General features: G+C 67.4%; 198 protein-coding genes, 3 tRNA genes, 5 pseudogenes, 1 riboswitch and 1 other annotated feature (1 of these 208 cut by a window edge). Of the genes and pseudogenes, 76 read left to right on the plus strand and 130 right to left on the minus strand.

The genetic code is table 11. The features are described 5' to 3' along the window. Positions 1-424 carry the start of a PfkB family carbohydrate kinase gene (locus tag AK36_RS34380; RefSeq protein WP_080938722.1) on the minus strand. 1,163 nt of this gene lie to the left of the window's left edge, so only the first 424 of its 1,587 coding nucleotides appear in the window; the start codon lies at positions 422-424; the stop codon falls past the left edge of the window. Between the two features lie 241 nt (positions 425-665). Between AK36_RS34380 and AK36_RS22335 the strand changes: the two genes are divergently transcribed. Next, positions 666-1,736 carry a LacI family DNA-binding transcriptional regulator gene (locus AK36_RS22335; RefSeq protein WP_045579488.1) on the plus strand — a complete coding sequence of 357 codons (1,071 nt, stop codon included), beginning with the start codon at positions 666-668 and terminating at the stop codon, positions 1,734-1,736. A gap of 69 nt (positions 1,737-1,805) precedes the next feature. On the opposite strand, the gene aroC is transcribed toward AK36_RS22335, so the two are convergent. From aroC to AK36_RS22350, 3 genes are all read right to left on the minus strand, one after another. Then, a complete protein-coding gene (aroC, locus tag AK36_RS22340; protein ID WP_011884526.1) occupies positions 1,806-2,906 on the minus strand; it encodes a chorismate synthase in 1,101 nt (366 codons plus the stop codon). 247 nt (positions 2,907-3,153) lie between these two features. After that, positions 3,154-5,088: an MFS transporter gene (locus AK36_RS22345; protein WP_011884525.1), complete on the minus strand. Its 1,935-nt coding sequence runs from the start codon at positions 5,086-5,088 to the stop codon at positions 3,154-3,156. A 136-nt stretch (positions 5,089-5,224) separates the two neighbouring features. After that, entirely contained in the window at positions 5,225-5,680 is a 456-nt protein-coding gene (locus AK36_RS22350) for a CBS domain-containing protein (RefSeq protein WP_011884523.1), read from the minus strand. A 157-nt stretch (positions 5,681-5,837) separates the two neighbouring features. Between AK36_RS22350 and AK36_RS22355 the strand changes: the two genes are divergently transcribed. Further along, positions 5,838-6,155, plus strand: a complete 318-nt coding sequence (locus AK36_RS22355) for an Mpo1-like protein (RefSeq protein WP_011884521.1) — start codon at positions 5,838-5,840, stop codon at positions 6,153-6,155. Positions 6,156-6,176: 21 nt separating this feature from the next. Here AK36_RS22355 and AK36_RS22360 read toward each other — a convergent pair whose 3' ends face one another. Beyond that, positions 6,177-7,508: a YihY family inner membrane protein gene (locus tag AK36_RS22360; protein ID WP_011884518.1), complete on the minus strand. Its 1,332-nt coding sequence runs from the start codon at positions 7,506-7,508 to the stop codon at positions 6,177-6,179. Positions 7,509-7,654: 146 nt separating this feature from the next. On the opposite strand from AK36_RS22360, the gene wrbA reads away from it, so the two are divergent. The 4 genes from wrbA to AK36_RS22380 are packed head-to-tail and all read left to right on the plus strand — an operon-like array spanning position 7,655 to position 10,956. Next, entirely contained in the window at positions 7,655-8,266 is a 612-nt protein-coding gene (gene wrbA / locus AK36_RS22365) for an NAD(P)H:quinone oxidoreductase (RefSeq protein WP_011884517.1), read from the plus strand. Next, positions 8,263-8,661 carry a DUF2069 domain-containing protein gene (locus AK36_RS22370; RefSeq protein WP_045579215.1) on the plus strand — a complete coding sequence of 133 codons (399 nt, stop codon included), beginning with the start codon at positions 8,263-8,265 and terminating at the stop codon, positions 8,659-8,661. Before wrbA ends, AK36_RS22370 begins: the two co-directional genes overlap by 4 nt. Before the next feature lie 20 nt (positions 8,662-8,681). Next, positions 8,682-10,103: an FAD-binding oxidoreductase gene (locus AK36_RS22375; RefSeq protein ID WP_045579216.1), complete on the plus strand. Its 1,422-nt coding sequence runs from the start codon at positions 8,682-8,684 to the stop codon at positions 10,101-10,103. A gap of 25 nt (positions 10,104-10,128) precedes the next feature. Then, positions 10,129-10,956: a metallophosphoesterase gene (locus AK36_RS22380; protein ID WP_045579217.1), complete on the plus strand. Its 828-nt coding sequence runs from the start codon at positions 10,129-10,131 to the stop codon at positions 10,954-10,956. 66 nt (positions 10,957-11,022) lie between these two features. Here AK36_RS22380 and AK36_RS34005 read toward each other — a convergent pair whose 3' ends face one another. Together AK36_RS34005 and AK36_RS22385 are read right to left on the minus strand one after the other, a co-directional pair. Continuing rightward, positions 11,023-11,181: a hypothetical protein gene (locus AK36_RS34005; protein ID WP_014722886.1), complete on the minus strand. Its 159-nt coding sequence runs from the start codon at positions 11,179-11,181 to the stop codon at positions 11,023-11,025. Between the two features lie 125 nt (positions 11,182-11,306). Next, positions 11,307-12,248: a LysR family transcriptional regulator gene (locus AK36_RS22385; RefSeq protein ID WP_034193319.1), complete on the minus strand. Its 942-nt coding sequence runs from the start codon at positions 12,246-12,248 to the stop codon at positions 11,307-11,309. A 157-nt stretch (positions 12,249-12,405) separates the two neighbouring features. Here AK36_RS22385 and AK36_RS22390 point away from each other — a divergent pair, with 157 nt between their 5' ends. The 4 genes from AK36_RS22390 to AK36_RS22405 are packed head-to-tail and all read left to right on the plus strand — an operon-like array spanning position 12,406 to position 17,315. After that, a complete protein-coding gene (locus AK36_RS22390) occupies positions 12,406-14,007 on the plus strand; it encodes an efflux transporter outer membrane subunit (RefSeq protein ID WP_041493814.1) in 1,602 nt (533 codons plus the stop codon). Between the two features lie 15 nt (positions 14,008-14,022). Next, positions 14,023-16,224: an FUSC family protein gene (locus tag AK36_RS22395; RefSeq protein ID WP_011884508.1), complete on the plus strand. Its 2,202-nt coding sequence runs from the start codon at positions 14,023-14,025 to the stop codon at positions 16,222-16,224. Next, positions 16,221-16,424, plus strand: a complete 204-nt coding sequence (locus tag AK36_RS22400; protein ID WP_011884507.1) for a DUF1656 domain-containing protein — start codon at positions 16,221-16,223, stop codon at positions 16,422-16,424. Before AK36_RS22395 ends, AK36_RS22400 begins: the two co-directional genes overlap by 4 nt. Positions 16,425-16,436: 12 nt before the next feature. Next, on the plus strand, positions 16,437-17,315 hold the full coding sequence (locus AK36_RS22405; protein ID WP_011884505.1) for an efflux RND transporter periplasmic adaptor subunit: 879 nt from the start codon (positions 16,437-16,439) through the stop codon (positions 17,313-17,315). A 19-nt stretch (positions 17,316-17,334) separates the two neighbouring features. On the opposite strand, the gene AK36_RS22410 is transcribed toward AK36_RS22405, so the two are convergent. Further along, positions 17,335-18,999: a methyl-accepting chemotaxis protein gene (locus tag AK36_RS22410; RefSeq protein ID WP_045579219.1), complete on the minus strand. Its 1,665-nt coding sequence runs from the start codon at positions 18,997-18,999 to the stop codon at positions 17,335-17,337. A 404-nt stretch (positions 19,000-19,403) separates the two neighbouring features. Here AK36_RS22410 and AK36_RS22415 point away from each other — a divergent pair, with 404 nt between their 5' ends. Continuing rightward, positions 19,404-20,642 (plus strand): MFS transporter, encoded by a 1,239-nt coding sequence (locus AK36_RS22415; protein ID WP_014722882.1) that lies wholly within the window; start codon positions 19,404-19,406, stop codon positions 20,640-20,642. 66 nt (positions 20,643-20,708) lie between these two features. Here AK36_RS22415 and AK36_RS22420 read toward each other — a convergent pair whose 3' ends face one another. After that, entirely contained in the window at positions 20,709-21,506 is a 798-nt protein-coding gene (locus AK36_RS22420; protein WP_034193315.1) for a 5'-methylthioadenosine/adenosylhomocysteine nucleosidase, read from the minus strand. Continuing rightward, positions 21,503-23,866, minus strand: coding sequence for a UvrD-helicase domain-containing protein (locus AK36_RS22425; protein WP_011884498.1), 2,364 nt, complete (start codon positions 23,864-23,866; stop codon positions 21,503-21,505). The genes AK36_RS22420 and AK36_RS22425 overlap by 4 nt, the downstream gene beginning before the upstream one ends. A 226-nt stretch (positions 23,867-24,092) precedes the next feature. Between AK36_RS22425 and AK36_RS22430 the strand changes: the two genes are divergently transcribed. Together AK36_RS22430 and galU are read left to right on the plus strand one after the other, a co-directional pair. Beyond that, complete coding sequence (locus tag AK36_RS22430; RefSeq protein WP_041493813.1) at positions 24,093-26,960, plus strand: valine--tRNA ligase; 2,868 nt, start codon at positions 24,093-24,095, stop codon at positions 26,958-26,960. An 85-nt stretch (positions 26,961-27,045) separates the two neighbouring features. Then, the gene (galU, locus tag AK36_RS22435) at positions 27,046-27,930 is read left to right on the plus strand and encodes a UTP--glucose-1-phosphate uridylyltransferase GalU (protein WP_011884488.1); all 885 of its coding nucleotides are present in this window, start codon (positions 27,046-27,048) and stop codon (positions 27,928-27,930) included. Positions 27,931-27,979: 49 nt separating this feature from the next. Here the strand turns inward: galU and AK36_RS22440 are convergent, their stop codons facing one another. The 7 genes from AK36_RS22440 to AK36_RS22470 all read right to left on the minus strand — a co-directional run bounded on the left by AK36_RS22440 (position 27,980) and on the right by AK36_RS22470 (position 35,565). Continuing rightward, entirely contained in the window at positions 27,980-28,597 is a 618-nt protein-coding gene (locus tag AK36_RS22440) for a DUF4136 domain-containing protein (RefSeq protein ID WP_034193313.1), read from the minus strand. A 37-nt stretch (positions 28,598-28,634) separates the two neighbouring features. Continuing rightward, a complete protein-coding gene (locus AK36_RS22445; protein ID WP_014722877.1) occupies positions 28,635-31,022 on the minus strand; it encodes a CHASE2 domain-containing protein in 2,388 nt (795 codons plus the stop codon). A gap of 10 nt (positions 31,023-31,032) precedes the next feature. Continuing rightward, on the minus strand, positions 31,033-32,355 hold the full coding sequence (locus tag AK36_RS22450; RefSeq protein ID WP_045579220.1) for a FecR family protein: 1,323 nt from the start codon (positions 32,353-32,355) through the stop codon (positions 31,033-31,035). Between the two features lie 35 nt (positions 32,356-32,390). Then, positions 32,391-33,095, minus strand: a complete 705-nt coding sequence (locus AK36_RS22455) for a response regulator transcription factor (protein ID WP_011884479.1) — start codon at positions 33,093-33,095, stop codon at positions 32,391-32,393. Positions 33,096-33,374: 279 nt separating this feature from the next. Beyond that, positions 33,375-33,767: a hypothetical protein gene (locus AK36_RS22460; RefSeq protein WP_045579221.1), complete on the minus strand. Its 393-nt coding sequence runs from the start codon at positions 33,765-33,767 to the stop codon at positions 33,375-33,377. Between the two features lie 215 nt (positions 33,768-33,982). Then, the gene (locus AK36_RS22465; protein ID WP_006753156.1) at positions 33,983-34,210 is read right to left on the minus strand and encodes a sulfurtransferase TusA family protein; all 228 of its coding nucleotides are present in this window, start codon (positions 34,208-34,210) and stop codon (positions 33,983-33,985) included. Positions 34,211-34,629: 419 nt separating this feature from the next. Then, positions 34,630-35,565, minus strand: coding sequence for a LysR family transcriptional regulator (locus tag AK36_RS22470; RefSeq protein ID WP_045579222.1), 936 nt, complete (start codon positions 35,563-35,565; stop codon positions 34,630-34,632). Positions 35,566-35,672: 107 nt separating this feature from the next. On the opposite strand from AK36_RS22470, the gene AK36_RS22475 reads away from it, so the two are divergent. Beyond that, positions 35,673-37,193 carry a CoA-acylating methylmalonate-semialdehyde dehydrogenase gene (locus AK36_RS22475; RefSeq protein ID WP_011884470.1) on the plus strand — a complete coding sequence of 507 codons (1,521 nt, stop codon included), beginning with the start codon at positions 35,673-35,675 and terminating at the stop codon, positions 37,191-37,193. A 64-nt stretch (positions 37,194-37,257) separates the two neighbouring features. On the opposite strand, the gene AK36_RS22480 is transcribed toward AK36_RS22475, so the two are convergent. The 6 genes from AK36_RS22480 to AK36_RS22505 all read right to left on the minus strand — a co-directional run bounded on the left by AK36_RS22480 (position 37,258) and on the right by AK36_RS22505 (position 44,488). Then, positions 37,258-38,142: a MurR/RpiR family transcriptional regulator gene (locus tag AK36_RS22480; protein ID WP_014722874.1), complete on the minus strand. Its 885-nt coding sequence runs from the start codon at positions 38,140-38,142 to the stop codon at positions 37,258-37,260. Positions 38,143-38,399: 257 nt separating this feature from the next. Next, entirely contained in the window at positions 38,400-39,572 is a 1,173-nt protein-coding gene (locus tag AK36_RS22485) for a Gfo/Idh/MocA family protein (RefSeq protein ID WP_045579223.1), read from the minus strand. A 151-nt stretch (positions 39,573-39,723) separates the two neighbouring features. After that, entirely contained in the window at positions 39,724-40,737 is a 1,014-nt protein-coding gene (gene iolG / locus AK36_RS22490; protein ID WP_045579224.1) for a bifunctional inositol 2-dehydrogenase/D-chiro-inositol 1-dehydrogenase, read from the minus strand. A 128-nt stretch (positions 40,738-40,865) separates the two neighbouring features. Continuing rightward, positions 40,866-41,891, minus strand: a complete 1,026-nt coding sequence (locus tag AK36_RS22495; RefSeq protein ID WP_014722872.1) for an ABC transporter permease — start codon at positions 41,889-41,891, stop codon at positions 40,866-40,868. Between the two features lie 27 nt (positions 41,892-41,918). Further along, positions 41,919-43,493, minus strand: a complete 1,575-nt coding sequence (locus AK36_RS22500; RefSeq protein ID WP_045579225.1) for a sugar ABC transporter ATP-binding protein — start codon at positions 43,491-43,493, stop codon at positions 41,919-41,921. 68 nt (positions 43,494-43,561) lie between these two features. Continuing rightward, positions 43,562-44,488 carry a sugar ABC transporter substrate-binding protein gene (locus AK36_RS22505; protein WP_045579226.1) on the minus strand — a complete coding sequence of 309 codons (927 nt, stop codon included), beginning with the start codon at positions 44,486-44,488 and terminating at the stop codon, positions 43,562-43,564. Positions 44,489-44,803: 315 nt separating this feature from the next. Between AK36_RS22505 and AK36_RS22510 the strand changes: the two genes are divergently transcribed. The 5 genes from AK36_RS22510 to AK36_RS34385 all read left to right on the plus strand — a co-directional run bounded on the left by AK36_RS22510 (position 44,804) and on the right by AK36_RS34385 (position 50,889). Beyond that, on the plus strand, positions 44,804-46,759 hold the full coding sequence (locus AK36_RS22510; RefSeq protein ID WP_045579227.1) for a bifunctional 5-dehydro-2-deoxygluconokinase/5-dehydro-2-deoxyphosphogluconate aldolase: 1,956 nt from the start codon (positions 44,804-44,806) through the stop codon (positions 46,757-46,759). A gap of 88 nt (positions 46,760-46,847) precedes the next feature. Beyond that, entirely contained in the window at positions 46,848-48,731 is a 1,884-nt protein-coding gene (gene iolD / locus AK36_RS22515; RefSeq protein WP_034193306.1) for a 3D-(3,5/4)-trihydroxycyclohexane-1,2-dione acylhydrolase (decyclizing), read from the plus strand. A gap of 60 nt (positions 48,732-48,791) precedes the next feature. After that, positions 48,792-49,721 carry a myo-inosose-2 dehydratase gene (gene iolE / locus AK36_RS22520; RefSeq protein WP_034193305.1) on the plus strand — a complete coding sequence of 310 codons (930 nt, stop codon included), beginning with the start codon at positions 48,792-48,794 and terminating at the stop codon, positions 49,719-49,721. 45 nt (positions 49,722-49,766) lie between these two features. Then, entirely contained in the window at positions 49,767-50,585 is an 819-nt protein-coding gene (gene iolB / locus AK36_RS22525) for a 5-deoxy-glucuronate isomerase (protein WP_014722868.1), read from the plus strand. A gap of 115 nt (positions 50,586-50,700) precedes the next feature. After that, positions 50,701-50,889 carry a hypothetical protein gene (locus tag AK36_RS34385; RefSeq protein ID WP_224383378.1) on the plus strand — a complete coding sequence of 63 codons (189 nt, stop codon included), beginning with the start codon at positions 50,701-50,703 and terminating at the stop codon, positions 50,887-50,889. A 47-nt stretch (positions 50,890-50,936) separates the two neighbouring features. On the opposite strand, the gene AK36_RS22535 is transcribed toward AK36_RS34385, so the two are convergent. The 8 genes and pseudogenes from AK36_RS22535 to AK36_RS22570 form a co-directional block, all read right to left on the minus strand. Beyond that, a complete protein-coding gene (locus AK36_RS22535) occupies positions 50,937-51,683 on the minus strand; it encodes a glucose 1-dehydrogenase (RefSeq protein WP_045579229.1) in 747 nt (248 codons plus the stop codon). A gap of 262 nt (positions 51,684-51,945) precedes the next feature. Then, entirely contained in the window at positions 51,946-52,650 is a 705-nt protein-coding gene (locus AK36_RS22540; RefSeq protein WP_045579230.1) for an ABC transporter ATP-binding protein, read from the minus strand. Beyond that, a complete protein-coding gene (locus tag AK36_RS22545) occupies positions 52,647-53,396 on the minus strand; it encodes an ABC transporter ATP-binding protein (RefSeq protein ID WP_011884438.1) in 750 nt (249 codons plus the stop codon). The genes AK36_RS22540 and AK36_RS22545 overlap by 4 nt, the downstream gene beginning before the upstream one ends. Before the next feature lie 101 nt (positions 53,397-53,497). Further along, positions 53,498-54,718, minus strand: a pseudogene (locus AK36_RS22550) (branched-chain amino acid ABC transporter permease); the annotation flags it as partial. Next, positions 54,711-55,649: a branched-chain amino acid ABC transporter permease gene (locus tag AK36_RS22555; protein ID WP_045579490.1), complete on the minus strand. Its 939-nt coding sequence runs from the start codon at positions 55,647-55,649 to the stop codon at positions 54,711-54,713. The pseudogene AK36_RS22550 and the gene AK36_RS22555, both read right to left, overlap by 8 nt. 19 nt (positions 55,650-55,668) lie before the next feature. Continuing rightward, positions 55,669-56,106 carry an acyl-CoA thioesterase gene (locus tag AK36_RS22560; RefSeq protein ID WP_011884432.1) on the minus strand — a complete coding sequence of 146 codons (438 nt, stop codon included), beginning with the start codon at positions 56,104-56,106 and terminating at the stop codon, positions 55,669-55,671. 97 nt (positions 56,107-56,203) lie between these two features. Next, on the minus strand, positions 56,204-56,740 hold the full coding sequence (locus AK36_RS22565) for an NUDIX domain-containing protein (protein ID WP_011884430.1): 537 nt from the start codon (positions 56,738-56,740) through the stop codon (positions 56,204-56,206). 127 nt (positions 56,741-56,867) lie between these two features. After that, a complete protein-coding gene (locus AK36_RS22570) occupies positions 56,868-58,253 on the minus strand; it encodes a YbfB/YjiJ family MFS transporter (protein ID WP_045579231.1) in 1,386 nt (461 codons plus the stop codon). A 104-nt stretch (positions 58,254-58,357) separates the two neighbouring features. Between AK36_RS22570 and AK36_RS22575 the strand changes: the two genes are divergently transcribed. After that, entirely contained in the window at positions 58,358-59,272 is a 915-nt protein-coding gene (locus AK36_RS22575) for a LysR family transcriptional regulator (protein ID WP_011884425.1), read from the plus strand. Between the two features lie 396 nt (positions 59,273-59,668). Here the strand turns inward: AK36_RS22575 and alaS are convergent, their stop codons facing one another. After that, entirely contained in the window at positions 59,669-62,293 is a 2,625-nt protein-coding gene (alaS, locus tag AK36_RS22580; RefSeq protein WP_045579232.1) for an alanine--tRNA ligase, read from the minus strand. Between the two features lie 237 nt (positions 62,294-62,530). Here alaS and AK36_RS22585 point away from each other — a divergent pair, with 237 nt between their 5' ends. Beyond that, the gene (locus AK36_RS22585; RefSeq protein ID WP_045579233.1) at positions 62,531-63,751 is read left to right on the plus strand and encodes a CaiB/BaiF CoA transferase family protein; all 1,221 of its coding nucleotides are present in this window, start codon (positions 62,531-62,533) and stop codon (positions 63,749-63,751) included. Positions 63,752-63,986: 235 nt separating this feature from the next. Here the strand turns inward: AK36_RS22585 and AK36_RS22590 are convergent, their stop codons facing one another. Further along, on the minus strand, positions 63,987-64,550 hold the full coding sequence (locus tag AK36_RS22590) for an RBBP9/YdeN family alpha/beta hydrolase (RefSeq protein WP_011884419.1): 564 nt from the start codon (positions 64,548-64,550) through the stop codon (positions 63,987-63,989). 168 nt (positions 64,551-64,718) lie between these two features. After that, a complete protein-coding gene (locus AK36_RS22595) occupies positions 64,719-64,928 on the minus strand; it encodes an ornithine acetyltransferase (protein WP_011884418.1) in 210 nt (69 codons plus the stop codon). 252 nt (positions 64,929-65,180) lie between these two features. On the opposite strand from AK36_RS22595, the gene AK36_RS22600 reads away from it, so the two are divergent. After that, positions 65,181-66,890 (plus strand): glutamine--tRNA ligase/YqeY domain fusion protein, encoded by a 1,710-nt coding sequence (locus tag AK36_RS22600; RefSeq protein WP_045579234.1) that lies wholly within the window; start codon positions 65,181-65,183, stop codon positions 66,888-66,890. 134 nt (positions 66,891-67,024) lie between these two features. On the opposite strand, the gene AK36_RS22605 is transcribed toward AK36_RS22600, so the two are convergent. The 3 genes from AK36_RS22605 to AK36_RS22615 all read right to left on the minus strand — a co-directional run bounded on the left by AK36_RS22605 (position 67,025) and on the right by AK36_RS22615 (position 69,411). Further along, the gene (locus AK36_RS22605; RefSeq protein WP_011884413.1) at positions 67,025-67,495 is read right to left on the minus strand and encodes an NUDIX hydrolase; all 471 of its coding nucleotides are present in this window, start codon (positions 67,493-67,495) and stop codon (positions 67,025-67,027) included. 11 nt (positions 67,496-67,506) lie between these two features. Further along, positions 67,507-67,893 (minus strand): RT0821/Lpp0805 family surface protein, encoded by a 387-nt coding sequence (locus AK36_RS22610; protein ID WP_011884411.1) that lies wholly within the window; start codon positions 67,891-67,893, stop codon positions 67,507-67,509. Positions 67,894-68,049: 156 nt separating this feature from the next. Beyond that, positions 68,050-69,411 carry a cytochrome-c peroxidase gene (locus AK36_RS22615; protein ID WP_045579235.1) on the minus strand — a complete coding sequence of 454 codons (1,362 nt, stop codon included), beginning with the start codon at positions 69,409-69,411 and terminating at the stop codon, positions 68,050-68,052. A 218-nt stretch (positions 69,412-69,629) separates the two neighbouring features. Between AK36_RS22615 and AK36_RS22620 the strand changes: the two genes are divergently transcribed. After that, a complete protein-coding gene (locus AK36_RS22620; protein ID WP_011884408.1) occupies positions 69,630-71,216 on the plus strand; it encodes an acid phosphatase in 1,587 nt (528 codons plus the stop codon). Positions 71,217-71,630: 414 nt separating this feature from the next. Here AK36_RS22620 and AK36_RS22625 read toward each other — a convergent pair whose 3' ends face one another. Then, complete coding sequence (locus AK36_RS22625) at positions 71,631-72,311, minus strand: YoaK family protein (RefSeq protein WP_045579236.1); 681 nt, start codon at positions 72,309-72,311, stop codon at positions 71,631-71,633. After that, positions 72,308-73,222 carry a VOC family protein gene (locus AK36_RS22630; protein ID WP_011884404.1) on the minus strand — a complete coding sequence of 305 codons (915 nt, stop codon included), beginning with the start codon at positions 73,220-73,222 and terminating at the stop codon, positions 72,308-72,310. Before AK36_RS22630 ends, AK36_RS22625 begins: the two co-directional genes overlap by 4 nt. A 132-nt stretch (positions 73,223-73,354) precedes the next feature. On the opposite strand from AK36_RS22630, the gene AK36_RS33290 reads away from it, so the two are divergent. From AK36_RS33290 to AK36_RS22650, 5 genes are all read left to right on the plus strand, one after another. Continuing rightward, complete coding sequence (locus AK36_RS33290) at positions 73,355-73,750, plus strand: hypothetical protein (RefSeq protein WP_146158914.1); 396 nt, start codon at positions 73,355-73,357, stop codon at positions 73,748-73,750. Positions 73,751-73,939: 189 nt separating this feature from the next. Beyond that, positions 73,940-74,203 (plus strand): DUF1427 family protein, encoded by a 264-nt coding sequence (locus tag AK36_RS22635; RefSeq protein WP_045579237.1) that lies wholly within the window; start codon positions 73,940-73,942, stop codon positions 74,201-74,203. Beyond that, positions 74,200-75,780, plus strand: a complete 1,581-nt coding sequence (locus AK36_RS22640) for a cation:proton antiporter (protein WP_045579238.1) — start codon at positions 74,200-74,202, stop codon at positions 75,778-75,780. Before AK36_RS22635 ends, AK36_RS22640 begins: the two co-directional genes overlap by 4 nt. 49 nt (positions 75,781-75,829) lie before the next feature. Next, positions 75,830-76,222 carry an OsmC family protein gene (locus tag AK36_RS22645; protein WP_045579239.1) on the plus strand — a complete coding sequence of 131 codons (393 nt, stop codon included), beginning with the start codon at positions 75,830-75,832 and terminating at the stop codon, positions 76,220-76,222. Positions 76,223-76,248: 26 nt separating this feature from the next. Further along, a complete protein-coding gene (locus AK36_RS22650) occupies positions 76,249-77,133 on the plus strand; it encodes a pirin family protein (RefSeq protein ID WP_045579240.1) in 885 nt (294 codons plus the stop codon). A gap of 55 nt (positions 77,134-77,188) precedes the next feature. Here AK36_RS22650 and AK36_RS22655 read toward each other — a convergent pair whose 3' ends face one another. The 14 genes from AK36_RS22655 to AK36_RS33735 form a co-directional block, all read right to left on the minus strand. Continuing rightward, a complete protein-coding gene (locus tag AK36_RS22655; protein ID WP_011884396.1) occupies positions 77,189-77,386 on the minus strand; it encodes a hypothetical protein in 198 nt (65 codons plus the stop codon). Then, on the minus strand, positions 77,368-78,921 hold the full coding sequence (gene bcsG / locus AK36_RS22660) for a cellulose biosynthesis protein BcsG (protein ID WP_014722846.1): 1,554 nt from the start codon (positions 78,919-78,921) through the stop codon (positions 77,368-77,370). The genes AK36_RS22655 and bcsG overlap by 19 nt, the downstream gene beginning before the upstream one ends. A 26-nt stretch (positions 78,922-78,947) precedes the next feature. Then, the gene (gene bcsA / locus AK36_RS22665) at positions 78,948-81,485 is read right to left on the minus strand and encodes a UDP-forming cellulose synthase catalytic subunit (RefSeq protein ID WP_045579491.1); all 2,538 of its coding nucleotides are present in this window, start codon (positions 81,483-81,485) and stop codon (positions 78,948-78,950) included. After that, positions 81,482-82,315: a cellulose biosynthesis protein BcsQ gene (bcsQ, locus tag AK36_RS22670; RefSeq protein ID WP_045579241.1), complete on the minus strand. Its 834-nt coding sequence runs from the start codon at positions 82,313-82,315 to the stop codon at positions 81,482-81,484. The genes bcsA and bcsQ overlap by 4 nt, the downstream gene beginning before the upstream one ends. After that, positions 82,312-82,521, minus strand: coding sequence for a hypothetical protein (locus AK36_RS22675; RefSeq protein WP_011884388.1), 210 nt, complete (start codon positions 82,519-82,521; stop codon positions 82,312-82,314). The genes bcsQ and AK36_RS22675 overlap by 4 nt, the downstream gene beginning before the upstream one ends. Continuing rightward, on the minus strand, positions 82,518-84,473 hold the full coding sequence (gene bcsE / locus AK36_RS22680; RefSeq protein ID WP_045579242.1) for a cellulose biosynthesis protein BcsE: 1,956 nt from the start codon (positions 84,471-84,473) through the stop codon (positions 82,518-82,520). Before bcsE ends, AK36_RS22675 begins: the two co-directional genes overlap by 4 nt. A gap of 10 nt (positions 84,474-84,483) precedes the next feature. Next, the gene (locus AK36_RS22685) at positions 84,484-88,416 is read right to left on the minus strand and encodes a cellulose synthase subunit BcsC-related outer membrane protein (protein WP_045579243.1); all 3,933 of its coding nucleotides are present in this window, start codon (positions 88,414-88,416) and stop codon (positions 84,484-84,486) included. Further along, positions 88,401-89,612: a cellulose synthase complex periplasmic endoglucanase BcsZ gene (gene bcsZ / locus AK36_RS34390; RefSeq protein ID WP_045579244.1), complete on the minus strand. Its 1,212-nt coding sequence runs from the start codon at positions 89,610-89,612 to the stop codon at positions 88,401-88,403. Before bcsZ ends, AK36_RS22685 begins: the two co-directional genes overlap by 16 nt. 3 nt (positions 89,613-89,615) lie before the next feature. After that, positions 89,616-91,964, minus strand: coding sequence for a cellulose biosynthesis cyclic di-GMP-binding regulatory protein BcsB (gene bcsB / locus AK36_RS22695; protein WP_045579245.1), 2,349 nt, complete (start codon positions 91,962-91,964; stop codon positions 89,616-89,618). A 620-nt stretch (positions 91,965-92,584) separates the two neighbouring features. After that, positions 92,585-93,046 (minus strand): hypothetical protein, encoded by a 462-nt coding sequence (locus AK36_RS22700; protein WP_011884377.1) that lies wholly within the window; start codon positions 93,044-93,046, stop codon positions 92,585-92,587. Beyond that, positions 93,043-94,440: a phosphatase PAP2 family protein gene (locus tag AK36_RS22705; RefSeq protein WP_045579246.1), complete on the minus strand. Its 1,398-nt coding sequence runs from the start codon at positions 94,438-94,440 to the stop codon at positions 93,043-93,045. Before AK36_RS22705 ends, AK36_RS22700 begins: the two co-directional genes overlap by 4 nt. Beyond that, on the minus strand, positions 94,437-96,206 hold the full coding sequence (locus tag AK36_RS22710) for a bifunctional alpha/beta hydrolase/class I SAM-dependent methyltransferase (protein WP_045579247.1): 1,770 nt from the start codon (positions 96,204-96,206) through the stop codon (positions 94,437-94,439). The genes AK36_RS22705 and AK36_RS22710 overlap by 4 nt, the downstream gene beginning before the upstream one ends. 90 nt (positions 96,207-96,296) lie before the next feature. Further along, a complete protein-coding gene (locus AK36_RS22715; protein ID WP_045579248.1) occupies positions 96,297-96,902 on the minus strand; it encodes a CDP-alcohol phosphatidyltransferase family protein in 606 nt (201 codons plus the stop codon). 79 nt (positions 96,903-96,981) lie between these two features. Next, positions 96,982-97,362 carry a hypothetical protein gene (locus AK36_RS33735; RefSeq protein ID WP_155625344.1) on the minus strand — a complete coding sequence of 127 codons (381 nt, stop codon included), beginning with the start codon at positions 97,360-97,362 and terminating at the stop codon, positions 96,982-96,984. Between AK36_RS33735 and AK36_RS22720 the strand changes: the two genes are divergently transcribed. Then, entirely contained in the window at positions 97,355-97,987 is a 633-nt protein-coding gene (locus AK36_RS22720; RefSeq protein ID WP_011884370.1) for a lysophospholipid acyltransferase family protein, read from the plus strand. The two genes, AK36_RS33735 and AK36_RS22720, sit on opposite strands and share 8 nt — an antisense overlap. A gap of 36 nt (positions 97,988-98,023) precedes the next feature. After that, the gene (locus tag AK36_RS22725; RefSeq protein ID WP_011884369.1) at positions 98,024-98,953 is read left to right on the plus strand and encodes a phosphatidate cytidylyltransferase; all 930 of its coding nucleotides are present in this window, start codon (positions 98,024-98,026) and stop codon (positions 98,951-98,953) included. A gap of 54 nt (positions 98,954-99,007) precedes the next feature. On the opposite strand, the gene AK36_RS22730 is transcribed toward AK36_RS22725, so the two are convergent. Next, a complete protein-coding gene (locus AK36_RS22730; RefSeq protein ID WP_045579492.1) occupies positions 99,008-99,820 on the minus strand; it encodes a hypothetical protein in 813 nt (270 codons plus the stop codon). 402 nt (positions 99,821-100,222) lie between these two features. Here AK36_RS22730 and AK36_RS22735 point away from each other — a divergent pair, with 402 nt between their 5' ends. Beyond that, on the plus strand, positions 100,223-101,383 hold the full coding sequence (locus tag AK36_RS22735) for a porin (protein WP_045579249.1): 1,161 nt from the start codon (positions 100,223-100,225) through the stop codon (positions 101,381-101,383). Between the two features lie 97 nt (positions 101,384-101,480). Here the strand turns inward: AK36_RS22735 and AK36_RS33295 are convergent, their stop codons facing one another. Next, on the minus strand, positions 101,481-101,717 hold the full coding sequence (locus AK36_RS33295; RefSeq protein WP_144410673.1) for a hypothetical protein: 237 nt from the start codon (positions 101,715-101,717) through the stop codon (positions 101,481-101,483). Between the two features lie 77 nt (positions 101,718-101,794). On the opposite strand from AK36_RS33295, the gene AK36_RS22740 reads away from it, so the two are divergent. Beyond that, positions 101,795-102,994 carry a lytic transglycosylase domain-containing protein gene (locus tag AK36_RS22740; RefSeq protein ID WP_014722830.1) on the plus strand — a complete coding sequence of 400 codons (1,200 nt, stop codon included), beginning with the start codon at positions 101,795-101,797 and terminating at the stop codon, positions 102,992-102,994. A gap of 46 nt (positions 102,995-103,040) precedes the next feature. Here the strand turns inward: AK36_RS22740 and AK36_RS22745 are convergent, their stop codons facing one another. Together AK36_RS22745 and AK36_RS22750 are read right to left on the minus strand one after the other, a co-directional pair. Beyond that, positions 103,041-103,376, minus strand: coding sequence for a hypothetical protein (locus AK36_RS22745; protein WP_045579250.1), 336 nt, complete (start codon positions 103,374-103,376; stop codon positions 103,041-103,043). 93 nt (positions 103,377-103,469) lie between these two features. Then, positions 103,470-104,216: a MipA/OmpV family protein gene (locus tag AK36_RS22750; protein ID WP_043290978.1), complete on the minus strand. Its 747-nt coding sequence runs from the start codon at positions 104,214-104,216 to the stop codon at positions 103,470-103,472. A gap of 242 nt (positions 104,217-104,458) precedes the next feature. Between AK36_RS22750 and AK36_RS22755 the strand changes: the two genes are divergently transcribed. From AK36_RS22755 to AK36_RS22765, 3 genes are all read left to right on the plus strand, one after another. Further along, positions 104,459-105,187, plus strand: coding sequence for a response regulator (locus AK36_RS22755; protein ID WP_011884363.1), 729 nt, complete (start codon positions 104,459-104,461; stop codon positions 105,185-105,187). Beyond that, positions 105,188-106,471 carry an ATP-binding protein gene (locus AK36_RS22760; protein WP_011884362.1) on the plus strand — a complete coding sequence of 428 codons (1,284 nt, stop codon included), beginning with the start codon at positions 105,188-105,190 and terminating at the stop codon, positions 106,469-106,471. A 199-nt stretch (positions 106,472-106,670) separates the two neighbouring features. Further along, positions 106,671-107,213, plus strand: coding sequence for a hypothetical protein (locus tag AK36_RS22765; protein ID WP_224019393.1), 543 nt, complete (start codon positions 106,671-106,673; stop codon positions 107,211-107,213). An 89-nt stretch (positions 107,214-107,302) separates the two neighbouring features. Here AK36_RS22765 and AK36_RS22770 read toward each other — a convergent pair whose 3' ends face one another. Further along, entirely contained in the window at positions 107,303-108,364 is a 1,062-nt protein-coding gene (locus tag AK36_RS22770; RefSeq protein ID WP_011884360.1) for a helix-turn-helix transcriptional regulator, read from the minus strand. 266 nt (positions 108,365-108,630) lie between these two features. On the opposite strand from AK36_RS22770, the gene AK36_RS22775 reads away from it, so the two are divergent. Beyond that, on the plus strand, positions 108,631-109,347 hold the full coding sequence (locus AK36_RS22775; protein ID WP_014722825.1) for a helix-turn-helix domain-containing protein: 717 nt from the start codon (positions 108,631-108,633) through the stop codon (positions 109,345-109,347). Between the two features lie 401 nt (positions 109,348-109,748). On the opposite strand, the gene AK36_RS33605 is transcribed toward AK36_RS22775, so the two are convergent. Next, positions 109,749-109,901: transfer RNA gene (locus tag AK36_RS33605), tRNA-Arg, on the minus strand. A 65-nt stretch (positions 109,902-109,966) separates the two neighbouring features. Between AK36_RS33605 and AK36_RS31660 the strand changes: the two are divergent. After that, a pseudogene (locus AK36_RS31660) lies at positions 109,967-111,406 on the plus strand (tyrosine-type recombinase/integrase). A gap of 23 nt (positions 111,407-111,429) precedes the next feature. Here AK36_RS31660 and AK36_RS31665 read toward each other — a convergent pair. The 9 genes from AK36_RS31665 to AK36_RS22810 form a co-directional block, all read right to left on the minus strand. After that, a complete protein-coding gene (locus tag AK36_RS31665) occupies positions 111,430-112,389 on the minus strand; it encodes an HNH endonuclease signature motif containing protein (RefSeq protein ID WP_080938724.1) in 960 nt (319 codons plus the stop codon). A gap of 275 nt (positions 112,390-112,664) precedes the next feature. Continuing rightward, positions 112,665-112,922, minus strand: coding sequence for a hypothetical protein (locus tag AK36_RS31670; RefSeq protein ID WP_080938725.1), 258 nt, complete (start codon positions 112,920-112,922; stop codon positions 112,665-112,667). A 342-nt stretch (positions 112,923-113,264) separates the two neighbouring features. After that, positions 113,265-113,750: a hypothetical protein gene (locus AK36_RS22790; RefSeq protein ID WP_052691570.1), complete on the minus strand. Its 486-nt coding sequence runs from the start codon at positions 113,748-113,750 to the stop codon at positions 113,265-113,267. Between the two features lie 228 nt (positions 113,751-113,978). Then, positions 113,979-114,245 (minus strand): hypothetical protein, encoded by a 267-nt coding sequence (locus AK36_RS33300; protein WP_126220114.1) that lies wholly within the window; start codon positions 114,243-114,245, stop codon positions 113,979-113,981. Position 114,246: 1 nt separating this feature from the next. Next, positions 114,247-115,251 (minus strand): hypothetical protein, encoded by a 1,005-nt coding sequence (locus AK36_RS34080; protein WP_174479790.1) that lies wholly within the window; start codon positions 115,249-115,251, stop codon positions 114,247-114,249. Between the two features lie 15 nt (positions 115,252-115,266). After that, positions 115,267-116,064, minus strand: a complete 798-nt coding sequence (locus tag AK36_RS22795; RefSeq protein ID WP_045579254.1) for an ankyrin repeat domain-containing protein — start codon at positions 116,062-116,064, stop codon at positions 115,267-115,269. Positions 116,065-116,174: 110 nt separating this feature from the next. Continuing rightward, positions 116,175-117,365 (minus strand): DUF4150 domain-containing protein, encoded by a 1,191-nt coding sequence (locus AK36_RS22800; RefSeq protein WP_045579255.1) that lies wholly within the window; start codon positions 117,363-117,365, stop codon positions 116,175-116,177. After that, on the minus strand, positions 117,350-118,642 hold the full coding sequence (locus tag AK36_RS22805; protein WP_045579256.1) for a DUF2169 family type VI secretion system accessory protein: 1,293 nt from the start codon (positions 118,640-118,642) through the stop codon (positions 117,350-117,352). Before AK36_RS22805 ends, AK36_RS22800 begins: the two co-directional genes overlap by 16 nt. Before the next feature lie 11 nt (positions 118,643-118,653). Beyond that, on the minus strand, positions 118,654-120,765 hold the full coding sequence (locus AK36_RS22810) for a type VI secretion system Vgr family protein (RefSeq protein ID WP_045579257.1): 2,112 nt from the start codon (positions 120,763-120,765) through the stop codon (positions 118,654-118,656). 140 nt (positions 120,766-120,905) lie between these two features. Between AK36_RS22810 and tssF (AK36_RS22815) the strand changes: the two genes are divergently transcribed. After that, positions 120,906-122,783, plus strand: coding sequence for a type VI secretion system baseplate subunit TssF (gene tssF / locus AK36_RS22815; RefSeq protein WP_045579258.1), 1,878 nt, complete (start codon positions 120,906-120,908; stop codon positions 122,781-122,783). Position 122,784: 1 nt separating this feature from the next. On the opposite strand, the gene AK36_RS22820 is transcribed toward tssF (AK36_RS22815), so the two are convergent. The 4 genes from AK36_RS22820 to AK36_RS31680 all read right to left on the minus strand — a co-directional run bounded on the left by AK36_RS22820 (position 122,785) and on the right by AK36_RS31680 (position 125,588). Then, the gene (locus AK36_RS22820) at positions 122,785-123,357 is read right to left on the minus strand and encodes a hypothetical protein (protein ID WP_045579259.1); all 573 of its coding nucleotides are present in this window, start codon (positions 123,355-123,357) and stop codon (positions 122,785-122,787) included. Positions 123,358-123,378: 21 nt separating this feature from the next. Beyond that, entirely contained in the window at positions 123,379-123,756 is a 378-nt protein-coding gene (locus tag AK36_RS22825; protein WP_045579260.1) for a DUF3592 domain-containing protein, read from the minus strand. Between the two features lie 152 nt (positions 123,757-123,908). Beyond that, complete coding sequence (locus tag AK36_RS22830; RefSeq protein ID WP_045579261.1) at positions 123,909-124,286, minus strand: DUF3592 domain-containing protein; 378 nt, start codon at positions 124,284-124,286, stop codon at positions 123,909-123,911. A gap of 114 nt (positions 124,287-124,400) precedes the next feature. Beyond that, a complete protein-coding gene (locus AK36_RS31680) occupies positions 124,401-125,588 on the minus strand; it encodes a hypothetical protein (protein WP_080938726.1) in 1,188 nt (395 codons plus the stop codon). 75 nt (positions 125,589-125,663) lie between these two features. On the opposite strand from AK36_RS31680, the gene AK36_RS33305 reads away from it, so the two are divergent. The 6 genes and pseudogenes from AK36_RS33305 to AK36_RS22860 all read left to right on the plus strand — a co-directional run bounded on the left by AK36_RS33305 (position 125,664) and on the right by AK36_RS22860 (position 130,714). Beyond that, complete coding sequence (locus AK36_RS33305) at positions 125,664-125,885, plus strand: hypothetical protein (protein ID WP_126220110.1); 222 nt, start codon at positions 125,664-125,666, stop codon at positions 125,883-125,885. Further along, positions 125,875-126,570 (plus strand): complement resistance protein TraT, encoded by a 696-nt coding sequence (locus tag AK36_RS34395; RefSeq protein ID WP_224383376.1) that lies wholly within the window; start codon positions 125,875-125,877, stop codon positions 126,568-126,570. Before AK36_RS33305 ends, AK36_RS34395 begins: the two co-directional genes overlap by 11 nt. 74 nt (positions 126,571-126,644) lie before the next feature. Then, positions 126,645-127,904 (plus strand): annotated as a pseudogene (gene istA / locus AK36_RS22840) (IS21 family transposase); the annotation flags it as partial. 49 nt (positions 127,905-127,953) lie between these two features. Continuing rightward, positions 127,954-129,191, plus strand: a protein-coding gene (locus AK36_RS22850) for an IS3 family transposase (protein WP_106919311.1) whose coding sequence is annotated in 2 segments (ribosomal slippage) — positions 127,954-128,245 and positions 128,245-129,191 — 1,239 coding nt in all. Because the reading frame shifts where the segments join, the coding sequence is not laid out codon by codon here. Then, positions 128,235-128,351: a sequence feature (AL1L pseudoknot), on the plus strand. It overlaps the preceding gene by 117 nt. A gap of 164 nt (positions 129,192-129,355) precedes the next feature. Further along, a pseudogene (locus tag AK36_RS22855) lies at positions 129,356-129,811 on the plus strand (ATP-binding protein); the annotation flags it as partial. 132 nt (positions 129,812-129,943) lie between these two features. Then, positions 129,944-130,714, plus strand: a complete 771-nt coding sequence (locus tag AK36_RS22860) for a hypothetical protein (RefSeq protein WP_045579263.1) — start codon at positions 129,944-129,946, stop codon at positions 130,712-130,714. Between the two features lie 126 nt (positions 130,715-130,840). On the opposite strand, the gene AK36_RS22865 is transcribed toward AK36_RS22860, so the two are convergent. Together AK36_RS22865 and AK36_RS22870 are read right to left on the minus strand one after the other, a co-directional pair. Further along, a tRNA-Arg gene (locus tag AK36_RS22865) sits at positions 130,841-130,917 on the minus strand. A gap of 179 nt (positions 130,918-131,096) precedes the next feature. After that, complete coding sequence (locus tag AK36_RS22870) at positions 131,097-131,927, minus strand: undecaprenyl-diphosphate phosphatase (protein ID WP_045579264.1); 831 nt, start codon at positions 131,925-131,927, stop codon at positions 131,097-131,099. A gap of 482 nt (positions 131,928-132,409) precedes the next feature. Between AK36_RS22870 and AK36_RS22875 the strand changes: the two genes are divergently transcribed. The 4 genes from AK36_RS22875 to AK36_RS22890 all read left to right on the plus strand — a co-directional run bounded on the left by AK36_RS22875 (position 132,410) and on the right by AK36_RS22890 (position 136,707). Further along, a complete protein-coding gene (locus AK36_RS22875; RefSeq protein WP_011884309.1) occupies positions 132,410-133,324 on the plus strand; it encodes an aldose epimerase family protein in 915 nt (304 codons plus the stop codon). Positions 133,325-133,454: 130 nt separating this feature from the next. Continuing rightward, positions 133,455-134,153 carry a peptidoglycan DD-metalloendopeptidase family protein gene (locus AK36_RS22880; protein WP_011884308.1) on the plus strand — a complete coding sequence of 233 codons (699 nt, stop codon included), beginning with the start codon at positions 133,455-133,457 and terminating at the stop codon, positions 134,151-134,153. Positions 134,154-135,002: 849 nt separating this feature from the next. Next, on the plus strand, positions 135,003-135,326 hold the full coding sequence (locus AK36_RS22885) for a DUF2288 domain-containing protein (RefSeq protein ID WP_034193252.1): 324 nt from the start codon (positions 135,003-135,005) through the stop codon (positions 135,324-135,326). Positions 135,327-135,336: 10 nt separating this feature from the next. Next, entirely contained in the window at positions 135,337-136,707 is a 1,371-nt protein-coding gene (locus tag AK36_RS22890; protein WP_045579265.1) for an MATE family efflux transporter, read from the plus strand. 16 nt (positions 136,708-136,723) lie between these two features. Here the strand turns inward: AK36_RS22890 and AK36_RS22895 are convergent, their stop codons facing one another. Next, on the minus strand, positions 136,724-136,909 hold the full coding sequence (locus tag AK36_RS22895; protein WP_011884305.1) for a hypothetical protein: 186 nt from the start codon (positions 136,907-136,909) through the stop codon (positions 136,724-136,726). Positions 136,910-137,044: 135 nt separating this feature from the next. Here AK36_RS22895 and AK36_RS34010 point away from each other — a divergent pair, with 135 nt between their 5' ends. Further along, positions 137,045-137,215, plus strand: a complete 171-nt coding sequence (locus AK36_RS34010) for a hypothetical protein (protein WP_011884304.1) — start codon at positions 137,045-137,047, stop codon at positions 137,213-137,215. A gap of 178 nt (positions 137,216-137,393) precedes the next feature. Here AK36_RS34010 and AK36_RS22900 read toward each other — a convergent pair whose 3' ends face one another. Both AK36_RS22900 and sixA read right to left on the minus strand, forming a co-directional pair. Continuing rightward, a complete protein-coding gene (locus tag AK36_RS22900; RefSeq protein ID WP_011884303.1) occupies positions 137,394-138,200 on the minus strand; it encodes a GNAT family N-acetyltransferase in 807 nt (268 codons plus the stop codon). Between the two features lie 160 nt (positions 138,201-138,360). Beyond that, positions 138,361-138,822, minus strand: a complete 462-nt coding sequence (gene sixA, locus AK36_RS22905; RefSeq protein WP_011884302.1) for a phosphohistidine phosphatase SixA — start codon at positions 138,820-138,822, stop codon at positions 138,361-138,363. A gap of 161 nt (positions 138,823-138,983) precedes the next feature. On the opposite strand from sixA, the gene AK36_RS22910 reads away from it, so the two are divergent. Next, positions 138,984-139,060 (plus strand) — tRNA-Pro (locus AK36_RS22910). A 142-nt stretch (positions 139,061-139,202) separates the two neighbouring features. Then, the gene (locus AK36_RS22915; RefSeq protein ID WP_011884291.1) at positions 139,203-139,637 is read left to right on the plus strand and encodes a hypothetical protein; all 435 of its coding nucleotides are present in this window, start codon (positions 139,203-139,205) and stop codon (positions 139,635-139,637) included. Positions 139,638-139,716: 79 nt separating this feature from the next. Here AK36_RS22915 and ppx read toward each other — a convergent pair whose 3' ends face one another. Continuing rightward, positions 139,717-141,231, minus strand: coding sequence for an exopolyphosphatase (ppx, locus tag AK36_RS22920; RefSeq protein WP_011884290.1), 1,515 nt, complete (start codon positions 141,229-141,231; stop codon positions 139,717-139,719). 283 nt (positions 141,232-141,514) lie between these two features. Between ppx and ppk1 the strand changes: the two genes are divergently transcribed. Then, a complete protein-coding gene (gene ppk1, locus AK36_RS22925; RefSeq protein WP_045579266.1) occupies positions 141,515-143,578 on the plus strand; it encodes a polyphosphate kinase 1 in 2,064 nt (687 codons plus the stop codon). Positions 143,579-143,695: 117 nt separating this feature from the next. Here ppk1 and phoR read toward each other — a convergent pair whose 3' ends face one another. The 11 genes from phoR to AK36_RS22980 all read right to left on the minus strand — a co-directional run bounded on the left by phoR (position 143,696) and on the right by AK36_RS22980 (position 155,932). Further along, entirely contained in the window at positions 143,696-145,015 is a 1,320-nt protein-coding gene (phoR, locus tag AK36_RS22930; protein WP_011884288.1) for a phosphate regulon sensor histidine kinase PhoR, read from the minus strand. Positions 145,016-145,072: 57 nt separating this feature from the next. Next, on the minus strand, positions 145,073-145,774 hold the full coding sequence (phoB, locus tag AK36_RS22935) for a phosphate regulon transcriptional regulator PhoB (RefSeq protein WP_006750313.1): 702 nt from the start codon (positions 145,772-145,774) through the stop codon (positions 145,073-145,075). Positions 145,775-145,805: 31 nt separating this feature from the next. Continuing rightward, the gene (gene phoU, locus AK36_RS22940; RefSeq protein WP_011884287.1) at positions 145,806-146,510 is read right to left on the minus strand and encodes a phosphate signaling complex protein PhoU; all 705 of its coding nucleotides are present in this window, start codon (positions 146,508-146,510) and stop codon (positions 145,806-145,808) included. Between the two features lie 18 nt (positions 146,511-146,528). Beyond that, the gene (gene pstB / locus AK36_RS22945) at positions 146,529-147,377 is read right to left on the minus strand and encodes a phosphate ABC transporter ATP-binding protein PstB (protein WP_011884286.1); all 849 of its coding nucleotides are present in this window, start codon (positions 147,375-147,377) and stop codon (positions 146,529-146,531) included. Positions 147,378-147,392: 15 nt separating this feature from the next. Then, positions 147,393-148,286, minus strand: coding sequence for a phosphate ABC transporter permease PstA (gene pstA / locus AK36_RS22950; RefSeq protein WP_045579267.1), 894 nt, complete (start codon positions 148,284-148,286; stop codon positions 147,393-147,395). Further along, positions 148,283-149,269: a phosphate ABC transporter permease PstC gene (gene pstC / locus AK36_RS22955; RefSeq protein ID WP_011884284.1), complete on the minus strand. Its 987-nt coding sequence runs from the start codon at positions 149,267-149,269 to the stop codon at positions 148,283-148,285. Before pstC ends, pstA begins: the two co-directional genes overlap by 4 nt. A gap of 95 nt (positions 149,270-149,364) precedes the next feature. Further along, on the minus strand, positions 149,365-150,399 hold the full coding sequence (gene pstS, locus AK36_RS22960; RefSeq protein ID WP_014722815.1) for a phosphate ABC transporter substrate-binding protein PstS: 1,035 nt from the start codon (positions 150,397-150,399) through the stop codon (positions 149,365-149,367). Between the two features lie 446 nt (positions 150,400-150,845). After that, on the minus strand, positions 150,846-152,201 hold the full coding sequence (glmM, locus tag AK36_RS22965; protein WP_011884282.1) for a phosphoglucosamine mutase: 1,356 nt from the start codon (positions 152,199-152,201) through the stop codon (positions 150,846-150,848). Positions 152,202-152,237: 36 nt separating this feature from the next. Then, positions 152,238-153,131 (minus strand): dihydropteroate synthase, encoded by an 894-nt coding sequence (folP, locus tag AK36_RS22970; protein ID WP_014722814.1) that lies wholly within the window; start codon positions 153,129-153,131, stop codon positions 152,238-152,240. 76 nt (positions 153,132-153,207) lie between these two features. Then, positions 153,208-155,103: an ATP-dependent zinc metalloprotease FtsH gene (gene ftsH / locus AK36_RS22975; protein WP_011884280.1), complete on the minus strand. Its 1,896-nt coding sequence runs from the start codon at positions 155,101-155,103 to the stop codon at positions 153,208-153,210. A gap of 166 nt (positions 155,104-155,269) precedes the next feature. After that, complete coding sequence (locus AK36_RS22980; protein ID WP_011884279.1) at positions 155,270-155,932, minus strand: RlmE family RNA methyltransferase; 663 nt, start codon at positions 155,930-155,932, stop codon at positions 155,270-155,272. Positions 155,933-156,125: 193 nt separating this feature from the next. Here AK36_RS22980 and AK36_RS22985 point away from each other — a divergent pair, with 193 nt between their 5' ends. Next, positions 156,126-156,650 (plus strand): YhbY family RNA-binding protein, encoded by a 525-nt coding sequence (locus AK36_RS22985; RefSeq protein ID WP_011884278.1) that lies wholly within the window; start codon positions 156,126-156,128, stop codon positions 156,648-156,650. Positions 156,651-156,708: 58 nt separating this feature from the next. Here the strand turns inward: AK36_RS22985 and AK36_RS22990 are convergent, their stop codons facing one another. The 8 genes from AK36_RS22990 to gloB form a co-directional block, all read right to left on the minus strand. Continuing rightward, entirely contained in the window at positions 156,709-157,167 is a 459-nt protein-coding gene (locus tag AK36_RS22990) for a DUF4149 domain-containing protein (RefSeq protein ID WP_011884277.1), read from the minus strand. A gap of 14 nt (positions 157,168-157,181) precedes the next feature. After that, positions 157,182-157,658, minus strand: coding sequence for a transcription elongation factor GreA (gene greA / locus AK36_RS22995; RefSeq protein WP_011884276.1), 477 nt, complete (start codon positions 157,656-157,658; stop codon positions 157,182-157,184). Positions 157,659-157,776: 118 nt separating this feature from the next. After that, positions 157,777-161,031, minus strand: coding sequence for a carbamoyl-phosphate synthase large subunit (carB, locus tag AK36_RS23000; protein WP_011884275.1), 3,255 nt, complete (start codon positions 161,029-161,031; stop codon positions 157,777-157,779). Between the two features lie 49 nt (positions 161,032-161,080). Then, on the minus strand, positions 161,081-161,752 hold the full coding sequence (leuE, locus tag AK36_RS23005) for a leucine efflux protein LeuE (RefSeq protein ID WP_045579268.1): 672 nt from the start codon (positions 161,750-161,752) through the stop codon (positions 161,081-161,083). A 46-nt stretch (positions 161,753-161,798) separates the two neighbouring features. Beyond that, positions 161,799-162,944, minus strand: a complete 1,146-nt coding sequence (gene carA / locus AK36_RS23010; protein WP_011884273.1) for a glutamine-hydrolyzing carbamoyl-phosphate synthase small subunit — start codon at positions 162,942-162,944, stop codon at positions 161,799-161,801. A gap of 359 nt (positions 162,945-163,303) precedes the next feature. Continuing rightward, positions 163,304-164,536: an MFS transporter gene (locus tag AK36_RS23015; RefSeq protein WP_045579269.1), complete on the minus strand. Its 1,233-nt coding sequence runs from the start codon at positions 164,534-164,536 to the stop codon at positions 163,304-163,306. Between the two features lie 178 nt (positions 164,537-164,714). Then, positions 164,715-166,286, minus strand: coding sequence for a transglycosylase SLT domain-containing protein (locus AK36_RS23020; protein ID WP_011884271.1), 1,572 nt, complete (start codon positions 166,284-166,286; stop codon positions 164,715-164,717). Between the two features lie 151 nt (positions 166,287-166,437). Continuing rightward, positions 166,438-167,244, minus strand: a complete 807-nt coding sequence (gene gloB / locus AK36_RS23025) for a hydroxyacylglutathione hydrolase (RefSeq protein ID WP_011884270.1) — start codon at positions 167,242-167,244, stop codon at positions 166,438-166,440. A gap of 18 nt (positions 167,245-167,262) precedes the next feature. Here gloB and AK36_RS23030 point away from each other — a divergent pair, with 18 nt between their 5' ends. Genes AK36_RS23030 through dnaQ form a run of 3 tightly spaced genes read left to right on the plus strand, consistent with a single transcriptional unit; the run spans position 167,263 to position 169,288 of the window. After that, positions 167,263-168,075, plus strand: coding sequence for a class I SAM-dependent methyltransferase (locus AK36_RS23030; RefSeq protein ID WP_011884269.1), 813 nt, complete (start codon positions 167,263-167,265; stop codon positions 168,073-168,075). Then, entirely contained in the window at positions 168,072-168,515 is a 444-nt protein-coding gene (gene rnhA / locus AK36_RS23035) for a ribonuclease HI (RefSeq protein ID WP_011884268.1), read from the plus strand. The genes AK36_RS23030 and rnhA overlap by 4 nt, the downstream gene beginning before the upstream one ends. Positions 168,516-168,553: 38 nt before the next feature. After that, complete coding sequence (gene dnaQ, locus AK36_RS23040; protein ID WP_014722808.1) at positions 168,554-169,288, plus strand: DNA polymerase III subunit epsilon; 735 nt, start codon at positions 168,554-168,556, stop codon at positions 169,286-169,288. A 34-nt stretch (positions 169,289-169,322) separates the two neighbouring features. On the opposite strand, the gene AK36_RS23045 is transcribed toward dnaQ, so the two are convergent. Then, on the minus strand, positions 169,323-169,655 hold the full coding sequence (locus AK36_RS23045) for a YnfA family protein (protein ID WP_011884266.1): 333 nt from the start codon (positions 169,653-169,655) through the stop codon (positions 169,323-169,325). A 553-nt stretch (positions 169,656-170,208) separates the two neighbouring features. Here AK36_RS23045 and proP point away from each other — a divergent pair. Further along, on the plus strand, positions 170,209-171,693 hold the full coding sequence (proP, locus tag AK36_RS23050) for a glycine betaine/L-proline transporter ProP (RefSeq protein WP_011884265.1): 1,485 nt from the start codon (positions 170,209-170,211) through the stop codon (positions 171,691-171,693). A gap of 127 nt (positions 171,694-171,820) precedes the next feature. Here proP and AK36_RS23055 read toward each other — a convergent pair whose 3' ends face one another. Both AK36_RS23055 and AK36_RS23060 read right to left on the minus strand, forming a co-directional pair. Further along, entirely contained in the window at positions 171,821-172,027 is a 207-nt protein-coding gene (locus tag AK36_RS23055; RefSeq protein WP_014722807.1) for a hypothetical protein, read from the minus strand. Positions 172,028-172,424: 397 nt separating this feature from the next. Further along, positions 172,425-173,054, minus strand: coding sequence for a glutathione S-transferase family protein (locus AK36_RS23060; RefSeq protein WP_011884263.1), 630 nt, complete (start codon positions 173,052-173,054; stop codon positions 172,425-172,427). Between the two features lie 180 nt (positions 173,055-173,234). On the opposite strand from AK36_RS23060, the gene phaZ reads away from it, so the two are divergent. Continuing rightward, entirely contained in the window at positions 173,235-174,458 is a 1,224-nt protein-coding gene (gene phaZ, locus AK36_RS23065; RefSeq protein ID WP_043290951.1) for a polyhydroxyalkanoate depolymerase, read from the plus strand. Here phaZ and AK36_RS23070 read toward each other — a convergent pair. The 11 genes from AK36_RS23070 to madL all read right to left on the minus strand — a co-directional run bounded on the left by AK36_RS23070 (position 174,445) and on the right by madL (position 183,539). Beyond that, positions 174,445-175,125 (minus strand): phosphoribosyltransferase, encoded by a 681-nt coding sequence (locus AK36_RS23070; RefSeq protein ID WP_014722805.1) that lies wholly within the window; start codon positions 175,123-175,125, stop codon positions 174,445-174,447. The genes phaZ and AK36_RS23070 overlap by 14 nt on opposite strands. 319 nt (positions 175,126-175,444) lie before the next feature. Then, on the minus strand, positions 175,445-175,966 hold the full coding sequence (locus AK36_RS23075; RefSeq protein WP_045579270.1) for a phospholipase D-like domain-containing protein: 522 nt from the start codon (positions 175,964-175,966) through the stop codon (positions 175,445-175,447). 174 nt (positions 175,967-176,140) lie between these two features. After that, positions 176,141-177,073, minus strand: coding sequence for an acyltransferase domain-containing protein (locus AK36_RS23080; protein ID WP_045579271.1), 933 nt, complete (start codon positions 177,071-177,073; stop codon positions 176,141-176,143). Next, positions 177,070-177,945, minus strand: coding sequence for a triphosphoribosyl-dephospho-CoA synthase MdcB (gene mdcB, locus AK36_RS23085; RefSeq protein WP_045579272.1), 876 nt, complete (start codon positions 177,943-177,945; stop codon positions 177,070-177,072). Before mdcB ends, AK36_RS23080 begins: the two co-directional genes overlap by 4 nt. Further along, positions 177,942-178,610 carry a malonate decarboxylase holo-[acyl-carrier-protein] synthase gene (gene mdcG / locus AK36_RS23090; RefSeq protein ID WP_014722801.1) on the minus strand — a complete coding sequence of 223 codons (669 nt, stop codon included), beginning with the start codon at positions 178,608-178,610 and terminating at the stop codon, positions 177,942-177,944. The genes mdcB and mdcG overlap by 4 nt, the downstream gene beginning before the upstream one ends. Next, a complete protein-coding gene (gene mdcE, locus AK36_RS23095; protein WP_045579273.1) occupies positions 178,597-179,304 on the minus strand; it encodes a biotin-independent malonate decarboxylase subunit gamma in 708 nt (235 codons plus the stop codon). Before mdcE ends, mdcG begins: the two co-directional genes overlap by 14 nt. Next, positions 179,291-180,232 (minus strand): biotin-independent malonate decarboxylase subunit beta, encoded by a 942-nt coding sequence (locus AK36_RS23100; RefSeq protein ID WP_045579274.1) that lies wholly within the window; start codon positions 180,230-180,232, stop codon positions 179,291-179,293. The genes mdcE and AK36_RS23100 overlap by 14 nt, the downstream gene beginning before the upstream one ends. Next, on the minus strand, positions 180,229-180,543 hold the full coding sequence (mdcC, locus tag AK36_RS23105; protein ID WP_045579275.1) for a malonate decarboxylase acyl carrier protein: 315 nt from the start codon (positions 180,541-180,543) through the stop codon (positions 180,229-180,231). Before mdcC ends, AK36_RS23100 begins: the two co-directional genes overlap by 4 nt. Before the next feature lie 10 nt (positions 180,544-180,553). Next, positions 180,554-182,200: a malonate decarboxylase subunit alpha gene (gene mdcA / locus AK36_RS23110; protein ID WP_045579276.1), complete on the minus strand. Its 1,647-nt coding sequence runs from the start codon at positions 182,198-182,200 to the stop codon at positions 180,554-180,556. 164 nt (positions 182,201-182,364) lie between these two features. Beyond that, positions 182,365-183,132: a malonate transporter subunit MadM gene (gene madM, locus AK36_RS23115; RefSeq protein WP_045579277.1), complete on the minus strand. Its 768-nt coding sequence runs from the start codon at positions 183,130-183,132 to the stop codon at positions 182,365-182,367. 11 nt (positions 183,133-183,143) lie between these two features. Further along, positions 183,144-183,539, minus strand: a complete 396-nt coding sequence (madL, locus tag AK36_RS23120; RefSeq protein WP_045579278.1) for a malonate transporter subunit MadL — start codon at positions 183,537-183,539, stop codon at positions 183,144-183,146. A 328-nt stretch (positions 183,540-183,867) separates the two neighbouring features. Between madL and AK36_RS23125 the strand changes: the two genes are divergently transcribed. From AK36_RS23125 to AK36_RS23135, 3 genes are all read left to right on the plus strand, one after another. Then, positions 183,868-184,716, plus strand: a complete 849-nt coding sequence (locus AK36_RS23125; protein ID WP_011884244.1) for a LysR substrate-binding domain-containing protein — start codon at positions 183,868-183,870, stop codon at positions 184,714-184,716. 227 nt (positions 184,717-184,943) lie between these two features. Next, complete coding sequence (locus AK36_RS23130; RefSeq protein WP_045579279.1) at positions 184,944-185,384, plus strand: Hsp20/alpha crystallin family protein; 441 nt, start codon at positions 184,944-184,946, stop codon at positions 185,382-185,384. A gap of 16 nt (positions 185,385-185,400) precedes the next feature. Next, positions 185,401-185,817: an Hsp20/alpha crystallin family protein gene (locus AK36_RS23135; protein WP_045579280.1), complete on the plus strand. Its 417-nt coding sequence runs from the start codon at positions 185,401-185,403 to the stop codon at positions 185,815-185,817. A 104-nt stretch (positions 185,818-185,921) separates the two neighbouring features. On the opposite strand, the gene AK36_RS23140 is transcribed toward AK36_RS23135, so the two are convergent. Together AK36_RS23140 and AK36_RS23145 are read right to left on the minus strand one after the other, a co-directional pair. Then, positions 185,922-186,245, minus strand: coding sequence for a TFIIB-type zinc ribbon-containing protein (locus AK36_RS23140; RefSeq protein ID WP_034193232.1), 324 nt, complete (start codon positions 186,243-186,245; stop codon positions 185,922-185,924). An 83-nt stretch (positions 186,246-186,328) separates the two neighbouring features. After that, on the minus strand, positions 186,329-187,084 hold the full coding sequence (locus tag AK36_RS23145; protein ID WP_034193231.1) for a TerC family protein: 756 nt from the start codon (positions 187,082-187,084) through the stop codon (positions 186,329-186,331). A 107-nt stretch (positions 187,085-187,191) separates the two neighbouring features. Between AK36_RS23145 and AK36_RS23150 the strand changes: the two genes are divergently transcribed. Further along, positions 187,192-188,085 (plus strand): LysR family transcriptional regulator, encoded by an 894-nt coding sequence (locus tag AK36_RS23150; protein ID WP_034193230.1) that lies wholly within the window; start codon positions 187,192-187,194, stop codon positions 188,083-188,085. Positions 188,086-188,224: 139 nt separating this feature from the next. Further along, a pseudogene (locus AK36_RS31710) lies at positions 188,225-189,388 on the plus strand (DUF2242 domain-containing protein); the annotation flags it as partial. A gap of 770 nt (positions 189,389-190,158) precedes the next feature. Here AK36_RS31710 and AK36_RS23160 read toward each other — a convergent pair. Continuing rightward, entirely contained in the window at positions 190,159-191,079 is a 921-nt protein-coding gene (locus tag AK36_RS23160; protein WP_045579281.1) for a pyridoxal-phosphate dependent enzyme, read from the minus strand. 207 nt (positions 191,080-191,286) lie between these two features. Between AK36_RS23160 and AK36_RS23165 the strand changes: the two genes are divergently transcribed. Continuing rightward, positions 191,287-192,198 carry a LysR family transcriptional regulator gene (locus tag AK36_RS23165; RefSeq protein ID WP_045579282.1) on the plus strand — a complete coding sequence of 304 codons (912 nt, stop codon included), beginning with the start codon at positions 191,287-191,289 and terminating at the stop codon, positions 192,196-192,198. 490 nt (positions 192,199-192,688) lie between these two features. Beyond that, a complete protein-coding gene (locus AK36_RS23170; protein ID WP_014722793.1) occupies positions 192,689-193,894 on the plus strand; it encodes an MFS transporter in 1,206 nt (401 codons plus the stop codon). A gap of 141 nt (positions 193,895-194,035) precedes the next feature. Here AK36_RS23170 and AK36_RS23175 read toward each other — a convergent pair whose 3' ends face one another. The 3 genes from AK36_RS23175 to AK36_RS23185 all read right to left on the minus strand — a co-directional run bounded on the left by AK36_RS23175 (position 194,036) and on the right by AK36_RS23185 (position 197,792). Beyond that, a complete protein-coding gene (locus tag AK36_RS23175) occupies positions 194,036-195,058 on the minus strand; it encodes a histone deacetylase family protein (protein WP_045579283.1) in 1,023 nt (340 codons plus the stop codon). A gap of 24 nt (positions 195,059-195,082) precedes the next feature. After that, positions 195,083-196,348 carry a Zn-dependent hydrolase gene (locus AK36_RS23180; protein WP_045579284.1) on the minus strand — a complete coding sequence of 422 codons (1,266 nt, stop codon included), beginning with the start codon at positions 196,346-196,348 and terminating at the stop codon, positions 195,083-195,085. A gap of 133 nt (positions 196,349-196,481) precedes the next feature. Continuing rightward, positions 196,482-197,792, minus strand: coding sequence for an MFS transporter (locus tag AK36_RS23185; protein WP_045579285.1), 1,311 nt, complete (start codon positions 197,790-197,792; stop codon positions 196,482-196,484). A gap of 195 nt (positions 197,793-197,987) precedes the next feature. Between AK36_RS23185 and AK36_RS23190 the strand changes: the two genes are divergently transcribed. Further along, the gene (locus tag AK36_RS23190) at positions 197,988-198,944 is read left to right on the plus strand and encodes a LysR family transcriptional regulator (RefSeq protein WP_011884220.1); all 957 of its coding nucleotides are present in this window, start codon (positions 197,988-197,990) and stop codon (positions 198,942-198,944) included. A 73-nt stretch (positions 198,945-199,017) separates the two neighbouring features. On the opposite strand, the gene AK36_RS23195 is transcribed toward AK36_RS23190, so the two are convergent. The 4 genes from AK36_RS23195 to AK36_RS23210 all read right to left on the minus strand — a co-directional run bounded on the left by AK36_RS23195 (position 199,018) and on the right by AK36_RS23210 (position 203,668). Next, positions 199,018-200,448 carry a purine-cytosine permease family protein gene (locus tag AK36_RS23195; protein WP_045579286.1) on the minus strand — a complete coding sequence of 477 codons (1,431 nt, stop codon included), beginning with the start codon at positions 200,446-200,448 and terminating at the stop codon, positions 199,018-199,020. Positions 200,449-200,725: 277 nt separating this feature from the next. Beyond that, positions 200,726-201,409: an SOS response-associated peptidase family protein gene (locus AK36_RS23200; protein WP_045579287.1), complete on the minus strand. Its 684-nt coding sequence runs from the start codon at positions 201,407-201,409 to the stop codon at positions 200,726-200,728. 272 nt (positions 201,410-201,681) lie between these two features. Next, complete coding sequence (locus tag AK36_RS23205; RefSeq protein ID WP_014722788.1) at positions 201,682-202,308, minus strand: flavin reductase family protein; 627 nt, start codon at positions 202,306-202,308, stop codon at positions 201,682-201,684. 214 nt (positions 202,309-202,522) lie between these two features. Next, on the minus strand, positions 202,523-203,668 hold the full coding sequence (locus AK36_RS23210) for a porin (protein WP_011884212.1): 1,146 nt from the start codon (positions 203,666-203,668) through the stop codon (positions 202,523-202,525). A 933-nt stretch (positions 203,669-204,601) separates the two neighbouring features. Between AK36_RS23210 and tssF (AK36_RS23215) the strand changes: the two genes are divergently transcribed. Continuing rightward, entirely contained in the window at positions 204,602-206,413 is a 1,812-nt protein-coding gene (gene tssF / locus AK36_RS23215; RefSeq protein WP_045579288.1) for a type VI secretion system baseplate subunit TssF, read from the plus strand. A 51-nt stretch (positions 206,414-206,464) separates the two neighbouring features. On the opposite strand, the gene AK36_RS23220 is transcribed toward tssF (AK36_RS23215), so the two are convergent. From AK36_RS23220 to AK36_RS23240, 5 genes are read right to left on the minus strand one after another with little or no spacing between them, the layout of a single operon-like run. Beyond that, positions 206,465-206,716: a PAAR domain-containing protein gene (locus AK36_RS23220; protein WP_011884205.1), complete on the minus strand. Its 252-nt coding sequence runs from the start codon at positions 206,714-206,716 to the stop codon at positions 206,465-206,467. Between the two features lie 11 nt (positions 206,717-206,727). Then, on the minus strand, positions 206,728-207,459 hold the full coding sequence (locus AK36_RS23225) for a putative type VI secretion system effector (protein WP_011884203.1): 732 nt from the start codon (positions 207,457-207,459) through the stop codon (positions 206,728-206,730). Next, positions 207,456-210,356: a T6SS effector BTH_I2691 family protein gene (locus tag AK36_RS23230; RefSeq protein ID WP_014722783.1), complete on the minus strand. Its 2,901-nt coding sequence runs from the start codon at positions 210,354-210,356 to the stop codon at positions 207,456-207,458. The genes AK36_RS23225 and AK36_RS23230 overlap by 4 nt, the downstream gene beginning before the upstream one ends. A 43-nt stretch (positions 210,357-210,399) precedes the next feature. Further along, positions 210,400-211,374 (minus strand): DUF4123 domain-containing protein, encoded by a 975-nt coding sequence (locus AK36_RS23235; RefSeq protein WP_041493804.1) that lies wholly within the window; start codon positions 211,372-211,374, stop codon positions 210,400-210,402. Positions 211,375-211,379: 5 nt separating this feature from the next. Then, complete coding sequence (locus AK36_RS23240) at positions 211,380-213,911, minus strand: type VI secretion system Vgr family protein (protein ID WP_014722782.1); 2,532 nt, start codon at positions 213,909-213,911, stop codon at positions 211,380-211,382. 1,288 nt (positions 213,912-215,199) lie between these two features. On the opposite strand from AK36_RS23240, the gene AK36_RS23245 reads away from it, so the two are divergent. From AK36_RS23245 to AK36_RS23275, 7 genes are all read left to right on the plus strand, one after another. Further along, entirely contained in the window at positions 215,200-216,225 is a 1,026-nt protein-coding gene (locus AK36_RS23245; protein ID WP_011884111.1) for a LacI family DNA-binding transcriptional regulator, read from the plus strand. 71 nt (positions 216,226-216,296) lie between these two features. Beyond that, on the plus strand, positions 216,297-217,325 hold the full coding sequence (locus AK36_RS23250) for an ABC transporter substrate-binding protein (protein ID WP_045579289.1): 1,029 nt from the start codon (positions 216,297-216,299) through the stop codon (positions 217,323-217,325). Between the two features lie 17 nt (positions 217,326-217,342). Further along, the gene (locus AK36_RS23255) at positions 217,343-218,167 is read left to right on the plus strand and encodes an ABC transporter permease (RefSeq protein ID WP_014722781.1); all 825 of its coding nucleotides are present in this window, start codon (positions 217,343-217,345) and stop codon (positions 218,165-218,167) included. A 10-nt stretch (positions 218,168-218,177) separates the two neighbouring features. Then, a complete protein-coding gene (locus AK36_RS23260; RefSeq protein WP_045579290.1) occupies positions 218,178-219,074 on the plus strand; it encodes an ABC transporter permease in 897 nt (298 codons plus the stop codon). A 26-nt stretch (positions 219,075-219,100) separates the two neighbouring features. Beyond that, on the plus strand, positions 219,101-220,132 hold the full coding sequence (locus tag AK36_RS23265) for an ABC transporter ATP-binding protein (RefSeq protein WP_045579291.1): 1,032 nt from the start codon (positions 219,101-219,103) through the stop codon (positions 220,130-220,132). A 38-nt stretch (positions 220,133-220,170) separates the two neighbouring features. Next, positions 220,171-220,995 (plus strand): phosphodiesterase, encoded by an 825-nt coding sequence (locus tag AK36_RS23270; protein ID WP_014722779.1) that lies wholly within the window; start codon positions 220,171-220,173, stop codon positions 220,993-220,995. Positions 220,996-221,404: 409 nt separating this feature from the next. Next, a complete protein-coding gene (locus AK36_RS23275) occupies positions 221,405-222,604 on the plus strand; it encodes an MFS transporter (protein ID WP_011884099.1) in 1,200 nt (399 codons plus the stop codon). Between the two features lie 19 nt (positions 222,605-222,623). On the opposite strand, the gene AK36_RS23280 is transcribed toward AK36_RS23275, so the two are convergent. The 4 genes from AK36_RS23280 to AK36_RS23295 all read right to left on the minus strand — a co-directional run bounded on the left by AK36_RS23280 (position 222,624) and on the right by AK36_RS23295 (position 226,101). Continuing rightward, positions 222,624-223,814 carry an EamA family transporter gene (locus tag AK36_RS23280; protein WP_045579292.1) on the minus strand — a complete coding sequence of 397 codons (1,191 nt, stop codon included), beginning with the start codon at positions 223,812-223,814 and terminating at the stop codon, positions 222,624-222,626. Positions 223,815-224,257: 443 nt separating this feature from the next. Further along, complete coding sequence (locus tag AK36_RS23285) at positions 224,258-225,046, minus strand: molybdopterin-dependent oxidoreductase (RefSeq protein WP_011884095.1); 789 nt, start codon at positions 225,044-225,046, stop codon at positions 224,258-224,260. Between the two features lie 29 nt (positions 225,047-225,075). Further along, positions 225,076-225,708 (minus strand): cytochrome b/b6 domain-containing protein, encoded by a 633-nt coding sequence (locus AK36_RS23290; protein ID WP_045579497.1) that lies wholly within the window; start codon positions 225,706-225,708, stop codon positions 225,076-225,078. A 144-nt stretch (positions 225,709-225,852) separates the two neighbouring features. Next, positions 225,853-226,101 (minus strand): pentapeptide MXKDX repeat protein, encoded by a 249-nt coding sequence (locus AK36_RS23295; RefSeq protein ID WP_045579293.1) that lies wholly within the window; start codon positions 226,099-226,101, stop codon positions 225,853-225,855. A 264-nt stretch (positions 226,102-226,365) separates the two neighbouring features. Further along, positions 226,366-226,482: riboswitch (TPP riboswitch) on the plus strand. 124 nt (positions 226,483-226,606) lie between these two features. On the opposite strand from AK36_RS23295, the gene thiC reads away from it, so the two are divergent. After that, the gene (gene thiC / locus AK36_RS23300; protein ID WP_011884090.1) at positions 226,607-228,538 is read left to right on the plus strand and encodes a phosphomethylpyrimidine synthase ThiC; all 1,932 of its coding nucleotides are present in this window, start codon (positions 226,607-226,609) and stop codon (positions 228,536-228,538) included. Between the two features lie 267 nt (positions 228,539-228,805). Then, complete coding sequence (locus AK36_RS23305) at positions 228,806-229,021, plus strand: glycine zipper 2TM domain-containing protein (RefSeq protein WP_034193216.1); 216 nt, start codon at positions 228,806-228,808, stop codon at positions 229,019-229,021. Positions 229,022-229,207 lie beyond the last annotated feature (186 nt).

Consider the following 229,207-nt stretch of genomic DNA (forward strand, 5'->3'; position numbering starts at 1 on the left):
CCATCAGCGCCGCGCCGGCGATCGCGTCGCGCGCCGCGTCGATCGTTGCGGCATCGAGGCGCGCGTTCGCACCGGGCACGACGACGATACTGTTCGCCCCGCTCGCATCGACCGTGATCGTCGCGACGCCGGTTGCTGCGCCGTCGATCCGGTGTACGTGCGTCAGGTCGATGCGTTCTGCCGCAAGCGCGTCGTGCAGGCGCGCGCCGAACGCATCGTTGCCGACGCAGCCGATCATCGCGACCGAGGCGCCCAGGCGCGCGGCCGCCACCGCCTGATTCGCGCCCTTGCCGCCGGAGACCGTCCGAAACGCGGTGCCGAGCAGCGTTTCGCCCGGCACGGGCAGCCGCGGCGCGTGCGTGACGAGGTCGACGTTGAGGCTGCCGACGACCGCGATTCTGGGGAATTCAGCGTGGTCTTTCATGCAATGTAACCGCTTACATTTGCGACGGATAAAATCGCCGAACGGGCCGGCGTCGACGAAAAATTTGCGGTGATGCGATTCGAAGATGTGTCTGACATAATGCGGGCTGGCATCAAGATAGCGCTTACATTCTCACAGGCAGCACGCGAGATGCAAGCACGACCACGACGAACCGAGGGTAAACGATGGCACTTTGGACCACCTGCACATGGCGCGCCGCGCCGGCGGCCGCGAGCCGCCGATGAGCACGCCCTCTTCCGGCGGCGGCGCGGCGCGCGCACGCCGCGGCAGCGGCCGCTCGGTGCTCGGGGACGTCGCGAAACTCGCCGGCGTGTCGACCGCGACCGTCTCGCGCGTGTACAACGATCCCGGCAAGGTGTCGGCCGACGTGCAGCAGCGCGTGCGCGACGCGGCGCGCACGCTGAACTGGATCCCCAACGCGGCCGGTCGCGCACTCGCGTCCACGCGCACCCACATTACGGGCGCGATCATCCCGACGCTCGACGACCAGGTGTTCGCGTCCCAGGTCGCCGGCATGCAGGCGGTCATGGCCGAGCACGGCATCACGCTGTTCCTGGGCTGCTCGAATTACGATCCGGCGCAGGCGCTCGCGCAGGTGCGTGCGATGCTGTCGCGCGGCGTCGAAGCGGTGTCGCTGGTCGGTGAAGCCTATCCGGCGGAAGTCTTCGAACTGCTCGACCTGCATCGGGTGCCCTATGTCGTCACCTACGCCTACCGCGACGACAGTCCGCATTGCTGCATCGGCTTCGACAACCGCGCGGCCTTCGCTCGGCTCACCACGCATCTGCTCGACCTCGGCCATCGCGATTTCGCGATCATCATGCAGCCGTCCGCGGACAACGACCGCGTGCAGGCGCGCCTGCGTGGCATTCACGAGACGCTGGCCGCTCGCGGCCTCGCGGTGCGGCCAGTCCATCAGCACGAGGGGCCGGCGACGATCGCGTTCGGGCGCGCGAGCCTGCGCACCATTGCGGACAGCGGGCCGACGCGCCCGACGGCCGTGATCTGCGGCAACGATGCGCTGGCGCTGGGCGCGCTGCTGGAGGCGCAGGCGATGGGCATCGCGGTGCCGGCGGAACTGTCGATCACCGGTTTCGACGACGTTGCGCTCGCCCGCGAAATCCGGCCGGCCCTGACGACGATGTGGGTCGACACCGATGCGATCGGCCGCAAGGCCGCGCGTGCATTGCTCGACGCGCTCGAGCATGGCGCAGTCGGGCCCGGTTGCGCGGTGCTGCCGGAGCTGCGGGTGCGTGAATCGGCCGCGCCGCCGCATTCCGAGGCCCCATGAAAACGGGGCGCCCCAGGCGCCCCGCTTCACCTCGCATCGAGCGCGCCGGCGGCTGCCGGCGCCCCCGTATCAGGTCGCGCTGCCGGCGATCTTCGGCGTCGACGTCTCGACGTCGCCGCACTGCGCGCGATGACGCAGCGCATGGTCGATCAGCACCAGCGCGAGCATCGACTCGGCGATCGGCGTCGCGCGAATGCCGACGCACGGATCGTGGCGGCCGAAGGTCTCGACGATCGCTTCTTCGCCGGCCTTCGTGATCGAGCGGCGCGGCGTGCGGATGCTCGACGTCGGCTTGATCGCGATCGACACGGTGACGTCCTGCCCGGTCGAAATCCCGCCGAGCACGCCGCCCGCATGGTTGCCGACGAAGCCGGCCGGCGTCAGCTCGTCGCCGTGCACCGACCCGCGCTCGGCGACGCTGGCGAAGCCCGCACCGATCTCGACGCCCTTCACCGCGTTGATGCTCATCATCGCCTTCGCGATGTCGGCGTCGAGCCGGTCGAACACCGGCTCGCCCCAGCCGACCGGCACGCCCGACGCGACCACGTCGATGCGCGCGCCGATCGAGTCGCCGTCCTTGCGCAGTGCGTCCATGTACGCCTCGAGCTCCGGCACGATCGCCGCATTCGGCGCGAAGAACGGGTTCTCGCGCACGTGCGACCAGTCGACGAACGGCACGTCGATTTCGCCGAGCGCGCTCATGCAGCCGCGCACCTCGACGCCGAAGCGCTCGCGCAGCCACTTCTTCGCGACCGCGCCCGCGCCGACGATCGGCGCGGTGAGACGGGCGGACGAACGGCCGCCGCCGCGGTAGTCGCGGATGCCGTACTTCTGCCAGTACGTGTAGTCGGCATGACCGGGGCGGAACGTCTCGACGATGTTGCCGTAGTCCTTGCTGCGCTGATCGGTGTTGCGGATCAGCAGCGCGATCGGCGTGCCGGTCGTCACGCCTTCGAACACGCCCGACAGGATCTCGACTTCGTCGGCCTCCTGGCGCTGCGTCACGTGCCGCGACGTGCCGGGCTTGCGGCGGTCGAGCTCGGCCTGGATGTCGGCTTCGGTGAGGCTCATTCCCGGCGGGCAGCCGTCGATCACGCAGCCGATCGCGGGACCGTGCGATTCGCCGAAGGTCGTGACAGTGAAAAGCGTGCCGAGGGTATTGCCGGACATGATGGAACCGCCCAAAGAGAAATGACGCAAACCGATGCGCTGCCGCAACCGCTGGCGCGCCGATCGTTTGCCGGTCGAGAAAATGAGGTAAACCGCTATTATGCCAGCCGTCCCGCGCGCGCGGGACGCCGGGCGGTTCGGCGCGCATGCGCCGGCCGCGGATACGGCGCGGCATGCGCGGGCGCGTGCGGCCAACCGGTAGCGCGCCCGCCGTCACGGCCGCGCGCTCACCGACGGCGCGCCGCCCCTACTTCCGCGCGCCGCGCAGCTCGGTCACCGCGGCCTGCAGCGCCTGCGGCGTGGCGACCGACGCCGCCATCGGCTCGCCGACCGCGAGCGTGAGCCGGCTCATCACGCCGCGCTTGATCGGCCGCGGCATCCGCGCATCGGTATGGCGCGAGAAGTAGCTGCCCCACAGCCCGCGCAGCGCCATCGGAATCACCGGCACTGGCCTGCGCGTGAGGATCTCGGTGATCCCGTGGTGGAACGTGTTGATGTCGCCCGTCTTCGTCAGCTTGCCTTCCGGGAAGACGCACACGAGCTCGCCGTCCTTCAGCGCAGCCTCGCACGCGTCGTACGCGCGCGCGAGCATGTCCGGATCCTCGTGGCGCGGCGCGATCGGAATCGCCTTCGCGTGCCGGAACACCCAGCTCGCGAACCGCGTCTTGAAGATCCGGTGATCCATCACGAAGCGGATCGGCCGCGGGCTCGCCGCGGCCAGCACGAGCGCGTCGACGTAGCTGACGTGATTGCACACCAGCACGGCCGCGCCGTCGTCGGGAATCCGCTCCGCATGCACGAGGCGGATCCGGTAGAACGTATGCACCAGCACCCATGCGACGAAGCGCAGCAGGAACTCGGGCACGAGCAGGTAGATATACGTCGCGACCGCGACGTTGAGCAGCGCGGTCACGAGAAACAGCCCGGGGATGTCGACGCCCGCCTTGGTCAGCCCCATCGCCATCAACGCCGACAAAATCATGAACAGCGCATTGAGGATGTTGTTCGCGGCGATGATGCGCGCTCGATGGGTCGGCGCGCTGCGGCTCTGGATCAGCGCATAGAGCGGCACGCTGTAGAAGCCGCCGAACATCGCGAGCAGGAACAGGTCGGCCAGGATGCGCCAGTGGCGCGCGCCGGCCAGGAATTCGCCGACCGACAGCAGATGACCGGGCGACGGCATGGCATGGCTCGCGAAGTACAGCTCGATCGCGAACACGCTGATGCCGATCGAGCCGAGCGGCACGAGCCCGATCTCGACGCGGCGCTGCGACAGCCGCTCGCACAGCAGCGAACCGAGGCCGATCCCGACCGAGAACGTCGCGAGCAGCACGGTGACGACGTCGGGGCTCGCGGACAGCACGTCCTTCGCGAAATTGAAGAACGACGTGAGGAAGGTCGCGCCGACGAACCACAGCCACGAGATGCCGAGCAGGCTCAGGAATACGGTGCGGTTCTGTCGCGCGAGCGCGAGGTTGCGCCAGGTTTCGCTGAACGGGTTCCAGTTGATCACGAGATCGGGCTGCGGCGCGGGCGTCGGCGGCACGCGCTGCGCGACGAGGCGCCCTGCCAGCGCGATCGCGACGACGCTCACCGCGAGCACGCGCTCGCCGCTGCCTTCGATGCCGGCGGCCGCGCCGCCGATGATCGTGCCGATCAGGATCGCGACGAACGTGCCCATTTCGACGAGGCCGTTGCCGCCGACGAGCTCGTGCTCGCCGAGATGCTGCGGCAGGTACGAATACTTGACCGGGCCGAACAGCGTCGAGTGCATCCCCATCATGAACGTGCACAGATACAGCAGCGCCGCACTGTGCGTGACGAAGCCGGCCGCGCCGACGAGCATCAGCACGATCTCGAAGGTCTTCACGAAACGCGTGAGCGTCGCCTTGTCGTACTTGTCGGCGATCTGGCCGGAGGTGGCCGAGAACAGCACGAACGGCAGGATGAAGATCGCGGAAATGAGGAACGCGGCCGTCTTCGCGTCGACGCCGGAAAAGCGTGCGGTGTGATACGTGACGAGCGACGTGAAGCCGATCTTGAACACGTTGTCGTTCAACGCGCCGAGGAACTGCGTCGTGAAGAACGGCGCGAAACGGCGCTCGCGCAACAGGTCGAACTGCGATGCGTGGGCGCGCCGTTCGCCGCGCGTCGCTGAAGAGACTTGCGTGTGATCGCTCATGCGGAATACGCGCGCATCGTCTGGGCGAAGCTGCGCGGGCCTCGTGTTGTCGTTGAAAAAACGGCGGCGCAGGCTGAACCTGCGCCGCCGCGCGCCGAATGGCAGCGCCCGCGTGCGATGCACCGGGCGCGACGTGTCACGGCTTCTGTGCTTCGGCTTCCGATTCCGGCCAGTCGCGGATGTAGGCCTTCAGCATCCGGTTCTCGAAACTCTGCGCCTCGACGACCGTCTTCGCGACGTCGTAGAACGAGATGACGCCCATCAGCACCTTCTTGTCGAGAACCGGCATGTAGCGCGCGTGGCGCTCGAGCATCATCCGGCGCACTTCGTTCACGTCGGTCTCCGGCGTGCAGGTGAGCGGCTCGTCCATCACCTTGCGCACCTGTACGTCGCCGATCGCGCCGCCGTTCACGTGCAGGCGCTGGATGATCTCGCGGAACGTGAGCATCCCGACCAGATCGCCGTACTCCATCACGACGAGCGAGCCGATGTCGTGCTCGGCCATCGTATCGACCGCTTCGCGCAGCGGCTTATCGGGCGTCACGGTAAACAACGTGTTGCCCTTCACTTTCAGAATATCGCTGACGCGCATCGTGGTTCCCTCGAGCTTGAATGCAAATCCGCTTTCGATCCTATCGGAAAGCCTGTCAAAAGGAAAGCGCAGGGGTAAGGCGCAGGGCCGCGCGGCTTGCGGCCGCCGGCGGCCCGCCGCACAATGGCGCCATGAACGGCGACCCGAGGAGACGGCCATGGCGCATACGCATTCGGAACAATTCGCCAGCTTCGCTGATTTCTATCCGTATTACCTGAACGAACACCAGAACGCGACGTCGCGGCGGCTGCACTTCATCGGCTCGCTCGGCGTGATCGGCTGTGTCGCGATGGCGGTCGCGACCGGTCGCTGGCCGTGGCTGCCGGCGGCCGTCGTGTGCGGTTACGGCTTCGCATGGATCGGGCACTTCTTCTTCGAGAAGAACCGCCCTGCCACGTTCCGGCATCCGGTCTACAGCCTGATGGGCGACTGGGTGATGTTCAAGGACATCTGCGTCGGCAAGATCCCGCTGTAACGCACGCCTTCCGGCGCGGCGTCACGCCGTTTTCGGCGGACGCGCGTGCGGGTCGGGCACCGCGCCGGCGAGCGAGCCGGACGCCGGCGCGGCCGGCTGCGCGCCATCGGCCGCGCGCGCGGCGATCAGCGACGCGAGCGACACGTCGAAGCGATCGTTCGACAGCACGTCGAGCAGCGCCGCGCCTTCGACGTGGCTGCTACGCCGCTGCAGCTGATAGGTCAGCTCGGTCCGGTCGATCACCAGCACGTCGAACAGCTGCGCGAGCGTCAGACGATCGGGGTTCGCCAGCAGGATGTAGCGCGGCGCCTGGTCGCCGCCCTCCAGCCGCGCGATCCATTCGCGCTCCTCCATCGTCAGCAGCAGCCGCTGCGCGGTCTCCATGTCGCAGCGCAGCATGGTCGCGAGCCGCGGCGCCGTGCAGCCCGGCCTGCCGGCCGCGCGCGCCTCGGCGAGCCGCGCGAGCAATTCGAGCGCGTCGAGCAGATCGCTGCCCGGATAATGGATGCGATGAAACTGGCCGACACGGATCGCCGGCAGCGCGGACGCGACCATCGCGCCGAGCAGCGCGATGAACCAGCTCAGGTACACCCACAGCAGGAACACGGGCAGCGCCGCGAACGCGCCGTAGACGGCCGTATAGGTCGGAATGCGCCGCACGTAATAGCCGAAGCCGCGCTTCGCCAGCTCGAACGCGACGGCCGCGAACAGGCCGCCGATCACCGCGTCGCGCCACGCGACCGTGCAGTTCGGCAGGTACACGTACAGCAGCGTGAACGCGAGCACCGTGAGCGGCAGCGACGCGAGCGCGAGCAGCCATTCGATGATCGACGTCGACGGCGCGGCGCCGGTGAACGCCAGCGACTGCGTGAACAGATACGACGACAGCGACAGGCTCACGCCGAACAGCAGCGGCCCGAGCGTGATCAACGCCCAGTACGCCAGCACGCGCTGCGCGAACGGCCGCGGCTTGCGCACGCGCCAGATCAGGTTGAACGCGGACTCGATGGTCATCATCGTCATCACCGACGTGACGACCAGCACGATCAGGCCGGCCGTCGTCAGCCCCTTGGCCTTGGCCGCGAACTGGTTCAGGTACTTGAAGATCTGCACGTTGAACTGCGCGGGCATCAGGTGATCCGCGAGGAAGCCCTGCAGCGAGATCTGGAACGACGCGAACATCGGGAACGCGGTGAACAGCGCGAACGCGACCGTCACGAGCGGCACGAGCGCGAGCATCGTCGTGAACGTGAGGCTACCCGCGACCTGCGGAATGCGGTCCTCGGCGCTGCGCCGCGCGGCGAACTGCGCGAGACGCTTGAGGGTGTCGAGATCGACGGCCAACTTCGGCAAACGTTTTCTCCTTGTCGATGCCGCGCGCCCGGCGGCGCGCGCCGCCGCCGCGCTGCGCGACGACTTCAGCCCCTATAATAGCCGCTCGATCCAGCAGGGGCCGACTGCACCGGGCACGCGCGCGGCCGCACGGGGCTCCGCCGCCCATGAAAGACATTCTCGTCCTCTATTACAGCCGTCACGGCGCCACGCGCGAACTCGCGCTCGCGATCGCGAGCGGCATCGACAGCGTGCCGGGCATGCAGGCGCGCATCCGCACCGTGCCGCCCGTGTCGACGGTGTGCGAAGCCATCGCTCCCGACATCCCCGACGACGGCCCGCCGTATGCCGAACTGCGCGATCTCGACGAATGCGCAGGCCTCGCCCTCGGCTCGCCCACCCGCTTCGGCAACATGGCCGCCGCGCTCAAATATTTCCTCGACGGCACCACGCCGCAATGGTTGTCGGGCGCGCTGGCAGGCAAGCCGGCCAGCGTGTTCACGTCGACCGGCAGCCTGCACGGCGGCCAGGAGTCGACGCTGCTGTCGATGATGCTGCCGCTGCTGCATCACGGGATGATGATCGTCGGCATTCCGTACACCGAATCCGCCCTCAGCACGACGCGCACCGGCGGCACGCCGTACGGCGCGTCGCACGTGTCGCCGCACGAGCGCAGCGCCGCCGGCGGGCTGTCGGCCGACGAGAAGACGCTCGCGGCGTCGCTCGGCGTGAGGCTGGCCCGCGCAGCCGCGGCCCTGGCCGCCGCCGAGGCCGCATGAGCGGGCCCACGCCCGCACCCGCCGCGGTCGCGGCCCGGCCGAGCTACGCGCTGGCCGCGGCCGCATGCCTCGCGGCGCTGATCGTGCTCTCGCTCGCATGGGAACTGTGGCTCGCGCCGCTGCGCCCAGGCGGCTCGGCGCTGCTGCTCAAGGCCGTGCCGCTCGCCCTCGCGCTACCCGGCGTGTGGCGGCGTAACATCTATACGATGCAATGGGCGAGCATGTTGATCCTCGTCTATTTCGCCGAAGGCGTCGTGCGCGGGATGTCCGACCTCGGGCTGTCCGCGACGCTCGGCTGGTGCGAGACCGCGCTCGCCGTCGGCTTCTTCGTGGCGGCGCTCGCCTACGTCGCGCCGTTCAAGCGCGCGGCGAAAAAACAGCGCGCCGCGTCCTGACCCTTACGCGACCGAACGTGATGATTCCTTCCGAAGCTTTCGTATCCGCCTGCCGCGACGCGATCGGCGCCGCGCACGTGCTGACCGACCCGCACGATACCGAGCCGTTCCTGACCGACTGGCGCCGCCGCTACAAGGGCAGCGCGTGCGCGGTGCTGAAGCCGGCGGATACCGCCGAAGTCGCGGCCCTCGTGCGCCTCGCGAATACCCACGGCGTCGCGCTCGTGCCGCAAGGCGGCAACACCGGCCTGGCCGGCGGCGCAACGCCCGATGCGAGCGGCAGCCAGGCCGTGTTGAGCGTCGCGCGCCTGAACCGCGTGCGCGCGTTCGATCCGCACAACAACACGATCACCGTCGAAGCCGGCGTGATCCTGGCCGACGTGCAGGCGCGCGCCCGCGAAGGCGGCCGGCTGTTCGCGCTGAGCCTCGCCGCCGAAGGCAGCTGCACGATCGGCGGCAACCTGTCGACCAACGCGGGCGGCACTGCCGTGCTGCGCTACGGCAACGCGCGCGAGCTGTGCCTCGGCCTCGAGGTCGTGACGCCGCAGGGCGAGATCTGGGACGGCCTGCGCGGGCTGCGCAAGGACAACACCGGCTACGATCTGCGCGACCTGTTCATCGGCGCGGAAGGCACGCTCGGGATCATCACGGCCGCGGTGATGAAGCTGCATCCGCTGCCGGCCGCGCAGGTCACCGCACTCGCCGCACTCGAATCGCCGCACGCGGCGCTCGACTTCCTCGCGCTTGCGCAGCGTGCGGCCGGCCCGCTGCTGACCGGCTTCGAACTGATGTCGGATTTCTGCATGCAGCTCGTCGGCAAGCACTATCCGCAGTTGCGCTACCCGTTCGAGCGCACGCATGCGCAGACGGTCCTGCTCGAGCTGTCGGACAACGAGAGCGAAGCCCATGCGCGCACGCTGTTCGAAACGCTGATGGAACAGGCGTTCGACGCCGGGCTCGTGGTCGATGCGGTCGTCGCGGAGAATCTCGCACAATCGCGCGCGTTCTGGGATCTGCGCGAACACATCCCGCTCGCGCAGGCCGACGAGGGCCTCAACATCAAGCACGACATCGCCGTGCCGATTTCGTCGATCGCCCGCTTCATCGACGAAACCGACGCCGCGATCCAGCAGGCCGCGCCCGGCGCGCGGATGGTCACGTTCGGCCATCTCGGCGACGGCAATCTGCACTACAACGTGCAGACGCCGGCCGGCGGCGATCCGAAGGCGTTCCTCGCGCAATTCCAGACGCCAATCAACCGTATCGTCTACGACAACGTGCATCGTCACCATGGCACGATCAGCGCGGAACACGGGATCGGCCAACTGAAGATCGACGACGCGCAGCGCTACAAGTCGCCGGTCGAAACGGCGCTCATGCGAACGCTGAAGACCGCGCTCGACCCGCGCGGGCTGATGAATCCCGGCAAGGTGCTGCGCTGAACCCATTCAATCCGGAGCGATGCCCATGAGAGTTCGCGTGCTGTCCGACCTGCATCTCGAGAGCAACCAGCCCGACGCGATCGCGCATGCCGAGGCGGATCTCGTCGTGCTGGCCGGCGACATCCACAACCACGCGGAAGGCCTGCGCTGGGCCGCCGAGACGTTCGACGCACGCGTGCCGGTGATCTACGTGCCCGGCAACCACGAGTATTACGACGGGGAATTCGGCGCGCTGGAAACCGCGATGCGCGACGCCGCGCGCACGCTCGACAACGTGCATTACCTGAACAACGGGCTCTACGTCGACCCGGCACAGCGCTTTCGCGTGCTCGGCACGACGTTATGGACCGATTTCTCGCTGTTCGGCGCCGACGACGCGAGCATTGCCCGCGCGACCGAAGCCGGCATGCGCGTGATGCTCGATTTCAAGGGATTGATTCAGGTGACGTGGCCGCACGAGGCTTCGACGCGGCCCGGCGACGCCCCGCAGCGCGATTTCACGCCGGCCGACGCGATCGCGCTGCACCGGCACAGCCGCGCGTGGCTCGCGGCACGGATCGCGACGCCGTTCGCGGGCCGCACGATCGTCGTCACGCATCATGCGCCGCATCTGCGCTCGCTGGCACAGCGGTACGAGGAGGATCTTGCTTCGGCGGGATTCGTGACGGACCTGGCGGAACTCGTGCGGCCGCCGGTCGACCTGTGGGTCCACGGCCACACGCATACGTCGTTCGATTACGTGACCGACAGCGGCACGCGCGTGGTGTGCAACCCGCGCGGCTATATCCGTCGCCGCACCGGCGAACTCGAGAACCCCGCGTTCGCGTGGGATCGTGTGGTCGAACTCGGCTGAACGCGCGGCGGGCGGGCGGGCCGTGGGCCGTGTACGGCCCCGGTCGATAGATTGCCTGAGCGCCGCTCAGCGGTCGGCGCGACGGCGGCCTTGCGACGACGCGCGCACCCGCACCGGCACCAGTTTCGCGCGCGCCTTCATCGCGCGCAGCAGATCGCGCGTCGCCGCGGCGGCGGCGGCCGCGCCGAGCAGAATTCCAAGGCCGATCATCAGGTGCGTATCCATTGCGACTCCGAGGGTGGGCAGATTCATATGTCGATGATTTGAACAGTATCAAACTGTCCGGCGTCCGCGGGTAAAAAAGTGTTGCGCGAACGACAAATCTCGTCAGATTCCGAGCGATCGCGCCATCATGTCGCAGCCGTGATCTGCGCGAGCGCGGCTTCGTCGGCTTCGAGCGTGGCCGGCAGTTCGTCGCGCAGAAAATCGACCCACGTCCGGATTTTCGCGTCGAGGTACTGGCGCGACGGATACAGCGCGTAGATGCTCATCGGCTGCGACCGGTATTCCGGCAGCAGGCGCACGATCTGTCCGCTGCGCAGCCCGCCGATCGCCGAATACAGCGGCAGGCCGCCGATCCCCATCCCTTCCCGCACAGCCACCGCGAGCGCCTCGGCCACATTTACGCGGAACGGCGGCGCCGTCACCGGCACGAGCTCGTCGCCGCGCGGCCCCGACAGCGTCCATTCGTCGAAGTGGAAGCCCGGCGCGACCATCCCGAGACAGGCGTGCTGCGCGAGATCGGCCGGCGTCTGCGGCTTGCCGTGCGCGCCGACGTAATCGGGCGACGCGCAGATGACGCTGTAGCTGTCGCCGAGCCGCTGCGACACGAGCCCCGAATCGGGCAGCTCGCGGCCCACGACGATCGCGACGTCGTAGCCTTCGTCGAGCAGGTCGGGCATCCGCTGCGCGAGCGTCAGCTCGACGTGCACGTCCGGATAGCGCTGCCGGTAGCGCCCGATGGCCGGCACCAGATAGTGCTGGCCGAGGCTCGTGAAGCAATGGACCTTCAGCTTGCCCGACGGGCGCGCGTGCGCATCGCCCGCCTCGGCTTCGGCCTGGTCGACGTACGCGAGGATCTGCTCGCAGCGCTGCAGGTAGCGCTCACCGGCTTCGGTCAGCGCGATCCGGCGCGTGGTCCGGTTCAGCAGGCGCGTGCGCAGGTGCGCTTCGAGATCCGATACGGCGCGCGATGCATAGGCGGTCGTCGAATTCATCTGCTGGGCGGCCGCGGTAAAGCTCCCCGCATCCACCACGCGGACGAATACCCGCATGTTTTGTAACGTATCCATCCCATTACCCGTTTGAATCCGGACGGATTGTTGCACAGCAGCCCACCAATATTGTCTCAGGATTCGTAAAAATGACTTGCACCTTTGTTCGTTTATTCAGGAATTACTGAAAAATATAATCGCCTCCGAATCATCTATATCCGGAAGGGAGAAAATCGTGCAGTTTCCGGCAACAAAAGGGACGCTGGCACTGGCGGTTCTTGCAGTCTCATTAATAATGGCCGGATGCGCTAGCATGGGCGACAACAAGCCGCAGTCGGCTCGCATCGACGCGAACGGGCTCGACGCCGGCGCTGCGATCCGTGCGGCGGACCGCGACGCCGGCTGGCCCGCATCCGACTGGTGGCGCGCCTATCGCGACCCGCAGCTCGACGCGTGGATCGCCGCGGCGCAAGCCGGCAATCCGACCCTCGCGGCGGCCGAGGCGCGCGTGCGCGAAGCGCAGGCGATGGCGCGCGTCGCCCGTTCGGCCGAACTGCCGCAGATCAACGGCAATCTGTCGCTGATGCGCGAGCACTGGCCCGACAACGTGTACTACGGCCCCGGCCCGCTCGCGAACGTCGATACGTGGAACAACACCGGCACGCTCGGCCTGTCGTACCACCTCGATCTGTGGGGCAAGGACAAGAACACCACCGAACGCGCGCTCGATACCGCACACGCGACTGCGGCCGACGCGCGCGCGGCCCGGCTCGAACTCGAAGTGAACGTCGTGCGCGCGTACATCGGCATGTCGATGAACTACGCGCTGCTCGATCTCGCGCACGAAACGTTCGAGCGCCAGCGCGCGCTCGCCGATCTCGCGCGCAAGCGCCTGCAGGCGGGCCTCGGCACGCAGCTCGAGCTCAGCCAGGCGGAGTCCACGCTGCCCGACTACGAACGCCAGATCGACACCTACGAGGAAGCGATCCAGCTCGCGCGCCACCAGCTCGCGGCGCTCGCGGGCAAGGGCCCGGGCGCGGGTGATGCGATCAAGCGGCCGAACCTGTCGCTCGACGCGCCGGCCGGCCTGCCGTCCGCGATGCCGGCCGACCTGCTCGGCCGCCGGCCGGACGTCGTCGCGGCACGCTGGATGGTCGACGCGCAGGCACGCGGGATCGACGTCGCGAAGGCCGCGTTCTACCCGAACATCGACTTGCTCGCGACGGTCGGCGGCTTCGGCGTGACCGCGCCGTTCGTCGACTTCCTGCGCTCGATGAACGGCGGCTGGACGGCCGGCCCCGCGCTGACGCTGCCGATCTTCGAAGGCGGACGCCTGCGCGCGCAACTCGGCGCGGCCAGCGCCGGCTACGACCAGGCGGTCGAGCACTACAACCAGACGGTGCTCGCCGCGCTGAAGGACATCGCCGACCAGGTCGTGCGGATCCGCTCGCTCGACACGCAGAAGAAGGACGCCGCACGTTCGGTGGAAGCCAACGACCGCAGCTACCGGCTGTCGCGCGAAGGCTTCCGCCGTGGCCTGACCGACTACGTGAACGTCCTGATCGCGCAACAGCAGCTGTTACGTGCGCAGGAGACGGCCGCGCGCATCGACGCGGAGCGGCTCGCCGCGCATGCGCAGCTGATGGCCGCGCTCGGCGGCGGCGTCGAAACGGGCCAGGACGTGCCGCACGACGAAGCCGCCGCGGCTGCGCCGGCTGCTGCGTCGGGGGCTTCGTCGGCTGCTTCGTCCGGGGCAACCGCCGCGGCCGCCCCCGCTGCCAGCGCCGCCGCCCGCGCCACGCGGCCCGCGCACGTCGCGACGACCACCGCACCGTAACGCGGAGCGACCGACATGTCAGTCTCCTCCCCTGCTTCCACGCACGCCGGCGGACCGCTGCCGGCCTGGTTCGCCGCGTTCGGCGACTGGGCCCGCAGCGACGGCGCCGGGTGGCTCTATCTGTTCAAGGCGCTGCTCGCCGCGTTCATCGCAACGGGCGTGTCGATGCGGCTCGACCTGCCGGCGCCGAAGACGGCATTGACCACGGTGTTCATCGTGATGCAGCCGCAAAGCGGCGCCGTGCTCGCGAAGAGCTTCTACCGCGTGATCGGCACGATCTTCGGGCTGATCGCGACGCTGGCGTTCGTCGGCCTGTTCCCGCAGCAGCCGGAGCTGTTTCTGCTCGCGGTCGCGCTGTGGGTCGCGCTGTGCACGGCCGGCGCCGCACGCAACCGCAACTTCCGCAGCTATGGCTTCCTGCTCGCCGGCTACACGACCGCGCTGATCGGGCTGCCGGCGTCGCAACATCCGGACGGCGCGTTCATGAGCGCGCTCACGCGGGTCGCCGAGATCATGGTCGGGATCGTGTCGGCCGGCGTGGTCAGCGCGCTGGTGTTTCCGCAGTACACCGGCGAGCAGATGCGCACGACGGTGCGCAAGCGCTTCGTCGGCTTCGTCGACTACGTCGCCGCCGCGCTGTCGGGCAAGCTCGAGCGCGCGCATATCGAATCGATCCATACGCGCTTCGTCGCCGACGTGGTCGGCTTCGAAGCGGCGCGCAGCATGGCCGTGTTCGAAGATCCGGACACGCGCATGCGCAGCGGCCGCCTCGCGCGGCTGAACAGCGAGTTCATGAGCGTATCGAGCCGCTTCCACGCGCTGCACCAGCTGATGAACCGGCTGCGCGGCGCCGGCGCGCAGGCGGCGATCGACGCGATCGAGCCGTACTTCCGCGAGATCGCGCCGCTCCTCACGCGCAACGGCGAGCCGGTGCGCTCGTCGGCCGACGCCGCGCTCGCGGCCGCGCAGCTGCTCGCGTGGCGCGACGCGCTGCCGCGCCGCATCCGCGCGACCCGCGCGACGCTCGAAGCGCAGCCCGGCTTTCCGCTGCTCGACTTCGACACGGCCGCCGAGCTGCTGTATCGCTTCATCACGGACCTGCACGAATACGCGGCGACCTACGCGTCGCTCGCGACCGCGAACCACGAGCGCGAGCGCTGGATCGAGCGCTACGAGCCGCGCACCAACGCGACCGCGATGGTGATCGCGGCGATTCGCACCGCGACGGTGATTCTGGTGCTCGGCTCGGTGTGGATCGCGACCGCCTGGCCGAGCGGCGTGACGCTGACGCTGACCGCCGCAGCCACGTGCGCGCTCGCGTCGGCGACGCCGCGGCCGACCGCGATGTCCGCGCAGATGGGGATGGGCACCGCGCTCGCCGTCTGCACCGGCTTCCTGCTGACGTTCGGCATCTATCCGCACATCGACGGCTTCCCGCTGCTGTGCGTGGCGCTCGCGCCGCTGCTCGCGATCGGCATCTTCATGACGATGAAGCCGCGGTACGCAGGCTACGGGATGGGCTATCTGATCTTCTTCAGCTTCCTCGCCGGCCCGGACAACATCACGCACTACGATCCGATGAGCTTCATGAACGACGCGCTCGCACTGGTGCTGTCGATGCTCGCGTCGGCAATCGCGTTCGCGGTGCTGTTTCCGCCGAGCGCGCCGTGGCTGAAGAAGCGGCTGTTCGCGGACCTGCGCCATCAGGTCGTCGCGGCATGCCATGCGCGGCTGGCCGGCTTGCGCACGCGCTTCGAGAGCGGCGCGCGCGACCTGATGCACCAGGCGCACACGCTGTCGGCCGACCAGCCCGACGTGCAGCGCGACGCGCTGCGCTGGATGTTCGCGGTGCTGGAAACCGGCAACGCGGTGCTCGATCTGCGCGCCGAACTGGCGACGCTGCCGCCCGACCCGCGCTACGCGGCAACCACGCCGTGGCGCCGCGCGATCGAGACGATGCGCGCCGCCCTGTCCGCGCTGTTCGCGCAGCCGGACGCCGGGCGCTTCGACGCGACGCTCGCCGCCGTCGACGCCGCGATCGACGCGACGCGGCACACGCTCGATGCGGTCACGCCGTCGCGCGACGAACGCCACCGCCTGCAGCGCATCCTGAGCCACCTGCATTTCGTCCGTACCGCGCTGCTCGACCCGGAATCGCCGCTCGAGCCGCTGAACCGCAATCGCCCCGTGCGTCCCCAACAAGGAGCCTCGTCATGATGCCGCGTGAAATCGCCATTCTCGATGCCTACATGCCCACGGTGGTGCTGATGTTCGTCCTGGGCGCGCTCGCGACCTGGGCCGTCGACCGCCTGCTCGCCTATACGGGCCTCTACCGTCTCGTCTGGCACCCGTCGCTGTTCCGCGCGTGCCTTCTCGTCTGCATCTGCGGCGGAATGAGTCTCGCCGTTTACCGTTGATCCCGAACCATCATGATTATCAGAAAACTCTTCGGCTTCGTCGCGACCGCCGTCATCCTTCTCGTCGCGATCCTGATCGGGCGCTCGCTGTGGGTGCACTACATGGATGATCCGTGGACGCGCGACGGGCGCGTGCGCGCGGAGATCGTCAACGTCGCGCCGGACGTGTCGGGCGCGATCGTCGAGCTGCCGGTGCACGACAACCAGCTCGTCAAGAAGGGCGATCTGATCATGCAGATCGACCCGTCGCACTATCAGATCGCGGTCGAGCAGGCGCAGGCGGCCGTGGCCGCCCGCCGCGCGGAACTGCAGATGCGCCGCGACGACGCGGCCCGCCGTGCGGACCTCGACGCGCTCGTCGTGTCGAAGGAAAACCGCGAGAACGCGGCGCACAGCGCATCGAGCGCTGATGCGCAGTATCAGCAGGCGATCGCCGCACTCGACGCGGCCAAGCTGAACCTCGAGCGCACGCGCGTGATCGCGCCGGTCGACGGCTACATCACGAACCTGCAGACCTTCAAGGGGAACTATGCGGTGGCCGGCCAGGCGAAGCTCGCGATCGTCGACAGCCACTCGTTCTGGGTGTACGGCTACTTCGAGGAAACCAAGCTGCCGCGCGTGAAGGTCGGTGCGCCGGCCGAGATGCGGCTGATGAGCGGCGGCGTGATGAAGGGCCATGTCGAGAGCATCTCGCGCGGCATCTACGATCGCGACAACCCGCAAAGCCGCGACCTCGTCGCCGACGTGAACCCGACCTTCAACTGGGTGCGCCTCGCGCAACGCGTGCCGGTGCGCATCAAGATCGACGAAGTGCCGGCCGACGTGGTGCTGTCGGCCGGTACGACCTGCACGGTCGTGATCAACCCGGAGCAGCAGAAGAAGAAATCCTGAGCGCCGCCCGGGCGGGCGCTCAGGCCGCGAGCCGGAAGCGCCCGACCAGCGCCTTCAGCGCCTGCGCCTGCTCGTCGAGCGCATTGGCCGCGGCGGCGGCCTGTTCGACCAGCGCCGCATTCTGCTGCGTGCCGGCGTCCATCTGCGTGACCGCGCGGCCGATCTCGTCGATCCCGGCGCTCTGCTCGTCCGACGCCGCCGAGATCTCGGCGATGATGTCGGTCACGCGCTTCACCGCCTTCACCACGTCATCCATCGTGCGGCCCGCATCGTGGGCGAGCGCCGCGCCGTTCGCGACCCGCTCGACCGACGCGCCGATCAGCTCGCGAATCTCCTTCGCCGCGGTCGCCGAGCGCTGCGCGAGCAGCCGCACCTCGCCCGCGACCACCGAGAAGCCGCGCCCCTGTTCGCCCGCGCGCGCTGCCTCGACCGCCGCGTTCAACGCGAGAATGTTGGTCTGGAACGCAATCCCCTCGATCGTGCCGATGATCTCGCGGATGTTCTTCGCGCTGTCGTCGATCTCGCTCATCGTCGCGACCACCCGGCCGACCACGTCCCCGCCCGCCTCCGCCACCGCCGACGCGTTGGCGGCGAGCGCGCTCGCCTGGCGCGCATTCTCGGCGTTCTGACGTACGGTGGAGGTCAGCTCCTCCATGCTCGCCGCGGTGCGTTCGAGCGCGACCGCCTGCTGCTCGGTGCGGCGCGACAGGTCGAGGTTGCCGGTCGAGATCTCGCCGGACGCGGCCGCGATCGCCTCGGCGCTGACGGCGATCTCGCCGACGGTCGCCGCCAGCCCGGTCTGCATGTCGGACAGCGCGCGCACCATGCTGTCGCGGTCGTTGCGGGCCACCGGAATCGGCCGCGTCAGGTCGCCGCGCGCGATGTCGGCGGCGATCGCCTTCGCGTGCGCGGGCTCGCCGCCGAGTTGCGCCGCGAGCCGCCGCACCACGCGCTCGGCGATCACGATCGCCAGCACGATCAGGCCGCCCGTCATCGCGGCGATCATCGCGAACGACGACGAGAAGATCGTTGCGGACGCATCGAGCGTCGCCTTCGACTTCGCGCCGCGCGTCTTCACGAGCATCGCGACGAGCTTCTCGAGCTTGCCGGTCTCGACCAGCAGCGACACGTCCTGCGTGCCGACCTGCCAGTTCATCTGCGACAGGTCGAGCGGCTGCGCCTGCACGAGCGTGACGAAGTCGCGCAGATGGCCGCTCCAGGTGCCGACGGCCGCCGAAAACGCGTGCAGTCGCGCGGAATCGTCGGCATCGGCCGGATCGGCGTAGCGCTGCAGCGTCGCGAGCGCCTGGCCGATCGACGCGAGCCCCGCGCCGACTTCGGCGCCCAGGTCGTCGCGCTCCTTCGCGGTGGTCGCGGTGAGCAGCATCTTCTGCGCACGGCTCGCGCGCAGCACCTCCGCGCGCACTTCCTCGGCCGCCCGGCTCGCGACGTGCCCCTGTTCGTAGACCGACGCGATCGACGCGTTCAGCCGGCTGATCTGCCACAGCGAAAACACGCCGATCGCGAGCGTGCCGGCCAGCAGAATCGCGAATGCCGCGCGCAACGTCGCCTTGACGGTCCAAGGGCGGCTCAGCCGCGCCGCGGTGCCCGCTCGGCGCGCGGCGGATGCGTGGGAGGCGGTGGCGGCCGCACCCGGCCCTGGATGCAATGATGCTGCTTTCATCGATATATCCCCGTATTGGTCACGCCGCCGGAAAGGTCGGTTCCGACGGCCGGCATTGGCTGCCCAATGCCGCATGTGCTGCACCGGGCCGGTTCGTGGCCGGCGCCGGGCTGGTTGCGCGTGCGATGTCGCTGCGTCGTACTACGGCCCGCAACGCGCGGCCTTGAGTCCGGACAAACACTCATCCGGCCCGGCGCGTCCGCAGCAACGGCCGGACGCGTCCGAGCGTTATAACCGGCCAAAAACGGGCACGATCGCCGAATCGTCACATCAATGTCCGAAATGCGACAAAACTTGGCCTGACATTGTCGATGCGCCACATTACACTCCTTTGACGCAACAACGATTCGAACGCGCCGGTCGTCATCAGAGCGCGTCCCGCCACCTCAACTCGCTCAGCTCACATGGAAACCAGCCTCGATACGGGCGCCGGCGCCGCCGCCGTGCCCCAGCCGTCCGCTCCGCCAGCACCGGGCACCGTCTATTCGGTGCTCGGCGCGATCAGCTTCTCGCACATGCTCAACGACATGATCCAGTCGTTGATCCTCGCGATCTATCCGATGCTCAAGAGCCAGTTCGCGCTGTCGTTCGCGCAGATCGGCCTCATCACGCTGACGTACCAGATCACCGCGTCGCTGCTGCAGCCGCTCGTCGGCCTCTACACCGACAAACGTCCGAAACCGTATTCGCTGCCGGTGGGGATGGGCTTCACGCTGGCCGGGCTGCTGCTGATGTCGGCCGCGAACAGCTTCCCGATGCTGCTGGTCGCGGCGGCACTGGTGGGCTGCGGCTCGTCGGTGTTCCATCCGGAATCGTCGCGCGTGGCGCGGATGGCGTCGGGCGGCCGGCACGGGCTCGCGCAGTCGCTGTTTCAGGTCGGCGGCAACGCCGGCTCCGCGCTCGGGCCGCTGCTCGCCGCGCTGGTGATCATTCCGCACGGCCAGCACAGCATCGCGTGGTTCTCGGCGGCCGCGCTCGTCGCGATGCTGGTGCTCACGCAGATCGGCCACTGGTACAGGAAGCACCCGTCGATGAAGAAGAAGGCGGCGGCCGCCGGCCATCCGACGCTGTCGCGCGGGCGCGTGCTGGCGGCGATCGGCGTGCTGGTGCTGCTGGTGTTCTCGAAGTACTTCTACCTCGCGAGCATCAACAGCTATTTCACGTTCTATCTGATCGACAAGTTCCACCTGTCGGTCCAGGCCGCGCAGATCCACCTGTTCGTGTTCCTCGCGGCGGTCGCGGCCGGCACGCTGATCGGCGGCCCGGTGGGCGACCGGATCGGCCGCAAGTACGTGATCTGGGTGTCGATCCTCGGCGTCGCGCCGTTCACGCTGCTGCTGCCGTACGCGAACCTGTTCTGGACCAGCGTGCTGAGCGTGATCATCGGCGTCGTGCTGGCGTCGGCGTTCGCCGCGATTCTGGTCTATGCGACCGAACTGATGCCCGGCAAGGTCGGCATGGTCGCCGGGCTGTTCTTCGGCTTCGCGTTCGGACTGGGCGGCGTGGGCGCCGCCGTACTCGGCCAGCTCGCCGATGCGACCAGCATCACGTTCGTCTACCGCGTCTGCTCGTTCCTGCCGTTGATCGGCGTGCTGACCGTGTTCCTGCCGAACCTCGAAAGCGCACGTCGCAAGCGCGCGTGACGACGCAGCCGCGGCATGCGTGCCGCGGCCGGCCGGTCGCTTCGAAGGGGAACGATGACGGCGGCTTCAGGCCGCCGTCGTCGCGTGCAGCGTCAGGAAACGCTTGAGGATGCCGGACGAATAGCTGCTTGCGATCGCCGACAGGAAGTGCGAGAACGACTGCGTCGCGTGATCGTCGGCGGTGTCGGAGATCGTGCGCACGAGGGCGAACGGCACGTCGTGTTCCGCGCACACCTGCGCGATCGCCGCGCCTTCCATTTCGACCGCGAGCGCGTCCGGCAGCGCGTCGCGCAGCGCGACGACTTCCGGCTCGCTCGATACGAAGCGGTCGCCGCTGATGATGAGCCCGCCGTGCAGCGTCGCGCCGGCGAGTCCGAACCGTTCGCCGAAGCGCGCGCCCTCCTCGGCGACGAACAGCGCGCACGCGGCCTTCAGCCGGGCCGTCAGCTCCACGTCGGTGGCAAAGTGCGTGATGCCGAGCAGCGGCACCTCGTAGCGCGGAAACAGCGGCGACGCGTCGAGGTCGTGCTGCAGAAGCGTATCGGCGACGACCACGTCGCCTACGCGCACCGTGCGCGACACGCCGCCCGCGACGCCGGTGAACACCACGCCGGACACGCCGAACACGTGGATCAGTGCGCTGACCGTCGCCGCGGCCGCGACCTTGCCGACCCGCGCGAGCGTGACGACGCAGGCCGCGCCGTGCACGGTGCCGACGTGATAATCGCGGCGGCCGAGCGTGACCGTCTTCATTTCGCCGTCGGCGCGCATCGCGGCGATCAGATCGCCGAGTTCCTCGGGCAGCGCGGCCAGGATGCCGAGCGGGCGCGCCGCGAGTGTATCCACCATGTCGATCCCCATCATTCCACCGCCTGCAGTTTCGCGACCGCGAGCGCGAGCCACTTCTCGCCGTGCCGCTTGAACTTCACCTGCGCCTTTGCATCGGCGCCGCTGCCTTCGAGCGCGGTGACCACACCCTCGCCGAATTTCGTATGAAACACCTGCTGGCCGATGCGGAACCCGGTGTCGGCCGCGCGCTGCTTGTCGGCGAACGCCGGCAGCGGCGCGGACACGGCCGCATCGACGATCTGCTCGCGATGGCCGCCGCCCGGCCGCGCGAACCAGTCGCGCCCCCAGCCGGCGTTGTCGGCGCGGCCGCCCCAGCGCGAACCGGCTTCCACTTTCGGCGTGAGCCACTTCAGCACGTGCTCGGGCAGCTCGTCGAAGAAGCGCGAGCGCACGTTGTAGCGCGTCTGGCCGTGCAGCATGCGGCTCTGCGCGAACGACAGATAGAGCCGCTCCTTCGCGCGCGTGATCGCGACGTACATCAGCCGGCGCTCCTCCTCGAGCCCGTCGGACTCGAGCACGCTGTTTTCGTGCGGGAACAACCCTTCCTCGAGGCCGGTGATGAACACGGCCGAGAATTCGAGCCCCTTGGACGCATGCACGGTCATCAGTTGCACGGCGTCCTGGCCGGCCTGCGCCTGGTTGTCGCCGGCTTCCAGCGACGCGTGCGACAGGAAGCCCGCCAGCGGCGTCATCGTGTCGGGGTTCTGCGCGGGGTCGTCGAGCGGCGCCGGATCGAGTACGTCGACCGACGGATCGTCGGCTTCCGCGCGCAGCGCCGGCGCCGCGATCGCGCCGGCGCGCAGCGGAATCGCGCGCGCCGGTGCATCGAGCCCGTAGCCTTCCTCGCTGACGAACGCGGTGGCCGCGTTCACGAGTTCCTGCAAGTTTTCGAGGCGGTCCTGGCCTTCGCGCTCGCCCTGGTAGAAATCGGCGAGGCCGCTCGCGCGCACCACGTACTCGACCGTCTCCGGCAGGCTCATCTGCTCGGTCTCGGCGCGCATCTTCGCGATCAGCGTCGCGAACGCGCCGAGGCTCGTGCCGGCCTTGCCCGTCACGTACGGGATCGCGGCGGCCATCGAGCAGTCGTACAGGCGCGCGGCGTCCGCGAGCTGCTCGATCGAGCGCGCGCCGATCCCGCGCGTCGGGAAGTTGACGACGCGCACGAACGCGGTGTCGTCGTTCGGGTTGTCGATCAGGCGCAGATACGCGAGCGCGTGCTTCACTTCCTGACGCTCGAAGAAGCGCAGGCCGCCGTACACGCGATACGGGATGCCCGACGTCATCAGCGTGTGCTCGATCGCGCGCGACTGCGCGTTGCTCCGGTACAGCACCGCGATCTCGCTGCGCGACATCCCGGTATTGATCAGCGAGCGGATCTCCTCGACGATCCAGCCGGCTTCCTGCGCATCGGTGCTCGCCTCGTACACGCGCACGGGCTCGCCGTGGCCGGCGTCGGTGCGCAGGTTCTTGCCGAGGCGGTGCGCGTTGTTCGAGATCAGCTGGTTGGCCGCGTCGAGGATGTTGCCGTGCGACCGGTAGTTCTGCTCGAGCTTGATCAGGTTGCGCACGCGGAATTCGTCTTCGAAGTCGCGCATGTTGCCGACGTTCGCGCCGCGGAACGCGTAGATCGACTGATCGTCGTCGCCGACCGCGAAGATCGCGTTCCCGGCGCCCGCGAGCATCTTGAGCCACGCGTACTGCAGCTTGTTGGTGTCCTGGAACTCGTCGACGAGAATGTGCCGGAAGCGCGCCTGGTAATGCGCGCGCAGCGGCGCGTTGTACGCGAGCAGCTCGTAGCAGCGCAGCAGCAGCTCGGGGAAGTCGACGACGCCCTCGCGCTGGCATTGCTGATCGTATGCCTGGTACAGCTCGACGAACTTGCGGTTGAAGTTGTCGGTGGCGTCGACCTTGTCGGGACGCAGCCCCTGCTCCTTCGCGTTGTTGATGAAGTACTGGACGTTCTTCGGCGGGTATTTTTCGTCGTCGACGTTCGCGGCCTTCATCAGCCGCTTGATCGCGGACAGCTGGTCGGCCGTGTCGAGGATCTGGAACGTCTGCGGCAGGCCCGCGTCGCGCCAGTGGGTGCGCAGCATCCGGTTGCACAGCCCGTGGAACGTGCCGATCCACATCCCGCGCGTGTCGATCGGCATCATCGCGGACAGCCGCGCCATCATTTCGCGCGCGGCTTTGTTGGTGAACGTGACGGCCAGCACGGTGGCCGGCGACGCGTAGCCCTGCTGGATCAGCCACGCGATCCGCGTGATCAGCACGCGGGTCTTGCCGCTGCCCGCCCCCGCGAGGATCAGCGCCGGTTCGTTCGGCAGCGTGACGGCGGCGTATTGTTCAGGGTTCAGATTGGCGAGCAGATCGGGCATGGAGCGGCAGCGGACGGGCGAGAAAAATGCGGACCCGCCATTATAAGTCGGCCGGGCGATGGCGTTTTCGATCGGCTCGGCACGAGGGCTCGCCACGAGCCGCGCGCGGCGCCGGGCGAGCATGCGCGCGTCCCGCGCGGGCGCTGCGATGGCTGGCCGATGTGCATCCATTTATAATTGTCGGATTCAGCATCCAATTCACGCATTTTTCGGCAAATTTCCAACCATGAGCGACAACACGCTGGCGAAGAGTTTCGAGCCCCATACCATCGAGTCCCAATGGGGGCCGGAGTGGGAAAAACGCGGCTATGCCGCGCCGGCATTCGATCCGGCCCGCCCCGATTTCGCGATCCAGCTGCCGCCGCCGAACGTCACCGGCACGCTGCACATGGGCCACGCGTTCAACCAGACGATCATGGACGGCCTCGCGCGCTATCACCGCATGCTCGGCGAGAACACGCTGTGGGTGCCGGGCACCGACCACGCGGGGATCGCGACCCAGATCGTCGTCGAGCGTCAGCTCGATGCGCAGGGCGTGTCGCGCCATGACCTCGGTCGCGAGAAGTTCGTCGAGCGCGTGTGGGAATGGAAGGAGAAATCCGGCTCGACGATCACGGGCCAGGTGCGCCGCCTCGGCGCGTCGACCGACTGGTCGCGCGAATATTTCACGATGGACGACAAGATGTCGGCCGCGGTGCGCGACGTGTTCGTCACGCTCTACGAACAAGGGCTGATCTACCGCGGCAAGCGCCTGGTGAACTGGGATCCGGTGCTGCTCACCGCGGTATCGGACCTCGAAGTCGCGAGCGAGGAAGAAAACGGCCATCTGTGGCACATCCGCTACCCGCTCGTCGACGGCTCCGGCACGCTGACCGTCGCGACCACGCGCCCCGAAACGATGCTCGGCGACGTCGCCGTGATGGTCCATCCGGAAGACGAGCGCTATGCGCACCTGATCGGCAAGCTCGTCACGCTGCCGCTGACCGGCCGCGAAATCCCGGTGATCGCCGACGACTACGTCGACCGCGAATTCGGCACGGGCGTCGTGAAGGTCACGCCCGCGCACGACTTCAACGACTACCAGGTCGGCCTGCGCCACAACCTCGCGCCGATCGAGATCCTCACGCTCGACGCGAAGATCAACGACAACGCCCCCGAGCAGTATCGCGGCCTCGACCGTTTCGACGCGCGCAAGGCGATCGTCGCCGATCTCGACGCACAGGGCTTCCTCGAGTCGGTGAAGCCGCACAAGCTGATGGTGCCGCGCGGCGACCGCACGGGCGTCGTGATCGAGCCGATGCTGACCGATCAGTGGTTCGTCGCGATGACGAAGCCGGCGCCGGAAGGCACGTTCAATCCGGGCAAGTCGATCACCGAAACGTCGCTCGACGTCGTGCGCAGCGGCCAGATCAAGTTCGTGCCGGAAAACTGGACGACCACCTACTACCAGTGGCTGGAAAACATCCAGGACTGGTGCATCTCGCGCCAGCTGTGGTGGGGCCATCAGATTCCCGCGTGGTACGGCGAGAACGGCGAGGTGTTCGTCGCCCGCAACGAGGACGACGCGCGCGCACAGGCCGCCGCGCGCGGCTACACCGGCGCGCTCAAGCGCGACGAGGACGTGCTCGACACGTGGTTCTCGTCGGCGCTCGTGCCGTTCTCGTCGCTCGGCTGGCCGAACCAGACGCCGGAGCTGCAGCACTTCCTGCCGTCGTCGGTGCTGGTCACCGGCTTCGACATCATCTTCTTCTGGGTCGCCCGGATGGTGATGATGACGACGCACTTCACCGGCAAGGTGCCGTTCCATACGGTGTACGTGCACGGCCTCGTGCGCGACGCCGAAGGCCAGAAGATGTCGAAGAGCAAGGGCAACACGCTCGACCCGATCGACATCGTCGACGGCATCGACCTCGAAACGCTGGTCGCGAAGCGCACGACGGGCCTGATGAACCCGAAGCAGGCCGCCACCATCGAGAAGAAGACGCGCAAGGAATTCCCGGACGGCATTCCCGCGTTCGGCACCGACGCGCTGCGCTTCACGATGGCGTCGATGGCGACGCTCGGCCGCAACGTGAACTTCGACCTCGCGCGCTGCGAAGGCTATCGCAACTTCTGCAACAAGCTGTGGAACGCGACGCGCTTCGTGCTGATGAACTGCGAAGGCCACGACTGCGGCGCCGACAAGCCCGAAGTGTGCGGCGCGGGCGACTGCGGCCCCGGCGGCTACCTCGACTTCTCGGCGGCCGACCGCTGGATCGTGTCGCTGCTGCAGCGCACCGAGGCCGACATCGCGAAGGGCTTCGCCGATTACCGCTTCGACAACATCGCGACCAGCATCTACAAGTTCGTGTGGGACGAGTACTGCGACTGGTATCTCGAGCTCGCGAAGGTGCAGATCCAGAACGGCACGCCGGAACAGCAGCGCGCGACGCGCCGCACGCTGCTGCGCGTGCTCGAGACGGTGCTGCGCCTCGCCCACCCGATCATCCCGTTCATCACCGAAGCGCTGTGGCAGAAGGTCGCGCCGCTCGCGGGCCGTTATCCGCAAGGCAAGGCCGACGGCGAGGCATCGCTGATGACGCAGGCGTATCCGCTCGCGAACCTGCAGAAGATCGACGAGGCGTCCGAACAATGGGCGGCCGACATGAAGGCGATCGTCGACGCGTGCCGCAACTTGCGCGGCGAGATGAACCTGTCGCCGGCGACCAAGGTGCCGCTGCTCGCGGCCGGCGACGCCGAGCGCCTGCGCTCGTTCGCGCCGTACGTGCAGGCGCTCGCGCGTCTGTCGGAAGTGCAGATCCTCGCCGACGAGGCGACGCTCGACCAGGCCGCGCACGGCGCGCCGATCGCGATCGTCGGCCCCAACAAGCTGGTGCTGAAGGTGGAAATCGACGTCGCGGCAGAACGCGAGCGCCTGTCGAAGGAAATCGCGCGTCTCAGCGGCGAAATCACGAAGTGCAACGCGAAGCTCGGCAACGAGGCGTTCGTCGCGAAGGCGCCGCCGGCCGTCGTCGAACAGGAACAGCGACGCGTCGCGGAGTTCCAGAGCACGCTGGACAAACTGCGTGCGCAGCTGGATCGGTTGCCTGCGTAACAAAGGGTAAGGTCGTTTGCGTTCACTATAATCGGAACGTGAACATAGACTCTGACAAGTCGATTACAGGAATAAAGGTTCGATCATGTTGAAAGTCACCAAGGCGGTATTCCCCGTTGCCGGTCTCGGCACGCGGTTCCTGCCCGCAACGAAGGCGAGCCCGAAGGAAATGCTGCCCGTCGTCGACAAGCCGCTGATCCAGTACGCCGTGGAGGAAGCGATCGCCGCGGGCATCACCGAGATGATCTTCGTGACGGGGCGCAGCAAGCGCGCGATCGAGGACCACTTCGACAAGTCGTACGAGGTCGAGGCCGAACTCGAGGCGCGCGGCAAGGAAAAGCTGCTGGAGCTCGTGCGCAGCATCAAGCCGAGCCACGTCGACTGCTTCTACGTGCGTCAGCCGGAAGCGCTCGGCCTCGGCCACGCGGTGCTCTGCGCGGAAAAGCTGGTCGCCGACAATCCGTTCGCGGTGATCCTCGCCGACGACCTGCTCGACGGCAACCCGCCGGTGATGAAGCAGATGGTCGACGTGTTCGACCACTATCACAGCTCGGTGATCGGCGTCGAAGAGATCCCGCCGTCGGAGACGAAATCGTATGGGATCGTCGACGGCAAGGAGTGGGAAGAGTCGATCGTCAAGATGTCGGCGATCGTCGAGAAGCCGGCGCCGGAAGACGCGCCGTCGAACCTCGGCGTGGTCGGCCGCTACATCCTGAAGCCGCGGATCTTCCAGCATCTGCGGGCGCTGAAGCCGGGCGCGGGCGGCGAGCTGCAGCTCACCGACGCGATCCAGGCGCTGCTCGCCGACGAGCAGGTGCTGGCCTACAAGTATCAGGGCACGCGCTACGACTGCGGCAGCAAGCTCGGCTACCTAAAGGCGACCGTCGAATTCGCACTGCGCCACCCGGAAGTCGGCGCGGAGTTCGAAGCGTACCTGCGCACGCGCGGCACCGCGCAACCGGCCGCCTGAACACGGCAACGGGCCGCGCGCGGCCCGCATTTACCGAGCCGCCCGCGCGTCAGCGCGCGGCGGCCGGCTTCACCGAGACGACGCCCGGCATTGCGCCCGCGTCGTCTTTTTTCGTCTTCACGAGCCAGCCGCCGCCCTGCCCGAACGGCAGCTTCGCCAGCGCGCTCGTCACGAGCGCAGGCGCGGCGTGCTGCGAACCGGCATCGCGATCGCGCAGCGACGCCGACACGCGGTACACGTCCGCGCCCGATCGCGCGTCGACGAACAGCAGCGTCAGCACGTGGCGATACACCGCGCCCGCGAACGGGATCGCGAGCGGCGCCGGCCCGTCGACGCTCACGCACGCACGGCTGCTCGCGGCGCCGCACCGCTCGGACGTCGCCGCGACCGACGCCGGCTGCGTCGCATAGGCGATCGACAGCCGGTAGCGGGCGTCCTGCCCGGACTGTGCGTCGAAGCCGCGCTGCGCGAGCGCATCGCGCACGAGCGTCTCGATCTGTCGGTACTCCGGATCGTCGGCCTGTGCGCCGGCGCGGATCACCTCGTAGCCGCGCGCCCCGGACGCGAACGCATCCGCTTGCCCCACGGCGCTCACGCCGGTCGTGATCCCGGCGCAACCGGTCAACAGCGCTACCGCCAGCGCGGCCGCTGCCCATTCCTTTCTCATGACTATCCCCAAATGCCAGCCGTCGCGCCCGGCCCTGTCAGGCCGACGGCTCGTCGATCGCGGGCAGCGACACCGTGACCGCGGTGCCGACGCCCACTTCGCTGTCGACCGTCACGCTGCCGCCGTGGCGCGTGACGACCGTCTTCACGAACGCCATGCCGAGCCCGGAGCCCGAGATCTCGGGCCGCTCGCCGGCATGGAATCGTTTGAAACGCTCGAACAGATGCCGCTGATCTTCCGGCGAGATGCCGTAGCCCTGATCGCGAATCGTACAGAACATCCGCTTCGATGCGTGCTCGACCGTCAGCGTACACGTGATCGCCGTGTCGGTCGGACTGTATTTGACCGCGTTGTTGAGCAGGTTGACGAACGCGCGCGTAAGCAGCGACCGGTCCGCGCGCATCCAGTACATGCCGGTGCCGACGTCGGTATCGATGCGGATGCGCTTGGCCTGCGCCTGCGGCCAGACTTCGTCGCACGCGTCGATCAGCACGTCGGCGAGGCTCGTCGGCTCGAGCTGGTAGGCCTGCGACTCGGCGCGCGCGAGCTGCACGAACTCGTCGGCGAGCGACAACGCGCGCTGCGCATAGCGCTCGACCCGCGCGAGCAAGGTGCGCATCGACTCGGATTCGACGCGGTCGCGCTCGATCTCGACCAGCGCGAGGATCGACGACTGCGGCGAGCGCATGTCGTGCGACAGCAGGTGCAGCGCCTCCTCGCGCTGACGCTCGGCCGCATGCAGCTCGGTCACGTCGACGAGACCGGCGATCCAGCCGGTCACACGGCCCTGCGCGTTCGTACACGGCGCGTAGCGCAGCAGATGGTCGAGCCCGGCTCGGTCGCGCACCTCGATGCCGCGCGCCATCAGGTCGTCCTCGGCGCCGAGCGTCGGGTCGAGCGCGGCCGGCCAGCGGGCGCGGATCGCGGCGTCGTGCTCGGCGTTGCCGTCGACCGTCTTCATGAAGGTCAGCTCGCCGAGCGCGGCGCGCAGCGTCAGCCCTTCCGGCATCGGCAGCGACAGGCGCGCCGCGTAGCGCTTCGCCGCGTGGTTCGCGATCAGCACGGTGCCGGCCAGATCGGTGACGAAGATCGGCTCCGGCATGCTGTCCAGGCTGTCCCACACGAAGCGCTTCATGTCCTGCACGCGCTGCGCGGCCTGCGCCATCAGCGCCATCTGCCGTTCGAGCACGTCGCCGCCGACGCTGCGCTTGCGCGGCGCCTCGGGCAGCAGATGCGGCTCGTCGGCGAGCCGCTGCAGTTCGCGGCGCAGATACGACATCGTCATCTCGAGCCGCCGCCAGTTCCAGATCGGGTACACGGCGATCAGGCCGAAGATCGCGGGCGCGGGCGACAGCCACACGCGCGCCTCGAACAGCAGTGCGACGCTCGCGACGACCGCCAGCGCGGCGAGGCTCAGCGTGAGCAGCAGCGCACGCCACGGCGACAGCATCAGGAAGCCGCCCAGCAGCACGGCGAGCGGCAGCAGCGACGCGGCGAACAGCCCCGCGCGCGACGCCGGCAGGATCGCGCTGCCGGTCGCCAGCATGTCGAGCACGTTCGCGTGGATGTACACGCCCGCGAGCGGGCCGAAATCGCCGGACACCGGCGTCGCGAAGCGGTCGTACAGGCCCGACGCGGTCACGCCGACGACGACGATCTTGCCGCGCAGCGCGTCGGCTTTCACGCGGCCGTCGAGCACGTCGGCGAACGACAGCGTCGGATACGCGGGCGTGCTGCGGCTGAACGGAATCAGGTAACGGCCTTCGTCCGCCGCGTCGCGCGCGAGGTCGTGCACGTTCGCGCCGCGTGCGCCGCCGAGCGGCGGCAGGCGGCCGGCCCGGATCGCGCCGTACACCGGCACCATCAATTGCGGCCAACGCACGCGTCCATCGCTTTCGAACAGCGCGACGCTGCGCACGATGCCGTCGGGATCGACTTCGAGATTGATATGGCCGAGGCCCATCGCGTGCGCCGCGAGTTCCGTGACCGGCGGTTCGACGGTGCGCGTGCCGTCCGCGCGCTCGGGGCTCAGCAACACGGGCAGGAAGGTCGGCACGCGGGTCATCGCATCGGAGAACGCGCGATCGTCGGGCGACGGCTCGGTAAACAGCACGTCGTAGACGACCGCGGCCGGCCGCGCGCGCGCCAGCGTGTCGAGCAGCCGCGCGTGCACGCTGCGCGGCCACGGCCAGCGGCCGAGCGCCGACACGCTCGCATTGTCGATGTCGACCACGACGACGTCGGGCGACAGCGGCAGGCTGCGCAACATCAGCAGCCGGTCGTAGATCAGCCCGTCGACATCCGACGACAGCCGGCCGAGCGCGCACCCGAGGACCACCGCGATGCCGAGACAGCCGATCGCGATCCATTCGATCAGGAAGCGGCGGCCGAGATGCCGCAGCGGAGAAACGGAGCCGTGCTTCATGCGCTGCGGATCAGCGCGACAAGGTGAACGCGCTGACCGGACTGGTCTTCTGATAGAACTTGCCGCCGTCGAACGCCTCGACCGTCACCGCCCAGTAGTAGTCGCCGGGCGGCAGGTGCTCGACGTTGATTCGACGCGCCTGCAGGCCCATCTCGTCGACCACGGGTGCGCTCAGATCCTTCGAGCGCGACAGCACGAAGCGATAGCGCGCGTCGTCGCCCGAGCCGTCGGCCGCCCAGCGGAACTCATACCCGCTCGGGCCGGGCGACGCGCTCGCGTCGAGCCCCATCCGGCGCCGCTCGAACGCGTAGATGTGCGGCGTGCCTTCGAGGCCGTTGTCGTCGATCGCGGCGACGCGCACGAAGTACGTGCCGTTCGGCACCTCACGGAACACCGCGCGCGTCGAGACGGTGCGCGTTTCGCTGAACAGGTCGAGCATCCCCGCGTCGCGCCCGAGCTGCAGGTGATACGCGTTCGCATGCTCGAGCGGGACGACGTCGAACGCGATGTCCGGCTCGTCCTGCACCTTGTCCGGATGGGCGAGCGCCGGCGCCGGCAGCAGCGGGATCGGCGCGCCGACCGTGCCTGACGACGTCGCGACGCTGCCGAAGTCGGCATGCACGAGCGTGGCGTCGGCCAGTTGCTGCTTGCCCGCGACGCCGACCGTGCCGTCGAGCACTTCGACGCGCGTGGCCGCATTGCCGTCGGCGTCGTAGTTCACGCGAAAGCGCGTCCCGCGCACGCCGGCCACCACCGACGGCGAACGGATCTGGAAGCGGTCGTCGCGTTTCTTCAGATGCGTGACCTCGCTGTCCACCTCGCCGCGCGTGAGTTCGAACACGCGATCGAGCATGCCCGTCAGCACGGTGCGACGCAGCGTCTTCAACTCGAGCTGGCTGTCGGGCGGCAGGCTCATGTGCGTGCCGTCCGCGAGTTCGAGCGTCACGAAGCCGTTGGCGCCGGTGCGCACGCGCTCGCCCTCGGCGAGCGTCGTGTTGTTCGCCAGCGGCGCATACGCGCCGCCGGACCAGCGCTGCGCGCTGCCCTGCACCGCCACGATGCGCGCGGTCAGCTTTTCCTTGCGCAGCCGCACGACCGGCAGCTTCAACGCGGTGCCCGGCTGCAGATGCTTCGGTGCCGGCACGTGGTTGATCCGTTGCAGCAGTTGCCAGTCGTCCGGCCCTTGCAGGTAACGCGTGGCGACGTCGTAGAGCGTGTCGCCGGCTTGCGTGCGGTAGACGACCGTCTTGCCCGTCGCGGCGCTCGGCTGCGCGGCAGCCTGGTGCGCGGCGACGGCGAACGCGAGCGCACCGGCGACGCGCAATGCGGTCATGCGCCCGCTCGCGGGGCGCTGCGGGATGCGTGCGATCACTCCGGTTCTCCGTGACCGACGCGTTCGAGCCGGTAGCCGTAGCCGTAAATCGGCGCGAGCCGGTAGCCGTTTTCCGGCCGCAGGCCGAGCTTCGTGCGCAGCATCGAGATGTGGGTGTCCATCGTACGCGACGGAATGTCGGTCGCCTGCTTCCAGACGAGATCGAGAATGTGCGCGCGCGACAGCGGCCGGTCGAGGTGCTGGAACAGCAGCAGCGCCAGCTCGAACTCCTTCTGCGTGAGGCTCACGGGCTTGTCGCCCGCGTAGGCCTGCTTCAGGTTCACGTCGAAGCGGAACTGGTCGAATTCGCGTATGGCCGCCTCGGCATTGACCGGATACGCGCGGCGCAGCAGCGAGCCGATGCGCGCGCGCAGGATCGGGCCCGACACGGGCTTGACCACGTAATCGTCGGCGCCCGCGTTGAGAATTTGCGTGATGCCGGCTTCGTCGTCGCGGCTCGTCATGAAGATGATCGGCAGCGTGTGCTCGGTCTGATTCTCGCGCACCCACTTGAGCACTTCCTCACCCGACATGTCCGGCACGTTCCAGTCGAGCACGAGCAGATCGAACGTCTCTCGCTGCAGACGCTTCTTCAGAGCCTTGCCTTCCTTGAACGCGTAGCACGTGTGGCCGGCGGCCGTCAGCGTTTGACTGACAAAATCCGTCTGGGCCGGATCGTCATCCAGTACAGCAATTCTCATAACACCCCGCAAATCCAAATCGGTTCGTCCAGCCCGGCTCTGCACGTTCAGCCCGCCGCGTAGCACACGCGACTTCGGACTCCGGCCGGCGAACCGCCGTTGACCGCCCGCGCAACGCGCGAGACGCGTCGCCTTGCCCGCCATCTCGAAAATGGGGCGCGGACCAATCGGCGATTTCGTCATAGTAGTACGAAATCTGCCGGGAAATTGCGCGGCCCACGGCCCATTATTCGAATAATCGTTCTGCGCGCCCGCTCGCGCAATCAGTCGGTGAACCGGCTAATCGGCGCCCGCCATGTGGGCGGCCGGCGCGGCTGGCGCGCCCGGCGCCGGCTCCTGCAGCATCCGTTGCAGCTGCGCGCGCACGCGCTCCCAAGCCGTCGATGCATAGTCGGGCTGCCCCGCTGCCCACGCGTGCGCGAGCTCGAACACGCGTTCGATCGTCGCGCCGCAATACGTTGCGCCCGTGTGATCGCCGCGTGCGGCGTCGCGTAGTTGTTGGTCGAGCGATTCGGCAAGCCATGGCATCTCGGCTGCGGCCGAATCGGCATACGCCTCCAGCGCGGCACGCGCGTGGCGATCCCGGCGCGGGTCGAGCTCGATCCGGCTCGACTCCGGCGCGCTGCGTTCCGAACCGGATGGACTGCGAATGGCCCCTGGTCTGAAGGACATGTCCTTTCCCCGTTGGTACGACGGTCGCGTCGGGCATGGCCCCCGTGCCTGCCTCGTATGACGTACCGCGGCCGGTGCATCGGTCCGAGACGGACGACCGGCCGCGCCAGTATACGCAGACGGCCGCGGGACGAGGTTTAAGAATTGTCAGAGACGGCGAGATGCGGGCGCATCGCCCGCCCCGGATGCCGTGAGAGGCGCGTGATGTGCGGCCGTCAACGGCGGCGCATCAGGAACACGAAAGTCTTGTCCTGCGTCGTCACTTCGACGATCTCGTTGCCGGTCTGCTTCGCAAACGCGGCGAAATCGCGCTGCGAGCCCGGGTCGGTGGCGAGCACCTTGAGGATCTGCCCGCTTTCCATATCGGCGAGCGCTTTCTTCGCGCGCAGGATCGGCAACGGGCAGTTGAGCCCGCGCGCGTCCACTTCCTTGTGAATCTGCATCGGCTGTCGACCTTCGAATGACGCGCCACACGGGCGCGGGAGGAAGCGGCGATTTTACCGCAGCGCGCGTGTGGGCGCCTGCGGGGGGCGGCAATGGGCGCTCGCGCGGTGTGGGGGTGATGGGGGTTTGGCGGGTGGCTGTCGAGGGTCTTGTCGGTCGGTGGTCGATTGGCCGTCGAATGCACGTCGGTTGGCCGTTGGCTGGTGGTTGGCTGGTGGTTGGCTGGTGGTTGGCTGGTGGTTGGCTGGTGGTCGGCTGGTCGTCGGCTGGTCGTCGGCTGGTCGTCGGCTGGTCGTCGGCTGGTCGTCGGTTGGTCGTCGGTTGGTCGTCGGTTGGTCGTCGGTTGGTCGTCGGTTGGTCGTCGGTATGCCGCCGAATGCTCACCGGCTGCCCGGCGACGGCCCGACCCGATCGCCCCTCAAGCGCCGCCGAATCCGCCCGCGAGCCGCTCGCGCAGGTGCCGCACCAGCGCGCGCACCGCGCTCGGCACGACCGCGCTGTACGGCCGGATCGCGAAGATGTGGTCGCCGAACGCGCCCGACGGCCGCCAGCCGTCGAGCAGCGCGACGAGCCGGCCGGCGTCGAGGTCGCGCTGCGCGCTGAAATCCGGCAGCAGCGCGATGCCGAGGCCGCCGAGCGCCGCCTCGCGCATCGCCTCGCTGTTGTTCGCCGCGAAACTGCCGCGCACCGGCACGCTCACGCGCTGCCGACGCCGGCCGTGCGGCTCGAAGCTCCACGCGGCCGGCTCGTTGTCGCGCAGGTAGCACAGGCAGCTGTGATCGACCAGTTCGGACGGATGGCGCGGCGCGCCGCGCGCATCGAGGTAGTCGCGGCTCGCGACCAGCAGCGAGCGCGTGTCGCACAGCTTCCACGCCACGTGCGTCTGCGGCGCGGTCGTGGTGTGGCGGATCGCGAGGTCGAAGCCCTCCTGCGTCAGCGAATGCAGCCGGTCGGACAGGTCGAGCTCGATCTGCACGCCCGGATGTTGCCGCAGAAAATCGGGCAGGTGCGGCACGACCTGCTGACGCCCAAGCGCGACCGGCGCGGTCACGCGCAGCAGGCCGCGCGGCTCGCCCGCCAAGTCCTTCACGCGCGCGAAGTGCTGGCCGATCGATTCGAACGCGTCGCGCGTGCTGTCGACCAGCGTCTGCCCGGCGTCGGTGAGCCGCACGCTGCGCGTCGTGCGCCGCACGAGCGGCACGCCGGCCGCCTTCTCGAGATCGGCGATGCGCTGGCTCATCGCGGCCTTGCTGATGCCGAGCCGCTGCGCGGCGGCCGTGAAACTGCCGGCCGCGGCCAGCACCGTCAACGAATGGATATGCGGCCAGAGCGCCTGAACATTTTGCTGATTCATCCACCGATTATTCAGAATTCTGAACAGTGAATCAAGTTTCGCGGCCTTCTCCCGCCCCGCCGCTTTGCCTAGACTAGCCGTCGTACCCCCATCCCCCAGGAGACACGATGAACCCGGTTCCCGCCTACACGTCCGACGCCGACGTCGGCCACTACCTCGACGGCGCGCCCGTCGCCGGCCGCAGCGGCCGCTTCCAGGACGTCCTCAACCCGGCGCTCGGCCGCGCGGTGCGCCGCGTCGCGCTCGCCGACGGCGACGAAGTGCAGCGCGCCGTCGCGTCGGCCCACGCCGCGTTCCCGGAGTGGGCCGCGACGCCGCCGATCCGCCGCGCGCGCGTGCTGCATCGCTTCCTGCAGCTGATGAACGAGCACCGCGACACGCTCGCGGCAATCATCACGGCCGAGCACGGCAAGGTGTTCTCCGATGCGCAGGGCGAAGTCGCGCGCGGCATCGACATCATCGAATTCGCCTGCGGCGTGCCGCAGTTGCTCAAGGGCGACTTCACCGACCAGGTCAGCACCGGCATCGACAACTGGACGATGCGCCAGCCGCTCGGCGTGGTCGCCGGCATCACGCCGTTCAACTTCCCGTGCATGGTGCCGTGCTGGATGTTCCCGGTCGCGCTCGCGACGGGCAACACGTTCGTGCTGAAGCCGAGCGAACGCGATCCGTCGGCCGCGCTGTTCATGGCCGACCTGCTCACCCAGGCCGGCCTGCCCGCCGGCGTGTTCAACGTCGTGCAGGGCGACAAGGGCGCGGTCGACGCGCTGCTCGATCATCCGGACGTGCAGGCCGTCAGCTTCGTCGGCTCGACGCCGATCGCGGCCTACGTGCAGCAGCGCGCGGTGCAGTCGGGCAAGCGCGTGCAGGCGCTCGGCGGCGCGAAGAACCATCTCGTCGTGATGCCCGATGCGAACCTCGAGCAGGCCGTCGACGCGCTGATCGGCGCCGCCTACGGCTCGGCCGGCGAACGCTGCATGGCGATCAGCATCGCGGTGCTGGTCGGCGACGTGGCCGACCGGATCGTGCCGGCCGTCGCGGAGCGGGCGCGCAAGCTCGTGATCGGCGACGGCATGTCGCCCGAAGTCGAGATGGGCCCGATCGTCACCGGCGAAGCGCTCAAGCGCATCGAAGGCTACATCGAGCAAGGCGTCAGCGAAGGCGCGCAACTGGTGGTCGACGGCCGCGGGCTGCGCGTGCCGGGCCGCGAGCAAGGCTTCTTCACCGGCGGCACGCTGTTCGATCACGTGACGCCCGACATGCGCATCTACAAGGAAGAGATCTTCGGGCCGGTGCTCGGCTGCGTGCGCGTGAAGGACTTCGGCGCGGCGGTCGACCTGATCAACGCGCACGAATTCGGCAACGGCGTCGCATGCTTCACGAGCGACGGCGGCATCGCGCGCGAATTCGCGCGGCGCATCCAGGTCGGCATGGTCGGCATCAACGTGCCGATTCCAGTGCCGATGGCGTGGCACGGCTTCGGCGGCTGGAAGAAGAGCCTGTTCGGCGACATGCATGCTTATGGCGAAGAAGGCGTGCGCTTCTATACGCGCCAGAAGTCGGTGATGCAGCGCTGGGCGTCGAGCATCGGCAAGGGCGCCGAATTCGCGATGCCGACCGCGAAGTAAGCCGGCCGGTGCGCCCTGCGCCGCTGCGTCCGGCGGACGGCGCGCGGCGCACCGGCAGTCGGACTCAACCGGCCTTCGTGCCGTGCGCGCCGTCGGCGGTCGGCCGGTACGACAGCTCGAGCCGGTACGCGAGCGCGACGAACAGGCTCTGGGCGAGGCCCATCGTCGCGGTCAGCGCGCGAAAGCCGAACGTCGCGCTGTCCTGCACCATCAGCGTGACCTCGGCGTCGCGCGCGAGCGGGCTCATCCGGCTGTCGGTGATCGCGATCACGCGCGCGCCGCGCTGGACGGCCTCCTGGGCGACTTGCACCGTCTCCTCCGCATACGGCATGAACGAGATCACGATCATCACGTCGCCTTCGCGCACCGAGCGGATCTGGCCGAGATGCATGCTGCCGAGCGCGCTGAACAGCCCGATGCGCTTGTCGGTGTGCTGCAGCGCGTAGTCGAGATAGACGGCGATCGGAAACGCGCGGCGCGAGCCGGCGATCCAGATCGCCTGCGTGTCGGCGAGCAGCTCGACGGCCTGCGCGAGCGCCTGCGGATCGAGCGTCTGCCGCAGCTGCTGCATCCCGGCAATGCTGCCCTTGATGAACTCGTCGGCGATCTGCTCGGGCTGCAGGCTCGACGAGCCCGATTCGATCACGTCGCGCACGCGCAGGTTGTACGCGCGGCCCGGCGCGATCTGCTGCGCGAGCCCCTCGCGAAACAGCCGCTGCATCTCGGAGAAGCCGGAGAAGCCGAAGTGCTTCGCGAAGCGCACGACGGCCGACGGCTGCACGCCGCACGCCTGCGCAAGCGACTGGATGCCTTCGAGCCCAAGCTGGTCCCGATGCGTTTCCACATGACGCGCGATCGCCTTCAGGCGATTGCTGAGGCCGTCGTATTCCTGCGTCAGATGCTGCATGAACTGCTCGACGGTGGCGGGAGGTTTCTCGGATGAAGTCATCGGATGGCGCGAAGTTGACGGCCCCGATGCGCGCGGCTTGCGCACGCGGCCCGGGGCTTCACTGAATACCTGCATGAAGGGCGAATTTAATCACGTTTGCGGCACGGGCCGCGCCGCACGCCCGCTCCCACGCGCTCGATCGTCTGCTGCCTGCGACCGGCGGCGTCGTTCGAAACGATTGTCCAACGCCAGCGCGGGCGCGTAAAGATCGGGGCGTTTACCGACCTGCCGCCTGCACGGACAGCACAAGCCCCCGCTCAACGATAGTCGACCCACACGCCGCCCGCGTCGGCGGAGCGCACGCAGTTCTCGACCCACCGCACGCCTTCGACGCCCGCATGGACGTCCGGAAAACGAATCTGCCGCAATGCCTGCGCATCGCCGCGATCGGTCGCGTCCATCGCGAGCGCGAAACGCGCATACAGGTTCGACCACGCGTCGAACAGCCCTTCCGGGTGCCCGGCGCCGATGCGGTCTTCGCGTAACGCGTGCGGATGCAGATAGCCCATTGCACGATCGAGCAGCTGCGCCGGCTGCCCCTGGATTTCATGGCGCAACTGGTTCGGATGCTCGTCCCACCATTCGACGCTCGCCTTCGAGCCGATCACGCGCACCTTCTGCCCGTGCATCGAGCCCGCGTTCACCGCGCTCGACCACACGTAGCCGATCGCGCCGGTGTCGTACTCCATGAGTGTGAACGCGTTGTCCTCGAGCGGCGCGCGGCTCTTCACGAAGCTCTGCCGCGAACACATCAGTCGGCGAATCTTCAGCTCAGGCGCCATCACTTCGGACAGGTACAGCGGATGCGTGCCGATGTCGCCGAGCACATAGCTCGGCCCGGCGAACTTCGGGTCGACGCGCCAGCGCGCGGCCGCGCTCGCCGCTTCGACGCCGTCGCTGTGAAAGCCGTGCGCGAACTGCATCTGCACGATGCGGATCTCGCCGAGATCGCCGCGCGCAATCATCTCGCGCGCCTGCTCGATCATCTGGTAGCCGGCATAGCCGTACGCGACGCCGACGATCCGGTTGCGCTCGACCGACAGCCGCTGCAGCGCCTGCGCCTCGTCGGTCGTGAAGCACAGCGGCTTCTCGCAGACCACGTGCAGCCCCGCGTTCAGTGCGGCCCGGCAGATCTCGAAGTGCGTGTTGTTCGGCGTCGCGATCGACACCGCGCGGATGCCGTCGGCGCGCTGCGCTTCCGCGTCGAACATCGTCCGGTAGTCCGGATAGCAGCGCTCGGCGTCGACGCCGAGCTTCACGCCGAACTGCCGGCCGCGCGCCGCGTCGAGATCGAATGCGCCCGCAACCAGTTGAAAGCTGCCGTCGCGCAGCGCCGCCGACCGATGGCTATAGCCGATCTGGCTGCCGAGCCCGCCGCCGACCATGCCCCAGCGAATCGAATGGCCGAGCACAAGCTGTCCGTCGATCATGATTGTCGTGTTCCTGTTCGTGTTCTTGTGCTGAAGCGCGGTGAGCCGGGCGCGACACTGCGGGCGCGAGTCGCTCGCGTCAACGTCTGCATCGACATCGACGCAGCGGCAGCACGCCGCTCACTCCGTCACGCCCGCGCCGCCCCACCGCTCAGCCGCGATAAAACGCCGGCCGCTCGGCCATCGCGATCGGCTCGACCGCCGCGCTGCGTTGCGCGCGCACGCACGCATCGGCCGCGACCGCGGCCGCGTAGCCGTCCCACGCGGACGGCCCCGTGAGCGCGCCTGCGCGCACGCCGTCGATGAACGCCTGCAGCTCGACGTCGTATGACGCGATGAAGCGCTCCTTCCAGTCGGTCATGATCTCGACCGACTGCCGCGCCGCATGCTTGAGCCCGACGGCCGGCGGATCGGGCAGCTTCGCGATGCCGTTTTCGCCGACCACCTCGCACTGGATGTCGTAGCCGTACTGGCAGTTCACGAAGATCTCGACGTCGATGCGCACGCCGCTCACGGTTTCGAGCAGCACGATCTGCGGATCGGCGAGATGCGCGCTCGCGTGACGCGTCTTCTTCGGGTAGACGACCTGCGCGCTCGCGTAGTCCTCGCCGAGCAGCCAGCGCAGCACGTCGAGTTCGTGGATCAGCGTGTCGGTGATCGCCATGTCGGTGGTATAGCGCTCGCCGACCGACTGGTTGCGATGCGCGCAATGCAGCATCAGCGGCGCGCCGATCTCGCCGCTGTCGATCACGCGCTTGAGCGCGCGATAGCCTTCGTCGTAAGGCCGCATGAAGCCGACCTGCACGAGCCGCTTGCCGTGCGCGACTTCGGCTTCGACGATGCGCATGCAGCCGTCGGCCGTCACCGCGAGCGGCTTCTCGCAGAACACCGGCTTGCCGTGCGCGATCGCGTCGAGCACGAACGCCTCGTGCGTCGGCCCCCACGACGTGACGAGCACCGCCTGCACGTCCGCGGCCGCGACGACGTCGTGACCGTCGCCGTAGATCTCCGCGTCGAGCCCGTACTTCGTCACGGCGTCGCGCGCCTGTTGCGGGTCGATGTCGTTGACGGCCACCACGCGCGCGCCGGACAGCGTGCGCGTGAGCCGGCGAATATGGTCCTGGCCGATCGCGCCGCAGCCGATCACGCCGATTTGCAAGGTCATCCTGTTATCTCCGGTCTATCGTTGTTCAACGGCGCGGCCCGTGCCGCGCCGGTTCGATCGTCGATCTGCGCGCCGCGCCGAAGCCGTTGCGCAGCGCGGCGCACGCATGCGGCCTCGCATGCCACCGTTCAGCGGCGCGACTTCTTGTTGCGATACTGGTCGGCGATCACGGCCGCGACGATGATCGCGCCCTTCACCATCTCCTGGTAGTACGCGTCGATGCGGATGAACGTGAAGCCCGACGTCATCACGCCGAGGATCAGCACGCCGATCACGGTGCCCGTCACGCGGCCGAGGCCGCCCGACAGCGACGTGCCGCCGATCACGACGGCCGCGATCGCGTCCAGCTCGTACATCACGCCCATGCCCGACTGCCCGGAGATCGCCCGCGCGGCCGTCACCGTGCCGGCGATGCCGCTCAGCAGCCCCGCGATCGCATAGACGAACACCAGATGGCGCGTCACGTTGATGCCCGACACGACGGCCGCGTGGCGGTTCGCGCCGATCGCATACGTGTACTTGCCGAAGCGCGTGTAGCGCAGCACGACGTGGAAGATCGCGGCCACCACGACGAAGATGATCACCGGGTTCGCGCCCGCGCCGATCGCCGCGAACTGGTCGGTCAGCATCGACACCGGCATCCCGTTGGTGAACCACTTCGCGAAGCCGCGCGCGGCGACCATCGTGCCGAGCGTCGCGATGAACGGCGGGATGCCGGTCAGCGCGATCAGCGAGCCGTTCAGCAGGCCGACCAGCAGCCCCACGCACACGCCGGCGAGCACCGGCCAGATGATCGGCAGGTCGGTGAGGTGCGGGAACACGGCGCGCGGAAAGTCCGACACCTGCGCGAGGCTCGCCGACACGACGGCCGCCGCGGCGACCACCGAGCCCGACGACAGGTCGATCCCGCTCGTGATGATCACGAGGTTCACGCCGACCGCGATGATGCCGATCACGGCCATCTGCAGCACGATGATCTCGAGCCGCTCGGCGTTGAACAGGAAGCTCTGGCCGACGACGAGCCAGCCGATCACCTCGAAGAACAGGCTGATGCCCACCAGCACCAGGAAGATGCTCAGCTCGGGCGGCCACTTCGCGTGCCGCGTCTTGATCGTCATGGACTGCGCGTCCGCGACCGGATTCAGGTTGCCCATCTGTTTGTCTCCATGCTTGGTTGCAGGTCAGCGCGACGCGAGGTCCATGATGCGGACCTGGTCGGCGTCCTTGCGTTCGACGATGCCGGTCATCCGGCCTTCGTGCATCACCATCACGCGATCGCTCATGCCGAGCACCTCCGGCATTTCCGACGAGATCATCAGCACCGCGACGCCCTTCGCGGCGAGCGCGCTGACGAGCCGGTGAATCTCGGCCTTCGCGCCGACGTCGATGCCGCGCGTCGGCTCGTCGAGGATCAGGATGCGCGGCTGCGTCAACAGCCAGCGGCCGATCAGCACCTTCTGCTGGTTGCCGCCCGACAGGTTCTGGATCTCCTCGTGCAGCCCCGGCGCCTTCACGCGCAGCATCCGGCTCATTTCCTCGCAGTCGCGCCGCAGTTGCGCCTGCTGCACGAAATTGAATTTCACGTAGCGGTTGCTGAGCACCGCCGCCTCCATGTTCGCGAGCAGGTCGAGATTGAGGAAGCAGCCGCTGTCCTTGCGATCCTCGGTGAGGAACGCCATGCCGTGCTTCATCGCCTGCGCGGGCGTCGCGATGCGCGCCGGCTTGCCGTCGATCAGGATTTCGCCGGAGGTCGCCGGCACGACGCCGAACAGCGCCTCGGCGACGTTCGAGCGGCCCGAGCCGACGAGCCCCGCGACGCCGAGAATCTCGCCCGCGCGCAGCTCGAAGCTGACGTCGCGGAACACGCCGTCGACGCCGAGGTTCTTCACCGCGAGCACGACGCCGCCGATCGGCACCGTCTCCTTCGGAAACATCTGCGTGATCTCGCGGCCGACCATCATCCTGATGATGTCGTCGCGCGTGACGTCGCTCGACGCGTGCGTGCCGATGTAGCGGCCGTCGCGGAACACCGAGAACTCGTCGGCGATCTCGAACAGCTCGTTCATCTTGTGCGTGATGTAGACGATGCCCTTGCCCTGCTCGCGCAGCTGCCGAATGATCCGGAACAGGTGTGTGACCTCCTTGTCGGTCAGCGCGGAGGTCGGCTCGTCCATGATCAGCACGTCCGAGTCGAACGATACGGCCTTCGCGATCTCCACCATCTGGCGGCTCGCGACGCTCAGCGTGCGCACGTCGGCTTCCGGGTCGATGTCGATCGACAGCCGCTCGAACAGCGCGGCCGTGCGGCGGCGCAGCTCCGCGTGATCGATCAGGCCGAAGCGGTTCTTCGGTTCACGGCGGATCCAGATGTTCTCCGCGACCGTCATGTACGGCATCAGGTTCAGTTCCTGATGGATCATCGCGATGCCGCGCTCGAGCGCGTCGAGCGGGCCGTTCAGCACGACCGGCTCGCCGTCGATCAGGATCTCGCCGCGGTCGGGCGTGTAGACGCCGGCGATGATCTTCATCAGCGTCGACTTGCCCGCGCCGTTCTCGCCCATCAGCGCATGCACGGTGCCGCGCCGCACGCGGAACTGCACGCCGTCGAGCGCGACGACGCCGGGAAAGGACTTGCCGACGCCGCGCACTTCGAGCAGGCAGTCGGACGCGGCCGCAACGGGCCCGGCCGATGCGGGCGACGACGCGGCCGGCGCGCTTTCGCTGGCCATCGAGCGCGCCATCCTGGCAGTAAACATGGACGTTCCTCGCAAGTCGCACGCGCGCCCGGACCGGCCGGGCACGCGCAATTCAGCGGAAAAACCGGTCAGTGCTTCGCGTACTGGCTCATGTTGTCGGGGGTGACCAGCTCGAACGGCACGTTCACGAAGCGCTCGACCGGCTGCTTCTTCGCGAGCTTGAGCGCGGCGGCCACCGCCTGCGCGCCCTGCCCGGCCGCGTTCTGGTACACCGACACCTTCAAGTCGCCGCTCTTCATCGCGGCGAGCCCGTCGGGCGTCGCGTCGATGCCCGCGACGACCGTCTTCGGCGTCAGCTTGCGCGCGGCCTTCAGCGCGTTGATCGCGCCGATCGCCATCTCGTCGTTGTTCGACACGATCGCATCGAACTTCGCGCCGGAGCTCAGCCAGTTCATCGTGATGTCCTGGCCCTGCGTGCGGCTCCACTTGCCTTCGCGCTTGTCGACGATCTTCATGCCGGCGCATTCCTTCGTCGCGATCACGTCCTCGATGTCCTTGGTGCGCGCGCGCGCCGACTCGTTGGACAGCTCGCCCATCAGCACCAGGATGTCGCCCTTGCCGCCGAGCAGCTTGCACACCTGGCGCGCCTGCAGCGTGCCCGACTGCTTCTCGTCGGACGCGACCACCGCGACGCCGGCCGGCAGCTTGTCGAAGTCGACCGGCTTGCGGTTCACGTAGACGAGCGGGATCTTCGCGGCCGTCACCATCTTGGTGATCTTCGGCGTCGCGTCGGTGTCGACCGCGTTCACGATGATCGCGTCGACCTTCTGCGCGATCATGTTCTGCACCTGACTCAACTGCTTGCCGACGTCGTTGCCGCCGTCCTCGATCTGCACCGTCGCGCCGTCCTTCTTCGCCGCGTCGCTGATACTGTTGCGCAGGATCGTCAGGAACGTGTCGTCGAACGATGCCATCGTCACGCCGATCTTCTCGGCATGCGCGAGCGGCATCGCCAGGATCGCGGCGGCCGCGGCGGCCATCAGCTTGGTCTTCATGATCACTCTGTCTCCTCATCTCCGGGGGCGGAAGACGGCGCGTTGCGCGCCGCCGGGCCGAGTCCGATCTGGTCCGATCGGGACTGAAGCATCCGGATGAAACTGTAGATCACTTCGTCGCGAATTTGGAAATTTATTTCTACGTGATTTCACCTAGGGAACAGGATTTCCAAAAAGTCTAGACTCCGTTCCGTAGCCCGATTCGTTGCGGCAGGCGCGTTCGCGCCGGGCCGTGCAGGCGGCCGAGCATCGTCGCCCGATCGATCCCCCAACAGCCGGCCGCGTCGCGCGCCGGCCGCGAGCGTGATACGTGATATGAGCCCGTTGAACTTTCCGACTGACCGCCCCATCGATCTCGCCTGCCTCGGCCGCGTGGCCGTGGACCTCTACGCGCAGCAGTACGGCAGCCGCCTCGAGGACGCGCGCAGCTTCCAGATGTACCTCGGCGGCTCGTCGGGCAACGTCGCGTTCGGCGTCGCCCGCCTCGGGCTGAAGACCGCGATGATCTCGCGCGTCGGCGACGAGCAGATGGGCCGCTTCGTGCGCGAGACGCTCGAGCGCGAAGGCTGCGACACGAGCCAGCTGCAGACCGATCCGGAGCGCCTCACCGCGCTGGTGCTGCTCGGCCTGAAGGATCGCGACACGTTCCCGCTGCTGTTCGTGCGCGAGAACTGCGCGGACATGGCCGTGCGCGCCGACGAGATCGACGAGGGCTTCATCGCCCGCTGCCGCGCGCTCGCGATCACCGGCACGCATCTGTCGACGCCGGCGACCCGCGAGGCGTCGCTGACCGCGCTCGGCTACGCGCGCCGCCACGGCGTCGTGCGGATTCTCGACATCGACTATCGGCCGGTGCTGTGGGGGCTGACCGCGCGCGGCGCGGGCGAGAACCGCTACGTGCCCGACGCGCAGGTCACGCGGCAGTTGCAGCAGGTGCTCGGCGAATTCGATCTGCTGGTCGGCACCGAAGAGGAATTCCTGATCGCGGGCGGCGCGCCGGGCGACCTGATCGCGTCGCTCGAGGCCGTGCGGCGCGCGAGCGGCGCGGTGCTGGTGGTCAAGCGCGGCGCGCTCGGCTGCTGCGTGATCGACGGCGACGTTCCCGCGCGGATCGACGATGCGCCGACCTTCCACGGCGAGCGCGTCGAGGTGCTGAACGTGCTCGGCGCGGGCGATGCGTTCCTGTCCGGCTTGCTGTCCGGGCTGCTGCGCGGCCGCGACTGGGCGGAAGCCACGCGCATCGCGAACGCGTGCGGCGCGATCGTGGTGTCGCGCCACGCGTGCTCCGCCGCGATGCCGACGCCGGCCGAACTCGCGCACTGGTTCGGCGGCAGCCGCAATCCGCAGGTGGACGCCGATCGCACGCTCGCGCATCTGCATCGCGTGACGGTGCCGCGTCGCGACTGGGACGACCTGTGCGTGATGGCGTTCGACCATCGCAGCCAGTTCTACGAGCTGGCCGTGCAGGCCGGCGCGGACGAGGCGCGGATCAAGACGCTCAAGCGCCTGCTGGTACGCGCGGCCGAGCAGGTCGAGCGCGAGCGCCACATCGAAGGCCACGTCGGCGTGCTGATCGACGGCGGCGCATACGGGCGCGATGCGCTCGCGGCGGCCACCGGCCGCGGCTGGTGGGTCGGCCGCCCGGTCGAGCTGCCGGGCTCGCGCCCGCTGTGCTTCGACGACACGCGCTCGGTCGGCTCGACGCTCACGCACTGGCCGACCGAACAGGTCGTCAAGTGCCTCGTCCACTATCACCCCGACGACGACGTCGACCTGCGCGTCGCGCAGGAGCAGCGCGTGCTCGAGCTGTGGGAAGCCACGCGCGCGAGCGGCAACGAGCTGCTGCTCGAGATCATTCCGCCGCGTGCGGTAACGCCGCCCGGCACCGAGGACGACGCCGTGCTGCGCACCGTCGCGCGCTTCTACAACCTCGGCGTGATGCCCGAATGGTGGAAGCTCGCGCCGATGAGCGCCGACGGCTGGGCGCGGCTCGAATCGCTCGTCGCCGAGCGCGACCGCTATTGCCGCGGCGCGGTGATCCTCGGGCTGAACCAGCCGCTGCAGTATCTGGTCGACAGCTTCCGCTCGGCGACCAACCCGATCGTCAAGGGCTTCATGGTCGGGCGTTCGCTGTGGGTCGACGCATCGCTGGCGTGGCTCGCCGGCCGCATCGACGACCGCGCGCTGATCGACGCAGTCGCCGCCAATTTCGCGCAGCTCGTCGACGCGTGGCTCGGCCGCCGCGACCCCGCGCGCGCCGCCGCAGCGTGAGCGCACCGGCCGTGCGCGCGATCCCTGCACCGAGTTCAGCGACTTCACCGACTTTGCCGACTTCACCGACTCTTCCGATCGACAGACGATGACCACCACCGTGAGACTGACCGTCAGCCAGGCGCTCGTGCGCTACCTGGCCGCCCTGCAAGCCGAAGTCGTCCAGCCGGACGGCCGCACCGACGTCCTGCCGTACTGCGGCGGCGTGTTCGCGATCTTCGGGCACGGCAACGTGGCCGGGCTCGGCGAAGCGCTGCATGCCGAGAAGGACCGCCTGCCCACGCTGCGCGCGCACAACGAGCAAGGAATGGCGAACGCGGCCGTCGCGTTCGCGAAAGCGAACTTCCGGCAGCGGATGATGGCCGCGACGTCGAGCATCGGCCCCGGCGCGACCAACATGCTGACGTCGGCGGCGCTCGCGCACGTCGGCCGCCTGCCGCTGCTGCTGCTGCCCGGCGACGTGTTCGTGTCGCGGCTGCCCGACCCGGTGCTGCAGCAGGTCGAGGACTTCGAACAGGGCGACGTCAGCGCGAACGACTGCTTCCGGCCGGTCACGCGCTACTTCGACCGCATCACGTCGCCGGAGCAATTGCTCGTCGCGCTGCCGCGCGCGATCCAGGTGATGACCGACCCCGCGCAGTGCGGCCCCGTGTGCCTCGCGTTGCCGCAGGACGTGCAGACCTTCGCCTACGACTGGCCCGCAGATTTCTTCGCGCCGCCGCTGATCCGGATGCGCCGGCCGCCGGCCGACGCGCTCGAGCTCGCCGATGCGCTCGACGTGCTGAAGGCTGCGCAAAGGCCGCTGATCGTCGCCGGCGGCGGCGTGCTGTACAGCCAGGCATGGGACGCGCTGCGCACGTTCGCCGAGACGCACGGCGTGCCGGTCGCCGAATCGCAGGCCGGCAAGGGCAGCCTCGCGTGGGACCATCCGCTGAATCTCGGCGCGATCGGCGTGACGGGCTCGCCCGCCGCCAATCGCGCGGCCGCGCAGGCCGACGTGGTGTTCGCGGTCGGCACGCGTCTGCAGGACTTCACCACCGGCTCGCATGCACTGTTCGGCGACGCGACGCTGCTGAGCCTGAACGTGCAGCCGTTCGACGCGGGCAAGAAACGCGGCCGGCAGCTGATCGCCGATGCGCGCACGGGCCTCGGCCAGGTGTCGGCGGCGCTCGCGGGCTGGCGCGCCGACGCGGGCTGGACCGCCACGAACCGCGACCACGCGGCCGCGTGGAACGCGCGCGTGACCGAGCTGACCACGCACGTGCCGCAGGACACGCTGCCGTACGACGCGGAGGTGATCGGCGCGGTGCGCGATTCGGCGGCGGACGCCGGACGCGACAGCGCGCGCGACGATCTGGTCGTGTGCGCGGCCGGCACGCTGCCGGCCGAGCTGCACAAGCTGTGGCGCAGCGGCGTGCCGGGCAACTATCACATGGACTACGCGTACTCGTGCATGGGCTACGAAATCGCCGGCGGCCTCGGCGCGAAGCTCGCGCGGCCCGAGCGCGAAGTGATCGTGATCGTCGGCGACGGCTCGTACATGATGCTCAACGCGGAACTCGCGACGTCGGTGATGCTAGGCCGCAAGATCATCGTCGTGATCCTCGACAACCGCGGCTACGGCTGCATCGAGCGGCTGCAGCTGAGCTGCGGCGGCGCGAGCTTCAACAACATGCTCGACGACTGCGTGCCGGAAGGCGGCGCGCGCTCGACGATCGACTTCGCGATGCATGCGCGTGCGATGGGCGCCGAAGCCGTGCACGTGCGCGACGTGGCCGAGCTGCGCCGCGAACTGACGCGGGCGCGCGCGGCGAGGACGAGCCAGGTGCTGGTGATCGACACGACGCACGCGCGCACGACCGCCGACGGCGGCGCATGGTGGGAAGTCGCGGTGCCGCAGGTGTCCGCCCGCGACGGCGTCGAACGCGCGCACCGTACGTATCTCGACGCGAAAACCCGGCAGCGGCGCTGACGTCGCCTCGCCTGCAACGGTGAAACCCCTGTTCGACCTTCTAACCCAGGAACGCACGTGATGAGCTGGAACGTTCGCATCGGTATCAATCCCCTGTCGTGGATGAACGACGACCTGCCGTCGCTCGGCGGCGAGACGCCGCTGGAGACGGCGCTGAAGGAAGGCGCCGAGATCGGCTATGCGGGCTTCGAGCTCGGCAACAAGTTTCCGAAGACCGGCCCCGAGCTGAAAGCGAAGCTCGCGGAATTCGGCCTCGTGTGCGTGTCGGGCTGGTATTCCGGATTCCTCGCGGAAGTCGCGCCGGGCATGACCGATGCCGATGCCGTCGCCGCCGAGATCGAGCGCTGCCGCGCGCACCTGACGAAGCTGCAGCACAACGACGTGAAGGTGGTCGTCTACGGCGAATGCGCGGGCACGATCCAGGGCAGCATCGACACGCCGGTCGCGAAGCGGCCACGCTTCGTCGACGACGAAGCGTGGCAGCGCTATGCGGCCCGGCTCGACGCGTTCGGCGCGCACCTGCTCGACACCTACGGCATCAAGCTCGCGTACCACCACCATATGGGCGCGTACGTCGAATCGCCGGCCGACGTCGACCGGCTGATGGCGCTGACCGATCCCGCCAAGGTGTTCCTGCTGTTCGACACCGGCCACGCGTACTTCGGCGGCGCGGCAGATCCCGTCGCGCTGCTGAAGAAGCACGTCGCGCGCGTCGTGCACGTGCACTGCAAGGACGTGCGGCCGCAGGTCGTCACGCAGGCGCGCAACGGCGGCTGGAGCTTCCTGAACGGGGTGATCAACGGCACCTTCACGGTGCCGGGCGACGGCGCGCTCGATTACGAGGCGACGCTGCGCACGCTGCGGGACGCCGGCTACGAAGGCTGGCTGGTGGTCGAGGCCGAGCAGGATCCGGCCGTCGCGCCGAGCTATCAGTATGCGAAGAAGGGTTACGACACGCTGCGCGCGATCGTCGAACGGCTGAGCGCCTGAGCGCTCCCGTACGACGCGCACCGTCATCTGAACGAGGACCACTCCATGACGATTTCTCCCCTGCTGGTCAAGGCGTCGCCCGAGCGCGAAATCTGCAACGTGACGCCGGAGTCGGCCGGCTGGCAGCACGTCGGCTTTCGCGCGCTGCGCCTGCGCGCCGGCGACACCGAAACGCTCGACACCGGCGCGCGCGAGCTGTGCGTCGTCGTGCTGACCGGCACGGTGCGCGCCGAGGTCGACGGCCACACGTACGACGCGCTCGGCAAGCGCGACAGCGTGTTCGACGACGTGTCGCCGGACGCGCTGTACGTGCCCGGCGGCAAGACCGTCACGCTGGTCGCGACGCGCGACGCGGAAGTCGCGCTGTGCACCGCGCCGTGCGTGAGCGGCGACAAGCAGGTACAGCGGCTCGACGGCGAACGGATGCGCCGCGCGGTGCGCGGGCAAGGCACCAACACGCGCTACGTGTGCGACATCCTGATGGGCGACAACCCGGCGGCGGACCGCCTGCTCGTCGTCGAGGTGGTCACGCCCGCGAGCCATTCGAGCAGCTACCCGCCGCACAAGCACGATCGCGACGCGGCGCCCGACGAGACCTCGCTCGAGGAAACCTATTACCACCGGATCGATCCGCCGCAAGGCTTCGCGTTCCAGCGCGTGTACACCGACGATCGCAGCCTCGACGAGGCCTGCGTGGTGGAGAACCACGACGTGGTGATGGTGCCGCGCGGCTATCACCCGGTGGTCGCGCCGCACGGCTACAACCTGTACTACCTGAACGTGATGGCCGGCCCGAGCCGCGCATGGGCGTTCAAGAACGATCCCGCGCACGAGTGGATGCTCGATGCGGCGCCGAAGCGCTGACGTGCGGAAACGTCCGAGCAGTGAATGGAACGCGGGCTGGGCGGCCCGTGACGATGGGACGCCCGGCATGCGCATGCGCATGAGCCTGCGCAGCCGGCAATGCTACGGAGCCGTCATGGCGACGCCCCGCTTTCGCCTCGCATCGCACACGTTCGACGACGATGCGTCGAGCCCGGCGCTGTCGAACTTCAATGCGGCCGTCGCGCGTCGAATCGGCGAACTCGCGCGTCGTCGAATGTTTGCGGCGGCACGTCGGCGCGACCGCGCTGGCGATGCGCGCATCACGGTGCGCGTCGACGCATAACGGCGCGAACGGCGCACGCGCACCGTTCGCGCGATCCCGCGCGCCGGTCAGTTCAACCCGCCGCTCACCACCACGTGCTCGCCGGTCATCCAGCGCGCATCGTCCGACGCGAGGAACACGGCGACCGAGGCGATGTCGTTCGGCTCGCCGAGGCGGCCGAGCGGCGTCTGGCTGAGCACCTGTGCTTCGAGATCGGAACCGGTGATGCCCGCGGCATGCGTGCCCTCGGTCACGATCATCCCCGGGTTGATCGCGTTCACGCGGATCTTGCGCGCGCCGAGTTCGAGCGCGAGCACGCCGGTGATCGCGTCGACCGCGCCCTTGGTGCCGCTGTACACGGCGCTCGCCGGCGGCGTGATGCTCGTCACGACCGAGCTGATGTTGATGATGCTCGCGCCTTCGCCGAGATGCTTGACGGCCGCCTGCGTCGTCAGCAGCAGGCCGAACACGTTGGTGTCGAACTGCCGGCGATAGTGCTCTTCGGTGATCGCTTCGATCGGCGCGAATTCGTAGACGCCGGAGTTGTTGACCAGCACGTCGAGACGGCCATAGGTCTCGATCGCGGTGTCGACGATGCGCTGCGCATCCGCGCCCTTCGACACGTCGCCGCCGACGGCGACCGCGCGCCCGCCCGCCTCGACGATCGCGCCGACGACCGCGTCGGCGCCGGCCTTGCTGCTCGCGTAGTTGACGACGACCGACGCGCCTTCGGCGGCCAGCGCCTTGGCGATTGCTGCGCCGATGCCCTTGGATGCGCCCGTGACGATTGCGACCTTGCCTGCCAGCTTGCTCATGATTTCGTTCCTCGATCGGAAGACTTCGATGGATGGGTACCGGTTACGCGCGATGCGCTGCACCGTCCTTGCTGGCAATCTTCGCGGTTTGGGCCGCCGCGATAAAGCGGCTCGACGCGAATTGACTGGCGGGGTTTGACGAACAATCGGCGCAACGCGCGTGCGCTCGGTCGGGGCTCGGTCGGGGCTCGGTCGGGGCTCGGTCGGGGCTCGGTCGGGGCTCGGTCGGAGCTCAGTCGGCGCTCGGTGGCCCGGTCGGGCATCAACCGGCGCTCAACCACGCGCTGACGACGTCGCCGCCGAGTTCGGCGAGCGCGCCGTCGTGGACGATCCGTCCGCGCCCCATCACCGCGACGCGCTGCGCGAGCCGCGGCGCGAGCTGCAGCCGCTGCTCGATCAGCAGGATCGCGACGCCGTCGGCCTGCAGCGCGGCGAGGCACGCGCCGACTTCGTCGACGGCGCGCGGCGCGAGCCCTTCGGCCGGCTCGTCGACGATCAGCACGCGCGGCCGGCCGGCGAGCGCGCGCACCAGCGCGAGCACCTGCTGCTCGCCGCCCGACAGCCGGCCGGCCTTCACGTCGGCGCGCGCGCCGAGCAGCGCAAAGCGCTCGAGCAGCGCGTCGAGCGCGGCGCGCCCGGCCGCGCCGCGCATGCCGCGCAAGCCGAGCCGCAGGTTGTCGCGCACGCTGAGCAGCGGAAACACGTCGCGACTTTCGGCCACGTACGCGACGCCCCGCCGCGCGATCTCGAACGGGCGCGCGCCCGCGGATTCGAGGCCGTCGATGCGCACCGAGCCCGCGGTGCGCACGAGCCCCATCACGGCCTTCGCGAGCGTCGAGCGGCCCGAGCCGTTGCGGCCGAGCAGCGCGAGCGTCTCGCCCGCGGCGAGCGTGAGATCGACGCCGTCGAGCACGGGCTGCAGCGCATACCATGCGCGCAGGCTGCGGATGTCGAGCAGCGCGCTCATGCGCCGTCACCGAGATACGCGGCGCGCACGGCGGCATCGGCGCGGATCGCATCGGGCGCGCCGGTCGCGACCACCGCGCCGCGCACGAGCACCGTGATGCGCTCGGCGAAGCCGAACACCGCGTCCATGTCGTGCTCGATCATCAGCACCGTGCGGCCTTGCGTGGTCGCGCGGATCAGCGCGAGCATCCGCGCCGCCTGGTCGCGGCTCATGCCGGCCGTCGGTTCGTCGAGCAGCAGCGTGCGCGCGCCGCTCGCGAGCGCGATGCCGAGATCGAGCGCGCGCTGCTCCGCGTAGCCGAGCTCGCCCGCACGCGTCGCGTGCCACGCATCGAGGCCGACGTCGTGCAGCACGCGCGCGGCCGCGCGATCGACGGACGGCGACTCGCGCAGCCGGTTCCACCAGCGGCGCCGCTCGGCCGGCGCGTGCAGCGCCGCGCAGCGCAGGTTGTCGAACACGCTGAGTTGCGCGAACGCGCTGGTCTGCTGAAAGCTGCGGCCGATGCCGAGCCGGCTCGCGACGACCGGGCCGCGCCCGCGCAACTCGACGCCGTGCAGCACGACGCGCCCGCGGGTCGGCCGCGTCGCGCCGGCGATCACGCCGAACAGCGTCGACTTGCCGGCGCCGTTCGGCCCGATCAGTGCGTGACGCTCGCCGCTCGGCACGCTCAGGTCGATCCCGTCGAGCACGGTCTGCGCGCCGAAGCGCTGGACGATGCCGTGCAGTGCGATCGCATCGCCGTTCATCGGCCGTCCTCGCGCGCATCGCGCGCATCGGGCGCATCGGGCGCATCGGGCGCATCGGGCGCATCCGGCGCATCCGGCGCATCGGGCACATCGGGCACATCGGGCACATCGGGCACATCGTGCGCCCGGCCCGCGAGCCGCGCGCGCCAGCCCCACAGCAGCATGCCGATGCCGGCCGCCGAAGCGGCGACGGCCCAGCCGGCCGGCGCGTCGGCGTCGATCCGCCATACGCCGAACGCGCTACCGCCGCCGTCGTCCTGCGCGAAGCGCCAGGCGTAACCGAGCTCGGCCGCGCAGACGATCGCGATCGCCCAGAACGCGCCCGCGCCGACGCCGCACAGCATGCGCCAGCGCTCGACGGCCGGCGCGCCGCGGCGCCACGCGTGCGCGCAGGCCTGCGCGACGCCCGCGATCCCGCGCGGCGCGGCGACCACGACCGCGACGAACAGCACGCCGAGATACAGCGCCCACGCGCGCGACACGCCGGCGACGACCACGCTGAGCGCGGTCAGCACCACCGCGCCGAGCGCCGGCCCGAAGAACGTGCCGGTGCCGCCGATCACCGCGGCGATCAGCACGGTCGCGGAGCGCGCCATCGACACGCTGTCGGGCGTCGCGATCTCGACGTCGATCAGCGTCAGCGTGCCGGCGACGCCCGCGAAGAACGAGGCGCAGGTGACCATCGCGAGCCGCACGTGGCGCGGCTCGGTGCCGAGCGCGGCGACGCGCGCCGGGTTGTCGCGCACCGCGTTCGCGAGGCGCGCGAGCGGCGTGCGCGTCAGCGCGTACATCGCCAGCGCCGAGCCGATGCACCATGCGGCGATCAGCGCGTATGCGTGCGTCGGCGCGCCGAATTGCCAGCCGCCCCACGGCGTGCCGCCCGCGCGGTCGATCGGCACGCCGCCGACGCCGCCGAACCATGCGGGCACGCTCCACGCGGCCGCCGCGACGCACTCGCCGATACCGAGCGTGATCATCGCGAACACGGTGCCCGCGCGACGCGTCGCGAGCAGGCCGGCGACGCAGCCGAACGCCGCGCCGGCCACGCCGCCGACGAGCGGCAGCAGCGGCAGCGGAGCGCCCACCCGATTGAACCAGTGCGCGGCGGCGAACGCGCCGACGCCGGCGACGGCCGCATGGCCGAACGACAGCAGCCCGGTCGTGCCGAGCTGCAGGTTGTACGACAGCGCGAGCACGACGAGCGCGGCCGTCTGCGCGAGATAGCCGAGTACCGCGCCCTGCGGCCACAGCCATGCCGGCAGCACCGCGCATGCGACGAACAGCGTCCAGCGCAGCGCGCCGTTCGGCATGCGGCTAGCCATCGACACGCTCGCCGAACAGCCCGCGCGGCCGCACGGCCAGCACCGCGACGAGCAGCAGGTACGGGACCAGCGGCGCGAGTTGCGCGAGCGACACGGCCGCGACGCCATCGGGCAGCGCGACGCCGGCCCAGTGCGCGAGATCGCGCAGCGACGTGTCGCTGGACGCCGCGCAGGTCTGCGCGAACCCGACCGCGAGCGACGCGACGAACGCGCCGCCGAGCGAGCCGAGCCCGCCGATCACGACGATCGCGAACACCACCGAGCCGACGGTCTCGGCCAGCGCCGGTTCGATCACCGCGAGCGGCGCGCCGATCACGCCCGCGAGCGCGGCGAGCGCGGTGCCCGCGCCGAACAGGCCGGTCATCACGCGCGGCACGTCGTAGCCGAGCGCCTCGACGGCCGCACGATGGGTGAGCGCGGCGCGCACGACGAGGCCGATGCGCGACGCGCGCAGCAGGACGCCGAGCGCGATCAGCATCGCGGCGGACATCGCCATCATGAACAGCCGGTAGCGCGGCAGCGCGACGCCGAACGCGCTCACCGGCGCGCCGTCGAGCAGCGGCGGCACCGGCGCCGGCAGCGGCGCGAGGCCCCACAGCAGCTTCGCGGCCTCGCCGATCAGATACGCGAGGCCGAAGGTCAGCAGCAGCTCGCTCGTGTGGCCGCCGCGCGCCTGCACGCGGCGCAGCAGCCAGCGTTCGCAGCCGGCGCCGAGCAGCCCGACCGCGAGCGGCGCGAGCACGAGCGCCGGCCAGAAGCCCGCGCGCGCCGCAATGCTGTAGCCCACGTACGCGCCGAGCATGTAGAAGCTCGCATGCGCGAAATTGAGCACGCCCTGCACGCTGAAGATCAGCGTGAGGCCGGCCGACAGCATGAACAGCAGCAAGCCGTAGCTGAGGCCGTTGAATGCCTCGAGCGCGAACGCGTGCAACGCCGTCACCGCGTGCCGGTCAGCGGGCGAGCGGTTCGAGCGCCGCGCGCAGCGCGTCGGGCAGCGGCACCGGGCGGCGTGTCGCGCGATCGACGTACACGTGCACGAAATGCCCCTGCGCGGCCGGCGCCGCCTCTCCGGCCGCGAACAGCCCGATCTCGTAGCGCACGCTCGACGTGCCGAGCTTCGCGACCCGCAAGCCGGCATCGACCGACTGCGGAAACACGAGCGGCGCGAAGTAGTTGCACTGCGTCTCGACCACGAGGCCGATCGTCTGCCCGTGCTCGACGTCGAGCACGCCGGCGCGGATCAGGTATTCGTTCACGACGGTGTCGAAGTAGCTGTAGTAGACGACGTTGTTCACGTGGCCGTAGACGTCGTTGTCCATCCAGCGGGTCGTGATCGGCAGGAAGTGGCGATAGGCGTCGCGCGAACGCGCTTGCGGCTTGTCGGACATGGCGGTGATGGTCAGAGGGAGGATGACGTGGCGACGCTCGCGGGCGGCACGGCGCGATGCGACGCGGCGGAGCATGGACGGGCGGCGGCGCGGCCCGTCACTGGCCTGCCCGCTCGACGAATTCGAAGTCGAGGCCGCGCGCGCGCATCCAGTCGGCCAGCGCGTAGCCGGTGCCGGCGCGCCACGGGCGCAGCAGCGGCGGATCGACGAGCCGGTATTCGAGCAGCTCCGGCGACAGCGCGACGGTGCCCGACGCGCGCACGTGGTACGCGATGATCAGTTCGTTCTTGCGCATGAATTCATAGACGCCGACGAGCGTGACCTGCTCGGCCTTCAGCGCCGTTTCCTCGAACACTTCGCGCGCGATGCCGTCCTCGGGCGTTTCGCCGTTCTCGAGGAAGCCGGTGATCAGCGCGAACATCCCTTCCGGCCAGGCCGCGTTGCGCGCGAGCAGGATCTTGCCGTCGAGCTCGACGATCGCGGCCACGACCGGCAGCGGATTGTTCCAGTGCACGTAGCCGCAGGTGTCGTCGGGGCACGCGCGGCGCACGCGGCCGCCTTCATGGGCGGGATCGGCGCGGTCGGTCAACGGACGCGCGCATTGCGGGCAAAAACGGTAATCGGCGGTGGTCATCGATCGGGAGTTGGGCGGACGCCGGCGCGGCCTGACGGCCGCATCGCGCGCCCGCTCGGCGCGGGAAAGGCTTCATTCTAGCGAGTTTGCCCGCGCCGCAGAGGGTGCGACGGCGAGCGTGCGGCGCTCATGCGCGCGGGCGTGCGCCGCGGGCCGCGAAGCCGGCGGCGCCGGCCAGCAGCGCGCCGGCCGCGACCCACAGCGCCGGCGAAAACGACCCGAACCGCGCGGCGAGCGGCGCCGCGACGAGCGGCCCGAGGATCTGGCCGACGCCGTACGACGCGGTCGCATAGCCCATCAGCCCGGCCGCGCGCTCGCCGTGCAGGCGCCGCGCCTCGCGCATCGCGAACAGCGTGATCGCGGTGAACGGCAGGCCGAGCAGCACGCTGCCGATCGAGAAGCCGGCGGCGTTCGGCCACACGATGCCCGCCGCGATCCCGAGCGCCTGCGTCGTGCAGCCGGCGGCGAGCAGCAGGCGGTTGTCCCAGTGGCCGGGCAGCCGCGCGGCGGCGATCGCGCCGACGATCAGCGCCGCACCGAACATCGGCCAGAACAGGTCGGGCCACGGCGAGCCGGCCGGCAGCGCGGCGCGCGCGATCACCGGCAGGAACGTCGCGGTGATGATGTAGCCGAAGCCCGGCATCCCGTACAGCGCGACGAGCCATGCGGCGTCGGCGCGACGGCGGCGTGCGTCGGGCGGCGCGGTGGGGGCTGGCGCGGTGGGGGCTGGCGCGGTGGGGGCTGGCGCGGTAGGGGCCGGCGCGGCGGTGGCTGGCGCGGTAGGGGCCGGCGCGGCGGTGGCTGGCACTGCGGCAGGCGTCACCGCGGCGGCCGGCGTGTGCGCGGCCGGCACCGCCGACGCGGCTGGGGCTGGGGCTGGGGCTACCGCCGCGGCTGGGGCCACCGGTGCCGGCGCGCGGCCGAAGGTGCGCCAGATCGCCGCCGACAGCAGCGCCGACAGCGCCGCGAACCCCAGCCAGCCCGGCGCCGCGCGGTGGCCGGCAAGTGCCCCGCCGATCAGCCCCGTCAGCACGATGCCGACGCCGGGTCCCGCATAGATCACCCCGCTCCACTCGGGCGCGTGCAGTTCGGCGAGCCGCCGCAAGCCCCATTGCGACACGAACACGAAGGTCCAAGCGCTGACCACGCCGGCGACGAAACGCACCGCGAGCCACGCGGGCAGCAGGTGGCCGACGCCCATCGCGGCGGTCAGCAGCACGGTGGCCGCCAGCCCGAACCGGACCATGCGCGCGGGCGCGACGGGCAGCGCCGCGCAGCTGAGCGCGCCGACGAAATACCCGGCGTAGTTCGCCGACGCGAGCCAGCTGCCGGCCCGCAGGCCGATCGAGCCGTCGGCGAGCATCAGCGGCAGCAGCGGCGTGAACGCGAAGCGCCCGACGCCGAGCGCGACCGCGAGCCCGACCATGCAGGCGAGCGCGGCCGTGCGCGCGCGGCGGTCGGCATCGGCTGACGGGCGGGCACGGGAGGCGGTATGAGCATCGGAACGGGACATGGCGGCGGCGGCCGGAACAGGAATCGGACGAGCTTCATCGTAGCTTGACCGACCCTTCTCGAAAAATGAATAATCGAGAATCCACCTATCTCCCGGAGAGAACCATGGACCTGGCCGCGCTGGCGATTTTCCGCGCCGTCGTGCGCGAGAACGGCGTGACGCGTGCGGCGGCGAAGCTCAATCGCGTGCAGTCGAACGTGACGACGCGCATCAAGCAGCTCGAGGAGGAACTGGGCGCGGCGCTGTTCGTGCGCGACGGCCGCCGGCTCGTGCTGACGCCGGCCGGCCACACGCTGCTGCCGTACGCGGAGCGGCTGCTCGCGCTGGCCGACGAGGCGCGCGACGCGGTGCGCGAAGATACGCCGCGCGGGCGGCTGCGGCTCGGCACGATGGAGAGCACGGCCGCGAGCCGGCTGCCGGCCGTGCTGGCGCGCTACCACCATGCGTGGCCGGCCGTGTCGCTGGAGCTCGTCACCGGCACGAGCGGCTGGCTGATCGACAAGGTGCGCGACTTCGAGATCGACGCCGCGCTGTTCGCGCGGCCACCGGCGCCGGACACGCTGCCAGACACGTTCGAGACGGTGCCGATCTATCGCGAGGACCTCGTGCTGCTGACGCCGCGCGGCCATCCGCCGGTGCGCACGCCGCGCGACGTGATGCTGCCGACGCTGGTCGCGTTCGAGCGCGGCTGCACGTACCGGAAATACGTCGAGCAATGGTATGCGGCGCAGGGAATGAAGCCGGCGCGCGTGCTCGAGCTCGGGTCGTATCATGCGATCGTCGCGTGCGTCGCGGCCGGCGCGGGCGTCGCGGTCGCACCGCGCTCGGTGCTCGAGCTGCAGCCGCATACCGACAACGTCGCGGCCCATACGATCGTCGAATTCGAAGGCATCGACACGCTGCTCGCATGGCGGCACGGGTACGCGTCGGCCGCGCTGGCCGCGCTGCGCGATGCGCTCGCGGAGGGCGCGCGGCGGCCGGTCGATGCGGGGGTCGCGGCGGTGGCTGTGCCGGTCTGAGGCGGGGACGCGGCGGGCGGCCTTCGCAGGCCTAGGCTGGGCTTGGCCGAATCGAATCAAGTCGAGTCGAGCAGAGCCGGCCGGACGGAATCGAATCGAGCCGGCACGAGCCGAACCACCGGACCTGATCGGATTGAGCCGAACCGCGCCGGGGCGAGCCGAACCGAACCGAGCCGAACCGAATCGCGCCGGGCCGAATCGAACCGGGCCTCACCGAGCCCTACCGGGCCTAGCCAAACCCAACCGGCCGCCGCCCAGCCGAACCCCACCTCACCGCCCCCACCCCACCGCAAAAAACAAAGCGACCCGTCCGGCCAACGCCGAACGGGTCGCTTTCCCCAAGACGCGCGACGCGGTCAGCGAGACCGCATCGCGCCGTCGGCAACGATCAAGCGATCAAAGACGCGCTTCGATCCAGCCCTTCACGCCCGCGAGCGCGCCCGGCAGGTTCGCCGGTTCCGTGCCGCCCGCCTGCGCCATGTCGGGGCGGCCGCCGCCCTTGCCGCCGACCTGCTGCGCGACGAAGTTCACGAGCTCGCCGGCCTTGACCTTCTTGCTCGCCTCGGGCGTGACGCCCGCGATCAGGCTGACCTTGCCGCCTTCGACGGCCGCCAGCACGATCGCCGCGCTCTTCAGCTTGCCCTTGAGCTTGTCGACCGTCTCGCGCAGCGTCTTCGCGTCCGCGCCGTCGAGCGTCGCCGCCAGCACGAACACGCCGCCCACTTCGACGGCCTGCTGCGCGAGCTCGTCGCCCTGGCTCGACGCGAGCTTCGACTTCAGCGCGCCGAGCTCCTTCTCGAGCGACTTCACCTGCTCCTGCACCTGCGCGATGCGCTGCGTGAGCTCCGACGGCTGCGCCTTCAGCGCGGCCGCGGCTTCGTTCACGCGCGCATCGAGTTCCTGCACGTAGCGCACCGCGTTGTCGCCGGTGATCGCCTCGACGCGGCGGATGCCGGCCGCGACGCCGCCTTCGACGACGATCTTGAACAGCCCGATGTCGCCGGTGCGCTGCACGTGCGTGCCGCCGCACAGCTCGCGCGAGAAGCCGAGGTCCAGCACGCGCACCTCATCGCCGTACTTCTCGCCGAACAGCGCCATCGCGCCGCCCTTCACCGCTTCGTCGTACGGCATTACGCGCACGATGCCCGGCGCGTTGGCCAGGATTTCGTCGTTGACGATCTGCTCGACGCGACGGATTTCGTCGTCGGTCAGCGGCGCGTTGTGCGCGAAGTCGAAGCGCGTCTTGTCCGCATCGACGAGCGAACCCTTCTGCTGCACGTGCGCGCCGAGCACTTCGCGCAGCGCCTTGTGCATCAGGTGGGTCGCCGAGTGGTTGCGCTGCGTGCGGGCGCGGCGCTGCGCGTCGATTTCGGCGCGCAGCACGTCGCCGACCTTCAGCGTGCCCTGCTCGAGCGTGCCGTGGTGGCCGATCACGTCGGCCTGCACCTTCAGCGTGTCGGCCACCGCGAAGCGCGTCGCGGCGTTCGCGAGCACGCCCTGGTCGCCGACCTGGCCGCCCGATTCCGCGTAGAACGGCGTGTGGTCGAGCACGACGACCGCATCCTGGCCGGCCTTCACTTCGCCGACCGACGACCCTTCGACATACAGCGCGACGACCTTCGCGTCGTCGAACGCGATTTCCTCGTAGCCGTGGAAGGTCGTCTTCGCGCCCGTGTATTCGAGGCCCTGCGTGGCCTTGAACTTGCCGGCCGCGCGCGCCTGCTCGCGCTGACGCGCCATCGCGTCGTCGAACGCCGGCTCGTCGACCGTCATGCCGCGCTCGCGGCACACGTCGGCGGTCAAATCGAGCGGGAAGCCGTAGGTGTCGTGCAGCTTGAACGCGAGTTCGCCGTCGAGCACCTTGCCGCCCTTCGCCTCGACGTCGGCGAGCGCCGCCTCGAGGATCGACATCCCGTGCTCGATCGTTTCGAAGAAGCGCTCCTCTTCCTGGCGCAGCACGTCGGTCACGCGCTGCTCGGCTTCCTTGAGCTCAGGATACGCGGCGCCCATCTCGGCGACCAGATCGGCCACCAGCTTGTGGAAGAACGCGCCCTTGCGGCCGAGCTTGTAGCCGTGGCGGATCGCGCGGCGTACGATCCGGCGCAGCACGTAGCCGCGGCCTTCGTTGCCGGGGATCACGCCGTCGACGATCAGGAATGAGCACGCGCGGATGTGATCGGCGATCACCTTCAGCGAGTTGTTGTTCAGATCGGCGGTCTCGGTCACGCGCGCGGCGGCCTTGATCAGGTTCTGGAACAGGTCGATTTCATAGTTGCTGTGCACGTGCTGCAGCACCGCGGCGAGGCGCTCGAGGCCCATGCCGGTGTCGACCGACTGCTTCGGCAGGCGCGTCATGTTGCCCTGCGCGTCGCGGTTGAACTGCATGAACACGAGGTTCCAGATCTCGATGTAGCGGTCGCCGTCTTCCTCGGGCGATCCCGGCGGGCCGCCCCAGACGTCCGGGCCGTGGTCGTAGAAGATCTCGGTGCACGGGCCGCACGGGCCGGTGTCGCCCATCGTCCAGAAGTTGTCCGACGCGTAACGCGCGCCCTTGTTGTCGCCGATGCGGATGATGCGCTCGGCCGGCACGCCGACTTCCTTCGCCCAGATGTCGTACGCCTCGTCGTCTTCCTGATAGACGGTCACCCACAGCTTGTCCTTCGGCAGCTGGTAGACGGTCGTCAGCAGCTCCCACGCGAAGCGGATCGCGTCGTGCTTGAAGTAGTCGCCGAACGAGAAGTTGCCGAGCATCTCGAAGAACGTGTGGTGGCGCGCCGTGTAGCCGACGTTCTCGAGGTCGTTGTGCTTGCCGCCGGCGCGCACGCTGCGCTGCGCGGTGGTCGCGCGCGTGTACGGGCGCTGATCGGTGCCGAGGAACACGTCCTTGAACTGGACCATGCCCGAGTTGGTGAACATCAGCGTGGGGTCGTTACCGGGCACGAGGCTCGACGAGCGGACGATCGTATGGCCCTTCGATTCGAAGAATTTGAGGAATTTCTCGCGGATTTCGGCAGCTTTCATGGCGTGCGGGGAATGTCTGGCTAAGACGGCTTCAAGCGCCGGCCGTCCTCGCGGACGCACGGCGGGCGAATATCGTAAACGGTCGATTATACGATAGAGACCGGCGGCCGCAGACGGCAGCGGCCCGCCTCGCCGGACGACCGGAATGGGCCACCGGCCGGGACGATTCGCCTTAAGATGCTCGGCATGCCAATCCTTCGCCGGCCGCGGCGAGCCATGACAGGAGACGAATCGACGATGGGTGCCCTGAGCCATATCCGCGTGCTGGACCTCACCCGCGTGCTCGCGGGCCCGTGGTGCGCGCAGACGCTTGCCGACTTCGGTGCGGACGTGATCAAGGTCGAGCGCCCCGGCGCCGGCGACGACACGCGCCACTGGGGGCCGCCGTACCTGAAGGACGCGAACGGCGCCGACACCGCCGAGGCCGCGTACTATCTCGCGGCGAACCGCAACAAGCGCTCGGTGACGGTCGACATCGCGACGCCGGAAGGCCAGCAGATCGTGCGCGAGCTCGCCGCGCAAAGCGACGTCGTGCTGGAGAACTACAAGGTCGGGCAGTTGAAGAAGTACGGGCTCGACTACGAATCGCTGCGCGCGGTGAAGCCCGACCTGGTCTACTGCTCGGTCACCGGCTTCGGCCAGACGGGCCCGTACGCGCATCGCGCGGGCTACGACTTCATCGTGCAGGGGATCGGCGGCTTCATGAGCATCACCGGCGAGCGCGACAGCGAGCCGGGCGGCGGCCCGCAGAAGGCCGGCGTCGCGATCGCCGATCTCGCCACCGGCCTCTATGCGACGATCGCGGTGCTCGCCGCGCTCGCGCACCGCGACCGCACGGGCGAAGGCCAGCACATTGACATGGCGCTGCTCGACGTGCAGGTCGCGCTGCTCGCGAACATGAACACCAACTTCCTCGCGAGCGGCAAGCCGCCGGTGCGCTGGGGCAACGCGCATCCGAACATCGTGCCGTACCAGACGTTCCAGACGAGCGACGGCTGGATCATCGTCGCGGTCGGCAACGACGGGCAGTTCCGCAAGTTCGTCGAGGCCGGCGGCCGGCCGGAGCTCGCGCTCGACGAGCGGTTCGCGACCAACCCGTCGCGCGTGCGCCATCGCGACACGCTGGTGCCGATCCTCGCGGAGATGGTGAAGACGCGCGGCAAGACCGACTGGATCGCCGCGCTCGAAGCGGCCGGCGTGCCGTGCGGGCCGATCAACGAACTCGACGAAGTGTTCGCCAACGAGCAGGTGGTCGCGCGCGGGATGCAGGTGTCGCTGCCGCACCCGTGCGGCGCCGACGTGAAGCTGGTGCGCAATCCGATCCGGATGAGCGCGACGCCGCCCGACGCGCGTACGGCCCCGCCGCTGCTCGGCGCGCAGACCGAAGACGTGCTGCGCGACATGCTCGGCTACGACAACTCGCGCATCGCGGCGTTGCGCGCGAAGCAGGCGATTTGAGTATGTCGCGGACGCGGTGCGGCGCTCGCGGTGTCAGCGGCGCGCGGGAACCGACCGGTGCGTCGCAACGGGTGCCGCATGGCGAGCGCCGGCCAAGCCGGCGCAGCGTGAAGGACAAGGCGGGCGCCAGCTCATCCGTTGCGGCGTGAGCGGCGCGTAGTGCCCCCCAGCCGATGATCCGCAGTTCGCGCCCGGCCGGCGCGACGGCCGGCACTCGGCACTCGGCACGCACGCGTCAGCCGCGTTCCGCCCCACCGCCCAGCGCGTCGAGCCAGCGGCGCCCGTCAGGCCAGTCGCCGAGCCCGCTGTCCGCATTGATATGACCACGCGGGCCGAGATCGTGGAACACACTGCCCCACGCCTGCGCACAACCGCGTGCGAATGAAATCGAGCCGTACGGATCGTCGCTGCTCGCGACCACGCGGGTCGGAAACGGCAGCCGTTCGTGCGGCACCGGCCCGAAGCCGTGCGCGTCGGCCGGAAACACGGCCCCGGCCGGATCGGGCAACGCGACCAGCAGCGCGCCGCGCACCTTCGCCAACGCGGCTGGCCGCGCATAGCGGGTGGCCCACCAAGCCGTGGTCAACGTGCCGAGGCTGTGCGCGGCAATCGTCACCGGGCCGCGCGCGGCGTCGATCGCACGGTCGAGCGCGAGACACCAGCCGTTACGGAATGCGTGGTTCCAGTCGGGCATCGCCACGCGCACGAAGCGCGCGTCGGCCCGCTCCCAGCGGCTTTGCCAATGCAGCGGGCCGGAGTTGGCGTAGCCCGGCAGCACGAACACGAGTGAATCGCTCATGAAGGTTTCGTCGACGAATGAAATCGTTATGTGAAGCCGACGAAGTGTCGCACATCCGGTCCTCCCTGATTGCTGCCTGTCGAATTGCGGAATGGATGCGCGGGAAACCGGTGCGTCGCGTGCCGCGCGCGCCGTCACGAGCGGTCAGCGCTCATGCGCCGGCTTCGCTCAACGCACGCCGGCGCCGACCAGGCCGCCGGCCGCCGCGCCTGCGACCGTGCCGATCGGGCCGCCGGTAATGAGATAACCGAGCGCGCCGCCCGCGGCCGCGCCGATGCCGGCGTTGCGCTGCGTGTGCGTCATCGCGCATGCGCCGAGTTGGGACAGGGCCGCGACGATCACGGCGGTACGAACGAGAAAAGTGGTCTGCTTCATCATGATTGTTGGCTTCCTTTCGCCGGCAAATAATACGAATGGCGGCGTCGAATCGGTAAAGCCATCATAGAAACAGCCGAACACGCGCGGCAAACCGATTTACCTCGTGTTACAGCCGACACACTATCGAGATACTGGGTTGCGCGGCGCGCCCCGGCGCGGGCGCCGCCGCAACCCGCGCGGGACGGACCCCGGTCAGGTAGAATTGCAGGATTAAACCGGCGCGACGCGCCGACACAACCTGACGCCAACCGCATGAGCACCGAACGTAACGACGCCCCCGCGGCTTCCAATTTCATCCGCAACATCATCGACGACGACAACCGCACCGGCAAATGGGGCGGCCGCGTCGAGACGCGCTTCCCGCCCGAGCCGAACGGCTATCTGCACATCGGCCATGCGAAGAGCATCTGCCTGAACTTCAGCGTCGCACGCGACTACGGCGGCGTGTGCCACCTGCGCTTCGACGACACGAACCCGGAAAAGGAAAGCGTCGAATACGTCGACTCGATCGTCGACGCGGTGCGCTGGCTCGGCTTCGACTGGCGCAAGGACGCGGTCGATCATCAGTATTTCGCGAGCGACTACTACGACAAGCTCTACGAATTCGCCGAGCTGCTGATCCAGCGCGGCAAGGCGTACGTCGACAGCCAGAGCGCGGACGAAATGCGCGCGAACCGCGGCTCGCTGACCGAAGGCGGCAAGCCGTCGCCGTATCGCGACCGTTCGCCCGAGGAAAACCTCGACCTGTTCCGCCGGATGAAGGCCGGCGAGTTCAAGGAAGGCGAGCACGTGCTGCGCGCGAAGATCGACATGGCGTCGCCGAACATGAACATGCGCGACCCGGTGATCTACCGGATCCGCTACGCGCACCACTATCGCACCGGCGACGCGTGGTGCGTGTATCCGATGTACGACTACACGCACTGCATCTCGGATGCGCTCGAAGGCATCACGCATTCGCTGTGCACGCTCGAATTCGAGGATCACCGTCCGCTGTACGACTGGGTGCTCAACGAGCTCGCCGAAGCCGGCGTGTTCACGCGGCCGCTGCCGCAACAGATCGAATTCTCGCGCCTGAACCTCACGTACGCGATCACCAGCAAGCGCAAGCTGCTGCAACTGGTGACCGAAGGCCACGTCGAAGGCTGGGACGACCCGCGCATGCCGACCATCGTCGGGATTCGCCGGCGCGGCTTCACGCCGGAGAGCATCCAGCTGTTCTGCGAGCGGATCGGCGTGACGAAGGTCGACTCATGGATCGACATGAGCGTGTTCGAAGGCGCGCTGCGCGACGACCTCGACGACAAGGCGGCGCGTACGGTCGGCGTGCTCGATCCGCTGAAGCTCGTGATCGACAACTATCCGGAAGACCTCGAGGAAGCCTGCACGGCGCCCGTGCATCCGCATCATCCGGAGCGCGGCGTGCGCACGTTCCCGATCTCGCGCGAGCTGTGGATCGAACGCGACGACTTCGCCGAAGCGCCGCCGAAGGGCTATTTCCGGCTGTTCCCGGGCAACAAGGTGCGCCTGCGCTACGGCTACGTGGTCGAATGCACGGGGTTCGACAAGGACGCCGACGGCAACGTGACGGCCGTGCACTGCAACTACTTCCCGGACAGCAAGTCGGGCACCGAAGGCGCGAACAACTACAAGGTCAAGGGCAACATCCACTGGGTCAGCGCCAAGCACGCGCAGCCGGCCGAAGTGCGGATCTACGACCGGTTGTTCAAGGAGCCGCACCCGGACGCAGGCGGCGCGAACTTCCTCGACGCGCTCAACCCGAATTCGAAGAAGGTCACGCAGGCCTACGTCGAACCGGGCGCCGGCGACGTCGCGCCGGAAACGCGCCTGCAGTTCGAGCGCCACGGCTATTTCGTCGCCGATCGCATCGACTCGAAGCCGGGCAAGCCGGTGTTCAACCGCATCGTCGGGCTGCGCGACAGCTGGGGCAAGCCGGCCTGACGGGCCGTTGCGCGCGCGGGCCGGTGGCCTGCGGCGCACATCGCGCGATCGCCGCGACGCATGTCGCACGATCGAAAAAAAACGGCCTTCGGGCCGTTTTTTCATTGCCTGCACACAAGGCCGCGCCGCCGGGGTCACCCGCCCGCGAGCCGGCGCTGCACATCCGCGAGCGGCAACGCCGTGTGAAACAGCCGCGCGAGGCTACGGCTCGCATACGCGTCGATTTCGTCGGGCGCGGTCCACCGGTACGCGTCCATCTCGGGAATCAGCGAGCCGTCGCGACGGCTCGGGAACAGCGACGTGCACGTGCAGCGCGCGGGATCGATCTCGTCGTCCGCGACCTGCACCGCGAACAGATGCAGATCCTTGTCGTGGCGATAGGCGAAGCGGCCGAGATCGACGAGCCGCGCCGCCGCCAGTTCGACGCCGGTTTCCTCGCGCAGCTCACGCAGCGCCGCATCGGCCGGCGTCTCGCCGGGCTCGCCCTGCCCTTTCGGGATGTCCCAGTGCGTGGTGTCCGTCGCATGCGCAAGGAACACGCGGCCCGCCGTATCGAGGATCACGACGCCGCACGACACCGTGCGCGTCGCGCCGCCGCGCGTCATTGCGCGTGCGCTCAGCGCTTCTGCAACTGCCACGCGCCCGCGGCCGTCTTGCAGTAGAACGGCTTGAGCGTCAGCGTCTGGCCCTTCGCGGCAATCTCCGTCACGACCTCGCGGCACGTGCGGCCGTCGCTGTGGCTCGTCGACGGCGTGAGCTTCGCCACGATCTGCGTGCCGCTGCTGCTGCTCCGCCACGTCGACGTCTGGCCGTCCTTGCTGGTGTCGCGCGCGTGCGCGACGGCGTCGGCCAGCGACTCCTGGTCGGCGTTGCTGAAATAGGTCAGCGGCGTGTCGTTCAGAAAGCCCAGGTTGCTTTGCGCATGGGCGGGCAGCAGCGCGGCTGCGCACGCGACGCCGGCCAGCACGCGCGTGACGACGGAAAGGGATGCACGCATCGACATGTGTTGTTCTCCTTGGATGTTCGATCGAACGGCGCGGCGCGCGGCCGGTGCGCCGGTGGCTGGCCAGCCGGCAAACCGGCGGCCGCCGAACCGGCACGCGCCACTCGCCACGCCTGTCAGCGAGCGAGCATAGCATGCGTGCCGCGTGCGCTGCGCTCAGCGCGCCGCGTGATCGGCCGCAGGTTGATATCCGTCGGTCAGCGTGTTCAGGAACGCGATCACATCCTTGATCTCGGCGGCGTTCAGCGCGGGCGCGTCGCCGCGCTTGCGGTCGAACGGCGGCTCGCGGTTGATGTTCGGCCAGTAGCGTTTCGGCAGGTCGTCGTAGATCTGCACCTTGCCGTGCACGACCGGATAGAACTTCTCCGGATGGATGTCGCGCTCCGCGTAGAAGCGCAGCACGTCGTCGAGCGAGTGGTACACGCCGTTGTGGAAGAAGGTCTTGCGCAACGCCACGTTGCGCAGCGACGGCGTGCGGAACAGCCCGCAGAATTCGTCGCGGCCCTTCAGGTCGGTGCGCTGTGGCCCGCACGCGCCGAGATCGTGGAAGCGCGCGTCGCGATTGACGGCCAGCGCGCGGTTGCGCGGCACCGCGATCGCGATCAGCCCGAAATCGCTGAATTGCGGCGGCCCGCCTTCGAGCGTGCGCTGGCTCACGTGACAGCTCGCGCAGTTGCCCTTGCGCTCGTCGTTGAACAGCTGCAAGCCGTGCAGTTCGGCCGGCGTGAGCTTCGCATGGCCGGCCAGATACGCGTCGTACTTGCTCGTGTACGGATCGAACAGCGCCGGCTGCTGCTGGAACGCGTCGAGCGCGCGCAGCACCGCGGCGAAGGTCGCCTGATCGTCGGCGAGCACCGGGTCGCCGAACGCGCGGCGGAACGCGTCCGCATACGGCGCCGCGCGCACGGCCTGCGCGACGCGCTTGGGCGAGCTGCTCATCTCGAACGGCGACGTGAGCGGGATGCGCGCCTGCGCATCGCGCGTATCGACGCGGCCGTCCCACGTCAGGCCGCCCGTCGGCCCCGCGTCGATGCTCTCGTCGCCTTCGTCCGGCGAATCGTGGAAGTGCTCGCTGAACGGCGGGATCCCGCGCAGGTACTTCAGCGACGGCGCCGCGCGAAAACCGGTGCGATGCATGTCGTCGCCGCCGAGCTGCACCGACAGCGCGTTCGGCGGCCCGAACGCATGGTCGGGGCTGTGGCACGACGCGCACGCGAGCTTGCCCGAGCCCGACAGCGACGGATCGAAGAACAGCTGCTTGCCGAGCGCCGTCATCTGCTTCACGCCCTCGAACACCTGCGCGCGGCTCTGCGGCTGATTGGGCGGCGCGACCGCCGGTGCGAGCGTCGGCGCGGCCGGCGCGGCCTGGGCGGCGGAAATGACCGCTGTGGCCGCGGCAGTCGCGGCGGGCCGCGCGTCGCACCCGGCCAGGGCGGCGAGCGCGCCGGCCGCGAGCAGCGCCGCCATGGCCGGCAGCAACGATCGCGCTGACGCGCGGGAGTTCGGAAGGCTGTGCATCGTCGTTCTTCTTGTAGCGGTGGTCGATCGGCCGGAGCTTATGTCAGTTGCATGACGGTCGCATGACGGTAAGCCGACAGCGAATTGAAAGCAGCCCTACACCAGCCTGTCAAATGGGTTCCAGATAATGCGCGCAGCCGGTCGATGCCACGCCGCGTCCGCGCCGGCCGAACACCACCCGGTTCCCACACGTGACAAACGACGAGAGAGAAAAACGCATGAAGAAGCACGCCTGGATTCGCTGTACGCCGATCGCGCTCGCGGCCGCGCTGAGCCTGACCGCCTGCGGCGGCGACGATGTCACGCAACAGGGTCTGTCGGCCGTCAAGAACGTCGTCGTGATCTACGCGGAAAACCGCAGCTTCGACAACCTGTACGGCAACTTCCCGGGCGCGAACGGCCTGCAGAACGCGACGGCCGCGAACTCGGTGCAGAAGGACCGCGACGGCTCGACGCTCGCGACGCTGCCGAAGGTCTGGGGCGGCCTGACCGCGACCGGCATCACGCCGGCGGTCACCGAGGCGATGACGGCGAACCTGCCGAACGCGCCGTTCGCGATCGACGATCCGAAGGGCTTCAACCAGCCGATGAGCATCGCGACGCGCGACATCGTGCACCGCTTCTATCAGGACCAGATGCAGATCGACGGCGGCAAGAACGACATGTACGCCGCCTGGACCGATGCGGGCGGCCTGACGATGGGCCACTACACGCCCGATCCGTCGAAGCTGCCGCTGTGGAAGCTCGCGCAGCAGTACGTGCTGGCCGACAACTTCTTCATGGGCGCGTTCGGCGGTTCGTTCCTGAACCACCAGTACCTGGTCTGCGCGTGCGCACCGTACTACCCGAACGCCGACAAGAGCGTCGCGGCCGGCAAGATCGCGGTGCTCAACGCCGACGGCAAGTCGCTGCAGGTCGCGTCGAACTCGCCGGCCTCCGCGCTGAGCGGCCCGCCGAAGTTCGTCAACGACGGCGCGCTCACGCCCGACTTCTACGGCGTGAACACGATGCAGCCGGCCTACCAGCCGAGCGGCAACAAGGCTGCCACAGGCGGCGATCCGCTGCTCGCCGACCCGGCGAACCCGTCGACGATGCCGCCGCAGACGGCCACCAACATCGGCGACCTGATGACCGGCGCGGGCGTGTCGTGGGCATGGTATTCGGGCGCGTGGGGCCAGGCGCTGCAGGCGAGCCAGAACGGCACGTCGAACGTGATCTACGGCGCCGATCTGTCGACGCCGAACTTCCAGCCGCACCATCAGCCGTTCAACTACTACGCGAACCAGGCGCCGGGCACCGCGAACCGTGCGCAGCACCTGCTCGACGGCGGCGCGAACGGCGCGGACTTCATCAAGGCGATCGACGCGGGCACGCTGCCGCAGGTGACGTTCTACAAGCCGCAAGGCAACCTGAACGAGCACCCGGGCTACACGGACGTCACGTCCGGCGACCAGCACATCGCCGACGTGATCGCGCACCTGCAGGCCAGCCCGCAGTGGAAGAACATGGTCGTGATCGTCACCTACGACGAGAACGGCGGCTTCTGGGATCACGCCGCACCGCCGAGCGGCGACCGCTGGGGCCCGGGCACGCGCATTCCGGCGCTGATCGTGTCGCCGTTCGCGAAGAAGGGCTTCGTCGACCATACGCAGTACGACACCGGCTCGATCCTGCGCTTCATCACGCGCCGCTTCTCGCTGCCGCGCCTCGCGGGCCTGCAACAGCGCGACGACGCGCTGAAGGCGAACGGCGCACAGCCGATGGGCGACCTGACGAACGCGCTCGCGCTGTCGCCGAACCTGTAACACGCAGCATCGTCACGACCGGACCGGCCACCACGCCGGCCGGTCGAACCAAGGGCAGCCCGTCGCGGCTGCCCTTTTTTCATCTGCCGCGCCGTGGCGCGTGCGTCACCCGTCTTGCTTCGACTCGGCGCCGACGTGATGCACATCGTGCCTGCGGCCTGCTCGATCGCGTCGCCGCCTCGGCGTTGCGCGGGCTTGAGCATGCCAGTCAGGGGCGCCGACGGTCGTGCAGTCAGCACGCGGTTGCACATGGATTTTGTGCCCACGATCGGCCCATCCCCACCGTACCGACAGCGCAACGTTCGCCCACTGACGGACCAAGCCGCCGATCGTCGCGCGCTACCGCAACGAAACGCGAGCGCGACCAGCCGCGCTGGCAAACCGCCAATCACGAAGCGCGCACGCGCGGCCCCGTCACGCACGCTCCTGCGGCGCCGCGCCGAGCGCGAGCACCGCGAGCGCGGCGGCCGGCGCGAGCAGCGCGAGAAAACCGACGTAGCGGAACCCGAGCGCGCCGCACGCCGCGCCGAATGCGAACGCGACGATCGCCGGCAGCATCTTGCCGAAGCGCGCGCGTGCGGTCGCACGCGCGGCGTCGGCCGTGCCGCGCGAGCACAGCTCGACGGCGTCGAGGATCGCCTGCGTGACGTTGCCGGTCATCACCGTATTCGGCACGCCGGCGGCGCGCGGGATCACCCGCGCATGCGCGTTCTGCACGCCCATCGCGAACGTGCCGACGATGCCCGCGACGAGCGCCGGCAGCGCGTCGGGCTGCGTGACGGGCGTCGCCCACCAGCCGGCCGCGCAGAAGCCGAGCAGCAGCACGGCCTGCACCGTATGCAGCACGCGCGCGCCCTGCCACGCGGGCCGCGCGGACATCGAGCGCGCGATCAGGCTCGCCGCGATCACGCCGCACACGAACGCCGGAAACACGCTGAGCTTGAGCACGACGCCCTGGCCGAAGCCCGCGATGCCCGCACCGATCAGCACGAAGTTGCCGGTCACGTGCGCGGTGAACAGCCCGAACAGCGCGACGAAGCTCAGCGTGTCGACAAAGCCGGCCACCGCGGCCAGGATCGTGTCCTCGTGCTTCATCGCGTCGCGCTCGCGTGGATTTCGGCGATGTAGCCGCCCGGGAACTGCACGAGCGCCGCGTCGCGGCCGTCCGATGCGAACGGCGGCACGAGCACGGTCACGCCGGCGGCTTGCGCCTTCTGCAGCGTCGCGGCGAGATCGGCGACGGCGTAGCCGGTCGTCTCGCGGCCGAACGGATAGGGCAACTGCCCGTCGGTGACGAGCACGGTCATCTTGCCGAAACCCGATTCGATGCGGATGCGCCGATACGTGTCGTTCGGCCGGCCGATTTCGATGCCGGGCGCGTTGGCATCGTCGGACACCACCTTGCCTTTCGAGAACTTCACGAAGTCGTGCACGAACTTGCGCATGCTTTGCGGCGACACGTACACGCGATTCTCCGGCACGCTCTGCAGCGCGTCGTAGTGCGGCGCCTGGTTGTGCCAGTACAGCTGCATGTTCACGCCGCCGGGCCACGAGACGAGCGCATCGCGGCCGATCGGATCGGCGAACGTGTCGACGATCACGTCCGCGCCGTGCTCGCGCGCAACCTTCACCGCCGCGTCCATGTCGGTCACCAGATAGCCGGTGCGCTCGGCGCCGAACGGCCAGGGCACCGGCGTCTTGAAGCCGAACACCGAAAGCGTGCCGACCGGCGTGAACACGAGCTGCGACATCGTCCGGCTCGGCGTCGGCGTGACCTGGAACACGCCCTGCTTCGACTTGCTGCCGCCGAACGTCGCGACGAAGCTGTCGGTGAAGCGCGCGAAGTCCTCGGGCGCGACGTACACGTGCGTGGTGTCGTACTGCGCACCGACGGCGAGCGTCGGCGTGACGGCCGGCGGCACCGGCGGTTTCGCGAACGCGGCCGGCGCGAGCGCGAGGCCGCCCGCGATCAGCGCGGCGACCAGCATGGAGCGAATGGATTGCATCACGAAGTTTCCTGTTGTTGCATCGTCATCGAAGCGGGCCGTCGCCGGGCGGTGGGCGTGCGGCGTCGGGCGTCGGGGCGGCTGCAGGCACGCGTGCCGCGGTCGGACCGAGAGGCACGAAAAAATTGTCGAGTGAACCGAAGCGAGCGGCGCCCGCGGTTGCGGACCTCGTTCGTCGCGAAGCTCGCCGTCGCGCTCGACGACGTGCTCGCGCCGGTACGCGATCCGGTGCCGCGCAGCCGCGCCGCGGCATCATGCTGCGCTGCGGTTCGTCGTCCGCCCGGAAAGCGTTTCCGCATGATCGGGGAACCGGTTGAGCCAGTCGAGCGGATTTTGACGATTCACTTTTTCGAATTCGCCCGGCAAACGGCCGGTCGTCTCGTGATATCCGGCATAGCCGTGCGCGGTGCGGCCGGCTCGTGCATCGGGGCGACATCGAACAGCACGTCGGCGTTGTCTGCACGAAGTTGCGGACGTCTGAACGACGGCGCTTCCATCACACAGCGTCGGGCGAGAACGTCGGCGTGACCGTGCGTGACCTCATCCGCACCCACACGCGAACGTGATCCTTGCCGCGCTCGCCATCGGTCACGGCCTCGCCGGACGCGCCGTCCGTCTCGGCAGTCCGCCCTTTTTTTCTTCCCGCAAACCCGATACGCTTTCAAAACTTTGACGAAGCCCTCGCGCCGCCGCCCGGCGATCACGACACCCGCCTCCATGAAACCGTCTGTCTTCTCGCTGCTCGCCGGCATGCTCTACGGCGCGCTCGAACTGAACTCGCCCGCCCCGCCGCGGTTCGCGCTCACCGGCCTGCTCGGCCTGCTGGCCGGCGAACGGCTCCCGTCCGTCGCGCGGCGCATGCCCGCAGGTTGTCGGCCGAGCGCCGCATGGCGCGACGCAACCTGCAGCCAGCGCACCTTGCCGCACCACGAACGCGCGCAAGTCATCGTGATCCACACCGCACCCCGATACCACGCATGAGCAACGTCGAACTGTTTCATTACCTGCTGCTGTTGATCTGCGGCGCGGGCGCGCTCACGTGGCTCGCCGAGCGCGTGTCGATTCCGCCGGCCGTCGTGCTGCTCGTCGGCGGCTGCGTGGTGGCCGTCGCCGGCAAGCGGGTGCCCGACATGGACCCCGCGCTGCTGCTCGCGGCCGTGCTGCCGCCGCTGCTGATGTCGAGCGGCTTCTATACCGCGTGGAAGGAATTCCGGCACGAGCTCGCGTCGATCGCGTCGCTGGCGCTCGGCGCGGTGGCGTTCACGACCGTGGCCGTCGCGCTCGCCGTGCATGCGGCGAACCCGGCGCTGCCGTGGGCCGCATGCTTCACGCTCGGCGCGATCGTGTCGCCGCCCGACGCGGTCGCCGCGAAGGCGATCCTGCAGCGCCATCCGCTGCCCGCGCGGCTCGTCGCGGTGCTCGAAGGCGAGAGCCTCGTCAACGATGCGTCGGGCCTGCTGCTGTACCAGATGGCCGTCTCCGCCGCGCTGGCGGTGACGATCACGACCGCGGGCGCCACCGCGCTGTTCTTCTCGCTCACGCTGATCGGCATCGTGACCGGCCTCGTATGCGGCCACACGATGTGCTGGGTGCTGCAGCGCGTGCGCGAGCCGATGCTCGGCATCGTCGTCACGTTCGCGATGGCGTGGGGCAGCTACGGAGTCGCGGAGGCCGTGCACGGCTCGGGCGTGCTGTCGGTCGTGACCTGCGGCCTCGTGCTCGGCGTGCGCCAGCACCGCGTGTTCGGCGCCGATCTGCGGATCAAGGCGAAGGCCACCTGGGAAGCCGTCGTGTTCGTGCTCGACGCGCTCGTGTTCATCCTGATCGGCCTCGCGCTGCATGCGATTCTCGCGCGCGTGAACCAGGAAGGCGCGGTGCTGATGGCCGGCCTGCGCGTCGCGCTGCCGGCGACGGCCGCCGCGATCGCCGCACGCGTCGTCTGGGTGTTCGTCGCGATGTGGCTGCCCGCGCGGCTGCGCGCGCCGCGCGCCGGCCATCCGCCGTGGTCGTGGCACGAGGCCGTCGTGCTCGGCTGGTCGGGCATGCGCGGCGTCGTGAGCCTCGCCGCCGCGATCGCGCTGCCGGCCGATTTTCCCGCGCGCGACCTGATCCTGTTCAGCACGTTCCTGCTGATCATCGCGACGCTGGTGGTCCAGGGCGGCACGCTCGCGCCGCTGATCCGCGTGCTGAAGCTGCGCCCCGCCGTGCGCCACACGATGTCCGAGCACGCGGTGCGCGCGCACACGTTCGGCGCGGCGCTCGCGGCGCTCGATGCGCGCGGGCCGGACGGCGACGGCCTCGAGCGCGCGTCGCGCGAGCGGCTGCTCACCGAATACCGCAACCGCGTCGCGTTCAACGAGCGCGCCCACCGCGACGGCGCGCAGCCGGCGCAGGTGCGTGCGCGGATGCTGGGCGTCGAGCTCGAGATGGTCGGCGTGTCGCGCGATGCGCTGCTCGCGCTGCATCGCGACGGCCGCGTCGACGACGCCGCGCTGCACCGCATAGAATCCGAGCTGGATTTCGAGGAGCTGCGGCTGCAGCGCCTGCTCGAGCCGTGACGCCCGGCACGCGATCGCCGGCCGCCCCCTACCCCAACCTGGAATTGCAATGAGCGAACTGTCCGTCGAAGCGAGCATCGGCTCGGTCGATTATCTGGTCCATTTCACCGACGGCGTGCATCAATGGCGCGCCGACGAACCGGTGGCGCTCGGCGGCGGCGACACCGCGCCGACGCCGGTCGCGCTGCTGCTGTCGAGCCTCGGCGCATGCACCGCGATCACGCTGAAGATGTACGCGCAACGCAAGGGCTGGCCGCTCGCGGAGGTCCACGTGAAGCTCGCGCACGAGGCCGGCAGCGCCGGCAGCACGATCGCGCGTCGCATCACGCTCGACGGCGACCTGTCGGACGAACAGCGCGCGCGCCTGCTGCAGATCGCGAACGCGTGCCCGGTCCACAAGATCCTGTCGCATCCGATCACGATCGACACGGCCATCGCCTGAGTTCACCCGCGCACGAGATCCCCACCATGTCCGCATCGATCAAGACCCTGCTCACGCCGCGCGAAAGCGACATCGGCAACCTCGTCGTGCGTCGCGTGCTGCCCGCGCGCGCGGCCCGGCTCGTCGGCCCGTTCATCTTCTTCGACGAAATGGGGCCGGCCGTGCTGCCGCCCGGTCGCGGCATCGACGTGCTGCCGCATCCGCACATCGGCCTCGCCACCGTCACGTACCTGTTCGAAGGCTCGCTGATGCATCACGACAGCCTCGGCTTCCGGCAAAAGATCGTGCCCGGCGACGTGAACTGGATGACGGCCGGGCGCGGCATCGTCCACTCGGAGCGCTCGCCCGACGAGGACCGGCCGCACGAACAGCCGGTGCACGGCATCCAGACCTGGGTCGCGCTGCCGATCGAGCACGAGGACGTCGAGCCCGCGTTCGTGCATCACGCGGCCGACACGCTGCCGTCGTTCACGCGCGACGGCGCGAGCGTGCGCGTGATCGCCGGCACCGCGTTCGGGCTCGTGTCGCCGGTCGCCGTGTTCTCGCCGACGCTTTACGCCTATGCGGAATTCGCGGCCGGCGGGACGCTCGCGCTCGACGCCGAGCATGAGGAACGCGGCGTGTATCTGGTCGACGGCGAGCTGACGATCGACGGCACGCCGCTCGCCGCGGCGACGATGGCCGTGCTCGAACCCGGCGCGACGGTCGCGCTCGCGAGCGCGTCGGGCGCGCGCGTGATGCTGCTCGGCGGCGCGCATCTGCCCGGCGAGCGATTCATCGAATGGAACTTCGTGTCGAGCGCGCGCGCGAAGATCGACGCCGCACGCGCCGCGTGGGCCGCGCAGACGTTCGGCAAGGTGCCGGGCGAGGAACACGAATGGACGCGCCAGCCCGAGCGCAACGCACACTGAGCGGCGGCATGCGGCAAGGCCGGCATGCACGCCGGCCTCGGTGCACTCATCGCACTCAGCGCGTCAATCCCATCAGCTTCGCGAGCGTCGGCCAGCGTTCGAGCGACTCGATGAACGCGCGTCGCGCCTGCTCGTCCACGTAGCGCGCGGGGTCGAGCGCGGGCAGATGCCGCGCGAGCCCCAGCACGTCGTTCGGTTGCGACAGGCGGTCGTCGTCGCCTTCGCCGATGTTGATCACTGTTCGTCGATCCATACGCCATCCGGAGTCTTGACCGCGTAGCCGCCGGCAGTCTGCAGCGTCACCGTCCCTTCGTTCTCGCCCACCATCCGCGTGCGCGGCAGGTCGGCCGCATATTGCGCGAGCGTCACGCCCGGCTTGAACGGGCTGTTCGACACGAGGTTCGACAGCAGCTGCGCGAGCGCGAGGAAGCTGGTGGGCTGATCGATCACGGTCGTGGTGCCGTGATTGCCCGCGAAGCCGACGAGCCGCACGCCGACCGGCCCGTGAATGATGCGCGGCGTCGGAATCTCGCGCAGGCCGGCGACCTGGTTGTGGTCGCCGCGCAGCGCGGCGCCATGCTCGGGCACGAACACGATCACCGCGCGCCGCCCGGACTGCGCGATCAGGTCGGCCAAGTGGTCGAAGTCGTTCATCAGCTTGGTCGCGCGCTGCGGGTACGAATCGATGCTGGTCAGCGCGCTGCCGACCACGCGGTTGCCGTCGTGCAGGCTGATCGTGTTGTAGTACAGCGCGACCGGCCCCGGCACCGACGCGCGCTGCGCGTACCAGTTCGCGAGCGTGCTGTAGTCGTCCTTGATCGCCGAGCCGTCGAACGCGTGCATCGCGACCGGCGCGGCCGCGTTCGACACCATCGGCGCATCGGGCACGCCGATGTTGTCGTGGACGATCTGCAGGAAGTTGTCGAAATGGCCGTCGTGGTTGAGCAGCGTCTGCACCGTGTAGCCGGCCGACGCGAGCTGCGAGAACAGATGGCACTGCTGCGGCGCGCTCTTGTACAGGTCCGCATGCGCTTCCTGGCCGCAGCTCGCGCGCAGCACGCGGATCGCCGCCGGCCCGCTGTAGCTCGCCGCCGTGCTGAAGTTCGAGAACAGGTAGTCGAAGTGGCTCAGCATCGGATGATTGCGCACCTTCGCGGCGTCGAGATCGTCCCACGACAGCGAGCACACGTGCAGCACGATCACGTCGAACTGCGTGGCCGGATCGTTGGCGGGATGGCCGAACGCGACCTGGCGCTGCGACTCCTGCGCGCGGAACGCCGCGAGCGCCGCGTTGTAATCCTCCGGCTGGTCGGCGCGCGCGACGGCCGCATTCGCCTGCTGCGGCAGCGGCGCGATGCCGCGCGCGACGAGCCCGCTGCCGGCCTCCCACAGCGGCAGCACGATCAGCGCCGCGAGCACGAAGGTGGCGACGCGCACCCAGCGGTTCACGATGAAATAGACGATCAGCACGCCGGCCACGGTCAACGCCAGCAACGGCGGCAGCAGGCGCGGCAGCAGCTCCATCCAGTAATCGGCTCGGAACGTGCTCATTTCGCGCGCGGCTTCGGCGAGCCGCGCGAGCGGCGGCGCATGCATCTCGTGCGCGAGCAGCGGCACCGCGATCGCGATCGCGACGAGTTGCCGGACGATGCGCGACACGCGCCGCCGGACCCGCGCGCTCGCGGCGAGCGCCAGCGCGAACGCGAGGTTGGCCAGCCACAGCGGCTGCAGATGGCCGGTCGCGAACAGCACGAACTTCAGGATGAAATACAGATTCCAGAACGTCATCTAAACCACTCCGTGTGAGCGCCGCGTCAGTCGCGCGCCCGGTCGAGTTTCGGCGCGAGCAGCGCCTGCAAGCTGCGCACCGCACCCTTGTACATCCGCACATAGCCGTCGAGGCCGATGCGCAGCACGGCTTTCAGGCCGCGCAGCGGCGTGTCGGCCTGCGTCGACGTATGCCAGTCAAGCCACGCGTCGGCGCGGCCGAACGTGCACTGCACGAGCTGACGCTCCTGCTCGAGCGTCAGCGCGTCGAAGCTCACGCCGACGTGCGTCGGCGTCACGCGGCTCACGCGCACCGGGAACGGGAACGGGCGATCGCCGCGCGTCACGCAGACGGTCAGCATGTCGCCCACCGCGAGCGACAGCCCGGGCACCGCCTCGAGGCCGAGACCGCCGGTCGAGTAGTCGCTCGTGAAGCAGGCGGCGGTCGTGCCGTCGGCGAGCAGCAGCGTGGCCGGCACGCGCATCGCGATGCGGTGCGTGACGCGCACCTGCTTCGTCTCGCGCGCGACGGCCAGCGCGGCGCCGAGCATCGCGAGGTTGTATACGGTCCAGCCGAGGGTGATGAGGATCGTCGTGGCCTCGTCGCCCTGGTCGGCCACGAGCCGCCACAGCCCGGCCGCGATCGCCAGCACGTTGAGCGCGAACAGCACGAGATACGGCTTCGAGGTCGACCAGTCGACGTAGCCTTCGTCGATCTTGCCGCCCTTGTCGGTCACGTTGAACTTGCCGTGCTTCGGGCTGAAGAACGCGACGGTGGTCGGCAGCGCGATGTACCACGCGAGCACCGACTCGTAGACTTCGGCCCAGAACGAATGGCGGAAGCGCCCCTGCATCCGCGAGTTCGCGACGTTCGCGAGCACGAGGTACGGGACCACGTAGCTCGCCAGCGCGACCGACGACGCGTTGATGAAGTACAGATGGAAGAACAGGTACGCGAGCGGGATCGTCAGGAACACCAGCCGCGGAATCCCGTAGAAGAAGTGCAGCATCGCGTTGCCGTAGCAGATGCGCTGGATCAGGCCGAGCCCGCGCCCGACGAACGGGTTGTCGATGCGGAAGATCTGCGCCATCCCGCGCGCCCAGCGCGTGCGCTGCTTCACGTGGCCCGCCAGGCTCTCGGTCGCGAGGCCCGCGGCCTGCACGGTCGGCAGGTACGCGGACGTGTAGCCGCGCCGATGCAGCTTGAGCGCGGTGTGCGCGTCCTCGGTGACGGTCTCGACCGCGACGCCGCCGACCTCCTCCAGCGCGCTGCGCTTGAGCACCGCGCACGAGCCGCAGAAGAACGTCGCGTTCCACAGGTCGTTGCCCGACTGCACGAGCCCGTAGAACAGATTGCCTTCGTTCGGCACCTCGCGGAACGTGCCGAGGTTGCGCTCGAACGGATCGGGCGAGAAGAAGTGATGCGGCGTCTGCACCAGCGCGCATTTCGGGTCGCGCAGGAACACGCCCATCGTGGTCTGCAGGAACGAGCGCGTCGGTACGTGATCGCAATCGAAGATCGCGATGTATTCGCCGTGCGTTCTCGGCAGCGCGCGGTTGATGTTGCCCGCCTTTGCATGCAGGTTGTCGTCGCGCGTGAGGTAGCCGATGCCGGCCTCGCGCGCGAACGCCGCGAACTCCGGGCGCCGGCCGTCGTCGAGCAGGTACACGCGCAACTTCGCCGTCGGCCAGTCGATGCTCTGCGCCGCGAACACGGTCGGCTTCACGACCGACAGCGGCTCGTTGTAGGTCGGGATGTAGATGTCGACGCTCGGCCAGGTGTCGGGATCGGCCGGCAGCGGCACGATCGGCCGGTCGAGCGGCCACGCGGTCTGGATGAAGCCGAGCAGCAGGATCATCCACGTATAGGCTTCGGCGCCGTACAGCAGGTAGCCGGCGACGGCCTCGACGGGGCTGCGGAAATCGAGTGTCTGCGTCGTGCGCCACCACACGTAGCGCAGCGTGGCGAGCAGCGCGAGCGACGCCAGCGCGAGCGTCGGCAGGTGTCCCGGCAGACGGCGCAGCGCGAGCGCGAGCACCGCGACGATCGCGAAGAAGGCGAACTGCGCGCCGGGCATCAGCGGCGACATCCCGGCGGCCGCCCACATCAGCGCCCCGGCGATCAGCAGCAGCGGTGCCATCCAGCGATGCCGGCCGACGCCGTTGGCGCGCGCGTCGAGCCAGCCGCCCCAGCGCGTCCACGGCAGCCGTTCGAACAACGCGTCGATGCGCGCGGCGACCGCACGCAGCGCGACGTAGACCGGCACGACGATCGCATCGAACCATGCGAGCGGATCGCGCGCGGGCCCCTCGTCGGCTGCGCGCGGCGCGCGCACGACGGCGCGCCACAGCCATTCGCGCAGGCTCAGCGGCTGCAGCACGCCCCAGTCGCGCGCGAGCCGCAGGAACGCGGCGCGCGCCCAGCGGCGCACCGGGTCGGGCCGGCCGGGCGGCGGCGCATGGAAGAACAGCCGCACGAGCCAGTCGAGCAGCGTGCGCTGGGCCGGCAGGCCGAGGCCATGCGCGCACCAGTCGGCCGCGCGCCGCGTCGCGGCGCGCCAGCGCGAGGCGAGCGCGGCCTTCATCGCGACGCTCCGGCGCGGCCGGCCGCCGAGGTCGTGGCAGGCGTGGCGGGCGCGGCGGGCGCGGCGGTCGCGGCGGTCGCGAGCCACGCGTCGACCCAGTTCGCGACGCCGTTCAGGTCGTGCGACGCCTGCGAATGCGGCGCGTCGTCGAAGATCCAGCTGCCGCGCGCGAACGCTTCGGGCACGGCCGCATCGATGTGGATGCGTTGTTCGAGCACCGCTGACTGCCCGACCACGGCGCGCAGCATCGCGATCGCATCGCGCTGCATGTCGCGCGCCGGGTTCAGCCGGTTCACGACGATGTGCAGCTCGCCGCCGCCCGCGCGCAACGCGTCGATGCGTGCGGCGACGCTCGCGCATGCGGCCGGTTCGGGCGGCACGACGACGAGCGTGAGATCGGCGCGGCGGATCGCCTGCTCGGCCTGCGGCGACGGATAGCGCGCGGTGTCGACCAGCACGACGCCATGCGCGGGCAGCGCGATCTCGTCGAGCGCGCGCGACAGCCACGCGGGATCGGCGGCGAGCCGCGCATCGCACGCGGCCGCGTCGGCGGCGTCGATCTGCCCGTACGGCACGAACAGCACGCCGTCGGCATTGCGGTAGGTCTGCGCGTGCCACGGCGCGGCAGCGTCGGCGCGCGCCAGCAGCCCGTGCGCAAGGCCGCGCGCGGCGGGCGTGTCGAGCCCGAGCGTCGCGCCCATCAGGTTCTGCACGTCGAACTCGACCGCGACGACCGGCCGGCCGCGCCGCGCGAGCAGCACGGCCAGCGCGCCGGTGAGCGTCGTGCGGCCCGCGCCGCCGGTGGTCGAGGTAATGGCGATCGTCTTCATTGCTCTGCCCCGGCCGCGCGCTCGAATTCGGGCAGCAGGCGCCCGCGCAACGCGACCGGCACGAGTTCGCATGCAACCGCGTCGCGTCGAGCGAGCCCGCCCGGCGCCTGGAAGCGGCGACCGACGCCCAGGTGCTGCGCGACGATCCACACCGGTATCGCGATCGCGATGCCGACGACGAATCCGATGACGAGTTCGGCGATCATGCGCCCTCCTGCTGGCGCAGCGGCATCGCGCTGCGGATGGCGCCGCGCCGGGGCGCGGCGGAAATGACGGGGGGCCGCGCCGCTGCATCGTCGGGCGCGGGCGTGGCGGCCAGCGCTTCGAGCGCGACGATCGTATCGATCGCGTCGATCGCGCCGCTGATTTCACCGGCTTCGGCGGCATCGATGGACCCGGCGGCTGCGGCGGCCTCGGCGGTGCGCTCGACCTTCGGCGGCGCGGCGCCGGCCGGCTGCTCGGCGGCGAACAGGTCGCTGTAGTCGGCGATCGGCGCGCGACGGTTCTCGGCCTTCAGCGCATCGAGCTCGGCATCGATGCTGCCCTGCCCGAGACACACGACGCGGTCGGACACCGTATCGAGCGGCACGTCGACGATGCGTGCGAGCGCATCCTCCGCATCGGCCGGCTCGCAGGCGAACAGGAACACGTACAGGTGCGCGGCATCGGCGGTCACGACGTCGCCCGCGCGGCGCGGCCGGCAATGCCGCAGCGCATCGACATGCGACACGCCGGGCAGCAGCGCGAGCTTCGCGAGCGTATGCGGCAGCGCCAGCACGGCGCCGCGCTCGAGCACCGCGCGGATGCGCTCGCAGAACGCGCCGACCGGCAGGTAGCCGAGCACCGAATCGCCGAGCGCGGCGGCGAGCGCCGCCCGATAGTCGGACGCGACCGGGCGCGCGTAGAGCTGGCCGCGCAGCGCGTGCACGGCGGCCTGCATCCGCGACACCGGCAAATCGCGCGCGACGACACAGTTCGCGCCGACGCTCAGCACCAGCATCTCGAACTGCTGGCGCAGCACCACGTCGCGCTCGACGACGGCGATCTTCAGCGCGCCGCCGCACTGCCGCCGCAACGCATGCACCGCTGCGCACACGCCTTCGAGCTGCGCGTGTGCGCGGAACGCCAGTACCGCGGTGGCGGCCTGCGCGTGCGCACAGGCGGCGACCACCGCCGCGTTGTCGTCGACGACTTCCCAGCCCGCGGGCACGCGCCCGCCTGCATCGAGCACCGCGCGGCTGACGACGACGCGATCCTCGTCGCTCGCGAGCTTCATCGCGCGCGCGGTTTCGGTCGGCACGCCATCGGCGATGGCCGCGAGACGGCCGTCGGGCGCGAAGCGCAACGGCCGCACCTCACCGGCCGCGAGCGTGTCGCCCGCGCGCCAGAAGTCGACCACCCACAGCAGCTCGCCGTGGGTGCGCTGCAACTGCGCGACGCCCGAGCAGATGCCGTGGAAGCCGCTGCGCGTCGCGCGATTCGCGTCGCGCACGAGCGGCGGATCGTCGGTGCGCGGCGCGCTGCCCGCGCGCGCCAGCTCGGGATCGAGCAGCAGCACCAGCGCGATGCGGTGGATGCGGCACCAGTCGGCGAGCGCGTAGGCCTCCTCGGCGAGCGCGTCCGGCGCGTCCCAGCTGAGCCAGCGCTGCGCGCCTTCGATGAAGTACACCGAACGCGCACGAAAGCCGTAGCGCTTCAACGCATCGAGGCCGCCGGTGAGGCGCGCGAACGGGCCGGGCGCCGCACTGGCCGCGGGTTCGCCGTCGGTGGCCGCCTGCGTTTCGGGCGGCATCGCGAGCACGTTCAGATTGCGCGGCCAGCCGGCCGGCAAGGCGCCGCCCGCGAAGCCGCGCGCCTGCATCTGCGCGGCGACGCGCGCCGCGTCGCGCGACAGCACGACGGTCACGTCGCGCGTGCGCGACTGCCGCGCGCTTTCCCATACGAGCGCGTCGCACGCCGGCGTGTCGGCGGCCGCGTACACGGCGTACAGGCCGCCCGCTTCGAGTTGCGTCCAGGTGTCGGGCAGCCCGTCGATCGCGAGCCCGCCCAACGGGCCGGCGCGACCGCCGGCCGGCCCCGTGCGCAACAGCGCGCGCAGCGGGCCGAGCAGACCGGCCGCGCCGCGCGCGGGACGAGTGGCTTCGGTTTCGGTATTCAACGCGCTTCCCCTAGTAATCCGAATAAAGCCGCACCGGCGTCGGCGTGACGAGCCAGCTGCGCGGCGCGCGCGCATCGAACGCATAGCGCACGTAGACCAGCGCCGAGCTCGGCGCATACGCGTGCGAGCGGTCGATATGCAGTTGTGCGCCGGCGCTCAGGTGCGGGTTCACGCGATATTCGACGATGCCGTTCACGCCGTACGAGAACGCCACGCCTTGCGTCGAACTGCCGGTATAGACGAAGCCGGCCCGCTGCTGCGCGGCGCGCTGGTCGGTCAGCGTCGGGTAGAACAGCGAATCCTTCTCGTAGCTGTTCGAGATCCCGGCCGTGACGGTCAGGTCCCACGACAGCGCGTCGCGCCGCCCCGCCCATTCGATCGGCACGCCGAGCGACAGGTAGCGCTGCGGGCTGTAGTAACCGCCCTGCCCATACGTGTAGTAACGCAGGTTCTGCGCGTAGTGCCAGGCGTTGCCGACGAGGCCGGTGCTGATGCGCATCGTCGCGCGCTCGTAGACGGGCACCGTGAAGCCGGTGCGCAGCGTCGCTTCGGCGTTGCGCTCGACGTTGCGGCCCGACAGCACGCCCGCGCCGAATTCCGCGAACAGATTCACGCGGCCGACGTCGACCGAGCCGCGCAGGTTCACGCTGTCGCGGCGCACGCCGCCCCAGACCGCGCCGGTCCACGGGTCGCGCATCCCCGCATAGGACAGCACGCTGCTGGTTTCGGGCCGGCGCGACGCGTTCACGCTGAAGCTCGCCGGGCCCGCGTCGAACCGATAGCGCACGCCGCCGACGACGTAGTGCACCGGAAAGCCGAGCGGCGACGTGCCGAGGTCGACGCGCAACGCGTCGGTGCGGTAGCCGGCGCCGAGCGCGACGCCCGTCATCGACTGATGCAGGTCGCCCGGCTGCGCGAGCAGCGCGGCCGCCGCCGGATTCTGCGCGAACGGCGCCGGCAGCCCGATCGGCGACCTGAGCGCCGCGTAGGTGCCGAAGGTCTTCAGCGTGTACGTGTCCGCAACGCTCGTATCGAGCGTGCCGGCGTCCAGATGCACGGTGTCGAGCTGCAGGAACGCATGACCGTCGTAGCGGATCGGCAGCTGCATGTAGATCGGCACCTGCTGCGCACGGTACGCGGACACGCCTTCGTCCCCGGACTTGTACGCGGGCAGCCAGCCGGCCTCGATCTCGGGATCGCGCCGCTGCTCGAGCTCCGCGAACGCGGCTTGCGCCGGCGTGCGGCCGTCGCGGCCGGGGCTCACGCCGGTCGCACGCTCCTGCGACTGCGACAGCCGGTACAGCGACGCGGCATCGTCGTAGCGCCCCTGCGCCTCGGCCACGCGGCCGGCCGCGACCGTCACGTCGGCGCGCGCCGGATAGGCGGCCTGCAACGGCTCGACCACCTGCGCGGCTTCGTCGGCGCGGCGCAGCGCGTTCAGGCGCCGCACCACCGACAGCCGCGTGTCGACGTCGTCGTCCGGCGTGCGCGCGAGCACTGCCTGCACGCGTGCGAGCGCAGCCTTGCGCTGGCCGCTGTCCTCGTCGATGCGCGCGAGTGCGAGTTGCACGTCGGCATCGTCCGGCGTGCGCGCGACGACCGGCGCGAGCGCGGCGCGCGCCGCATCGTAATGGCCCTGCGCGCGTTCGAGATCGGCGAGCTCGAGCGCGTAGCGCGGGTCGGCCCGGCCGGCCGGGCTCGCGCGCTCGAGCAGCCGGCGCGCGCGCGCATAGTCCTGCTGCGCGATCGCGTCGTCGGTCTGGCGCAGCACGAGCCGCAACGATTGGTCTTCGAGACGCGCCGTCTGCGCCGGCGTCAGCCCGCGTTCGCCGCGCAGCGCGGCGAGCCATGCGGCGAGCGCGTCGTCGCGCGCCGCGCTGCCAAGCAGATCGCCGTAGCGCAGCCGCACGTCGGGATCGGCCTCGTTCGGATGCGCGGCGATCCAGTCGCGCAGCGGCGCGAGCCCGCGCTCGGGCTCGCCCGCGTCGATCCATTGCGCGCCGATCGCGGCCAGCATGTCGGGATCGTCGGGCGCGCTCGCCTGCGCGTGCGCGAGCGACGCGGCGAAGGCCGTCCGGTCGCCGCCGCCCAGCGCGACGCGCGCGTCGGCCAGCGCCGCTTCGGCGTCGAGCTTGCGTGCGAGCGCGCGCATGCCGTCCGAGCGCTGCGCGTCGGCGATGCCGGCGAGCGCCGTCCGGGCGCCCGCGACGTCGTCGATCGAGTTGCGGTACAGCGCGCACGCATAGCGCATTTCGGGCGTATCGGCCTGCGCGAGGCCGTCGTCCATCACCGTGCGGCCGAGCTGCGGCAAGCCCATGTCGCGATACAGCCGCGCCAGCGCGAAACGCGTCCACGGCTCATCGGGCGCCGCGCGCACCGCGGCCTCGTAGCGCTGCGCGGCCGGGCCGCGCTCGCCCTTGTCGGCGAGCGCGCGCGCCTCGGTCGCGAGCAGGTCGGCACGCAGCCCGTCGAGCGCGCGACGGTCGTCGCTGCCGGTCACGCGGCTTTGCAGCGCGTCGAGCAACGGCCCGATGCGCTCGGCGCGCCCGGTGTTCTGATAAAGCAGCGCGGTGTCGCGCACGACCGACACGCTCGGCGAACGCACGGCGAGCAACTCGCGCAACAGCGGCTCCGCACGCGTCCAGTCGCGCTGCGCGAGCAGCGCATCGGCCAGCTGCAGCTTCGCGTCGGGGCTGTCGGGCTGCATCGCGAGCGCGGCGAGCGCCGAGCGCTCCGCGTCCTGCGGCCGGCCGGCCGAGGCCGCTGCGCGGCCCTGGGCGAGCAGGCCCCAGAACTGCGCGGTGCGCGCGAGGCCCTGCCACTTGCCGCGCTGATCGGTTGTGGCCAGCGCCGCAGCGCGCGCGAACAGCGCACGCGCTTTGTCATGCCGTCCTTCGCGCAGCCGCAGCAGCCCGAGGCCGCCGAGCGCATCGGCGTCGTCGGGCCGGGCGCGCGCGGCGCGCGCGAGCAGCGGATCGGCGCCGGCCAGATCGCCGCGGGCGAGCGCCTGCAGGCCGCGCTGCTGCGCGATGTAGTCGGGATCGCGTTCGAGCTTGCGCTGCGCGTCGCGCTGCTGGTCGAGCTGGGCCGCGCGGTCGTGGAATTCCGTGTCGTCCGGCACCAGTTCGAGATAAGCGTGCAGCGCGTCCAGATACGCGAGATCGGCGCCCGCGGACTGCAGCACGTGCCGCCAGATGTTCATCGCTTCCGTATGGTCGGCGTCCGGGCGCTTCGCGAGCGCCCATGCGATTCGGTTCGCCTCCGCGCGCGTCTCGGCGCGCTGGTTCAGCAGCCGCGCGAGCGCCATCGACGCGTTGACGTCCTGCGGATCGGCCGCGATCCGCCGACGCAACGCTGCGAGCGCCGCTTCGCGGCCGCCCGGCGCATTCGCGAGGATCTCGTAATACTCGGCGCCGAGCGCGCCCGACGGCGCGCCGTTCGGAAACAGCGCGACGATGCGGCGCGCGGCTTCGTCCGTGCGGCCGCTGCGGGCGAGCAGGCGAATCTGCGCCATCTCGCCGCGGCCGCTCGTCGCGACGCGGTATTCGTCGGCCGCGCGGCGCGTGTCCGGCGCCGCCGGTGCGCGCGCCTGCAGGCGCGCGAGCGCGGCCTGGGCGCCTTTCGAATCGCCGAGCCGCAGCAGCACGCGCATCTGCTCGGCGAGCAGGCCCGGATCGTCCGGTGCGATCAGCAGCCCCTTGCGCAGCGCATCGCGCGCAAGATCGTCGCGATGTTTGTCGCCCCACATGCGCGCGGTCGACAGCAGGCGCTGCGCGTCCGAGCGATCGGCCGCGCTCAGCGTCGCGGCCGGCTGGGACGTCACGACATCCTGCGCCGGAGCCACGGTGACAGCGGCGGCGGCCGGCACGGCCGCACCGATCGACGACGCGAGCCACGCGAACCGGGCGACGCGCGGCGCCGCGCGTTTCATCGTGCCGCGCATGGACGGCCCTCCCAGCGCGCGTCGAGCGTCCCGTCGGCGCCGAACCGGTAGCGACCGTCGCGCCAGCCGAGGCCGAACAGCGTCAGCACGCTCGTGTAATAGCCGGGCGGCGACTGGCGCGCGAGCGCATCGACCCGCGCGGCCTGCGCATCGGCGAGCGCCTGCTGGCCGCGCGCGGCGAGGAACGGCACGGCCGCCGCGGAGAAGCCGCCGTTGCCGTCGTTCGGCGCGGCGACGCCGGTGGTCGTGTCGACCCGCTCCGGCGGCGCGCCATGCGCGGCGATGTGGTCGGCGAACGGCGCGAAACGCGCGAGCAGCGGCGCGGCGAGCGGATCGCTGCGATCCAGCATGCCGGCCCACAGGTACACGCGAATCGCGTTGTACGCGCTTTCCGCGTGGGTCTGCGGATCGGGGCCGAAGCCGGCGCCCGCGCGATACAGCGCCCAGTCCGGCGCGAAGCCCTTCGGTGCGGTGTCGAGCAGCACGCGGCCGGTGCTCGTCATCAGCGCGGCCCAGCGGCGCTCGTCGGGCAAGCGGGCGGCAAGCCCGCGGATCACCTGCGGCGGCGAATAGCTCGGGTTCACGCGCCATTGCCCGTTCGCCAGCTTGAAGCCGGTCGGGCCGGGCAGCAGCGTGAGGCCGAGGCCCGGCACGCTGGCCGTCTCGGTGTCGAGCACGCGCTTGGCGAGCAGCGCACCGCGCGCGGTGTAGCTGCGCTCGTGCCACAGCCTGCCGGCTTCGACGAGCGTGTACGCGATCCACAGGTCGGCGTCCGACGCCGCGTTCGCGTCCAGCACGCGCCACGCGCCGTCCGGCGCGCGGCCCCACAGCCACGCGGGCAGATGCGCGCTCAGGTCGCCCTGCGCGAGATTGTTCTCGGTCCATGCGAGGATCGTGTCGAACGTGCGCCGGTCGTTCGCGACGAGCGCGAAGAACAGTCCATACGCCTGCCCCTCCGATACCGTGCGCGAATCGTCGGAGCCGACGTCGATCACCCGGCCGTCGGCCGACACGAAATCGCGCTTGAACGCGTCCCAGCGCGGCCACGCCGCGCCGCCGCATTGCGCCCCGGCCGACCCCGCCGCTGCGCCCGCGCCGTCCTGCGCCGCGTGCAGCGGGCCGGCTGCCGCGGCGGCCAGCGCGAGCGCCGCGCCGGCGCGCCGCGCCGCCCGCCGTGTTGCGTATGCCCACACCATCCGTTACATCCCCCGTCGGCGCGCGGCGATTCTCTGCAGCACGCTGAACACGCCGAGCGCGAGCAGCAGCCCGGCGACCACGCCGACCACGCCCAGCACGACCGGATGACGCGCCGCGTGCGTCCAGACGCGCGCATACCACGGCACGAAGCCCACCACGTAGCGATCGCCGACGCGCAGGCTGTCGACCTGCCCCGGCCGCACCAGCGCGAGGTCGCCCTGCAGCTGCGACACGAGGCCCGGCTTCTCGAACACGTCGAGCAGGTCGCCCAGGCGCGGCTGGTCGGTCGCGGTCAGTGCGACGACGCTGCGGCCGTGACTGCCCGGCAACTCGAAACCGGCGAGCGCGGCCAGCGGGCCCGTCTGTTCGATGTGCGCGCCGCCGTCGGGCTGGCCGACGCCGTTGCGCCAGCGCTCCTTCACCGCGAACGCGACGCGCGTCGCGCCAGCGCCCGCCTGCGGATCGATCGACAGCGGCGCGGCCGCGCGCCACTGCGACAGCAGCGGCGACGCAGGCGAGCCGTCGATCACCAGCAGATCCTTGCGGCCCGCGAGCGCGGCGACTTCGCCCGGCCGCGCGAGCTGCACGCGCAGCGCCGGGAAGCCGGTCCACTGCCCCATGTGGCCGAGCATCGTCAGATACGCTTCGAGCTCCTGCGGCGACGGCCGGTCGGGCACCACGACGGCGGTCTGCGACAGATCGGCGAAGCGCGTGAACGGGAACCCGCTGTTCGCGAAGTACGCCAGATTCGGCAGTTGCGCGTAGTGGACGAAGTGCGAGAAGTCGATCGTCGAATCGGGGTCGACCGCCGCGCGCTGCGGCTCGAGCGCCGTGCTCGAGCACAGCGCCGTCTTCTGCGAATCGAGCGTGAAGCGCAGCTGCAGCTGGTTGCCGCTGCCGACCCGGAACGCCGGAATGTCGACGTCGCTCGTCACGCGCCCTTCCGGCACCGACAGCAGCGGCAGCTGCATGCGGCCGCGCGCGTCTTCCGAATGGGCCGGCGCGAGCCGGTACGACTTCACGAGCTGGTCGTTGATCTCGACGGACAGCGTCGAGTCGTCCTGCACGCTCGGCGCCGTGTAGCGATAGCGCAGCGTGATCGGCACGCCGGAGCCGTTCCACGAATGCAGATCGGCCGGCACGTGCAGGTTCAGGCGGATCGCGTCCGGCGACGTGCCGCGCACTTCCAGCTGGCGCGGGTCCGACACGAGTTCGCGGAACGCGATCGGCCGGTCGACCGGCAACCAGCGCGGCGCGTCGTACGGCTTGCGCGGCGCGCCGAGATCGACGTGCGCGACGGTCGCGGCCGGGCCCGACAGCGCCGCGCGGCCGAGCACGAGCGTCCCGACCGCGTCGTCGACTTCGGCCGCCGTGCGGCCGGTCACGATCAGCAGCTTGCGCCCGGGAGCGGCCGGGTTGTCGGCGACGGCGAGCAGCGGGCCGTTGACCGCCGGCAGCGCGAGGCCTGCCGGCAGCGTCGCGACCGTGCCGATCACGACCGCCTGGTCGTCGGCCGGCAGCGTCGTCGCGACCGGGAAGCGCGCCTGCCGGTAATCGGCCAGCGCACCGAACCACGACGCGAGCACGCCGGCACTGCGCAGCGTCGCCGAGTCGGGCGACGCCGGCAGCACGAACGGCAGCCGCAGGCGGCCGTTGTCACGCCGGTCGAAGAACGGCGCGGGCAGCAACGCCAGATCGTTCGGCAAGCGCACCGGCGCTTCGTCGAGGATCAGCTCGCTGGTCGGGCTCACGTCGGCCCACAGCGCCGAGTTCGACGGGTCTTCGCAATGATCGAGCGTGTAATGCGCGATCAGGCGCAGGCCGATCTGGTTGAAATCGGAGAAGTAGCGCGGATCGATCGGGATGTCCTGCGTGACCATGCGGCCCGCGCGCGGCGCGTCGAACGGCACGGTCGAGACGACCTCGCCGTTCACCAGCACCTTCAGATGCGACATTGGAAACACCAGCGACGGCGAATACGCGTAGGTCAGGCGCAGCCGCGCGCCGGTCACCACGCGATCGAGCCGCACGCCCGCGTTGATCGTGCGCGCATCGTCGGCGCCGCGCAGATGCAGCGGATCGAACGCGCCGAGCGACGCGAACGGCAGACGCACGGTGATGGCCGGCCCGCCGGCCGCGGCGGCGGCCGCGCTGGCCGCGCCCGATGCGGCGGCAACCTGTAGCGCGCGCGCAACATCGGCGGGCGCGGACGCGGCGCCGGCAACCGCAGGCACGGCCGCCCCGGCCGACGCCACCGACGCGACCGGCATCGGCGCGGCGGACAGCGCGGCGGTATGCAATGCGCCGAACAGCGCAGCGGACAGCATGAACAACGACGCGGCCGGCCTCATGCTCGGCCCCGCATCGTTTCGAACGTCCGGTGATCCAGCGCGCCGCGACCGGCGCGCGCAAAGCAGCTATGCCCGTAAGTGCACATCCCCACTGCTTCCCCTCAATAATCTATCTGGCCTGAATTCATTTATCTGAACGGCGACGCGGCTTCTTTGTCCGGTCGCACGTCTACGCGAGCGCCTGGCACCGGCGCTACCCCATTCGTCACACTATCTTAAAAATAGGACGAAAGCCGCACGATTCAGCAATGCCGAAGCGAAAAAAACTCAATTCGGTCGGAAATGCTGCGTGCAGCGATTGAATGGCAAAACTTGCACGAGGGCTGGCGATCGGCCTGCCAGCATCGAGTCGGTGCGGCAGGTGTGCGTGGAGACGGATTGCGGCTCCTTGCGGGCCGCCCGAAATGTGCGCTGCCGCGTGGGCGGCGCGTATGCTACCGCAAGCGTGCGCCGCACGTCGGGATTTCTTCGCGCAAAGCTGATTTATATCAAATCGATTCCGCGGTTCGGTCACGCGGTTCGGGCCATTGCTGCGCTGCGTCGCGGGCGGCGCCGCGATCGTGTGGCGCGGCCGGGCGCTAATGGGTCGCTAACGGGCCGCTAATGCGCCGAGATGGCCGTCAATGGCCCACCGGCACCGCGATCGCGACCGCCACCACGACCCATTGCACGATCGCGACGAGCATGCCGGCCCGGCATAACCGGACCGCGCCGCGCACGCGCGCGTCGAGCCCGCGCGCGGCGCTGCGTGGATCGATCCAGCCGAGGTCGGCCAGTGCGCGATCGAGCGCGGTGAGCGCGTGGCCGAGCTCGTCGTCGCCGTCGTCCGACGTCGCGTGCGCGAGCGCGGCGAACAAGCGGCGATCGATCTCGATGCGCACCGCGTACCACAGCGCGGCGATCGCCGAGCCGGCGCTGACGACGGCCAGCACCGCGCGCGCGATGCTCGCCGGCGGCCAGCCCGATGCGATCCATCCGCCCGCGCCGGCCGCCGCCAGCGCGGCCGCGATCGCCCACGCGCCCGCGTCGAGCACGCCGCGTGCGGCGGCGATCCGGAACGGCGCCGACGAAGCGCCGCTCATGCGCGCCCCGCCGCGCGGCGGTCGAGCCAGTCCTGCAGCACGGCCACCGCGTGGTCGGACCAGACCGCCCGCGCTCGCGCCTCGCGCACCGCGGCGAGTGCGTCGCGCGCGTCGCTCAGCCCGCGCCGTGCCGCGAGCCATGCAGCCGCGCACAGCACGCTGCGCCCGTAGCCGAGCGCGCAATGAACCAGCACGTCGCGGCCTTGCGCATGCAGGCGCTCGATGGCCTCGACCGCCGCCGCGAGTTGTGCGGAGCTCGGCACCACCAGATCGAGCTGCGGCACCGCCGCATACGCGAGCGACGCGTCGGCCGCGGCCCAGCGCGGCATCTCGGCCGTCAGGTCGACGAGCGCGGTGAAGCCGTGGCGTCGCACGTCGCGCGTCGTCGGGGTGCGGCCGATCCACACGCGCTCGTCGACGCGCACCGGCGCCGCGTGCCGCAACGTCCACAGCCGCGAATTGACGAACGCGCCGACGATCGCCGGCGCGAGCAGCCAGCGCGCGAACACCGGCATGCGGCCGGCGGCGTCCTTCTGGAACGCGGCGGGCGCGCCGCGCCAGTAAGCCCACGCGACGCACGCGAGCGCCAGCGCGACCCACCCGGCGAGCAACGCCGCGGCCGGCGCGCGCGGCACACAGCCGAGCACGACCAGCACGAACGTCGCCGCGCCGAGTGCATAGCGGCGCGCGAGCGCGCGGCTCGCCGCGCACGGCGCAGCGTCGCCGCTGCGCGAGTGGCCCGCCGCATCGCGCAACGGAAACAGGAACAGTGCGATGCAGCCGACGGCCGCGCCGGTCGGCACGTCGATCACGTGGTGCTGGTAGGTCGTCAGCACCGATACGCCGATCGCCGCGAACCACAGATGCAGCAGCGCCCGCGCGAGCGTGCCGCGCAGCTGCTGCGCGTAGACGGCCCACAGCACCACGAGCAGCCCGATGTGCAGCGACGGCGCCTGGTTGTACGGCTTGTCGAACCCCATCAGCAGCGTGAACAACGCGCCGGCCATGCCGCTCGCGTCGGGACGCGCGAAGCCGAAGCGCAGCGGCCATGCGATGAAGCACGCGACCGACACGAGCTGCACGGTCAGCAGCCGCTTCACGTGGTCGAGCAGATCGTCGCGACGGGTCCAGAACAGGAACGACAGCGCGTACAGCAGATCGATCGACCAGTACGGCACGATCGTCCACGGCACGAACGGGATCGCGTGCTCCCAGCCGAACGCGAAGGTCGGCACCGCGGCGCGGCGCGCGGCGAGCCAGTTCGCGAGACCGTAGGTGGAGAAGAACAGCGCGCCCATCGCCGCGAGCGCGCCGATGCGCAACGCCCAGGACGCGTCGCCTGCGCCGGCCGCCGCCTGCGCGGGACGGCCCGCGCGAACGCCGGACGCGCTCATTGCGCGTCGACCCGCTGGGCCAGGCTGACCGTGAAGATGCCCATCGCGTCGATGCGCTGGTCGAGCTTGCGAAAGCCCGCGCGCGCGACGAGCTCGTCCATCTCGGCCTGCGAGCGGCGGCGCATCACCCACGTCGCCTCGCCGCGGTGATTGTTCAACACGCGCGCGATGAATTCGAGCTGCGGATGCCACGGCTGCCCCGTATAGACCAGATACCCGCCGGGCGGCACGGCCTGCGCGAGCCCGCGCAGCGAGCGCTCGACGAGCGCGTTGTCGCCGAACAGCTCGTACAGTCCCGACACGATCGCGAGCGTCGGACGCGGCTCGAGCGTCGCGAGCGACGCGTCGTCGAACGCATCGCCGCGCTCGAAGCGCGCGATCGGCTCGAGGCCGCGCTGCGCGATCAGCACGCGCCCGGCATCGACGTTCGGCGCGCTGTAGTCGCGCAGCAGGATGTCGTCGGGCGCCGCGCCGTCGCGCTCGGCGGCCGTCGCGATCGCGTCGAGCACGTAGCGCCCGTGGCCGGCCGCGATGTCGACGATGCGCACCGGTTCGCCGCGGCTGCGCAGCCGGCCGAACGCCGCACCGATCAGCTCCTGCAGGTGCAGCTTGCGCTGGCGAATGCCGGCCCAGCCCGGCGAGTCGAGATAGGTGCGATCGATCCGCGCGCCGATGCCGAAGCGCCCCTGCGCGCGATTGCGGTACACGTAGTCGAGCGTCGAGCCCGAATCGAAGCCGAGCCGCAGCCCGAGCGCGATGCCGTCCGACAGTGCGCCGCCCGCCTTCAGACTGGCCCGCACCAACGCCCAGTACGCGCGCGCGAACGGGCTCGCCGGCGCAGCGCGGAGCGCCACGTATTCGTCATGGAATGCGCCGCGCCGGTCGGCGTCGGCGAGCGACACGCGCGGGCTCGGCGTGTCGAATTCGCGCAGCACGAACGCGCGCAGCGGCGCGAGCGCCTGCGCGCGGTCGCGCTCGCCGAGCGTGTCGTGATAGAAGCCCGGCAGCACGATGCGCTCCTTGCGCGCGGCGCCGAGCCGCTCGAAGAAGCGATCCTGCGGAGCGCGATGCACGACCCAGTCGGCGCCCGAGATCAGCAGCTGGGTCGGCACCGTGATCGCGGTCGCATCGGCGACGATCCGCTGCGCGGTGTCGTGCAGATCGAGCAGCATGTTGACCGCGATCGGCCGCGTGATCAGCGGATCGGCCGCATAGCTCGCGATCCGCTGCGGGTCGTGCGTGAGGAATCTCGGCTTCACGTAGCTGTTCACGTAGAACAGGCCGCGCAGCTTGTGCATCAGCCGCAAGCCCGGCCGCGCGAACGGTACGTACAGCTTGATGTGGAACGCGGGCGACGCGAGCACGAGGCAGCGGACCGGCGGCGCATAGTCGTGCGCCCACGCGGCTGCGAGCACCGCGCCGACGCTCTGTCCGACGACGGCGATGTCCTCGATCGCGACGCCGTGCGTGTCGCGAATGTGCTCGACGAAGCTCTGCAGATCTCGCACCGACGCGGCCGCGCCCGGACTGTAGCCGCGCGCGCCGGGCGAGCGGCCGTGGCCGCGCGCGTCCCATGCGAAGAACGCGAAGTCGGGCAGGTCGAGCTCGTCGACGAGGTGCGCGACACGCGCCGAATGCTCGTGACCGCGATGCAGCAGCACGATCGCGCCGCGGCAGCGCGGCGCGGTGGCGGGCCAGTGACGATAGAACAGCGCGGTGCCGTCGTGCGTGATGAAGTCGGCCTCGCGGGCCGTGCGTGCGCTCATGCGATCTCTCTCGTTTCGTTATTCGAATCATGCGGCGCCGCCCCCGGCGCCGGTCTCACGCGCGTGCCGTCAACCGTAGACCATCAGCCATCAGCCGCCGGCTTCCGCGACGCCGGCCCGCACGCGCCGCACGGCCGTCACGATCGACAGCACGATCAGCGCGCGCCACAGCCACGCGCCGACGCCGCCGATCGGCAGGCCGACGCCGAACCACAGCGCGAACGCACCGAGCGCGAGCGCACGGTCGCTCTTGCCGAACGGGCCGTCGTAGCGGCGCGTCGCGCCCGCGAGCGGGCCGATCAGCCCCGCGCATTCGACGATGACGGCGGCGAGCGCGAACAACCAGACGTCGGCCGGAGCGAACGCGGGAATCGCGAGAAACGGCAATACGAGCGCGAGATCGGACACGACGTCGCCGAGCTCGTTGAGGTACGCGCCGAGCGTGCTTTTCTGCCCGTGTTCGCGCGCGAGCATGCCGTCGATCGCGTTGAGCGCCATCCGCGCGAACAGCCAGACCGGAATCAGCAGGAACAGCGCGCGGGCGAACCCGCCGAGCCCCGCGAGCGCACCGACGACGATCGAGCCGCCCGCCGCGAACAACGTGACCTGGTTGGCGGTGACACCGCGCTCGGCGAGCGAATCCGCGAACGGACGCAGGCAGTTCTGGAATTTTGGTTTGAGTGCGTAGAGGCTCATGATTTTTCTGGTTCGGCACGCTCGGACACGTTCGCCGCCGCCCTACCCCCGGCGGCTCGACCGCCGCGATCGGCGGTCGTCAGGTGGGCGTAATCGTCGCCGAGCGGCTGCGACGCGTCAAGCCGTGCGCCGCGTTCGTTGCGCGCGCAATCTGGCATTTTCGACCGAAACTCGCGATAATCCGCAAGCCCGTCAGCACACCAATCCATTCGAATTGCAGCGGGCGCTCGTGCAATAGCCGATTATTACGCCGCCGATCGGCGCATTCGCCGCACTCCGATACAAGCGGCAACGCGTCCGGCCGTCGCGGCCCTGCGACAGGCAGCCACGAATTTGACAAAAATTGAACCATGGCCGTCCGGTGCGCATCCTGCCGCGCCGGCATTTCGGGATCCACGCGGTCGCCGCGCTTCGGTGGCGGCACGCTCACGCATGCGGGAGGCGCGGCGCCGATGAACATCGTCAATGTCTGGCAACGCGATTTCCTGCTGTCGATCGTGCGGCTCGTGGCCGGCGCGTATCCGGTATGGCATCAGGGCCGCCCCGCGCCGACGCAGAAGATCTACTTCTCCAACCACACGAGCCATATCGACACGCTCGCGATTCTCGCGGCGCTGCCGCGCGACGTGCGCGCGGTCGTCCGGCCCGTCGCCGCGCGCGACTACTGGGACAGCGGCAATCTGAAGCGGCACGTCGCGCAGAAGCTGTTGAACGTCGTGCTGATCGATCGCCACCGCGAGTCGGGCGGCGACCCGCTCGACCCCGTGCGCGACGCGCTGCGGCAAGGCCACTCGATCATCATCTTTCCGGAAGGCACGCGCGGTGCGGACGTGCTGCCGCAGCCGTTCAAGAGCGGGCTGTACCACCTCGCGACCGAATTCCCGGACGTCGCGCTCGCGCCCGTCTACCTCGAGAACCTGCAGCGGATCATGCCGAAGGGCACGATCTGGCCCGTGCCGCTGATCTGCAAGGTGCATTTCGGCGCGAACGATGCGCTTCGCGCCGGCGAGGACAAACCGACCTTCCTCGCGCGCATGCGCGACGCGCTCGTCGCGCTCGCGCCGCCGCAGCGGCCGGCCGGCTGAACGCGGCGCCCTACTCTTCCTATTCCGGACTTCTTCATGCGAACTCTCTTCTGGGAACTGGTCGCGGGCGTCACCGGCGTGCTGGTGATCGCGACCGTGATCGGCGCGATCCTCGGCGCGCGCAGCGGCGGCGCGAACGCGACCATCGTCAACCTGAACCAGCGCATCCGCGCGTGGTGGGCGATGATCGCGATCATGGTGGTCGCGATCAGCCTCGGCAACAACGTCACGTATTTCGTGTTCGCGCTGCTGTCGTACCTGACGCTGCGCGAATTCATCACGCTCACGCCGACGACGCCGAGCGACCACACCACGCTGTTCATCGCGTTCTTCGTCGCGATTCCGGTGCAGTACCTGCTGCTCGCGATCAACTGGTACGGGATGTATTCGATCTTCGTGCCGGTGCACCTGTTCTTCGCGATGTCGCTGGTGTCGGCGCTCACGCAGGACACGCGCGAATTCCTGAGCCGCAACGCGAAGATCAACTGGGCGCTGATGGTGTGCGTGTACGGGCTCAGCCATGCGCCCGCCGTGCTGATCCTCGACATTCCGCACTACGCGGGGCAGAACGCGCTGCTGCTGTTCTTCTTCCTGTTCGTCGTGCAGATCAGCGACGTGCTGCAGTACGTGGTCGGCAAGCTGTTCGGCCGCCGCAAGATCGCACCGCAGCTGTCGCCGTCGAAGACGGTCGAAGGCTTCGTCGGCGGCGGCTTGCTCGCGACGCTGTGCGGCGCGTCGCTGTATCGCGTGACGCCGTTCAGCTTCGGCGCGGCGTTCGGCATTTCGCTCGCGGTCGTGATCGCGGGCTTCGTCGGCGGGCTCGTGCTGTCGGCCGTGAAGCGCTCGCTCGGCACGAAGGACTGGGGCTCGATGATCGCCGGTCACGGCGGGATGCTCGATCGCGTCGATTCGATCTGCTTCGCCGCGCCGGTGTTCTTCCATCTCGTGCGGTATCTGTACGTCTGACGCGCGGGCGCGCGGCGTGCCGAGGGGTGCTTGCCGGGCGCCGTACAGCGCCGCTCAATAGCCTTCGCGCAGCGGCTTCGGCACGACGTAGCGGCCGCGTGCCGCGTCGAACTTCACCGTGTAGCGCGCGTGGATCTCGCGGCTGCCGCGCCGGCCCGTCTCGATGACCGTCAACGGATAGACGTCGTCCGTGGCCGTCGTGTCGGGCGCGATCGCGAACGTGCGGCGCTCGCAGTGCGACTTCGCGTTGGCGCAATCGAGCGAGCCACCGTTGTCGAGCGCTTCGTCGATGCGCGACGCGGCTTCGACGAGCGCGTTGCGGTACGGCAGCCGGATCGACTGGCTCGTCTGCGTATAGCCCTGCAACGTGGTGCCGTCGCCGATCACGAAACCGAACAGATGCGGGCCGAGCCGCTCGATGCGCACCGTGCCCGGCTCGCCGCGCTGACCCGATGCGATGTCGGTGCGCTTCAACACGGGCTCGAGCGTATTGCCGTCCGCGCTCGGCCGCAGCACGTACAGGTCGATCGTGCCCGGCGTGCCGTCCGAGTCCATGCCCGGCATCCCGTTGGCGACGGCCGCGTCGGTCTCGCCGCACATCGCGAGCAGCATGCGTGGACCGTCGGCCGTCGCGACCCGCAACGTTGCGCATGCCGAATAGATGGAGTCGCCGGCAGCCGGCTGCCAGCCTGTGCGGTCGGCGCGCCACGCGCCGTAGGTGTCGCGGATGAACGCATGCAGCCCGCGCTCGAGCGCGGCCGGCGCGTCCGCGTAGGCGGATGCGGGTGCACCCGCGCAGAGGGCAGACAGGAGTGCCAAGGCTGCTGCGAACGGCTGCAGGCGCGACTTCGGAGACGGGACGGTCATGATGGTGTTCTCGGAGCGGGTTGCGGGCGGTTGCGGGCGATCGGTGCCGACGCGGCGCGCACCGGCCGGCGCGAATGCGGCGCACAAATAGCACATCCCGTACGCCTCCCGGCATTCGATTCATTCAATAATTAATTGACGAATCGGCGACAAACGCGTTTCGGTGTGAAATTCGCGTGGAATTATCGCAAATCCGGCAACGCAAATCTTATATGCGCGCGTACTTCACCGAGATTGACTCACGTTTATCAATAATCTGAATCTCTCAATGCACCTTGCCGCAGAATGCACATGTCGGCTTTAGGTCACATCGGAGTATTTCGTTTTTGCCGATGCGCGATGTGCTCGGTAGTCTCCTGCCATTCCGCTTTTCGTGAAAAAACCAATACGCAAGGAGATGAGATGAAACGCACGGCCCTTTCGCTGATGTCGCTCGCGTCGTTCGCGGCGATCCCCGCCGCGCACGCGCAATCGAGCGTGACGCTGTACGGCGTGATCGATACGTCGGTCACCTACGTGAATCACGCGCAGGGCAAGGACAACGCGTGGATGCTCGGCAACAGCAGCGCGGGCAATCTCGCCGGCAGCCGCTGGGGCGTGAAGGGCATCGAGGATCTCGGCGGCGGCCTCAAGGCGTTGTTCCAGCTCGAGAACGGCTTCGATCCGAGCAACGGCCGGCTCGGCCAGGGCAACCGGCTGTTCGGCCGCCAGGCGTTCGTCGGGCTGACCAGCGACCAATACGGCACGCTCACGTTCGGCCGCCAGTACGATCCGCTGATCGATCTCGTGCAGGGCATCACCGCCGACAACTATTTCGGTAGCGTGTTCGCGACGCCGGGCGACGTCGACAACTACGACAACAGCTTCCGCGTCGACAACGCGGTGAAATACACGTCGGCCGTCTATTCGGGCCTGCAGTTCGCGGCGATGTACTCGTTCGGCGGGATCGCCGGCAGCACCGGCGCGCAACAGTCGTACTCGGCGGCGGTCACCTACGGCAACGGACCGTTCAGCGTCGCGGGCGGCTACTTCCATGCGACCAACAGCGCGGCGTCGAACGGGCTGCGCAACGGCTGGACCAGCTCGTCCGACGGCACCTTCGACGGCCCGGTCAACAGCGGCTACGCGAGCGCGCATTCGATCGGCATCGCACGCATCGCGGGCCAGTACGTCGCGGGCCCGTTCACCTTCGGCGTCGGCTACAGCAACGCGCAATACCGCCGCGATGCGAGCTCGGTGTTCGGCTCGAACGAGCACTACAACACCGGTCAGGGCTTCGTGAACTATCAGGCGACCAATGCGCTGCTGGTCGGCCTCGGCTACAGCTATACGCGTTCGGGCGGCGATACGTCGGCCACCTATCACCAGGTGTCGGTCGGCGCGGATTACAACCTGTCGAAACGCACCGACGTCTACCTGACCGCCGCCTACCAGCACGCGAGCGGCCAGACCGGCGACGGCAACGGCGGATCGATGGCCGCGCAGGCATCGATCGGTTCGTATGGCTACGCAGGCACCCGTTCGCAGACGATCGTCAACCTCGGGCTGCGCCATCGCTTCTGAGGGGCACGACCGGCCGCGCGTTGCAGCGCGGCGGGACGTGCGGTGGCGCCTCGCTCGGCTCGCGGCGCGTGCCGGGCGGGCGCGGCGGCGGCCGTCGTCAACGCCATTTACCACGGCCCACCGGCCGCGATCTTCGGTTGCCGTCTTTCATGGCCGCATTTTGTGGTGAATTGACGCGCCGCGTCATCTCCGTGCGCGGCAGCAACGGCTCGTCGGCATAGATGCGCCAGATCGTCTTTTTTACCGATTTCAGCGGGGCGGAATTCACGAAAACGCGGGGAAATTCGGGCCAAAATGCCCGCACAATTGCAAAGGAAAGTTTGACGCGAACCATTTGACCGAATGCTATGGCACACTTCGCGTCTGCGTAATTTCCTTGCACCGGGCGGCCGGATTCCGCCCCATCCTGTCATGCCGCGTCAGACCAACCGTTCGATCAGCCACGCCATGCCGACGCTCGCCGCGGCGCTCGCCCTGTCGTGCGCGCTGCCCACGCTTGCGCACGCGGACTGCCTCGACGACGCCGCCACGTTCCAGAAGGTGAGCGTGAGCCTGCTGCGCGGCATCGCGCAGGTGGAGTCCGGGATGAATCCGAACGCGGTGAACACGAACACGAACGGCACGGTCGACATCGGCCTGATGCAGATCAACAGCACGTGGCTGCCGACGCTCGCGCGCGAAGGGATCACGCGCGAAAGCCTGTTCGACGCCTGCACCAACGCGTACGTCGGCGCGTGGATCCTGTCGCAGAACATCCGTCAGCTCGGCGCGAACTGGAACGCGATCGGCGCGTACAACTCCGCGTCGCCCGACAAGCGCCTCGCGTATGCCCGCAAGGTCTATGATGCAATCCGGACCCTGCCGGATTCGCCCGATACTCCCATGCCCATCCTGCCCCCTTCCTTTACGCCGCCGCAACAGGTGCAGCCGTACAATCCGTTCGCGAGCCTGAGCGTGTCGGCGCCGCCGGTCGCGCGCACGCGCACGCTCGCGCCGGCCGCTCCGCCTGCTTCGCAGGGCGGCCCCGCCGGGCCGGCCGGCACGTACAACTTCGGCTGGACCGTCACGGGCGCCGACCAGGCCAAGCCGACCCAGGTGTTCGACGACGGCGCACGCATCTACGTGCAGTTCAGCGACATGAAGCACGTGCCGGCGATCTTCACGGAGACTTCGTCGGGGCGCGTCCTGATGTCGTGGGAACTGCAGTTTCCGTATGCCGTCGTGACGCGTTCCGCGCAAACGTTGATCTTCCAGCTCGGGCCGTTCGAGGCGCGCGCGCAACGTGGCGGCGGCGCGACGACTGCGCAGGCAAGCGCGGCAACGACGCGCCCGGGCGCGGCGCCGGCAACGAAACAGCCGGCAAAGGCGCCGACCGCGCGGACGGCTTCCACCGACGCGCTGTGGTATCTGAACACGCCGGGCACGTCGGGTTCGGCATCGACCGGCAGCAGCGCGAACAATCCCGCGGTGTCGACCGCGTCGAACACACCCGCGACGTGGCCCACTGCCGTCACGTCGAACACGCCGCCGGCCGCCGCGCCGCAAGCCCCGGCTGCGGCCACGCAGGATTCGCGCGCGAGCGCCGACGCGCTCTGGTACATCTCGAAGTAGCGCAGCGGGCCGGCGCGCTACGGCCGCGCTGCGCGCGCGCCGTCCGTCATCCGCGCCGGACCCAGATCACCTTCCCGTCGCGCACGCCAAGATCGCGCCGCTCCGCGCGGTAATCCATCGTGCCCGGCAGAGAGCGGCCGTCGCGTTCGAGCACGCGCCACAGGCAGCCGTCGAGCAGCGCGGCCGCATCGGCTTCGGTCTTGCCGATCAGCGCGTCGTCGGGCACCGCGTCAGCCTGGCATGCGTTCGCGGCGCCCGATGGCACGGCGATCGGCACCGCGCCGCCGGCGGTGGCGTTGCGATGCTGTGTGGCCGTATCCGCGCAGCCGGCAATGGTTGCACTCGCAACGAGCGCGGCCAGCATCGTGATCGTCTTATTCATCCGCTTCTCCTTGTTGCGGCCGGCCAGTGTGCCGGCTTCGCGCCGATGTTACCGCAGGCAAATCGTGCAGTGCAGGCGTCGCTTGCGGTTCGGTCAGAACCGGTAGGTCGCGCCGGCCATCCCGTAGTAGTTGCTGCGCGTCTGCACGATGGGGCTGTCGCCGTAGCGGCCCAGCAGGCGCGTGAAGCCGCCCGTCGCGCGCACTGCCCAATGCCGCGACAGGTCCCAGTTCCACGTGAGCGACAGCGTCGCGCTGTCCACGCCGCCGCTCGTCGAATACGGGCCGAACCCGCTCGCCCGCGACTGCGCATCGGTCACACCGTAGAAGGTCTGCATATAGCGCCCCGTGCCGGCATGCACGCTGGCCGTCGCGACCAGCGCGTGCCGTCCGCGCTCGAACACGGGCACCGCGAGATCGACATGGCCGGACAAGCCGCGCGACCCATGCGTGACCGGCGCATCGATCGCAAGGCTCAGCTCGCCGCCGTCCGGCAGCTTCACGCCTGCGTGCATCGCGAACAGCACCGAGCCCGGCACCCTGCCCATTCCCTTCAGATGATCGGAGCCCGCACGACCGAAGCGATCGTCGTCGGTGCGACCCGCGTCGTAGCCCAGCGCGGCCGACACGAACGCGCCGTTCGGCAGCGCGAGGCGATAGCCGGCGCCGGCGCTGCTGTCGACGAAGAAGCCGTTGCCGAACATCGCGGAAAAGGACGGCGCGACGATGGCGCGGTACTGATTGCTGCCCTGATAGCGCGGCGCGAAGCCACCGCCGAGCGATATCGCGTACTGGTTTTCGGCGTGGACGGCGGAGGCAAGCGTGAGGCCGGCAAGCGGCATGCAATAGCGCAACAAACGAATGGAGGGACGCACGATATCGGAACGAGAGTGACGGAGCCCGAAGTCTAGGAGCGCCCGCGCGGCACGACTGTCCGCAATCTGCGGAAAATGTGTGCTCAATTGTGTTCGAGTGTTCCCGATTGTCGTGAGGCCTCGCGGGCCGCTACAACGCCAGATAGAATTCGCGTGCCGCGCCACGCCCGCATTGGCGTGAAAGAGAAGGCGCGCATTTCGAGGAGACCATGAACGACCATCCGCTCAAATACCGCGTACTGCTGATCGAGGACGACGACCGCCTCGCCGAGCTCGTGCGCGAATATCTCGACGGCTACGAATTCTCGGTGACGGTCGTGCGCCGCGGCGATCTCGCGATCGCCGCCGTGCGCGAACACCGGCCGGCGCTCGTGATACTCGACCTGATGCTGCCGAATCTCGACGGGATGGAAGTGTGCCGGCGCATTCGTGCGTTCAGCAACGTGCCCGTGCTGATTCTAACGGCGCGTGCGGATGTCTACGATCAGGTCGCGGGCCTCGAAACCGGCGCCGACGACTACGTGACGAAACCGATCGAGCCGCGCGTGCTGGTGGCCCGCGCTCGCGCGCTGCTGCGCCGTGCGCAGCCTGCGGAACCGCGGACCGATGACGCTGCGCCCGTGCAGGCGCTGCAGTTCGGCGAGCTGACGATTTCGCCGCCGAACCGCACGGTCGCGTGGCGCGGCGAGCTCGTCGACCTGAAGACCACCGAGTTCAACCTGCTGCTGATCCTTGCGCGCGCAGCCGGTACCGTACTGAGTCGCGACGCGATCCTGAAGCAATTGCGCGGCATCGAGTTCGATGGCATCGACCGGTCGGTCGACGCGGGCATCTCGAAGCTGCGCCGACGCTTCGAGGACGATTCGTCCGAACCGCAACGGATCAAGACGATCTGGGGCCGCGGTTATCTGTTCAGCCCTTCCGCATGGGACGAGTGAATGCTGCGCCCGTTGATCAAGCTGTACCTGATCGTGATCGTCAGCTGTGCCGCGGCGGTCGTATTCGTTCAATGGTCGTTCGACAAGATTTTCTACGAGCGCGTTGCGCAGGCGCAGCGCGATACGCTGACCACGTATGCGTTCGTGCTCAACGATTACCTCGAACGCCATCCGGGTGCGAAGCGTACGCTCGCGCTCAGCGAACTCGGCCAGCACGGCAACGAGCGATTCGGTTTCCTGACGATGGCCGACGCACGCGCGCAATTGTCCGACGCGCCGCTGCGCGATCTGGACGCCGGCCGGATTGCGATCAGCTACGACCGCAGGAACTACTACATGCCGCTCGCCGATGGTTCGGTGCTGCATGCTCGTCCGATTCAGCCGGCCATGCTCGACGTCAAGATTTATGCGAACGGGATGATCGCGCTCGCCGCACTGTTCGCCGTTGCGCTGTGGACGTCACATCACTGGCGCGACCTGCGCAAGCTGCAGACTGCCGCACACGCGTTCGGCGCGGGCGAGCTGTCGACGCGCGTGCGATTGTCCGCACGGTCGAACATCTATGAGCTGTCGGTGCAGTTCAACGACATGGCGGAACGGATCGAAGCGTCGATCAAGCAGCAGCGCGAAATGATGCATGCGATTTCGCACGAGCTGAAGACGCCGCTCGCTCGCCTGGAATTCGGACTCGCGCTGCTCGCGGACGCCGACGACAGCAGCCGGATGCAGACACGTTGCGACGCGCTGCGACGCGACGTGCGCGAACTCGACGAACTCGTGACCGAGTTGCTGACGATCGGACGGCTCGAACAGGGCGCGAGCGAACTGGAGCCGATGGAGGTGGCCGTCGATGCGCTGATCGACAGCGTCGCCGGCAGCGTCGCGAACGATGTCGCCGATCGCGGCATCATGCTCGACGTGTCGACCACGGGGGCGCCCGCCTCGCACGTATGCGATCCGAAACTCGTCGCGCGTGCGCTGTTGAACTTGATCCGCAACGGCGCGCGCTACGCGTCGCGTACGGTGCTGCTGTCGGCGGCGAGCGATGCGTCGGGCGCGTTGGTGCTGAGCGTCGACGACGACGGGCCGGGCATTCCAGTGGCCGATCGCGCGCGCGTGTTCGAACCGTTTCAGCGGCTCGATTCGAGCCGCGACCGACAGACCGGCGGGTTCGGACTCGGGCTCGCGATCGTGCGGCGCGTGGCGCGCGTGCATGGGGGTGAGGTGTGGCTCGAGGATTCGCCGTTGGGCGGCGCGCGGTTCGTGATTTCGTTGCCGGGGTGAGGTGGATGAGGTTTTTAAGCGGACGTTGGCGCACGGAATTTCCGAAGGGTCCGGGTGACGGGCCGTCAGCGAACCCATGCCGCCTCTCGCCGACAGCCCCATGTCCAACCGAACGGAAAGCGATTGCGTGATTCGCGACAGGGTATGTCTCAAGCACGTTGCACACTGTCCATCAGAATCAGGAACAGGAGATGCACACGTGAATACCCGCATGACGAAACCGGCGAGCCACGAGCGCGCCGACCTGGCACGATCATCTCGTTGCCTCCGCAACGATTCCGCAATGCTGCGTATCGCATTGCGCCCGTGGGGATTCGATGCCTGCGTCGTCCAGTCGTGGATCAACGCACTGCCCACACTGGATCGGGCTATCGCGTGGGAGCTCGCGACCGATCGACGGGCGCCCGGCGCGGATATCGTGGTCCACGTCGTCAGGCCGGCGCCGGCAGCGCGCGGGCAGTTCTGCTGGAACGGCATCGGTGCAAACTATGCGCTCAGGCAATCGCTCGCGGCCTGCGGCACGGAGCTCGCTCTTCTGATCGGCGCTTCGGAGCAGATGCCGGCCGAGCGCGTCGGTCACTGGGTCGCCGCCGGGGCATTGCCGCCGGCCGCGGCACTTGCAAGGCTCGGCCGGTTGATCGCGGCCTGTGCCGCGCCGCAGCGGCAGCCGCAGCCGCAGCCGCAGCCGCCGGTGCGACGCACGCTGATGCGCCTGATCTCGCACGATCTGGACATGGCATGAACGGCGTCGCGCGGTGGTCGCGGACGGAACGCCGCACCGCCGCCCGATTGCTTTTACTCCTGCGGCGAATGCCTGCGCACGTCAGGCGGTCATTCCGGCCGCCCCGCTGCATCGGCGCGGCTTGCACCCGCCGGCTTGCCGTACATGCGTGCAAGCTCATTCGCCTCTCGCACGAACTCGGCACGCAAGCCGGCGGGCGCAAGCACCTCGACGTTCGGCCCGAACGAGCGCAACCACCATCGCAAGCGCTGGCTCAATAGCACGGTGCCCTTGACGAAAAGTGCGTCGCCGTCGCGGGTATGCGCCTGATCCTTCGACATCGGCGCTTCGAGCAGATGCTCGCCGGCACCGTTGAGGAACCTGAGCTTGAGCATCACCTCCTTCTCGACCATGAAGTCGAAGCGACGCTGTTGCTTCACATAGGCATCGAGCGAAAAGGTCGGCGGATAGTTAAACGTTTCGAGCAGCGCGCTGGCACGCGTGAAACGGTCCATGCGGTACATCGTCGGTTCGGTCTTGCCCGGCGTACCGCCGACCAGGTAGACGAGCCCGCCAACCTCCACGAACCCGAGCGGCAGAATGATCCTGGCCCGGTCGTTGTCGGTGTTGTGACGCGGGCGATAGACGATTTCGAGCTTGCGCTCTTCAAAGAGTGCGCGTGACACGATGCCGAACAGTTCCCGGTCGATTACCGGGTAATGCAGCGAGAAGCCGCCGCTTTCGACCGCGACCTTGCTCGCCCAGCGCGAATAGCGCCGCTCGGTTTCATTGCTCGTCCGCTGCAGCCGTGCCTCCGCGACGTCGAACATCGACGACAGCGATTCGGCCACCAGTTCCGGAATCTGGCGCGACGAGAAGCGCCGCAACGTCTGCAGCGCGAGCGCTTCGTCGAACGTCATCATCGAGCCAGCCTTGGCGGCCATGCCGCTCGCGCCCGCCTTCTTGCGCCACACCAGCGCGGTGCCGCGTTCGAGCACCTCGACGAGCCCGTCGCGCTCGAGCTTCGCGAGGCGCCGGTTGATCGTCCTGACGGTTGGCGTGTCGAGCGCGGTCCGCGACAGCCAGCGGTGGATATCGGGGGTGCTGATGTAGTCGTCGTGCGTTGCCGCGTCGGGAAGCGCGCGCATGATTTCGCGATCGAGATCGGACATGATGGGTAAGCGTTGCTCGCAAAGAGTCGATCACGGTATATCGACCAGCGATGGCCATTCTTGAGCGCCTCGCCTCCACGCTTCGCGCGAAGCAAGCCCTTCAGGTGACACAGCACGTGCTCGAGCGGACCCATCGGGCGCAGATTCAGGCCGGTGCCAGCGCATGCGGAATCGGATATTCACGCAAACGAACTCGCACCGGAAGCGAGTGTGCCGTGCGGTTCCGACAATTGGTGTCCCGATGACGGATTCACTTCTGCGGCGGCGTGAACTTCGATGTGCATGCAACGATCATCACGACCGTGCCGGGGATGCATGACCTCATGCGACATCAAGACACCGTATGTCCGAACGGGCGTCGACAATACCCGCTCGACAACAACAGGACGATATTCTCGATGCCATTCTCTTCGGACATGCGGCGCTCGACGTTTCAGGCCGAGAACTGCCTCGCGAAAGACGATTCCGATAACAAAGTACAGGTTCGCGTCGATGCAGGGCGAGGCCAGCCGCTGATTGACGACCTCGACTTCAATGACGGTTCAATCAACCGCGCCGCCATGAAAATTCCGCTGAACGAGCGGCCCATGTCCGAGAAAATGCAGCGTGTGGCCAAGTGGATCGCGTGCAACTTCGACAAGCCCGTCAAGGTTCGACAGGCCGCCGATCTCGTCGCGATGAGCGAGCGCACCCTGCTGCGTCACTTTACAAGCGAGATCGGCATGGCACCCAGCGCCTATTTGATGCGTGTCAGGCTGGCACGCGCGTGTGCGATGCTCGCCTTCACCGCGCTCCCGGCAGACTCGATCGCTCGGCGTTGCGGGCTCGGCAGCGGCGAGCATCTCGCGCGCCTGTTTCGCCAGCACTTCGACAAGACCCCGATCGAATATCGGCGAGCACATGCGCATGCGCGTCCGGACATGCGTGCAGTGGAGCGCGATGGCGCGGGGGACGCGCCGAGCTCTTTTCGGTCCGTGCCGTGACCGTCAAGTCGTGCCATGTACCCAGCCGGTACAGCGCATCGGGAGAGATGCTCGAGCGATCTGGTGGCAGCGGCCTTCGCGCGTTCAAACTGGCCCGGCCGGAGCTTCATCAACAATCGCAAGCCGTTTAGCGCATGGCGTCGCTCAAACTCAATCGGCGACAGGCCGAACCATCTCACGTTTCGTGGAGGTCCCAACTCTCTCGAGAAATGGTATGGACACCTCCCTCCCGTATCGTGAGGCGCAGGCAAAAGCGGTCGCCTGGGTGATTCTTGGCTTTGCTTCGCCGAAGTAGCAACGCGGCTATCTCGAATTTACCAAATCCGGTTACACCATGGTTACATGGTCTACGGCTCGACGGCATTGACTCAAGGGGGATTTTCGCCAGTGCTTGATTTGACTGGCCCGCCCTACACGATTCGAACGTGTGACCTACGGCTTAGAAGGCCGCAGTCTATTGTTTAGATCGATATTGATCGACATCCCAACACGTCACTATCTTCTTGATATTTAATCATATTCTAGTCCGACGCCGCACCACGATGTTGACTCGGATTGACTGACATCCCTAGAATTCCCCTACACCACGCCTACACGGCGTTGCAAACGGGGACTACAAGTGACAAAGGAAAATTTCACAATCGAACGGGTCACCGGTTACGAGTGCACGCCAGGACGACAACAGACGATCTATTGAGACAAGAAGCAGCAAGGACTCGGCCTTCGCGTGACGGCATCGGGCGTGAAGTCCTACGTATTCGAGGGCCGTTTGTTTGGCAAGACCATTCGGATCACCATCGGCTCGCCCAACGCATGGCCGCTGGAGCGACACGCCACGACCGACGCGGCGACCGGGAAGACGATCGAACGCCTCGGTGCAAGACAGGAAGCGGCTCGACTCAAAGCGCTGATGGATCGCGGCATTGATCCTCGCGAAGAAAGAGCGGAACAGCGTGCTGAACATGAAGCGCGCAAACTCGACGCGCTCAGGCAAAACGCGACTGTATCGGAAGCATGGGCAGCCTACCTGGACGCACACCGTAGCAAATGGAGTGGTCGACACTACTACGATCACGAAAAGCTCGCACAAGCAGGCGGCCTACCCTGGAAGCGCCGACGTGGGACAACGATTCCTGGGCCGCTGGCGACATTAATGCCGCTCAAGCTGACGGATCTCAATGCCGAGCGAGTGGCTATGTGGCTTGAAGCCGAAGCAGAAAAGCGACCAACGAACACTGAACAGAGTTACCGCAAACTGCGTGCATTCATTCGGTGGTGCGAAGACAAACCGGAATATTCAGGGTCTATTGCACCAAATGCGTATGCCGCTCGCGCTGTGCGCGCAGCCGTACCACGCACCAAGGCCAAAAGTGATTGTCTACAACGAGAACAACTGCTTGTGTGGTTCACGGCCGTACGTCAGATTGACAATCCAGTTATCAGCGCATACTTACAGGGCCTCCTGCTTACCGGAGCTCGCCGCGAAGAACTCGCCGCATTGCGTTGGAAGGACGTGGACTTCCGCTGGCGCAGTCTGACCATGAACGACAAGATCGAGGGGACCGGCGGCCGCACTATCCCACTTACGCCATATCTTGCGAGCCTCCTGACAAATCTCAAGCAGATGAACGAGATACCGCCGAACAGACGGCAGTTGGCCAGCCTCACCGAAAAAGGAAAGTCATGGTCCCCCTCTGAATGGGTGTTCACCAGCAACAGATCAGAGGACGGAAAGATCGCCGAGCCCAGAAAGGCCCACAATAGTGCAATCGAAGCTGCCGGCTTGCCTCACCTTACATTGCATGGACTGCGCCGGTCGTTCGGTACGCTTTCGGAATGGGTTGAAGTCCCTGTCGGTGTTGTTGCCCAGATCCAAGGCCACAAGCCGTCTGCGCTGGCCGAGAAACACTATCGACGTCGACCGCTCGATCTTTTGCGCATGTGGCACGATAAAATTGAATCGTGGATGCTGCAGCAAGCAGGCCTCGGTCATCTCCTTACGCCTGTTGCCGAGACTTACGCGAGGGATGGAGAGGCAAAGACGGCGTCGGGAAGTTGATAGCCGCCGCCTATTCCGGACCATCATTTCCTGAAACGGGAAGCGAAGTCCAGAAGCGTGTCATTAATCGCGTCGCGTTCGGGTGCGAAATGCGCGTCACGATGACAGCTTGGACAGAGTGCGACGCAATTCCAAACGCGATCGCTATTCCTAACGCCAAGGATGTGATGAACGTCGAGAAAGCCCTTATAGCGCGCGATCGCCCCGCACGTCGAGCGTTCACACTTTCCATCCGCGCGCTTGACGACGTCAGCCCGGACACGAGGATCGCGCTTCACTTCGGATCGCGTCACGGCCCGCTCAATTGCACCATCACTTCCATAGCCCGAAGGATCGGGTGCGTAGAGGTCGTCCCACGTGTCGTCGATGGGCGCGCGCAGTTTCACATCCCCCATCCTGACGAGATCCTGCACGCCGGGCCATTGCCAGAGCACATCGGGCACGAAATGGGCGTCTTCGTGTCGGCTGTCCATTAGATACACCGTGGGACTCGAGCCGTTTTTTGCGTGGTTCTTCGTGGCTCGTCCTAAGCGTCCGGCTTTGATCAATTCCTCGCTTACATCCGCCTGACGACGCCAGATCAAACCCAGCTGATCGATTGGCACAAGTGCTGCGTAAGGGACAGTCTCGCCGACGCGCTGGAAGATGAGCGCATGCGAGATGCCGACTTTCACATCACGATCGACGAGCTGGTCGAGCGTTTTATCCCAGTCATTGTCAATGAGGTCCGCTCGCAACTGGGCAGCCGAATAACGTAGGTCGTCCGAACCGCGATGCCGCCAGCAAAGCCGCACGCGCATCTTGATCGTTTCCCCCGGTTCGGATCGCGCGGTAACAACCTGAGCCTGCGAAACCCCTCGCACGATGCGCTCATCAGACAGCACTGTGAATCCTCTGCTTTCTAGAAACGGACGGATCGCGTCGCGACTCAAACGCTCCGCTTCAAAGCTCTCCGGCTTGCGAAATACACGTTCAGTTGGCACGACTGTCTCCGTTGGCTAGGGCATGGTATTGTGGAAGCGGGCCATTTTTCGCAATACGGTTCTGCTTGCTTACAACTCAGAACGGTCACCGGTTTGCTCTGTCGCGTGTGACTGCTATTGGCAGCCGAACGCGGCCGGCCGCAGCCCTGTGACGCACGACCGACGCAGATCGACCCGTAGCGGACCTTCAGTGTTCTCGAGAACAGTCGTTCAGAGCACATCAAACTGACATCGCACGGTATGTCGCAGGCCGCATTGATCGAGTGCTCCCCGGACTACGTCACCGGGGGCGGTAGCGGACTTCCGTCCTCGAATGTTCCAAGAAGCGTGCGCGCTTTTTTTAATAGGCGCTCGATTTCGACGAAAGGTAAATCCCTCTCAAAAAGGGAGACCTCCACCGAATTATTGACATCGCTGCGAAATACTTCGGCAACAACCTCTTCGTGGTCGTTGACGAGCTCGAGTCCAAGTCCATCACGCAGGACGTCTGAGGCCATTTGAAGTCGAAATACTCTACCTATATCTTCGGTCATGATGACTGATCCTTAGAAAGGCGACTCTGTCTTATATGGGATGAGAAATTGTGGACAATGTTAGCCGTGCCGTCGACCGTCCCCTCATGGCCGGACTCGGCCGGCCGCAGCCCCGGCAGGCAGCGACTGGCTCAACCCGACCCTAAAGAGACCGTCAGACCTCCCGCAAGCGGACACTCGGCGCATGAGCAGGTGCCGGAGCGAATTCAGGCGCGAGTTCCAGTCGATGACCTCCCTGGTCATGTGCGTTTTCCAGTCCGTGTGCGTTTAAAGCGAACCGGTGACAGAAAACGTACGACGAGGGAAGGACAGGCGAGGCGGCGGCTGCTATAGCCGCCGAGCCTAGTCGTTCCACCACCCAGGTGTGGGCAGCTTCTTGGTGTAAGGCGAGCACTGCTCGCGAAGAAGTCGCATGCCCTTGTAGTCCAACGTTACGACCGAAACGGCAGGGTCGGTTGGCCACTCCGCAATCGCGAAATCAGCTTCGTACTCTTTGCCTTCAATGCACGCGATATAAGGCTCGCCCTTGAACGGCACAGCCGTAATCGCCCAGATACGCGCTTCTCCATGTCGATCGAGGGTGCCATCGAAGACAGTCGATTGGTAACGATTGCAGGAGGCCTCGGACAATCCAAACATCGGGATGCACGGCGTCTGCCATGTCGTTTGGTAAACCGTGACATCTGCTCCCGATAGAGGGTGCCCTTCTCCAGCGACTACCCGTAACGTAAAGTGCCGGGGGAAGACCCAAGGCCCCGCGTGCCCCCACACCAGGAAAAAGAGCGCCGCAGGAATGGCAACGAAGAGCCAACTTTTTCTAAGCTTCATTCGCGCCTACGCGTCAAATTGAACCGCACCGGCTGCTTCGTCGCCTCACATCCTTTCCCACCTACTTTCCTCACAAATCTCACGCATCGACACGATCAGTCACAAACCGCACTATGGCCCTGCCAGCGGTCGGATTGCGCAGCGCGGTCCACTAGCATCCCACCGTATCAGCGACATTGCTGCTCCTGCTCGCACGGAAGCAAAGTGTCGGGTCCACTGGCTGATTTTTTACAAGTGTTTATTCACGACTTTCATGAAATCAGCAACCGTCAATTCCGGACCTTCAACACTTATTCCAACAAACGTCTCAGCCTCAATTTTTATCGTCTCACCGCCAACATTTATTACCAAAACCTCCAAATCTTGAGAGCCAGCGACACCACCACTCTTATCTACAACTTCCGCTCCGATTTCGGAGATAGCAATAGACAAAGCCTTTCTCAAAGCTTCATCATACTCGTCTCCAACCACAATTTTCACAATATCGCTTTTCATGTTAAAACCCTAGATCCTTACCACCTGTTCGGGTTGCCGATTCAATTATCTGATCCCAACTCTTCCCTTTTGCACGAAGCCACTCTATTGAAGGGCCAAGCTTGTCCCCGTATTTCTCGATATTTCTTGCGTATATCTCTGCAAGCTTATCTGGGGGAGTCAGATTCTTGTATTTAACACCCAGATCACGCCTCATTTGATGGACTCGCCGGGCTATCTGTTCAGGGTTTGATCCCGCTTCACGCATATTGTTTACGACATCCTTTAGATTGTTTACTTCGTCCACATAGGCTTGGCGAAGCGGTGGAAGCTTCTCAACCTTGGCACCATCTCCGGATACTTTACCAGTACCGCCCCCCTCAGTCGCAGTGGTCGCCTTAGCTGCATCCGCCGTCGCATCCGCAGTCTTGGTACCCTCTGCGATAGTCCCTTCAGCCTGAAGCACTTTCCCGGTGGCTGCAGCAGTCTTGCTCAGTTCAGCCCCTTCAGCAGCCCCTACCTTGCCTAAGGCAGCTACCCCCCGAATCCCGCCCTTGACAATCCCAGCCCCACCCGCAGCAAGCGACACGGCCGTCACAATCTTGTCGCCACCGGCCTGGGCTGCATTGCTCATCTTAAACTTGGGTAGCTCGACGGAGCCAGCGCTTGCTCTAACTTCCTGTGCCCCTTGTGTCAGCGCCTCGGCAGACTGCGTTTGCCCAAACACACTTTGCATAGCCGCAGCCTGCTCCATTTGCCCTGCGGTTTGGAGCGTACTGCCTTTGATCAGCAACTCGCCAATATCGGACGGTATATTGGCAATCCCTTTGACAGCGCCTTTCGTCGCCTCCCATGGATGATCTGCGGCCTCACTCAGCTCGTGCTTCGTATTGCCCCACCATTTGGAGAACCAACCCTCCTCTTCTGGTGTTTCCGCTTTCACCGGCGGATTGGCTGAAGACGCAGGGGCGCTCGACATCGACGCCTGACCGTACAATCTGCCGACAGTATTGCCCTTGTCACCCACAGTACGCTCCCCGACTTATTTTTTGCTCATCTGTTCTCGAACCTTCGCCGGCGGGTCGGGCGGAAACTTCGCCCCCTTCGCAATCATCAGCGCCCGCAGACGCTCGAATTTTTCCAAGCGCTCCTTGCCCTCGGGCGACAACCCTGGTGCGGGAGGCGTCTGTGTCGTTCTGACCGGTTGCCCATCCTTATCCAACGAGATGTCGGTGACCGTGGCCTGCTTGGCCTCCGGTTGCAGTGCGTCGATGTCTTTCTGCACGGAGTAGGCCACGCTCACGCCGTTCGTCGTATGGGCGTTGACATCGGCACCATGCTCAACGAGAAAAATCGCAATGTCCGGCTTGGCGACATCGAGCGCGGAATCCAGTGCGGTCCCGCCAATGCTGTCGCGATGATTGATGTTTGCGTGATGTTCGACTAGCAGCTTTACTCGCTCCATCGCGCCGTTGCCTTCCATCGCCCGCTGCAACAGACTCGTGCCATCGCTATCGACCGTATCCGGCGACAAGCCCCCATCGAGCATGGCCTTCAGGTACCGAGTATCTTCATTGGTGATCGCGAAGTACATCGCGCTGCCCAGGCCCTCCACGATTTGAGCGTCCGGCTTTGAGCCATGCGCGATCAGTTCGCTGATCGCGGGGAAATTCTTGGTCGAGATGGCAAACCAAAGCAACGTCATCTCTTGTCGCCCGGGCTTGTTCACGTCGATCCCGGACAACGCCGATTTCAGTTGAGCAACGTCGCCATCGCTGATCGCCTTGGCAGCAGACAGATAGCTGCCGTCAAAATACTTGCTGGGTGAGTTCGCGCTCATATTGCATCCACTTACGATGATTGTTAGTGCAGAGACGGCCGCTAGAGCCATCCACCGCCACCGCGCCGTGTGCCTCACGCTTCGGGCCGGCGAAGTTGTCGTACTGGTCCTCAAGGACGGGTCTCCTGAACGATCGTCGCCTGATCGGCTGTCTTTTGTGCTTCGATGCCATCGATGACCTGATTCATGCCATGGCGTTCAACCGCACCACCCGTTCCCGGAAGGATGTGCGGCGTGCCGACAGCTGTAGGCATCATGCCGTGACTGCCTTCCTGCACCTTCGTCAGGATCTCCCCTTCCACGCGGTACGCCTGAATATCGGATGCCACCGGCGTCCCGCCATAACGCGCTACCGTCGCCGGATTGAGGCCAGCTGCGTTGAACGTGGTCGCAGCCAAGCCACTTGCGCGCGATGCGGCAGAACCCATGCCGCCGCCGAGCGAATGCCCCACAATGTCCACATCGGTTCCACTCTTCTCAAGCGCTCGCCCGATCTTGACTGCACGGTCGTAATAGGCCGAGTTCTTATTGGCCCCTTGAGCGATGTTATTGGCCCAGTCGGACCACTTGTACTTGTCTGTACCCTGAAAAACCACCTGCGTCTTGAAATCGTTGCCGAAAACTCCAGGATCGGGCTCGTAGACCTGGGCACGAAAGTTTGTCCCCGGTATCGAAAAATCGTTGGGCTTCAACTTGAACTGAGCCAGTTTCGCAGGGTCGCTGCTGACGTTCGTCCATCCCTCTGGCGCCGCCTGCGCCGGGTGGTAAACGTTCTCAGCCAAGCGCGCCTTTTCGACGGCCGTATTGTTTTGCTCAAAGCGATTTGCCGCCGCTTCGAGTTTGCTCCGCTCCGGTCCCGGCGGCATCGAAGCAGCTTTCTCCCGTGCCTCGGCAATCTGCGCCTTCCGACCTCGCCAACGGGCAGCCTTTGCTTCCTTCCCGACGTAATTGCCGTTCATCCAGAACTGATCGCCGTGACGCACGACCATCTTGCTCTCGACCCGAACGGTCTTGCTATGGTCGATAGGCCAGCACTTGGCGCCAACGGTTCCGCTTTCGACACCATGTGCCACACCGGCCTGATCGCCGATCGTATCGGGCGCGAAACTCGAATCGAACCGCACGATCGGATTCCCGTTCGCAAAGACCGTCTTCGACGTCATCTGACTGTCGCCGAGGCTCGCCGTGACAGGATAAGGTACGGGCGGCGAGCTACTCCCCATGGGGGTCTTGCATACGTCCGGCATCATCGACACGATGGTCCACTGACCATCCTTGCGAGCCATTACGTTGTCTGCCACGCGTCCTCCGGTTCGCTGCTTGTTTTCGGGACAGCCATTCGCAGCAGAGGCGCATGCCGATCGAGTTCGAAACGTGCCTCGCACACGCGCACCGCCGGCTGCAACGGAAAAACCGCTCGCCATGTAGCCGATACGCGCATTTCCTCGGTATCGATCAAAAGTGTGTCGAGCTTCATCTCGAGTGGCACGATTTCACCGCTCTTGAAGCGAAGCGCCACAAGGGCGCGATGCCCCGGAAGTCTCGCACGCAAAAAGCCTGCACGCGTGTGCTCCGGCTGCGCGAGATTGGCAAGCTCGAAGGCGAGCCCCGGCGCAGGCCATTCGATCTGCTGATCTGCCGGCGCACCATTCCAATAGTGGAAGTCATGATCCACCGGATGGTACGGCCATCTTGTCTTATGCCAGATCTCGTCGTAAGTCCCGGCAAACTGCAAACGGGGTGTCCAGGCGCGCCCGACAACACCCAATCCGACAGGCGTCGTCGCGTAGCGGGCTACGACCTCTTTCATCTGCTTGGCATCCAGCCCCGAAGCGGAATGCTCGGCAACGTCGAGACTGGTTATCGGAACGTCCCATGCTTCGATCTGCGGCGCCGGAATTTCGGCAATCTTCGGCAATGGTCCTGGAAGCGATGATGCACACAACGAGGCGACGACCGACTTATGGGTCGCCCGATCGAGGAAGCGCTTCTCGACCCAACCGCGGCCCAGCGGGTTGGTGAAGCAGACTTCGTTCAGCTCAAGATCCGCGCTCGCCCCCTTTGCGCTCTGCGTGAGGGCGACGCGGCTCGTGCCGCCGTATGCTTGCTCCCAGCGCACTGGAACAGCTCGTGTCGGTTCAGGTTCACCGAGCCTCCACCCGCGCCAGCCCTTCGTAAACGCGCGCGGTCCCGTGACGCGCAGTCCTTTGTCGATGACCATCGTCCCGGCGTCGAATACGCGTACGCGAGCGGGCCACGATGCCGCAGGCGTGCCATGCGGGGCGTGTGCTGTCGCTCGAACCAGGACATCACACTTCGGTTTGAACGGCGCGAGATCGCTTTCCCATTTCACGCTGCTCTTACCCGTTTCGCCTTCGTATTCGTCTGCCATCGTCAACGGGACGGCACTGTCGCCGCTCAGCAGCACGCAACGATGCGTATCGCCCTCGGCGTCGAGCGACTGCGCCGGCTCAAGCCGATACACCGCCTTGAGCGCCACCACGTGGATTTCGTTGCCCGGCACGTCGACGGCATTGAATGCCATCGCATGCAAAGGCGTGAGGTTACGGAACTCCATCGTCGTAGCGCTTAGTTCAGATCGACGGTCTTGCCGTCCACCGTCACCGCGTCAGAACCCAGAATGTCGATACTCGTTCCACTGATCGTGATGTGTCCGCTGCTTTCAAGAACGATCGATGCTTTACCGGTTCGCAACTCGATGCGATCGCCCGCAGTAACCGTATAGGTCTTGCCCACCATCGTGGTTTTCGAAAGGCCGACTTCCTCAGCACTGGCGAGGCCGGCCGCAGTATTGATCGCGCCTGCTACCGTCACCGTATACGCGCCGCCCACGGTCAGTGCTTTCGCCAGCCCCACCGTCTCCGTGGACGTCAGTGCAATCAGAAGATTCTCCATCCCCTCGATCGTCTCGTTCCGGTTGCCGCCGACCGTCAGCGTCTCGTTGTTGCCAACGGTCTCGGTGCGATCCACCCCAACGTGAATAGTCTCGTTGTTGTCGACGGTTTCCGTGCGATCGTGGCCGACGTGTACCGTCTCATCGTGATCGATGTTCTTGGAGCGATCGTTGCCAACCCAGTGCGATTCATTGTGCTCGACCTCGATGCGCTGGTCCTTCTCGGCGTGTAGCCAGACCTCTTCCTCACCCTTCTTGTCCTCGAAGCGAATCGCATTGGCCGTGTTGACGTTACCGGTCTTGGTCGAACGCGTCAGAATCCCGCTCTGTGTGGCGTTGGCCGGCAATGCCCACGGCGGCGTGTTCTGCGAGTTGTAAACGCGCGACGTCACGAGGGGACGGTCCGGATTTCCGTCCAGGAAGCTCACGACCACCTCATCCCCGATTCGCGGAATCTGAATCATCCCGAAACCGCTACCCGCCCACGGCTGGCTCACGCGCACCCAGCAGGAACTCCCTTGGTCGCGTTTGCCGAGACGATCCCAGTGGAACTGCACCTTCACCCGGCCGAGACTATCCGTATAAATCTCCTCGCCTTTCGGACCTACGACGATCGCCGTCTGCGGCCCGACGATCGTCGGACGCTCCCCTTCGAATGCCGGACGGTACGGAATTTTCTTCCGAATGCAGGTGAAGCTGCACGAATACGCCGAACTCCCCTCACCGGGCTCATAGTTGTTCGTGCCGGTGTGTGACACAGTCAGCAACAGGAATTGCCGGTCTTCCTGTTTGGTGCTTGCGTGATCGTAGTGGTCGTCCAGCTCGAAGTATCGGCACGGCATCATCCGCCGACCCGTCGTCACCCCGACGAACGTCTTGCTGTGTGCAGCGAGCGCTTCCGTCCGGAAGCGCGCGAGCTCTTCACCCCGATCGCTGTCAGCGAAGCCATGCTCGCCGAGGTAGTCGTAGATCTCGTAGGACGGTACGTCGCCTTGATTGACCTCCGTTCCACCCGACACGAATCGCCGGGCATGAGGAATCTTGTAGTCGAAAGTTTTCAGTCCGACCGTGTCCGGTGCAAGCTGACGCTGTGCTTGAAATGACGTGATGACGGCGAGATTGTCCATCGCCTCGCCCTGGTTGTATTGCAGCGATGGACTGCGCCCGTCGATCGGCTTCGCGGTCACCGAGTTATCGGCAATGATCAGCTTGTGCCCATCCTTCGCATGCTCGAAGTAATAGAACAAGCCATCCTCTCGCATCAGCCGTTCGACGAAAGCAAGATCCGTCTCACGGTACTGCGTGCAATAGCTGCGATTCTGCGTTCCTTTCGAGAGCCGGAACTCAAACGACGCGAGCTTGCCGTACTCACGAAACACGCGCGCGAGAATCGCCTCTGTATTCTCTTCCTGAAAGATCCGAATGTCCTGCCGGCGAGAGAGCATCCAGAGCCACGGAAGGATCGTTGCGCTGTACATCGCAAAACCACCATCGGTATCGAGATGCGAAAACGCTGCGACGTATCCGTGGAAGTAACGCTCTTCCGAGCTGGCGAGCGCATCGGTCAACTGCAACGTGATTGTCACAGGTTGGCCGATCAGCTTCTTCAGCTCGATATTCTTGTCCTGCGACGCGAGCCGGACATGCATCTCGAAATTCTGAGATAACCCCTCGGTACAATGGAAATCGACGAGCACGAGATCTGATCGACCTTTCAAAGGCGTTTCAATCGTAAACAGGCGATTGCTCTGGAGCTGGAAGAAGCTCGCAATTTCGGACATTTGCATATGTAGCCTCGGAATCTCTCAGCAGAGGGGCAGTTTTTTGTCGGCGCGGCCATTCTAATATGTCTGCGCGCCATTTGGACTAGATGTCGGCCCCGGAAAACGGGGACCGATTATCGCGGATTATTGAATATTTGCAGCGAATGGACCACCTGCTGTCACATTACGAACGTGAAGTCGGGCTGCTTATACGCAGCCTGGCTGAGTTCGCTCGACGCTTCCCCAAGATCGCAGCGCGGCTCGGCATGACTGGCGGCCATGTCGAGGATCTGCACGTCGACCGAATGGTACAGACGTTCGCGTTGCTAGCCGCTCGTGTCGATGCGAAGCTTGATGACGATTACCCGCAATTCATCGAGGCACTTCTCGAAATTGCCTATCCGCAGTATCTGCGCACGGTCCCGTCATGCGCGGTTGCCTCGTTCGACCCAGCGGTTCTGCTCGGTCAGCTTACCGAACCGCTGACGATAGCGCGCGGCACGATGCTGGACGCCAATGCCGCACCGTGCCGCTTCCGTACCGTCTACGACGTCACGTTGTCGCCACTACGTATTCACTCGGCTCGCTATTCACCAGCGACGCTTGCGCCAGCTGCAGCGCGCATCCCGGCAGAAGTGACGGGGATCATTTCGATCACCTTTACAAGCGAATCCGCGTCGCAAGCATTCGACGACGCCGTTCCGTCCGCCCCGGTGCGGGTACATCTGTCCGGAGAGCGGCCGCTCGTCGCCGCGCTTTCCGATACGCTGTTGCTTCGTGTATCGGCCGCCTACGTTGAGGTGGACGAAAGCGGACACTGGACCCGCTTGTCGAAAGTCCCCATTGAGGCGGCCGGCTTTGCCGAAGGCGAGCGATTGTTGCCGAACGAAGGCGACACGAGCGCACAATCGTTCCGGCATCTGATCGAGTATTTTGCCTTCCCCGAGAAGTTTGATTTCGTCGACATCGACCTGGGTCGAATGCGCCGCGCCGCGCGCGCCGAAGCAGCTCGACGACTGACGCTTCACATCGCCGTGCAAGGCACCGCCCATGATTCCGGCGCCGCTCAGATCCTGGCAACGCTGAACATCAGCACGTTCCGATTGTTTTGCACACCGGTCGTCAACCTGTTTGAACGCGCGGCAACGCCTATCCAGCTAACCAGTCACGATGCCACCTATCCGATCACGCCGACCCCGTTGGCGACCGGCATTCCGCTGAGCGTCTACTCGGTTGAAGCCGTGTATCTGGGCGAGCGTACAAAGTCGGGCGAAGACAAGGCCGCCATCGCTTCACATGCGGCACCGCGCGCGCAGGTGTGGCCGTATCGTGCATTCAGTCACGCGCGGCCCATGGATTCGTCCGCCATCTATTGGCTGGCCTACCGAGATCCGGAAGCCATGCCGGACGGCGCGCTGGCGGAATCGCAACTGGCGTTGGTCGACTTAAAGGGTCAAACCGCTCATCCGCGACACCCTCAGGTCGATGTCGATGTCCTGGCGACCAACGGAGCAATGCCGTCCCGGTTGCCGATCGGTGCTCCGGATAGCGATCTTCTGTACGAGGGTTCAGCGCTGGCATGCCCGATTACCCTGCTCTCTCGCCCGACCTTGCCGGCATCCTTGCCGCGTGGCGGCGCGCTTTGGCGCGTTCTGTCGGCACTGGCGCCGCATCCGATCGACCTGACGCGGACCGGACTACCCGCGTTGAAGGAGTTGCTCCGTTTCCATGCCCCGCGTTCCAGCGTAGTTGCCCAACGTTGCATCGACGCGATCGTATCCCTGGACTACAAACCGGCGATCAGGTGGATGTCCCTCGACAACCAGTTCCCGTCGTTTGTTCGCGGTGTGGAAATCCTGCTTTCCTTCTCAGAGGCGGCGACAAGAGATGTCAGCCTGCATCGCTTCTCGGCCGTCATGGACCGGTTCTTCGGCCCGTACGCTCACTCAAACAGCTACGTTCAGCTCGTCGTGTTATCGGCCGAAAGCGGCAAGGAACTTTTGCGATGCGCGCCGCAGCCCGGCACGCAACCGTTGGTCTAGCTCAGTGAACATATCCGGCAAGAATCCCGATACTTCCCCCCGCCTGGAAGCCGACCGTTTGCCCACGCATGATCAATACAGCCGGCGCCTCCGAAATTGCTCGTTGGAGCAGCCAACTAAAGCCGGGGCCTGACAATCCCGCCGCGAGCAATGCGGGATTCATGCCGAGCAACATTGCATCACCCGCCCAGCCATAAATCGCCGACAACGACCCGTCGACGTAAATCGTTCCGCCCTGAAAATCCGATCGCGACAGTTCAGCACCGCGAAACGCGCTCGTCATGTAGATACTGCCGTAACTCGGAAAGTCCAGTGTGGAGCCCGCCGCCCCAACGCTGCGGCCCCGAATCGGCGGCAGCTTGATCTCAGGTGTCGAGAACCTCGGCAATTTGATTTTTGGGATCTTCAGACCCGCGCCGATCCCAACGCCGACGCCACCGTAGTAGAAGCTCTGATCGTGCTTCTCAGGGTCGGTCAGTATGATCGTGCCGCCCGTTGCCATTACGATCTCAATGCTCAGACCGCCGCCTGCCCCGGTGTTATAGGTCCACTTGCTCAGCCTCAGAAATGACATGCCCGCGCCCCAGTGATCTGGTTATTGTCGTGACGGAAGGTTGATCAGCCCACAAACGATAAAGCCCAATCCGAAGGCAGCGAAAAAGACTGCGTTCCCCCAGATTGCATCGAACCGATCGATTCTCGCAGTCGGAATCGGATTCTCGGCAAGATAGCGCACCTGCGGTCGATCGCCGACGGCCATTTTTGACACGATACCGCCTTGCGGATACGAAACGTGTTCGCCTGACTTGGTCATGAACTCGATTTCAGGGTGATAACCGCCCGCGTTCAACTTCACCACTTCGCCCGGCACCATGATTGACGTCCGCATGAATTCACGCGTCAGCTGAACGTTTATAGCCGCTGCGATCAAAAAGCCGACTCCGATCACGACAAAGACTACGACTTTGTACATAAATGTGCTCGCTCGTCAAATAGCAGTCGGGATGATACACAACGCGAGCCCGGAAGATGGGACTATCCCACAGCATTCCAGTGCCTCAAGAGAGTGCACGTCGGAACGCACAACCGACGCGCGCAACAAAAATAACCTTGTCTATTCTCGCGCTATGTCCGCGACCGAAAACTCATAACTCCGCACACGATCGCGAACGCCGCCATGATGGTAAAAACGATCGGCAAATCCCAGACCGCGGCGAAGACATTCATCGTTGCGCTGCCATCAGGATCGTCGGCTCGGTATCGCACCTCGACGCGCTGACCGAGCTCCACTTTCGTGACAATCCCGCCTTGCGGATACGAAATCTGCTGTCCTGTCTTGGTGGTGAATTGAATCTCGGAATGGTATCCGCCAGCATTGAGTTTAACGACGAGGCCCGGTACCACAATTGACGTTCGAAGAAACTCTCTAGTCGACTGTGCGCAGATTGCAGCAGCAACAAGAAGGCCCACCCCAATCACAATGGCACTGATGCCCTTAAACATGACGCCCTCGTTTACACTCCTTACAATTATTCGGGTGCTCCATGCTGATCGTATCAGCCTGCCAAATTCTAAAACATCCTCACCTGGACGCCAGGCTGTCCGCCTGGTGCGCTATCAGACCTTGGTCGGCAAATGGCGGCGCTTGCGAATGGTCTTCGGATTTGCCGTCATCTCTAGATAGGCGCACAGTCGACACCAGTGCCCGTTTCTGATCGTATTCGGCGTCGCGAACCAACGATGCCCAATATGGCATTCCCACTCAAGCCTCGTGCTGGAGTTCACATACTCCGTCGAGACGCAGCGACCGCCGCGGTCCCTTGCGATTGTTCGCATCAGCTTCAACCCTAGCTTCCGGCCGTCGTACGCACACACACGGCACCACCTCCCCGCAACGATTGCCCCCGGCACTGCCGACCAGCGATGGCCATGTGCGCATGCCCATTCAAGTTTCGTCGCGGCGTTCTTGTAGGTACGAGACAGGCACCGGCCGCCATGCTCTTTCGCTAAGCGTCGCATATCGGAGATGTCATATACGTTGCCCTGGTTCTGGCATTTCGGGCACCACGATCCTCGAAAGATCTTCGCTCCCTGCGCATCCCATTCGTGACCATGCCCGCAACGAAACCGGTAATAGGCATCGTTTCCGATGTACTCGGTCGCAAGACAAATGCCGCCACGTTTCAACGCATGGGCCTGCATCGCCTGGAGGCCGTCAGCACGACGATACGCTACCGACTTCCGTGCATTGGCACATTCTCGGCACCACGCACCCCTCGTCACCTCATAACCGACCGTCTCCCATTCGTGGCCTTCCGCACACCGAAAGCGGTAACGATCTGAAAGCTTAGTGTAGGTCGTAGACAAGCACTTCCCGCCGCGATCCCGCGCGACCGCACGCAAGCGCTTCATCCCGTCCGGATCGGACATCCGCTTTGAATGCTCCGCACGCGCGCATAACACGCACCACGATCCCTTCTGCAAGTTGCCAGCCGTCTTCTCGAACGTGTGTCCTTCACGGCAAACGAACCGGTAGCGCGCCATACGACCGGCATATTTAGCGGACAAACAACGCCCGCCGGCCTGTCGCGCAAGTTGATCAAGCTGTCGCAGCGACTCCTCCTCACGGCAGGTAGAACATGCGATGAGGTTGTAGTACAGATGCGAACCGGATCGGCTGACCTCATGGCCGTTGCTGCAACGGAAGCGATATTGAGCATTCCATCCCCGCCAATCAGATTCCAGCAGCTTCAATCCGTACGGCGAAAGCGCCTCGCGTACTCGTTTCAATTGGTCAACTGACAATGCCCCTACTCCGCGTAATTGATCTACTTTGCGCAGATGTCGCGACACCCACGACAAAATATCAGCATCCACTCGTTGCCTGTGTACGATACCGCAGATCCGATCGATCAATTCGCATACACCACTGCCAATTGGCGCATCAACCAATTTTTAACGATCGGCGAGCATCCCGCACTTGTGCTCGATTCCAATTTCTTTCAACCACATATCACCTTCCTGAACACGGCCAGCTATGGCCGCTCCGTCGATGCATTTCCGCGTCGGCGCACTTCGCTCAGGAGTTTCCGTGATCTCTGATCCCCCTACCTTTGTGCTGATCGGGCTGGGCCTCGCGCTCGTCGCCATGTTCGCGGTGGGTTTCTATTGGCTCGCCACCAAGGACCGGCCGACACGTCCACATTCCCCCGTCGCTCCCCCGCTGGCTCCCGACGCTGCCGTCCCGCGTGCCGTCGATGTCGACGAATTCGAAGAATGGGAAGCGTTCGCCCCGTATCCCGATCACGTCGTCCACACGGCGCATGAAGCCAGCGTCGAATCGGGCGATAGCTATCCGCCGTTCGGCCGGCGCGAAGAACCTGCCTACGCGTCCTCTGCAACCGAAGCTCGCCACGACCTGCACGACGCGATCGAATCGTTGATGGGCGAACCGAGCAAGCCTGATCCGGCGCCGACCAAGGCCGCGCCATCATCGTCCGGGTCATCAATCCGCTGCCCGCGTTGTCTGTCCTCGCGTATCGACACGCGCAATCGCGCCCGCAAGGCCGGCAGCACGATCGGCAGCGTTGCGGGGGCGACAGGTGGCATGACAGCCGCCCTCGCCGGTGCGGAAACCGGCGCAGTCGTTGGTTCGATCGCCGGACCACTTGGTACGGTCTTCGGCGGACTCGCGGGCGCTGTGATCGCAGGACTCGTCGGCAGCGCCGCGGGCTGCGCAGCCGGGTCTGTTGATGTCCACGCAGAACTGACCCACCTGAGGCTGTAGTTTTCATCGAATTTTGACCCACGTGATTGAATGCCCTGCTCAATCTTTGAGCAGGGGATACAGAGGTGATCACGGTGGGCATATTGGCCAAGATCAGGCGGATGTATTTCCGCGAGAAGGTCCCGCTGCGCGAGATTGCGAGGCGCACGGGCCTGTCCCGGAACACGGTGCGCAGCTGGCTTCGGCAAACGGATGCCGTTGAGCCGAAGTACCCGAAGCGCGTCAGCCCGAGCGTCGTCGACGAGTGGGCCGCGCAACTGACGGGCTGGCTGCGGGCAGACAGTCATCGCCCGAAGCGTGACCGGCGCACGGCCCGGTTCATGTTCGAGGCCATCCGCGGCGAGGGCTACGCCGGCAGCTACGGCCGCGTCAGCGCCTTCGTGAGACGCTGGCACGAGGAGCAGGCTGAAGCACCGCGCAGGAAGGCCTATGTACCGCTGGCCTTCGAACCCGGCGAAGCATTCCAGTTTGACTGGAGCTGCGAATACGCCTTCATCGGCGGGTTGCGGCGACGCCTGGAGGTCGCCCACGTCAAGCTCAATGCCAGCCGGGCGTTCTGGCTGGTCGCCTATCCGACCCAGAGTCACGAGATGCTGTTCGATGCGCACGCCCGCGCATTCGCCGCGTTCGGCGGCGTGCCGCGCCGCGGCATCTACGACAACATGAAGACCGCCGTGGACAAGGTCGGCCGCGGCAAGGAGCGCGCGGTCAACGCCCGCTTCGAGGCAATGTGCGGCCATTACCTGTTCGAGCCGGAATTCTGCAACCGTGCCGCCGGCTGGGAGAAGGGCATCGTTGAGAAGAACGTGCAGGACCGGCGCCGCCAGATCTGGCACGAGGCTGCGCTACGACGCTGGGAAACGCTGGAGCTTCTGAACGAATGGGTCGCGGGCCAGTGTCGTCAGGCCTGGCAGATGCGGCACCCGCAGTGGCCCGAGCTGACGGTCGAGGACGTGCTGCAGGACGAGCGCACCAGGCTGATGCCCAATCCACGCCCGTTCGACGGCTATGTCGAGCAGACCCTGCGGGTGTCGTCGACCAGCCTCATCCACTTCCAGCGCAACCGCTACAGCGTGCCCACCGAGTATACGAACCAGCTGGTGAGCGTGCGCTGCTATCCGGCATATCTCAGCGTCGTCGCCGACGCCCAGGAGATCGCACGCCACGAACGCAGCTTCGAGCGGCACATGACCTTCTACGACTGGCGCCATTACATCACACTGGTCGAGCGCAAACCCGGCGCGTTGCGCAATGGTGCTCCGTTCGTCACGATGCCACAGCCGCTGCAGCAGTTGCAGCGACACCTACTGAAGCACCCGGGAGGCGATCGCATTGAACCGCCCCGAGTTTTGTGGAGGCTCCAACTCTTGAGAGAATGGAGCCATGAACAAGAAGCCAAGCAAGTTTTCCCCGGAAGTCCGAGAGCGCGCAGTGCGCCTCGTACGCGAGCAGCGTAGCGAGCACCCGTCGATGTGGGCGGCAGTCGAATCGATTGCGCCGATGATCGGCTGCACGCCGCAGACGTTGTTGGATTGGGTTAAGCGCGACGAGGTCGACCGTGGAGAGCGCGATGGCGTGAGTACGGCCGAGCGTGAACGCATCAAGGCCTTGGAGCGCGAGGTCAAGGAACTGCGCCGGACCAATGAGATTCTCAAACTGGCGAGCGCGTTTTTCGCCCAGGCGGAGCTCGACCGCCGTTTCAAGTCCTGAAGGCCTTCATTGATCAGCATCGCGACACCTTCGGGGTCGAGCCGATCTGCAAGGTCTTGCGGATTGCCCCGTCGGGCTACCGACGCCATGCAGCACAACTTCGCGATCCGTCGAAGCGCTGCGCCCGCGCGAAACGCGATGAGCTTTTGCAACCGGAGATCAAGCGTGTCTGGCAGGCCAACATGCAGGTCTACGGCGTGCCGAAGGTCTGGAAGCAGATGAACCGGGAAGGCATTGCAGTGGCACGCTGCACGGTCGGACGGTTGATGAAACTGCAGGGCTTGCGTGGCGCAGTTCGCGGTAAGCGTGTTCGCACGACGATTCCCGAGGTGACCGCGCCGCGCCCGCTGGACCGAGTCAACCGGCAGTTCAAGGCTGACCGACCGAATCAGCTCTGGGTGTCGGATTTTACGTATGTCTCGACATGGCAAGGCTGGCTGTACGTGGCATTCGTGATCGACGTGTTTGCCCGCCGTATTGTTGGCTGGCGCGTCAGCTCGTCGATGACCACGGACTTCGTTCTGGATGCACTTGAACAAGCGCTGTACGCCCGCCAACCGGGTGAGGACGGGACTTTGATTCATCATTCCGACAGAGGGTCTCAATACGTCAGCATCCGCTACAGCGAACGGCTGGCTGAGGCCGGCATCGAGCCGTCGGTCGGCAGCCGGGGCGACAGCTACGACAATGCGCTGGCCGAGACGATCAACGGCCTGTACAAGACGGAACTGATTCATCGGCGCGCCCCTTGGAAAACGAGGGAATCCGTCGAACTGGCAACGCTGGAATGGGTCGCCTGGTACAACCGTCATCGGCTGATGGAACCGCTCGGCTATATCCCGCCTGCTGAAGCTGAGGCAAACTACTACAGGCAACTCAGAAATGCCGCTGACGTGTCCGCATTAACTTAAACCAACCAGCCTCCACGATTCCCGGTGCGGTTCACATCATGACGCAGGTGCTCGCCGCGGTGCGCGAACACGGACTCGATGCCGTGCTGCTTGCCGTGCAGGCAGCGCTGGACTCGGGACGCCCCAGTGGGGAGCACGTTCTGAACGTGCTGAGCCGGTTGAAGGCGCCCATCGGAATTGAGGCCGTGCAGCGCCACGGCAAGCGCGTGCGCTACTTCTCGACCGTCGAGCTGACCAACGCACTGGAGCAGGAGATGTCCATCGGCAAACAAGGCCAGATCGCCCATAAGCTGATGTACGTCGACCTGGTAATCCTCGACGAACTGGGCTACCTGCCGTTCAGCCAGACCGGTGGCGCATTGCTGTTCCACTTGCTCTCGAAGCTGTATGAACACACGAGTGTCGTGATCACCACCAACCTCAGCTTCGGCGAGTGGGCGACCGTGTTCGGGGACGCAAAGATGACGACGGCGCTGCTGGACCGCGTCACCCATCACTGCCACATCGTCGAAACGGGCAATGAATCCTGGCGCTTCAAGTCCAGTTCTGCCAAGGCGAAGGCAACCAGAAAGAGAGCAGCAAAAGCAGCAGGCAGTGAGGAGTTATCCACACCGGAATAGATGTACTACGCTGTCTCGGGGTGGGTCAGATTTAGATGAAAACGGTGGGTCAAGATTCGGTGGAAATCAACACTTGGACATCTCGTTGATGTACTAAGCGCGTCGAAGGATGTTTTCACGATTGCATCCTTCATGGATAAGGTTCAAGACCCTGAGTTTGTTGAGTCGCAGCGATACGCGGAGCTTCTAGTCGCGGAAATACCCGCTCTGCGCCTCACTGAAGCCATCACTGCGTTGTTTAAGGAGCGGCGGACACTCGATCTTGGCAAATTGCGATTTTTAACGCGGGCGTTGCTTGACGCTCTTTCGCCTACGCAGACAAACAATTATCTGGCCGTTGTCTCTGACGAACTGCGCATTGCCACCGAGGATGCGGCAATCCGAACGGCGCTGCGCTTGCTAAAGCCCGAACTCTGGCAGAATTTGCAGGAACTCCCTCGGCTGCGGATCGAGAACAAGCTGATCGCTGGCATCAAGTCCGGCGAAGTGCTGCAGTCAGGCAAAACTAGCTCCCCACTGGCTACGTGGTCGAACACTTTCCTGGGCCACTTCTCTTTGCGCAAAGAGGCGGCGCGAGCGCTTGTTTCTCGCTTGGAAGACTCAAACCCGAATGCGAGACTCTACGTAGTCAAGTTCTTCTTTGTGCAGCTTGATGAGGTATTGCTCGAACCTACTCTCATTTCTAGAGCGGTGCGCGCAGTCGCGAACGCGGTCAAGAACGGTGAAGAGCCGGTGCGTAGCAGGCTCATAAATGCCGTGACCGCGCTAAACGCGGACTGGCAGAAGCGATTCGCCGACGCGCTAGAGAGCGAGACGGACCCGGACAATCCGGGGGTTCTACTGGACGACGGCACGCCTTTCCTATCGTCACCCGCGAATGAAGAAGACGACATTCCGTTCTGATGGCGGGACGGCAGCGGTAAAATCGCACCACACTCTCGCCACAGCGGGAGTGCAGCAGCCCCCCCCTACCGATCCTAACCAAGCGGTTAAGGCGAGATTGTAAGTGCTTGAATAAGCGAAGATTTCTGGCCCGCCCTACACGATTCGAACGTGTGACCTACGGCTTAGAAGGCCGTTGCTCTATCCAACTGAGCTAAGGGCGGTCGAGAGAAAAGACACGGCGACACAAACACAACCCAGGCCGCATGCAACGCACAGGCGCTTCGAGCCATACCAGAACCACCCACTCGAAGCCCCGAAACGAAACGGGCCCGGCATGAAGCCGAGCCCGAAATTATACCCGATCATCGCGACACATCACGCCAGACCGGTGCAGCAACCATCAAACCGGTTGCGGATGCAGCATGAACCACCCGAGACAGAACGCCCCGGCGATCACACAGTAAAGCCCGAACGACGCCAACCGCCCGCGCCCTTCGAAATAACGCATCAGGAACCGCACGCTCAGATACGCGGCAATCGCCGTCAACACGCCGCCGAGCAGTGCATCGGCGAGTTGGTCGCGAGCATGGAACAGCTTCGGCAACTCGAGCACGCCCGCGGCAAAAATGATCGGCGTACCGAGCAGGAACGAAAACTCCGCGGCCTTCTCCGCAGTCAACCCGGCCACATTGCCGGCGATCATCGTCAGCCCGCTGCGCGAGAAGCCCGGGATCAGCGCGCCGATCTGCGCGAGGCCCACGAGGAACGCCTGCTTGAACGTCATCTTCTCCGGCGGCTGATGCGCGCGGCTGCGCTGAATCCGATCGCCGATCCACAGCAGCGCGCCGTTGACGATCAGTGCGATCGCAACGATCCGCAGGTCGTGGAACACGCGCTCGATGCGCTTCTCGAGCAGCAACCCGACGATGCCGGTCGGGATCGTGCCGATGATCAGCGCCCACATCATGTGCCCGTCATCGTTCTTGCGCCCGCCGAGCTGCGCGAAGAAACCGCCGATCAGCGCAATCCAGCGCTCACGGAAGTACCACAGCAGCGCGAGCGCCGTACCCAGATGCAGCGCAACGAGAAATGGCAGCAACTGCGGCGCGTGCTTGTCGATATGCATGCCGAACAGCGCCGGCACGAGCAGCGTGTGGCCGAGGCTGCTGACGGGGAACAGTTCGGTGACGCCCTGCAGGACGCTCAGGAATACCAGAAACCAGAGACTCACGCGTCGGTCCTTTTAAAGGTGAACAATCGGTAGGAAGACGGACGACGCACCGCGTCATCCGAAAAACGCGCCCCGATTATGCCGAGCCATGATTACTGCGCCAAGGGCATTTGACCGCTAATTGCGGCGATGTGCACAAACGCTTGCGATATGTAAGCGCACAGAAAGCAAAAAGCCCGCCATTTGCATGGCGGGCCTTTCGAATCGGACAGAATCCTGTCGTCAGCGGCCGAGCTGATAAAAGAACAATACCGTGCTGCCGGTGAACATGCCGAACAGTGCGATTCCCATTGCCATTGCCAGATCCATGGCGCCTCCTCGAAGTGTCATGACCCGGCAACATCACCGGTTTAGATGCATTATCCCGACCGTCGACGGTGTTAAAAAGTCGCGATTTCCCGAGAAGGGTTTTCCCCGACCGCGTCGCTGCCCGATAATGGAGCGCGCTCGCGCATCCCCTCACCCGTTCATCCCGACTTGCCATGCCGATCTTCCAGCAGCACGACATCCATGAACTTCACACCGGCCCGTCGCTCGTTCGGGTCGCTCCGCAATTCGGCGGCCGCCTGCTGTCGTGGCACGTCGACGGCGAGCCGATCATCTTCTGGCCGGAAACCGCGGACTGGACCAACCTCGCGCGTGTGCGCGGCGGCAATCCGCTGTTGTTCCCGTTCCTCGGCCGGCATCGCGTCGACGGCGAACTCGGCCGCTGGCGCGACGCCGCCGGCGTGGTCCGCGACCTGCCGATGCACGGTTTCGCGCGCGACCTGCCGTTCGCGGCACACGCGTCGCCGGACGGCGCCGCGCTCGCGATGTCGCTCGATGCAACCGACGCGCTGCACGACAGCTACCCGTTCGATTTCCGCTTCGAAGCGACCTACCGTCTCGTCGATGCCCACACGCTCGACGTCGCGCTGACCACGACGAACCGCGGCGCCACGCCGCTGCCGTACTACGCAGGCCACCACTTCTATTTCGCGCTGCCGCACGGAGAACGCGCCCAGACCACGCTCGAGCTGCCGCCGACGCAACGCCGCATGCAACTGGCCGACGGCTCGATCAGCGCGGCGGAGCCGGGCCAATCGTCCTACAGCCTCGGAGATCCGGAGATCCTCGACCGCTTCCACTGTCTCGACGATGGCGCGCCGTCCGCGCCGGTACGGATCGTGATGCCGGGGCGCGGCCGCACGATCGAGATCGCGCTCGACATCCCGGGCTCGATCCCGTGGTATGCGGTCACGACGTGGACCGAGAAGCCGGAATCCGACTTCTACTGCGTCGAGCCGTGGCTCGGCCTGCCGGACGCAATTCACAACGGTCTCGGGCTGCGCATGCTCGCGCCGGGCGCGACCGAAACGGCCACGCTGCGCATTCGCGTGCTGCCGCACGCCGGCTGACATCGCCGGCGCCGGGCCGGCCATGCCGGCCGACTACGGCCAGAAACTGCGGCGGGCCGATCGAACCCGTTAAAATCGGACGTTTTGGATTGCCTGCCGCGCCGCGCGCGGCAGCGTTTTGCGAGGTTCAATGTTCGGAACAACAACGAAGCGGCTCTTCGCTGCCGCCTGTGCGGCGCTGCTCGTCGCGTGCGGCTCCGCGCCCGTCGGCCCCGGCTACTACCGCGTCGAGCGCGGCGACACGCTCTACAAGATCGCCCGCGACAACCGCACGTCGCTGGCAAACATCGTGCGCTGGAACCAGATCACGAACCCCGATGCGATCGAAGTCGGGCAGGTACTGCGCGTCGCGCCGCCGCCCGGCACGACGACCGCGTCCACCTCCGGCACCAGCACCGGCAGCGCGCCGCGCAGCCGCCCCGCGCCATCCGCGCCGGTCGAATCGAACGTCAAACCGGCTTCCAGCATCGCGCTGATCTGGCCGGCAGCCGGCAATGTGGTGCGCACGTTCGACGGATCGAAATCCAAGGGGATCGACATCGCGAATTCGGCCGGTACGCCGGTGCAGGCGGCCGCCACCGGCACGGTCGTCTATGCAGGCAACGGCTTGCGCGGCTACGGCAATCTGATCATCCTGAAGCACAACGCCGATTACCTGACGGCCTACGCGCACAACCGCGCGCTGCTCGTGAGGGAAGGCCAGTCGGTCACACAGGGGCAGACGATCGCCGAGATGGGCAGCAGCGACAGCGATCGCGTCGCGCTGCATTTCGAGCTGCGTTACGGCGGCCGCTCGATCGACCCCGCACGCTACCTGCCCGCGCGCTGAACGCGCGGGCCGCCGACGGACGACATGAGATGCCGGCATGCATCGCATGTCGTCGCGAGGGCAATCCGAAAGGTTGTTTCAGCGCTTGCGCAGACGACCGATGAAACGGCCGGACAACGGATCGACACGGCTCGCAAACATCACCAGCGCGCCGATTCCGAACAGGCTGAACCCCGTAGCAATCAGAAGCAAATCCATGGTCACATCACTGTTTTGTCGTGATCTTATGCGTCATTGAGAAATCGTGCACTGAACTGCCCCGTCGCACGAGTCCGAACATTCCCTATCCACAGTCGCCATTGTGGTTTCGGTCGCGTGAATCAATGATGTAAGCGCGCCGACGGTTGCTTCGGCAGACCTCGACGCGACCCGCGATACCGCGTGCAGCCGACCGCCCAAAAAGGCCGCTCAGCCGCTTCAGCACGAGGGTTCCAGCCGCGCCGCGATTGCCGCGTGAGCGACGGCGGACGGCTCGCGCCGACTCAACAAACATCCCACGGCAACGTGACACGCACCGCGCTCGGCGAACTGAGGAAGGTTTCTAACCGTCGCGCGAGCGGCTACATGCGCGCCGTGCACTTCGTCGGCCGCGACGACGAAGCAATCGCGACCGGCGGTTACCGCATCGGCCCGCGGTCATGGTCGGCGTGCCCCAGGGCGGGACAGCTACCGACATCGTGAAGGCGTTCATCGCGCCGCCGAACCCCGGCGATGTTGGCGACGACACGCTCGCGCATCCCTCGCCATGCAACGCACGCCAGCAGCACGCCCGTGCCGCGACGGCCAGCCGGTCGCCTGATAGCCCGGATGGTTTATAGTGGCGCCACGCAGCCTTTCTCCCGAACACCGATGTCCTCCCAACACGAAACCGCCGCGGGCGCGTCGCATAGCCCGCTCTACGCCAAACTCCTGGGTGAAACCGCCAAGATCGACTGGTGCGATCTCGAGCGCTTCTTCGCACAAGGCAAGCTGCTGTCGGTCGCGCGCGATCTCGATCTCGTCAGCGTCGCGGAAGCGATCGCCAGCGACGACGCCGAGCAAGTCACGCGCTGGCTGTCGGCCGGCCTCGTCGCGCGCATGCCGGCACCAACCGCTTCCGACTACGCGGCACGCGATCCGGAGCTGTGGGCGGTAGTCGTGTCGCCGTGGGTGTGCGTGCAGGAACGCGCCTGACGCGTTCGCGATGTCCGAATCCGCCTTACCGCACGCGGCCGACACCGCATCGGCCGCCGTCTCGCACCGGCGCGTCCTCGCGCTCGCGTTCCCGATCGTCCTCGCCAACCTGACCCAGCCGCTGCTCGGCGCGGTCGACACGGCCGTGGCCGGCCATCTCGACGGCGCGCAGTATCTCGGCGGCGTCGCGCTCGGCGGCCTCGTCTTCAACTTCGTGTTCTGGGGCTTCGGCTTCCTGCGGATGGGCACGACCGGCCTCGTCGCGCAGGCGCACGGCGCCCGCGACGCAGCCGGCATCCGCCTGAGCGTGCTGCGCGCGCTCATCGTCGCGTTCGCGCTCGGCGCCGCCGTGCTCGCCTTGCAGGTACCGCTGCTGTCGTTCGCACTGACCGCGCTCGGCGGCAGCGACGCGGTGCATGCGACGGCACTCGCCTACAGCCGCGCACGCATCTGGAGCGCTCCGTTCGCGCTGGCGAACTACGTCGTGCTCGGCTACCTGCTCGGCGTGCAGCGCGTACGGCTCGCCCTCGTCGCGCAGGTGTTCATCAACGCGGTGAACATCGGCGCCGTGCTGCTCTACGTGTACGGCTTCGGCTGGGGCATCGCCGGAATCGGCGCCGCAACGGCCACCGCGGACGCGTGCGGCTTCGCGCTCGGCGCGTGGATGCTGTGGCGGCTGCGGCCGCGCGGCCTCGGGCCGCTCGCGGCGCATGCGCTGGTGGATCGCATAGCGCTCACGCGGCTGATCGCGCTCAATCGCGACATCTTCCTGCGCACGCTGTGCCTGCTGGGCGCGTTCGGCTGGTTCGCGCATCTCGGGGCGCAACAGGGCGACGCGACGCTCGCCGCAAACGCGCTGCTGCTGAATTTCCAAACCTTCATGGCATATGGGCTCGACGGCTTCGCTCACGCGGCCGAAGCGCTCGTCGGCGCCGCAGCCGGCGCACGCGATCGCGCGACGTTCCGGCAGGCCGTGCGCGTCACGCTGCTGTGGTCGGCGCTGGGTGCGCTGCTGTTCGCGCTCGTCTATTGGGCAGCCGGCGGCTGGATCGTCGCGCGGCTGACCGACCAAGCAGACATCCGCGCCGTCGCGCTGCGTTATTTGCCCTGGGCAGCCGTCTCGCCGATCGTTTCCGTGTGGGGCTTTCTGCTCGACGGCGTGTTCATCGGCGCAACCCAGACGCAGTCGCTGATGCGCGCGATGGTGGCATCGCTCGCGGTCTTCATCGCTGCGACGCTCGTCGCCGTCGGCCCGTTCGGCAACCACGGACTGTGGTTCGCACTGCTGCTGTTCATGGCCGCGCGTGGCGCGACACTCGCACGCCATCTGCCGGCGCTCGTGCGGCGCATCGGCGCCGACGGGCCGGCGGCCGGCGCCTGAGCGCCTCGGGCAACGGCTATTGCGCCGCAGCGCCCGCGGGCGCCGGCGACACATCGAGCATCGACGGCGGCGTCATGTCGGTCGGCACGCCGTGGTAGTCGGCTGGATCCTGCGGCGGGTGGCCGCGGCGTGCCTCGCGAGGATCGCCGGCACAACCGGCAAGAATCGACACGGCCAGCACGAACAGCATCAAACGGGTCATCGGGAAGGCTCCGAAAAACGGCGCGCCCAGCGCGCGCCGGAACCGGGCCGAGTCTAGCCGAATTCCGGGTTAGGAGTCGTCGCGCACATGTCCTACCATGCAAACATGGCGCTGTGCCGTTGAAAGGAGGCTGCCATGATGTCTGAAGAGATCGCCGGCCTGATCGGCCTGTTCATCGGTGTGATGGTGCTCATCGCGCTGTCCTACTTCGAGTCGCGCGAATACAAGCGCACCCACGGTGGCGAAGGGATGATCCATCACTGGATGGCGGAACACCATCTGCTCGACTGGCGGCGCAAGCATTAGCGCACGCCGCTGCGTCGTCGGGTCCGCCGCGTGAGCGGCGCGTCCAACGTGCGGACATGCGCACGCTGGAGCGGCCGGTGTGTGCCGCGAAAAGCAAACGCCATCACGCGGCGCATTGGCGCGTGATGGCGTTCGTGCGCGCGCGCGTCGGGCGCGACGCGCAGGCAAGCGGCAGTGCTCAGCCCAGGAAGTGCCGGGCGTAGCGCGCGTTGATGTCCGACAGGCGGAACAGTGTCAGGAAGTCGGCGCAGTTGAAGTCGGGATCCCAGGCCGGTGCGCCGCAGATCTTCGCGCCGAGGCGCAGATAGCCCTTGATGAGCGGCGGCGGCGCAACGACGGTGCCCGTCTGCAACTCGTCGACCGGCAGCGCGGTGTGCGGGAAGGCACGGTACTCGGGCGCGGTCAGCGAGTGGGCGGGCAGCGACTGATACAGGTTCGCCGCATAGTGGCCGCCGTCGGCCATCGACACGCTCGCGCAGCCCAGCATCGTCTCATAGCCGTTCTGCATCATGTAGGCGCCGAGACCGCCCCACAACGCCATGATCACCGCGCCGCTACGGTAGTCGCTGTGCACGCACGAGCGGCCGACCTCGACCATCTTGCCGCGCAGGTGCGTCAGGCGCGACAGGTCGAATTCGCCCTCGGCGTACAACCGGCCGACGCGGGCCGCCTGGTGCGGCGGCAGCACGCGATACGTGCCGACGACTTTCAGCGTATCGAGATCGCGGACCAGCAGGTGGTCGCAGTAGGCGTCGAAAGGATCGACGTCGAGACCGGACGGGCCACTGACCTGCGCGCCCATCTCTTCGGCGAATACGGTGTAGCGCAGGCGCTGCGCCTCGCGCAGTTCGTCTTCCGTGCGCGCCCAGGCGGCCCGCAGACGGTACTCGGATGTGACGGTTTCAGCGGCGCGCGGCAGATGGCGCCGCGCTGTATCGAGGGGCAGCGAGGCGAAGGGGAGCGTAGGCGTCGGCAGTTCTCGCATTAGGCTTTCCTGGTCGTAAGGAATAGGACGACATGCCAGCCAATGTAGTAACCGGTCGTTACCGTTCTGTGGCACGACCGTGTCCTTTCAATGACGTGTCGCCGAATTGACTTTAGCAGAAAGCTTACGCAACCGTATGATCAATGGCACGAAAACCGCTTCAGACAAGCTCCGGCGTCAGTACGGCGCGCAGCACGGCCTGATGGTTGCCGTCGCGGGTGCGGCTCGCGAGCCACACGATGCCGCCCTTCTTGACGCTCCAGCTGTCGCCGTTGCGCGCGATCAGTTCGGCGGCGACGCAGCCGAGCGTCGGCTGGTGGCCGACGATCACGACCGTCGGTGCGATGCCGTCGGGCCAGCCTGCGGCGGCCAGCACGTCGTCCACGCTGCCGCCCGGGGCGAGCGCATCGACGGTCCGGTACTGGTCGGTGAGCGCCTCGACCGTCTGCACCGTGCGCGCCGCCGGGCTCGCGAGGATCACGCTGCTCGATTCGAGCCGGCCGCGCAGCCATTTGGCCATCGCCTGCGCTTCCTTGCGGCCGCGGGTGGTCAGTTGTCTCGCCAGATCGTTGGCCGCGTAGTCCTCGGCCTCGGCGTGACGCCACAGGATCAGATTCATCATCGTGTCTCTCCATGTGTCGGCGAACCGTCCGGCCGTACGTGTGCGCGGCGGACGGTCATCGTTGGTATTGTCGCCAATCGGTGGGCGTTCGTGGTCGAACGCGGCATGTGGATAACGGGATTGACCCAGCGACCCATTAGACGCTAGAATCTTTGGCTCGTCGGAGCGTAGCGCAGCCTGGTAGCGCATCTGATTTGGGATCAGAGGGTCGTAGGTTCGAATCCTATCGCTCCGACCAAAGGAATCAAGGGGTTACATGCCAAAAGCGTGTAACCCCTTTTTCTTTTTACGCAGTAGCGACCGGTTTTCCCCGGCGCCCGCCCACGCACGAATCTTGCGACACCACGCGATAATATCCGTGATCAAACTCGCAACCGCGCATGAACGACCCAATTTTCAAAACCGCCCTCTTCGGCGCGCTGCTCGCGTTCGCCGCATCGTGCAACGCCGCACCCGGCAAATCGATCGACGCCGCGCTCGACTGTCATTCGAACGGCCACAAGTTCGTCGCGCCGCTGCTCGCCGCGGGCGACATCGAGTCGCAGCCGATGCACGTCGAACCGAATTCGGTGAACGCGTTCCGTACGAGCCATCCGTTGACCGCCTATGGCTTCGGCGTCTACGTCGTGCTCGGCTACCAGGCGAACGACCCGATCTTCCGCTCGGGCACCGGCACGCCGATCGGCGAATGGGCCTATGGCGTCGTCGTGCACGGCACGAAGAGCGCCGTCGAGACGGCCGTGCGCAACGCAGGCAGCGACGCCACCGTCAAGCAGGCGTTTCCGTTCCTGACCGCGATCGTGTGCTCTGACTGAGCGAGTCGCGCAGAATCCGGGCGCGCGCAAACGCGCCGCCCGCCCACGCGCGAACGCCGAACGCCGAACGCCGAACGCATCAAGCGCCGGTATAGACGACGCGATACGGAATACCGACCTTCTCCCACTCGGCCGCTTCCTGGCTGAGGCTGTAGTCGGTCAGCGGGTTTTGCTCGACCCATGCGCCCGGCAGGCGCACTTCATACCCGCCCTTCTTCATCTGCGACACGGAAATGTCCGGCAGCCCGGCGTCCGTGCGGCGTCGGCACAGCAGCGCGGCGAGCCGCAGGCAGAACAGCAGCGGCCACTCGACGTCGCGCGCCTGCGACAGCTTGCCGAGCTTGCCCGCATGCCCGAGCACGAGCGCGGCGAGGCGCGCCTGATCGGTACGCGAAAAGCCCGGCATGTCCGCATTGCTCGCGATATAGGCCGAATGCTTGTGGTACGAACTGTGCGAGATCGACAGCCCGATCTCGTGCAGCGCAGCGGCCCAGCCCAGAAACGTCCGGCCTTCCTCGCGCGCCTCGTCGTCGCCTTCCTCGAGTTCGTCGTAGAACCGCACGGCCAGCGCGGCGATCCGCCCGGCCTGCGCACGATCGACGCCGTAGCGGCGCGTGAAGCCCTCGACGGTCACCGCGCGCATGTCCTCGTGCTGCGTGCGGCCGAGCAGGTCGTACAGCACGCCGAGACGCAGCGCGCCGTCGGTCGTATCGACATAGTCGACGCCCAGCTCCTCGAACACGGCCAGCATGATCGCGAGGCCGCCGGCGAGCACCGGCACGCGATCGGGCTTCAGCGCGATCAGCTTCAGCCGGTTCACGTTCTCCGACTTGATCAGCGCGCGCTTCAGGCGCTCGAGCCCGCCGCGCGAAATGCCGTGCGTGATGCCCGCATCGTTGAAGCCGTTCGCCTCGACGAGCTCGGCGAGCGCACGCGCGGTACCGGACGACCCGATCGCCTGGTCCCATCCGGCCTTCTTGTACTCGCTGGAAATGATCTGGATCTCGCGCTTGGCCGCGAGCTCGGCCTGTCGCATCGTGTATTCGTCGACGTTGCCGGCCGGAAAGAACGTGCGGCTGTGGCTCACGCAGCCGATATAAAGGCTCTCCATCACGAGCGGCGTGTAGTGCGAGCCGATGATGAACTCGGTCGAGCCGCCGCCGATGTCGACCACGAGCCGCTTGCCCGCGCTCGCCGGCACCGAATGCGCAGCGCCTGCGTAGATCAGCCGCGCCTCTTCGCGACCGGCGATCACTTCGATCGGAAATCCGAGCGCCGCCTCGGCCTCGCCGAGGAATTCGCCCGCATTCTTCGCGACCCGCAACGTATTGGTCGCCACCGCGCGCACATGATCGGGATGGAAATCGCGCAGGCGCTCGCCGAACCGTTTGAGCGCGTCCCAGCCACGCTCCTGCGACGCACGGTCGAGCATCTTGTCGCTCGACAGCCCCGCGGCCAGTCGAACGGGCTCGCGCAACGCATCGACAGGATAGATCTGGCTGCCCGCCGACGTTTCCTCGACGCGCCCGACGATGAGCCGGAAGCTGTTCGAGCCGAGATCGACGGCCGCCAGCAAGTGGGGGGATGTAACCATCAGAAGGGGCTCCGTGCGCGTACGCCCGCGGCAACCGCAACCGGTCAGGCCCGCTGGACGACTGTCAAAGGCGTCATTTTAAGCGTGGAACCCTTGCCATTGCCACGCTTCACGGGCATGTAAACAGGTAGATTCCATATATCCGAAACATTTATGAGACGAAACGGGTTCCGGCGTAGAATTTCCAGATACCAATAAACCAACGTCATCAGCACGTCATCCTACCGTGAGAGTTTCCGAGCGTCCTTTCGAATCATCGCCCGAATCATCCGTTACTCTGCCGATGTCCGCTCGCTACCCGCTACTCAATCGTGAACTCGGCATCCTCGGTTTCAACGAGCGTGTACTGGCCCAGGCCGCCGACCCGCAAGTGCCGCTGCTCGAGCGCCTGCGCTTCATCTGCATCACCAGCAGCAACCTCGACGAATTCTTCGAGGTGCGGATGGCGGGCCTGCAGGAACAGATCCGCGACAATCCCGGTGCGCTGACGCCCGACGGCATGTCGCTGCAACACGCTTACGATCTCGTCGTCGAGCGCGCGCAGCGGCTCGTCCATCGCCAGTACACGATGCTGCACGAAACCGTGCTGCCCGCGCTCGAACAGGAAGGCATCTACTTCCACGCGAGCGACACCTGGAACGACGCGCAGCTCGAATGGGCGCGCCGCTACTTTCTCGACGAACTGCTGCCGGTGCTCACGCCGATCGGCCTCGATCCCGCGCATCCGTTCCCGCGCGTGCTGAACAAGAGCCTGAACTTCGTGGTCGAGCTCGAAGGCCGCGACGCGTTCGGCCGGCAGGCGGTGATGGGCATCGTGCAGGCGCCGCGCGCGCTGCCGCGCGTGGTGCGCATGCCGCAATCGCTGTCGGGCTTCGAGCACGGCTTCGTGCTGCTCAGCTCGTTCATGCAACGCTTCGTCGGCGAACTGTTCCCGCAGCTCGTCGTGAAGAGCTGCAACCAGTTCCGCATCACCCGCAACAGCGAGCTGTTCGTCGACGAAGACGAAATCACCAACCTGCGCGTCGCGCTGCAAGGCGAACTGCCCGCGCGCCACCTCGGCAACGCGGTGCGCCTCGAAGTTTCGGCCGACACGCCGGCGCACATCGTGCGCCGCCTGCTCGACGAAAGCAGCCTCGGCGACAAGGACTGCTACCGCGTGGCAGGCTCGGTGAACCTCGTGCGGCTGATGCAGATCCCCGATCTCGTCGACCGCCCCGACCTGAAATTCGCGCCGTTCGTCGCGTCGATCCCGCCCGCGATCGCGAATGCGCCGACGATGTTCGACGCGATCGACGCCGGCGACATCCTGCTGCACCATCCGTACGAGAGCTTCCAGCCGGTGCTCGAGCTGCTGCAGCAGGCCGCGAAGGATCCGAGCGTGGTCGCGATCAAGCAGACGATCTATCGCACCGGCACCGATTCGCCGCTGATGGACGCACTGATGGAAGCCGCGCGCAACGGCAAGGAAGTGACGGTCGTCGTCGAGTTGCTCGCGCGCTTCGACGAGGAAACCAACATCAACTGGGCGTCGCAGCTGGAAGCGGTCGGCGCGCACGTCGTGTACGGCGTGGTCGGCCACAAGTGCCACGCGAAGATGATGCTGATCGTGCGGCGCGTGGTCGAAGGCGGCAAGGCGACGCTGCGCCGCTATGTCCACCTCGGCACCGGCAACTATCATCCGCGCACCGCGCGCCTCTACACCGACTTCGGGCTGATGACGGCCGACCAGAAGATCTGCGAGGACGTGCACCACGTGTTCCAGCAGCTGACCGGCATCGGCGGCGAGCTGACGCTGCACGAGCTGTGGCAGTCGCCGTTCACGCTGCATCCGCGCATCATCGATTCGATCCGCGCCGAGATCGACAACGCGCGCGCCGGCAAGCGCGCCCGCATCGTCGCGAAGATGAACGCGCTGCTCGAGCCGTCGGTGATCGCCGCGCTGTACGAAGCGTCGCAGGCCGGCGTCAAGGTCGACCTGATCGTGCGCGGCGTGTGCGCACTGAAGCCGGGCGTGCCGGGGCTGTCGGAGAACATCACGGTGCGCTCGATCGTCGGCCGCTTCCTCGAACATCACCGCATCTACTATTTCCATGCGGGCGGCGCCGAGGAAGTCTATCTGTCGAGCGCCGACTGGATGGACCGCAACCTGTTCCGCCGCGTCGAAGTCGCGTTCCCGATCCGCGCGCGCAAGCTCAAGCGCCGCGTGATCGCCGAAGGGCTGTCGGTCTGCCTCGGCGACAACCAGTCGGCCTGGCTGATGCAGAGCGACGGCCACTACCGCCGCCGGCGCGCGGGCAAGACGGTCCGCAACGCGCAGCTCGGGCTGCTCGCGAAGTTCTGTTCGTAGCGACGCCGTGCGCGCGCTCGCGCGCCGTGCAGCAAACAAAAAAGCACAACCCGCAGGTTGTGCTTTTTTCATTCCGGGCCGCGCGCCGATGCAGCGCCCGGCGCGCGCGTTACGCGCTCACGCCTCGAACGCCGCGGGCCGGATCGCGATCACGCGCGACGCCGGGAACCGCGCGGTGAACGTGCTGCCGCGCCCTTCCTCGCTCTGCACGTACAGGTGCGAGTCGTGCCGCTGCAGCACGTGCTTGACGATCGCGAGGCCGAGCCCCGTGCCGCCCGTGTCGCGCGAGCGGCTGCGATCGACGCGGTAGAAGCGCTCGGTCAGTCGCGGCAGGTCGGCCGCCGGAATGCCGAAGCCGCTGTCGGTGACCGAAAACACGCCTTGCGCGCCCTCGCGCCGCCACGACACGGCGATCTTGCCGCCGTCCGGCGTATAGCGGATCGCATTGGTGACGAGATTCGCGAACGCGCTGAACACTTCGGTCTGCGCGCCGGTCACGCCGAGCGTCTCGTCGATCGAGAACGTGATGTCGTGGTGCCCGTTCGACAACGTCTGCGCATCCTCCTTCAGATGATCGAACAGCGCGCGCATGTCGACCGCGTGATCCGTCGGCGGCCGGCTTTCGCCCTCGAGCTTCGCGAGCACCAGCAGATCGGTCACGATATGCCGCATCCGCGACGCCTGCTGCTCCATCAAGTCGAGATAACGCGCGCGATCGTCTTCGTTCAGCGGCAGCTCGCGCATCGTCTCGAGGAAGCCCGACAACACCGTCAGCGGCGTCTTCAGCTCATGCGACACGTTGGCGACGAAGTCGCGCCGCATCGCATCGGTGCGCTCGAGCTCGGTGATGTCCTGCGTGAGCAGCAGCTTGCGGTTCTCGCCGTACGGAAACACCTGCACTTCGAGCACGTTCTGCCGCGATTCGCCCATGCCGCGCATCACGAGCGTCTCGTCGTAATGCTGCCCGTTCAGGTAGCGGACGAACTCGGGATGGCGCACGAGGTTCGTGATGTGCTGGCGCAGGTCGCGCTTCGCGTCGACGCCGAAGTGCACCTCGGCGATCGCGTTGCACCATTCGATCTGATCGTGATCGTCGAGCATCGCGACGCCGTTCGGCGACGCCTGGATCGCCTGGATGAAGCGCGAATGCTGCTGCTCGACCTGGCGCACCTGCGCATGCCACTGCTTCGCGAGCTTGTGCAGCCGGTAATAGATTTCGCCCCAGATGCCCGGCGCGCTCGGCACCTCGCCATAGACGGGCGCATCGAGCAGACGCCACAGGCGTTGCGTGTGGAACGTACTGAAGAAGCCCTGCGCAACCAGCATCACGACCGCGAACGCGAGGCCCGCAATCGGGCCGGCGAACACGCCGACCAATACGCTGATCAGCACGAGCAGCATGAGCGACACGAGAAAGCGCGCCCAGATGATGTTCATGTTTCAGCGCCCGAATGAATGAACGGCATGCCGTGGCACACGGCACGTGCGGATACGTTACGCGTGCTTCGCGAGCCGGTAGCCGCTGCCGCGAACGGTCTCGATCATCGCATCGCAGCCGGCCGGTTTCAAGGCCGCGCGCAAGCGCTTGATGTGCACGTCGACGGTGCGCTCCTCGACGAACACGTGATCGCCCCACACCTGGTCGAGCAGTTGCGTGCGGCTGTGCACGCGCTCCGGATGCGTCATGAAGAAATGCAGCAGGCGGAATTCGGTCGGGCCGAGGTCGAGCTTGATCTCGCTGCCGTCGCCGTGCGCGGCGACCCGGTGCGTGGCCGGATCGAGCCGCAGCCCGTTGATCGACACGACGTCCTCGGTCAGCTGCGGCGCACGGCGGCGCAGCACGGCCTTGATGCGCGCCATCAGCTCCTTCGGCGAGAACGGCTTCGTCACGTAGTCGTCCGCGCCGATCTCGAGGCCGAGCACCTTGTCCTGCTCGTCGCCGCGCGCGGTCAGCATGATGATCGGGATGTGCTTGGTCCGCTCGTTGTTGCGCAGGTCGCGCGCGAACGCGATGCCCGATTTGCCCGGCAGCATCCAGTCGAGCAGCACGAGGTCGGGCAGCACGTCGCTGATCAGGTTCTGCGCCTGCTCCGCGTTGTAGGCGCGGATCGGGCAGTGACCGGCATGCTGGAGATTCACCGAGATCAGTTCGGAAATCGCGGGCTCATCTTCGACGACGAGAATGTTGCTGGGCATCGGCACCTCTGTTCTTCCTATACGGAGTCGATTAACTGTTGGCTTCGCGATCGAGCGTGTCGCGCGGCTGATGCCGCACGTCGGTGCCCTTCACGATGTAGATGATGAACTCGGCGATGTTCTTCGCGTGATCGCCGATGCGCTCGATGGCCTTCGCGATGAACAGGTACTCGAGGCCGACCGAGATCGTGCGCGGATCTTCCTGCATGTACGACACGAGCTTGCGCACGAACGCACGGAATTCCAGGTCGATCTCCTTGTCGTCCTTGACGATCTGCGCGGCGGCCACCGTGTCGAGGCGCGCGAACGCGTCGAGCGCCCGGCGCAGGATCGTCACGGCCATCTCGCCCGACACCTTGATCTCGGCGATGTTGACCGCGCGCGCGGCCGGCTCGTCGATCAGGCGGCGCACGCGCTTCGCGATCTTCTCGGCTTCGTCGCCTGCGCGCTCGAGGTTCGTAATCGTTTTCGAAATCGACATCAGAAGACGCAGATCGCGCGCGGCAGGCTGCCTCCGCGCGATGATGTTGCCGCACTCCTGGTCGATCTCGACTTCCATCGCGTTCAGCGTTTCCTCGGCCGTGACGACCTTCTCCGCCGCCTCGCGGTCGAATTCGTTCAGCGCGTACATCGCGCCGACGATCTGCGACTCGACGAGTCCGCCCATTTCCAGCACCTTCGACGACACGGCGTTCAGGTCCGCGTCGAACTGGCTCGACAGATGTTTATCCGACATGGCTGTTGTTCTCCGTCATCAGCCGAAACGGCCGGTGATGTAGTCTTCCGTTTCCTTGCGTACCGGCTTGATGAAGATCTTCTCGGTCTCGCCGAATTCGATCAGCTCGCCCAGGTACATGTACGCGGTGAAGTCCGAGCAGCGTGCGGCCTGCTGCATGTTGTGCGTGACGATCACGACCGTGTAGTCGCTCTTGAGCTCGGCGATCAGCTCCTCGATGCGGCCCGTCGAGATCGGGTCGAGCGCGGAGCACGGCTCGTCGAGCAGCAGCACTTCCGGACGGATCGCGATGCCGCGCGCGATGCACAGCCGCTGCTGCTGGCCGCCGGACAGCCCGTAGCCGCTCTGGTTCAGCTTGTCCTTCACCTCGCTCCACAGCGCGGCTTTGGTCAGCGCCCATTCGACGCGGTCGTCCATCTCTGAGCGCGTGAGCTTCTCGAACATCTTCACGCCGAACGCGATGTTGTCGTAGATCGACATCGGGAACGGCGTCGGCTTCTGGAACACCATGCCGATGCGCGCACGCAGCAGCGAAATGTCGCGCTTGGTGGTCAGCAGGTTCTCGCCGTCCATCAGGATCTCGCCTTCGGCGCGCTGTTCCGGATAGAGCGCGAACATCTTGTTGAAGGTGCGCAGCAGCGTCGACTTGCCGCAACCCGACGGGCCGATGAACGCCGTCACCTTCCCTTCGGGAATGCGCAGGTTGATGTTCTTCAGCGCGTGGAACTTGTTGTAGAAGAAATTGAGGTTGTTGACCTCGATCTTCGCGTTCAACGGCTCGAGCGGGCGGTCGTTTGCCGTGTCTTGCGTGCCGGCGGGCGCAACCGTGCGCTCGACGGGATTCAGGTGGCTTTCTGCCATATTCATCGGATCGCTCCGCCGTTACTTTTTCGAGAAGATCGAGCGTGCCAGGATATTGAGTCCGAGCACACCGAGCGTAATCAGGAACACGCCCGCCCACGCGAGCGATTGCCATTCCGCGAACGGGCTCATCGCGAACTTGTAGATCGTGACGGGCAGGTTGGCCATCGGCTGGCTCATGTCCCACGAGAAGAACTGGTTCGACAGCGCGGTGAACAGCAGCGGCGCGGTTTCGCCGGCGATCCGCGCGACTGCCAGCAGCACGCCGGTCACGATCCCGCCCACCGAGGCGCGCAGCGTGATCTTCATCACCATGCGCCACTTCGGCGTGCCGAGCGCGACCGCTGCTTCGCGCAGCGCGTTCGGCACCAGCTTCAGCATGTTCTCGGTCGTGCGGATCACGATCGGAATCTGCAGCAGCGCGAGCGCGATCACGCCGGCCCAGCCCGAGAAGCGCCCGGACTTCGCGACGACGATCGCATACACGAACAGGCCGATCACGATCGACGGCGCCGACAGCAGGATGTCGTTGATGAAGCGGATCGTGCTCGCGAGCAGGTTCTTCTGGCCGTATTCGGCGAGATAGACGCCCGCGAGGATGCCGATCGGCGTGCCGACCAGCGTACCGAAGCCGCACAGCAGCAGGCTGCCGACGATCGCGTTGGCGAGACCGCCGCCGGTCGTGTTCGGCGCCGGCGTCGATTCGGTGAACAGTTGCAGCGACAGGCCGCCGATACCGAGGTGCACCGTCGTGTACAGAATCCACACGAGCCACAGCAGGCCGAACGCCATCGCGCCGAGCGACGCGGTCAGCGCGATCGCGTTGACCGCCTTGCGCTTGCGCTGCAGGCGGCTGCGCATCGCTTCCAGCACGGCGCCGTCCGGGCCGGGGAAATTCATGATGGGCTGACTCATTTCTTGCCCTCTCCCTTCTCGAGACGAAGCAGCAGCAGTTTGGAGATGGACAGCACGATGAACGTGATCACGAACAGGATCAGCCCGAGTTCCATCAGCGCGGACGTATGCAGGCCCGGTTGCGCTTCCGCGAATTCGTTCGCGAGCGCGGACGTGATGCTGTTGCCCGGCGCGAACAGCGACACGCTGTCGAGCAGGTTCGTGTTGCCGATCACGAAGGTCACGGCCATCGTTTCGCCGAGCGCGCGGCCGAGGCCGAGCATCACGCCGCCGATCACGCCGGTCTTCGTATAGGGCAGCACGACCTTCCACATCACTTCCCAGGTCGTGCAGCCGATCCCGTAGGCCGATTCCTTCAGCAGCACGGGCGTGACTTCGAACACGTCGCGCATCACCGACGCGATGTACGGGATGATCATGATCGCGAGGATCACGCCGGCCGCGAGGATGCCGATCCCGATCGGCGGGCCGGACGTCAGCGGGCCGAGCACCCACACGTCCTTGAACAGGCGGCCGATCGGCTTCTGGAAGTATTCCGCGAAGATCGGCGCGAATATGAGCAGGCCCCACATCCCGTAGACGATCGACGGGATCGCGGCGAGCAGCTCGATCGCGATGCCGAGCGGGCGGCGCAGCCACACGGGCGACAGCTCGGTGAGGAACAGCGCGATGCCGAAGCTGACCGGCACCGCGATGACGAGGGCGATGATCGACGTCACGATCGTGCCGTAGATGGGCACGAGGGCGCCGAACACATCCGAGTTCGGATCCCACTCGGATTGCCACAAAAAGCCGAAGCCGAACTTCTCGATGGTCGGCAGCGACGCAAAGATCAGGGAAACGATGATCCCGCCCAGCAGCAGCAGGGTCACGATCGCGGCAAGCCATGCGAGGCCGCCGAACAGAACGTCTCCGAGGCGGCCGGGCGCGCGTTGCTGCGCGGCATCGGGGGACCGGAAGGACGTGTAGGAAGTGTCAGACATTGGGTGCCTGTTGTGGATCGCCGGGCGCCGTGACGCCCGGCCTTACCGCACGCACTGCCCGGCCGGCACGGCCGGGCAGCGAACCGCTCTGCTGCTTACTCGGTGGCGACCGGCTTGCCCGCTGCGTCCGTCACCTTGGTCTTCCACTGCTTGCGGATTTCCGCTTCGACTGCCGGCGGCAGCGAGATGTAGTCGAGGCTGTCCGCTGCCTTCTCGCCGTTCTTGAACGCCCAGCTGAAGAACTTCAGCGTTTCGGCGCCCTGCTCCGGCTTGTCCTGCTTCGCGTGCAGCAGCACGAACGTCGCGCCGACGACCGGCCATGCTTCCTTGCCCGGCTGGTTCGTCAGGATCTGGTAGAACGACTTCGACCAGTTCGCGCCGGCTGCAGCGGCCTTGAACGTTTCCGTCTTCGGCTCGACCACCGTGCCCGTCGAGTTCTTCAGGGCCGTGTAGATCATGTTGTTCTTCTTCGCGTACGCCCATTCGACGTAGCCGATCGCGCCCGGCAGGCGCTGCACGAACGCCGCGACGCCGTCGTTACCCTTGCCGCCCGTGCCCGTCGGCCAGTTGACCGTCGTGCCTTCGCCGATCTTCGACTTCCACTCGTCGTTGACCTTCGACAGGTAGTTCGTCCAGATGAAGCTCGTGCCCGAGCCGTCGGCGCGGCGCACGACCGCGATGTCCGTATCCGGCAGCTTGACCTTCGGGTTCAGCGCGGCGATCGCCGGGTCGTTCCACTTCTTGATCTTGCCGAGGTAGATGTCGCCGAGCACCGGGCCCGACAGCGTCAGTTCGCCGGCCTTCACGCCCGGCACGTTGACGACCGGCACCACGCCGCCGACCACCGTCGGGAACTGGAACAGGCCGTCCTTCGCGAGGTCTTCATCCTTCAGCGGAGCGTCCGAGCCGGCAAAATCGACCGTCTTCGCGATGATCTGCTTCAGGCCGCCCGACGAGCCGATACCTTGGTAGTTCACCTTCGCGCCGCCCGACTGCTGGTAGTCGGCAGCCCATTTCGTATAGATCGGCATAGCGAACGTGCTGCCTGCGCCCGTGATGTCGGCAGCGTGCGCAGCAACTGCGAAAAGTGCGCCAGCCAGGCCAGCAATCGCGGTTTGCATCAATTTCATGAGACCTCCAGTGTGTGAGCGGATGACTACGGCACCGCGAAGGTTAGGGGCTCCTCATGACGGTAATGTGACAATGAATGAAACTGGCGTGACAGTAACATGACTGCTTGAAAGGTGATATTCGGTGATGCGCGAGCCCGTGTTCGCGCGCGGCGCGCTGGGAAAAGCGGCAAGAATTGCCCGTTGCGCGGAGTGGCCGCGCCCCGTTTCGGGCAGTGTGCGGCGCAGGGCGCGCCGCTTCCCGCATCGCGCACCGCCCGGTGCGCGCTCGTCTTCCGGTTGGGCGCAGAAGACTTCATCGAGTACGAAGGACGCCACCGAGAGCGTCCTCTATTTATTAGCGCAAACCTTTGCGTCTGACGAATTGACGACGCTCACGGTAGCTCGGCCATCGTTCAGCCGGCATGCGCGATCGAATCGTCACGCGTGCCGGCCGCCCGCTTCGCTCAGCTCGTCGCTTCGCGCACGGCGTCCGCGATCGCTTCCGCGTGGCGCGTCGCGTCGGCCGCCTGCTGCGCCTCGACCATCACGCGCAGCACCGGCTCGGTACCCGAGGCGCGGATCAGCACGCGGCCATGGCCCGCCAGTGCGCTCTCGGCCGCGTCGATCGCGGCGCGAATCGATGCGCTGCCCTTCCAGTCGGCGCCCGGCTTCATCCGCACGTTGATCAGCTTCTGCGGGAACAGCGTGACGCCGTCGAGCATCTGCGCGAGCGTGCGGCCGCTGCGCTTGAGCGCGGCCAGCACCAGCAGCGCCGACACGATGCCGTCGCCGGTCGAATGACGGTCGAGCGACAGGATGTGGCCGGAGCCTTCGGCGCCGAGCTGCCAGCCGCGCTCGCGCAGCTGTTCGAGCACATAGCGGTCGCCGACCGCCGCCCGCACGAATTCGACGCCTTCGCGCTGCAGCGCGACCTCGACCGCGAGGTTCGTCATCAGCGTGCCGACCGCGCCCTCGACCTTGCCGGCCGTCGCGATGCGGTCCTTCACGAGCACGTAGAGCAGCTCGTCGCCGTTGAACAGCCGGCCGCTCGAATCGACGACCTGCAGGCGGTCCGCATCGCCGTCGAGCGCGATGCCGAGATCGGCATGGTTCGCGCGCACCGCGCGCACCAGCGCGTCGGGCGCCGTCGCGCCGACGCCGTCGTTGATGTTGAAGCCGTTCGGTGCGACGCCGATCGGGATCACGTCCGCGCCGAGTTCGTGGAACACGTGCGGCGCGATCTGGTAGGCGGCGCCGTGCGCGCAGTCGATCACGAGCTTCAGCCCGCGCAGGTCGTAGGCGGCCGGGAACGTGCTCTTGCAGAACTCGATGTAGCGGCCGGCCGCGTCGTCGAGCCGGCGCGCCTTGCCGAGCCGGTCCGACGATGCGCATTCGAGCGGCTTGTCGAGCCACGCTTCGATCTCGGCCTCGGTTTCGTCGGGCAGCTTGTTGCCGTCGGCCGAGAAGAACTTGATGCCGTTGTCCTGATACGGGTTGTGCGAGGCGCTGATCACGACGCCGGCCGACAGCCGCAGCGCGCGTGTCAGATATGCGACACCCGGCGTCGGCATCGGGCCGGCCAGCATCACGTCGACGCCCGCCGCCGAGAAGCCGGCCTCGAGCGCCGCCTCGAGCATGTAGCCCGACACGCGCGTGTCCTTGCCGATCAGCACCGTCGGTCGCGCGCCCGTCGCGCCGTCCGCGGCGCCGGCCAGCACCTTGCCCGCGGCATAGCCGAGACGCAACACGAAATCGGGCGTGATCGGCGTATCGCCGACCGTCCCGCGAATGCCGTCCGTGCCGAAATATCGACGTCCCATGCGAACCTTCCTCCTTCGTCTTTCCTGAACTCTGACTTATCGTTGCCGCGCGGCTTCGCGCACGGCGTTCCAAACTTTCAATGCATCGACCGTCGCGGCCACGTCGTGCACGCGCACGATCGCGGCGCCGCGTGCGACCGCGCACACGGCCGCCGCCACGCTCGCCGCGACGCGCTCGAGCGGCGGCTTGCCGCCGATCACCGCGCCGAGCATCGACTTGCGCGACATGCCCGCGAGGATCGGATAGGCGCGCCCGTCGGGCCGCAGCGGCGCCGTGTCGGGCAACGCGGCCAGCAGCGCGTAGTTGTCGTCGATCACCGCCTTGCCGAAGCCGAAGCCCGGGTCGACGCAGATCCGCTGCGGCGCGATGCCCGCATCGCGCAGCGCCTGCGCGCGCGCGGCGAGAAAGTCGTGCACGTCGACGACGACGTCGTCGTAGTCCGGCTCGCCCACCTGCATGGTCTGCGGCTCGCCGAGCATGTGCATCGCGCACAACCCGCAGTTGCCGTCGCGCACCGCATCGATCGCGCCCGGCTGTCGGAACCCCCAGATGTCGTTGATCAGGTCGGCGCCGGCCGCGAGCGCCGCGCGCATCACCGCCGGTTTGTACGTGTCGATCGACAGCGGCACGTCGAGCGGGCGCAACGCTTCGACGAGCGGGATCACGCGCGCGAGCTCCTCGTCGAGCGGCACGGGCGGCGCGCCGGGGCGCGTCGATTCGCCGCCGATGTCGATCAGATCGACGCCGTCGGCAACCATCCGCTCGGCCTGGCGCAACGCATCGTCGCGCGCGAGGAAGCGGCCGCCGTCGGAAAACGAATCGGGTGTGGCGTTGAGGATGCCCATCACGAGCGGGCGCTCGAAGGTGAGCGAGAAGCGGCCGCACTGGAGCGGCGCGGGAGCGGATACGCTGACTGCAGATTCGGACACGGGAGGGATGCGTTGATGAATGCAAAACGGGCCGGTGTGAAGCCACACCAGCCCGTGAACGGAGCGACTACGAAGGTCAGGCCGGGGAAGCCGGCGCCGGCGCGTTGCCGGTCTTCACCTCGGCGGTCGTGCCGCCGCCCGACGAGTCGCCGCCGACCGCCGGCGAGCTCTTCGGCGAGCGCGGCGGGCGCCCTTCCATGATGTCGTTGATCTGATCGGCGTCGATCGTTTCCCACTCCATCAGCGCGGCCGTCATTGCCTCGACCTTGTCGCGGTTCTCTTCGAGCAGGCGCCGCGCGAGGTTGTACTGCTCGTCGAGCACGCGGCGGATTTCGCCGTCGACCTTCTGTTGCGTCGCTTCCGAGATCGTGCGCGTGAAGCCGCGCCCGAACGGGCCATTGTCGCTCTCGTCGTCGACGTAGACCATCGGCCCGAGCGCATCGGTCATCCCGAACCGGGCGACCATCGCGCGCGCCGTCTGCGTCGCCTTGTTGAAGTCGTCCGACGCGCCGGTGCTGATCAGGTTCAGGAACAGCTCCTCGGCCACGCGGCCACCGAACAGGATCGCCAGACGGTCGAGCAGATAATCCTTCGAGTACGTTTCGTTGTCATGCTCCGGCAGCTGCCACGTGACGCCCAGCGCGCGACCGCGCGGGATGATCGTGACCTTGTGCACCGGGTCGGCCTTCGGCAGCAGCTTGGCGATGACCGCATGGCCCGACTCGTGATAAGCCGTCGCCCGCTTCGCTTCCTCGCGAATGACGGCCGACTTGCGCTCCGGACCCATGAAGATCTTGTCCTTCGCGTCCTCGAAATCCTGCATTTCGACGATCCGCTTGCCGCGGCGTGCGGCGAACAGCGCCGCTTCGTTGACGAGGTTCGCGAGGTCGGCGCCCGAGAAGCCCGGCGTGCCGCGTGCGATGACGGCTGCGTCGACGTCGTTGGCGATCGGCACCTTGCGCAGGTGCACGCGCATGATCTGCTCGCGGCCGCGGATGTCCGGCAGCCCGACATAGACCTGACGGTCGAAACGGCCCGGGCGCAGCAGCGCCTTGTCGAGCACGTCGGAGCGGTTCGTCGCGGCGATCACGATCACGCCCGAGTTCGCCTCGAAGCCGTCCATCTCGACCAGCATCTGGTTCAACGTCTGCTCGCGTTCGTCGTTGCCGCCGCCCATGCCGGCGCCGCGATGGCGACCGACCGCGTCGATTTCGTCGATGAACACGATGCACGGTGCGTGCTTCTTCGCCTGCTCGAACATGTCGCGCACGCGGGCCGCACCCACGCCGACGAACATTTCGACGAAGTCGGAACCCGAGATGCTGAAGAACGGCACCTTCGCTTCACCGGCGATTGCGCGGGCGAGCAGCGTCTTGCCGGTACCCGGAGGGCCGACCAGCAGCACGCCGCGCGGAATGCGGCCGCCCAGCTTCTGGAATTTCTGCGGGTCGCGCAGGAAGTCGACGAGCTCGGACACCTCTTCCTTCGCTTCGTCGCAGCCTGCGACGTCGGAGAAGTTGACCGCGTTGTTGTTCTCGTCGATCAGCCGCGCGCGCGATTTCCCGAACGAGAATGCGCCGCCTTTGCCGCCTCCCTGCATCTGTCTCATCATGTAGAACCAGAACACGATGATGAGGATCGTCGGCCCGAGGTAATACAGCGCGGACATCAGCGCATTGGGCTCGTCGTCGGCCTTGCCGCTGACCTGCACGCCGTACTTCATCAGATCGCCGACCATCCAGATGTCGCCGGGCGACACGATCTGGTATTTCTGGCCATCAGCCGGAGTGACGGTGAGGTTGCGCCCCTGCACGACGACGTTCTTGACCTTGCCGTTCTTGGCGTCGTCCATGAACTGCGAATAGGACACACCTTCCTGGACGCGGGGCTTGTCGAACTGCTTGAACACTGTAAACAGCACCAGTGCAATCACCAGCCACACTGCTGCCTTCGAAAACATATTGTTGTTCAAAGCACCACTCCTTCACTCGTAGACGAGCGCCTACATTTTCCTTGCGGCGCTCCTCGGTCATTCTAATCCAGTCCGACCACCCCTGCCATAAGCATTGACAAACGCCACGATAGCGCTGCGCTTGTCTGGCAAGGGCCGGAGCCCGTTTGCGGCATCCCGCTCCGCGTCACCGCGGATGCTTGAGCTGCCGACCCAAAATGAACGTTTCGGACGATTTGTCGCGAGACGCCTTGGGTTTGCGTGGTGCGACGACCTTAAACTGCTGTTTGAACTTTTCGACGATCTGGCTGTAGCCGCTGCCGTGGAAACACTTCACGAGCAGCGCGCCCTCCGGCTTCAGGTGATTCTGCGCGAACTCGAGCGCCAGATCGCAGATGTGCTCGATGCGCGCGGCGTCTGCCGACGCCACTCCGGACAGGTTGGGGGCCATGTCGGAAATAACAAGATCCACCGGCCGACCTTCGAGCACGCCTTCGAGCTGATGCAGCACGTCGTCCTCGCGGAAGTCGCCCTGCAGGAAGTGCACGTCGGCGATGGGCTCCATCGGCAGGAGGTCGAGCGCGATGATCGTGCCGTCGATGCCGCCTTCGCGCTGCGCGTCGCGCTGCTTGCCCTGCGCGAGCTTGTTGCGCGCGTACTGGCTCCAGCTGCCGGGCGCGGCGCCGAGATCGACGATCACCTGACCCGGACGGATCAGCTTGTCCTGCTCGTCGATTTCCTTGAGCTTGTACGCCGCGCGCGCGCGATAGCCCTCCCGCTGCGCCATTTTGACGTACGGGTCGTTGATGTGATCGTGCAGCCAGTGCTGGTTAAAGCGGTTTTTTGCCATTCGAGAGAGTGATTGCTGCTATTTGCTTCGTGAAGCCGGGCTTTTGGCGGATAATACGCGTCTTATTCGCGCGGCTGCGGCCCCTTTCGGGGCCCAAGCCGCGATTTTACGTGGTTTCGGCGCGCGGCTGACGCGGTAACTTACCGCGTTCGCATCTGATGCAGCGCGCCCTTATTTAGATTTCGACATTTCCATGCCCGCCCTTTCGCTTTCCCCCGCCGAGCGCTCCGCGCTGCGCTCCCAGGCCCATGCGCTCAAGCCCGTCGTGCTGATCGGCGCCGAGGGGCTCACCGACGCCGTGCTGAAGGAAATCAAGGTCCACCTTGCCGCCCACCAGCTGATCAAGATCCGCGTGTTCGGCGACGAGCGCGACGAGCGCGTCGCGATTTACGACGAGATCTGCGATCGCCTGAACGCGGCGCCGATCCAGCACATCGGCAAGCTGCTGGTGATCTGGAAGCCCGAGGCGCCCGTGGCCGCCCCGTCCCGCCGCCGCGCCGGCGCGCTGCCGAGCGCAGCCGAAGCCGCCGAGGATCGCAAAGGCCGTGCGCCGCGCACCGTGAAGGTCGTCAAGGTGTCGCCGAACGCGAGCCCCGTGCGTCGCCCGAAGCCGGTCAAGGTCCTCGTGCGCGGCAACGAGCGCGTGACCGCGGGCGGCACCGTGAAGCGTGCGAAAAAGCGTCAGGCCAGCACGAAGCGGCCGCACCAGGGCAAGTAACACCGGCGCGCGGCACGGGGTGTCCCGTGTCGTGCCGGCCGTTTGGTCATTTGGTCGCTTACGCGTCCCGCGCCGGCAAACGCCAGATCAGCATCAGCCCCAGCACGCTCTCGACCAGATAGAACAGGCTCGAGACGCCGTGCAGCATCCCGAAGCGGCTCGCGTACGGCGAGTTCGCGATATCGGTGCCCGCATCCATCGCGGCCACCCGCAGCGCATTCATGAACGGCTGCAGCGCAAAATAGCCGATCAGCACGCACGCGATCATCGCGGCGACGATCCAGCGCACGCGCCGATAATCGCCGCTGCCGCGCCGCACCTGCTGGTTCGACAGCGCGAGCAGCAACACGCCGCACACGACACCGAGAATCGCCTCGATACGAAACAGCTGGGCGGCGACCGAACCGGCCGTCATCCGCTCCAGCGTCCTGAACAGCACGGGTGCGACCGCATACCCGATCGTCAGCAGGCTGCCGACCCATACGGCCGACAGCAAACGGAACACGCGATGCGGCATCACGTTGCCCCGCTTCAGATGTAACTGACCGAGATGATCTCGTATTCGCGCACGCCGCCCGGCGCCTGCACGGCCGCGACGTCGCCTTCGCTCTTGCCGATCAGCGCACGTGCGATCGGCGAGCTGACCGAAATCAGGCCGTGATCGATGTCGGCTTCGTCGTCGCCGACGATCTGGTACTTGACGGTGTCGCCCGACTCGAGATCCTCGAGTTCGACGGTCGACGCAAACACCACGCGGCCTTCGGCGTCGAGCACGGTGGGATCGATGACCTGCGCGGCGGACAGCTTCGATTCGATTTCCGCGATGCGGCCCTCGATGAAGCCCTGCTTTTCCTTCGCGGCGTCGTATTCGGCGTTTTCGGACAGATCGCCCTGTGCGCGGGCCTCGGCGATCGCGTTGATCACGGCCGGCCGCTCGACGGACTTGAGGCGCTGCAATTCATCGCGCAGTTGCTCTGCGCCACGCTTTGTCAACGGAATGGTGCTCATAAACGGGTCAATCGCTAAAAACGGCTATAAAAAAAATCACCGCGATTAAGCGCGTTTCCGGCGAACCGGAAACACCGCTTAACCGCGGCACGTGTTGCTTCGACAGGTAACTGAACGCTTAGTTTAGGCGAGCGTGAAGACCTTGTAAATCATAGACTTCCAGATCCTTCAGGTAGCGCAGGCCTTCCACCGCCGCGCGCGCGCCCGACATCGTCGTGTAGTACGTGACCTTGTGCGCCTGCGCGCTCATGCGGATCGAGCGCGAATCGGCGATCGCCTGACGCGTCTCGTCGACCGTCGTGAAGACGAGTGCGATCTCGCCGTTCTTGATCATGTCGACGATGTGCGGACGACCGTCCTTCACCTTGTTCACGACCTTCACCGGCACGCCGGCCGCTTCGATCGCGGCGGCCGTGCCCTTGGTCGCGACGATCGGGTAGCCGAGGTCGTGCAGCATGCGCGCGACTTCGACGGCCTTCGGCTTGTCCGCATCCATCACGGTCAGCAGCACGGTGCCCGACTCCGGCAGGCGCGAGCCGGCCGCGAGCTGCGACTTGAACAGCGCCTCGCCGAACGTGCGGCCGACGCCCATCACTTCACCGGTCGAACGCATTTCCGGCCCGAGGACCGGGTCGACGGTCGGGAACTTGACGAACGGGAACACCGCTTCCTTCACGCTGAAGTACGGCGGCTCGACTTCCTTCGTCACGCCCTGCTGCGCGAGCTTCTGGCCGACCATCGCGCGCGCCGCGATCTTCGCGAGCGGCAGGCTGGTCGCCTTCGACACGTACGGCACCGTGCGCGACGCGCGCGGGTTCACTTCGAGCACGTAGATGACGTCCTGCTTCGAACCGTCCGCCTGCGGCACCTGCTGGATCGCGAACTGCACGTTCATCAGGCCGACCACGTTCAGCGCCTTGGCCATCGCGCCGGTCTGGCGCTTAAGCTCGGCCACGGTTTCCTTCGACAGCGAGTACGGCGGCAGCGAGCATGCCGAGTCGCCCGAGTGGACGCCCGCCTGCTCGATGTGCTCCATCACGCCGCCGATGAACACCGCTTCGCCGTCGCAGATGCAGTCGACGTCGCATTCGATCGCGTCGTTCAGGAAGCGGTCGAGCAGCACCGGCGAATCGTTCGACACCTTCACGGCCTCGCGCATGTAGCGCTCGAGGTCGCGCGGCTCGTGCACGATTTCCATCGCGCGGCCGCCCAGCACGTACGACGGGCGCACGACCAGCGGATAGCCGATTTCGGCCGCCAGCGCGAGCGCCTCTTCTTCGGCGCGGGCCGTGCGGTTCGGCGGCTGGCGCAGGCCGAGGTCCTGCAGCAGCTTCTGGAAGCGCTCGCGGTCTTCGGCCGCGTCGATCATGTCCGGCGACGTGCCGACGATCGGCACGCCGTGCGCCTCGAGGTCGAGCGCGAGCTTCAGCGGCGTCTGGCCGCCGTACTGCACGATCACGCCGACCGGCTTTTCCTTGTCGACGATCTCGAGCACGTCTTCGAGCGTCAGCGGCTCGAAGTACAGGCGGTCGGACGTGTCGTAGTCGGTCGACACCGTTTCCGGGTTGCAGTTGACCATGATCGTTTCGTAACCGTCCTCGCGCATCGCGAGCGCCGCGTGCACGCAGCAGTAGTCGAACTCGATGCCCTGGCCGATCCGGTTCGGGCCGCCGCCCAGCACCATGATCTTCTTGTTGGTGGTCGGCTGCGCCTCGCACTCTTCCTCGTAGGTCGAGTACATGTAGGCCGTCTTGGTCGCGAACTCGGCCGCGCAGGTGTCGACGCGCTTGTAGACTGGGCGCACGTTCAGCTCCACGCGGCGGCGGCGCACGTCTTCCGGCGTCGCGCCGAGCAGCTTCGCGAGGCGGCGGTCCGAGAAGCCGCTCTGCTTCAGGAAGCGCAGCTCGTCGAACGTCAGCGACGCGAGCGTGCGGCCCGACAGCGCCTTCTCCTTCAGGATGATCTGCTCGATCTGCGCGAGGAACCACGGATCGATCGACGTCTCAGCGAAGATCTCTTCGGCCGTCATGCCGATGCGGAACGCGTCGCCGACGTACCAGATCCGGTCCGGACCCGGCTCGTGGATCTGGATTGCGATCTCGTCGCGGTCGGTCGACTTCTCGTCGAGCCCGTCGACGCCGACTTCGAGGCCGCGCAGCGCCTTCTGGAACGACTCCTGGAAGGTGCGGCCGATCGCCATCACTTCGCCAACCGACTTCATCTGCGTGGTCAGGCGCGAATCGGCCTCACGGAACTTCTCGAACGCGAAACGCGGGATCTTCGTGACGACGTAGTCGATCGTCGGCTCGAACGACGCCGGCGTCTGGCCGCCGGTGATTTCGTTCTTCAGCTCGTCGAGCGTGTAGCCGACCGCCAGCTTCGCCGCGACCTTCGCGATCGGGAAGCCGGTCGCCTTCGACGCGAGCGCCGACGAACGCGACACGCGCGGGTTCATCTCGATGACGACCATGCGGCCGTCCTTCGGGTTGATCGAGAACTGCACGTTCGAGCCGCCCGTATCGACGCCGATCTCGCGCAGCACCGCGAGCGATGCGTTACGCAGGATCTGGTATTCCTTGTCGGTCAGCGTCTGCGCCGGCGCGACCGTGATCGAGTCGCCGGTATGCACGCCCATCGGGTCGAGGTTTTCGATCGAGCACACGATGATGCAGTTGTCGGCGCGGTCGCGCACGACTTCCATCTCGTATTCCTTCCAGCCGAGCAGCGACTCTTCGATCAGCAGCTCGCGCGTCGGCGACAGGTCGAGGCCGCGCTTGCAGATCTCCTCGAATTCCTCGCGGTTGTACGCGATGCCGCCGCCCGAGCCGCCGAGCGTGAACGACGGACGGATCACGACCGGGTAGCCGCTGCCGCCCGTCTCCGCCATGATCTCGGCGTGCACCTTCGTCGCTTCTTCCATCGAGTGCGCGATGCCCGACTTCGCGGAACCGAGCCCGATCTTGGTCATCGCTTCCTTGAACTTCTGGCGGTCTTCGGCCTTGTCGATCGCCTCCGGCGACGCGCCGATCAGCTCGACGCCGAACTTCTCGAGCACGCCGTGGTGATGCAGGTCCAGCGCGCAGTTCAGCGCGGTCTGGCCGCCCATCGTCGGCAGGATCGCGTCGGGGCGCTCCTTCTCGATGATGCGGGCGACGACTTCCCACGTGATCGGCTCGATGTACGTGACGTCGGCCGTGTTCGGGTCGGTCATGATCGTCGCCGGGTTGCTGTTGACGAGAACGACCTTGTAGCCCTCCTCACGCAGCGCCTTGCATGCCTGTGCGCCCGAGTAGTCGAACTCGCACGCCTGGCCGATGATGATCGGGCCGGCGCCGATGATGAGGATGCTTTTGATGTCTGTGCGTTTTGGCATGGCTTGTGAATTCAGTAAGTAATCTTTGTCGTGGGTCGGCGGGCCGCGCTCAGCTCATGGTGGCAAGCGCGAGCTTGACCGAGAAACCGATGAACAGGCCGCCCACGCTGCTCGCCGCGCCGGCCGCGAGCTTGCGGCGACGGCGGAAATGCTCGGCGAGCCGTGCGCCCGCGAAGATCAGCGTGCTCAGGTACAGGAAGCTCGCGCTTTGCGCGATCGCCCCGAGCACGACGAACGACAGCGCGGGATGCGGGAATGCCGGGTCGACGAACTGGATGAAGAACGAGATGAAGAACAGGATCGCCTTCGGGTTCAGCAGGCTCACGACCAGCGCCTTGCGAAACGGCGTGTCGAACGAGCGCTCGCCGGCGGGCGGCTGCGGCGCGTCGGCCGTGTCGGCCGCGCCCGCACGCAGCTTGCGCCACGCGCTGCGCAGCATCCCGGCGCCGATGTACAGCAGATACGCGGCGCCGCCGTACTTGACGACCGAGAACAGCAGCGGGTTCGCCTTCAGCAGCGACGCGACGCCGGCGGCCGACAGCACCATCAGGACCGTGTCGCCGACGAACACGCCGCAGGCCGCGCGATAGCCGGCCTTCACGCCGCGCTGCGCGGCGAGCGACAGCACGTACATCGAGTTCGGCCCCGGCAGCAGGATGATGAACACCACGCCGAACACGTAGGTCCAGATATCGGTGATGCCGAGTGCGTGGCCGAACATGATGCGACTCTCCCGTTCTTCGTTTGCTTCGGTTGCTTCTATCGCGTCAGGCGCTGCGCTGCTTCGCCGCGTCCATCAGTGCGGTGAAACGGTCGAACAGGTACGCGATGTCGTGCGGGCCGGGCGACGCTTCCGGGTGGCCCTGGAAGCAGAACGCCGGCTTGTCGGTCAGCTCGAAGCCCTGCAGCGTGCCGTCGAACAGCGACACGTGGGTCACGCGCGCGTTCGCGGGCAGCGAATCCGCATCGACCGCGAAGCCGTGGTTCTGCGACGTGATCACCACGCGACCGTCGCCGAGATCCTTCACCGGGTGGTTCGCGCCGTGGTGGCCCGTCTTCATCTTCAGCGTCTTCGCGCCGACCGCGAGGCCCATGATCTGATGGCCGAGGCAGATGCCGAAGGTCGGCACGCCGCGCTCGATGAATTCCCTGGCCGCCGCGATCGCGTAGTCGCACGGCTCCGGATCGCCGGGGCCGTTCGACAGGAAGATGCCGTCCGGATTCAGCGCGAGTGCGTCGGCGGCGCTCGCCTGGGCCGGCAGCACCGTCACGTGGCAGCCGCGCTCGGCGAGCATGCGCAGGATGTTGTACTTGACGCCGAAGTCATAGGCGACCACGCGGTACTTCGGCGCCTGCTGCATGCCGTAGCCGCTGCCGAGACGCCACTCGGTCTGCTTCCATTCGAACGGCTTGGCGGTCGACACGACCTTCGCGAGGTCCATGCCGGCCAGGCCGGGGAACGAGCGCGCGAGCTCGACGGCCTTTGCTTCGTCGTCCGAGCCGGCGAGGATGCAGCCGTTCTGCGCGCCCTTGTCGCGCAGGATGCGCGTCAGCTTGCGCGTATCGATGCCGGCGATCGCGACGACGCCTTCGTCGCGCAGGTAATCGCCGAGCGTGCGCTCCTTGCGGAAGTTCGAGGCGAGCGTCGGCAGATCGCGGATGATCAGCCCGGCGGCATGGACTTTCGTGGCTTCGACGTCTTCGGCGTTGACGCCGACGTTGCCGATATGCGGGTAGGTAAGCGTGACGATCTGGCGCGCGTAACTCGGATCAGTCAGGATTTCCTGATAGCCGGTAATCGCGGTGTTGAACACGACTTCACCGATCGTATGGCCTTCGGCCCCGATCGAATAACCACGAAAGACCGTGCCGTCGGCGAGTGCAAGCAAGGCGGGGGAAAAAGACGGCAACACGGGAGGCTCCTTGGGGAACACCCTGCTGCCGACCTGTCTACCCGGCCGCGCGAGCGCCGCGCTGCGTGGACGCGCGTCGGTCGCTGGCTTGACGCCCCTGGGTGGTCGACACGCGAAGCCGGCGCAGCGCGCACGAGGCTTCGCGGCATCGCCCGACAGGCGGCGTGCGGCGGATGAACGGGGTGAATGAGGTAGGCGCTAGGGTGCGAGGTTGATCAGCACAAACTTTCAAATTATAGTCCGAAAATGGCCTAATTTTCAATCGGCATGGGCGCCCGATCGTGCGCGCCGCGTGCCGCATCCATCGCCGGCCCGTGGCCTCCGCTGCTGCGGCCCCGTTTGCGCCGCCGCATCACCCTTCAGCGTACTGCCGGATCGGCCCGCTTGCCAGCACTGCGCGCGGGCCATGCGGACCACGCCGCGCTCGCGAGCTGCAGCGCGAGCAGCACGCCCCACGCCGTCGCATGCGCGCTCGCCGGATAATGGCCGTCGGTTGCCGGCCAGCGCGACAGCACGACACCGATCCCGATCTGGAACGTAAAGATCAGCACGAAGATGGCGAGCGTGAGCGTCGTATTCGCGCGGCCGATCAGATGCGCGGGGAAATGGGCGGCGAGCACCGCATAGGTCAGGATGCCGACGCCGCCGAACATCCCGTAGGCGGCCCACAACAGCGCGGGCGGCAGCGGTGCACGCGCGACGATCGCGACCTGCGTCGCCACGAACAGCGCCATCCCGACACTGCAGAACGCATGGACCGACACGCCGCGTCGCTCGAGCGCGCGCGCCGCCGCGCCGAAGCCGACACACCCCGCCATCATCGCGAAGCCCAGCACCGACACCAGCCGCGCCGCGTGCTGCGCGTCGAATCCCCCGACATCGCGCAGATACGGGCCGACCCACAGCGACTGCATCGCGTAGAACACGCCCTGCGTGACGATCGAGAACGACGAGATCTTCCAGAACGCGCGACTGGCGAGGATGTGCCACGTGCCCTTGAACTGGCTGACGAGCCCGCCCTGGTGGCGCGGCTGCGCGGTCTCGGGTGCGCCGCAGCCGATCGCGGCCGCGACGACGAGCGTCAGCGCCGCGAGCCCGCCGCAGATCGCGCGCCAGCTCGTCAGACCGAGCAGCCAGGTGAGCGGCGAACCCACCGCGACGCCGCCGAGGCCGCCGACGGCCATCACGAGCCCGTTGACGAGCGGCAGCCGGCTGACCGGGAAATGCTGCGCGAGCGCCTTGAAGGCCGCACCGAGACACACCGACACGCCGACGCCGATCAGCAGCCGGCCGACCATCATCGTACCCAGACCATGCGCTGTGCCGAACACGGCCGCGCCGGCGGCCGCGAACAGCAACATCCCGGCCGCCACGCGGCGCGGGCCGAAATGGTCGAGCAGCACGCCGGCCGGAACCTGCGCGCCGGCGAAGCCGAGAAAATAGAGACTGGTGAGCAGCCCGAGATCGGCCGCCGACAGCCCGAGCTCGTGCGTGACGAACGGCGCGAAGCCGAGATTGACGCCGCGAAACACGTACGACACGAAATAGCCGAGCGCAAACAGCGCGAGCACCCTGATCTGCACCGCCGACATCGCCCTCTCCTCGCAACCGGTTGCCGCGGGTTGCCGCGGGTTGCCGCGCGAAGCGTTCGCCCGCCGCCGCGCACAAACGAAAACGCCGTCACCTCGGTGACGGCGTCGCTTCGTGTCGGATCGTCGCGCAATCGCGCCGCCCGACCGGGCCAGCGCGCTGCGCGCGCGGCCGCGTGGGTTACTTCTTCTTGCCCTTGTGCGCGGCGGCCTTCGGCGCTGCCTTCGCGGGCGCCGCCTTCGCCGCATGCGCAGCTGGCTTCGCCGCGGCATGCTTGCCGCCGCGCGACTTGCCGCCCACCGACAGGCTCGCGCGCTCGATGTGCGCACCGGCCGCCGACGTCGCGATCCGCTCCGGGCCCGGCTCGGCCGGCACCGCGCGGCCGACCGGCACGTGCAGCACCAGCGCCTGACCCGGCATCGCGATGTCGCGATGCGTGCGGTTCCACGCCTTCAGCTGGCCGACCGACACGCCGTAGCGGCCGGCGAGCGCGGCCATCGACTGCTTGCGGCGCACGCGGATCAGCATCTTGCGCGTGTCGGGCACGTCGGGTTCCATCGCCAGCACGCCGTTCTCGGCGACGTCGGCGCTGATGTCCTCGTCATCGTCGTCGCCGCGCGGCACGACGATCGTCGAGCCCGGCTTCAGGCGCATGCCGGCCGGAATCTTGTTGACCGACATCAGCGTATCGGGGTCGACGCCGATCTTCTCGGCGATCGCAGCCGGCCGCGCGCGTTCGCTGACCGTATAGGTGGTCCACGACGACAGCTGACCGTTGTACGCCTTCAGGCTCTTCTCGAACGCCGCCGCGTTGTCGAACGGCAGCAGGATCTGCGGCTCGGTCGCGCCGAGAATGACCGGCTTCGAGAACGACGGGTTCAGCGAGCGAAATTCGTCGAGCGACAGATTGGCGAGCTTGGCGGCCACCGCCACGTCGATGTCGCGCGACGTGGTGACGGTCACGAAGTACGGGTGGTTCGGAATGTCCGGCAGCGCCAAACCGAATTGCTGCGGATTGGCGATAATGTTCTTCACCGCCTGCAGCTTCGGCACGTAGTTGCGCGTCTCGTTCGGCATCCGCAGGTTCTGGTAATCGGTCGGCAGGCCGGCCGCCTGGTTGCGCGCGATCGCGCGCTGCACGTTGCCCTCGCCCCAGTTGTATGCGGCCAACGCCAGATACCAGTCGCCGAACATGTCGTGCAGGCGCGACAGGTAATCGAGCGCGGCGCTCGTCGACGCCAGCACGTCGCGGCGCTCGTCCTGCCACATGTTGCGCTTCAGGTTGTACGTGCGGCCCGTGCCCGGCATGAACTGCCACATGCCGGCCGCCTTCGCGACCGACAGCGCCTGCGGGTTGTAGGCGGATTCGATGAACGGCAGCAGCGCGAGCTCGGTCGGCATGTGGCGCGCCTCAAGTTCCTCGACGATGTGATACAGATATTTCTGCGAGCGCTCGGTCATGCGCTGCACGTAATCGGGACGCTGCGTGTACCAGGTCGTCTGCATGTCGACGAGGTCGCTCTGCAGGTCCGGCATCTGGAAGCCGCGGCGAATGCGCGCCCACAGGTCGGAATCCGCACTGGTCAGATCGCCGACGGACTGCTTGTCGACGTCGACGGTTTCTTTCGCGGTGGCTGATTTACGGAGGTAATTGGACGCCGCCTGCGAATCGGCGGCGTTGTTGGCGACAGGACCCTGGCTCGCGCATGCGGCGAGCAGCAGGACCACCATCGCACTCAATATAAGTCGCATGAAAATCTCGGCTTCCGACGGCTGGAAATTGCAGGCGATACTACGGAAGTGCGTGCTTCACGTCAATAAAAACACCGAAAACTCAGCGAAATCCTACGTTTGGGGCAATTTTTACAGGTAGCGCCTGAGGTACGGAGTCCTCCCGATTGCGTCATCGGAAGCGGTTTTTCCATTCGCGCATCAGCGTGAATGCCGCCAACCGGTCGGGCACCGTTTCGTGCAACTCGGCCTCGAGCGTCGCGTGGATCGCCGCGCTGTCCGCGCGCAGGAACGGGTTCACCGCGCGCTCGTGCGCGATCGTGGTCGGCAGCGTCGGCATCCCGCGCGCGCGCAGCGCCTGCGCGTCGTCGCGCCACGCGGCGAGCGCCGCATTGCCGGGCTCGCACGCGAGCGCGAAGCGGATGTTCGACAGCGTGTATTCGTGTGCACAATGCACGCGCGTGTCGCCGGGCAGCGCCGCGAGCGCATCCAGCGACGCGAGCATCTGCGCGGGCGTGCCTTCGAACAGGCGGCCGCAGCCGCACGAGAACAGCGTGTCGCCGCAAAACACGTGAGGGATGGCGGCGCCGTGGCCGGCCGCCTGGAAATACGCGATGTGGCCGCGCGTGTGACCCGGCACGTCGAGCACGTCGAACGCGAGCGCCGGCGCGTCGAGCGTCACGCGAGCGCCGCCGGCCAGCGGCCGCGTCACGACGCCGATCGCCTCGGCGGCCGGGCCGTATACGACGAGCGGCGCATCGTCCGGCTGGCTATCGCGCAGGGCGGCGACACCGCCGACATGGTCGGCGTGATGGTGGGTGAGTAGAATAGCGGTCAACCGCCAGCCGCGTTCCGCCAGAACGCGGCGTACCGGCGCGGCTTCACCCGGATCGACGGCGATCGCATCGCGGCCGTCCGACACGAGCCAGATGTAGTTGTCTTCGAATGCCGGCACCGGCACGTATTCCAGCTCGTTCATGGGCGCGCAATCATCGTTATGTCCGATCCTCAAATTATAGACTGGCCCGCCTGGACCGACTCGCCGCCCGGCCGCTACGTGCTGGGCTGGGAGCAGGCGCAGCTCGACCGGATCGTGTCCGACGTGTTCGGGTTTCACGCGCTGCAGCTCGGGCTGCCGCAGCTCGATGCCTTGCGCGAGAACCGCATGCCGTATCGCGGCCTCGTGCTCGATCCCGCCAGCGGCGCGAGCGCGCCCTACCAGTATCCGTGGGCGCGCGAGGCATCCGCCCCCGAGCATGCGCCGGCCGAGCGCAGCACCACGTGGTGCGACCTGCTCGACCTGCCGTTCGAGTCGCAGAGCGTCGACCTGATCGTGATGCCGCACACGCTCGAGTTCACGTCCGACCCGCACCGGCTGCTGCGCGAGGCCGAACGCGTGCTGATGCCCGAAGGGCAGCTGGTGATCACCGGCTTCAACTCACTGAGCCTGTGGGGCATGCGGCAATCGTTCGGGCGCATGGCGAACCGCCCGTTCGTGCCGGCCGCGCGCGACCAGATCGCGTTCATTCGGCTCAAGGACTGGATCAAGCTGCTCGGCTTCGATCTCGAGCGCGGCCGCTTCGGCTGCTACCGGCCGCCGCTCGTCACCGACAAGTGGCTGGCCCGCTACGGCTTCATGGAAGCCGCCGGCGACCGCTGGTGGCCGATCTTCGGCGCCGTCTACATGGTCACGGCCGTCAAGCGCGTGCGCGGCATGCGCCTGATCGGCCCGATCAAGATGAAAAAGCCGGTGCTCGCGCCGGGCCTCACGCCGGCGGCCACCCCGACCACCCATCAAGAACATTCATGACCATCGACACCATCGACATCTATACCGACGGCGCCTGCAAGGGCAACCCCGGCCCCGGCGGCTGGGGCGCACTGCTGCGCTACGGCGACCGCGAAAAGGAGCTGTTCGGCGGCGAGCCGAACACGACCAACAACCGGATGGAGCTGATGGGCGTGATCGCCGCGCTCGAGGCGCTGAAGCGCCCGTGCCGCGTGATCGTCCATACCGACTCGCAGTACGTGCAGAAAGGCATCAGCGAGTGGATCCACGGCTGGAAGAAAAAAGGTTGGGTCACCGCGGCCAAGACCCCGGTGAAGAACGCCGATCTCTGGAAGCGGCTCGACGCGCTCGTCGCGCAGCACGAGATCGAGTGGCGCTGGGTGAAAGGCCACGCGGGCCATCCCGAAAACGAACGCGCTGACGCGCTCGCGAATCGCGGCGTCGAATCCCTCGCGGCCTGAACGCCGGCCGCCCTACCGTCTTTCCCGATTTATCCGACATGCGCCAGATCATTCTCGATACCGAAACCACCGGCCTCAATCCCCGCTCGGGCGATCGCCTGATCGAAATCGGCTGCGTGGAGCTGCTGAACCGGCGGCTCACCGGCAACAACCTGCACATCTACGTGAACCCCGAGCGCGACAGCGATCCGGGCGCGCTGGCCGTGCACGGGCTGACCACCGAGTTTCTGAGCGACAAGCCGAAGTTCGCGGAAGTCGCCGACCAGATCCGCGACTTCGTGAAGGGCGCGGAACTGATCATCCACAACGCACCGTTCGACCTCGGGTTCCTCGATGCCGAATTCGCGCGGCTCGGCCTGCCGCCGTTCATCGAGCATTGCGACGGCGTGATCGACACGCTGGCAGAGGCCAAGCAGATGTTCCCCGGCAAGCGCAATTCGCTCGACGCGCTGTGCGACCGGTTCGGCATCAGCAACGCGCACCGCACGCTGCACGGCGCACTGCTTGACTCGGAGCTGCTCGCCGAGGTCTATCTCGCGATGACGCGCGGCCAGGACAGCCTCGTGATCGACATGCTCGACGACCCAGGCGCCGACGGCGGCACGGCGAACGGCCAGCGCATCTCGCTCGCGTCGCTCGACCTGCCGGTCGTCGCGGCCAGCGACGACGAGCTCGCCGCGCACCAGGCGCAGCTCGACGAGTTGGACAAGTCGGTCAAGGGCACCTGCGTCTGGCGCACGTCCGCCGAAGTGGACGCCGTCGAAGCGGCCTGACGCATCCGACCGCTCCGCTGCACTGCACCCGCGCCTACGCGCGCGGCTGCAGCGCGATCATCGCCATCCCGCCGAGCGCGAGCGCCGCGCCGGCCGCGTCCCAGCGGGTCAGCGCGACGCCGTCGACGACCCGCAGCCACAGCAGCGCCACGCCGATATACACGCCGCCATACGCCGCGTAGGTGCGCCCCGCCGCGCTCGGATGCAGCGTCAGCAGCCACGCGAACAGCGCGAGCGACAGCGCTGCGGGCACCAGCAGCCACACGGGCCGCCCGCCTTTCAGCACGAGCCACGGCAGGTAGCAGCCCACGATTTCGGCCACCGCGGTAACGGCGAACAATGCCGCGATCCTGATCAGTTCGGTCATCCGGTTCCTCTTGGAATGAGCGTCCGTCGCGCAGGGTCCGCGAGGGCCCCGCGACGGCATGCCCGGCGCGGCCCATCATACCCGCGCGAGCCGCGCCGGAACCTCCGTGGGACGGGCGATTCCCGGCAATTTGCACGATCGTCTGTCATCGTGCTATCATGTCGCCTGTTTCAACCTCGAATCTCTTTCTTTTTTCGATCTCGATCGAATGCCGCCCGCGCCTGCAGGCCGGCGCTCCGATCGACATTGCATCCACAGGAAAGCCCGCCCGACAGGCCCGCTTTTCTCGTTTCGTTGCCCTTCCGGGGCACTTGCCGGAGCGCCGGACTTTCGTCCGCACCGGTATCCGCCGCCTGCATCACGCGGCCCATTCTTCATGAGCGCACCGTCGCGGCGGCCCATCGGGCCCGCGTCGAAGCAGTCCCTTGCGGCTCTTTACCGCCATTCGCGCAGTAAGTGCTCAAAGGCCTGCCCCGACGCGCTGCACACGACCTCGCGCTTGCCGGCAAACCGTGTCGGACGGCCATCCGTTCCGGCGCAGTCAAAGGAGTGCATGACCTTGACCGCAACACACGTCAGCCCGATCGCTGCTTCCCCTTCCCCGTCGTCCGGCGAGGCCCCGCTCGCCGCGGACGACATCACCGTCGTCGACCAGAGCCTGCTCAAGCGCGCCGTCAGCGCAATGGCCATCGGCAATGCGATGGAATGGTTCGACTTCGGCGTCTACAGCTACATCGCCGTCACGCTCGGCAAGGTGTTCTTCCCGTCGAGCAGCCCGTCCGCGCAGCTGCTCGCCACCTTCGGCACGTTCGCGGCCGCGTTCGTCGTGCGCCCGCTCGGCGGCATGGTGTTCGGCCCGCTCGGCGACCGCATCGGCCGCCAGCGCGTGCTCGCCGCCACCATGATCATGATGGCCGTCGGCACCTTCGCGATCGGCCTGATCCCCAGCTACGCGTCGATCGGCATCATGGCGCCCGTGCTGCTGCTCGTCGCCCGCCTCGTGCAGGGCTTCTCCACCGGCGGCGAATACGGCGGCGCCGCCACCTTCATCGCCGAGTTCTCGACCGACAAGCGCCGCGGCTTCATGGGCAGCTTCCTCGAGTTCGGCACGCTGATCGGCTATGTGATGGGCGCCGGCGTCGTCGCGCTGCTGACCGCGTCGCTGTCGGAGGACGCGCTGCTGTCGTGGGGCTGGCGCGTGCCGTTCCTGATCGCAGGGCCGCTCGGCCTGATCGGGCTGTACATCCGGATGAAGCTCGAGGAGACGCCGGCGTTCAAGCGTCAGGCCGAAGCGCGCGAAGCGCAGGACAAGGCCGTGCCGAAGACGCGCTTTCGCGAAACGCTGTTCGCCAACTGGCGCGCGCTCCTGCTCTGCGTCGGCCTCGTGCTGATCTTCAACGTGACCGATTACATGGTGCTGTCGTACCTGCCGAGCTTCATGTCGTCCACGCTGCACTTCGACGAGTCGCACAGCCTCGTGCTGGTGCTGATCGTGATGGTGCTGATGATGCCGCTCACGCTCGCGGCCGGCCGCCTGTCGGACCGCATCGGCCGCAAGCCGGTCATGCTGGCCGGCTGCGTGGGCCTGCTCGCGCTGTCGATCCCGTCGATGATGCTGATCCATGCGGGCACCACCGCGTCGGTGTTCGGCGGCCTGCTGATCCTCGGCGTGCTGCTGTCGTGCTTCACCGGCGTGATGCCGTCGGCGCTGCCCGCGCTGTTCCCGACGGAGATCCGCTACGGCGCGCTCGCGATCGGCTTCAACGTGTCGGTGTCGCTGTTCGGCGGCACGACGCCGCTGGTGACGGCCTGGCTCGTCGACGTGACGCAAAACCTGATGATGCCCGCCTATTACATGATGGGCGCCGCCGTGATCGGCATCGTGTCGGTCGTCGCGCTCGCCGAGACCGCGCGTCAGCCGCTCAAGGGCTCGCCGCCGGCCGTCGCGACGCACCGCGAAGCACACCAGCTGGTGCGCCAGCTGCGCGACGAGGACGAAGCCGAAATCTACGGCGTCGTGTCGGCCGCACGCGCCTGAGTGCTCAACAAGCGCCCAATGAGCGCCCAATAAAAACCCCGGCAATAGCCGGGGCCAGATCTACTCCGATTCGCCCGACCGGCGCCTGCCGGCCGGGCGTTCCTTTATTCGTTCGCCGAAGCGGCGTTCAGGCGTGCGCTTCGCATTCGCGGCAGAAGATCAGCGCACGCGAGCGCGACACAGCAGCCTGGGCACCGCGCGCCGCGACGATCAGGCCGACCTGGCCGAGATTGAAATCGCGCTCGACCATCAGCTGCGTCAGCGCGGCGAGCGGCAACACGACGGACGGGTGGTACAGGCTCGATTCGATCAGGGCTCTCATCTTCGGCTCCATCAGACAACGCATATTCGATGGAGTGAATTCTAGGGATCACCCTGATCCCGATAAACGGCACATTTGCGAAGTCACTTGTTGCCGCCGGTGAACAATCGGCCACGCCCTTGGCTGGTGCGGCTGACGGCGTCGTCCGGGGGCCTGTGGGGGCGGCTGTGTCGGGGTTGCGCGAACGCGCCGGGTAGCCGCGCCGTGGGTCGGCCAACGCGCTGGGCTATCGCACGGCCGTCGGCGAACCACGCGGTTCGGCCGTGCGGGACGCCCGCACCGCACCGCACCGCACCGCACCGCACCGCACCGCGCAGCGCAGCGCGGCGCAGCGCGAAGCGGTGCGGCGCAAGCGGATCGCGGAGCCTCCCCGCGCTCGCTCGCGTACCGGCGCGATGCGCCGCCGCGTTCAATCGAGCGGCGTTTCGACGAAGGCGGGAAGCTGCTCGGCCCGCGCCGAATGCGCAGCGAGCGCCGGATAACGGGCCGGATCGATCCGCGCGAGCGGCGCATATTCGGCGGTCATGAACTGCGTGAAGCGCCACGCGACGGCCACCGTCACGTCGGACTGCAGCAGCCGCGCGCCGCCGAGCCAGCCGTTGGCGGCCGCCACCAGCGGCTCGAGTTCGCCGTACGCGGCCTCGAGCTGGCCCAGCACGCGCTCGAGCCACGGCGCGTGCTGCTTGTCGGCCGGCCGCAGCGCCTGTTCGTAGATGACCTGCACCGTCTTCTCGGCCGCGGCCAGCGCGAAGCCGACCGGCACGAGCGCGCGCAACCGCGCGTCAACGGCCTCGGGCAACAGGCGCCGCTCCGGCGCGACGAGATGGTCGAGGTAGTCGACGATCAGCGAGGAATCGATCAGCGTGACTCCATCGTCGGTCACGAGCGTCGGCGCCTTCACGACCGGATTGATCTCGCGGAACCGGTCGAAATGGCGAAACACCGAAACCGACTCGTGCTCGAACGGCAGGTCCAGCAGCTTCGCCGAAATGGCGACACGGCGCACGAACGGGGAATCCAGCATACCGATCAGCTTCATTGCAAACGCTCCGAGTGACAAACCAGGGCCATCGACTGTAGCAGCGACGCAGGCGGCCGCCTAGCGACGCGCGGCCCCCCGCGCGATTGATGCGCATCACCCGGTCACGCATCGGACACCCGCGGCGCGTCCGGAATGACCATAATGCAGATTCACGCCCCTTCCGCGTCAAGGTCTCCCATGTGGTACGCCGTCGTCGAACAGCAGCGGGAATGGATGCGCGCCTGGCGCGCGGCGACGCGTCACGCGTTCGACGTGTGGCCGGCCGCGACGCTGCCGCACAGCGCGTCCACGTGTTACGACGACCTGTTCGAGCCGCTGCTCGGCCCGGCCGCCGGCCCGCCGCGCTTCGAGCTGCGCGAGCCGGGCATCGACGAGCGGATCGTCGCGCACACGCCGTTCTGCCAGTTGCGACGCTTCGCGCAAGCCGGCACGCGCCGCACCGTGCTGTTGTGCGCGCCGCTCGCCGGGCACGCGGCCGTGATGATGCGCGAAACGGTCGAGGCGCTGCTCGCGGACGGCGACGTCTGCGTGACCGACTGGGTCAATGCGCGCGACGTCCCGCTCGCCGCGGGCCGCTTCGGGCTCGACGAGTACGTGGCGACGCTCGACGGCTTCGTCGACGCGCTCGCGAGCGACGCCCGGCCGCTGCACGTCGTCGCCGTATGCCAGGCGACGGTGCCCGCGCTCGGCGCGCTCGCGCTGCGCGCCGCGCGCGGCCTGCCGCCGCCCGCGAGCATCACGCTGATCGGCGGCCCAATCGACGCGCGCGTCAATCCGAGCGCGCTCGGCACGACGGCCGCGTCGCATTCGCTCGCGTGGTGCCGCCGTCATCTGATCGATATCGTGCCGCCATGCTTCCCCGGCCACGGCCGTCACGTGTTCCCAACCTATCTTCAGCAGGGCGAAATCGCACTGCTGTATCCGCAGCGTTTCATGTCGTTGATCGAAAACTACGCGCGCGCCGCATCGCGCGTCGACATGGCGGCGCTGGCCGACGCACGGCGCGCCCTGCGCGAGTACACGGCGCTGCTCGACATGCCGGCCGAGTATTTTCTGGATACCGTCGACATCGTGTTCCAGCGGATGTGCCTCGCCAACGGCACGTGGGACGTGGGCGGCCGGCGCGTCGAGCCGGCCGTGCTGCGCGGCGTCATGCTGCTGACCGTCGAAGGCCGCTGCGACGCGGTCACCGGCGCCGGGCAGACCCATGCGGCGCTCGACATGTGCGGCGGGCTGACGGCCGGCGAGCGTCATCGCGTCGATGTCGACGAGTGCGATCACTACGGCCTCTTCACTGGCGACCATTGGCACGCCGACGTCCACCCGGCGCTGCAGCGGATGTTCGCGCAGGCCGAAGCCGAACGCCCGCGGCCGCGCCGGCGCCGCATCAGGCGGGGCTGATCCCGTCGTGCCGGACGCGTGCCGCGTCGAGCAGCGCGCGCACCTCGTCGTCGCCGACCTGGTCGAAATCCGCATAGAACTGGCCGATGCCGAAGAACCGCGCGGGCTGCAACACCGTGACGAACGCGTCGGCCACGTCGTCGAACATATGCGCGGCACCGGCCGGCGCGACGGGCACGGCAGCCACGATGCGCGCGGGACGGCGCGCGCGCAGTGCCTGCAGCGCGACGCGCATCGAGGCGCCGGTCGCGACGCCGTCGTCGACGACGATCACGACACGCCCTTCGACCGGCAGCGGCGGCCGCGCGCCGCGATACAGCGCGTCGCGGCGCTGCAGCTCGGCGGCTTCACGCGCGATCACGTCGGCCAGTTGGTCGCGCGTCACGCCCATCGCGCGAATCGCCGCATGCCGCAGATGAATCGCGCCGCCCGTCGCGAGCGCGCCGATCGCGAGCTCCGGATCGGACGGCATGCCGAGCTTGCGCACGATCAGCAGGTCGAGCGGCGCGCGCAGCGCCTGCGCGACGGGGAACGCCACCGGCACACCGCCGCGCGGCAGCGCGAGGACGACGACGTCGCGACGGTCCGCATAGCCGTGGAGCGCATGCGCGAGCCGGCGCCCGGCGTCGGCGCGATCGGTGAAACATTCGGGCAGGTTCGGGGCCATGCTGTCGCGGCGCGGTTGTGGGGCTTCGGGGCGGGATGCGTGATGAAAGATGCGGGACATGCGGTACGCGCTACCGCGATCGATGCCGAGCCGCACCTGCGCCCGTTCAACGAGCATGGTTCATCGCTGACGCCGATGCAAGCGGGGTCATACCGGCGTATCGGGCACCGCCCGCAGGGAACGCGACGAAGAGCGTCGCGCGAAAGTTGGGCGGTAGACCAACGCGGCCCAGAACCCGAGCCGGCCCGCTGCGCGCGGAGCTCGCAACGCGGAGCGCGCCGACACGCGGCTCATAAGCCGCGCAGCCCGCCCCGCCCGCTCACCGCCCGGCGGCCTGCCGGTACAGACGCCAGAACGACTGCGCGTAAGACTGCGCGAGCTCCGGCGCGCGCTGGAATACGTTGACCGTCTCCGCGTGCGCGGCAGCGCCTTCGGACAGCGTCGGCAGCGCGACGTTGTCGTCGACGATCGCGAAACGCGGCGCGGGATCGTCGTGCCGCGAGTCGATCGCGACGTCGATGCCGGCCGCTTTCAGGTAACCGGCGCCGCTATACCTGCCTGCACGCGCCGAGCGCACCAGCACGACGCGCACGTCGACGCCGCGCGCGCGCGCCGCCCGCAGCGCGGCCGCGACCGCGGGCGGCACATGCGCATAGCCGGCCAGCAGCACGCGCCGCTGCGCGTTGTCGATCAGGTCGACGGTCGCGTCGGCGGCCAAATTGTCATAGGAGAAGTATGTGCCGACCGACGCGGCGTCGGACGGAATGGGGCTGGCGTGGGCGCTCGCCGCGCAGCCGAGCGCGGCGAGAAGAATGGCGGCTGGTCTCATGGCGGGCGCCATTTTAGCGATGCCAATTCGCGTGGCAAGCGCCAGCCGACACGATGCTGCGCCGGCGCAACACCCATAGCGCCACGGCGATCGCACGGGCCGTGTCGCGTGCCGGATTGCGCGCCGAGTAACGTGCCGAGCTACACGCCGACTTGCATCCGATTGCGCCGCGCCACGCGCTACCGATCAGTCGCCCGCGACCCGCGCGAGCCAGCTCTCGACGCCGTCGACCGAGCGAAAATCGGCGACGCTGCGCGCCGGCAGCGCCGGATACGCGGCCGCCGCCATCTCGGCGAGCGCGCGGCCCGGCCCGAGTTCGACGAACGCGCTTGCGCCGGCCTCGGCGCAAGCGGCCAGACACGCCGCCCATTCGACCGGCTCCGCGATCTGCCGCGCCAGCTTGTCGCGCCCCACGTCGACATCGAGCACCGACCCGCCATCGATCCCGGCAAACACGCGCGTGCCGGGCAGCGGCCGGCGCACGTTCGCCGCGGCGAGCGACGCGCGAAACGGCGGCACCGCTGCCGCCAGCCGGCGCGTGTGCGATGCGATCCGCACGCACACGGGCGCGACGCGCAATGCGCCCGCGCCCGCCGCAGCGTCGGCCACCGCGGCGACGTCGGGCTGGGCGCCGGCCACCACGAACGCATCGTCCGGATTCGCGATCGCGATCGCCGCGTCGCGGCCGTCACACAGGCCCGCGAGCTGCGCGCGCGCAAGCCCGCGCACGAACACCATCCGTTCATCGCCGCCGCTGGCCGCATCCATCGCACGCGCGCGCGCATCGGCGAGCTCCAGCGCGTCGTGCGGATCGATCATCCCGGCCACGCTCCACGACGCGACTTCGCCGACGCTGTAACCGGCCACGCAGCGGCGGCGCGGCCACGCGGCCGCGAGCAGTGCGGTCGCGGCGAGCGCCTGCAACGTGCAGAGGATCTGCGCTGCGCGGTTCTCGCCGAGCGCGTCCGGCCCGGCGCGCCGCACCCAGTCGCGCGGATCGTCGCCGAGCAGCCGGCCCGCGTGTGCGAACAGCGGTTCGGCCTGCGGCGCCGCACCGGTCAGCTCGAACATGTCGGCGCGCTGCGCGCCCTGCCCTGAACACAGGATCGCGAGCGTCATCGTTGCGCCTCGTCGGCGTCGAGCGCGTCGACGAATACGCTCATCGCGAGCAGGTCGGCCGCGCCGCCGGGGCTGAGGCGGCGCGCGACGAATGCGCGGTGCGCGGCAGCGGCGCGCAGCCGCCAGTCGCGCGCGCGGATGCCGCCGCGTGCGACGAATGCGCGTGCGCTCGCGCGGGCGAAGTCGAGCCCGTCGCGCCCGCCGCGATGCAGCAGGTTCGTATCGTCGAGCGCGGCGATCAGCGCGAAGCAGGCTTCGACGCGCGCGGCTTCCGCATCGCCCGGCATCCAGCGCGCGGCGCGCCGCAACGCCGGCAAGCCGACGCGATATACCGTCGCGAAGCCGCCGGCCGCCTCGCCGCGCGCGCCGCCGACGCCGTAGCGACGGCTCGCGCGCTCGCCGTGGCTGTCCGGCAGCCGCGGGCCGCCGAGGATCTCAGCGCCCCACCGCCGTGCGACGAATGCGCCGAGCGTCATCGTGCGGGCGGCCGCACCGGCTGCATCGGCCGTGGCGCGCCGGCCGGCCGCCGCGCACAGCAGCCCGAGCCCGAAGATCGCGCCGCGATGCGTGTTCACGCCACCCGTCGCCGCAAGCATCGCATGTTCCGCGCGCAGCCCGATCTTGCGCAGCGCGCCCATGTCCGCGTCGCGCGCGCCGGCCTCGGCGAGTTCCGCGAAGTACGGCCGCAGCACGGCCGCGCTGCGTGCGAACGTCGCCGCGTCCATGTCCGCATGGCTGCCGGTGTCGACGTGGCTGACGAGCCCCGGTTTCGGATAAGTCCGGATTTCGAGCACGAGGCTGCGCTCGGCGAGTTCGGCGATGCGCTCGGCGCCGGACGGCGCGAGCGTGCGGCACGCAGCCCACGCATTCATCGCACACCTCGCGCGAAGGCTTCCACCGACATCAATTCGACGGCGAGCGCCGTCTTCACCGCGACTTCCGGCAGCCGCGCGTACAGTTCGCGCCAGTTCACGCCGGCGCCGTCGTCGCGCAGCAATTCGCCGTCGATGCGCATCGGCGCGCGCGCGTCGAGCGCCGCGAGGCCGTCGAGCAGCGCGTCGCGCAGCGCCGCGGCCGGCAGCGGAAACACGACGTCGAGATCGGATCCGTCGCTCAGATAGCGTTCGCCGGTCAGCGTCTGCCATGCGAGGCTGCCGAACACGCGCCCCTCGACGCCGCAGCGCGCACCCAGCGCAGCCAGTTCGCGCAGCGTTGGCTGCCATGCGGCGGGCGCGGCGGCGAGCACGTCGGCCAGCGCCGGCAACGCGCGACGCGCTGCGACGGCATCGGCCGCGACGTTCAGCGCGACGCGCCGCTTGCCGGCGGCAGGCGGCAACGGGATGCCGAGCGGCACGCGCGCCGCGTCGGCTTCGTCGGGCGTGGCGCGGCGCACGATCAGCGGCCGGCCGTCGGCAGCCCACGCATGCACGACCGGATCGGCCGCGAGCGCGGGATCGCGCGCGAACGCGGCGGACCACCCGGCCGCCGTCAGCGTGACGAGCGTGTGGCGGCGCAGCGGTGCGTCAGCGCGCGGCACGCGCGAGCGCCTCGACGCGACGCGCGACGTCGGCCGCGACCGGGCGGCCGCGCGCGGCGCGCGTGTCGCTGCGATCGACTGGCCTGGCGAGCCACTCGCCGACCTGCGCGTCGAGCGCGCAGGCCGGATCGAGCACCGCGTCGACCGCGCCCATCTTCACGAGATTGTCGAGCCCCGGCGCGAACACCGGCGTCGAGCGCGCCATCGCCTCGAGCACGTCGATCGGCAGCTTCGTCACGCGCGACATCGACGGCAGGTCCATCACCTCCGGCTCAGCGCCCGGCAGCGCGAGCAGCGTGCGCGTCGCGAGCGCGGTCGCGATGAACGCGCCGGCGGCCGTATGGCCGTACAGCAAGCCGATCGTCCGGTGCCCGGCGAGCTCCGCATGCATCAGGCATTTGGCGAGATGCGACAGCCCTTCGTTCAGGCCGAGCAGTTCGTCGCGCTTGCTCATCCGCTGGCTGTCGCTGTCGACGAGCACGAGGATCGGCGTGTCGCCGCCGCGCTCGATCGTGGCGAGCACCTGCGACGCGAGCGCCAGCGCTTCGTCGATGCCGAACGGCAGACGCTCGGCGACGCCGATCACGTCGACGCGCGTGCCGCCCAGTTGCGCCGAGCCCGTCAGCAGGCCGCCATCGCGCGCAATCGAATGGCCCGCGGGAAACAGCGAGGTCAGTACTTCATCGAGCGTCATGCTGCGGCTCCTGTAACTGGTCGGCGAGCTTGGCGAATGCGTCGTCGGGCATGCCGGGAATCGCTTCCGGCCGATCCGCGCCGAGCGCGCGCCACACGTCGAGCGCATCCGCACATCGGCCGAAGCGGGCGACGCGCGCTTCGAGACGCGCCTGCTCCGCGCGCAGCATCGCCGTATCGAACGCCGGCGCGCAGCCGAGCAGTTCGAGCGCCGCCGCACGGAACGCGGCCGGCGTATCGGCGACGTAGCGGTCCGCGCCGCCGATCAGCCGCCGGTGCTTGCCGCCCATCGTGCGCCAGATCAGCGCGCGATCCTTCGCGTCGAATTCCTCCACGCCGCGATTGGTCTCGATCACCTCGGGCCCCGACACGCTGATGCGTCCCTGCTCGGACACCGCCAACGCCGAACAGCAGGCCGCGAGCAGACCGCCGCCGCCGTAGCAGCCGGCGCGCCCGCCGATCAGCCCGAGCACCGCCACGCCGGCCGCGCGCGCGTCGACCAGCGCCCGCATGATCTCGGCGATCGCGAGCTCGCCCGCGTTCGCTTCCTGCAGCCGCACGCCGCCGGTATCGAACAGGATCAACACCGGCTTGCCGACCTCGCGCGCCGCGCGCAGCAGCCCCGTGAGCTTCGCGCCGTGCACTTCGCCGAAGGCGCCGCCCATGAAGCGGCCTTCCTGCGCGGCGATCAGCACGGGCCTGCCGTCGAGCCGGCCGTGGCCGACCACCATCCCGTCGTCGAACTGCTGCGGCAGCCCGAACAACGGCAGATGCGGGCTCGCCACGCGTTCGGCCGGCCCGAGGAATTCGTCGAAGCTGCCCGCATCGAGCAGCGCGTCGATGCGCTGCCGCGCGGACGCCTCGTACCAGCTCGCGTCGTTCGCGACGAACGCGGGCGCGTCGTGGTCGTGAATCGTCGGGTTCGTCATGCGCCCCCCTCGATCGCGCGCACGGCCTGCGCGAGCCGCAGCGACACCATGTCGGGCCGCGCGCCGCCGTCGTTGATCGACAGCTTCAGCCCGCCCGGCGCGCACCGTTCGACGAAGTCCGCCACGACGGCCCGCCACACCGCGCCGAAGCCGACCGCCGCGGTGCGGATGTCGATCTCGCATTGATCGTCGGGCAGGACGCGCTCGACGAGCACCTCCAGGTTGCCCGACGCGACCACGCCGACGAGCGCCGCGGCCAGCCGGCCCTTCGCACGCGCGCGCGCGGCGAACCGATAGTTCAACTGTTCCATCCCGTCTTCCTCACCAGTTGCGGAACCGGGCCGGCGGCGCATAGAGGCCGCCCGACCAGTGCACGAGGTCCTTGATCGAGCGCGCGGCGAGCCAGCGGCGGTCGGCGTCGAGCGGATCGATGCCGAGATCCTCCGGGCGGCGGATCACGCCGCGCTCGCGCAGGCGCTCGACCATCCGGCGGTCGCGGCCGCGGCCGACCTCCGTGTAGCCGGCCACGCCGCGGATCGCCTGCTCGCGCTCGTCGAGGTCGCGGCACATCAGCAGGTTCGCGATCCCTTCCTCGGTGACGATGTGCGTGACGTCGTCGCCGTAGACCATGATCGGCGCGAGATCGAGCTGCAGCTTGTCGGCGAGCTTCAGCGCGTCGAGCTTCTCGACGAACATCGGCACGTTCTTGTCGCCGAACGTCTCGCCGATCTGCACCACCAGCTTGCGGCCGCGCCTGAGCGCCGCGGGCGTGTCGGGGTCGGCCTGCGCGCCGGCCTTCAGCCACGGCTCGCTCGGATGGCGCCGGCCGCGCGCGTCGCTGCCCATGTTCGGCGCGCCGCCGAAACCGGCGATGCGCTCGGCCGTGACCGTCGACGAATGGCCGGCCAGGTCGATCTGCAGCGTCGAGCCGATGAACATGTCGCACGCGTAGAGGCCCGCCGTCTGGCAAAACGCGCGGTTCGAGCGTAGCGAGCCGTCGGGGCCGGTGAACCAGACGTCGGAGCGCGCGCGGATGTAGTCGTCCATCCCGACTTCGGAGCCGAAGCAGTGAATCTGTTCGACCCAGCCCGATTCGATCGCGGGGATCAGCGTCGGGTGCGGATTGAGCGCCCAGTGCGTGCAGACCTTGCCCTTCAGCCCGAGCTTCGCGCCATAGGTCGGCAGCAGCAGCTCGATCGCGGCCGTGTTGAAGCCGATGCCGTGGTTCAGCCGCTTGATCCCGTACGGCTCGTAGATGCCCTTGATCGCGAGCATCGCGGTCAGGATCTGCGTTTCGGTGATCGCGGCCGGGTCGCGCGTGAACAGCGGCTCGACGTAGAACGGCCGCCCCGCCTCGACGACGAAATGCACGCGGTCGCCCGGAATGTCGACGCGCGGCACCTTGTCGACGATGCGGTCGACCTGCGCGATCACGATGCCGTCCTTGAACGCGGTGGCTTCGACGACGGTCGGCGTGTCCTCGGTGTTCGGGCCGGTGTACAGGTTGCCGTCGGCGTCGGCGCTGACGGCGGCGATCAGCGCGACCTGCGGCGTCAGATCGATGAAGTAGCGCGCGAACAGCTCGAGATACGTGTGCACCGCGCCGAGCGCGATCTTGCCGCCGAACAGCAGCTTCGCGATGCGCTGCGACTGCGGGCCCGAATAGGCGAAGTCGAGCCGCTTCGCGATGCCGCGCTCGAACACGTCGAGATGCTCGGGCAGCACGACGCCCGACTGCACCATGTGCAGGTCGTGGATCTTCGTGTTGTCGACGTCGGCGAGCGCGACGGCGAGCAGGTCGGCCTGCTTCTGGTTGTCGCCTTCGAGGCACACGCGATCGCCCGGCTGCAGCACCGCTTCGAGCAGCGCGACGGCGTCGCGTGCCTCGACGCGCTTGCCGCGCGCGAACGCCGCGCCGGCCGCGATGCGTGCGTCGCGCGCCTGCCGCGCGTGATTCCATCCGGTCATGAAGAGTTCTCCCGCTTCGATGGTTCAGCGGCATTCTAAGCCGCGGGCTGCCGCCGATTGATGACGATGACGAATGCGACTCAGAGGGCGCCGCGATGGATGCGGCCGGTCGCCGCACGCGCGTGCCGGCCGCACGCACGAGCCGCGCGGGCCGCCGGCGCACGCTACGCGCCGACCAGCGCGCGCGTCGCGAAGAACAGCAGCGACGGCCCGAGCAGGCAGCCGACGCCCGTATGGAACGTGGCGATCAGCGCGCCGTACGGCACGAGCCGGCGATCGGTCGCGGCGAGGCCCGCGCTCACGCCGCTCACCGTGCCGGCCAGCCCGCCGAAGATCATCGCGGAGCGCGGCGTCTTCAGCCCCATGAAGTTGGCGGCAACCGGCGTGCCGACCATCACGATGATCGCCTTCACGAGGCCGGTCGCGATGCTCAGCGCGATCACGTCGGAGCTCGCGCCGATCGCCGCGCCGGTGACCGGCCCGACGATGTAGGTGACAGCGCCCGCGCCGATCGTCGTCATGCTGACCGCATCGGTGTAGCCGAATGCGCGCGCGATGCTCGCGCCGACGATGAACGGCAGCACGGTGCCGAGCAACAGCGACACGACGCCGACGAGGCCGGCCTTGCGCGCCTCGGCCGGCTGCACTTCGAACGCGGTCGCGACGATCGCGAAATCGCGCAGCATCGCACCGCCCATCAGGCCGATGCCGGCGAACAGCCGCACGTCGGCGAGGCCCTTGTCGCCGCCGGTGAATGCGCCGCCGACGTACGCGAGCGCGAGACCGATGACGATCGCGACCGCGGAGCCGTGCACGCGGCCGAACGTGAGCCGGCGCGACGCGATCGACGACAGCCACATGATCAGGCCGACCAGCGCGAACGACGCGACGAGCCCGTTGTGGGCGACGGTTTTTTCGAGCATCTGCAGCATGGCGGCCTCCGTCACTGTTCTTCGAATTGCGGCACGCCGGCGAAGGCCGTGTCGTCGCGTCCGGTGCGCACCAGCACCGCGATGCAGCATGCGCAGATCGCGACCGCGCCGAGCGCGGCCAGCAGCGCGACCGGGCCGCCCTTCAGCGCGGCGACGACGTTCTGGTTCGCCGCCATCGCGACGACGACCGGGATGTACATCGCGCCCCAGAACCCGACGCCCGCTTCCGTCTCCTTCGGCAGCCAGCCGCGCCGGTGCAGCCACAGCCGCAGGCAGATCAGCAGCAGCATCGCGATGCCGACGCCGCCGACGTTGGTCTTCACGCCGATCGTGGCGCCCAGCAGGTCGCCGAGGAACAGCCCGGCCAGATGGCAGAACGCCAGCAGCGCGGTTCCGTAGATGATCATGAGTCGTCTCCAGTCTCTTGGTGCGGCGCCTGACGCGTGCGGGAGGGAGGCCCGGCCGCCGATACCCGGGCGGACTGTCCGTCTCCTGCGGCGCGGCGCCGCGGCCCGGCGGCTCGTCGTGCGAGCGCGTTCTCGGGGTCGATGGGATGATGCGGGTTCGGGCCGAACGCCGGATGGCTTAGACTGACCGAAGCAGCCGCCGGCGCGACACGGGCTACGCCGCCGGTGCGGCCGGCCTTGAAGGGCCGCACTGGCGCGTGATCCGATACTAGCGCCGCAAAATCCGGCGATTTATGAAGTTGTCGAAACCGATTCAGTGGATTTAGCAATGCGTCCGTTACCGCCCGAACTGCTGCGCAGCTTCGTCGCCGTCGCGCAGTCCGGCAGCTTCACCGCCGCGTCCGAGCGCGTGAGCCTGTCGCAGTCGACCGTCAGCCAGCACATCCGCCGCCTCGAGGAGCTGCTCGACCGGCCGCTGTTCGAGCGCGACACGCGCAACGTGCGCCTGTCGCAGCACGGCGACGCGCTGTTGCGCTACGCGGTGCGCATTCTCGAGCTGATGGACGAAGCCGTCACGTCGGTGTGCGGGCCGCCGCTGTCCGGCAAGGTGCGGCTCGCGATGTCGGAGGATTTCGCGTCCGCGCATCTGACGGCCGCGCTCGCGAGCTTCGTGCAGCGCAATCCGGACGTCGAGCTGGCGATCTCGACCGGGCTGTCGGGCGATCTGTTCGACGCGCTCGACGAAGGCCGCCACGATCTGGTGTTCGCCAAGCGCGTCGCCGGCAGCCGGCGCGGCCGCGTGATCCGCAGCGAGCCGCTGTACTGGTGCACCGGCCCCGATTCGGCGATCACCGGCCACGAGGCCGTGCTGCCGCTCGCGATGCATCCGGAGCCGAGCGTGTCGCGGCGCCGCGTGCTCGAATCGCTCGAAGCGGTCGGCCGCCCTTACCGGATCGCCGTCGTGAGCAGCAGCATCGCGGTGCTGCGGGCGGCCGCGAGCGCCGGGCTCGGCGTGAGCGCGTTCGCCGGCTACGTGATCCCGGCCGGACTCGCGCGGCTCGACGCCGGGCTGCCGGAACTCGGCGAGCTCGAATACGTGATCGACCGGCCGGCCGCGGCGTCACGCTCGACGCTTGCGCTCGAGGCGACGCTGATCGCGGCGGCGGCGGGGTTGTAGCGGGATGCGTCGCGGTCGCGACGGTGGCGGCGGTCGAGGGCGGCGTCGAACGTGAGCCACGGCGACGCGTCGCGACACGCCGCCGCCACCGCTGCAATCCACCCTCTTGAAATGCCGCTCGCCGGCCACTAACTAAGCGTCATCAGGCAATGCCCACCACGCGCACCGTGCGCGTCGACGGGGCTGCGTCGGCGCGTATTCCGCGCTTCACGTTCAGGAGGACCATCATGAGCGGTATGTATTTCGGCAACGATCTGTTCGACGAATTCACGCGCCTGCAGCGGCAGATGGCGAGCCTGTTCGGCGAGCTGCCGACCGGCATCCGCGCGGTGCGGCCCACCGCGTTCCCGGCGCTGAACATCGGCGCGACCGACGACGCGATCGAAATCGTCGCGTTCGCCCCCGGCATGGCCGCCGCCGAGTTCGACGTGTCGATCGACAAGGACCTGCTGACCATCAGCGGCGAGCGCAAGCCGGTGCCGCAGGACGGCGGCGACGACGTGCGCACCTATGCGCAGGAGCGCTTTCACGGCGCCTTCCGGCGCGTGGTCGAGTTGCCGCAGAACGCCGATCCCGACAAGGTCAGCGCGCGCTACGAAAACGGCTGCCTGCTGATCCGCGTCGGCCGCCGCGAGGAATCGAAGCCGCGTGCCATCACCGTTCAGTGAACTTCAGGAGACCGACATGAACACGAGCCAGACCCTGACCGAACGTCCAACCGACGCCGCACAGCCGGCCGCCGCCGCTGCCGAAGGCGCGCGCCGGCCCGCGATCACGCCGGCCGTCGACATCGTCGAGGACGCACAGCGCGTCACGCTGCGCGCCGACCTGCCCGGCGTGCCGCGCGAGAACCTCGACGTCAAGGTGCACGACAACACGCTCACGATCGACGCGCAAGCGCGCATCGACACGCCGGCCGACCTGCGCGTGCGGCATGCGGAAGTGCGCGTGCCGCGCTTCGTGCGCTCGTTCGTGCTGAGCGCCGATCTCGACACGACGCGCATCGACGCGAACCTGCGCGACGGCGTGCTGACCTTGACGATCCCGCGCCGCGAAGAAGCGCGTCCGCGCCGTATCGACGTGACGGTCGACGGCGCGTAAGCGCGCGAAAACCGGCCGACGACGACATGCGATGAAATCCCCGCCGGGCATGGTCCCGGACGGGGATTTTTCACATGCGGCGGCCCGCGCCCGCGCGGCCGCGTTCAATCGAAATCGAACAGGTCGAACACCGACCGCTTGCGCCGCTGGCCGCCGTGCCGATGGCGGTCGTCGTCGGCGCGCGCGTCGCGCGGCCAGCCCCCGTCTCGGCCGCGCGGCGCGTGGCGATCGGGCCGCCCGTCAGCCGGTGCGTTAGCCCGTGCGTCGTGCCGTACATCGGGCCGTACCTCGCCGGTTTCGCGCGCGATCAGCTTGTCGAGTTCGCCGCGATCGAGCCACACGCCGCGGCACGTCGGGCAATAGTCGATCTCGATCGACTGGCGCTCGGCCATCAGCAGGTCCGGCGTCTTGCAGACAGGGCATTTCATCAGGCGGCTCCTTCGGGACTGGATTGCGCATCGGCGGCGGGCGTCGCCCGCCCGCCGGCTCGTTCGGTGACGCTCGGCGAAGCTCAGTGATGCTCGGCCCGCGCCGCGCGCTTCGCCTTCGCGCGCCGCGCCAGCATGTTCATGCCTTCGACGAACGCCGAGAACGCCATGGCCGCGTAGATATAGCCCTTCGGCACATGCGAGCCGAAGCCTTCGGCGATCAGCGTCATGCCGATCACGACCAGGAACGACAGCGCCAGCATCACGATGGTCGGGTTGCGGTCGATGAAGCGCGCGAGCGGCTGTGCCGCGAACAGCATCACGCTCACCGCGACGATCACCGCGACGAACATGATCGGCACGTGCTCGGTCATCCCGATCGCGGTCACGATGCTGTCGATCGAGAACACGATGTCGAGCATCACGATCTGGCCGACCGCGGCCCACATCGTCAGGCCGGCCGCGCCGCTGCGCGCGCCGTCGTCGTCGCCGTCGTGCGACACGTGGTGATGGATCTCCGTGGTCGCCTTCCAGACGAGGAACAGGCCGCCCGACAGCAGGATGACGTCGCGCCACGAGAACGCGTGGCCGAACAGTGTGAACACCGGTTCGGTGAGGCTGGCGATCCACGCGACGCTGGCCAGCAACGCGAGGCGCATCACGAGCGCGAGCGCGATGCCGATGCGCTGCGTACGCGCGCGCTGCGCTTCGGGCAGCTTGTTGCTGAGGATCGAGATGAAGATCAGGTTGTCGATGCCGAGCACGACCTCCATCACCACGAGGGTCAGGAGCGCGGCCCAGACGGCGGGGTCGGCGGCAAGCGTCAGCAGGTAGTCCATGGAAGGCCCGGTTCGCGAGAGGAAAACCTGATGATAGGCAATCCACGACTTCGGAAAAATCAGCGAGAATCTGAGCTTTGGTGCGGTTTTTTCGATATATCGTCGCGATGCTGAATTTTCGCCATCTGTACTACTTCTGGGTCGTCGTGAAAGAAGGCGGTTTTGCGCGCGCCGCGCAGCGGCTCGACATGGCCGTGCAGACGATCAGCGCGCAGGTCCGGGAGCTGGAAAAGTCGCTCGGTCATCAGTTGCTGCGTCCGGCCGGCCGGGGCGTCGCGCTGACCGACGCCGGCCGCGCCGCGTATGCGCGCGCCGAGGTGATCTTCGAGATGGGCCGGCTGATCCCCGACGACGTGCGCGCGGCCGCCGGCCGGCCGACCGTGCGGCTCGCGGTGGGCCTCGCGGACGGCATCTCGAAGCTCGCCGCGCATGCGATCCTCGCGCCGGTGCTCGAGACGCCCGCGCTGCGGCTGCTGTGCCACGAGGGCGAGCACGATGCGCTGCTGGCCGAGCTCGCGCTGCATCATCTCGACCTCGTGCTGGCCGGCCAGGGCGCGCCGGCCGGCTCGAACCTGCGCGTGACGAGCGAGCGGCTCGTCGCATCGCCGGTCGACTGGTACGGCCCCGCGGCGCTCGTCACACCGGCCGCGCGGCAGCGTTTTCCGCAGTGTCTCGCCGAGCTGCCGGTGCTGCTGCCGACCGCGCATTCGGCGCTGCGCGCGCGCCTGGACCTGTGGCTCGAACGGGAACGGATCGTGCCGCGCGTGACCGGCGAATTCGAGGACAGCGCGCTGATGGCCGTGTTCGGCGCGCGCGGCCTCGGCGTGTTTCCGCTCAGCGAGCTCGGCGCGAACGATGCGGCGCTGCTGCGCGGCCTGCGCCGGCTCGGGCGGGCGGGCGACGTGACCGAGGAAATCCACGCGATCCGCTCGCGCCGCGGCGAGCACCATCCGCTGGCGTCGCAACTGCTCGCGGCGGCACGCGCGACGCCGGCCGACTGAAGCGAGCGCGACATCAAACGAAACTATAATGACGCCCCGGCCATACGAGATTGCCTCGCGCGCCGTGCGCGCACCGACGTCGCGCGACCTCGCGCTCGCCCGCCGTCGCGGCAACTCGCCGAGCCCTCTGAAAGACGCCATGCACAACCGATTTCGCCTGTCCTCCGTTTCGTGCGCGCTCGCGGCCGCCACCGTGCTGGCCGCGTGCTCGTCGCCGCCCAAGCCGATCTATCAGCAGGAACAGTTCGACGCGACGAGCAGCCCGTATGCGCATACGTTCCATGCGAAGTCCGAGGCGGCCTGCGAGGCCGCGCGGCGCTCGCTGCTGAGCCAGGGTTACGTGGTGTCGTCGTCGCGCAACGATGCGGTCGACGGCAGCAAGAACTTCCAGCCGAACAACGACATGCACGTCGTGATCGAGTTTCACGTCGTGTGCGCGGACGCGAACGCCGACGGCTCGTCGAGCATCGCGTACGTGAATGCGGTGCAGGACCGCTATACGCTGAAGAAGTCGAATACGTCGGCGAGCGTCGGCCTGAGCGTGTTCGGCTCGCTGTCGCTGCCGATCGGCTCGAGCGACGACGCGCTCGTGAAAACGGCGAGCGAGACGATTCCGGCGGGCGTCTTCTATGAACGCTTTTTCAATCTGGTCGACCATTTCCTGAAGATCGATCCGGCCCGCCGCGATCGCGCGACCGTGAAAGCGGCCGAGAAGGAGCATGTCGCGCCGCTGCCCGAGCCGGCGCCGACGCCGCAAGGCGAACCGATGAAGATGACGACGCCGGTCGTACCGACGCCGCCGGCCGCGCCGGTGCCGCTTTCGGGGACGGGGGTCGCGCCGGGTTCGGGGGGGCCGGTGGGGGCGGCGGCTGGGTCGGCCGTGGTCGCGCCGAGTGCGATGCGCGGGGCGACGCTGGGTGGAGGAGCGGGTTCGGCGACTGGTTCGGCTGCGGCTCGGGCTTCGGCCGCTGGTGCCGCTTCGGCGCCTGCCCCGGCCTCCGGACCTGCTTCGGCTCCGGCACCCGCTTCGGCACCCGCAGCGGCCTCCGCGCCAGCAGCCTCTTCGACATCCGCTCCGGTTTCGGCCCACGGTCCAGTTTCGACACACGCTCCGGCCGCGGCACCTGCTTCGCCTTCACCTGCTTCGGGGTCGACAGCTGCTCCTGCTCCCGCTTCGGCACCCGCACCGGCTTCGGCCTCCGCTCCTGTTTCAGCCCACGGCCCGGCTTCAGCTACTGCGTCGCTGCCAGCCGCTGTTTCGACCGCTGCACCTGCTTCGGCTTCGGCGTCCGCTCCGGCCGCGACGCTCTCTCCGGCTTCACCGCAAGCACTCGAGACTGCTTCGATTTCGGCAGCCGGTTCAGCTGCTTCGGCTGCGGCCCATGCTGCGGCTTCTGCATCGGCTACGGCCGCAGCACTCGCTTCGGCTCCCGTCCTCGCTTCCACGGCTTCGTCTGCGCCGCCTCATGCCGCTGCGTCGGAAGCGGTTTCCGCGTCGGCACCCACCGGCACGCGCGGCACGCCGGTCGCTTCGAGCGCAGCTTTGGCAATGTCCGGTCCCACGGCAACGGCAACCACGCACGCCGCTGCGGCCTCCGCAAGCAATACGTCGGCGTCCGCACCCACCGCCGATCCCATAGCATCGTTCGCGCCGACCGCGGTCAGCGCAGCGCCGGCCAACTGACCACGCGCCCCTCGTCCACGCGTGCCATGCGCACGTAGCGACGGAACGGTGGACGTTTCGCGCGACACAGTGCTTCGATGCGTCGGCGCTTCGCCCGCCGTGTGCGGAACCGATCGCGAGCGCGCCGCTCGTGCATGCGGCCGACGGCGGGTACGACACGCCCTCGTCCTCGTCGTCGCATAGCGATCTGCGCCGCTGCGGCCGACCACCTCACGCGCCGCGCTCGCATCCGCTCACGGCAACGCGAATCGCGAGCCAGCCCCGCCGAGCACCGCGCGACAGACACCGCGAAGTCACACCGACAAGCCATCGCCGTCCGTTCGCACCGCCGTCACGCATCCGGCTCGATCGCCGCCAGTCACCGGCCGAGCGTCACGGACGGCCACACCTCACCGCAACGTAGCGCTCCACGACTGCAGTTGCTCGATGGTCGCCGTCACGCCGCCGCAGACGATCACCGCGATGTTCGACGCCGCGGCCAGCACCGGCACCGGCCGTTCGAGCGCAGCCAGCGCGGCGCCGCACGCGGGCTCGACGACGAGCCGGTGCTCGTCCACCAGCCGCAACGAGGCGGCCACCGCCTGCGCATCCGATACGACGACCGGATGAATCGGATGCCGGCTCGCCCACTCGAGCGCCGCGTCGCACGGCCGCTTCGCGCCGAGCGACGTCGCGATGCTCTCGATCGCCGGCAGTTCCACCGGACGCCGCTGCGCGACCGAGCGCGCATAGCAGTCGGCGCCCGCCGTCTCCACCGCGACGACCGGCACGTCGTGCCAGCCGTTGCGCGCGAGCCCCTCCAGCACGCCGCACAGCAGCCCGCCGCCACCGACCGCGAGCACGATCGCGTCGGGTTTCGGGCCGACGGCCGCGATCTCGTCGACGATCGTCGCGTGGCCGCCCCACAACACCGGATCGTCGAACGGGTGCACGAACGCGTCGTGCTCGCCGACGGCCGCCAGCGCGAACGCGTTGGCCTCGACCCAGCTCGCGCCATGCACGACGACCTCGGCCCCTTCGCCGCGAATCAGTTCGCGTGCGCGCACGGACGCGGTTTCAGGCACCACCACCAGCACCGGCACGCCGAGTTCGCGCCCGCAATACGCGACCGCGATGCCCGCATTGCCGCCCGACGACGACACGAAGCGACGCGCGCCGGCCGCCTGTCGCGCCGCGCACACCGCGCCGATCCCGCGCAATTTGAACGAACCGGATGGCTGAAGCGCATCGAGCTTCAACCAGACGTCGGCGCCGAGCCGGCGGGAGGCGGTGTGCGAGCGGAGGTACGGCGTCTGAATATGGAGCGGCATGGTGCGGATCACGATGGAACACGAGGGACGGGCGCAGCCGTCGATCAAGCAACGGCAACGGCAACGGCAACGGCAACGGCAACGGCAACGGCAACCATCGTACGGCACGCGGGCCATGCTTTTCCAATACCATCGAAGCGTATTCGCCATGCTTGTCAGGCATATCATTCTCACCAACCGAAACCGGAAACCGGAGTCCCCACCCGCATGCGCCAGATCGAACTGCGTCACCTGCGTTATTTCGTGGCCGTCGCGCAAGCCGGCAGCGTGATGGGCGGCGCCCGCGCGGCAGGCATCGTGCAGCCGGCGCTGTCGCGGCAGATCCGCGAGCTGGAGGACGCGATCGGCACGCCGCTGCTGATCCGCCGCGCGACGGGCGTCACGCTGACGGCGGCCGGCGCGAGCTTCCTGCGCGATGCGACCGCCGTGCTCGCCACGGTGCGGGACAGCCGCGAACGCGCATTGCGCAGCGCGGCCGGCCAGCTCGGCGAACTGCGGCTCGGCGCGCTGCCGAACTGCCTGCCGCTGCCGGTGTTCGCGAACGTGCTGAAGGCGTTTCGCGCCGCATGCCCGGACGTGAAGCTGTCGATCGCGCCGATGCTGTCGGCCGAACAGGCCGACGCGCTGGTGCGCGGCCAGCTCGACGGCGGGATCATGGCGTGGCGTCGCGACGAGGCGCCGCACCTGTCCGGCGTGCGGCTGCTGAGCGACCGCTTCGTGCTCGCGATGCCCGCGCCGCCCGGCGAGCCCTTCGATGCGCCGCACTCGCTCGCGGACGTCGCGGACCAACCGTTCGTGTGGTTCGACGCGCAGCGCTCGGCCGCGCACCACCGCTTCCTGATCGCGCAATGCGAGCGCGCGGGCTTCACGCCGCGCATCGCGCAGGTCGGCAGCGACATCCCGACGCTGATCGGCCTCGTCGCGGCCGGCATGGGCTGCGCGTTCGTGCCGCACAGCGCGGCGCCGACGTGTCCGCACACGGTCCGGCTCGTCGCGCTCGACGAGCTGGCGAGCCGCTTCGACATCGAGTTCGTGTTCGACGGCGCGGCCGTGCCGGCGTCTCCCGTCGTCGCGCGGTTTCTCGAAGCCGTGCACGCAGTGGTCGACCGGGCGGACTGAGCGCAAGCGCGCACGGCAGCCGCACTCGTCGGCGCTCGTTCGGACGGCAGGCCGCCAGCCTGCCGCCGCGACCGGCTTCGCGGCCATCGCGCACTAAACACTTCAGCACCCCGACGAAAATCCTTTCAAATACATAACGCACAACATTACCGTGTCGGTATTTTTAAATTGACGCCAAAAACAGCCGTTTAACGTCATTTCGAATCGCAATGCCGCGAAATATACTTCGCGCGCATCCATTCCTCGTGCCAAAGAGAGGATGCCTTTTCGCCCCGGTCACGGTCCCCCTGTGACCGGGGCTTTTTTTGCTCGAGGCCCGCCGACGCGGCCGTCGCAGCGCGCGGGCACGCCGCCCGCCTCACGCATTCTTGACATCGAATCAAGATTATTTCGTGCGCATGCGGCTTTTTTCATCAGAACAATGTGGGCACACTGCAGGCTGTCCGCGACGGCCCGCTGCCGTTGCGCAACGCTGACAGGAAGGCATCGCGTGAACCCCAACTCCACTTCTCCCTCCCGCGCGGCCCACGGCACCGCGCTGCCGCTGCTGGCGCTCGCCGCCGGCGCGTTCGGCATCGGCACGACAGAATTCGCGCCGATGGGCCTGCTGCCGGTGATCGCCGACGGCGTGCACGTGTCGATTCCGCAGGCCGGCATGCTGATCAGCGCGTATGCGATCGGCGTGATGGCCGGCGCACCGCTGATGACGCTGCTGCTCGCGCGCTGGTCGCGCCGCTCGGCGCTGATCGCGCTGATGTCGATCTTCACCCTCGGCAACCTGCTGTCGGCCGTCGCGCCGGGCTATACGACGCTGTTGCTCGCGCGGCTCGTCACGAGCCTGAACCACGGCGCGTTCTTCGGGCTCGGCTCGGTGGTCGCGGCCAGCCTGGTGCCGCGCGAGCGGCAGGCCAGCGCGGTCGCGACGATGTTCATGGGTCTGACCATCGCCAACGTCGGCGGCGTGCCGGCCGCGACCTGGCTCGGGCAGATGATCGGCTGGCGGATGTCGTTCGCGGCCACCGCGGCGCTCGGCGTGATCGCGATCGCCGGCCTGTTCGCGGCGCTGCCGAAGGGCGACGCCGGCAAGATGCCGGACCTGCGTGCGGAGCTGGCGGTGCTCACGCGTCCCGTCGTGCTCGGTGCGCTCGCGACGACGGTGCTCGGCGCCGGCGCGATGTTCACGCTCTACACGTACGTCGCGCCGACGCTCGCGCACGTGAGCGGCGCAACGCCCGCCTTCGTGACGGCGATGCTGGTGCTGATCGGCGTCGGCTTCTCGATCGGCAACATCGCCGGCGGCCGGCTCGCCGACCGCTCGCTCGACGGCACGTTGATCGGCTTCCTGGTGCTGCTGATCGCGACGATGGCCGCCTTTCCGCTGCTCGCCCGCACGCACGTCGGCGCCGCGCTCACGCTGCTGGTGTGGGGCATCGCGACGTTCGCGGTGGTGCCGCCGCTGCAGATGCGCGTGATGCGCGCGGCCCACGAAGCGCCGGGCCTCGCGTCGGCCGTCAACATCGGCGCGTTCAACCTCGGCAACGCGCTCGGCGCGGCAGCCGGCGGCGCCGCGCTGTCGGCCGGCTTCGGCTACCCGGCCGTGCCGCTCGTCGGCGCGCTGATCGCCGCGGCCGGCCTCGCGCTGGTCGCGCTGCAGCGGGCGCAACGCCGGCGCGCACCGGTTGCCGCGAATTCGTAAACGCCGCGCGATCCGCATTACGCCGGCACGCGGCGCGACAACCGGTTACCGGCGACCGGCAACGGGCGACCGGCCCGCACCGGGATGCCGATGCGCTCTTCATCGTCAGCGGCATGCGCGCGGCGGCCGCGCCCGCGACGCTCAGCGTGCAGCGGCGAACCCGCTGAAGAACGCGCGCGCGTTGGCGTCGAGGCTCTCGAGGTGATAGCCGCCTTCCTGCACGATCACCGTCGGTAATGCGAGCGCACCGAGCGCGCCGCCGAGCCGCCCGAACCCGTCGGTCGTGACGGCCACCTGCGACTGCGGGTCGTCCTTGTAGATGTCGAAGCCGAGCGCGAGCACGAGCGCATCGGGCTCGAAACGCGCGAGCGCGCGCAACGCATCGTCGAGCCGCTCGAAGAACGCCGACTCCGGCGCGCCGTGCGGCATCGGCAGGTTCAGGTTGTAGCCGTCGCCGGCCGCCGCGCCCGTCTCGTCCTCGTAACCGGCGACGACCGGGTAGAAGTTGGTCGGGTCGCCGTGGATCGACACGTACAGCACGTCGTCGCGATCGTAGAAGATCTCCTGCACGCCCTGCCCGTGATGCATGTCGGTATCGAGCACCGCCACGCGGCGATGGCGGCCGAGCAGCGCCTGCGCGGCGCTCGCCGCGTTGTTCAGGTAGCAGAAGCCGCCGGCCGCGTCGCGCCGTGCATGATGACCGGGCGGACGGCACAGCGCGTACGCGTCGCGCGCGCCGTCGTTGACGTGCGCGGCCGCCGCGAGCGCACTCTGCGCCGACCAGTACGCCGCGCGCCACGTGTGCGCGCCGATCGGGCAACTGCCGTCGGCCAGATAGCGCGCGGCTTTCGCGAGTATCCCGCGCAGCGGGTTCGGGTCGCGCACGAATACGTTCGACATCACTTCGTCGCCCCAGTCGTCGGGCATCCGCTTCCAGTCGCGGTGCGCTTCCTCGAGAAAGCGCAGGTAGTTCATGTCGTGCACGGCCGCGATCGGCGCGGTGCCGCGGTCGGCCGGCTCGCACACGTCGAAGGCGAGCGCGCGCACCGCCGCGACGAGGCGCGCCGCACGCTCGGGCACCTCCTGCGGCTCGCGCATCCTGCCGCGCGACAGGTAGGTGCGCGGATGGTGCAGCAACTGTTCGGGATGGAAGAAGGTTTTCATCGTTGTCCTCGTCGGTTCGTCTCGTCACGCGTCGAACGCGGCGGCCGCCGCGTGCGTCGCGACACCGGCGCTCGCGAGCACCGCGTTGAGCAGCACGTTCGCGCCGCGCGTCACGTCGTCGGGCAGCGCGTCCTCGGCCTCGTTGTGCGACAGCCCGCCGACGCACGGAATGAACACCATCGCGGTCGGCACGCGGCGCGCGAGCACGATCGCGTCATGGCCGGCGCCGCTGACGATGCGCTCGCTCGCATAGCCGAACGCGTGCGCCGCCCGCGCGACGAGATCGACGCACGCCGCATCGAACGGCGTCGCCGGGCTGCGCCAGCACGTGTCGAGCGACACCTGCACGTCGCGCGCGGCGGCCACGCGCGCGCACGCTTCGCGCAACGCCTGCTCGATCGCGTCGACGCACGCATCGTCGTGATGGCGCAGGTCGACGGTGAACGTCACGTCGCCGGCGATCGTGTTGCGCGACGCGTGGCGGATGCCGATCTGCCCGATCGTCGCGAGCGCGCGCGGCGCGTAGCCGGCGACGATCCGCTCCAGCTCCAGCGCGATCTGCGCGCACGCGAAATACGCGTCCCGGCGATACGCCATCGGCGTCGTGCCCGCATGCGCGGCCAGGCCCGTCACGCGCACATCGAGCCAGCGGATCGCCTGGCCGCCGGTGACGATGCCGATCGTCGTGCCGTTCGCCTCGAGCACCGGGCCTTGTTCGATATGCACTTCGAAGTACGCATCGACCGCGCCGCCGGGCGCGTGCGTGCCGCGATAGCCGCAGGCGTCGAGCGCGGCGCCGAGCGCGATGCCGTCGGCATCCTGCCGCGCGAGCGCGTCGTCGAGCGGCAGCGCGCCCGTGAACACCGCGGAGCCGAGCATCGCCGGCGCGAAACGCGCACCTTCCTCGTTGGTCCACGACACGATCTCGAGCGGCTTGTCGGTCGCGATGCGCGCGTCGTTCAGCGCACGTACGACTTCGAGCGCCGCGAGCACGCCGTACACGCCGTCGAAGCGCCCGCCCTCGGGCTGCGTGTCGAGATGGCTGCCGATCAGCACCGGCGCGGCCTGCGCATCGGCGCCGTCGCGCCGCGCGAACAGGTTGCCGATCGCATCGACCCGCACCGTCATCCCCGCATCGCGGCACCATTGCGCGAACAGGTCGCGCGCGCGGCGGTCGTCGTCCGTCAGCGCGAGGCGGCGCACGCCGCCGCGCGGCGTCGCGCCGATGCGCGCCATGTCGGCGAGGCTTTGCCACAGGCGATGGCCGTCGACTTCCAGCAAGTCGTTCATGTGCACTCCAATGAATTCGTTCGTCGGGGGTATCGATTTCCGCACGCTGCCGATCCCGCCGCGCACGCCCTGCGACGGTCGCGTACCGGCAGCGTTCGCCCACACGCGGCGCGGCTGATCGAAGCGTCGGGATTCAGCGCGAGCCGAGCGCCTCGGCGGCAGCCGGCCGGGACGCGCGCCGTGCGTCGAGCGCGACGATGCAGAGCAGCGAGATGCCGGCGAGGCCCGTGTAGAACACCGCGAGCGGCCACCACTGGCCGGTGAAGCGATGCGCCAGCCAGGTGCCGACGAGCGGCGTCAGGCCGCCGGCGAGCGCGCCGCACACCTGGTACGCGAGCGAGATCGCCGAATAGCGCACGTGGGCCGGAAACACGTCGCTCACGAAGCCGGCGATCACCGAATAGAAGCCGGCCATGCAGACGACCGCGAGCGCGATGCCGGCGATCAGCGACGCGGACGTGCCGCCCTGCACCAGCATGAACATCGGGTACGGCGACAGCATCGCGAGCAGCGCGGCGATCTTCAGGAACCGCGCGCTGCCGATGCGTTCGGCGAGCCACGCGGCAGCCGGCTGCGCGGCGAACTGGATGATCGCGACCGCGAACAGGCTGTCGAGGATCAGCGAGCGCGACACGCCGACGTACTGCGTCGTGTACGCGATCATGAACGTGTTGGTGAAGTAGACGCCCGCGATCCCGATCGTGTTCGCGCCGATGCAGAGCAGCACGAGCCCGGACGCGGAGCGGAACACTTCGGCGACCGGCAGCTTCACCGTGCGGTTCGCCTCTTTCACGCGCGCGAATTCCGGCGACTCGTTCACGCCCAGCCGGATCAGGATGCCGACCACCAGCAGCACCGCGCTCGCCAGAAACGGCACGCGCCAGCCCCACGCGAGGAAGTCGGCCTTGTCCATCGACGTGACCGCGCGAAACGCGACCAGCGACAGGATCAGCCCGGCCGGGCTGCCGAGCTGCGCGAACGACGCGAAGAACGTGCGGCGGCCCTGCGGCGCATGCTCGCCGGCCATCAGCACCGCGCCGCCCCACTCGCCGCCGACCGCGATCCCCTGCACGACGCGCAGCGCCACCAGCAGCACCGGCGCGAGCACGCCGACCTTCGAATAGTCGGGCAGCAGCCCGACGCACACCGTCGCGACGCCCATCATCATCAACGTCGTCATCAGCGCCTTCTTGCGGCCGATGCGGTCGCCGAGATGGCCGAACACGATGCCGCCGAGCGGCCGCGCGAAGAAGCCCACGGCAAACGTCGCGAACGACGCCATCGTGCTGACGAACGGGTCGTGCGACGGGAAATAGAGCTGACCGAACACGAGCGCGGCGGCGGTCGCGTAGATGTAGAAGTCGTACCACTCGATCATCGTGCCGATGAACGCCGCGGTCGCGGCACGCGCCGGCTGACGCGCGCTAGGAAGGGACTGGCTCATGCGGGGCTCCTGACGCGCGCCGCGGCACGCGCAATATCGTGATGGCCGGCCGTCTGTCGCGGCCCCGTGCCGCCGGGTGCGGCACGCCTCCTTTATCGGCGGCCACATATCATTAGTCCAATTTCAAATTATTATTTCGCGTATAAATCTGGCTAATACCCATTCCAACGTTCCGACGTTCAGCCTGGAGCCCCGATGCGCGCCGACCTCGCCCGCTTCGTCAACGACCGCCTCGACTGGAACCTGTTGCGCACTTACCTGGTGATCATGCAGGAGCGCAGCGTGAGCCGTGCGGCCGCGCGCCTGCATGTCACGCAGCCGGCCGTCAGCCAGGCGCTGCGGCGGCTCGAGGACGCGCTCGGCCGCAAGCTGATCGAGCGGCGCGGCGCGCACTTCGCGCCGACCGCGGCAGGCGAAGCCGTGTACCGGATCGCGAGCGACATCTACGGCGGCGTGTCGCGCCTCGACACGGAGCTCGACGACAGCACCGCAGACCTCACCGGGTCGATCCGGCTATTGACGGTGAGCCGCATCGAGTCGCCCGTCTACGACGAATTCCTCGCCGAATTCCATCGCGCGTATCCGCGCATCGACCTGCAGATCGACGTGATGCGTTCGTCGGACATCCTGTCGTCGCTGCTGCAGAAGACGGCCACCGCCGGGCTCGGCCTGTGCCGCACGCCGCACGACAAGCTGCAGATGCGCTGCTTCCTGCGCCAGCGCTATGCGATCTATTGCGGCCGCCATCACCGGCTGTTCGGGCAGACGCAGTTGCGGATGGAAGACCTGCTCGCGGAGAACTTCGTGTCGTTCACCAGCGACCAGATCGGCGACAGCCTGTCGCCGCTCACCGTGTTCCGCGATCAGAAAGGCTTCACCGGACGCATCGTCGCGTCGTCGCCGAGCCTCGATGAAGTGCGGCGGCTGATCTTCGCCGGCTACGGGATCGGCTGCCTGCCCGAGCACATCGTGCGCGACGACGTCGCGCAGCAGCGCCTGTGGCGCCTGCCGCCCGACGACGGGCTGATCGACGTCGACGTATTCCTGCTGTGGCATCGCGAGCGCAGGATGAACGCGGCCGAGCAGGCGTTTCTCGACGCGATGGAGCGCTGCATGCAGCGCCATTCGCTCGCGGAGCGGCTCGGCGCGTAGGCACGCGCGCACCGGGCCGTGGATGCGGCGGCGCGCGATGCGGCGGCGCGAACGCTGCGCGGGGCGCGCGACGTCAGTGCGGAATTCCGCCGTGTTCGAGCGGCAGGATCAGATGCTCCGGGATGCTGCGCCGCGACGCGCGCGCGCCGACGTAATACAGCGCGGCCGGCACGACGAGGCCGAGGATCCACGAGATGTCGGTGCCGCCGAGCGCGTGGACGAGCGGGCCGGTGTAGATGTGCGTCGACATGAACGGCAGCTGCACCAGGATGCCGACCACGTAGATCGTGATCGCCATCGCGTTCCACCGGCCGTAGCGGCCGTCGGGATCGGACAGCGCCGGCACGTCGTAGCGCGAACGCGTGAAGCAGTAATAGTCGACGAGGTTGATCGCGCTCCACGGCGTGAAGAACGCGAGCAGAAACAGGATGAACGCGGTGAATTCCTTCAGGAACGAATGCCGGCCCGCGAGCGCGATCAAGGTCGACACGCAGATCATCCCGAAGATGTACGCGGCGCGGCTGCGCGACGACACCGCGCGCTTGCCGCGAAAGCCGCTGACGATGGTGGCCATCGACATGAAGCTGCCGTATGCGTTGAGCGTCGTGACCGTCACCTTGCCGAACGCGATGCTGAAGTACAGCAACGCGGCGACCGCGCCCGTCGAGCCGAGGCCGACGATGTACGACACCTCGTGATGCGCGAAGCCGCTGCCTGCCAGCGCGGCCGCGAACACGCCGAACACCATCGCGGCCTGCGCGCCGATCACCGAGCCGAGGCCGACCGCGGCGAAGGTGGCCGCCGACGACGTCGAGCGCGGCAGATAGCGCGAATAGTCGGCGACGTACGGGCCGAACGCGATCTGCCACGATGCCGACAACGACATCGACAGCAGGAAGCTCGCGAGCGAAAAGTGCTTGTTGGCGAGCAGCGCGCCGACGTCGTGGCGCGCAAACAACTGCGCGAACATGTAGACGAACGCGACGACGCCCACCACGCTCGCGATCCGGCCGACGAAGTGGATCGCGCGATAGCCGAACACCGTCAGCGCGACGATCACCGCGGCGAACAGCAGGATGCCGGCCGCGTCGTCGACGTGCAGCAGCTGCGCGACGGCCTGCCCCGCCAGCACCGAGCCGCTCGCGGAGAAACCGATGTACATCAGGCACACGAGCACGATCGGGATCATCGCGCCGTAGACGCCGAACTGCACGCGGCTCGAGATCATCTGCGGCAGCCCGAGTTGCGGCCCCTGCGCGCCATGCAGCGCCATCACCGCGCCGCCGACGAGCTGGCCGAGCAGCAGCGCGATCAGCGACCAGAACACGTCGCCGCCGAGCACGACCGCGAGCGCGCCGGTGACGATCGCCGTGATCTGCAGGTTCGCCGACAGCCACAGCGTGAACTGGCTCAGCAGGCCGCCGTGGCGTTCGGCATCGGGAATGAAATCGATCGAGCGCACCTCGATCAGACCGCCGGCTCTTTCGCTGGAATTCGTCGACACGGGAAATCTCCAGAATGCTGAGGATCACGGAGGGTGTCGCCGACACGATCGCCGGGTCGGGCCGCCCTGTTTCAATTTCTCGAAGTGCTTCTGCTTCTGCGGCTTCCGCCCGCCGTTCGAACGACGGGCGCCGGCATTGGTCAGCGGATATTGTTGTATATACAACTAGGACGATATAGGTGATTACCCGAGGCACTCGGTGCGGTCGGGATGGTGCGCGCACGCCGCGCGTATCAGCCTTTCCGGACCGTCAGCGATCCGTATGAAAGATGAAAGATCAAGCGCCGGCGGGCGGCGGCAGAGGCGGTTCCGGCGCGGCGTCCATCTCGTCGGCGGGCAGCAGCGCCAGCATGAGCCGCACGGCTTCGACGTCGCGCGCATGCAGCCATTCGTCGTAGTCGTCGCGGCGCAGGATCACGACGCCGCGCGTGTCGTCGCCGGGCCGATGCATGCGCGCGAACAGCGGATGGCCGTCGGCGTCGACCGTGAGCATCGCCATGCCGATGCGCTCGCGGCCGTCGGCGCTTACGTAGCGTCGCCAGATGCCGGCGACACAGTACGCCTGCCAGCCGGCCAGGCCGATCCGGTGCCACACGTTGCGGCCCGTCTCGTAACAGGGTTCGTAGATCCAGCGCACCGGGATCAGACAGCGCTGCCCGTTGCGCCAGGCGTTGCCGTAGAGCCGCGACGAGCCGACCGTCTCCGCACGCGCGTTGACCGTGTCCAGCTTGCGTTTCCTGCGGCCATTCTCGTCGACGCGTTCGGGCTGCATGAACTTCGGCCAGAAGCCGAACACCGCGCTGACGACCGCGAGCCCGTCGCCGTCGGCGCGTGCGATCGGCGCCGCGTGATCGGGATAGACGTCGGGTGCCCACGGCTCGCGGTCGAACAGATCGCCGATGCCGATTCGCAGCTCGCTGATGCCCGGGTCTTCGCCGGGAGCACGGTAGTGGGTGCACATGGTTCGACGGACGACGGATGCGATGCTTCCATCGTAGGTCAGCCTGCATCCCGCGGCTGTGCGATTTCGGCCGGAGCGAGGCGGGCCGTGCGGCTCGAAGCGCGTCGCTCGCTGCACCGGCCGGATGAACGGCGCGTCGCGATGTCGATCCGCGATTCGACGCAGGCGGTCGTGCCGGCACGCACCGAGCGAACCGCCCCGCGCGCTCGTCCAGTCAGGCGGAGCGTTGCGGGTGCGGGCGGCCGCGCGCCGGACGGCTCAGGCCGCCTTGGTCACGCGTCCGGACGCGCGAGGTCGAAACGGCTGTCCGGCGTGACGTGCACGTAGGCGGTCGGCCCGCCCGCGCGCAGGATGATGCCCGCGCCGAACGTGTCGAAGATGCCGTCCTTCAGCAGATCGTCGCGAATGTGGACGGCGACGACTTCACCGAGCACCAGCGTGGCCGACGTCTCGCCGCCGCGGTGATCGCGCAGCGGGACCACGTCGGTGACCTTGCATTCGAAGTTGACGCCGCTTTCCGCGACGCGCGGCACGTCGACGAGACGCGACGCAATCGCGGTCAGCCCGCCGAGTTCGAATTCGTTCACGCCGTACGGCACCGCGGCGCAGGTCCGGTTCATCCGCTCGGCGAGATCGCGCGTCGCGAGGTTCCAGACGAACTCGCCGGTTTCCCGCACGTTGCGCAGGCTGTCCTTCGCCGTGGTGCTCGAAAAGCCGATGATCGGCGGATGATAGTTGAACGCGTTGAAGAAGCTGTACGGTGCGAGATTGACCGTGCCGTCGCTGCCGCGAGAGGAAATCCAGCCGATCGGGCGCGGGCCCACGATTGCGTTCAGCGGATCGTGCGGCAGGCCGTGGCCTTGCGAGGGTTCGTAATAGTGGTAGGTCGGGTGCGTCATGACGGAGCTCGGGCAGCGGACAAGGTGCGTGGAAGGCGATCGCCCGCTGCGCATGGCCGCGTGAAGCACATGCGAGCGGCGCGGCGGGCGGCGCCCAGTATCACACGAGCCTGCATTCGCTGCACCGGTTGCGGCGCCGGAGCCTGGCCGATGCAGCCGCCGGCTGCACGCCGCCCGGCTGTTTGCCGGGCGGTGTCCGCGGGTGAGCGGTCGGTCAGAAGTGATGCAGCAGCGCGACGCGCACGACGTACTGGTTCGGGCCCGACGAGATGTCGGCTGCGCCCGGAACGTACGCGTAGTCGAAGTCGGTGCCGGTGTGGGCGTTCATCGCATGCTGATAGACGCCTTCGACGAACACCGACGTGCGCTTCGACATGTCGTAGTTGAGCTTCGTGCTCAGCTGGTGCCACTTCGGATTGAACGAGCCGACCGTCGACGACACGCGCGCCTGCGTGTACGTGTAGGCCGCGCCGAGGTACAGCGCGGGCGTGAAGTGATAGAGGCCGTTCACTTCGAAGTTGTCGAATTTCCACGCGTTCCAGCTGCCGCCGGCCGGCTGCGTCGTGCCGGTGAAGTATGCGTTGGCGGTCGGGTCGTAGACGTCGACGTGCGAGTACGTGAAGCCGATCAGCGCGTTCGCGAACGCATAGTTCACGCCGATGCCGATGTTCTGTTGCGACGACGCGTCGAACGTGTTGTCGCCAGTGATCGCGCCGTTCGAATCGCCGTTGTGTGCGTTGTTGATCTTCAGGTACGACGCGCCGACCGTCAGCCCGCCCTGCTGGTATTGCAGCGCGGCGCCGTACAGACGGTTGTTCGCAAAGCCGGACTGGTTGCTGAACCCGTACATCGCTTCCGCGGTGATGCCGTGCCACACCGGCGACACGTACTTGACGGCGTTATTGACGCGGAACGAGTAGTCGGTGTTGTCGTTGTCGTACGGGTGCGCGAACAGATAGCCGGTCCAGTTGCCGTTGGCCGTGAGCGGCGAGAAGATGTCGACGCTCGGGTCATACTGGCGGCCGAACGTCAAGGTGCCGTAACGGTCCGACGCGATGCCGACGAACGCCTGGCGGCCGAATTCGCGGCCGCCCTGGCTCATCTTGCCGGTGTTGACGTCGAAGCCGCTCTCGAGCTGGAAGATGGCCTGATAGCCGCCGCCGAGGTCTTCGGTGCCCTTGATGCCCCAGCGGCTGCCGTAGTCGTAGCCGCTTTGCAACTGCACGGTCCCGTGGCCGCGTGCGTTGCTCGTGTAGTTGATGCCGTCCTCGATCTTGCCGTACAGCGTAACGCTGCTTTGCGCATGCGCGGCCGTGGCAAGCAATGCGGCGGGCACGATGATCCCCCAACGCTTGTTCATGATGATTTACCCCCCAAGTCATTCGTTTTCCGGTCGCTTTGCTTACGCGCTGCGAATTCGCGTCGCATCGATGCTTCCCCGCGATGCGACGGGCGCAGTGTAATGAGCCGTTTTTCCGCTGTTAGTGACCGGCGTTGCAAAGGTGCTGTGCAGAATCGAGGGTGTTTTGGGGGGAGGGAAATGGGTTAGCGGGGGGGTTGGCGGTGCGAATGGGGGATAGCGGGTGGCGAAGTGCGTGTGCGACGATGCCAAACGATGTGCGTGGTGGGCGGGCGATGCGAGCGGCAGGAAGCGCGAAGGGCGTGCAATGGTCGCCACGGACGTGTTTTATAAGCCCGATCGTCAACACGGTCTCGCGGACGACCTGTTACCCGTCGAGTTTGAACGGCGCTACGCGCTGAGCGGCCCATCTATGAAACTCTGGCCCGTTCAGCTCGCCATCTTGCGTTCGGGCAAATTGAATCCGCCATCTGCGCGGGCTGCCCCATGCGGGCCGTGGCGTCAATCTGCGCGCGTTCCGCAATCGAGTGCCCGCTGACGAATCAGGTTGCGCGGACTGATACGGGTTACGTGACCATATTCGCACGAGCCGGTGTTTTTTCTTCAACCCTCGGCAGGTCGAATCCAGACAAACCAGCCCATGCTTTTACGCTGCATTTCGCAAGACTCGACCGGGACCCGGCATTGGGCGCGATTCGTCTCGTTGAACGGGTATATGCGACAAAAATGCGTTGTCTGCAGTACAAATGTTCGGGGCGCGCTGATCGCCGTGTCCAGCAAGGCTCCGAGGCAATCGACGTAATCGGCGGGTTTCGTTCGGTTAAGCGGTTATCATAGCGACGTCAATCGTTGGCGCGCCCGACACTGTTCAGCGCAATAGCATCAGACGGAGACATGGCGTTTTACTGTCCGGCCGGTTCATAATTTCGCGCGATGGATCATCTGCTTCCGCATTACGAACGAGAACTTTCACTACTGCGCCGATCAGTTGCAATCTTTGCAACGCGCTATCCCAAAATTGCCGTTCGCCTCGGGATTTCCGGGGACCACTCCGAGGATCCCCACGTTGAACGGATGCTGCAGTCGTTCGCTCTCCTCGCCGCGGATATAGGCAGCCGGCTCGACGACAACTATCCGGAATTCGCCGAGGCGCTCCTCGGGATGCTGTATCCCCAGTTTCTTCGAACCATTCCCGCGTGCGCAATTGCCCAGTTCGATGTCTCAGACATGTTCGACAAGCTCACTGAGCCGTCGCTTATTGCCCGCGGCACGGAACTGGCGAGCAAAACGGACGACTGCCTGTTCCGAACCGTATATGACGTAACGTTAGCTCCCGTGCGAATCTCGGCGGCGCGCTACGCGTCTGCAACCGCAGTTCCCTCCAACGTCGTGCTGCCCACCGGCACAACCGGTCTGCTCTCCATCACCTTTGAGGCTGCGCGCCCCGACTTTCGCTTCGAAGCCGTTCCAAGCCCGTTGCGCATCCATGTCAACGGCCCTCGCGAAATCGTCGGTGCGGCAATGGATACGATGACGATGCGCACGGCGGCCGCCTTCGTCGAAAACGCCGAACGTCGCTGGTCAACGCTGGCCACACCGCCGCTCGGCGCCGCCGGCGACGATCAGGCCGAGAAGCTTGTCGACGAAGACGACGGCCCGCCCGCGCTGCGGCTACTGAGCGAATATTTTGCGTTTCCGAAGAAATTCGATTTCGTTGACCTCGATCTCGCCGCGCTCGCGCATACGGCGGGCTCCAGCCAGCAGCTCACTTTGCATCTCGCCATTTGCGGCGTTCATTCAGAGTCGTGGACGGCACAGCAACTAAAAAATCTGTCGGCGGACAATCTGAAGCTCTTTTGCACGCCGATCGTCAACCTGTTTCGGCTTACGTCGCTACCACTCAAGCGGAATCCGATCACGAACACGTATCCCGTGCAATCCCAGAATACGGACGTTGCGGGTGTTGAAGTTTGGTCTGTCGACTCGGTCCGTGCCACGACGGCTAGCTCCAGAGCGAGCATCATCCATCCGTTCGTGTCGCTCATGCACGGCAGTTCCGCCAAGCCGGCCGGCCCCTATTGGATTCTCGCGCACCATAACGCGGCCTCGCCATCGGGAAAGAAGGAAACTGCGGTCAGCTTGGTCGGCCCCGACGGCCGACCGGCAACCGACACCGGAATCGAACAAATAACGGCCGACGTTACCTGTTCGAATGGCAGTTTCCCGCACACGATGCGGGCCGGCGCCGAAAATGGTGATCTGGTGAACGAGCAGGGAACGATGGTTTCACGCATCGTTATGCTGGACGCCCCGACCGAAGTCGCGCGATTGTCGAGCCAAGGCGACGCGGCTTGGCGGCTCATCACGCAGTTTGCCCCACACTCGATCGAATTGACTCGCACCGGGCTTGCCGAGCTGAAACGCCTGCTCCGCCAATTCACTGCTCATTCAGCGGGGCACGCAAAACTGCTCGATGGACTGACGAACCTGAGCCATCGGGCCAAACAACTCTGGCTTCCAGGAAAACCGATGCCGAGCTTCGTACGCGGTCTGGAAGTGACGTTGACGATCGACGAACAAGCGTTTGCGGCCATCAGCTTGAACGCGTTCATCGGCGTGATGGACCACTTCTTCGCTGTGCATGCGCCGGCGACCAGCTTTGTTCAGCTTGTCGTGATGTCGGCGAACACTGGCGGCGAAATTCGACGTTGTGCGCCACGACCAGGCACAGTCATGCTCGCCTGATTTCTCTATCACCAAACCGTGAAGATCAAGTCACTCGGTAGCGCGTGCCGCTCAGGTAAGGCTCGAAATCAGGTGACACCCGCAGGTCGCCCGGTGACCGTGCCGGGCAATCGGAACACCGTTATCCGTCATTGATTCATCGCCCTCTTCGATCAAATTCGGTTTGACGTCTGGGTGTTGGGGGCAGGTTACCTCGTCCCCCTTGCGAGCAACGAAACGGCCGTCGAAACGCATCGTCGATGAACCCGTGATCACCTTGCCGCCGTGGTCTGTATCATCACCGACGCGGATGAAATTCATCATCGTAGAATACCTTACGAACGATAGCGAAAATAGTGAATACCATATTCGAGATCCGGATTCTCCGACCTCATCTGCTTCGACGAACGCACCAGATTAATCCTACGTACGTCGCTCCAGCCGTAGCACGAGAAAATGACTTCAGCCAATTTGGCAAAGCGCTTCATCTTCAGATAAGCGCGATAAAATAAGATCCAGAATATCAATAGAGAAAAGGCACCTGCCCCGCCGAGCACTATCACGAGAGTCGTCCTGTCGATACCACCTGCATCACGTGACAGCATGAAGCACATTAGGGCGTAGATCGGCACAAAAAACCACAGCATGATCTTCATCAGCCATCGATAAAGGGCAGTCCTGCCCCTCGTCGCATGCGGGTACACCGCAACCGTATCGTCCCCGACTCTCCGGACCGAATACGCAAAGTACCGGTCACGCGGCCTCGGTTCCGCAACAATTTCAACCTCGTCACCATCTGTCATCGGCATCTTCCAGAGCCATCCCTCGATCTGCTTGCCGTCGAGTTCAAATTCCACCCAGTCAGCTTCCTCCTCGGAATTCGCCGACGATTGGACCAATCCGATCGCAAATGCCCCCATGCCGGCCAACGCAGCACCTGCGGCCGTTGCCTGCATATAAGCATGCTCGGTATCATTCAAGACAAAGTCCTGCTGACGCCGTCGGCACTTCAACCTGCTGATCGTGCCTCGCAATACCTGAACTGGGTATTCACGCTCTAAGCTCATGCCATCTCCGTCATTGCCTTATCGAAGGCTTTTTCCTGCTCTACCATATCCGCGTATTTTTCGACACTGTGATCTTTCACACGAAGAATAGCCTCTTGCCCGGTGCCAAATGCACAGCGAGAACACCACGATTCCAACTCGTTCGGGGTCAGGACATCGGCAAGCGCTTGAAGTGCAAACACCGCAATCGTCGCCTCCCACGTAATCAGCATGCTTACCACTCGGAGCGATGCAACCATTGCCACCCGCGAGGCAACAGTCTCGACCGCCATGATGACCACTCTATTCCCTGAGCGGGCCGCCAACTTCTTGAATAACGGTGCAGCAGTACTGATGGCGTCGATGACGAAGGCCGTGCCGGAGGCGACGCCCAGCAACGTTTTGGCGACCAAAACCCACATTACGTCATACTGGCCACTCTTCAGCTTTTTTTGAGTTGCCCCATAGTCCAACCACGCTGCAGCAAATGCCCCAGCTCCGGACAAAAAGCCCCCCACCATCTTCCAACTCATCGTCCGAACAGCCTTCTTCAGCGTCCCGTAGTACGGAGTCATCGTGATTGTGATGATCGACGCACTGAGCGATGCGCCCGACTTGATCAATTTGGTGGTGGTATCTTCGTCCTTGGCCTCCGACAACAGATGCCAGAAGTTCACCAGCTCACATAGCGCAGCAACCACCGCAATACGACCCAGACGAAGCTCCTTCATCGCGTTCGCATCATTGTCGGCCTTCAACTTTTCCCACACTTCATACAGCTCGGTGGTTGGGTTCGGCCCCGCCTTTGTCGACGCCACTAACACGGTTCGCGCCGTACGAAAGCGTTGCAAAATTTCGCTTCGGCTCACTTTGTCATACAGCGCCTGCTTGCGGACGAGTGCCAGCGCATCCTCGACCGGTAAGCCCGCTCGCTGGAGAAACAGCGTCTGAACAATCTTCTCCCCGACAAAATCCCCCAACTTATTGATTCGGAGTTTGTCGAAAACACGGTCACCGATAGTCATGAGCAAAACGTCACGCCCTTGCTCTTTGTACATTGCCCCCAAGTATGAGATCTTCGCCGAGTTTGTTTCGAGCGCCAACTTTGAATATTTCTTATAGTAGTCAGTCAGTTTTCCAATATACTTCACCGCCGTTACGACATATTTGACACCATCGTCCTCTAATGGCTTATCCTTGTGCTCCAGCGCGCTCGCCAGCAATTTCCCAAGTTCCTCGCGGCCTGCGGGATGATTCATGGCGACCGCTCGCCACACTATGCTTTCCTTGTCCGTCGGCTTCCAACGCCCCACCAGATCATCGAGAATCGTAAGTCCTTTGGGTGTGGACCCCAACCCGTCGATTGCCATTGCTACCGCAACCTCGAACTCGAAGCTGTCACTAAGATCGTCGCAGTAATAGTCCTCAAGCGTGTCCACAAGAAGTTTTGCCCGCAACCATTTCCCGACATCGTCGCTACGCGTTTCCTGCAATTTAAACACCGCGTCTTGCAATTTCTTGTATGGCTTGCGGAAATCCTCGATGCGCTTGCGCTGAAGTCGAGCTTCGTATCGAGACCATTCGAACTTCTGCATTCCGTCCAGATTCCGATCATGGAAGCCGGGTTGCGCTTTCGCATATTCACGCGCTTCGTTCATGATTTCGTCGCGGTACTTGCCAAGGTAAGGCGCGCTTGAACTCGCGCTGCCCGCGCGGCTAAATCGGCCAATCTGGATAAGACGCGTCTGATAGCTTCCCGGGATGTTGTTGGCAGCCATCCAGTCGAGATCGTCATAATACGCATTGACCTCCTTGGCACGCGCAGCATCGGCGCCCGCCAGTGCTCTGGTGCGTTGCGCCGCCAAACCAGCTCGGGCTGTCGCCGAGCCGAGCGGAGTCATGGCATGCGCCTCTTTCGCCATGGCCTCCTGGTTCGCGAGACTCTGTTTCGTACGCGAATCGACGATACGTTTGGCCGTGTCGATGTCATTCAGGGCCATCACTTTCATGCCGACTTCCTGCTGCGATCCGTATCGGTCGAGCCAGGACACCGGGTCGTTGCGAAAGCCGTTCAGTTCGTGAACGTTGCCGACCGCATCCCACAAAGCGAACAACATTGGGGGATAGTTCGACGGAGTAGCCCGGCCTCCACCAGAATCCGTTTGTCCAACGTGGACCATCATTTTCACAAGCGACTGGCTCGCCGACAGTGGCGATGCCTGTCGGATGTTCAAAGGATAACGCGACACCTCACGGGCAAGCAGATCTTCTCGATAGCTACCATCGTCTGCAGTAAAGCGCTCCTTGTCGTCAAACGGGCGCAACTGTTTTGCGTCTAGGCCCGGCATGTACTCGAGTACATCGTTAACTGACGACTCAGTTGCAACGACCGCGTGACCTGTCCCATCCTTTCCGGTAGCGATCCATTTTGACGGCTCGATCCATTGCATGCGTTGTTCACGCAAGTCTGCGTAAATCTCGTATTTATCGAATGTTCGTGGATGCCATGCAAGTTGCGAGAATGCGATATAGACCTTGCCCGTACAGAGTTCGGGCTGCTCGATCGCGATGACATCCATCGGTACGGCTATGGCACACAATGCACAGTTCGGATGGGTCGTCGGAACGGACGGGAGCGGTCGCGACTGCTTCCATAACCGACCGTCTTCAGTCACCTTGTACACTTCCCAGTAATTAGGACCACGTGCACCTACTTCGTAGAAAAGATAGAGCCACCCGTCGCGCAAGGTCCGCAAACCATACTGATGCTCGGAGAGGCTAACATTGGTGACACGGTCGCCGACGATGCCGGCGGGCATCTTGGCCTTGATCGTGTTGGGCAAGACTGCGTACCGCACCGGCAAGATCGGCAACCCCGTCTTCTCACAGTTGGCACATTTCTGGTTATTTGCTGCCATACGCTCTCTTCGTATCGAATTCAGGCAATTTTGCCAACACCAATCAACGGGGCGACGAAGCGCTCAATCGCTCGTACCAAGCACCGTCTCTAATTTCTACAATGTCTTGTTCCGTCAATACACTAACTGCTGCCGTATAAAACTTGTCTGGCGCTCTAGCACCCAAAAGCTGCAGCACCTTCGGATGTAGGTCGAACTGCGGGTGCCATGCTAGAGCACTCTCGACAAATGCCACGCGATCGTCCCGGTCGAACAGTCCATAGTGCTCTGCACGCTCCGCGGCAGCGACTGCTGCAGCAATTTCGGAGGGTTCCGGTTGGCGATCAACCTTCATGGCATACAACGCAAGCGCTCTATTGACCGATCCGTGACGATGAATCTGCTGCCACTGCTCGGTCGTCAACGACAGATCGGCACGTGACCCGGCCAACACACTGTACGTGCGAGGTTTAGCGCTCGCGTCAAGCGCATGCCATACCTTTACGGGCCCTAGTAGCGTCTGCTGTTGTTCTTGGGAGAGCACTGGCCAGATCAGACTAAGGGCTCGCGTGTCGTAGAAGCGCAGCACACACGGCAGCCCTTCCTCGTTGTACTGCAAAACGTGGCGGCCCCAATGCTCCGCGACCTCGTCCAACGATGCGTCACTGGCGAGCCACCCACCGACGCGCTGCCCCAGTCCTTCGGCCATTGACATAGGACGACGGTCCTCGAAGGCAATCCTCACACTCTCCGCAAATGCTCCAGCCCCTTCCGGAGTATTAAGGTCCAACTCAACGAGATATGGCCGGTGATTGTCAGGAAACGCATCGTGCATCACCTCCACGATCGCACGCTTCAATTGGCGGAACCGCTGGGCTTCCTCGTCGTCATTCGTGAAATCTCGCTGACTCGGATCGACGACAAGATAGCAGTGCATCTCCGGCCGCTTGCTGAAGTATGTGCGCAAGCTGCTGACGGCCGCGTCTATCGCGATGACCTCCGGCGAGTCGTCCATACCGAGCGCGTCTGAGTTTTCCATATTCACTACTCCAGCACAACGCTCGAAGCGCTATCTGCGGCCGCCGAAGCCGTCTTCCAGGCACACCCCTTCGGCACGCTCGCAATCGGTGAAGGCAGGCGCATTGACGACGCCCCCGGCTTATCCCAGCTCGAACACTTCTCGAGAATCTGCCCGCTCGTCCCGTTCTCGATCAGATCAGGCGTTATCTTTATGTACGATCCACCCGCACCGATCCAGATCTCCTTCTCTGCCGAAATCACGACTCTCCCGTTCGAACTCGTGATCGTCACGTCGTTGAGCGCCGCGAGCTTCATCTCGTCGCTCTGCGCCTGAATTTCCACCTTGCCCTTCGCCGCAAACAACTTGATCCCTGCATTCTGCGCGAACAGGCTGATCTTCTCCATCACGCTCGCTATCAGCGATTTGCCGGCCGCCACGTGCGTGCTCTTGCCGCTCACGATATTGACTTGCTGGTTGGCCGTCAGTTGCGCTGAATCCTGAGTCGACAGCCCCAGACCCGCAGGACTCGCCATCAGCATGATCGGCGTCGAGAAGCCGTTCGCGTTACCCGTGCCGCCGCCACCGGTCCGGCCGCCGCTGCCAGCCCCACCGCTCACGCTATAGTGCGTCGCGTCGGTGAACTTCTTGAGTGCGTCCTGCCCTTCCTGCAAACTTTCAGCCTGATTCGACGAGCTCGCCTGCGACGTCAGATCGATAACGGTCTCCGCACTGGCCAACTGCTCGGACGCTGCGGTCACGTTCAACGGCTGGTTCGTCGCGGTCGGGTGGGTCGATACGAACAAGCCCTGTCCCGCCCGAATGGCGCCGTAGGCGTCGGATTTAAGGTCGAACCCACTTCCAAGGAAAGCGCCGCGCGTATTGTCGGTCTGCTGGATCAGGTACCCCAGATGCAAGTGGGACTGATAGCTGCTCGAGTAAAGGTGCACCCGATTCTGCTGCGTCGAGTCGTCCATTACGAGCTGGTTGTAGCCAGTGCCGCCGTATTCACGCGAGCGCTGACCCGACAGCAAGCCGTTCGTGTGCCACACCGGCTGCGTAGCACCCCCGTACATTCTCGCAATGATCACGGGCCGGTCACAGTCACCTTCCATGAAACCGACCACCACTTCATCACCCTTGCGCAGCGGCTGAATTCCCCCACGATTGGAGCCTGCATCAAGGAACGTCGGGCGTACCCAACACGATGCGCGTTCATCCTGGCCATTGCGGCGATTCCAGTGGAACCACACCTTCACCCGGTTCAGTGAATCGGTGTACACCTCTTCCCCGCTCGGCCCGGCGACGATTGCATTCTGCAACTGCATGACCGGTTTCTTGTGTTCGAACGGGCTACGGAACGGGACGTTGCGCGGTTGCGCCTCCACCACCACCTGAAAGAAACCTTCGCTGCCGTCTGCGTGGCGGACCGTTGCGCCAGCCTTTGCTTGCGCAACTTCTGCAGCCAGCCCGTCGGGAAACTGATCCGCCTCGTCCAGACCAGGCAGGTTATTGCAGATCAGCCAGTCGACTCCGAGCAGAACAAATTCGCGATCCGGTTGGCTGCCCGCATCATGCACCGGATGACCGCGAAGTTCGAAGCGCCGCCCCGGCATCGCGCAGCGCAAGCCGCCTATTCCGTGAAAACGCTTCATCCGCGATTTGCGCTCTTCAAGCCGAATCTGCGCAAGACGCTCACCCTGCTCGCGGTCCGACCACATGTACGCGCCAGGGTAGTCGTAGATTTCCCCATCGGTCGGCAACTCGCCGTTCACGTCCGTCACGCCCTGTACCTGGCGAGGGAGATCGGGGCGCTTGTAGTCGAACGAGCGCGACGTCAGTTGCGCACTGTCGATCTGAAGCTGCTCTTTCCACTGCGCGAATCCATCCAGTTCCCCACTGATTTCGGTGGGACCGAACTCGACAACCGGCTGTTTCAGTTGAGGGACGAAATAAACGTCGTCCGTCACAACCATCGTGTGCGATCGGCCATTTTCGGCTTGCTCGAAGTACGGAAATACGCCGACCTCCTCCATGCTGCGATAGACGAAATTCAGGTCGTATTCCCACTGCACGCGATTCGAATAGGACGGCAGCGGCTTGTGCAGATCGATGCGGAACGCGCCCCGCGCTTGCGGGTGCTCATTGAAGACGTCCACCAGTATCTGTTCGCCGTTCTGCTCCTGCCAGTCGCGCATGTCGCGGCGCAGGCGCAAGAAGTAAAGCCAGGACGAGAACGCCAGCTTGTAAAAAGTCAACGGGCCATCCGCACCCAGCCGGCTGAAACGGTGGACGTAGCCATGGATCGGCATGTACGAGCCGTCCGTCTGCTGGATCCAGAGCGTGACGGGCTTGGCGAGTAGCGCACTCAGCTCAATCTGGCTGCCGCGTGGCGAAACGGCATCAATCTCGAATTCGTAATCGCGACCGAGTCGAGCCGTTCCTTTTACATAAAGCGGCAATAACCAGTCAACCCCAAGCGGCGTATCGAGTTTGACAAGACGATTGTATTGCGCGTCGCCGAGACGCAGCGTCTTATAAAGTGCGGTGTGGCCCATGCAGCATTCCCTTGGTTGGTATTCAGGTGGGGTTTCTGCCGAGGGCTGATTATAAATGCCTTTCTGAACAAGACGATAGCGCGCCTTGCATACCGGCCTATTTCGAATGAATTGGCAATCTGACGTTCACGCGTGAAAATTACCGGATTTTCACATTCTTTCAGGAAAAACTTTCCGATTGCTTGGTGAGCCGGATTTCTTGAATCACATATCACCTTCCTGAGCCCGGCCAGCTACGGCCGCTCCGTCGATGAATTTCCGCATCGGCGCACTTCGCTCATGCGTCTCGTTCAGACAATGGCGTATGTCGGTGCCGAACCCAGGCAAAGTCGTGGCAAAGAGAGCTCGCCCTGAAACAACCGCTGGAAGGCTGGGCTCGCGCGGCCGGCAACAGAAGGTGCTGTACCGGTCTGACAACAAGACACCATTGTCGGTCGACTGCGTGCGCTATCAGGTCATGCGACCCGAGGAGTGTTTGGAGTTTGATCGAGACCTGACGGAGATCAGCGGGTCCCAATTGGAGATGAGCCGATGTCGAAGGCAGGCCGCAACTGCTGGACGCTTGCACGCACGCGGCAATCCGGAACCCCGCAAGGGCACGGACGCGATCACTGGAGATCGGCACTCAGGCTACGTTCGGCGTCTCGCGGAGATATTTGGTGCCGGGGACCGGACTCGAACCGGCAAGCCAATTAAGGCGGCGGATTTTCGTCACACTGCTTCTTTCAAAGCCGGCGTCGCCAAGACGACGCCGTTCGTGCGCTGGACTATGCCTTCGCCATCGCGCGCGGGCGTTTTATCGCTGCCCGTGCGCTTTAGGCGCCCCCCGTCTAGTCTCTACACCTTCCTCGCGGGCGCTGCGCCGCGAGGCTTGGCTCGGTGTTGCCTCGATGCGCGTCGCGCATCAGGGGTTTCGCCGAATTTGAAGGGTTCTGCACCGGCCGTTTCCGGCCGGGCACTCAATCGTTTAAGTCCGCTATGTTTACCAATTTCATCACCCCGGCAAAAGGGCGGACGCGATTCTACCATTGCTTCGCGCATCCGTTCCCCGATTCGGGTGCGGCGCATCGCGCCGCGCCGCGCGCATGAGCGCCGCCGCCATCGCCGCCGCTCGTTTCCCGCGCCGCAGCCTCCCGCCGCTACAATCGGATCGGCCATGCTCGTGCGCAACCGAACGCCCGCATCCCCCGCCACGCGTTCTTGCGAAACTGCCTCGCCGCGCGTCATCGCGAAGTCACAAACGTTTTCGATAATCCACTCGCCGAAAACGTTTACATCGCGTCACGCCATGCCCCAGACCATCAAGGACGTCGCCGCCCTCGCCGGCTTCTCCATCGCCACCGTATCGCGTGCGATCAACGCGCCGCACACCGTCAGCCCCGCGACGCTGGCGGCGATCCGCACCGCGATCGACACGCTGCAGTTCCGCCCGAGCCCGCTCGGCCGTCAATTGCGCGGCGAGCGCACGCGCCTCGTCGGCGTCGTCGTGCCGACGATCGCGAACCCGGTGTTCGCCGACTGCCTGCAAGGCATCGACGAACTGGCGACCGCGGCCGGCTTCAAGCTGATCCTGATGACGACCGAATACGACGCGGCCCGCGAGCGGCACGCGATCGAAACGCTGCGCGAACAACGCGTCGAAGGCCTGATCCTGACCGTCGCCGACGCCGACACGCATCCGCTGCTCGACATGCTCGATCGCGACGGCCCGCACTACGTGCTGATGCACAACGACACGCAGCGCCGCCCGTCGGTGTCGGTCGACAACCGCCGCGCCGCCTACGACGGCGTCCGTCTGCTGACCGCGCGCGGCCATCGCCGCGTGCTGATGCTGGCCGGCTCGCTCGCCGCATCCGACCGCGCGCGCCAGCGTCATCTCGGCTACGCGCAGGCACTCGCCGAAGCCGATGTCGCGACGCTGCCGCCCGTCGAAGTCGACTTCAACGCCGCCGAGCTGCCCGACGCGGTGCTCGCGCATCTCACCGCGCGCGCGACGCGCCCGACCGCGCTGTTCTGCAGCAACGACCTGCTCGCGATGGTCGTGATGCGCGGCCTGCGCCGCGCGGGCTTCTCGGTTCCCGACGACCTGTCGGTGCTCGGCTTCGACGGCATCGCAATCGGCGAGCTGCTCACGCCGCCGCTCGCGAGCGTCGCGACGCCGAACCAGGATATCGGCCGCCATGCGTGGCGCCGCCTCGTCGATTGCATCGGCGGCGCGTCGATCGAACGCACGTCGCTGATCCTGCCGCACACGGTGCGCGACGGCGCGACCGTCGCGCCGCCGGCCGCCGACCTGCAAACCCGCAACGCCTGAACCCCCGAATGCACCCGCCGCGCGCCCGCGCGCGGCACGCGAAGCTACCCCACCCTGCCCGGAGATCCACCGTGTCCTTTCGCCTGACCTCGCTGCTGCGCCTCGTCGCAGCGCCCATTGCGTGCGCCGCGCTCGTCGCGCTCGCGTCCGCCGCCCACGCCGACGAAACCGCCATCTGCTACAACTGCCCGCCCGAATGGGCCGACTGGGCCGCGCAGATCGCGGCGATCAAGCAGAAGACGGGCATCCGCGTGCCGTTCGACAACAAGAACTCGGGCCAGGCGATCGCGCAACTGATCGCCGAGCAGAAAAGCCCGGTCGCCGACGTCGTCTATCTCGGCGTGTCGTCGGCGTTCCAGGCGAAGGACAAGGGCGTGATCGCGCCGTACCGGCCGGCGCACTGGAACGACATCCCCGCGAACCTGAAGGACCCGCAAGGCTACTGGTTCGCGATCCACTCGGGCACGCTCGGCTTCTTCGTGAACAAGGATGCGCTGGACGGCAAGCCGGTGCCGCGCTCGTGGGCCGATCTGCTGAAGCCGGAATACAAGGGGATGGTCGGCTACCTCGATCCGTCGAGCGCGTTCGTCGGCTACGCGGGCGCGGTCGCGGTGAATCAGGCGCTCGGCGGCAGCCTCGACGACTTCAAGCCGGGCCTCGACTGGTTCCGCAAGCTCAAGGCGAACGCGCCGATCGTGCCGAAGCAGACCGCGTATGCGCGCGTGCTGTCCGGCGAGATTCCGATCCTGCTCGACTACGACTTCGACGCGTATCGCGCGAAATACAAGGATCACGCGAACGTGGAATTCGTGATTCCGAAGGAAGGCACGATCGCGGTGCCGTACGTGATGAGCCTCGTGAAGGGCGCGCCGCACGACGCGAACGCAAAGAAGGTGCTCGACTTCGTGCTGTCCGACGAAGGCCAGAAGCTGTGGGCGAGCGCCTACCTGCGGCCGGTGCGCGCACAGGCGCTCGGCGCCGATCTCGCCGCGAAGTTCCTGCCGGCGAGCGAATACGCACGGGCCAAGCCGGTCGACTTCGGCAAGATGGCGACCGGCCAGCAGGCGTTCGGCCAGCAGTACCTGCAGATCATGCAGTAAGCGGCAGGAACGACGCGATGCTCGACCTCACTTTTCCGCTGCGCTGGCGCGTCGCGCTCGTCGCGCCGGCGCTCGCGGTCTTCGCCGCCTTCTGGCTGCTGCCGATGGCCGCGCTCGTGCGGGTGTCCGCCGACGGCGCGTTCTTCGCGCGCTACGCGGCGCTGCTCGGCAACGCGCGCTACATGACGAGCCTCGGCGAAACGGTCGCGCTGTCGGCCGGCGTCACGCTCGCGACGCTCGCGCTGTCGACGATCTCCGGCCTGCTGCTCGCACGCCGCGACTTCGCGGGCAAGCGCGTGCTGCTCGCGCTGCTGACCTTCCCGCTCGCGTTCCCCGGCGTCGTGGTCGGCTTCATGGTGATCATGCTCGCCGGCAGACAAGGGCTGATCGGGATGCTCTCCTCGAAGCTGACCGGCGACAAGTGGGTGTTCGCGTATTCGGTCGCCGGGCTGTTCGTCGGCTACCTGTACTTTTCGATTCCGCGCGTGATCGTCACCGTGATCGCGGCCGCGTCGAAGCTCGACGCGTCGCTCGAGGAAGCGGCGCGCTCGCTCGGCGCGTCGCCGTGGCGCATCTTCGTCGACATCGTGCTGCCGGCGCTCGCGCCGGGCCTGATCGCCGCCGGCGCGATCTGCTTCGCGACCGCGATGGGCGCGTTCGGCACCGCCTTCACCCTCGCGACCGACCTGAACGTGTTGCCGATGACGATCTACACCGAGTTCACGCTGAACGCGAACATCGCGACGGCGGCCGGCCTGTCGATCGTGCTCGGCATCGTCACGTGGGCCGTGCTCGCGCTCGCCCGCCGGTTCGCCGGCCACACCGCCGCCGCCGCGGCCTGAGGACGCAGTCATGCAATCGCTTCCCGGTTCATCCGCGCCGTCGCCGGCGCCAGCCCCGTCCGACGCGCGCGGCGCCACGCTGCGCGCGCCGCGCGTGAGCGGCGCACGCGCGATCGCCGCGCTGCAATGGAGCGTCACGCTGTTGCTGTGCGCGTTCCTGATCGTGCCCGTCGTGATGTCGGTGCTCGCCGGCGTCACCGTCAACTATTTCCGCGGCCTGTCGAGCGGCCTCACGCTGCGCTGGCTCGAGCAGGTGTGGCAGCAGTATCAAGGCTCGGTCGCGCTGTCGCTCGGCGTCGCGTTCGCGACGCTCGCGATCGTGCTCGTCACCGGCGTGCCGGCCGGCTATGCGCTCGCGCGCAGCAACAGCCGCGTGGCGCGCGCCATCGAAGAAGCGCTCGTGCTGCCCGTCGCGCTGCCGGGCCTCGCCTCTGCCCTCGCGCTGCTGGTCGTGTACGGCGGCTTCACCGCGTTCCGGATGAGCCTGTGGTTCATCGTCGTCGGCCACGTCGTGTTCACGCTGCCGTTCATGGTGCGCGCGGTCGCGGCCGTGGCGGCCGGCGCCGAGCTGCGCACGCTCGAAGAAGGCGCGGCGAGCCTCGGCGCGTCGTTCGTCACGCGCTTCGTGACCATCGTGCTGCCGAACCTGCGCCCCGGCATCGTCGCGGGCGCGCTCGCGGTGCTCACGCTGTCGATCGGCGAATTCAACCTGACGTGGATGCTGCACACGCCCGATACGAAAACGCTGCCGGTCGGGCTCGCCGACACGTATGCGTCGCTACGCCTCGAAGTCGGCAGCGCATACACGATCGTGTTCCTGCTGATGACGCTGCCGCTGCTCGTCGCGATGCAATGGCTCGGCGTCGATCCGTCCGGCACGCGCGCCGCACGACGCCGCGCGCGCTGATGTCGCGCCACCCCTTACCCTGCCCCATGAAACTCGACTCCACTCCCATCACCCTGACCGGCTGCGCGAAGACCTTCCGCGGCACGCGCGTGCTCGAACCGCTCGACCTGTCGATCGGCGCCGGCGAGACGCTCGTGCTGCTCGGCCCGTCCGGCTGCGGCAAGACGACGACGCTGCGCCTGATCGCCGGCCTCGACACGCCGGACGCCGGCGGCCGCATCCTGTTCGGCGGCGACGACGTGACGCGCCTGCCGATCGAGCGCCGCCAGGTCGGCATGGTGTTCCAGAACTACGCGCTGTTCCCGAACCTGACGGTGCGCGGCAACGTCGGCTACGGGCTGAAGATCCGCAAGACCGCGCCGCGCGCCCTGCGCGAACGCGTCGACGAATTGCTCGCGATGATGCGGCTCGACGCGCATGCGGACAAACCGGTCGATCAGCTGTCCGGCGGCCAGCGCCAGCGCGTCGCGCTCGCGCGCGCGCTGGCGGTGCGGCCGCGCGTGCTGCTGCTCGACGAGCCGCTGACCGCGCTCGACGCGAAGCTGCGCGACGTGCTGCGCCGCGACATGAATGCGCTGCTGCGCGAGCTCGGCGTGACGACCGTCTACGTGACGCACGATCAGGCCGAGGCGATGGAGCTCGGCGACCGGATCGTCGTGATGGGCGCCGGCCGCATCGAGCAGATCGGCACGCCGCGCGACATCTACTACCGGCCGGCGAACCGCACGGTCGCGCAGTTCATCGGCACGCTGAACCGTCTCGCGGGACAATGGCGCGACGGCGCGCTCGCGACGACGGGCGGCTCGATCGTCACGCCGCATGCCGCCGACGAGTGGTTCTTCCGCCCGGAGGACGCGCAGCTCACCGATCCCGCGAAGGCGCCGCTGCGCGGCGCGATCGGCGCGTGCGCGTTCCTGGGCGAGCGGACGCGGCTCACGATCGAGCACGCGGCACCCGATGCGCTCGTGATCGACGTGCCGGGCCGCATCGAGCTCGCGCGCGGCACGGCGGTCGGCCTGACGATCGCGGCCGAAGGGCTGATCGCGCTCGCCGCGTGACGCCGCCCCACGATCAACCGACATTCCGGGACCCCACGATGCTGCTTGCTCAAATCAGCGACCTCCACATCAAGCGCCCGGGCCAGCTCGCGTACCGGCGCGTCGACACCGCCGCCGCGCTCGCGCGCTGCATCGCGAAGCTGAACGCGCTGACGCCGCGCCCCGACGCGGTGCTCGTCACCGGCGATCTGACCGACTTCGGCCACGACGACGAATACCGGCATCTGCGGGCGCTGCTCGCGCCGCTCGAGATACCGTACTACCTGATGGTCGGCAATCACGACGACCGCGCGGCGCTGCGTCGCGCGTTCCCCGAGCGCGCCGAGCTGCACGACGGCGCGTTCGTGCAGTACGCGCTCGATATCGGCGCGGTGCGCGTGCTCGCGCTCGATTCGCAGGTGCCGGGCGCGAGCCACGGCGACCTGTGCGATGCACGGCTCGCGTGGCTCGCCGCGCAGCTCGACGCCGCACGCGAGCGGCCGGTGATCGTCGCGCTGCATCATCCGCCGTTCGCGTCCGGCATCGGCCACATGGATGCGCTGCGGCTCGCGCCGGCCGCGGCCGCGAAACTCGATGCGCTGCTGCGCGGCCATCCGAACGTCGAGCGCGTGCTGTGCGGCCACGTGCACCGAACGATGTTCACGCGCTTCGGCGGCACGCTCGCGGCGGCCGTGCCGGCGCCCGCGCACCAGGTCGCGTTCGACCTGCGCGCCGATGCGCCGTCCGCGTTCCGGCTCGAACCGCCCGCGTTCGCGGTGCACGCGCATGCGCCCGACACGGGCGTCGTGTCGCATCACGTGTATGTCGACGAAGGCGACGGGCCGTATCCGTTCTATGAACCGAGCGGCGAGCTGGTCGACTGACGGGCGGCATCGGCGCGGGGGATGACGAGGGGCGGCGCCGGCAAGGGACGCTGGCGTGTGCGTCCGTGTGCGAGGTAAGCGCGTGTGCGTCGGCATACGTGGGCGCACGTCGGTATGGGCGCTGCGCGGCGGTACGCGCCGGCGCGGCTCGGTGCGCGGCTCCCGCTCGACCGGAACACGAACCGGCACGACCCGAGCATGACCGGAGCGCCACCTGAGCCCGATCCGAGCCGCACCTAAGCCCTCCCCGCGCACAACGTCATCGCGGCCTTCGCGCGGCCCGTCTCCCGTCTTCCGCACGGCGCGGCCGCACGCCGGCAGGATTCGCGACGCTCCGGTATGATCGGCACCCTCGACAAGCGTGCGCCGCGCCGCGCGCGCCGCCGTTCCACTCCGTCCCGTCGCGACCATGTCCTCCGCCGCCCCCGACCGCTCGACCGACGCCGCCTCGCCGCACTATTCGCGCAGCCTGCTGTTGCTGCTCGCGACGATCGCCGGCGTGTCGGTCGCGAACATCTACTACAACCAGCCGCTGCTCGACGCGTTCCGTTCGGCGTTTCCGGACCGCGCGTCGTGGATCGGCGTCGTGCCGACCGCGACCCAGCTCGGCTATGCGGCCGGCATGTTCGTGCTCGCGCCGCTCGGCGACCGTTTCGACCGCCGCGGGCTGATCCTGATGCAGATTGCGGGCCTGTCGATCGCGCTGATCGTCGCCGCGGCCGCCCCGTCGCTGGCGGTGCTGGCAGCCGCGAGCCTCGCGATCGGCGTGCTCGCGACGATCGCACAACAGGCCGTGCCGTTCGCGGCGGAGATCGCGCCGCCGGCCGAGCGCGGCCAGGCGGTCGGCACGGTGATGAGCGGGCTGCTGCTCGGCATCCTGCTCGCGCGCACGGCGGCCGGCTTCGTCGCCGAATATTTCGGATGGCGGGCGGTGTTCGGCGCGTCGGTCGCCGCGCTCGTCGTGCTCGCCGCGGTGATCGTGCTGCGCCTGCCGCGCAGCACGCCGACGTCGACGCTGTCGTACGGCAAGCTGCTCGGCTCGATGTGGCATCTGGCGGTCGAACTGCGCGGGCTGCGCGATGCGTCGCTGACAGGCGGCGCGCTGTTCGCCGCGTTCAGCGCGTTCTGGCCGGTGCTCACGCTGTTGCTCGCTGGCGCTCCGTTCCATCTCGGCCCGCAGGTCGCCGGGCTGTTCGGGATCGTCGGCGCGGCCGGCGCGCTGGCCGCGCCGTATGCGGGCCGCTTCGCCGACAAGCGCGGCCCGCGCACGATCATCTCGCTCGCGATTGCGCTGATCGCGGTGTCGTTCGCGATCTTCGCGGTGTCGGGCACGAGCCTCGTCGGGCTCGTGATCGGCGTGATCGTGCTGGATGTCGGCGTGCAGGCCGCGCAGATCTCGAACCAGTCGCGCATCTACGCGCTCAAGCCCGACGCGCGCAGCCGCGTGAACACCGTCTACATGGTGTGCTACTTCATCGGCGGCGCGCTCGGCTCGTCGATCGGCGTCGCCGCATGGCATGCGTTCGGCTGGATCGGGATGTGCACGGCCGGCTTGCTGTTTACCGCGCTCGCCGGATGGTGCCACCACCGCGGCGCACGCCGAAGCTGAGCGGCGCCGCGCGGCGTCGTCACGCGTCGGTGCGCGAGGCGGCCGGCTGGTCCGCGGGCGGCACGGCGAACACCGACGCGGGCTCGACCACCGCGGCCGGATCGACGACGGCGCCCGGCGCCGGCACCCCCAGCGGCACGGCCGACGGCGCGAGGATCGGCGCGGGCTCGGGCATCGACGGCTGATCCGGCGCGGCCGCAGCGCCGGCTTGCAGCTCGACGGCGGCCGGCGACGTGGCCGACGACATGGCCGGCGAAGCGTCGGCCGCCGGCCGGCGCGCCGGATCGAACACGAACGACAGCCCGACGCTGCCGAGAATCGCGACCGTCGCGACGACGGTCGCCGTGGTGACCGGTTCGCCGAGCATCAGCGCGCCGAGCGCGACCGCGACGATCGGATTCACGTACATGCAGCTGCTCGCGATGATCGGGCTCGTATGGCGGATCAGATAGCCGTAGGCGACATACGCGGCCATCGTGCAGAACACCATCAGGTAGATGAACGCGAACACCGGCCCGGCCGACAGCTGCTCGATGCGCTCGCCCATCAGCCAGGCGGCGAGCGTCGACATCAGGCCGCCGAGGCCGATCTGCAGCGACGTCGACAGAAACAGGTCGGACGGCAGCTTCAGCCGTGTCGCGAGATGCGCGCCGCCTGCCCAGAACAGCGCGCCGGCCAGCACGCAGATGGTGCCGAGCGCCGAGTTGGCGGCGCCGCCGCCGCCCGAGTTCAGCACGACGATGCCGACCATCCCGAGCGCGACGGCCGCCCACTCCCCTCGCGCGACCGGGCGCCCGGCGACCGCCGCGATCACGGTGGCAAAGAGCGGCACCGTCGCGACCATCACCGCGGCCGAGCCGCTGCTGACGGTGCGCATCCCCAGCGCGATCGTGCCGGACGACAGCGCGACCAGCATCGTGCCGACGATCGCCGAGTTGCGGACTTCGACGAGCGTCGGCCGCGCGGGCTTGCGGCGCAGCGCGAACACGAACAGCCCGATGCCGCCGAGCAGGTTGCGCAGGCCCGACAGCAGCAGCGGCGGAAACGACTGCAGCGCGAAATGCAGGCCGCTGTAGGTCGAGCCCCAGACGAAGTAGATGAAAACCAGCGCCAGTGCGACGCGGCCGCCGCGGCTTTGCGGCAGGCGGATGCGCAATGGCAGTCGGGGCAGCCGGGCGAGGAAATCCAGCAGACGGTCGAGTGGCGTCATCGTTCAGCCCGCCCGCACGGCAGGTGGCGCGCTCCGCTGCAAGACACCGGAGCAACCGGCAAGCGGCCCAGACGGGACCGGGAAAGCGGGGACGAGCGTGCGGAACGACATGACAGTGCGAACGGCGACGAATAGGAACCGGCAAGCGGCGGCAGAGGGTCGGACAAGATGTGCGCGCACGGCATCGTGCGCGCATGCCCGGCATTATGGCATCAAGGATTCGAAAGGATCGCCCGGCCCGGCCGAAAGGATGTCGACTGACGTTTCGGCGCGACATTTGCGGGCGCGGCACGGGTGAGATGCGGCGGTGCGGGTAGGTCGGGCGTGTGTCGACGGTTGGCTGGGGCGGCCGCTGCGCGACGCCGCCCACCATCACGCACCATCGCCCACCATCGCGCGCGGTGCGCAGCCGTGACGCAGCGCGCCTCGCACCGCCCCGCCGCTCACGATCCGCCGAACCAGTTGTAGCCCTGGTCGACCCAATAACCGCCCGGATAGGTGTCGGTCACGAAGATCTCCATGATGTGCTTCGGATTCTTGTAGCCGAGCTTGGTCGGCATCCGCAGCTTCATCGGGAAACCGAATTCCGGCGGCAGGCGGCGGCCGTCGTAGTCGAACGCGAGCAGCGTCTGCGGGTGCAGCGCGGTCGGCATGTCGATGCTCTCGTAGTAGTCGTCCGCACATTTGAAGCCGACGTACTTCGCGTGCGTATCGGCGCCCGCGCGCGCGAGGAACGCGCCGAACGGCGTGCCGCCCCAGCGGCCGATCGCGCTCCATCCTTCGACGCAGATGTGCCGCGTGATCTGCTCCGCATGCGGCAGCGCGCGCAGCTCGTCGAGCGTCCATACGCGCTTGCCGGTCACGCGACCGGACAGCACGAGCCGGTAGGTCGACGCGTCGACGTGCGGCACCTCGTCGATGCCGTAGTACGCATTGAACGGGAACGGCCGCGTGATGTCGGCCTCGGTATAGGTCGGCGCGAGTCGCTCGCCGCTGAACAGCCACGCCTGCACGCGATCGTTGATGCGCGACACCTGCTCGAGAAACGTGTTCACCGACGCATCGTCGTGCAGCGTGCAGCCGCTCAGCATCGTCAGGCCGCCGAGCGTCAGGATGCGCCGGTTGAACAGGCGCCGGGAGGGCATTTCGAGCTCGCGCCGCACGTCGAGCGCGAGCGACTGGCGGTCGAGCGTCCACGGCCGGCGCTCGCCGGGGGATTCGGATTCGGACATGATGAGTTCCTCGATCGTGAGCAGACGAATCAGCGTCCGCGCAGCATCGCGAGCAGCGAGCGCGGCACGCGCAACGCCATCGCGACGTGCACGACGACGAACGCGACGAGCAGCGTCATCGCCCAGAAATGCACGATGCGCGCGTTGTCGTAGCCGCCGAACGATGCGCGCAGCAGCGGAAACTGCACCGACTTCCAGATCGTCAGCCCGGACAGCACGAGCAAGGTCAGATCGGCGATCGCGAACAGGTAGGCCGCACGCTGCACCGCGTTGTAGACGCTCGGGTCGTCGTGCGCGAGCCGGCCGCGCAACGCGGCGCCCAGGTCGCGCCACACCGCGCGCGGCGTGACGGGCAGCATCTTGCGCGCGACGCGTCCGGTCGAGATCGACATCGTCAGGTAGAACAGCCCGTTGCCGACGAGCAGCCACATCGCCGCGAAATGCCATTGCAGCGCGCCGCCGAGCCAGCCGCCCAGCGTGATGCCGTGCGCGAACACGAACGGCGGATAGATCGGCGACGCATCGTAGATGCGCCAGCCGGACAGCACCATCAGGATCGCCGCGAGCGCATTGAGCCAGTGGCTCACGCGCACCCACAGCGGATGAATCGGGCGCGCGGGGCGCGGGGCCGCCGCGTGGCCGATGGCGGGAAGGGTTGGCATGATGAACACTCCGGATAGCGTCCGCGTCGATGCGGACGGGCACGACGCGGCACGATGCGCCACGCCACGACACGCGCAGCGCAGCGCGACGCGCAACCGGCCGGCGTGCTGCGCACGCGGCGGCCACGCGCCCGTACGGTTGCGTCAGTTCGACGGCGCCATCTTGTCGCCCGACGCCTTGCCCATCGCATCGTGCGACATCGCATCCGGCTTCATGGCGTCGTGCTTTTTCATCGCGTCCTTCTTCATGCCGTCCTTCTTTATCGCATCGTGGCCCATCGCGTCCTTCGACATCGACGACGCGCCCTGCGACATCGCGTCGTTCTGCGCGTAAGCGCTCGTTGCAAGCGCGGCGAAAGCGGCGACACAGGCGGCGATCAGTACGTTTTTCATCAGATTTCTCCACAACATGGGTTCGAGGAGCCGAATAGACGAACGACATCGCCGGAAATGACAGCCGCCGCGAAATTTTTTTGGGCCGCGCAAACGCGCGCGATGTTGCACCGCTTCGCACCCGCCCGCGACGCGCGAACGCGCTGCGGCGGCGCGGCGTGCTGCCGGCCGCGCGGGCGCTCGCGGCGGCGGCCATGCTGCGGCGCACCGCGGCGGCGCCCGGCTGCCGGTTGAAACCGCTGCGAAGCCGGTGTATCTTGTGCGCTGCTAACGCGGGGGTCCTGCAATGCGCCCGGTCAAACAACCGGCATTGCGGGTGAGAAATACCCTTTGAACCTGATCTGGATAATGCCAGCGCAGGGAAGCGTACGGATTTCGCCGCCATCCTCCTGACGAAATCCGCCGCCTCACCAAGCGTCGTCTCCTGCTTAGCTCGAGCCCCACATTCGTCAAGGGCTCCGGGCCTGCGCAGAAGCGCCTGCCCGGCGCTCACACAGGAGATTGCATGAACGCCAATCCGAAGTTTCTGTCCGCCGACGCCCACGTCGACGCCGCTGCCGTCGCCCCGCTGCCGAATTCGCGCAAGGTTTACGTAACCGGTTCGCAGCCCGACATCCGCGTGCCGATGCGTGAAATCACTCAGGCCGACACCCCGACCGGCTTCGGCGGCGAAAAGAATCCGCCGATCTACGTGTACGACACGTCGGGCCCGTACACCGACCCCGACGCGAAGATCGACATCCGCGCGGGCCTGCCCGCGCTGCGCCAGCGCTGGATCGAAGCGCGCGGCGACACCGAAGTGCTCGACGGCCTGTCGAGCGGCTACGGCCGCGAGCGCGCGGCCGACCCGGCCACCGCCGACCTGCGCTTCCCCGGCCTGCACCGCAATCCGCGCCGCGCGCAGGCGGGCAAGAACGTCACGCAGATGCACTACGCGCGTCAGGGCATCATCACGCCGGAAATGGAATACATCGCGATCCGCGAGAACCAGCGCCGCGCCGAGTATCTCGAGAATCTGAAGGCGAGCGGCCCGAACGGCGCGAAGCTCGCCGCGATGATGGGCCGTCAGCACCCGGGCCAGGCGTTCGGCGCCGCGGCCTTCGGCGCGAACGCGCTCGCCGAGATCACGCCCGAGTTCGTGCGCGACGAAGTCGCACGCGGCCGCGCGATCATTCCGGCGAACATCAACCACCCGGAATCGGAGCCGATGATCATCGGCCGCAACTTCCTCGTGAAGATCAACGCGAACATCGGCAACTCGGCCGTCACGTCGTCGATCGGCGAGGAAGTCGACAAGATGACGTGGGCGATCCGCTGGGGCGGCGACACGGTGATGGACCTGTCGACCGGCAAGCACATCCATGAAACGCGCGAGTGGATCATCCGCAACAGCCCGGTGCCGATCGGCACGGTGCCGATCTACCAGGCGCTGGAGAAGGTCAACGGCAAGGCCGAGGACCTCACGTGGGAAATCTTCCGCGACACGCTGATCGAGCAGGCCGAGCAAGGCGTCGACTACTTCACGATCCATGCGGGCGTGCGGCTGCAGTACGTGCCGCTCACCGCGAACCGGATGACGGGCATCGTATCGCGCGGCGGCTCGATCATGGCGAAGTGGTGCCTCGCGCACCACAAGGAAAGCTTCCTGTACGAACACTTCGAAGAGATCTGCGAGATCATGAAGGCGTACGACGTGAGCTTCTCGCTCGGCGACGGCCTGCGCCCCGGCTCGATCTACGACGCGAACGACGAAGCGCAGCTCGGCGAGCTGAAGACGCTCGGCGAGCTCACGCAGATCGCGTGGAAGCACGACGTGCAGGTGATGATCGAAGGCCCCGGCCACGTGCCGATGCAGCTGATCAAGGAGAACATGGACCTGCAGCTCGACTGGTGCAAGGAAGCGCCGTTCTACACGCTCGGGCCGCTGACCACCGACATCGCGCCGGGCTACGACCACATCACGTCGGGCATCGGCGCCGCGATGATCGGCTGGTTCGGCACCGCGATGCTGTGCTACGTGACGCCGAAGGAGCACCTCGGGCTGCCGAACAAGGACGACGTGAAGGAAGGGATCATCACGTACAAGCTCGCCGCGCACGCCGCCGACCTCGCCAAGGGTCACCCGGGCGCGCAGGTGCGCGACAACGCGCTGTCGAAGGCGCGCTTCGAGTTCCGCTGGGAAGACCAGTTCAACATCGGCCTCGATCCGGACAAGGCGCGCGAATTCCACGACGAAACGCTGCCGAAGGATTCGGCGAAGGTCGCGCATTTCTGCTCGATGTGCGGGCCGCACTTCTGCTCGATGAAGATCACGCAGGACGTGCGCGAGTTCGCCGCCCAACAGGGCGTGTCGGAAACCGAAGCGCTGCAGAAGGGCATGGAAGTCAAGGCAGTCGAGTTCGTGAAGACCGGCGCGGAGATCTATCACCGCCAGTAAGCGGACATGCGGAGGCCGCGGCTCGCACGGGCCGCGGCCCCGCACACGTCTGCCGACGCCTGCACGAGCCCGCTTTCGAGCGGGCTTTGTTTTGCGCGTTCGTCGCATCGCGCATGCCTGCCCGCGGGCGAGAAACAATTCATTACGAAAGCGCCCGAGCCTTAACAAGTCCTTACAGCAGCATGACGGGACGGCGGGTAGATTGGCCATATGCACAGCCTCGATACGGTCGTGCGACCTCCCTCCACTACCACAAGGACAACGATCATGCGTAACTCGATTCGGCGTTTTGGGGTATGCGCGCTCCTCGTCGCGACGGTAGCGAGCCTGTCGGCCTGCGATTCGATGACGCGCCGTCAGCGCGATACGGCGATTGGCGCAGGCGTCGGCGGTGTGGCCGGCGCGGCGATCGGCGGCAACGCGCTGTCGACGCTCGGCGGCGCGGCAGCTGGCGGCCTGATCGGCAACCAGGTCGGCAAGTAAGCGTACGCTCAGGCTCATTCCAGGTCGCCGCCGCGCGCGGCGGCTTGGGCAAAACGGCGTTTCCGCGGTGCGGAAACGCCGTTTCGCATTGGCGGGCACGCATTGGCACATTGCGCGGCGATGCCCCCGGAAACGCGCCGTTACCCTTTCGCTCGCCGATGCGTCGCCGTGCGGGCTAAGCTGAAG

Origin of the sequence: Burkholderia vietnamiensis LMG 10929, from assembly GCF_000959445.1 — a bacterium.
Classification (GTDB): Bacteria; Pseudomonadota; Gammaproteobacteria; order Burkholderiales; family Burkholderiaceae; genus Burkholderia; species Burkholderia vietnamiensis.

Bases quoted from the DNA above. Each gene is read 5' to 3' on its own strand.
- AK36_RS22335 (WP_045579488.1), top strand. From the start codon at position 666: ATGAGCACGCCCTCTTCCGGCGGCGGCGCGGCGCGCGCACGCCGCGGC.
- aroC (WP_011884526.1), bottom strand. From the start codon at position 2,906: ATGTCCGGCAATACCCTCGGCACGCTTTTCACTGTCACGACCTTCGGC.
- AK36_RS22345 (WP_011884525.1), bottom strand. From the start codon at position 5,088: ATGAGCGATCACACGCAAGTCTCTTCAGCGACGCGCGGCGAACGGCGC.
- AK36_RS22350 (WP_011884523.1), bottom strand. From the start codon at position 5,680: ATGCGCGTCAGCGATATTCTGAAAGTGAAGGGCAACACGTTGTTTACC.
- AK36_RS22355 (WP_011884521.1), top strand. From the start codon at position 5,838: ATGGCGCATACGCATTCGGAACAATTCGCCAGCTTCGCTGATTTCTAT.
- wrbA (WP_011884517.1), top strand. From the start codon at position 7,655: ATGAAAGACATTCTCGTCCTCTATTACAGCCGTCACGGCGCCACGCGC.
- AK36_RS22370 (WP_045579215.1), top strand. From the start codon at position 8,263: ATGAGCGGGCCCACGCCCGCACCCGCCGCGGTCGCGGCCCGGCCGAGC.
- AK36_RS22375 (WP_045579216.1), top strand. From the start codon at position 8,682: ATGATTCCTTCCGAAGCTTTCGTATCCGCCTGCCGCGACGCGATCGGC.
- AK36_RS22380 (WP_045579217.1), top strand. From the start codon at position 10,129: ATGAGAGTTCGCGTGCTGTCCGACCTGCATCTCGAGAGCAACCAGCCC.
- AK36_RS34005 (WP_014722886.1), bottom strand. From the start codon at position 11,181: ATGGATACGCACCTGATGATCGGCCTTGGAATTCTGCTCGGCGCGGCC.
- AK36_RS22385 (WP_034193319.1), bottom strand. From the start codon at position 12,248: ATGGATACGTTACAAAACATGCGGGTATTCGTCCGCGTGGTGGATGCG.
- AK36_RS22395 (WP_011884508.1), top strand. From the start codon at position 14,023: ATGTCAGTCTCCTCCCCTGCTTCCACGCACGCCGGCGGACCGCTGCCG.
- AK36_RS22400 (WP_011884507.1), top strand. From the start codon at position 16,221: ATGATGCCGCGTGAAATCGCCATTCTCGATGCCTACATGCCCACGGTG.
- AK36_RS22405 (WP_011884505.1), top strand. From the start codon at position 16,437: ATGATTATCAGAAAACTCTTCGGCTTCGTCGCGACCGCCGTCATCCTT.
- AK36_RS22410 (WP_045579219.1), bottom strand. From the start codon at position 18,999: ATGAAAGCAGCATCATTGCATCCAGGGCCGGGTGCGGCCGCCACCGCC.
- AK36_RS22415 (WP_014722882.1), top strand. From the start codon at position 19,404: ATGGAAACCAGCCTCGATACGGGCGCCGGCGCCGCCGCCGTGCCCCAG.
- AK36_RS22420 (WP_034193315.1), bottom strand. From the start codon at position 21,506: ATGATGGGGATCGACATGGTGGATACACTCGCGGCGCGCCCGCTCGGC.
- AK36_RS22425 (WP_011884498.1), bottom strand. From the start codon at position 23,866: ATGCCCGATCTGCTCGCCAATCTGAACCCTGAACAATACGCCGCCGTC.
- AK36_RS22430 (WP_041493813.1), top strand. From the start codon at position 24,093: ATGAGCGACAACACGCTGGCGAAGAGTTTCGAGCCCCATACCATCGAG.
- galU (WP_011884488.1), top strand. From the start codon at position 27,046: ATGTTGAAAGTCACCAAGGCGGTATTCCCCGTTGCCGGTCTCGGCACG.
- AK36_RS22440 (WP_034193313.1), bottom strand. From the start codon at position 28,597: ATGAGAAAGGAATGGGCAGCGGCCGCGCTGGCGGTAGCGCTGTTGACC.
- AK36_RS22445 (WP_014722877.1), bottom strand. From the start codon at position 31,022: ATGAAGCACGGCTCCGTTTCTCCGCTGCGGCATCTCGGCCGCCGCTTC.
- AK36_RS22450 (WP_045579220.1), bottom strand. From the start codon at position 32,355: ATGACCGCATTGCGCGTCGCCGGTGCGCTCGCGTTCGCCGTCGCCGCG.
- AK36_RS22455 (WP_011884479.1), bottom strand. From the start codon at position 33,095: ATGAGAATTGCTGTACTGGATGACGATCCGGCCCAGACGGATTTTGTC.
- AK36_RS22460 (WP_045579221.1), bottom strand. From the start codon at position 33,767: ATGTCCTTCAGACCAGGGGCCATTCGCAGTCCATCCGGTTCGGAACGC.
- AK36_RS22465 (WP_006753156.1), bottom strand. From the start codon at position 34,210: ATGCAGATTCACAAGGAAGTGGACGCGCGCGGGCTCAACTGCCCGTTG.
- AK36_RS22470 (WP_045579222.1), bottom strand. From the start codon at position 35,565: ATGAATCAGCAAAATGTTCAGGCGCTCTGGCCGCATATCCATTCGTTG.
- AK36_RS22475 (WP_011884470.1), top strand. From the start codon at position 35,673: ATGAACCCGGTTCCCGCCTACACGTCCGACGCCGACGTCGGCCACTAC.
- AK36_RS22480 (WP_014722874.1), bottom strand. From the start codon at position 38,142: ATGACTTCATCCGAGAAACCTCCCGCCACCGTCGAGCAGTTCATGCAG.
- AK36_RS22485 (WP_045579223.1), bottom strand. From the start codon at position 39,572: ATGATCGACGGACAGCTTGTGCTCGGCCATTCGATTCGCTGGGGCATG.
- iolG (WP_045579224.1), bottom strand. From the start codon at position 40,737: ATGACCTTGCAAATCGGCGTGATCGGCTGCGGCGCGATCGGCCAGGAC.
- AK36_RS22495 (WP_014722872.1), bottom strand. From the start codon at position 41,891: ATGGGCAACCTGAATCCGGTCGCGGACGCGCAGTCCATGACGATCAAG.
- AK36_RS22500 (WP_045579225.1), bottom strand. From the start codon at position 43,493: ATGTTTACTGCCAGGATGGCGCGCTCGATGGCCAGCGAAAGCGCGCCG.
- AK36_RS22505 (WP_045579226.1), bottom strand. From the start codon at position 44,488: ATGAAGACCAAGCTGATGGCCGCCGCGGCCGCCGCGATCCTGGCGATG.
- AK36_RS22510 (WP_045579227.1), top strand. From the start codon at position 44,804: ATGAGCCCGTTGAACTTTCCGACTGACCGCCCCATCGATCTCGCCTGC.
- iolD (WP_034193306.1), top strand. From the start codon at position 46,848: ATGACCACCACCGTGAGACTGACCGTCAGCCAGGCGCTCGTGCGCTAC.
- iolE (WP_034193305.1), top strand. From the start codon at position 48,792: ATGAGCTGGAACGTTCGCATCGGTATCAATCCCCTGTCGTGGATGAAC.
- iolB (WP_014722868.1), top strand. From the start codon at position 49,767: ATGACGATTTCTCCCCTGCTGGTCAAGGCGTCGCCCGAGCGCGAAATC.
- AK36_RS34385 (WP_224383378.1), top strand. From the start codon at position 50,701: ATGGCGACGCCCCGCTTTCGCCTCGCATCGCACACGTTCGACGACGAT.
- AK36_RS22535 (WP_045579229.1), bottom strand. From the start codon at position 51,683: ATGAGCAAGCTGGCAGGCAAGGTCGCAATCGTCACGGGCGCATCCAAG.
- AK36_RS22540 (WP_045579230.1), bottom strand. From the start codon at position 52,650: ATGAGCGCGCTGCTCGACATCCGCAGCCTGCGCGCATGGTATGCGCTG.
- AK36_RS22545 (WP_011884438.1), bottom strand. From the start codon at position 53,396: ATGAACGGCGATGCGATCGCACTGCACGGCATCGTCCAGCGCTTCGGC.
- AK36_RS22560 (WP_011884432.1), bottom strand. From the start codon at position 56,106: ATGTCCGACAAGCCGCAAGCGCGTTCGCGCGACGCCTATCGCCACTTC.
- AK36_RS22565 (WP_011884430.1), bottom strand. From the start codon at position 56,740: ATGACCACCGCCGATTACCGTTTTTGCCCGCAATGCGCGCGTCCGTTG.
- AK36_RS22570 (WP_045579231.1), bottom strand. From the start codon at position 58,253: ATGTCCCGTTCCGATGCTCATACCGCCTCCCGTGCCCGCCCGTCAGCC.
- AK36_RS22575 (WP_011884425.1), top strand. From the start codon at position 58,358: ATGGACCTGGCCGCGCTGGCGATTTTCCGCGCCGTCGTGCGCGAGAAC.
- alaS (WP_045579232.1), bottom strand. From the start codon at position 62,293: ATGAAAGCTGCCGAAATCCGCGAGAAATTCCTCAAATTCTTCGAATCG.
- AK36_RS22585 (WP_045579233.1), top strand. From the start codon at position 62,531: ATGGGTGCCCTGAGCCATATCCGCGTGCTGGACCTCACCCGCGTGCTC.
- AK36_RS22590 (WP_011884419.1), bottom strand. From the start codon at position 64,550: ATGAGCGATTCACTCGTGTTCGTGCTGCCGGGCTACGCCAACTCCGGC.
- AK36_RS22595 (WP_011884418.1), bottom strand. From the start codon at position 64,928: ATGATGAAGCAGACCACTTTTCTCGTTCGTACCGCCGTGATCGTCGCG.
- AK36_RS22600 (WP_045579234.1), top strand. From the start codon at position 65,181: ATGAGCACCGAACGTAACGACGCCCCCGCGGCTTCCAATTTCATCCGC.
- AK36_RS22605 (WP_011884413.1), bottom strand. From the start codon at position 67,495: ATGACGCGCGGCGGCGCGACGCGCACGGTGTCGTGCGGCGTCGTGATC.
- AK36_RS22610 (WP_011884411.1), bottom strand. From the start codon at position 67,893: ATGTCGATGCGTGCATCCCTTTCCGTCGTCACGCGCGTGCTGGCCGGC.
- AK36_RS22615 (WP_045579235.1), bottom strand. From the start codon at position 69,411: ATGCACAGCCTTCCGAACTCCCGCGCGTCAGCGCGATCGTTGCTGCCG.
- AK36_RS22620 (WP_011884408.1), top strand. From the start codon at position 69,630: ATGAAGAAGCACGCCTGGATTCGCTGTACGCCGATCGCGCTCGCGGCC.
- AK36_RS22625 (WP_045579236.1), bottom strand. From the start codon at position 72,311: ATGAAGCACGAGGACACGATCCTGGCCGCGGTGGCCGGCTTTGTCGAC.
- AK36_RS22630 (WP_011884404.1), bottom strand. From the start codon at position 73,222: ATGCAATCCATTCGCTCCATGCTGGTCGCCGCGCTGATCGCGGGCGGC.
- AK36_RS22635 (WP_045579237.1), top strand. From the start codon at position 73,940: ATGAAACCGTCTGTCTTCTCGCTGCTCGCCGGCATGCTCTACGGCGCG.
- AK36_RS22640 (WP_045579238.1), top strand. From the start codon at position 74,200: ATGAGCAACGTCGAACTGTTTCATTACCTGCTGCTGTTGATCTGCGGC.
- AK36_RS22645 (WP_045579239.1), top strand. From the start codon at position 75,830: ATGAGCGAACTGTCCGTCGAAGCGAGCATCGGCTCGGTCGATTATCTG.
- AK36_RS22650 (WP_045579240.1), top strand. From the start codon at position 76,249: ATGTCCGCATCGATCAAGACCCTGCTCACGCCGCGCGAAAGCGACATC.
- AK36_RS22655 (WP_011884396.1), bottom strand. From the start codon at position 77,386: ATGGATCGACGAACAGTGATCAACATCGGCGAAGGCGACGACGACCGC.
- bcsG (WP_014722846.1), bottom strand. From the start codon at position 78,921: ATGACGTTCTGGAATCTGTATTTCATCCTGAAGTTCGTGCTGTTCGCG.
- bcsA (WP_045579491.1), bottom strand. From the start codon at position 81,485: ATGAAGGCCGCGCTCGCCTCGCGCTGGCGCGCCGCGACGCGGCGCGCG.
- bcsQ (WP_045579241.1), bottom strand. From the start codon at position 82,315: ATGAAGACGATCGCCATTACCTCGACCACCGGCGGCGCGGGCCGCACG.
- AK36_RS22675 (WP_011884388.1), bottom strand. From the start codon at position 82,521: ATGATCGCCGAACTCGTCATCGGATTCGTCGTCGGCATCGCGATCGCG.
- AK36_RS22685 (WP_045579243.1), bottom strand. From the start codon at position 88,416: ATGCGCGGCACGATGAAACGCGCGGCGCCGCGCGTCGCCCGGTTCGCG.
- bcsZ (WP_045579244.1), bottom strand. From the start codon at position 89,612: ATGGTGTGGGCATACGCAACACGGCGGGCGGCGCGGCGCGCCGGCGCG.
- bcsB (WP_045579245.1), bottom strand. From the start codon at position 91,964: ATGAGGCCGGCCGCGTCGTTGTTCATGCTGTCCGCTGCGCTGTTCGGC.
- AK36_RS22700 (WP_011884377.1), bottom strand. From the start codon at position 93,046: ATGAGCGGCGCTTCGTCGGCGCCGTTCCGGATCGCCGCCGCACGCGGC.
- AK36_RS22705 (WP_045579246.1), bottom strand. From the start codon at position 94,440: ATGAGCGCGTCCGGCGTTCGCGCGGGCCGTCCCGCGCAGGCGGCGGCC.
- AK36_RS22710 (WP_045579247.1), bottom strand. From the start codon at position 96,206: ATGAGCGCACGCACGGCCCGCGAGGCCGACTTCATCACGCACGACGGC.
- AK36_RS22715 (WP_045579248.1), bottom strand. From the start codon at position 96,902: ATGAGCCTCTACGCACTCAAACCAAAATTCCAGAACTGCCTGCGTCCG.
- AK36_RS22720 (WP_011884370.1), top strand. From the start codon at position 97,355: ATGAACATCGTCAATGTCTGGCAACGCGATTTCCTGCTGTCGATCGTG.
- AK36_RS33735 (WP_155625344.1), bottom strand. From the start codon at position 97,362: ATGTTCATCGGCGCCGCGCCTCCCGCATGCGTGAGCGTGCCGCCACCG.
- AK36_RS22725 (WP_011884369.1), top strand. From the start codon at position 98,024: ATGCGAACTCTCTTCTGGGAACTGGTCGCGGGCGTCACCGGCGTGCTG.
- AK36_RS22730 (WP_045579492.1), bottom strand. From the start codon at position 99,820: ATGACCGTCCCGTCTCCGAAGTCGCGCCTGCAGCCGTTCGCAGCAGCC.
- AK36_RS22735 (WP_045579249.1), top strand. From the start codon at position 100,223: ATGAAACGCACGGCCCTTTCGCTGATGTCGCTCGCGTCGTTCGCGGCG.
- AK36_RS33295 (WP_144410673.1), bottom strand. From the start codon at position 101,717: ATGGTTCGCGTCAAACTTTCCTTTGCAATTGTGCGGGCATTTTGGCCC.
- AK36_RS22740 (WP_014722830.1), top strand. From the start codon at position 101,795: ATGCCGCGTCAGACCAACCGTTCGATCAGCCACGCCATGCCGACGCTC.
- AK36_RS22745 (WP_045579250.1), bottom strand. From the start codon at position 103,376: ATGAATAAGACGATCACGATGCTGGCCGCGCTCGTTGCGAGTGCAACC.
- AK36_RS22750 (WP_043290978.1), bottom strand. From the start codon at position 104,216: ATGCCGCTTGCCGGCCTCACGCTTGCCTCCGCCGTCCACGCCGAAAAC.
- AK36_RS22755 (WP_011884363.1), top strand. From the start codon at position 104,459: ATGAACGACCATCCGCTCAAATACCGCGTACTGCTGATCGAGGACGAC.
- AK36_RS22760 (WP_011884362.1), top strand. From the start codon at position 105,188: ATGCTGCGCCCGTTGATCAAGCTGTACCTGATCGTGATCGTCAGCTGT.
- AK36_RS22770 (WP_011884360.1), bottom strand. From the start codon at position 108,364: ATGTCCGATCTCGATCGCGAAATCATGCGCGCGCTTCCCGACGCGGCA.
- AK36_RS31670 (WP_080938725.1), bottom strand. From the start codon at position 112,922: ATGACCGAAGATATAGGTAGAGTATTTCGACTTCAAATGGCCTCAGAC.
- AK36_RS22790 (WP_052691570.1), bottom strand. From the start codon at position 113,750: ATGAAGCTTAGAAAAAGTTGGCTCTTCGTTGCCATTCCTGCGGCGCTC.
- AK36_RS33300 (WP_126220114.1), bottom strand. From the start codon at position 114,245: ATGAAAAGCGATATTGTGAAAATTGTGGTTGGAGACGAGTATGATGAA.
- AK36_RS22795 (WP_045579254.1), bottom strand. From the start codon at position 116,064: ATGAGCGCGAACTCACCCAGCAAGTATTTTGACGGCAGCTATCTGTCT.
- AK36_RS22805 (WP_045579256.1), bottom strand. From the start codon at position 118,642: ATGGAGTTCCGTAACCTCACGCCTTTGCATGCGATGGCATTCAATGCC.
- AK36_RS22810 (WP_045579257.1), bottom strand. From the start codon at position 120,765: ATGCAAATGTCCGAAATTGCGAGCTTCTTCCAGCTCCAGAGCAATCGC.
- tssF (WP_045579258.1), top strand. From the start codon at position 120,906: ATGGACCACCTGCTGTCACATTACGAACGTGAAGTCGGGCTGCTTATA.
- AK36_RS22820 (WP_045579259.1), bottom strand. From the start codon at position 123,357: ATGTCATTTCTGAGGCTGAGCAAGTGGACCTATAACACCGGGGCAGGC.
- AK36_RS22825 (WP_045579260.1), bottom strand. From the start codon at position 123,756: ATGTACAAAGTCGTAGTCTTTGTCGTGATCGGAGTCGGCTTTTTGATC.
- AK36_RS22830 (WP_045579261.1), bottom strand. From the start codon at position 124,286: ATGTTTAAGGGCATCAGTGCCATTGTGATTGGGGTGGGCCTTCTTGTT.
- AK36_RS22860 (WP_045579263.1), top strand. From the start codon at position 129,944: ATGGATAAGGTTCAAGACCCTGAGTTTGTTGAGTCGCAGCGATACGCG.
- AK36_RS22875 (WP_011884309.1), top strand. From the start codon at position 132,410: ATGCCGATCTTCCAGCAGCACGACATCCATGAACTTCACACCGGCCCG.
- AK36_RS22880 (WP_011884308.1), top strand. From the start codon at position 133,455: ATGTTCGGAACAACAACGAAGCGGCTCTTCGCTGCCGCCTGTGCGGCG.
- AK36_RS22885 (WP_034193252.1), top strand. From the start codon at position 135,003: ATGTCCTCCCAACACGAAACCGCCGCGGGCGCGTCGCATAGCCCGCTC.
- AK36_RS22890 (WP_045579265.1), top strand. From the start codon at position 135,337: ATGTCCGAATCCGCCTTACCGCACGCGGCCGACACCGCATCGGCCGCC.
- AK36_RS22895 (WP_011884305.1), bottom strand. From the start codon at position 136,909: ATGACCCGTTTGATGCTGTTCGTGCTGGCCGTGTCGATTCTTGCCGGT.
- AK36_RS34010 (WP_011884304.1), top strand. From the start codon at position 137,045: ATGATGTCTGAAGAGATCGCCGGCCTGATCGGCCTGTTCATCGGTGTG.
- AK36_RS22900 (WP_011884303.1), bottom strand. From the start codon at position 138,200: ATGCGAGAACTGCCGACGCCTACGCTCCCCTTCGCCTCGCTGCCCCTC.
- sixA (WP_011884302.1), bottom strand. From the start codon at position 138,822: ATGATGAATCTGATCCTGTGGCGTCACGCCGAGGCCGAGGACTACGCG.
- AK36_RS22915 (WP_011884291.1), top strand. From the start codon at position 139,203: ATGAACGACCCAATTTTCAAAACCGCCCTCTTCGGCGCGCTGCTCGCG.
- ppx (WP_011884290.1), bottom strand. From the start codon at position 141,231: ATGGTTACATCCCCCCACTTGCTGGCGGCCGTCGATCTCGGCTCGAAC.
- ppk1 (WP_045579266.1), top strand. From the start codon at position 141,515: ATGTCCGCTCGCTACCCGCTACTCAATCGTGAACTCGGCATCCTCGGT.
- phoR (WP_011884288.1), bottom strand. From the start codon at position 145,015: ATGAACATCATCTGGGCGCGCTTTCTCGTGTCGCTCATGCTGCTCGTG.
- phoB (WP_006750313.1), bottom strand. From the start codon at position 145,774: ATGCCCAGCAACATTCTCGTCGTCGAAGATGAGCCCGCGATTTCCGAA.
- phoU (WP_011884287.1), bottom strand. From the start codon at position 146,510: ATGTCGGATAAACATCTGTCGAGCCAGTTCGACGCGGACCTGAACGCC.
- pstB (WP_011884286.1), bottom strand. From the start codon at position 147,377: ATGAATATGGCAGAAAGCCACCTGAATCCCGTCGAGCGCACGGTTGCG.
- pstA (WP_045579267.1), bottom strand. From the start codon at position 148,286: ATGAGTCAGCCCATCATGAATTTCCCCGGCCCGGACGGCGCCGTGCTG.
- pstC (WP_011884284.1), bottom strand. From the start codon at position 149,269: ATGTCTGACACTTCCTACACGTCCTTCCGGTCCCCCGATGCCGCGCAG.
- pstS (WP_014722815.1), bottom strand. From the start codon at position 150,399: ATGAAATTGATGCAAACCGCGATTGCTGGCCTGGCTGGCGCACTTTTC.
- glmM (WP_011884282.1), bottom strand. From the start codon at position 152,201: ATGGGACGTCGATATTTCGGCACGGACGGCATTCGCGGGACGGTCGGC.
- AK36_RS22980 (WP_011884279.1), bottom strand. From the start codon at position 155,932: ATGGCAAAAAACCGCTTTAACCAGCACTGGCTGCACGATCACATCAAC.
- AK36_RS22985 (WP_011884278.1), top strand. From the start codon at position 156,126: ATGCCCGCCCTTTCGCTTTCCCCCGCCGAGCGCTCCGCGCTGCGCTCC.
- AK36_RS22990 (WP_011884277.1), bottom strand. From the start codon at position 157,167: ATGCCGCATCGCGTGTTCCGTTTGCTGTCGGCCGTATGGGTCGGCAGC.
- greA (WP_011884276.1), bottom strand. From the start codon at position 157,658: ATGAGCACCATTCCGTTGACAAAGCGTGGCGCAGAGCAACTGCGCGAT.
- carB (WP_011884275.1), bottom strand. From the start codon at position 161,031: ATGCCAAAACGCACAGACATCAAAAGCATCCTCATCATCGGCGCCGGC.
- leuE (WP_045579268.1), bottom strand. From the start codon at position 161,752: ATGTTCGGCCACGCACTCGGCATCACCGATATCTGGACCTACGTGTTC.
- AK36_RS23015 (WP_045579269.1), bottom strand. From the start codon at position 164,536: ATGTCGGCGGTGCAGATCAGGGTGCTCGCGCTGTTTGCGCTCGGCTAT.
- AK36_RS23020 (WP_011884271.1), bottom strand. From the start codon at position 166,286: ATGCGACTTATATTGAGTGCGATGGTGGTCCTGCTGCTCGCCGCATGC.
- gloB (WP_011884270.1), bottom strand. From the start codon at position 167,244: ATGAACGAGCTGGAATACGTGCCGGTGCCGGCATTCGAAGACAACTAC.
- AK36_RS23030 (WP_011884269.1), top strand. From the start codon at position 167,263: ATGTCCGATCCTCAAATTATAGACTGGCCCGCCTGGACCGACTCGCCG.
- rnhA (WP_011884268.1), top strand. From the start codon at position 168,072: ATGACCATCGACACCATCGACATCTATACCGACGGCGCCTGCAAGGGC.
- dnaQ (WP_014722808.1), top strand. From the start codon at position 168,554: ATGCGCCAGATCATTCTCGATACCGAAACCACCGGCCTCAATCCCCGC.
- AK36_RS23045 (WP_011884266.1), bottom strand. From the start codon at position 169,655: ATGACCGAACTGATCAGGATCGCGGCATTGTTCGCCGTTACCGCGGTG.
- proP (WP_011884265.1), top strand. From the start codon at position 170,209: ATGACCTTGACCGCAACACACGTCAGCCCGATCGCTGCTTCCCCTTCC.
- AK36_RS23055 (WP_014722807.1), bottom strand. From the start codon at position 172,027: ATGGAGCCGAAGATGAGAGCCCTGATCGAATCGAGCCTGTACCACCCG.
- AK36_RS23060 (WP_011884263.1), bottom strand. From the start codon at position 173,054: ATGAAGCTGATCGGTATGCTGGATTCCCCGTTCGTGCGCCGTGTCGCC.
- phaZ (WP_043290951.1), top strand. From the start codon at position 173,235: ATGTGGTACGCCGTCGTCGAACAGCAGCGGGAATGGATGCGCGCCTGG.
- AK36_RS23070 (WP_014722805.1), bottom strand. From the start codon at position 175,125: ATGGCCCCGAACCTGCCCGAATGTTTCACCGATCGCGCCGACGCCGGG.
- AK36_RS23075 (WP_045579270.1), bottom strand. From the start codon at position 175,966: ATGGCGCCCGCCATGAGACCAGCCGCCATTCTTCTCGCCGCGCTCGGC.
- AK36_RS23080 (WP_045579271.1), bottom strand. From the start codon at position 177,073: ATGACGCTCGCGATCCTGTGTTCAGGGCAGGGCGCGCAGCGCGCCGAC.
- mdcB (WP_045579272.1), bottom strand. From the start codon at position 177,945: ATGAATGCGTGGGCTGCGTGCCGCACGCTCGCGCCGTCCGGCGCCGAG.
- mdcE (WP_045579273.1), bottom strand. From the start codon at position 179,304: ATGACGCTCGATGAAGTACTGACCTCGCTGTTTCCCGCGGGCCATTCG.
- AK36_RS23100 (WP_045579274.1), bottom strand. From the start codon at position 180,232: ATGACGAACCCGACGATTCACGACCACGACGCGCCCGCGTTCGTCGCG.
- mdcC (WP_045579275.1), bottom strand. From the start codon at position 180,543: ATGGAACAGTTGAACTATCGGTTCGCCGCGCGCGCGCGTGCGAAGGGC.
- mdcA (WP_045579276.1), bottom strand. From the start codon at position 182,200: ATGACCGGATGGAATCACGCGCGGCAGGCGCGCGACGCACGCATCGCG.
- madM (WP_045579277.1), bottom strand. From the start codon at position 183,132: ATGCTGCAGATGCTCGAAAAAACCGTCGCCCACAACGGGCTCGTCGCG.
- madL (WP_045579278.1), bottom strand. From the start codon at position 183,539: ATGATCATCTACGGAACCGCGCTGCTGGCGTTCTGCCATCTGGCCGGG.
- AK36_RS23125 (WP_011884244.1), top strand. From the start codon at position 183,868: ATGCGTCCGTTACCGCCCGAACTGCTGCGCAGCTTCGTCGCCGTCGCG.
- AK36_RS23130 (WP_045579279.1), top strand. From the start codon at position 184,944: ATGAGCGGTATGTATTTCGGCAACGATCTGTTCGACGAATTCACGCGC.
- AK36_RS23135 (WP_045579280.1), top strand. From the start codon at position 185,401: ATGAACACGAGCCAGACCCTGACCGAACGTCCAACCGACGCCGCACAG.
- AK36_RS23140 (WP_034193232.1), bottom strand. From the start codon at position 186,245: ATGAAATGCCCTGTCTGCAAGACGCCGGACCTGCTGATGGCCGAGCGC.
- AK36_RS23145 (WP_034193231.1), bottom strand. From the start codon at position 187,084: ATGGACTACCTGCTGACGCTTGCCGCCGACCCCGCCGTCTGGGCCGCG.
- AK36_RS23150 (WP_034193230.1), top strand. From the start codon at position 187,192: ATGCTGAATTTTCGCCATCTGTACTACTTCTGGGTCGTCGTGAAAGAA.
- AK36_RS23160 (WP_045579281.1), bottom strand. From the start codon at position 191,079: ATGCCGCTCCATATTCAGACGCCGTACCTCCGCTCGCACACCGCCTCC.
- AK36_RS23165 (WP_045579282.1), top strand. From the start codon at position 191,287: ATGCGCCAGATCGAACTGCGTCACCTGCGTTATTTCGTGGCCGTCGCG.
- AK36_RS23175 (WP_045579283.1), bottom strand. From the start codon at position 195,058: ATGAAAACCTTCTTCCATCCCGAACAGTTGCTGCACCATCCGCGCACC.
- AK36_RS23180 (WP_045579284.1), bottom strand. From the start codon at position 196,348: ATGAACGACTTGCTGGAAGTCGACGGCCATCGCCTGTGGCAAAGCCTC.
- AK36_RS23185 (WP_045579285.1), bottom strand. From the start codon at position 197,792: ATGAGCCAGTCCCTTCCTAGCGCGCGTCAGCCGGCGCGTGCCGCGACC.
- AK36_RS23190 (WP_011884220.1), top strand. From the start codon at position 197,988: ATGCGCGCCGACCTCGCCCGCTTCGTCAACGACCGCCTCGACTGGAAC.
- AK36_RS23200 (WP_045579287.1), bottom strand. From the start codon at position 201,409: ATGTGCACCCACTACCGTGCTCCCGGCGAAGACCCGGGCATCAGCGAG.
- AK36_RS23205 (WP_014722788.1), bottom strand. From the start codon at position 202,308: ATGACGCACCCGACCTACCACTATTACGAACCCTCGCAAGGCCACGGC.
- AK36_RS23210 (WP_011884212.1), bottom strand. From the start codon at position 203,668: ATGAACAAGCGTTGGGGGATCATCGTGCCCGCCGCATTGCTTGCCACG.
- tssF (WP_045579288.1), top strand. From the start codon at position 204,602: ATGGATCATCTGCTTCCGCATTACGAACGAGAACTTTCACTACTGCGC.
- AK36_RS23220 (WP_011884205.1), bottom strand. From the start codon at position 206,716: ATGATGAATTTCATCCGCGTCGGTGATGATACAGACCACGGCGGCAAG.
- AK36_RS23225 (WP_011884203.1), bottom strand. From the start codon at position 207,459: ATGAGCTTAGAGCGTGAATACCCAGTTCAGGTATTGCGAGGCACGATC.
- AK36_RS23230 (WP_014722783.1), bottom strand. From the start codon at position 210,356: ATGGCAGCAAATAACCAGAAATGTGCCAACTGTGAGAAGACGGGGTTG.
- AK36_RS23235 (WP_041493804.1), bottom strand. From the start codon at position 211,374: ATGGAAAACTCAGACGCGCTCGGTATGGACGACTCGCCGGAGGTCATC.
- AK36_RS23240 (WP_014722782.1), bottom strand. From the start codon at position 213,911: ATGGGCCACACCGCACTTTATAAGACGCTGCGTCTCGGCGACGCGCAA.
- AK36_RS23245 (WP_011884111.1), top strand. From the start codon at position 215,200: ATGCCCCAGACCATCAAGGACGTCGCCGCCCTCGCCGGCTTCTCCATC.
- AK36_RS23255 (WP_014722781.1), top strand. From the start codon at position 217,343: ATGCTCGACCTCACTTTTCCGCTGCGCTGGCGCGTCGCGCTCGTCGCG.
- AK36_RS23260 (WP_045579290.1), top strand. From the start codon at position 218,178: ATGCAATCGCTTCCCGGTTCATCCGCGCCGTCGCCGGCGCCAGCCCCG.
- AK36_RS23265 (WP_045579291.1), top strand. From the start codon at position 219,101: ATGAAACTCGACTCCACTCCCATCACCCTGACCGGCTGCGCGAAGACC.
- AK36_RS23270 (WP_014722779.1), top strand. From the start codon at position 220,171: ATGCTGCTTGCTCAAATCAGCGACCTCCACATCAAGCGCCCGGGCCAG.
- AK36_RS23275 (WP_011884099.1), top strand. From the start codon at position 221,405: ATGTCCTCCGCCGCCCCCGACCGCTCGACCGACGCCGCCTCGCCGCAC.
- AK36_RS23280 (WP_045579292.1), bottom strand. From the start codon at position 223,814: ATGACGCCACTCGACCGTCTGCTGGATTTCCTCGCCCGGCTGCCCCGA.
- AK36_RS23285 (WP_011884095.1), bottom strand. From the start codon at position 225,046: ATGTCCGAATCCGAATCCCCCGGCGAGCGCCGGCCGTGGACGCTCGAC.
- AK36_RS23290 (WP_045579497.1), bottom strand. From the start codon at position 225,708: ATGCCAACCCTTCCCGCCATCGGCCACGCGGCGGCCCCGCGCCCCGCG.
- AK36_RS23295 (WP_045579293.1), bottom strand. From the start codon at position 226,101: ATGAAAAACGTACTGATCGCCGCCTGTGTCGCCGCTTTCGCCGCGCTT.
- thiC (WP_011884090.1), top strand. From the start codon at position 226,607: ATGAACGCCAATCCGAAGTTTCTGTCCGCCGACGCCCACGTCGACGCC.
- AK36_RS23305 (WP_034193216.1), top strand. From the start codon at position 228,806: ATGCGTAACTCGATTCGGCGTTTTGGGGTATGCGCGCTCCTCGTCGCG.